The organism is Microbacterium longlingense (genome assembly GCF_058349825.2).
On sequence record NZ_JBYRJA020000005.1, the window covers coordinates 1 to 224,104 of the forward strand.

Annotated in this window: 210 protein-coding genes and 1 tRNA gene; 75 read left to right on the plus strand and 136 right to left on the minus strand. The window is 70.1% G+C overall.

Features of this window, described 5'->3' with window-relative positions; all coding sequences use genetic code 11:
• Positions 1-496: 496 nt before the first annotated feature.
• Together AC3RXY_RS08265 and pyrE are read right to left on the minus strand one after the other, a co-directional pair.
• Entirely contained in the window at positions 497-1,435 is a 939-nt protein-coding gene (locus tag AC3RXY_RS08265) for an ROK family protein (RefSeq protein ID WP_491510432.1), read from the minus strand.
• A gap of 8 nt (positions 1,436-1,443) precedes the next feature.
• Positions 1,444-2,016, minus strand: a complete 573-nt coding sequence (gene pyrE, locus AC3RXY_RS08270; protein ID WP_491510433.1) for an orotate phosphoribosyltransferase — start codon at positions 2,014-2,016, stop codon at positions 1,444-1,446.
• 157 nt (positions 2,017-2,173) lie between these two features.
• On the opposite strand from pyrE, the gene AC3RXY_RS08275 reads away from it, so the two are divergent.
• Genes AC3RXY_RS08275 through AC3RXY_RS08285 form a run of 3 tightly spaced genes read left to right on the plus strand, consistent with a single transcriptional unit; the run spans position 2,174 to position 4,365 of the window.
• Complete coding sequence (locus AC3RXY_RS08275) at positions 2,174-2,869, plus strand: GntR family transcriptional regulator (protein ID WP_498224580.1); 696 nt, start codon at positions 2,174-2,176, stop codon at positions 2,867-2,869.
• A gap of 54 nt (positions 2,870-2,923) precedes the next feature.
• On the plus strand, positions 2,924-3,466 hold the full coding sequence (locus AC3RXY_RS08280; protein WP_491510435.1) for a YbhB/YbcL family Raf kinase inhibitor-like protein: 543 nt from the start codon (positions 2,924-2,926) through the stop codon (positions 3,464-3,466).
• Positions 3,467-3,519: 53 nt separating this feature from the next.
• Positions 3,520-4,365, plus strand: a complete 846-nt coding sequence (locus AC3RXY_RS08285) for an exodeoxyribonuclease III (protein ID WP_491510436.1) — start codon at positions 3,520-3,522, stop codon at positions 4,363-4,365.
• Positions 4,366-4,374: 9 nt separating this feature from the next.
• On the opposite strand, the gene AC3RXY_RS08290 is transcribed toward AC3RXY_RS08285, so the two are convergent.
• Positions 4,375-4,782, minus strand: coding sequence for a VOC family protein (locus AC3RXY_RS08290; RefSeq protein WP_491510437.1), 408 nt, complete (start codon positions 4,780-4,782; stop codon positions 4,375-4,377).
• 143 nt (positions 4,783-4,925) lie between these two features.
• Here AC3RXY_RS08290 and AC3RXY_RS08295 point away from each other — a divergent pair, with 143 nt between their 5' ends.
• From AC3RXY_RS08295 to AC3RXY_RS08310, 4 genes are all read left to right on the plus strand, one after another.
• On the plus strand, positions 4,926-6,203 hold the full coding sequence (locus AC3RXY_RS08295) for a sensor histidine kinase (protein ID WP_491510438.1): 1,278 nt from the start codon (positions 4,926-4,928) through the stop codon (positions 6,201-6,203).
• Positions 6,200-6,856 (plus strand): response regulator, encoded by a 657-nt coding sequence (locus tag AC3RXY_RS08300; protein WP_491510439.1) that lies wholly within the window; start codon positions 6,200-6,202, stop codon positions 6,854-6,856. The genes AC3RXY_RS08295 and AC3RXY_RS08300 overlap by 4 nt, the downstream gene beginning before the upstream one ends.
• Positions 6,857-6,953: 97 nt before the next feature.
• A complete protein-coding gene (locus AC3RXY_RS08305) occupies positions 6,954-7,850 on the plus strand; it encodes an ABC transporter ATP-binding protein (protein ID WP_491510440.1) in 897 nt (298 codons plus the stop codon).
• Positions 7,847-8,947 carry an ABC transporter permease gene (locus AC3RXY_RS08310; RefSeq protein ID WP_491510441.1) on the plus strand — a complete coding sequence of 367 codons (1,101 nt, stop codon included), beginning with the start codon at positions 7,847-7,849 and terminating at the stop codon, positions 8,945-8,947. Before AC3RXY_RS08305 ends, AC3RXY_RS08310 begins: the two co-directional genes overlap by 4 nt.
• 86 nt (positions 8,948-9,033) lie before the next feature.
• Here the strand turns inward: AC3RXY_RS08310 and proC are convergent, their stop codons facing one another.
• On the minus strand, positions 9,034-9,873 hold the full coding sequence (gene proC, locus AC3RXY_RS08315; RefSeq protein WP_491510442.1) for a pyrroline-5-carboxylate reductase: 840 nt from the start codon (positions 9,871-9,873) through the stop codon (positions 9,034-9,036).
• A gap of 51 nt (positions 9,874-9,924) precedes the next feature.
• Positions 9,925-13,392 (minus strand): proline dehydrogenase family protein, encoded by a 3,468-nt coding sequence (locus tag AC3RXY_RS08320; protein WP_491510443.1) that lies wholly within the window; start codon positions 13,390-13,392, stop codon positions 9,925-9,927.
• 168 nt (positions 13,393-13,560) lie between these two features.
• Here AC3RXY_RS08320 and AC3RXY_RS08325 point away from each other — a divergent pair, with 168 nt between their 5' ends.
• Positions 13,561-14,469, plus strand: a complete 909-nt coding sequence (locus AC3RXY_RS08325) for a LysR family transcriptional regulator (RefSeq protein WP_491510444.1) — start codon at positions 13,561-13,563, stop codon at positions 14,467-14,469.
• A gap of 69 nt (positions 14,470-14,538) precedes the next feature.
• On the opposite strand, the gene AC3RXY_RS08330 is transcribed toward AC3RXY_RS08325, so the two are convergent.
• Together AC3RXY_RS08330 and AC3RXY_RS08335 are read right to left on the minus strand one after the other, a co-directional pair.
• Positions 14,539-16,752 carry an ATP-dependent Clp protease ATP-binding subunit gene (locus AC3RXY_RS08330; RefSeq protein ID WP_491510445.1) on the minus strand — a complete coding sequence of 738 codons (2,214 nt, stop codon included), beginning with the start codon at positions 16,750-16,752 and terminating at the stop codon, positions 14,539-14,541.
• A 198-nt stretch (positions 16,753-16,950) separates the two neighbouring features.
• Positions 16,951-17,922, minus strand: coding sequence for a GlxA family transcriptional regulator (locus AC3RXY_RS08335; RefSeq protein WP_491510446.1), 972 nt, complete (start codon positions 17,920-17,922; stop codon positions 16,951-16,953).
• 108 nt (positions 17,923-18,030) lie between these two features.
• On the opposite strand from AC3RXY_RS08335, the gene AC3RXY_RS08340 reads away from it, so the two are divergent.
• Positions 18,031-18,177 (plus strand): hypothetical protein, encoded by a 147-nt coding sequence (locus AC3RXY_RS08340; RefSeq protein WP_491510447.1) that lies wholly within the window; start codon positions 18,031-18,033, stop codon positions 18,175-18,177.
• Positions 18,178-18,283: 106 nt separating this feature from the next.
• Here the strand turns inward: AC3RXY_RS08340 and AC3RXY_RS08345 are convergent, their stop codons facing one another.
• On the minus strand, positions 18,284-19,492 hold the full coding sequence (locus AC3RXY_RS08345) for a glycosyltransferase (RefSeq protein ID WP_491510448.1): 1,209 nt from the start codon (positions 19,490-19,492) through the stop codon (positions 18,284-18,286).
• A 6-nt stretch (positions 19,493-19,498) separates the two neighbouring features.
• Entirely contained in the window at positions 19,499-20,734 is a 1,236-nt protein-coding gene (locus AC3RXY_RS08350; protein WP_491510449.1) for a glycosyltransferase, read from the minus strand.
• A gap of 209 nt (positions 20,735-20,943) precedes the next feature.
• Between AC3RXY_RS08350 and AC3RXY_RS08355 the strand changes: the two genes are divergently transcribed.
• The 3 genes from AC3RXY_RS08355 to AC3RXY_RS08365 all read left to right on the plus strand — a co-directional run bounded on the left by AC3RXY_RS08355 (position 20,944) and on the right by AC3RXY_RS08365 (position 23,372).
• On the plus strand, positions 20,944-21,531 hold the full coding sequence (locus AC3RXY_RS08355) for a hypothetical protein (protein WP_491510450.1): 588 nt from the start codon (positions 20,944-20,946) through the stop codon (positions 21,529-21,531).
• Positions 21,532-21,644: 113 nt separating this feature from the next.
• On the plus strand, positions 21,645-21,959 hold the full coding sequence (locus AC3RXY_RS08360; RefSeq protein ID WP_491510451.1) for a hypothetical protein: 315 nt from the start codon (positions 21,645-21,647) through the stop codon (positions 21,957-21,959).
• A gap of 39 nt (positions 21,960-21,998) precedes the next feature.
• Entirely contained in the window at positions 21,999-23,372 is a 1,374-nt protein-coding gene (locus AC3RXY_RS08365; protein WP_491510452.1) for a DUF2252 domain-containing protein, read from the plus strand.
• Here AC3RXY_RS08365 and AC3RXY_RS08370 read toward each other — a convergent pair.
• From AC3RXY_RS08370 to dnaK, 4 genes are all read right to left on the minus strand, one after another.
• Positions 23,357-23,791 carry a heat shock protein transcriptional repressor HspR gene (locus tag AC3RXY_RS08370; RefSeq protein ID WP_491510453.1) on the minus strand — a complete coding sequence of 145 codons (435 nt, stop codon included), beginning with the start codon at positions 23,789-23,791 and terminating at the stop codon, positions 23,357-23,359. The two genes, AC3RXY_RS08365 and AC3RXY_RS08370, sit on opposite strands and share 16 nt — an antisense overlap.
• An 83-nt stretch (positions 23,792-23,874) precedes the next feature.
• The gene (locus AC3RXY_RS08375; protein WP_491510454.1) at positions 23,875-24,840 is read right to left on the minus strand and encodes a DnaJ C-terminal domain-containing protein; all 966 of its coding nucleotides are present in this window, start codon (positions 24,838-24,840) and stop codon (positions 23,875-23,877) included.
• 17 nt (positions 24,841-24,857) lie between these two features.
• Positions 24,858-25,454, minus strand: coding sequence for a nucleotide exchange factor GrpE (locus tag AC3RXY_RS08380; RefSeq protein ID WP_491510455.1), 597 nt, complete (start codon positions 25,452-25,454; stop codon positions 24,858-24,860).
• Positions 25,455-25,456: 2 nt separating this feature from the next.
• Positions 25,457-27,310: a molecular chaperone DnaK gene (gene dnaK / locus AC3RXY_RS08385; protein ID WP_491510456.1), complete on the minus strand. Its 1,854-nt coding sequence runs from the start codon at positions 27,308-27,310 to the stop codon at positions 25,457-25,459.
• Positions 27,311-27,586: 276 nt separating this feature from the next.
• On the opposite strand from dnaK, the gene AC3RXY_RS08390 reads away from it, so the two are divergent.
• Complete coding sequence (locus AC3RXY_RS08390) at positions 27,587-28,441, plus strand: helix-turn-helix domain-containing protein (protein WP_491510457.1); 855 nt, start codon at positions 27,587-27,589, stop codon at positions 28,439-28,441.
• Positions 28,442-28,508: 67 nt separating this feature from the next.
• On the opposite strand, the gene AC3RXY_RS08395 is transcribed toward AC3RXY_RS08390, so the two are convergent.
• A complete protein-coding gene (locus tag AC3RXY_RS08395) occupies positions 28,509-29,723 on the minus strand; it encodes an MFS transporter (RefSeq protein ID WP_491510458.1) in 1,215 nt (404 codons plus the stop codon).
• Positions 29,724-29,857: 134 nt separating this feature from the next.
• On the opposite strand from AC3RXY_RS08395, the gene AC3RXY_RS08400 reads away from it, so the two are divergent.
• From AC3RXY_RS08400 to AC3RXY_RS08410, 3 genes are all read left to right on the plus strand, one after another.
• Positions 29,858-30,574 (plus strand): hypothetical protein, encoded by a 717-nt coding sequence (locus tag AC3RXY_RS08400; protein WP_491510459.1) that lies wholly within the window; start codon positions 29,858-29,860, stop codon positions 30,572-30,574.
• A gap of 82 nt (positions 30,575-30,656) precedes the next feature.
• Positions 30,657-32,060 (plus strand): MFS transporter, encoded by a 1,404-nt coding sequence (locus AC3RXY_RS08405; RefSeq protein WP_491510460.1) that lies wholly within the window; start codon positions 30,657-30,659, stop codon positions 32,058-32,060.
• A gap of 104 nt (positions 32,061-32,164) precedes the next feature.
• The gene (locus AC3RXY_RS08410; RefSeq protein ID WP_491510461.1) at positions 32,165-32,434 is read left to right on the plus strand and encodes a helix-turn-helix domain-containing protein; all 270 of its coding nucleotides are present in this window, start codon (positions 32,165-32,167) and stop codon (positions 32,432-32,434) included.
• Between the two features lie 2 nt (positions 32,435-32,436).
• Here AC3RXY_RS08410 and AC3RXY_RS08415 read toward each other — a convergent pair whose 3' ends face one another.
• Entirely contained in the window at positions 32,437-32,949 is a 513-nt protein-coding gene (locus AC3RXY_RS08415) for a MarR family winged helix-turn-helix transcriptional regulator (protein ID WP_491510462.1), read from the minus strand.
• 88 nt (positions 32,950-33,037) lie between these two features.
• Between AC3RXY_RS08415 and AC3RXY_RS08420 the strand changes: the two genes are divergently transcribed.
• On the plus strand, positions 33,038-33,667 hold the full coding sequence (locus AC3RXY_RS08420; RefSeq protein WP_491510463.1) for a winged helix DNA-binding protein: 630 nt from the start codon (positions 33,038-33,040) through the stop codon (positions 33,665-33,667).
• 89 nt (positions 33,668-33,756) lie between these two features.
• Here AC3RXY_RS08420 and dcd read toward each other — a convergent pair whose 3' ends face one another.
• The 8 genes from dcd to AC3RXY_RS08460 all read right to left on the minus strand — a co-directional run bounded on the left by dcd (position 33,757) and on the right by AC3RXY_RS08460 (position 43,029).
• Entirely contained in the window at positions 33,757-34,362 is a 606-nt protein-coding gene (gene dcd, locus AC3RXY_RS08425; RefSeq protein ID WP_491510711.1) for a dCTP deaminase, read from the minus strand.
• A 119-nt stretch (positions 34,363-34,481) separates the two neighbouring features.
• The gene (gene allB / locus AC3RXY_RS08430) at positions 34,482-35,876 is read right to left on the minus strand and encodes an allantoinase AllB (RefSeq protein WP_491510464.1); all 1,395 of its coding nucleotides are present in this window, start codon (positions 35,874-35,876) and stop codon (positions 34,482-34,484) included.
• Between the two features lie 54 nt (positions 35,877-35,930).
• Positions 35,931-36,656, minus strand: a complete 726-nt coding sequence (locus tag AC3RXY_RS08435) for an aspartate/glutamate racemase family protein (RefSeq protein ID WP_491510465.1) — start codon at positions 36,654-36,656, stop codon at positions 35,931-35,933.
• Positions 36,657-36,671: 15 nt separating this feature from the next.
• Entirely contained in the window at positions 36,672-38,201 is a 1,530-nt protein-coding gene (locus AC3RXY_RS08440; RefSeq protein WP_491510466.1) for an NCS1 family nucleobase:cation symporter-1, read from the minus strand.
• Positions 38,202-38,294: 93 nt separating this feature from the next.
• Positions 38,295-39,446, minus strand: a complete 1,152-nt coding sequence (locus tag AC3RXY_RS08445; protein ID WP_491510467.1) for a glycerate kinase — start codon at positions 39,444-39,446, stop codon at positions 38,295-38,297.
• Positions 39,447-39,505: 59 nt separating this feature from the next.
• Positions 39,506-41,293, minus strand: a complete 1,788-nt coding sequence (gene gcl, locus AC3RXY_RS08450; protein WP_491510468.1) for a glyoxylate carboligase — start codon at positions 41,291-41,293, stop codon at positions 39,506-39,508.
• Between the two features lie 43 nt (positions 41,294-41,336).
• A complete protein-coding gene (locus AC3RXY_RS08455) occupies positions 41,337-42,215 on the minus strand; it encodes a 2-hydroxy-3-oxopropionate reductase (protein WP_491510469.1) in 879 nt (292 codons plus the stop codon).
• A 28-nt stretch (positions 42,216-42,243) separates the two neighbouring features.
• Positions 42,244-43,029, minus strand: a complete 786-nt coding sequence (locus AC3RXY_RS08460; RefSeq protein ID WP_491510470.1) for a hydroxypyruvate isomerase family protein — start codon at positions 43,027-43,029, stop codon at positions 42,244-42,246.
• A gap of 281 nt (positions 43,030-43,310) precedes the next feature.
• On the opposite strand from AC3RXY_RS08460, the gene AC3RXY_RS08465 reads away from it, so the two are divergent.
• From AC3RXY_RS08465 to AC3RXY_RS08480, 4 genes are all read left to right on the plus strand, one after another.
• Positions 43,311-44,783, plus strand: coding sequence for a cation:dicarboxylate symporter family transporter (locus tag AC3RXY_RS08465; protein ID WP_491510471.1), 1,473 nt, complete (start codon positions 43,311-43,313; stop codon positions 44,781-44,783).
• A 105-nt stretch (positions 44,784-44,888) separates the two neighbouring features.
• Entirely contained in the window at positions 44,889-45,356 is a 468-nt protein-coding gene (locus tag AC3RXY_RS08470; protein ID WP_491510472.1) for a MarR family winged helix-turn-helix transcriptional regulator, read from the plus strand.
• A 27-nt stretch (positions 45,357-45,383) separates the two neighbouring features.
• Entirely contained in the window at positions 45,384-46,013 is a 630-nt protein-coding gene (locus AC3RXY_RS08475) for a hypothetical protein (RefSeq protein WP_491510473.1), read from the plus strand.
• A 160-nt stretch (positions 46,014-46,173) separates the two neighbouring features.
• A complete protein-coding gene (locus tag AC3RXY_RS08480) occupies positions 46,174-47,556 on the plus strand; it encodes an MFS transporter (protein WP_491510474.1) in 1,383 nt (460 codons plus the stop codon).
• A gap of 186 nt (positions 47,557-47,742) precedes the next feature.
• Here the strand turns inward: AC3RXY_RS08480 and AC3RXY_RS08485 are convergent, their stop codons facing one another.
• The 4 genes from AC3RXY_RS08485 to AC3RXY_RS08500 are packed head-to-tail and all read right to left on the minus strand — an operon-like array spanning position 47,743 to position 52,851.
• On the minus strand, positions 47,743-48,555 hold the full coding sequence (locus AC3RXY_RS08485) for a bifunctional allantoicase/(S)-ureidoglycine aminohydrolase (RefSeq protein WP_491510475.1): 813 nt from the start codon (positions 48,553-48,555) through the stop codon (positions 47,743-47,745).
• Complete coding sequence (locus AC3RXY_RS08490) at positions 48,552-49,832, minus strand: DUF6986 family protein (protein ID WP_491510476.1); 1,281 nt, start codon at positions 49,830-49,832, stop codon at positions 48,552-48,554. The genes AC3RXY_RS08485 and AC3RXY_RS08490 overlap by 4 nt, the downstream gene beginning before the upstream one ends.
• On the minus strand, positions 49,832-51,433 hold the full coding sequence (gene aceB, locus AC3RXY_RS08495; RefSeq protein ID WP_491510477.1) for a malate synthase A: 1,602 nt from the start codon (positions 51,431-51,433) through the stop codon (positions 49,832-49,834). The genes AC3RXY_RS08490 and aceB overlap by 1 nt, the downstream gene beginning before the upstream one ends.
• A gap of 5 nt (positions 51,434-51,438) precedes the next feature.
• A complete protein-coding gene (locus AC3RXY_RS08500) occupies positions 51,439-52,851 on the minus strand; it encodes an NAD-dependent malic enzyme (protein ID WP_491510478.1) in 1,413 nt (470 codons plus the stop codon).
• A 199-nt stretch (positions 52,852-53,050) separates the two neighbouring features.
• Between AC3RXY_RS08500 and AC3RXY_RS08505 the strand changes: the two genes are divergently transcribed.
• On the plus strand, positions 53,051-53,818 hold the full coding sequence (locus tag AC3RXY_RS08505; protein WP_491510479.1) for an IclR family transcriptional regulator: 768 nt from the start codon (positions 53,051-53,053) through the stop codon (positions 53,816-53,818).
• A gap of 12 nt (positions 53,819-53,830) precedes the next feature.
• On the opposite strand, the gene aceE is transcribed toward AC3RXY_RS08505, so the two are convergent.
• The gene (gene aceE, locus AC3RXY_RS08510; protein ID WP_491510480.1) at positions 53,831-56,539 is read right to left on the minus strand and encodes a pyruvate dehydrogenase (acetyl-transferring), homodimeric type; all 2,709 of its coding nucleotides are present in this window, start codon (positions 56,537-56,539) and stop codon (positions 53,831-53,833) included.
• A gap of 64 nt (positions 56,540-56,603) precedes the next feature.
• Here aceE and AC3RXY_RS08515 point away from each other — a divergent pair, with 64 nt between their 5' ends.
• Positions 56,604-57,350 (plus strand): SDR family oxidoreductase, encoded by a 747-nt coding sequence (locus tag AC3RXY_RS08515; protein WP_491510481.1) that lies wholly within the window; start codon positions 56,604-56,606, stop codon positions 57,348-57,350.
• An 81-nt stretch (positions 57,351-57,431) separates the two neighbouring features.
• Here AC3RXY_RS08515 and AC3RXY_RS08520 read toward each other — a convergent pair whose 3' ends face one another.
• The 6 genes from AC3RXY_RS08520 to AC3RXY_RS08545 form a co-directional block, all read right to left on the minus strand.
• Positions 57,432-58,931: a nucleobase:cation symporter-2 family protein gene (locus AC3RXY_RS08520; RefSeq protein WP_491510482.1), complete on the minus strand. Its 1,500-nt coding sequence runs from the start codon at positions 58,929-58,931 to the stop codon at positions 57,432-57,434.
• Between the two features lie 138 nt (positions 58,932-59,069).
• Positions 59,070-59,975: a factor-independent urate hydroxylase gene (pucL, locus tag AC3RXY_RS08525; RefSeq protein WP_491510483.1), complete on the minus strand. Its 906-nt coding sequence runs from the start codon at positions 59,973-59,975 to the stop codon at positions 59,070-59,072.
• 10 nt (positions 59,976-59,985) lie between these two features.
• Complete coding sequence (uraH, locus tag AC3RXY_RS08530; RefSeq protein ID WP_491510484.1) at positions 59,986-60,327, minus strand: hydroxyisourate hydrolase; 342 nt, start codon at positions 60,325-60,327, stop codon at positions 59,986-59,988.
• Positions 60,324-60,845: a 2-oxo-4-hydroxy-4-carboxy-5-ureidoimidazoline decarboxylase gene (gene uraD, locus AC3RXY_RS08535; RefSeq protein ID WP_491510485.1), complete on the minus strand. Its 522-nt coding sequence runs from the start codon at positions 60,843-60,845 to the stop codon at positions 60,324-60,326. Before uraD ends, uraH begins: the two co-directional genes overlap by 4 nt.
• Before the next feature lie 189 nt (positions 60,846-61,034).
• Positions 61,035-61,502: a thioredoxin-dependent thiol peroxidase gene (bcp, locus tag AC3RXY_RS08540; RefSeq protein ID WP_491510486.1), complete on the minus strand. Its 468-nt coding sequence runs from the start codon at positions 61,500-61,502 to the stop codon at positions 61,035-61,037.
• A gap of 20 nt (positions 61,503-61,522) precedes the next feature.
• Positions 61,523-62,380 carry an HpcH/HpaI aldolase/citrate lyase family protein gene (locus tag AC3RXY_RS08545; protein ID WP_491510487.1) on the minus strand — a complete coding sequence of 286 codons (858 nt, stop codon included), beginning with the start codon at positions 62,378-62,380 and terminating at the stop codon, positions 61,523-61,525.
• A 179-nt stretch (positions 62,381-62,559) separates the two neighbouring features.
• Here AC3RXY_RS08545 and AC3RXY_RS08550 point away from each other — a divergent pair.
• Positions 62,560-62,633, plus strand: a tRNA-Gly gene (locus tag AC3RXY_RS08550).
• A 99-nt stretch (positions 62,634-62,732) separates the two neighbouring features.
• On the opposite strand, the gene AC3RXY_RS08555 is transcribed toward AC3RXY_RS08550, so the two are convergent.
• The 3 genes from AC3RXY_RS08555 to AC3RXY_RS08565 form a co-directional block, all read right to left on the minus strand.
• A complete protein-coding gene (locus AC3RXY_RS08555; RefSeq protein ID WP_491510488.1) occupies positions 62,733-63,635 on the minus strand; it encodes an EamA family transporter in 903 nt (300 codons plus the stop codon).
• A 1-nt stretch (position 63,636) separates the two neighbouring features.
• Positions 63,637-64,959 carry a serine hydrolase domain-containing protein gene (locus AC3RXY_RS08560; RefSeq protein WP_491510489.1) on the minus strand — a complete coding sequence of 441 codons (1,323 nt, stop codon included), beginning with the start codon at positions 64,957-64,959 and terminating at the stop codon, positions 63,637-63,639.
• 167 nt (positions 64,960-65,126) lie between these two features.
• Positions 65,127-66,509 (minus strand): ATP-dependent DNA helicase, encoded by a 1,383-nt coding sequence (locus AC3RXY_RS08565; RefSeq protein ID WP_491510490.1) that lies wholly within the window; start codon positions 66,507-66,509, stop codon positions 65,127-65,129.
• Positions 66,510-66,696: 187 nt separating this feature from the next.
• Here AC3RXY_RS08565 and AC3RXY_RS08570 point away from each other — a divergent pair, with 187 nt between their 5' ends.
• The gene (locus AC3RXY_RS08570) at positions 66,697-67,701 is read left to right on the plus strand and encodes a hypothetical protein (protein WP_491510491.1); all 1,005 of its coding nucleotides are present in this window, start codon (positions 66,697-66,699) and stop codon (positions 67,699-67,701) included.
• A 106-nt stretch (positions 67,702-67,807) separates the two neighbouring features.
• Here AC3RXY_RS08570 and AC3RXY_RS08575 read toward each other — a convergent pair whose 3' ends face one another.
• The 5 genes from AC3RXY_RS08575 to rpmB form a co-directional block, all read right to left on the minus strand.
• Complete coding sequence (locus tag AC3RXY_RS08575; protein WP_491510492.1) at positions 67,808-69,826, minus strand: bifunctional copper resistance protein CopD/cytochrome c oxidase assembly protein; 2,019 nt, start codon at positions 69,824-69,826, stop codon at positions 67,808-67,810.
• A 173-nt stretch (positions 69,827-69,999) separates the two neighbouring features.
• A complete protein-coding gene (locus AC3RXY_RS08580) occupies positions 70,000-70,287 on the minus strand; it encodes an HU family DNA-binding protein (protein WP_491510493.1) in 288 nt (95 codons plus the stop codon).
• Between the two features lie 336 nt (positions 70,288-70,623).
• Entirely contained in the window at positions 70,624-70,929 is a 306-nt protein-coding gene (gene rpsN, locus AC3RXY_RS08585) for a 30S ribosomal protein S14 (RefSeq protein ID WP_491510494.1), read from the minus strand.
• Between the two features lie 3 nt (positions 70,930-70,932).
• Positions 70,933-71,103 (minus strand): 50S ribosomal protein L33, encoded by a 171-nt coding sequence (rpmG, locus tag AC3RXY_RS08590; RefSeq protein ID WP_298041383.1) that lies wholly within the window; start codon positions 71,101-71,103, stop codon positions 70,933-70,935.
• A complete protein-coding gene (rpmB, locus tag AC3RXY_RS08595) occupies positions 71,103-71,339 on the minus strand; it encodes a 50S ribosomal protein L28 (RefSeq protein ID WP_491510495.1) in 237 nt (78 codons plus the stop codon). Before rpmB ends, rpmG begins: the two co-directional genes overlap by 1 nt.
• Before the next feature lie 209 nt (positions 71,340-71,548).
• On the opposite strand from rpmB, the gene AC3RXY_RS08600 reads away from it, so the two are divergent.
• Together AC3RXY_RS08600 and AC3RXY_RS08605 are read left to right on the plus strand one after the other, a co-directional pair.
• Complete coding sequence (locus AC3RXY_RS08600) at positions 71,549-72,202, plus strand: hypothetical protein (protein WP_491510496.1); 654 nt, start codon at positions 71,549-71,551, stop codon at positions 72,200-72,202.
• 88 nt (positions 72,203-72,290) lie between these two features.
• Positions 72,291-77,453, plus strand: coding sequence for an SCO7613 C-terminal domain-containing membrane protein (locus tag AC3RXY_RS08605; RefSeq protein WP_491510497.1), 5,163 nt, complete (start codon positions 72,291-72,293; stop codon positions 77,451-77,453).
• A 159-nt stretch (positions 77,454-77,612) separates the two neighbouring features.
• Here the strand turns inward: AC3RXY_RS08605 and AC3RXY_RS08610 are convergent, their stop codons facing one another.
• The 14 genes from AC3RXY_RS08610 to AC3RXY_RS08675 form a co-directional block, all read right to left on the minus strand.
• The gene (locus AC3RXY_RS08610; protein ID WP_491510498.1) at positions 77,613-78,275 is read right to left on the minus strand and encodes a DNA-3-methyladenine glycosylase; all 663 of its coding nucleotides are present in this window, start codon (positions 78,273-78,275) and stop codon (positions 77,613-77,615) included.
• Positions 78,276-78,399: 124 nt separating this feature from the next.
• On the minus strand, positions 78,400-80,202 hold the full coding sequence (locus AC3RXY_RS08615) for a hypothetical protein (protein WP_491510499.1): 1,803 nt from the start codon (positions 80,200-80,202) through the stop codon (positions 78,400-78,402).
• Positions 80,192-80,992 (minus strand): TIGR03943 family putative permease subunit, encoded by an 801-nt coding sequence (locus AC3RXY_RS08620; RefSeq protein WP_491510500.1) that lies wholly within the window; start codon positions 80,990-80,992, stop codon positions 80,192-80,194. The genes AC3RXY_RS08615 and AC3RXY_RS08620 overlap by 11 nt, the downstream gene beginning before the upstream one ends.
• Positions 80,985-82,058: a permease gene (locus AC3RXY_RS08625; RefSeq protein WP_491510501.1), complete on the minus strand. Its 1,074-nt coding sequence runs from the start codon at positions 82,056-82,058 to the stop codon at positions 80,985-80,987. The genes AC3RXY_RS08620 and AC3RXY_RS08625 overlap by 8 nt, the downstream gene beginning before the upstream one ends.
• Positions 82,055-82,474: a Fur family transcriptional regulator gene (locus AC3RXY_RS08630; protein ID WP_491510502.1), complete on the minus strand. Its 420-nt coding sequence runs from the start codon at positions 82,472-82,474 to the stop codon at positions 82,055-82,057. Before AC3RXY_RS08630 ends, AC3RXY_RS08625 begins: the two co-directional genes overlap by 4 nt.
• Before the next feature lie 85 nt (positions 82,475-82,559).
• Positions 82,560-83,033, minus strand: a complete 474-nt coding sequence (locus AC3RXY_RS08635; RefSeq protein WP_498224594.1) for a hypothetical protein — start codon at positions 83,031-83,033, stop codon at positions 82,560-82,562.
• A gap of 381 nt (positions 83,034-83,414) precedes the next feature.
• Positions 83,415-84,272 carry a metal ABC transporter permease gene (locus AC3RXY_RS08640; RefSeq protein WP_491510504.1) on the minus strand — a complete coding sequence of 286 codons (858 nt, stop codon included), beginning with the start codon at positions 84,270-84,272 and terminating at the stop codon, positions 83,415-83,417.
• Complete coding sequence (locus tag AC3RXY_RS08645; protein WP_491510505.1) at positions 84,269-85,084, minus strand: metal ABC transporter ATP-binding protein; 816 nt, start codon at positions 85,082-85,084, stop codon at positions 84,269-84,271. Before AC3RXY_RS08645 ends, AC3RXY_RS08640 begins: the two co-directional genes overlap by 4 nt.
• Positions 85,081-86,172 carry a metal ABC transporter solute-binding protein, Zn/Mn family gene (locus AC3RXY_RS08650; protein WP_491510506.1) on the minus strand — a complete coding sequence of 364 codons (1,092 nt, stop codon included), beginning with the start codon at positions 86,170-86,172 and terminating at the stop codon, positions 85,081-85,083. Before AC3RXY_RS08650 ends, AC3RXY_RS08645 begins: the two co-directional genes overlap by 4 nt.
• 157 nt (positions 86,173-86,329) lie before the next feature.
• Positions 86,330-86,929 (minus strand): FMN-binding negative transcriptional regulator, encoded by a 600-nt coding sequence (locus AC3RXY_RS08655; RefSeq protein WP_491510507.1) that lies wholly within the window; start codon positions 86,927-86,929, stop codon positions 86,330-86,332.
• A gap of 100 nt (positions 86,930-87,029) precedes the next feature.
• Positions 87,030-88,706: a glycoside hydrolase family 13 protein gene (locus AC3RXY_RS08660; RefSeq protein ID WP_491510508.1), complete on the minus strand. Its 1,677-nt coding sequence runs from the start codon at positions 88,704-88,706 to the stop codon at positions 87,030-87,032.
• Between the two features lie 90 nt (positions 88,707-88,796).
• A complete protein-coding gene (locus AC3RXY_RS08665) occupies positions 88,797-89,618 on the minus strand; it encodes a carbohydrate ABC transporter permease (protein WP_491510712.1) in 822 nt (273 codons plus the stop codon).
• A gap of 83 nt (positions 89,619-89,701) precedes the next feature.
• Positions 89,702-90,610 (minus strand): carbohydrate ABC transporter permease, encoded by a 909-nt coding sequence (locus AC3RXY_RS08670; RefSeq protein WP_491510509.1) that lies wholly within the window; start codon positions 90,608-90,610, stop codon positions 89,702-89,704.
• Positions 90,607-91,920, minus strand: coding sequence for an ABC transporter substrate-binding protein (locus AC3RXY_RS08675; RefSeq protein WP_491510510.1), 1,314 nt, complete (start codon positions 91,918-91,920; stop codon positions 90,607-90,609). The genes AC3RXY_RS08670 and AC3RXY_RS08675 overlap by 4 nt, the downstream gene beginning before the upstream one ends.
• Positions 91,921-92,009: 89 nt before the next feature.
• Here AC3RXY_RS08675 and AC3RXY_RS08680 point away from each other — a divergent pair, with 89 nt between their 5' ends.
• On the plus strand, positions 92,010-93,227 hold the full coding sequence (locus tag AC3RXY_RS08680) for an ROK family protein (protein WP_491510511.1): 1,218 nt from the start codon (positions 92,010-92,012) through the stop codon (positions 93,225-93,227).
• A 33-nt stretch (positions 93,228-93,260) separates the two neighbouring features.
• Here AC3RXY_RS08680 and AC3RXY_RS08685 read toward each other — a convergent pair whose 3' ends face one another.
• The 5 genes from AC3RXY_RS08685 to AC3RXY_RS08705 all read right to left on the minus strand — a co-directional run bounded on the left by AC3RXY_RS08685 (position 93,261) and on the right by AC3RXY_RS08705 (position 98,842).
• Complete coding sequence (locus AC3RXY_RS08685; protein WP_491510512.1) at positions 93,261-94,610, minus strand: dihydrolipoamide acetyltransferase family protein; 1,350 nt, start codon at positions 94,608-94,610, stop codon at positions 93,261-93,263.
• Positions 94,611-94,757: 147 nt separating this feature from the next.
• Positions 94,758-95,738, minus strand: a complete 981-nt coding sequence (locus AC3RXY_RS08690; protein WP_491510513.1) for an alpha-ketoacid dehydrogenase subunit beta — start codon at positions 95,736-95,738, stop codon at positions 94,758-94,760.
• A complete protein-coding gene (locus tag AC3RXY_RS08695; RefSeq protein ID WP_491510514.1) occupies positions 95,735-96,859 on the minus strand; it encodes a thiamine pyrophosphate-dependent dehydrogenase E1 component subunit alpha in 1,125 nt (374 codons plus the stop codon). The genes AC3RXY_RS08690 and AC3RXY_RS08695 overlap by 4 nt, the downstream gene beginning before the upstream one ends.
• Before the next feature lie 225 nt (positions 96,860-97,084).
• Positions 97,085-97,468, minus strand: a complete 384-nt coding sequence (locus AC3RXY_RS08700) for a hypothetical protein (protein WP_491510515.1) — start codon at positions 97,466-97,468, stop codon at positions 97,085-97,087.
• 303 nt (positions 97,469-97,771) lie between these two features.
• A complete protein-coding gene (locus tag AC3RXY_RS08705; RefSeq protein ID WP_491510516.1) occupies positions 97,772-98,842 on the minus strand; it encodes a histidinol-phosphate transaminase in 1,071 nt (356 codons plus the stop codon).
• 114 nt (positions 98,843-98,956) lie between these two features.
• On the opposite strand from AC3RXY_RS08705, the gene AC3RXY_RS08710 reads away from it, so the two are divergent.
• Both AC3RXY_RS08710 and moaA read left to right on the plus strand, forming a co-directional pair.
• On the plus strand, positions 98,957-99,358 hold the full coding sequence (locus AC3RXY_RS08710) for a phage holin family protein (RefSeq protein WP_491510517.1): 402 nt from the start codon (positions 98,957-98,959) through the stop codon (positions 99,356-99,358).
• 140 nt (positions 99,359-99,498) lie between these two features.
• The gene (gene moaA / locus AC3RXY_RS08715; RefSeq protein WP_491510518.1) at positions 99,499-100,584 is read left to right on the plus strand and encodes a GTP 3',8-cyclase MoaA; all 1,086 of its coding nucleotides are present in this window, start codon (positions 99,499-99,501) and stop codon (positions 100,582-100,584) included.
• 49 nt (positions 100,585-100,633) lie between these two features.
• Here the strand turns inward: moaA and AC3RXY_RS08720 are convergent, their stop codons facing one another.
• Both AC3RXY_RS08720 and AC3RXY_RS08725 read right to left on the minus strand, forming a co-directional pair.
• Positions 100,634-101,926 (minus strand): hypothetical protein, encoded by a 1,293-nt coding sequence (locus AC3RXY_RS08720; RefSeq protein ID WP_491510519.1) that lies wholly within the window; start codon positions 101,924-101,926, stop codon positions 100,634-100,636.
• Entirely contained in the window at positions 101,923-102,171 is a 249-nt protein-coding gene (locus tag AC3RXY_RS08725; protein WP_491510520.1) for a hypothetical protein, read from the minus strand. Before AC3RXY_RS08725 ends, AC3RXY_RS08720 begins: the two co-directional genes overlap by 4 nt.
• Before the next feature lie 128 nt (positions 102,172-102,299).
• Between AC3RXY_RS08725 and AC3RXY_RS08730 the strand changes: the two genes are divergently transcribed.
• A complete protein-coding gene (locus AC3RXY_RS08730; protein ID WP_491510521.1) occupies positions 102,300-102,797 on the plus strand; it encodes a low molecular weight protein-tyrosine-phosphatase in 498 nt (165 codons plus the stop codon).
• 8 nt (positions 102,798-102,805) lie between these two features.
• A complete protein-coding gene (gene purB / locus AC3RXY_RS08735; RefSeq protein WP_491510713.1) occupies positions 102,806-104,203 on the plus strand; it encodes an adenylosuccinate lyase in 1,398 nt (465 codons plus the stop codon).
• Positions 104,204-104,232: 29 nt separating this feature from the next.
• Here the strand turns inward: purB and AC3RXY_RS08740 are convergent, their stop codons facing one another.
• Positions 104,233-105,924 carry an alpha-keto acid decarboxylase family protein gene (locus AC3RXY_RS08740; RefSeq protein WP_491510522.1) on the minus strand — a complete coding sequence of 564 codons (1,692 nt, stop codon included), beginning with the start codon at positions 105,922-105,924 and terminating at the stop codon, positions 104,233-104,235.
• 129 nt (positions 105,925-106,053) lie between these two features.
• On the opposite strand from AC3RXY_RS08740, the gene AC3RXY_RS08745 reads away from it, so the two are divergent.
• On the plus strand, positions 106,054-106,578 hold the full coding sequence (locus AC3RXY_RS08745; protein WP_491510523.1) for an Lrp/AsnC family transcriptional regulator: 525 nt from the start codon (positions 106,054-106,056) through the stop codon (positions 106,576-106,578).
• Here AC3RXY_RS08745 and AC3RXY_RS08750 read toward each other — a convergent pair.
• From AC3RXY_RS08750 to AC3RXY_RS08770, 5 genes are all read right to left on the minus strand, one after another.
• Positions 106,536-106,892, minus strand: coding sequence for a hypothetical protein (locus AC3RXY_RS08750; RefSeq protein ID WP_491510524.1), 357 nt, complete (start codon positions 106,890-106,892; stop codon positions 106,536-106,538). The two genes, AC3RXY_RS08745 and AC3RXY_RS08750, sit on opposite strands and share 43 nt — an antisense overlap.
• Positions 106,889-107,530, minus strand: a complete 642-nt coding sequence (locus AC3RXY_RS08755; protein WP_491510525.1) for an acyl-CoA synthetase — start codon at positions 107,528-107,530, stop codon at positions 106,889-106,891. Before AC3RXY_RS08755 ends, AC3RXY_RS08750 begins: the two co-directional genes overlap by 4 nt.
• 97 nt (positions 107,531-107,627) lie before the next feature.
• The gene (locus AC3RXY_RS08760) at positions 107,628-109,856 is read right to left on the minus strand and encodes a heavy metal translocating P-type ATPase (RefSeq protein WP_491510714.1); all 2,229 of its coding nucleotides are present in this window, start codon (positions 109,854-109,856) and stop codon (positions 107,628-107,630) included.
• Between the two features lie 156 nt (positions 109,857-110,012).
• Entirely contained in the window at positions 110,013-110,174 is a 162-nt protein-coding gene (locus AC3RXY_RS08765) for a hypothetical protein (RefSeq protein ID WP_491510526.1), read from the minus strand.
• Positions 110,174-110,383 (minus strand): heavy-metal-associated domain-containing protein, encoded by a 210-nt coding sequence (locus AC3RXY_RS08770; protein ID WP_491510527.1) that lies wholly within the window; start codon positions 110,381-110,383, stop codon positions 110,174-110,176. The genes AC3RXY_RS08765 and AC3RXY_RS08770 overlap by 1 nt, the downstream gene beginning before the upstream one ends.
• A gap of 199 nt (positions 110,384-110,582) precedes the next feature.
• Between AC3RXY_RS08770 and AC3RXY_RS08775 the strand changes: the two genes are divergently transcribed.
• The gene (locus AC3RXY_RS08775; RefSeq protein ID WP_491510528.1) at positions 110,583-111,353 is read left to right on the plus strand and encodes a GntR family transcriptional regulator; all 771 of its coding nucleotides are present in this window, start codon (positions 110,583-110,585) and stop codon (positions 111,351-111,353) included.
• A gap of 13 nt (positions 111,354-111,366) precedes the next feature.
• On the opposite strand, the gene AC3RXY_RS08780 is transcribed toward AC3RXY_RS08775, so the two are convergent.
• The 5 genes from AC3RXY_RS08780 to AC3RXY_RS08800 all read right to left on the minus strand — a co-directional run bounded on the left by AC3RXY_RS08780 (position 111,367) and on the right by AC3RXY_RS08800 (position 116,080).
• Entirely contained in the window at positions 111,367-112,386 is a 1,020-nt protein-coding gene (locus tag AC3RXY_RS08780; RefSeq protein ID WP_491510529.1) for a hypothetical protein, read from the minus strand.
• 10 nt (positions 112,387-112,396) lie between these two features.
• Positions 112,397-112,861 (minus strand): hypothetical protein, encoded by a 465-nt coding sequence (locus tag AC3RXY_RS08785; RefSeq protein WP_491510530.1) that lies wholly within the window; start codon positions 112,859-112,861, stop codon positions 112,397-112,399.
• Entirely contained in the window at positions 112,861-113,124 is a 264-nt protein-coding gene (locus tag AC3RXY_RS08790; protein ID WP_491510531.1) for a hypothetical protein, read from the minus strand. Before AC3RXY_RS08790 ends, AC3RXY_RS08785 begins: the two co-directional genes overlap by 1 nt.
• Before the next feature lie 81 nt (positions 113,125-113,205).
• Positions 113,206-114,171, minus strand: a complete 966-nt coding sequence (locus AC3RXY_RS08795) for a DMT family transporter (protein ID WP_491510532.1) — start codon at positions 114,169-114,171, stop codon at positions 113,206-113,208.
• Positions 114,172-114,343: 172 nt separating this feature from the next.
• Positions 114,344-116,080 carry an L-aspartate oxidase gene (locus AC3RXY_RS08800; RefSeq protein WP_491510533.1) on the minus strand — a complete coding sequence of 579 codons (1,737 nt, stop codon included), beginning with the start codon at positions 116,078-116,080 and terminating at the stop codon, positions 114,344-114,346.
• A gap of 220 nt (positions 116,081-116,300) precedes the next feature.
• On the opposite strand from AC3RXY_RS08800, the gene AC3RXY_RS08805 reads away from it, so the two are divergent.
• Positions 116,301-117,251: a LysR family transcriptional regulator gene (locus tag AC3RXY_RS08805; protein ID WP_491510534.1), complete on the plus strand. Its 951-nt coding sequence runs from the start codon at positions 116,301-116,303 to the stop codon at positions 117,249-117,251.
• A gap of 26 nt (positions 117,252-117,277) precedes the next feature.
• Here AC3RXY_RS08805 and AC3RXY_RS08810 read toward each other — a convergent pair whose 3' ends face one another.
• The 10 genes from AC3RXY_RS08810 to AC3RXY_RS08855 all read right to left on the minus strand — a co-directional run bounded on the left by AC3RXY_RS08810 (position 117,278) and on the right by AC3RXY_RS08855 (position 128,531).
• Entirely contained in the window at positions 117,278-118,993 is a 1,716-nt protein-coding gene (locus tag AC3RXY_RS08810; RefSeq protein WP_491510535.1) for an acyl-CoA dehydrogenase family protein, read from the minus strand.
• Positions 118,994-119,161: 168 nt separating this feature from the next.
• A complete protein-coding gene (locus AC3RXY_RS08815) occupies positions 119,162-119,707 on the minus strand; it encodes an NADPH-dependent FMN reductase (RefSeq protein WP_491510536.1) in 546 nt (181 codons plus the stop codon).
• A 134-nt stretch (positions 119,708-119,841) separates the two neighbouring features.
• Positions 119,842-120,453, minus strand: a complete 612-nt coding sequence (locus tag AC3RXY_RS08820) for a helix-turn-helix domain-containing protein (protein WP_491510537.1) — start codon at positions 120,451-120,453, stop codon at positions 119,842-119,844.
• A gap of 26 nt (positions 120,454-120,479) precedes the next feature.
• Positions 120,480-121,985, minus strand: a complete 1,506-nt coding sequence (locus AC3RXY_RS08825) for a flavin-containing monooxygenase (protein WP_491510538.1) — start codon at positions 121,983-121,985, stop codon at positions 120,480-120,482.
• Complete coding sequence (locus tag AC3RXY_RS08830; protein ID WP_491510715.1) at positions 121,985-122,719, minus strand: SDR family NAD(P)-dependent oxidoreductase; 735 nt, start codon at positions 122,717-122,719, stop codon at positions 121,985-121,987. Before AC3RXY_RS08830 ends, AC3RXY_RS08825 begins: the two co-directional genes overlap by 1 nt.
• Before the next feature lie 5 nt (positions 122,720-122,724).
• On the minus strand, positions 122,725-123,798 hold the full coding sequence (locus tag AC3RXY_RS08835; RefSeq protein WP_491510716.1) for an ABC transporter ATP-binding protein: 1,074 nt from the start codon (positions 123,796-123,798) through the stop codon (positions 122,725-122,727).
• 2 nt (positions 123,799-123,800) lie between these two features.
• Positions 123,801-124,835 carry an ABC transporter ATP-binding protein gene (locus tag AC3RXY_RS08840; RefSeq protein ID WP_491510539.1) on the minus strand — a complete coding sequence of 345 codons (1,035 nt, stop codon included), beginning with the start codon at positions 124,833-124,835 and terminating at the stop codon, positions 123,801-123,803.
• A 5-nt stretch (positions 124,836-124,840) separates the two neighbouring features.
• Positions 124,841-125,779: an ABC transporter permease gene (locus AC3RXY_RS08845; protein ID WP_491510540.1), complete on the minus strand. Its 939-nt coding sequence runs from the start codon at positions 125,777-125,779 to the stop codon at positions 124,841-124,843.
• Positions 125,776-126,786, minus strand: a complete 1,011-nt coding sequence (locus tag AC3RXY_RS08850) for an ABC transporter permease (protein WP_491510717.1) — start codon at positions 126,784-126,786, stop codon at positions 125,776-125,778. Before AC3RXY_RS08850 ends, AC3RXY_RS08845 begins: the two co-directional genes overlap by 4 nt.
• 74 nt (positions 126,787-126,860) lie before the next feature.
• The gene (locus AC3RXY_RS08855; RefSeq protein ID WP_491510541.1) at positions 126,861-128,531 is read right to left on the minus strand and encodes an ABC transporter substrate-binding protein; all 1,671 of its coding nucleotides are present in this window, start codon (positions 128,529-128,531) and stop codon (positions 126,861-126,863) included.
• Between the two features lie 222 nt (positions 128,532-128,753).
• On the opposite strand from AC3RXY_RS08855, the gene AC3RXY_RS08860 reads away from it, so the two are divergent.
• Complete coding sequence (locus tag AC3RXY_RS08860; protein ID WP_491510542.1) at positions 128,754-129,152, plus strand: DUF3054 domain-containing protein; 399 nt, start codon at positions 128,754-128,756, stop codon at positions 129,150-129,152.
• 3 nt (positions 129,153-129,155) lie between these two features.
• On the opposite strand, the gene AC3RXY_RS08865 is transcribed toward AC3RXY_RS08860, so the two are convergent.
• The 14 genes from AC3RXY_RS08865 to AC3RXY_RS08930 form a co-directional block, all read right to left on the minus strand.
• Entirely contained in the window at positions 129,156-129,716 is a 561-nt protein-coding gene (locus AC3RXY_RS08865) for a hypothetical protein (RefSeq protein WP_491510543.1), read from the minus strand.
• Positions 129,717-129,804: 88 nt separating this feature from the next.
• A complete protein-coding gene (locus AC3RXY_RS08870; RefSeq protein ID WP_491510544.1) occupies positions 129,805-130,593 on the minus strand; it encodes a FadR/GntR family transcriptional regulator in 789 nt (262 codons plus the stop codon).
• A 326-nt stretch (positions 130,594-130,919) separates the two neighbouring features.
• A complete protein-coding gene (locus AC3RXY_RS08875; protein ID WP_491510545.1) occupies positions 130,920-132,098 on the minus strand; it encodes a flavin reductase in 1,179 nt (392 codons plus the stop codon).
• A gap of 309 nt (positions 132,099-132,407) precedes the next feature.
• Complete coding sequence (locus AC3RXY_RS08880; protein WP_491510546.1) at positions 132,408-133,016, minus strand: hypothetical protein; 609 nt, start codon at positions 133,014-133,016, stop codon at positions 132,408-132,410.
• A gap of 322 nt (positions 133,017-133,338) precedes the next feature.
• Positions 133,339-134,178 (minus strand): response regulator, encoded by an 840-nt coding sequence (locus tag AC3RXY_RS08885; RefSeq protein ID WP_491510547.1) that lies wholly within the window; start codon positions 134,176-134,178, stop codon positions 133,339-133,341.
• The gene (locus tag AC3RXY_RS08890) at positions 134,171-135,679 is read right to left on the minus strand and encodes a sensor histidine kinase (protein ID WP_491510548.1); all 1,509 of its coding nucleotides are present in this window, start codon (positions 135,677-135,679) and stop codon (positions 134,171-134,173) included. Before AC3RXY_RS08890 ends, AC3RXY_RS08885 begins: the two co-directional genes overlap by 8 nt.
• 485 nt (positions 135,680-136,164) lie before the next feature.
• Positions 136,165-137,406, minus strand: coding sequence for a Dyp-type peroxidase (locus AC3RXY_RS08895; protein WP_491510549.1), 1,242 nt, complete (start codon positions 137,404-137,406; stop codon positions 136,165-136,167).
• Positions 137,403-137,957: a copper chaperone PCu(A)C gene (locus AC3RXY_RS08900; protein ID WP_491510550.1), complete on the minus strand. Its 555-nt coding sequence runs from the start codon at positions 137,955-137,957 to the stop codon at positions 137,403-137,405. Before AC3RXY_RS08900 ends, AC3RXY_RS08895 begins: the two co-directional genes overlap by 4 nt.
• 1 nt (position 137,958) lies before the next feature.
• Positions 137,959-138,603 carry a copper resistance CopC family protein gene (locus tag AC3RXY_RS08905; RefSeq protein ID WP_491510551.1) on the minus strand — a complete coding sequence of 215 codons (645 nt, stop codon included), beginning with the start codon at positions 138,601-138,603 and terminating at the stop codon, positions 137,959-137,961.
• A gap of 159 nt (positions 138,604-138,762) precedes the next feature.
• Positions 138,763-139,368 (minus strand): hypothetical protein, encoded by a 606-nt coding sequence (locus AC3RXY_RS08910; RefSeq protein ID WP_491510552.1) that lies wholly within the window; start codon positions 139,366-139,368, stop codon positions 138,763-138,765.
• Between the two features lie 206 nt (positions 139,369-139,574).
• Complete coding sequence (locus AC3RXY_RS08915; RefSeq protein ID WP_491510553.1) at positions 139,575-139,964, minus strand: hypothetical protein; 390 nt, start codon at positions 139,962-139,964, stop codon at positions 139,575-139,577.
• Between the two features lie 69 nt (positions 139,965-140,033).
• Positions 140,034-140,411, minus strand: a complete 378-nt coding sequence (locus AC3RXY_RS08920; RefSeq protein ID WP_491510554.1) for a DUF488 domain-containing protein — start codon at positions 140,409-140,411, stop codon at positions 140,034-140,036.
• 66 nt (positions 140,412-140,477) lie between these two features.
• Entirely contained in the window at positions 140,478-141,068 is a 591-nt protein-coding gene (locus AC3RXY_RS08925) for a TetR/AcrR family transcriptional regulator (protein WP_491510555.1), read from the minus strand.
• Positions 141,065-142,159, minus strand: coding sequence for a DUF998 domain-containing protein (locus tag AC3RXY_RS08930; protein WP_491510556.1), 1,095 nt, complete (start codon positions 142,157-142,159; stop codon positions 141,065-141,067). The genes AC3RXY_RS08925 and AC3RXY_RS08930 overlap by 4 nt, the downstream gene beginning before the upstream one ends.
• Positions 142,160-142,299: 140 nt before the next feature.
• Between AC3RXY_RS08930 and AC3RXY_RS08935 the strand changes: the two genes are divergently transcribed.
• On the plus strand, positions 142,300-143,862 hold the full coding sequence (locus AC3RXY_RS08935) for an MFS transporter (protein ID WP_491510557.1): 1,563 nt from the start codon (positions 142,300-142,302) through the stop codon (positions 143,860-143,862).
• A gap of 121 nt (positions 143,863-143,983) precedes the next feature.
• Positions 143,984-144,382, plus strand: coding sequence for a DUF2255 family protein (locus AC3RXY_RS08940; protein WP_491510558.1), 399 nt, complete (start codon positions 143,984-143,986; stop codon positions 144,380-144,382).
• Between the two features lie 109 nt (positions 144,383-144,491).
• Here AC3RXY_RS08940 and AC3RXY_RS08945 read toward each other — a convergent pair whose 3' ends face one another.
• Both AC3RXY_RS08945 and AC3RXY_RS08950 read right to left on the minus strand, forming a co-directional pair.
• Positions 144,492-144,836: a TraR/DksA family transcriptional regulator gene (locus AC3RXY_RS08945; protein WP_491510559.1), complete on the minus strand. Its 345-nt coding sequence runs from the start codon at positions 144,834-144,836 to the stop codon at positions 144,492-144,494.
• Positions 144,837-144,860: 24 nt separating this feature from the next.
• The gene (locus tag AC3RXY_RS08950) at positions 144,861-146,084 is read right to left on the minus strand and encodes an NAD(P)/FAD-dependent oxidoreductase (RefSeq protein ID WP_491510560.1); all 1,224 of its coding nucleotides are present in this window, start codon (positions 146,082-146,084) and stop codon (positions 144,861-144,863) included.
• A 90-nt stretch (positions 146,085-146,174) separates the two neighbouring features.
• On the opposite strand from AC3RXY_RS08950, the gene AC3RXY_RS08955 reads away from it, so the two are divergent.
• Both AC3RXY_RS08955 and AC3RXY_RS08960 read left to right on the plus strand, forming a co-directional pair.
• A complete protein-coding gene (locus tag AC3RXY_RS08955; RefSeq protein WP_491510561.1) occupies positions 146,175-146,738 on the plus strand; it encodes an Lrp/AsnC family transcriptional regulator in 564 nt (187 codons plus the stop codon).
• Positions 146,739-146,889: 151 nt separating this feature from the next.
• A complete protein-coding gene (locus tag AC3RXY_RS08960; RefSeq protein WP_491510562.1) occupies positions 146,890-147,288 on the plus strand; it encodes a cupin domain-containing protein in 399 nt (132 codons plus the stop codon).
• Positions 147,289-147,304: 16 nt separating this feature from the next.
• On the opposite strand, the gene AC3RXY_RS08965 is transcribed toward AC3RXY_RS08960, so the two are convergent.
• Positions 147,305-148,162, minus strand: coding sequence for a sulfurtransferase (locus AC3RXY_RS08965; RefSeq protein ID WP_491510563.1), 858 nt, complete (start codon positions 148,160-148,162; stop codon positions 147,305-147,307).
• A 126-nt stretch (positions 148,163-148,288) separates the two neighbouring features.
• Entirely contained in the window at positions 148,289-148,639 is a 351-nt protein-coding gene (locus tag AC3RXY_RS08970) for a carboxymuconolactone decarboxylase family protein (protein ID WP_491510564.1), read from the minus strand.
• Positions 148,640-148,905: 266 nt separating this feature from the next.
• Here AC3RXY_RS08970 and AC3RXY_RS08975 point away from each other — a divergent pair, with 266 nt between their 5' ends.
• The 4 genes from AC3RXY_RS08975 (at position 148,906) to AC3RXY_RS08990 (ending at position 153,427) form a co-directional block, all read left to right on the plus strand.
• Positions 148,906-149,889 carry a Gfo/Idh/MocA family protein gene (locus AC3RXY_RS08975; RefSeq protein WP_491510565.1) on the plus strand — a complete coding sequence of 328 codons (984 nt, stop codon included), beginning with the start codon at positions 148,906-148,908 and terminating at the stop codon, positions 149,887-149,889.
• Positions 149,890-150,055: 166 nt separating this feature from the next.
• Entirely contained in the window at positions 150,056-151,219 is a 1,164-nt protein-coding gene (locus tag AC3RXY_RS08980; RefSeq protein ID WP_491510566.1) for a GTPase, read from the plus strand.
• Positions 151,220-151,321: 102 nt separating this feature from the next.
• A complete protein-coding gene (locus tag AC3RXY_RS08985; protein ID WP_491510567.1) occupies positions 151,322-151,672 on the plus strand; it encodes an HNH endonuclease in 351 nt (116 codons plus the stop codon).
• A gap of 252 nt (positions 151,673-151,924) precedes the next feature.
• Complete coding sequence (locus tag AC3RXY_RS08990; RefSeq protein ID WP_491510568.1) at positions 151,925-153,427, plus strand: ABC transporter substrate-binding protein; 1,503 nt, start codon at positions 151,925-151,927, stop codon at positions 153,425-153,427.
• A 274-nt stretch (positions 153,428-153,701) separates the two neighbouring features.
• Here AC3RXY_RS08990 and AC3RXY_RS08995 read toward each other — a convergent pair whose 3' ends face one another.
• From AC3RXY_RS08995 to AC3RXY_RS09020, 6 genes are read right to left on the minus strand one after another with little or no spacing between them, the layout of a single operon-like run.
• The gene (locus tag AC3RXY_RS08995; RefSeq protein ID WP_491510569.1) at positions 153,702-154,214 is read right to left on the minus strand and encodes a GNAT family N-acetyltransferase; all 513 of its coding nucleotides are present in this window, start codon (positions 154,212-154,214) and stop codon (positions 153,702-153,704) included.
• Positions 154,215-154,245: 31 nt separating this feature from the next.
• A complete protein-coding gene (locus AC3RXY_RS09000) occupies positions 154,246-155,784 on the minus strand; it encodes an amidohydrolase family protein (protein ID WP_491510570.1) in 1,539 nt (512 codons plus the stop codon).
• Positions 155,781-157,367, minus strand: a complete 1,587-nt coding sequence (locus tag AC3RXY_RS09005) for an ATP-binding cassette domain-containing protein (protein ID WP_491510571.1) — start codon at positions 157,365-157,367, stop codon at positions 155,781-155,783. Before AC3RXY_RS09005 ends, AC3RXY_RS09000 begins: the two co-directional genes overlap by 4 nt.
• 17 nt (positions 157,368-157,384) lie before the next feature.
• Complete coding sequence (locus tag AC3RXY_RS09010) at positions 157,385-158,263, minus strand: ABC transporter permease (RefSeq protein WP_491510572.1); 879 nt, start codon at positions 158,261-158,263, stop codon at positions 157,385-157,387.
• 2 nt (positions 158,264-158,265) lie between these two features.
• Positions 158,266-159,270 carry an ABC transporter permease gene (locus AC3RXY_RS09015; protein ID WP_491510573.1) on the minus strand — a complete coding sequence of 335 codons (1,005 nt, stop codon included), beginning with the start codon at positions 159,268-159,270 and terminating at the stop codon, positions 158,266-158,268.
• Entirely contained in the window at positions 159,260-160,822 is a 1,563-nt protein-coding gene (locus AC3RXY_RS09020) for an ABC transporter substrate-binding protein (RefSeq protein WP_491510574.1), read from the minus strand. Before AC3RXY_RS09020 ends, AC3RXY_RS09015 begins: the two co-directional genes overlap by 11 nt.
• 184 nt (positions 160,823-161,006) lie before the next feature.
• Between AC3RXY_RS09020 and AC3RXY_RS09025 the strand changes: the two genes are divergently transcribed.
• Positions 161,007-161,804: a FadR/GntR family transcriptional regulator gene (locus AC3RXY_RS09025; protein WP_491510575.1), complete on the plus strand. Its 798-nt coding sequence runs from the start codon at positions 161,007-161,009 to the stop codon at positions 161,802-161,804.
• Positions 161,805-161,870: 66 nt separating this feature from the next.
• Here AC3RXY_RS09025 and AC3RXY_RS09030 read toward each other — a convergent pair whose 3' ends face one another.
• From AC3RXY_RS09030 to AC3RXY_RS09045, 4 genes are read right to left on the minus strand one after another with little or no spacing between them, the layout of a single operon-like run.
• Positions 161,871-163,301 (minus strand): hypothetical protein, encoded by a 1,431-nt coding sequence (locus AC3RXY_RS09030; RefSeq protein ID WP_491510576.1) that lies wholly within the window; start codon positions 163,299-163,301, stop codon positions 161,871-161,873.
• An 18-nt stretch (positions 163,302-163,319) separates the two neighbouring features.
• Positions 163,320-164,051, minus strand: coding sequence for an SDR family NAD(P)-dependent oxidoreductase (locus AC3RXY_RS09035; RefSeq protein WP_491510577.1), 732 nt, complete (start codon positions 164,049-164,051; stop codon positions 163,320-163,322).
• Complete coding sequence (locus tag AC3RXY_RS09040; protein WP_491510578.1) at positions 164,044-164,433, minus strand: RidA family protein; 390 nt, start codon at positions 164,431-164,433, stop codon at positions 164,044-164,046. Before AC3RXY_RS09040 ends, AC3RXY_RS09035 begins: the two co-directional genes overlap by 8 nt.
• An 11-nt stretch (positions 164,434-164,444) precedes the next feature.
• Positions 164,445-165,716 carry an alanine racemase gene (locus tag AC3RXY_RS09045; RefSeq protein ID WP_491510579.1) on the minus strand — a complete coding sequence of 424 codons (1,272 nt, stop codon included), beginning with the start codon at positions 165,714-165,716 and terminating at the stop codon, positions 164,445-164,447.
• 138 nt (positions 165,717-165,854) lie between these two features.
• Between AC3RXY_RS09045 and AC3RXY_RS09050 the strand changes: the two genes are divergently transcribed.
• Genes AC3RXY_RS09050 through AC3RXY_RS09060 form a run of 3 tightly spaced genes read left to right on the plus strand, consistent with a single transcriptional unit; the run spans position 165,855 to position 168,335 of the window.
• Entirely contained in the window at positions 165,855-166,607 is a 753-nt protein-coding gene (locus AC3RXY_RS09050) for an SDR family NAD(P)-dependent oxidoreductase (RefSeq protein WP_491510580.1), read from the plus strand.
• Positions 166,604-167,539 carry an SMP-30/gluconolactonase/LRE family protein gene (locus tag AC3RXY_RS09055; protein ID WP_491510581.1) on the plus strand — a complete coding sequence of 312 codons (936 nt, stop codon included), beginning with the start codon at positions 166,604-166,606 and terminating at the stop codon, positions 167,537-167,539. Before AC3RXY_RS09050 ends, AC3RXY_RS09055 begins: the two co-directional genes overlap by 4 nt.
• A 4-nt stretch (positions 167,540-167,543) precedes the next feature.
• Positions 167,544-168,335 (plus strand): IclR family transcriptional regulator, encoded by a 792-nt coding sequence (locus AC3RXY_RS09060; protein ID WP_491510582.1) that lies wholly within the window; start codon positions 167,544-167,546, stop codon positions 168,333-168,335.
• A gap of 4 nt (positions 168,336-168,339) precedes the next feature.
• On the opposite strand, the gene AC3RXY_RS09065 is transcribed toward AC3RXY_RS09060, so the two are convergent.
• Positions 168,340-169,836 carry an aldehyde dehydrogenase (NADP(+)) gene (locus AC3RXY_RS09065; protein WP_491510583.1) on the minus strand — a complete coding sequence of 499 codons (1,497 nt, stop codon included), beginning with the start codon at positions 169,834-169,836 and terminating at the stop codon, positions 168,340-168,342.
• Between the two features lie 100 nt (positions 169,837-169,936).
• Between AC3RXY_RS09065 and AC3RXY_RS09070 the strand changes: the two genes are divergently transcribed.
• Entirely contained in the window at positions 169,937-170,866 is a 930-nt protein-coding gene (locus tag AC3RXY_RS09070; protein ID WP_491510584.1) for a hypothetical protein, read from the plus strand.
• A gap of 69 nt (positions 170,867-170,935) precedes the next feature.
• Here AC3RXY_RS09070 and AC3RXY_RS09075 read toward each other — a convergent pair whose 3' ends face one another.
• Positions 170,936-172,165: an acyl-CoA dehydrogenase family protein gene (locus AC3RXY_RS09075; RefSeq protein WP_491510585.1), complete on the minus strand. Its 1,230-nt coding sequence runs from the start codon at positions 172,163-172,165 to the stop codon at positions 170,936-170,938.
• Between the two features lie 136 nt (positions 172,166-172,301).
• Positions 172,302-173,738: an LLM class flavin-dependent oxidoreductase gene (locus tag AC3RXY_RS09080; protein WP_491510586.1), complete on the minus strand. Its 1,437-nt coding sequence runs from the start codon at positions 173,736-173,738 to the stop codon at positions 172,302-172,304.
• Positions 173,739-174,021: 283 nt separating this feature from the next.
• Between AC3RXY_RS09080 and AC3RXY_RS09085 the strand changes: the two genes are divergently transcribed.
• From AC3RXY_RS09085 to AC3RXY_RS09145, 13 genes are all read left to right on the plus strand, one after another.
• On the plus strand, positions 174,022-175,335 hold the full coding sequence (locus AC3RXY_RS09085) for an ABC transporter substrate-binding protein (RefSeq protein WP_491510587.1): 1,314 nt from the start codon (positions 174,022-174,024) through the stop codon (positions 175,333-175,335).
• A complete protein-coding gene (locus AC3RXY_RS09090; protein WP_491510588.1) occupies positions 175,328-176,254 on the plus strand; it encodes a carbohydrate ABC transporter permease in 927 nt (308 codons plus the stop codon). The genes AC3RXY_RS09085 and AC3RXY_RS09090 overlap by 8 nt, the downstream gene beginning before the upstream one ends.
• The gene (locus tag AC3RXY_RS09095) at positions 176,247-177,110 is read left to right on the plus strand and encodes a carbohydrate ABC transporter permease (RefSeq protein WP_491510589.1); all 864 of its coding nucleotides are present in this window, start codon (positions 176,247-176,249) and stop codon (positions 177,108-177,110) included. The genes AC3RXY_RS09090 and AC3RXY_RS09095 overlap by 8 nt, the downstream gene beginning before the upstream one ends.
• Positions 177,111-177,158: 48 nt before the next feature.
• Entirely contained in the window at positions 177,159-177,998 is an 840-nt protein-coding gene (locus AC3RXY_RS09100) for a PaaX family transcriptional regulator (protein ID WP_491510590.1), read from the plus strand.
• Positions 177,999-178,147: 149 nt separating this feature from the next.
• Complete coding sequence (locus AC3RXY_RS09105; RefSeq protein WP_491510591.1) at positions 178,148-178,588, plus strand: cupin domain-containing protein; 441 nt, start codon at positions 178,148-178,150, stop codon at positions 178,586-178,588.
• A complete protein-coding gene (locus AC3RXY_RS09110) occupies positions 178,585-179,451 on the plus strand; it encodes an acyl-CoA thioesterase (protein WP_491510592.1) in 867 nt (288 codons plus the stop codon). The genes AC3RXY_RS09105 and AC3RXY_RS09110 overlap by 4 nt, the downstream gene beginning before the upstream one ends.
• Positions 179,452-179,479: 28 nt before the next feature.
• Positions 179,480-181,138, plus strand: coding sequence for an AMP-binding protein (locus tag AC3RXY_RS09115; RefSeq protein ID WP_491510593.1), 1,659 nt, complete (start codon positions 179,480-179,482; stop codon positions 181,136-181,138).
• 1 nt (position 181,139) lies between these two features.
• Entirely contained in the window at positions 181,140-183,530 is a 2,391-nt protein-coding gene (locus AC3RXY_RS09120; protein WP_491510594.1) for a bifunctional salicylyl-CoA 5-hydroxylase/oxidoreductase, read from the plus strand.
• Positions 183,531-183,569: 39 nt separating this feature from the next.
• Entirely contained in the window at positions 183,570-183,980 is a 411-nt protein-coding gene (locus AC3RXY_RS09125) for a RidA family protein (protein WP_491510595.1), read from the plus strand.
• Between the two features lie 4 nt (positions 183,981-183,984).
• Positions 183,985-184,827: a fumarylacetoacetate hydrolase family protein gene (locus AC3RXY_RS09130; protein ID WP_491510596.1), complete on the plus strand. Its 843-nt coding sequence runs from the start codon at positions 183,985-183,987 to the stop codon at positions 184,825-184,827.
• Positions 184,824-185,579, plus strand: coding sequence for an alpha/beta hydrolase (locus tag AC3RXY_RS09135; RefSeq protein WP_491510597.1), 756 nt, complete (start codon positions 184,824-184,826; stop codon positions 185,577-185,579). Before AC3RXY_RS09130 ends, AC3RXY_RS09135 begins: the two co-directional genes overlap by 4 nt.
• Before the next feature lie 98 nt (positions 185,580-185,677).
• The gene (locus AC3RXY_RS09140) at positions 185,678-186,997 is read left to right on the plus strand and encodes an MFS transporter (RefSeq protein WP_491510598.1); all 1,320 of its coding nucleotides are present in this window, start codon (positions 185,678-185,680) and stop codon (positions 186,995-186,997) included.
• A gap of 159 nt (positions 186,998-187,156) precedes the next feature.
• Positions 187,157-188,125, plus strand: a complete 969-nt coding sequence (locus tag AC3RXY_RS09145; RefSeq protein ID WP_491510599.1) for a GrpB family protein — start codon at positions 187,157-187,159, stop codon at positions 188,123-188,125.
• 40 nt (positions 188,126-188,165) lie between these two features.
• Here AC3RXY_RS09145 and AC3RXY_RS09150 read toward each other — a convergent pair whose 3' ends face one another.
• Positions 188,166-188,798, minus strand: a complete 633-nt coding sequence (locus AC3RXY_RS09150; protein WP_491510600.1) for a TetR/AcrR family transcriptional regulator — start codon at positions 188,796-188,798, stop codon at positions 188,166-188,168.
• 110 nt (positions 188,799-188,908) lie between these two features.
• Between AC3RXY_RS09150 and AC3RXY_RS09155 the strand changes: the two genes are divergently transcribed.
• The 5 genes from AC3RXY_RS09155 (at position 188,909) to AC3RXY_RS09175 (ending at position 196,098) form a co-directional block, all read left to right on the plus strand.
• A complete protein-coding gene (locus AC3RXY_RS09155) occupies positions 188,909-190,159 on the plus strand; it encodes an MFS transporter (protein WP_491510601.1) in 1,251 nt (416 codons plus the stop codon).
• On the plus strand, positions 190,156-191,976 hold the full coding sequence (locus tag AC3RXY_RS09160; protein WP_491510602.1) for a glycoside hydrolase family 3 protein: 1,821 nt from the start codon (positions 190,156-190,158) through the stop codon (positions 191,974-191,976). The genes AC3RXY_RS09155 and AC3RXY_RS09160 overlap by 4 nt, the downstream gene beginning before the upstream one ends.
• A 53-nt stretch (positions 191,977-192,029) precedes the next feature.
• A complete protein-coding gene (locus AC3RXY_RS09165; protein WP_491510603.1) occupies positions 192,030-192,620 on the plus strand; it encodes a TetR/AcrR family transcriptional regulator in 591 nt (196 codons plus the stop codon).
• 30 nt (positions 192,621-192,650) lie between these two features.
• Complete coding sequence (locus AC3RXY_RS09170; RefSeq protein WP_491510604.1) at positions 192,651-194,885, plus strand: YhgE/Pip domain-containing protein; 2,235 nt, start codon at positions 192,651-192,653, stop codon at positions 194,883-194,885.
• Positions 194,886-195,177: 292 nt separating this feature from the next.
• A complete protein-coding gene (locus AC3RXY_RS09175; protein WP_491510605.1) occupies positions 195,178-196,098 on the plus strand; it encodes a LysR family transcriptional regulator in 921 nt (306 codons plus the stop codon).
• On the opposite strand, the gene AC3RXY_RS09180 is transcribed toward AC3RXY_RS09175, so the two are convergent.
• Together AC3RXY_RS09180 and dnaB are read right to left on the minus strand one after the other, a co-directional pair.
• Positions 196,078-196,782, minus strand: a complete 705-nt coding sequence (locus tag AC3RXY_RS09180; protein WP_491510606.1) for a type 1 glutamine amidotransferase domain-containing protein — start codon at positions 196,780-196,782, stop codon at positions 196,078-196,080. The genes AC3RXY_RS09175 and AC3RXY_RS09180 overlap by 21 nt on opposite strands.
• 695 nt (positions 196,783-197,477) lie before the next feature.
• A complete protein-coding gene (gene dnaB / locus AC3RXY_RS09185; RefSeq protein WP_491510607.1) occupies positions 197,478-198,860 on the minus strand; it encodes a replicative DNA helicase in 1,383 nt (460 codons plus the stop codon).
• Between the two features lie 626 nt (positions 198,861-199,486).
• Here dnaB and rarD point away from each other — a divergent pair.
• A complete protein-coding gene (gene rarD / locus AC3RXY_RS09190) occupies positions 199,487-200,521 on the plus strand; it encodes an EamA family transporter RarD (protein WP_491510608.1) in 1,035 nt (344 codons plus the stop codon).
• Between the two features lie 159 nt (positions 200,522-200,680).
• Here the strand turns inward: rarD and AC3RXY_RS09195 are convergent, their stop codons facing one another.
• The 6 genes from AC3RXY_RS09195 to AC3RXY_RS09220 form a co-directional block, all read right to left on the minus strand.
• Positions 200,681-201,067, minus strand: coding sequence for a RidA family protein (locus AC3RXY_RS09195; protein ID WP_491510609.1), 387 nt, complete (start codon positions 201,065-201,067; stop codon positions 200,681-200,683).
• A gap of 20 nt (positions 201,068-201,087) precedes the next feature.
• A complete protein-coding gene (locus tag AC3RXY_RS09200; protein ID WP_491510610.1) occupies positions 201,088-202,692 on the minus strand; it encodes an N-acyl-D-amino-acid deacylase family protein in 1,605 nt (534 codons plus the stop codon).
• Positions 202,693-203,871 (minus strand): ABC transporter ATP-binding protein, encoded by a 1,179-nt coding sequence (locus AC3RXY_RS09205; protein WP_491510611.1) that lies wholly within the window; start codon positions 203,869-203,871, stop codon positions 202,693-202,695.
• Positions 203,872-203,879: 8 nt separating this feature from the next.
• On the minus strand, positions 203,880-204,716 hold the full coding sequence (locus AC3RXY_RS09210) for a carbohydrate ABC transporter permease (RefSeq protein ID WP_491510612.1): 837 nt from the start codon (positions 204,714-204,716) through the stop codon (positions 203,880-203,882).
• Between the two features lie 2 nt (positions 204,717-204,718).
• Entirely contained in the window at positions 204,719-205,651 is a 933-nt protein-coding gene (locus tag AC3RXY_RS09215) for a carbohydrate ABC transporter permease (RefSeq protein ID WP_491510613.1), read from the minus strand.
• Between the two features lie 61 nt (positions 205,652-205,712).
• A complete protein-coding gene (locus tag AC3RXY_RS09220) occupies positions 205,713-206,984 on the minus strand; it encodes an ABC transporter substrate-binding protein (protein ID WP_491510614.1) in 1,272 nt (423 codons plus the stop codon).
• 247 nt (positions 206,985-207,231) lie between these two features.
• On the opposite strand from AC3RXY_RS09220, the gene AC3RXY_RS09225 reads away from it, so the two are divergent.
• Positions 207,232-207,852, plus strand: a complete 621-nt coding sequence (locus tag AC3RXY_RS09225) for a helix-turn-helix transcriptional regulator (protein WP_498224613.1) — start codon at positions 207,232-207,234, stop codon at positions 207,850-207,852.
• A 64-nt stretch (positions 207,853-207,916) separates the two neighbouring features.
• On the opposite strand, the gene AC3RXY_RS09230 is transcribed toward AC3RXY_RS09225, so the two are convergent.
• From AC3RXY_RS09230 to AC3RXY_RS09285, 12 genes are all read right to left on the minus strand, one after another.
• Positions 207,917-209,149: a type III PLP-dependent enzyme domain-containing protein gene (locus AC3RXY_RS09230; protein WP_491510616.1), complete on the minus strand. Its 1,233-nt coding sequence runs from the start codon at positions 209,147-209,149 to the stop codon at positions 207,917-207,919.
• A complete protein-coding gene (locus AC3RXY_RS09235) occupies positions 209,146-209,751 on the minus strand; it encodes a bifunctional 4-hydroxy-2-oxoglutarate aldolase/2-dehydro-3-deoxy-phosphogluconate aldolase (protein ID WP_491510617.1) in 606 nt (201 codons plus the stop codon). The genes AC3RXY_RS09230 and AC3RXY_RS09235 overlap by 4 nt, the downstream gene beginning before the upstream one ends.
• Positions 209,738-210,682: a sugar kinase gene (locus AC3RXY_RS09240; RefSeq protein ID WP_491510618.1), complete on the minus strand. Its 945-nt coding sequence runs from the start codon at positions 210,680-210,682 to the stop codon at positions 209,738-209,740. The genes AC3RXY_RS09235 and AC3RXY_RS09240 overlap by 14 nt, the downstream gene beginning before the upstream one ends.
• A 213-nt stretch (positions 210,683-210,895) precedes the next feature.
• On the minus strand, positions 210,896-211,348 hold the full coding sequence (gene rplI / locus AC3RXY_RS09245; protein ID WP_491510619.1) for a 50S ribosomal protein L9: 453 nt from the start codon (positions 211,346-211,348) through the stop codon (positions 210,896-210,898).
• 10 nt (positions 211,349-211,358) lie between these two features.
• Positions 211,359-211,613 (minus strand): 30S ribosomal protein S18, encoded by a 255-nt coding sequence (gene rpsR, locus AC3RXY_RS09250; RefSeq protein ID WP_416895403.1) that lies wholly within the window; start codon positions 211,611-211,613, stop codon positions 211,359-211,361.
• Positions 211,614-211,673: 60 nt separating this feature from the next.
• Positions 211,674-212,168, minus strand: coding sequence for a single-stranded DNA-binding protein (locus tag AC3RXY_RS09255; RefSeq protein ID WP_491510620.1), 495 nt, complete (start codon positions 212,166-212,168; stop codon positions 211,674-211,676).
• A gap of 5 nt (positions 212,169-212,173) precedes the next feature.
• Entirely contained in the window at positions 212,174-212,533 is a 360-nt protein-coding gene (rpsF, locus tag AC3RXY_RS09260; RefSeq protein WP_491510621.1) for a 30S ribosomal protein S6, read from the minus strand.
• Between the two features lie 230 nt (positions 212,534-212,763).
• A complete protein-coding gene (locus tag AC3RXY_RS09265; protein ID WP_491510622.1) occupies positions 212,764-213,660 on the minus strand; it encodes an ATP-binding cassette domain-containing protein in 897 nt (298 codons plus the stop codon).
• Complete coding sequence (locus tag AC3RXY_RS09270) at positions 213,645-214,484, minus strand: ABC transporter ATP-binding protein (protein WP_491510623.1); 840 nt, start codon at positions 214,482-214,484, stop codon at positions 213,645-213,647. Before AC3RXY_RS09270 ends, AC3RXY_RS09265 begins: the two co-directional genes overlap by 16 nt.
• Entirely contained in the window at positions 214,481-215,350 is an 870-nt protein-coding gene (locus AC3RXY_RS09275) for an ABC transporter permease (RefSeq protein WP_491510624.1), read from the minus strand. The genes AC3RXY_RS09270 and AC3RXY_RS09275 overlap by 4 nt, the downstream gene beginning before the upstream one ends.
• Positions 215,350-216,309: an ABC transporter permease gene (locus AC3RXY_RS09280; protein ID WP_491510625.1), complete on the minus strand. Its 960-nt coding sequence runs from the start codon at positions 216,307-216,309 to the stop codon at positions 215,350-215,352. The genes AC3RXY_RS09275 and AC3RXY_RS09280 overlap by 1 nt, the downstream gene beginning before the upstream one ends.
• A gap of 188 nt (positions 216,310-216,497) precedes the next feature.
• Entirely contained in the window at positions 216,498-218,057 is a 1,560-nt protein-coding gene (locus AC3RXY_RS09285; RefSeq protein ID WP_491510626.1) for an ABC transporter substrate-binding protein, read from the minus strand.
• 282 nt (positions 218,058-218,339) lie between these two features.
• On the opposite strand from AC3RXY_RS09285, the gene AC3RXY_RS09290 reads away from it, so the two are divergent.
• The 6 genes from AC3RXY_RS09290 to AC3RXY_RS09315 all read left to right on the plus strand — a co-directional run bounded on the left by AC3RXY_RS09290 (position 218,340) and on the right by AC3RXY_RS09315 (position 224,104).
• On the plus strand, positions 218,340-219,320 hold the full coding sequence (locus tag AC3RXY_RS09290; protein WP_491510627.1) for a hypothetical protein: 981 nt from the start codon (positions 218,340-218,342) through the stop codon (positions 219,318-219,320).
• A 49-nt stretch (positions 219,321-219,369) separates the two neighbouring features.
• Positions 219,370-220,464 carry a hypothetical protein gene (locus AC3RXY_RS09295; RefSeq protein ID WP_491510628.1) on the plus strand — a complete coding sequence of 365 codons (1,095 nt, stop codon included), beginning with the start codon at positions 219,370-219,372 and terminating at the stop codon, positions 220,462-220,464.
• A gap of 35 nt (positions 220,465-220,499) precedes the next feature.
• Entirely contained in the window at positions 220,500-221,666 is a 1,167-nt protein-coding gene (locus AC3RXY_RS09300) for a hypothetical protein (RefSeq protein WP_491510629.1), read from the plus strand.
• 112 nt (positions 221,667-221,778) lie between these two features.
• On the plus strand, positions 221,779-222,168 hold the full coding sequence (locus tag AC3RXY_RS09305; protein ID WP_491510630.1) for a PadR family transcriptional regulator: 390 nt from the start codon (positions 221,779-221,781) through the stop codon (positions 222,166-222,168).
• Positions 222,165-223,304 carry a hypothetical protein gene (locus AC3RXY_RS09310; protein WP_491510631.1) on the plus strand — a complete coding sequence of 380 codons (1,140 nt, stop codon included), beginning with the start codon at positions 222,165-222,167 and terminating at the stop codon, positions 223,302-223,304. Before AC3RXY_RS09305 ends, AC3RXY_RS09310 begins: the two co-directional genes overlap by 4 nt.
• Before the next feature lie 425 nt (positions 223,305-223,729).
• Positions 223,730-224,104, plus strand: a complete 375-nt coding sequence (locus AC3RXY_RS09315; RefSeq protein WP_491510632.1) for a VOC family protein — start codon at positions 223,730-223,732, stop codon at positions 224,102-224,104.

Here is a 224,104-nt window from a genome sequence, read left to right on the forward strand (position 1 = left end):
GTTGAGTTCTCAAGGATCGGACGCACCCACAAACCAGCTCACACCAGTCCACAGGGCAACTTCTCTATCTTACACACTTGGCTCCGGCTTGTCAAGCAAGCTGTCGGAAATTCGTGGAAGATCCTGTTGCTTCCCGGCCTCTCGGCTCAGGGCAACTTCTCCATCTTACACACTCTGTTCCAGGCTGTCAAGCAGTCCGTCAGAACTTCGTGGAAGATGATGCCGCCTCCGCCTTTCGGCCCGAGGCAACTTCTCTACCTTACACACTCTGTTCCAGGCTGTCAAGCAGTCCGTCAGAACTTCGTGGAAGATCCTGTTGCGCCGACCTTTCGAGCCGAGGCAACCTGTTTACCTTACACACTCTGTTCCAGACTGTCAAGCAGTCCGCAGAACTTCGTGGAAGATCGTGCTGGTCCCTCGCCTTCCGGCTCAGGGCAACTAGAGCAGCTTATGAGGGCGCGGACCGGAGCGTCAAATGTCCGGCACCCCGGGCGTGTCAGCCGACAGCGACGAGCGCAGCAGCGCCCACCAGGGGACCGGTAGCGCCCAGCGCGGAACGGACCACGCGGGTGCGGCGGACGAAGTCGACGCCGGCGCGCTCGACAAGAGCCCGCTGAACCAGGTCCACATAGTCCTCCGACACCTGGGAGAACCCACCACCGATCGCCACGACGTCCAGATCCAGCAGCGCGCTCGCGTCGGCCAGCGCACTGCCCACCGCGGACGCCGAGCGCATGATCGCCGCCCGGGCGACCGTGACGCCGGCAGCCGCGTCGCGCGCCAGATCCTCGCCTGTCCCGCCGTCCCACCCCTGGGCGCGTGCCCAGGCGACGCTGCCCGGCCCGGCGGCGACCTCTTCGAGGGTGAGTCCCTCATTGCTGCGGACCTGCCCGATGTGACCGGCGTTGCCGCTGCCTCCTGCCATCAGGCGTCCGTCGTGCACGATCCCGCCGCCCACTCCGGTGGAGACCACCATCGACAACGACGTGCGCGCGTCCCGTGCCGCACCGAAGCGGCTTTCCGCCAGGGCGAGGGCCCCGCCGTCGTGGCCGACCACGACGGGGGTCCGGACGGCGAGGCCCGCCGCGCCCAGTGCATCCCGGATCGCCTGACGCAACGAGAAACCCTGCAGTGCCGGCATGTTCACCGGGAAGATCGTGCCAGCGGCATCGCCCGGGCCGGCGCTGGCCACACCGGCGCCCGCGACGGCGACACCGTGCGCGGCGGCGAGGGCTTCCGCCACGAGCTCGCCGAGCGCCACGCCCAGGAGGTCGGGGGTGATGTCCCGGCCGGTGGGACGCCGGTGGCGCGAGCCGACGACGACACTGCCGTCCGGGCGGACCAGCGCCGCCTCGATCTTGGTACCGCCCAGGTCGATCGCGAGCACCGGTGCGTCTGCCTCGACGCCGGCGCCCGGAGTCTCCGTCGCGGTCATGCTCGTGGTCACTGAGCCGGCAGCCCGAGGTCGTCGAGGTCGATCGCGGCACGCCACAGCAGCCCGGCGTCCTCGACCGCGGCCTGAGCGCCGGTCTTGCGATCCACGATCACCGCGACGGCCACGACATCGGCGCCTTCCCGGCGCAGCGCGTCCACGGCGGCGAGGGCGGATTGACCGGTCGTCGAGGTGTCCTCGAGCACCACGACGCGCTTGCCCGCGACATCGGCGCCCTCCACCTGGCGCCCGCGCCCGTGGTCCTTCGGCTCCTTGCGCACCACGAATGCGTCGAGCGGTGTCCCCTCGGCGACGGACGCGTGCATCACGGCGTTCGCGATCGGGTCTGCGCCCAGCGTCAGACCGCCGACGGCGACGGCGTCGAGGTCGGCGACGAGGTCGAGCATGATGCGCCCGATCGCCGGAGCCGCACGATGATCGAGCGTCAGCCGGCGCATGTCCACGTAATACGTGGCCTTCTTCCCGCTCGACAGCGTGAAGTCGCCGTGGAACACCGCCTCATCCTGGATGAGGGCGATGAGCGCCTGGCGCTCGGCTTCGAGTTCGGGGAGGCTCGCGATCACTCCCTCATCCTAGGAGTTCCGAGCGCCGTCAGGAACGCCGGATGCCGCCACCGGCGCATCCGTCCCCGGCGGGCGTCAGAGCCCGGTTTATATGATGTCTGATGCGGTGCACCGCCATCCCGACGGCACGCACAGCAGGGAGACGGACGGAGAAGCCATGGCCGGCACGCGTGCGCGACGCCCGCAGCTGCCCGATGAGGTCGCCGCACATGTCCGCGAGCTGATCTTCTCCGGCTCGGTGCGCCCGGGCGACTATCTGCGCCTGGAGCCGATCGCCGAGTCCCTCGGCGTGAGCACCACGCCCGTGCGCGAGGGCCTGCTCCGTCTCCGCGCCGAAGGTCTGGTGCGGCTCGAGCCGCGCCGCGGGTTCGCGATCGAGGAGATCCGGCCGGAAGACGTGCGCGATCTGTTCTGGGCTCAGGCGCAGATCGCCGGAGAGCTCACGGCCAGGGCGGCACTGCGGATGACGCCGGAACAGCTCGCCGCGCTCGAGGAGGCGCAGGAGCGCTTTCTCACCGCCGCAGACGAGGACGCCACCGGACGAGAAGGGCACCACTTCCACCGCATCATCAACCAGTCCGCTGACTCGCCGCGCCTCGCCGGTATCCTCGGCGGGCTCGCACGCCACTTCCCCACCCGTTTCTACGCGACGCTGGAGGGGCAGGGCGAAGATGGCGGCGACCATCCGGTGATCCTCGAGGCGATCCGCGCACGCGATGCCGCGGCTGCGCGGGACGCGATGATGCGGCACACGCTCGGCCGCTCGGCGCACCTCGTCGAGCTGCTGCGCGACCGGGGTTTCTGGGCGGAGCGGCCGCTCCCGTCGCTCGCGGGCACCGACGGTTCGGCGTAGCGTGGCGGCGAGGGTGCACGACCGCGCCCGCCGCTGCACCACGAAGGAGTTGCCGTGCTCGACCTCGATCCTTACGCCGCCCTCGCCGGGCTGCGGGAGTTCCCCCCGCTCACTCTGGTCAGCCCCGACTTCGCCGACGGCGAGGCACTGCCCGTGACCGCATGGTCCGCCGACCGCGGTGGCGCTGATCGCTCCCCCGCGCTCTCGTGGTCTGGCGTTCCGGCCGGCACCCGCAGCCTGGCGCTGTCCTGCCTGGACCCCGACGCCCCTACGGGATCGGGCTTCTGGCACTGGGCCGTCTACAACCTGCCCGCCGATCTGCAGGCCCTTCCCGCGGGCGCAGGCGACGGAGCTCCTGGTCTGCTTCCGGCGGGCGCGGTGACCCTGCCGAACGAGCTGCGCACGGAGCGTTACATCGGTGCTGCACCGCCCGCCGGCACCGGTGTGCACCGCTACATCTTCGTCCTCGACGCGCTCGACGTCGACGCGCTCGACCTTCCCGCGGGGTCCACACCGGCGGTGCTCGGCTTCAACCGCCACTTCCACACGCTCGCCCGCGGCATCCTGACCGGCACCGGCGACCCCGCGGAGCGCTGACACCCCGGCCGGCCGGCCCGGGGCGGAGACCACGGCCGGCATAAAGTGGGACCATGCGTCTGGTCACCTGGAACGTCAACTCCGTCCGCGCCCGTGTGGCGCGGATCGTCGATTTCGCCGTTCGCGAAGACGTCGACGTGCTCGCCATGCAGGAGATCAAGTGCAAGCCGGAGCAATTCCCCTACGCCGCCTTCGAGGAGGCCGGCTACGAGGTGGCGGTGCACGGCTTGAACCAGTGGAACGGCGTCGCCATCGCCAGCCGCCTCCCCCTGGATGATGTCCAGACGTCGTTCGCCGGGCAACCGGGGTTCAAGAAGGGCTATGACGGCCCCGATGCTCCGCTGGAGGCCCGCGCCCTCGGGGCGACGATCGACGGGGTGCGGGTATGGAGCCTGTACGTGCCCAACGGCCGCGCCCTGGACGATCCGCACTACCAGTACAAGCTGCGCTGGCTCGATGCGCTGCGCGCGGCCACCGCGGCCGAGCTCGCCGCGAAACCGGATCTGCCGCTCGCCCTCGTGGGCGACTTCAACATCATTCCCTTCGACGAGGACAACGGGGATCCTGAGATCGTGGCGGGTGTCTCGACCCATGTCTCCGAACCGGAGCGCGCCGCCTTCTTCGCGCTCGAGGGCGCCGGGCTGACGGATGTCGTCCGGCGCCTGCTGCCCACCGGCTACACCTACTGGGACTATCAGCGACTCAAGTTCCCGCGCAACGAGGGCATCCGCATCGACTTCGTCCTCGGCTCATCCGCCCTCGCCGGTGCGGTCACGGCTGCGGCCATCCACCGCGACGAGCGCAAGGGCGACCAGCCCAGCGATCACGTCCCGGTGGCCGTCGATCTGACCCTGGACTCCGGCGACGAGGACGACGACCTGCCGATGATCTTCGCCTGACCGTCGTCGTCAGGCCGGCGGGCCACCGGCGGCGGCTGCCGCGTCCATGTGGAAGAACTCCAGGATGTTCCCGTCCGGGTCATCGACGGCGCGCGAGTACATGAACCCGAGGTCCTGCGGCGGGCGCCCTTCCCGACCCCCCGCTGCGATGGCTGCGCCGACCACCGCGTCGACCTCGGCCCGCGAGTCGCGGGAGAAGGCGACGAGGGCCTGCACGGCGGTGTGCGGGTCGATGATCTGCTTGTCGGTGAACTGCGAGAAGTGCGCGTGCGTGAGCACCATGAAATAGGTGCTCTCATCCCAGATGAGACATGCGGCGTTCTCATCGGAGAACGCCGGGTTGATGGTGCAGCCGAGCGCCTCGTAGAAGGAGACGCTGCGCGGGAGATCGGTGGTGGTGAGGTTGACGAAGATCATGGCGTGCTCCCGTTCCGGCGTCCGATGCCGACGGAGCGATCCTCCTCGCACGGCGCACGTGTGTCAACGGCGTGCCGGAACGCCGGTGCGGATCCGTCCCGCGACGGATGACGGATGTCGCCGTCCGGCCCTAGCGTTGAGGGATGACCGAGATCCAGCGCGTGCCGACCCCAGAGAACCTGAGGCGCGACATGGTGCTCGCGGGCGCGCTGCTCGTGGGCGGCATCCTGAGCGCGGCGCTGACAGCGATCGCACAGTTCTACGGCGACCAGCAGGCGCCGCTGTGGATGGCGCTGGTCTACGTGGCGGCGGTGACCGCTCCGCTCGCGGTCCGGCGTCGCTGGCCCGCGACGGTGGCGATCATCGTCGCGGTCGTCTTCTTCTGCGGGGTCACGCTGCACGTGCCGGAGATCTACGTGGGGAACATCGCCATGTTCATCGGGCTCTACACGGTGGGCGCCTGGATGGGCAACCGTGCGCGCGCGATGATCGTTCGCGTCACGATCACGATCGGCATGTTCATCTGGCTGTTCGTCTCGGTGTTCCGCGACGCCACGTCGCTCGCCGACGAAGCAGATGTCGTCGCCGGGGCGATGTCGCCGTTCGTGGCGTTCATGATGCTGCAGATCCTGCTCAACGTGCTCTACTTCGCCGGCGCTTACTACTTCGGCGAGCGGGCATGGGCGCAGGCACAGGAACGCGGCGCCCTGGAACGGCGGACCGCCGACCTCGAGCGGGAACGCGCGGTGACCGCGGCGCAGGCGGTGGCTCTCGACCGCGTGCGGATCGCTCGCGAACTGCACGACGTCGTCGCCCATCATGTCTCGGTGATGGGCGTGCAGGCCAGTGCGGCCCGCGCGGTGCTCGCGATCGACCCCGGCGCTGCGTCGGCAGCGCTGGCCGACATCGAGCGCTCGTCCCGCGAGGCCATCGACGAGCTCCACCATCTGCTGGAGACCCTGCGCACGTCCGACGACGCCGAGACGGACTCCGCGTCCACCCTCGGCCTGGACGATGTGCCGCGCCTCATCGAGGCGTCGAACGCGGCCGGTCTCCCCACGACCTACACCGTGGTGGGACAGCCCGTGCCGGTGCCCTCCGTCGTCGCGGTGAACCTGTACCGGATCGCCCAGGAGTCCCTGACGAACGCTCGGCGTCACGCCGGGCCTGGCGCGACGGCCCATGTGCGCGTGCGACACGGCGACGATGCCGTCGAGCTCGAGATCGTCAACACCGGGCGCCCCGTCCTCGCCCCGCGCTCGGGGCTCGGTCAGCTCGGCATGCGCGAGCGGGCGCTCGCATCGGGCGGCACGATCGAGATCGGCCCGCGAGAACGCGGCGGCTTCCGGGTCCGGGTGCACGTGCCGCGCCTTCCCGCAGCACCCCCGACCCGCCGTCGCGGGGAGGCGGTGAGCGCATGAGCATCCGCGTCGTGCTCGTCGACGATCACGCGCTGCTGCGCGCGGGGTTCCGCACGATCCTGTCGACCCAAGCCGATATCGAGGTGGTCGGCGAAGCCGCCACCGGCGCGGAGGCCGTGAGCGTCGCGTCCGCGCTCCGCCCCGACGTGATCTGCATGGACGTGCAGATGCCGGACATGGACGGGATCGAGGCGACCCGGCGCATCGTCGCAGACCCCGCCGTCGCCGCAGCGATCGCGATCGTCACGACCTTCGCGCGCGACGACTATCTGTTCGCCGCGCTGGACGCCGGTGCCAGCGGCTTCCTGCTGAAGAACGCCGGGCCGGAGGCCCTGATCTCGGCGGTGCGCGTGCTGGCAGCGGGGGACGGCATGCTCGCTCCCGAGATGACAGGGCGGGTACTCGATCGCTTCCGCGGCGGCGCGCCGGAGACGGAGGCCGCCTCTCCCCTCGCCCTCGCAGAACCCCTCACCGAGCGCGAGGCCGAGGTGCTGCGCCTGGTGGCAGAGGCGCGCAGCAACGCGGAGATCGCCGCCGCGCTGTTCATCGGGGAGGCCACGGTGAAGACCCACGTCTCGCGCATCCTCCAGAAGCTCGGCGCCCGCGACCGCGTGCAGGCCGTCGTGCTCGCGCACCGGCACGGAATGGCCTAGCCACGATCAGACGACCGCCTTCCGGGGGATGCGCTCGACCGAGGAATCCGCCCTGCGGGGGATGTCCGGTCCGTACTCGGGTTTCTAGCCTGGGTCTATGCGAGCACAACCGATCGAACTCACCGGCATCAGCAAGAGCTACGGCTCGCGCCCGGTGCTCTCCGACGTCTCGTTCCAGGTGGCCCCCGGGCGCCTGACCGGGTTCATCGGCGGCAACGGCGCAGGCAAGACCACGACCATGCGCATCATTCTCGGGCTGCTGGCGCAGGACGCCGGCACGGTCACCCGCGGGGGCACGCCGCTCAGCGCCGCGGATCGCCGGTTGTTCGGCTACATGCCGGAGGAACGCGGCCTCTATCCGAAGATGAAGGTCCTCGAGCAGGTGGCGTACCTCGCCCGCCTCCACGGCTACACGAAGGAGGACGCCACCGCCAAGGCCGCCGCTCTCTTGGAGCAGCTCGACCTCGGCGAGCGCATGAACGACAACATCGAGGCGCTGTCGCTGGGCAATCAGCAGCGCGCCCAGATCGCCGCGGCCCTCGTCCATGACCCGGAGGTCCTCATCCTCGACGAGCCGTTCTCTGGCCTGGACCCGATCGCGGTCGAGACCGTGGTCTCCGTGCTGCAGCAGCGCGCGGCACAGGGCGTCTCCGTGCTGTTCTCCTCGCACCAGCTCGACGTGGTCGAGCGCCTGTGCGACGACGTGGTGATCATCGCCGGCGGCACGATCCGTGCAGCCGGAGAACGCGAGCACATCCGCCAGCAGCACTCCGCTCCGCGCTGGGAGCTGCGCAGCACCGGTGACCTGGGCTGGATCCGCACGGAGCCCGGCATCAGCGTCATCGACTTCGAGGGCGGCGCTGTCGTCTTCGACGCAGAGGACCCCGAGGTCGCCCAGCGCGCGCTCCGCCGCGCCCTCACGGAGGCGGATGTCACCGCCTTCGGTCAGCAGCAGCCGACGCTCTCCCAGATCTTCAAGGAGGTCATCCAGTGACCACGACAACCGCGCCCGCCCCGCTGTCCACGCCGCAGGCGGTGTGGCTCGTCGCCGAACGGGAGATGAGCACCAAGCTGCGCAGCAAGGCGTATCTGATCTCCGCCGCGATCCTGCTGGTCCTCGCGCTCGGCGGAGTGATCTGGATGGGCATCGCCGGCAACACCACCGGCACGACCACGGTCGCCGTGACAGGCCAGGCCGCATCGGCGCTGCAGGACTCCCCCCTGATCGAGACCACCGAGGTCTCCGACCGCGCCGCAGCCGAGCTGCTGGTGCGCGACGGAGAGGTGGACGCTGCCGTCGTCAGTGACCCGGCATCCCCCACCGGCCTGGTGGTGATCGCGATGGACTCCGCACCGGAACAGCTCGTCGCCCTGCTGTCGCAGGCGCCCCCCGTGGAACTGCTCGATGCCACAGACGACGGCGGACCACTGCGCTACATCCTCAGCCTGATCTTCGGCATGGTGTTCATGTTCGCCGGGATCAGCTTCGGGTCACCGATCACGACGAGCGTCGTCGAGGAGAAGCAGACCCGTGTGATCGAGATCCTGCTGTCCACGATCTCCGCTCGCGTGCTGCTGGCCGGCAAGGTGCTCGGCAACGCGGTCCTCGCGATCGGCCAGATCCTGCTGCTCGCTGCCGTCGCCGTGACCGGGCTCATCGTGACCGGTCAGAACACGGTGCTGCAGTCGCTGGGCGCTCCGATCGTCTGGTTCGCGGTGTTCTTCCTGTTCGGCTTCGTCCTGCTGGCGGCGATGTTCGCCGCCGCGGGGGCGCTCGTCTCCCGCCAGGAGGACACCGGCGCGACCCTCACGCCCGTGATGTGGCTGGTGATGCTGCCGTACTTCCTGGTGCTCTTCCTGGGCGACAACCCGGTGGCGATGACGATCATGTCGTACGTGCCGTTCTCGGCACCGGTCGCGATGCCGATCCGGCTGTTCTTCGGCGACGCGCAGTGGTGGGAGCCGCTCGTGGCGCTCGCTGTGCTGATCGCCGCGTGCGCGCTGGTGATCGCTCTCGGCGCGAAGATCTACTCCAACTCGCTGCTGCGCATGGGGGCGCGCGTCAAGCTCCGTGATGCGCTGAAGGGCTGACGCCCGCGGCGAAGCACCCGGCCCGGTGGGAGATGCGACATCTCCCACCGGGCCGGGTGCTTCGCGAGGACGGCGGCGCCGGCCGATCAGCCCGCCGCGAGCTCCTCGGCACGGCGCACCGCGGCGGCGGTCGCCGCGTCGACGATGCGCCCGGTGCCCTCGGCCTCGAACACCTCGATGGCAGCTTGCGTGGTGCCGCCAGGGCTCGTGACCTGGCGGCGTAGCTCTGCCGGGTCCTCTCCGGTGGCGTCGAGGAGAGCGACGGAGCCCCGAACGGTGCCGTGCACCAGCCGGCGGGCGTCCTCGGGTGAGAAGCCGCGCGCCACCGCCGCGTCGACGAGCTTCTCGATGAAGAAGAAGACGTAGGCCGGCCCAGACCCCGAGATGCTGGTGAGCGGATCGATCATGGGCTCCGGCACCTCGATCACATCGCCGATCGTGGCGAACAGCGTGGCCGTTCGCGCCACGTCCGTGGCCGAAGCGCGCGACCCCGCGGCGATCCCGGTGACGCCGGACCGAACCCGGGCCGGCGAGTTCGGCATCACGCGTACCACCGCGACATGCTCAGGGACGAGTGCCTCGATCGCGGCGGTCGGCACCCCGGCGGCGACGCTGACGAGCGTGGTTCCGGGCGAGAAACGGGGCCCGAGCTCACTCAGCAGCGCCGAGAGCTGCTGAGGTTTGACCGCAACGATCACGACCGACGATCCGGCGATGGCCGTGGCGTTGGCCTCGGGGTCGGCCGATCCGTCGAAACCGGTGACGCCGGGCAGCGCGTCGAGCTCGGCGATGCGCTCCGGCCACGCGTCGGAGACCCGAATGCCACCGGGAAGCTCGATGCCGGATTCGATGAGGCCGCGGACGATCGCGCCGCCCATCGCCCCGACGCCGAGAACCGTTACGTCGTGCACGGCTGCGTGTTCCATGACTCCACCCTATTTCCTGTCGGTCGTGTCGATGCCCGTCCCGGCACGGCGTCAGATCACGCCGTCGGCGATCTCTGTCGGGTTGCCGAAGCGATGGTTGGTGATCGACACAGCCTGCTCCCGGTAGAACGGCAGGAGCTCCACCCGTCCGGCCGCGGTCACCGCGTGATCCCACACGGCGATGTCCGGAGTGCCGTCTGTCGCTGCGGCGAGCGCCTGCGCATCGCCCCCGACCAAGCGGATCCGGCGCCAACCCTGCTCCGTGCCGAGGCGGCGCAGCCAGGTGGGGTCGTTCTCCGCGCGGACGCTGACCCCGGCGGCGCGCAGCGCAGCGCGCACCGGCTTGGGCAGGTCGGCGGCGGACACGGTGAACGGGCTGCCGCTGGCAAGACCAGCGGCGATCACACGCAGCGCCTCGACCAGCGGCGCCCCCGCGGCGATGCGGATGTCGACGTCTGCCGGGCGGTACCGGAAGACGTTGCGCTCGACCCCCAGGCCGGACACATCGACGACAGCGTCGAACTCGTCGACCAGCGCGCGCGCATCCGACCCGACCGCTGCCGCCAGCCAGGCGTACTCCGCGGGGTCGAGCAGGCCGGAGGCTGCCCGCAGCAGGGCCGCGATCTGCTCAGAAGCGGCCCGGTCCGCGTCCGGACGCCCGAGCGCGACGTCCGCGGGTGTCCACCCGCCGAGCCCGAACAGGTAGTTCGGCCCGCCCGCCTTGGCGCCCGCGCCCACCGCGGAGCGCTTCCAGCCGCCGAACGGCTGACGCTGCACGATCGCCCCGGTGATCCCCCGGTTCACGTAGAGGTTGCCCGCTTCGGCCCGGTCGATCCAGGTGGCGATCTCCGCGTTCTCCAGCGAGTGCAGGCCGGCGGTGAGACCGTAGTCGACGGCATTCTGCAGACGGATCGCCTCGTCGAGGTCCGTGGCGTGCATGATGCCGAGCACGGGGCCGAAGAACTCGGTCAGGTGGGTACGGGAGCCCGGCCGCACACCGGTCTTCACCCCCGGAGACCACAGCCGTCCCGCGTCGTCGAGCTGCCGCGGCTCGACCAGCCATCGCTCCCCCTTGTCGAGACGGGTGAGGGCGTCGAGCAGTTTGCCGGTAGCCGGCTCGATGATCGGGCCCATCTGGGTGCTCGGGTCGGCCGGGTAGCCGACCGCCATCGAGGTCACGGCATCGACGAGCTGACGCTCGAAACGCTTCGACTCGGCCACAGACCCCACCAGGATCGCCAGCGACGCTGCGGAGCACTTCTGCCCGGCGTGGCCGAAGGCGCTGCGGGCGACGTCCGCCGCGGCGAGGTCGAGGTCGGCCGACGGCGTGACGATGATCGCATTCTTGCCGCTCGTCTCCGCCAGGAGCGGCAGATCTGGTCGGAACGAGCGGAACAGCTGGGCGGTCTCATAGGCGCCGGTGAGGATGACCCGGTCGACCTGCGCCGCAGACACCAGCTGGGTGCCGAGGTCGCGGGAGCCGAGATCGACCAGCGCCAGCAGGTCGCGCGGCACACCGGCGGCCCAGAGCGCTTCGACCATCACCGCCCCGCAGCGCTGCGTAAGCTTGGCGGGCTTGATGATCACACCGGATCCAGAGGCCAGACCGGCCAGCACGCCGCCCGCCGGGATCGCGACGGGGAAGTTCCACGGCGGGGTCACGACCGTCACCCGGGAGGGGACGAAGGTCGCGCCGTCGATCTCCTCCAGATCCCGCGCACGCTCGGCGTAGTAGTGGGCGAAGTCGATCGCCTCGCTGACCTCGGGGTCGGCCTCCGCGATCGTCTTGCCGCCCTCGTGCGCCATGATCTCCAGCAGCTGGCCGCGCCGGGCCGCGAGCTCATCCCCGGCACGGTGCAGGACCGCTGCCCGGTCGGCGGCGGGGAGCGCCGCCCACCGCTCTGCCGCGGAGGAGACGCGCGCGAACACGGCGTCGAGCTCGGCCGCGGTCGTGATCGATGCCGCCGTGATCGCGTCCTTCCCGAGCCGGGTGTCGCGTGAACGCTCCAGGATGTCTCGGCCCCACGCCCGGTTCGGAGCGAGCGCCGGATCGCTGTCCGGCTCATTGCCGAACCCCGCTGCGGCGGAGCGCTCCGCGGGCTCCTCCGCCGCACGATCCTGGGTGCGGTTCGGCGCCGGCGTCTGGCCGGACGGGTCGAGCGCGGCGAGCGAGCGCTCGAAACGCTCCCGCTCGCGGTCGAACAGCGCCCGGTCCGCGCTGAGCTCGAACACGGCGGACATGAAGTTCTCGGTGCTCGCGTTCTCCTCCAGCCGGCGCACGAGGTACGCGATCGCGACGTCGAACTCCGCCGGGTTCACCACCGGGGTGTAGAGGAGGAGACCGCCCACGTCCGCACGGACCGCCTCGGCCTGCCCGGTGGCCATGCCCAGCAGCATCTCGAACTCGATCGCGTCCGATACCCCGCGCTGCTCCGCGAGAAGCCACGCGTAGGCGACGTCGAAGAGGTTGTGACCCGCGACGCCGATGCGCACGGCATCCGTGCGCGCGGGCGTCAGCGACCACTCCAGCACGCGCTTGTAGTTGGTGTCGCTGTCCTGCTTGGTCGCGTACGTGGCGACCGGCCAGCCGTGGATCGCCGCATCGACATGCTCCATGGCGAGGTTCGCGCCCTTCACCACGCGGACCTTGATCGGCGCCCCGCCGGCGGCGCGGCGAGCGGCCGCCCACTCCTGGAGATGCTGCATCGCCCCCAGGGCGTCGGGCAGGTAGGCCTGGAGCACGATGCCGGCTTCGAGATCTTCGAGGCCGGGCTGGTCCAGGATCGCCGTGAAGGCCGCGATCGTGAGGTCGAGGTCGCGGTACTCCTCCATGTCGAGGTTGATGAACTTGCGGTGGCCCGCCTTCTCCGCCTCGGCGGCGAGACGGTACAGCGGGGTCAGCCGGGTCACGACGTCTTCGACCGCCTCGTCGAACGCCCACATCGACAGCTGGCTCACCACGCTCGACACCTTGATGGAGACGTAGTCGACGTCGTCCCGCGCGAGGAAGTCGTACGTGCCCTGCAGGCGGCGAGCCGCCTCGCGCTCCCCGAGCACGGCTTCGCCCAGCAGATTCAGGTTGAGCCGGACGCCGCTGCGCCGCAGCCGGGCGATCGCACGGCCGAGCCGGTCCGGGGTGGCATCGAGCACGAGGTGGCCGACCATCGCGCGCAGCACCCGCCGGGCGATCGGCACGACGACGCCGGGCATGACCGGCGCAAGCGCGCCGCCGAGACCGATGGCACGTCGCAGCGTCCACGGCAGCAGCGCCGGGGTGATGCGGGAGAGCTCCGCCAGGCGATGCCCGGCGACCCTGAGGTCTTCCGGGCGCATGACGCCGTCGACGAAGCCGACCGTGAACGCGAGGCCGTTGGGGTCTTTCAGAACCTCGGCGAGACGCTGGGCCGCAGGCTCGACCCGGTGGGTCTCGGCCTTCTTCAGCCACCGTTCGACGAGGGCGGTCACCTCGGCGGTCGAGGGGGATGCCGTCTGTGCGGTCGCGGTCGGTGAGGCGGTCATGGCGGTGCTCCTATGGCGAGGTGGGGCCCGGCGCGACGTCCCGGCCCGCCGGGCCGGGTGCATACGGCGCCGTATACCTGGCCATCATGGGGCGGCGGGGTATGGTTCGTCTATCAAACGATTCCGACGCTAATCGTTAAGTTCTGCTGAACAGTCTGGAGACGGAGAATGCTCGACGCCCGCCGCCTGCGCGTTCTCGTCGAACTCAGCCGTCTCGGCACGCTCACGGCCGTCGCCGACGCGCTCTCCTACAGCCGCGCCGCCGTCTCGCAGCAGCTCAGCGCCCTCGAACGCGATGTCGGGGCCCCGCTGCTCACACCGGTCGGCCGGGGCGTCCAGCTGACCCCGCAGGCCGAGATCCTGGTGGCGCACGCCCGCGACATCCTGGACCGCCTGGAAGACGCCGAGATCGCGGTGGCCCGCTCCCGGGGCGCGACCGTCGGAACCATCAGGATCGCCGCGCTGCAGACCACGATGCACGCGCTCCTTCCCCCCGCGCTCGCGCTGCTCGCCGAACGACACCCCGGGCTGCGCGTCGAGGTCGCCGAGCATGAGCCGGAACACGGGCTCGAGGCCGTGCTCGCCCGCGAGGCCGACATCGCCCTCGCCGAGCAGTATCCCGGGCGCGCGCGGCGACCCCGCCTCGAGCTCGATCAGGTGCCGCTCGTCTCCGATGCCATCCTGCTCGCGCGCCCTCCCGGCTCCCCGCCGATCGCCGATGCCGCCGCGGCGCTCCGCTCGGCCCGCCATACCCCCTGGGTGCTCGAGCCCGCCGGGACGGTGACGCGCGAGTGGGCGGAGCAGCTCTGCCGATCGGCGGGGTTCGAGCCAGACGTGCGCTACGAGGCCGCCGACCTCACCGCCCATATCCGGTTCGTCCGCGCCGGGCTCGCGGTCGGGCTGCTGCCGCAGATGGTGTGGGCAGGCGATGCCCCGACCGTTCCGGTGGGCGAGCTGCCCGGCGCTCCGCGCCGCGAGATCTTCTCCTCTGCGCGTCGTGTGTCCAACGACGCCCCGGCGATCCTGGCCGTGCGGGCGGCGCTGGCCGACGCGGCGGCCGCTGTGCTGTCCGCCTAGCGGCGGCCGCGGAGACGCAGCGCACCCCGCGCGGCGGAAGCCGCGCGGGGTGCGCTGTTCTGGCGAGGGTCAGTCCTCTTCGATGACGGCCTCGACCACATCATCGTCCGGAGCGTCCGCCGCCGCCGGGGCGCCCTCACTGGTGAGCACGAGCCCGGAGCCGTCTGCCGCCAGGTCGACCCGAACCATGTCGCCGTCGTGGACCCCGCCGGAGAGCAGGGCCGTCGCGAGGCGGTTCTGCGCCTCGTTCTGGATGAGACGACGCAGCGGTCGCGCACCGTAGATGGGGTCGTACCCGCGCTCGGCCAGCCAGGCGCGGGCGTCCGGGGTGACGGCGAGAGTGAGCCGGCGGTCGCGCAGCCGCTGCTGCAGCGCGTCCACCGAGAGCTCCACGATCTGGGCCAGATCGTCCTGGGTGAGCCCGTTGAACATCACGATCTCGTCGAGACGGTTCAGGAACTCCGGACGGAACGCCTGGCGCACCAGCGCCATGACCTGCTCGCGCTTCTCCTCCGGGGAGAGCGTCGGGTCGACGAGGATCGGCGAACCGAGGTTGCTCGTGAGGATCAGGATGACGTTCGAGAAGTCGACCGTCCGCCCCTGACCGTCGGTCAGCCGACCGTCGTCGAGCACCTGCAGCAGCACGTCGAACACCTCGGGGTGGGCCTTCTCGACCTCGTCGAGGAGCACCACGGTGTACGGACGCCGACGAACCGCCTCGGTCAGCTGCCCGCCCTGCTCGTAGCCGACGTATCCGGGAGGGGCACCGACCAGCCGGGAGACCGAGTGCTTCTCGCCGTACTCCGACATGTCGATGCGGACCATCGCATGCTCGTCGTCGAAGAGGAACTCCGCCAGGGCCTTGGCCAGCTCGGTCTTGCCGACGCCGGTCGGGCCGAGGAACAGGAACGAGCCGGTCGGGCGGCCGGGGTCGCTGATACCGGCACGGGAGCGGCGGACCGCGTCCGACACGGCCTTGACGGCGTCCTTCTGTCCGATCAGGCGCTTGCCGAGCTCGCCCTCGAGGTGGAGCAGCCGCTCGGACTCGCCCTGCAGGAGCTTGCCCACCGGAATCCCGGTCCACGCTGCGATGACACCGGCGATGTCCTCGTCGGTGACCTGCTCGTTGACCATCCGCCCCTCGGCGGACCCCTGCGCCTCGACCTGCTCGGCTTCGGCGATGTCGCGCTCCAGGCGCTTGATCGTCTCGTACTCGAGCTTGGAGGCGCGGGTATAGTCGGCCTGCCGCATCGCGAGGTCGCGCTGGGTGATGGCGTCGTCGAGCTGCTTCTTCAGCTCACCCACTCTGTTGAGCCCCTGACGCTCGCGGGCCCAGCGCTCCTCGAGACCGGCGAGCTCCTTCTCCATCTCGCCGAGCTGCTCGCGCAGGTGACCGAGGCGCTCCTTCGACGCGTCGTCCTTCTCCCGCTTGAGGGCGAGCTCCTCGAGCCGCATCCGGTCGACCTGGCGCTTGAGCTGGTCGATCTCGACCGGCGAGGAGTCGATCTCCATCTTGAGCCGCGACATGGCCTCATCGATGAGGTCGATCGACTTGTCCGGCAACTGCCGGCTGGGCAGGTAGCGATTGGAGAGAGCAGCGGCGGCCACCAGCGCGCTGTCGGAGATGGTCACCCCGTGGTGCGCCTCGTAGCGGCCCTTGAGACCGCGCAGGATCGCGACGGTGTCCTCGACGCTCGGCTCTCCGACGTACACCTGCTGGAACCGGCGCTCGAGCGCGGCGTCCTTCTCGATGAACTCGCGGTACTCGTTGAGCGTCGTCGCACCGATCATGTGCAGCTCGCCGCGCGCCAGCATGGGCTTGAGCATGTTCGACGCCGCGACGGAGCCCTCTCCGCCACCCGCTCCCATGAGCACGTGGAGCTCATCGATGAACGTGATGATCCGGCCGTCCGACTCGGTGATCTCCTTGAGCACCTGCTTCAGGCGCTCCTCGAACTGACCGCGATACATGGCACCGGCCACGAGCGCGGAGATGTCGAGCGAGATGAGCTCTTTGTCCTTGAGTGATTCGGCCACGTCTCCGGCGACGATGCGCTGCGCGAGCCCTTCGACCACGGCGGTCTTGCCGACGCCGGGTTCACCGATCAGCACGGGATTGTTCTTCGTGCGGCGGGTGAGCACCTGACTGACCCGCCGGATCTCGTTGTCCCGCCCGATCACCGGGTCGAGCTTGCCCTGGCGGGCGCGGTCTGTGAGGTTGATTCCGAACTGCTCGAGCGCGCTCTGCTGCTCTTCGCCCGGGGCGCCGGGGGCGTTGGTCATGCGTTCCTCCTGGTGGGTTCTCCGGTCAGGTCAAGTAAACTTGAGTTAGGACGGCTCAACTTTACCATGCCCCCTCGTCGCCGTCGAGTGTTCCCGCCCAGAGCTCTCCGCACGAATGCAGGCAAACAGCACCAGAACAGGCACCTCCGAGGCGGAACGGCCTGTTCCGGTGCTGGCAGCCTGTTCTGAGGCGGTGCGTCATGGCGCCGGAGCGACCTCGGGCGCACAGCTGAACATCGCGCGATAGGCGGTGGGACTCGTGCCGAGCACCCGCGCGAAGGCCTGGCGCAGCACCGCAGCCGAGCCGAAACCGCACTCCTGCGCGATGCGGTCGACGCCGTGCTCGGTGCGCTCCAGCAGCCGCTGCGCCTGGATCACCCGCTGCCGCGTGAGCCATGCCCCCGGCGTCGCCCCGACCTCCGCTTTGAAGCGCCGCGCGAAGGTGCGCGGAGACATATGCGCGCGCGCAGCGAGCCGGTCGACCGAAAGCTCGCCGCGCAGGTTCTCGATCGCCCAGTCGACGACCTCCGAGAGGGACGCCCCCGGGTCGACCGGGATCGGCCGGTCGATGTACTGCGCCTGCCCGCCGTCGCGCTGCGGCGGGACGACCATGCGCCGCGCGATCCGATTGGTGAGCTCGGCGCCGAGCTCGATGCGCAGGACAGACAGGCACGCATCGATGCCCGCGGCCGTTCCTGCGCTGGTGACGATGCGACCGTCGTGGACGAACAGGACATCGGGATCGACCTCGATGAGCGGAAAGCGTTCGGCCAGGAGGTCGGCATACATCCAGTGGGTCGTCGCGCGGCGGCCGTCGAGCACACCGGCCGCGGCGAGCGCGAACGCTCCGCTGCACTCGGCGATCACCCAGGCACCCCGGTCGGCCGCCCGCCGGATCGCGGCGAGCACGCGCTGGTCGATGTCATCCCACCCGCCGCGCTCGATGGGCGCGACGACCACGACATCGGCGTCGTCGGCGAAGGAGAGGTCGCCGACACCCGCGAGAGTGAGCCCGTGCCGCGCCCGGACGGCGCCCGGATCCGGCGCGACCGCGCGGAAGTCGAAGTTCGGAACGCCGTCGTCGGTGCGATCGAGGCCGAAGACCTCGCACGCGATGCCGAACTCGAACATCGAGAACCCGGGGAGGACGATGCAGGCCACGGTCTTCATCGACGGCGCTCCTTCCGCGGCATCCGTTCGGACGCTTGGCAGTTTTCTTTCGAATGATGTCGATCATGCCACTCGTGGCGGAAAACAACCATCCATAGCATTTCTGCCATGATCCTTCTCCTCGTCATCAGCGCCCTCGCCGCGTGGGGAATCGCGGCGACCATCGTGGAGGTGTGCCGACGCGGCCCCCGCGCCATCGCCACGGACTGGAGCCGCGTTCCGGACGACCATCGGCGCCGCACCGTCCGCCGCTGAGGGCCGTCCGCCGCTGAGGGCCGCCCGTCGCTGAGGGCCGCCCGTCGCTGAGGGCCGCCCGTCGGGGTGGCGTCTCCACCGCTCTCCTGCCCCGCTGCCGCGCCCGTCAGCGCAGCACGCGCTGGTATACCTCGAGCATCGCGTCGGTCCGGCTCGACTGGCGGAACTGCGCGGCGACGTCGACGTCGGGCGACGGGGCACGCCCGGCGGAGATGTCCGCCACCGCATGCCGCAGGGTCGCGATGAGCGCGGCCACCCGCGTGCTCTCGGCAGGATCAGAACCGTCGGCGCCGGCGGACCAGCATCCGCCGCGCAGCTCACCGGCGATATCCGGGTCGCTCACGATCGCCGGGGTGCCGAGGGTCGCAGCCTCGAAGACCGTCATCCCCTGGGTCTCGAACCCGATCGAGGTCTGCACCACCGCATCGGCTGCCGCGATGCGTTCCAGCGTGCGGGCGTAGGGCAGAGGTCCCGCGAAGCGGATGCCGTCGTGACCGGCGGCCATCCGCTCGGCCGCGGCACGCTGACCGCCACCGCCGATCACCTCGATGTCCGCGTCGATCCCCGATGCGATGACGGCCTCGAGAAACGGCAGCAGACGTTTCTCCGGGCTCATCCGGCCGATCCACACCAGACGCGGCCGGCCGGCGGGTCGTGCGGCCGGGGCGGCGGTGAGCACCTCTTCTCGGATGTCGTCGTCGATGCCGTTCCACACCACGTCCACCGCCGGGGCGACCCCGTTGCGCTCGAGCCGGCGGGCGAAATGGGCCGACGGCGCGGTGACCGCGGCAGAACCGGCCGCAAGACCACGCAGGTACGCCCAGCCGTCGTGCCCCGCAGCGCCGCCGATCGACGCGCGACGCCACAGGTTCAGCGCGGCGAGGGCTGGGCGATGCAGCGGTGTGACCGCCGCGAGGCCGACGTCCACCCGGTTGTGCATGGTGTGCACCACCGGCACCCCGTGCCGACGCGCCCAGCGATGACCGATGAACGCGCCCCAGAAGTCGGCCTGCACGTGCACGAGGTCGACCGGCGGCCGGCCGGCGAGACGATGCTCGTGGAGCGCGAGATCGAGGAACACGTCGCTGCGCCGACCTGGCCAGGACATCGCATACTCGCGGTCCGGCGTGATCGGGACCGAGGGGAGGTCGAGGTATCCGGGATCGGACGCGCGCCCGCGAGCGCCGTGCAGCCGCGGGGCGACGACCGTGACGGTGTGACCGGCACGCTCGAGATAGCGGCGCTGCAGCCGCATCGACACCTGCGCGCCGCCGAGCGACTCCAGATGCTGGTCCGCGAAGAAGACGACGTGCATGGCGGCCTACGCGGGCAGCGGCTCGTCGCGGTACAGGGCCTCGAACGTGTCGAGCGTGCGGTTGATGTCGTGCACGACCACGCCCGCCAGGGATGCCCGCTGCATCCGCTCGTACTCGGCGGGCTCCGCGGTGAGCACATCGGTCAGACGCGCGGCGAGCGCGTCCACGTCTCCGGGCGGGAACAGGTAGCCGTTCTCGCCGTCGTGCACCAGGTGCGGCAGAGCGACCGCGTCGGCGGCGACGACCGGCAGTGCGGATGCCATCGCTTCCATCGTCGCGATGGACTGCAGCTCGGCGATCGACGCGATCGCGAACACGCTCGCACGGGAGTACAGCTCCCGGAGGTCCTCGTCCGAGACGCGGCCGTGGAACCGCACCCGATCGCCCAGGCCGAGATCGCGCGCCAGGCCCTCGAGGGCCTTGCGCTGATCCCCGCCGCCGACGACGTCGAACGTCACGGCCAGCGCCGGGTCGAGCTTCGCGAGAGCCCGCAGGATGACCTCGATCTGCTTCTCGGCGGTGAGCCGACCGACGAAGATGATGCGGTTGCGCTCGCGCGGGCCGACCACCGGGGCATACCGCGAGGCATCGATGCCGCAGCTGATCGGGACGACGCTCGAGACGTCGATGGTGCTCTCCAGGAAGTCAGCCGCCCGGCGGGTGGGTGTCGTGACCGCCCGCGTCAGCGCGAAGGTCCGCGCTGCGTCCGCCCAGGCCATCCGGATCGCCCAGTTGGCGATCACCGCGGGCAGCGCCGTGTGGTCGAGGATGTTCTCGGCCATCACGTGGTTGGTCGCGATGACGGGGATCCCGCGCTGATGCGCGATGCGGGAGAGGCCGCGGCCGATCACGATGTGCGACTGGATGTGCACGACATCGGGCTGGACACGATCGAGCACTCGGCGGGCGTAGTGCTTCGCGCGCCAGGGCCACACGAAGCGCAGCCAATCGTGCGGCGCCCAGCGCACCGACGGCAGGCGGTGCAGGGTCATCGGCTCGCCCTCGATCACCTCGGTCGCCGGTTCCGCCCGACGGTAGCGGCGGTTGGGCGCGACGACGTGCACGTCATGTCCGCGCTGGACGAGGCCGGCGGCCAGTCGCTCGGCGAAACGGGCGGCGCCGTTCACATCGGGCGCGAAGGTGTCGCATCCGATGAGGATCTTCAGCGGGCGCGACGGGTCGGCCGGCTGTTCGTGGCTGCGCTTCGGTTCCGAGCTCGGATGATCTCCGGGAGACGTCACGGATGGTCACCTTTTCCGGAAGTGTGGCTGGGGCGCCCTGGTTGGGCGCTGTCACTCTACCCGAGCCATCCTGCGGTGCGCCCGAGGCAAGCCGGTCGGCCAAAAGGTGACGGCCGGACGGGCTTCGACCGGATGCCCCGGCACGGAACAGGGCCCCGGCACGGAACAGGCCAGGGCATCCGTTCAGCCCGCTCCCCTAGCGTTGAGGCATGCGCCTGATCTCCGACGCCGACCGTGACCGCTGGATGCCCGTGACCACGTCACTCGGGTGGCGCGGCCGGCGGCATCGCAAGGCGGCCATCCGGATGCTCCTGGGGCAGGCGAACCGCGCGATGGGCCTCGACACGCGCCCCGGATCGGGATTCGCCGCGTGGGCGATGAGCCAGGCCGCGCCCTTCCTGATGCGTCAGGCCGATGGGCGTGTGCTGGTGTGGACCTGGCGGACCGACCCGGAGCTCGTGGTCGCGATGGCCTCCGCCCAGGAGCTGACTCCGCAGCTGCGTACCGCGCGGGCCACGGCGCCGATCGACTACGACGACACGGACGACTTCCACAGCCCCTACCTCGGCAACGGTGAGCGTCTCGTGATGCCGCTGCCGGAGGGCGGTCAGCCGCCGTTCGCGAGCTACACGTGGGACACCGGTTCGCACCTGGTGACGCTCACGGCGGTGTGCTCCGACCGTGAGCGCTTCGGGACACTCGGCGCCGATCTCGACGCGCTCGCGCGCAGCATCCGCCCCGCGGACGATCTTCGGGCCGGGGAGTCCGGACCGGTCTTGCGGCTGCCCCCCGCCTGACGCTGTCCGCACCGCGCGTTCTCCACACCGCGCGTTCTCCACGGCTGCCGCCGAGAAGCACGGAGCCGCCGAATACCCGTGACATCCTGGCTTCCAGCACCGAGAATGGGGGGATGCCGATGACCGAGCCGCAGGTCTGGACACTCATCGGGGTGTTCGCCGCGATCACCCTCGGCGGGATGACACTGCAGACGACGCTGCTGAGCCGCGTGCTGCGTGCGGAGATCTCCGGCGTGGAACACGGGTTGCACGCTCTGGAGGCCACGTTCGACGCGCGCTTCGCGGCGGTCGACGCCCGATTCGAGGCGGTCGACGCCCGATTCGAGGCGATGGACGCGCGATTGGACGCGCTCGGAACGCGGTTCGAGGCCGTCGACCGAGACGTCCAGGCCCTCATCAAGCACACGTTCGGTCTCGATCGGGGCTGACCTCTCCCCCGCTGAGCGTCCCGGTGCCATGATGCGTGCATGACACCGGATCGCGCCTGGCAGCGCAAGCCCACCACAGCAGAACGCCGCGCTCACGGCCGCGCCGATCGTCAGCGCACGCCGCGACGTGACCTCGCAAGGCTCGTGACGGCGGAGCGGGACCCGCTGGGCATCCTGCTTCGCCAGAACGCGACCCGCGTGGCGGAGCTCATCCCTCTGCGCAACGCCCGGATGGCGGAAAGCCCCTTCGCGTTCTACCGCGGCACAGCGGCGATCATGGCCGCCGACCTGGGCGCCGGCCCGAGCACCGGCGTCCCGGTGGCATCGTGCGGCGACGCGCACGTGGCCAACTTCGGGTTCTATGCCTCGCCGCAGCGCACGCTCGTGTTCGACCTCAACGACTTCGACGAAGCCGCCTGGGCACCGTGGGAGTGGGACCTCAAGCGGCTCGTGACGAGCGTCGTGATCGGCGGGCGGGCCGCCGGACTCCCCGAGGAGGTCGTGCAGGAGACGGCGCACCTCACCGTGCGCGCCTACGTTCGCGGACTGCAGCGCAGCATCCGGCAGAGCCCCGTGCAGCGCTACTACCAGCACCTCGAGGCACGGACCGGCATGAACCTCCCTGATGCCGAGTCGCGCCGGGTGGTCCGCCAGGCGATCACGGACGCCGAGAAGCGCACCGGAGAGCGCGCGTCGCGCAAGCTGCTCACCGCAGACGAGGACGGCCGAATGCGGTTCGTCCATCGTCCCCCGACGATGACCGCCCTGCCCGACGACCTCGCAGCGCGCGAGCAGAGCGCCGTCGCCGCCTACCGCGGATCGGCCAACGTGGACATCCGGCTCCTGCTGGAGCAGTACACCGCCGCGGACACCGCTCGGCGCGTGGTCGGGGTCGGCAGCGTCGGCACCCGCTGCCAGCTGACCGTGCTCCAGGACGGCGATGGCGGGACGCTGCTGATGCAGTCCAAGCAGGCGGGTCGGAGCGTGCTGGCAGAGCACGGCGCCTTCCCGCAGCCCGCGCCGCTGGTGGACCTCGTCGCCGAGCATGGCGAGGGAGCGCGGGTGGTCGCCCTGCAGCGCATCCTGCAGGCGGTCAGTGATCCCTTCCTCGGGCACATCCGCGGCGAGACCGGCGACTACTACATCCGCCAGTTCCATGACATGAAGGGGGGCTTCGACGTCGAGCAGCTCGCCGAAGAACCCTTCCGCAACTATGCCAGGGCCTGCGCGATGGTCCTCGCCCGCGCGCACGGGCAGTCGGAGAGCATCGCCCGCGTGGTGGGCTATATCGGGGATGGCGAAACGGTAACGGCGGCCGTGGTCGCATGGGCGTCCGCGTATGCCGAGCGGTCGCTCGCCGACTATGAGGAGTTCTGCGCGGCGATCCGCGACGACGCTCAGGCGGTGGGGTGACGCGAGCCGGATGGCCGCCACAGCACGACATCGGTCGCGCGGCGCACCCGGGTGCCCTGGCGGAGGGGCACCACAGACCCTTCGGGACCGGCGGCGAAGACGCGCACGCCCGGTCGGTTCTCCCGCTCGGCGCGCAGTGCGCGCTCGAGCTCCGACACGCGCGCCCGGAGCACACGCACCTCGTCCTCCATCTCGAGCAGCCGGGCGATCGCCGGCAGGCTCACGCCCTCCAGTGACAGCTGGGCCACCCGGCGCAGCTGCTCGATGTTCCGCAGCGAGTAACGGCGCGAACCGCCTCTGGTGCGTCCCGGCACGACGAGCCCGATGCGGTCGTACTGCCGCAGGGTCTGCGGGTGCATCCGGGCGAGCTCCGCGGCCGCCGCGATCGCGAACACCGGCGTATCGACGTCATACGCCATGCGGCTTCCTTCCCTTCGCGAATTCGGAGGAGCGGGTGCCGCGCCACCGCCGTTGCGGCGATGGACGCGACACCCGCTCATGATCAGCTCCGCGCCTTCGACAGCAGGTCGGCGCGCGGGTTCTCCGTCGGCTCGAGATCACGGTAGCGCACGAGCGCTTCCTTGGCCTCCCCCTCGAGGTGCGAGGGAACCGCGATCTGGACCTCGGCGAGCAGGTCGCCGGTGCCCTTGCGGCTGTGCACCCCGCGACCCTTCACCCGCAGCACCCGCCCGGAGGGGGTGCCGGGTGCGACGCGCAGCTTCACGGGGTCCCCACCGAGGGTCGGCACCTCGATGGTGGCTCCGAGAACGGCTTCGGTGAAGGTCACCGGCACGGTCACCCGGAGGTTCAGCCCATCACGGGTGAACACCGGGTGCGGGCGCACCGTCACCTGCACGACGATGTCGCCCGGCTCGCCGCCGTCGGGCGAGGGTCGCCCGCGCCCGCGGAGCCGGATCTTCTGTCCGTCCGCCACACCAGCGGGGATCTTCACCTTGAACGGCTTGCCGTCCTCACCCTGCAGCGTGATGGTGTCGCCGCGGGTCGCCGTGACGAAGTCGATCGTCGTCCGTGCGGTCACGTCCGCGCCGCGCTGCGGCCCGCCGAATCCGCGGAACCCGCCGGACGACTGGCCGAAGCCGCCCTGCTGCTGACCCCACATCGAGAAGATGTCCTCGAAGTTCGCCTGCTGTCCCCGGCCCTGGCCGAACCTGCTGAAGACGTCCTCGAAGCCGCCGCCGCCGGATCCGCCCGCCGAGAAGCGGGGAGCTCCGGAGCCCATCGCACGGATCTGGTCGTACTCCGCGCGCTGGTCCTTGTCGGAGAGCACCGCGTAGGCCTCGCTGATCTCCTTGAAGGTCGCCTCCGCCTTGGCGTCTCCCGGGTTGGAGTCGGGGTGGTACTTGCGGGCGAGCTTGCGGTACGTCTTCTTCAGGTCGGCGTCTGAGACGTCCTTCGAGACGCCCAGCACCTTGTAGAAGTCCTTGTCGAACCAGTCCTGACTTGCCATCGGATCCTTTCCGCGTCCTACTCGACCGGGCTGGCGACGACCACCTTGGCCGGACGCAGCTCGACATCGCCGATACGGTAGCCGAGCTCGACGACCTCGAGAATCGTGCTCGTGGTCGCCCCGGGGGTGGGCTGCTGGAAGACGGCCTCGTGGTGCTGCGGGTCGAACTCCTCGCCCACCTCGCCGTAGGAGACCACACCGAGGCTCTTGACGACGCCGCGGACCTTCTCGGCGATGACGGCGAAGGGCGAGCCCTCCACCAGGTCACCGTGCTGGTCTGCGCGCCCGAGGTCGTCGAGCACCGCCAGGAGCCCCTTGGCGACATCGCCCTTCGCGCGCTGGATATCCAGCGCCCGCTGCTCCTCGGTGCGGCGGCGGTAGTTGGCGTATTCCGCCTGCACGCGCTTGAGGTCATCGAGCAGACCGGAGTCCACGGATGCCGCGTCATCGGTCTGCGTGGCGTTCAGGATGTCGTCCACCGTGAGCTGGTCGGACGCCGCGGCGTCCGCTGCTGCATCCTGACCGTCGGCCCCGTGCGGCTCGGGGCCGGAGGCTGCTGCCTCCGACCCCTCGCCCGGAACCTCGGCGTTCTCGTCGAAGTTCTTCTTCGTCATTCTTACTTCTTCTCGTCCTCGTCCTCGACGACCTCAGCGTCCACGACGTCCTCATCGGAGGGCTCGGCACCGGCCGGGGCCTCCTCGGACGCCGCCTGACCTTCGGCCTGCGACTGGGCGTAGATCGCCTCGCCCAGCTTGGTCTGGCTTTCGTTGAGCTTGTCGAGCGCCGACTTCACGGCATCGTCGTCCTCGCCCTCGAGCGCCTTCTTGAGGGCGTCGACGTCGGCCTGCACGGTGTCCTTGACGTCGGCGGGGAGCTTGTCCTCGTTGTCCGAGATCAGCTTCTCGATCGAGTACGCCAGCGTCTCCGCCTGGTTGCGGACGTCCTGTGCCTCACGGCGCTTCTTGTCCTCGGCGGCGTGCTCCTCGGCCTCGCGCACCATGCGGTCGATGTCCTCCTTGGGCAGCGACGAACCGCCGGTGATCGTCATCGACTGCTCCTTGCCGGTGCCCTTGTCCTTCGCCGACACGTGCACGATGCCGTTCGCGTCGATGTCGAAGGTGACCTCGACCTGCGGGATCCCGCGGGGCGCCGGCGCGATGCCGGTGAGCTCGAACGTGCCGAGCGGCTTGTTGTCGCGGGTGAACTCGCGCTCGCCCTGGAAGACCTGGATCGCGACGGAGGGCTGGTTGTCGTCCGCGGTGGTGAAGGTCTCGCTGCGCTTGGTCGGGATGGCCGTGTTGCGCTCGATGAGCTTGGTCATGATGCCGCCCTTGGTCTCGATGCCGAGACTCAGGGGGGTAACGTCGATGAGCAGCACGTCCTTGCGCTCGCCCTTGAGGACGCCGGCCTGCAGGGCGGCGCCGACGGCGACGACCTCGTCCGGGTTCACGCCCTTGTTGGGCTCCTTGCCGGTCTCGCGCTTGACGAGCTCGGCGACGGCGGGCATGCGGGTCGAGCCGCCGACGAGGACGATGTGCGCGATGTCGCCGACCTTGACGCCCGCCTCACGGATGACGTCGTCGAACGGCTTCTTCGTGCGGTCGAGGAGATCCTTGGTGAGCTCCTCGAACTTCGCGCGGGTGATCGTCTCGGAGAGCGAGACAGGGCCGTTGTCCGTCAGCGACAGGTAGGGCAGGTTGATGCTCGTGCTCGTGGACGAGGAGAGCTCCTTCTTGGCCTGCTCTGCGGCTTCCTTGAGGCGCTGCAGGGCGATCTTGTCGCCCGAGACGTCGACACCGGTGGTGTCCTTGAACTGCTTGATCAGGTAGTCGACGAGACGCTGGTCCCAGTCGTCGCCACCGAGGCGGTTGTCACCGGCGGTGGCCCGCACCTGGATGGTCGAGAAGTCGTCGTCCTTGCCCACCTCGAGCAGGGAGACGTCGAAGGTTCCGCCACCGAGGTCGAAGACCAGGATGAGCTCATCCTCCTTGCCCTTGTCGAGCCCGTATGCAAGGGCGGCGGCGGTGGGCTCGTTGATGATGCGCAGGACGTTCAGACCCGAGATCTCGCCGGCCTCCTTGGTGGCCTGACGCTCGGCATCGTTGAAGTAGGCTGGCACCGTGATGACGGCATCCGTCACCGTTTCGCCCAGGTACGCCTCGGCGTCACGCTTGAGCTTCATGAGGATGCGCGCAGAGATCTCCTGCGGCGTCCACTTCTTGCCGTCGATGTCGACCGACCAGTCCGTGCCCATGTGGCGCTTGACGGAGGCGATCGTGCGATCGACGTTGGTGACGGCCTGGCGCTTCGCGGTCTCGCCGACGAGCACCTCCCCGTCCTTGGTGTACGCAACGACCGACGGGGTGGTGCGGAAGCCCTCGGCGTTGGCGATGACCTTGGGCTCGCCACCCTCGAGGACGCTGACGACGGAGTTCGTCGTGCCGAGGTCGATACCCACAGTACGTGCCATGTGTGTTCTCCTTCTTGGGGAAAGCGTGTACGGAAGTCTCATGCAGCAGCTCGAAAACCTGAGCCGCTGTCACTCAAGCGTAAATCGGCTGTTTTCTGCTGTCAAGTAAACTTGATATGTGTTGGCTCAACTTTTGACGAGCCAGGGTTTTGCGCGCCCGATTCGCTGCCCGCACCTCCGGTCCGGCCCGGCCATCGGTTCCGCGGCGCGCCGCGGGGCACTGACCCGATCGACGTCGCGCGGAATACCCCGCCGCCGGATGCCGTTGTGCCCTCCATGACCATCGCAGCGCCCCCGAGGACCAGCGGACTCGATGAGGTGCTGTCCGGCATCGACGTGCAGATCCGGCGCCAGCAGCGTCTTCGGCTGCCCGGCGGCGACGTCCTCGCCGTCGAGCGCGACGCTCTCACCCTCGTGTATGCGATCGAGGGCGCCTTCGCGACCCGCTCCGGCAGCGCTGCCCGGAAGAGGCTCAGCACGGGCGACCTCTTCTTCACCACGGGCCGTCGCGCCACGACGGTGTTCGTCGACACGCCGTCGTATCTGCTGGTCTCGACCCTGGAGCCGTCCGACACGGCGGCCGACCTGTTCCCGGTGCTGCCGGACGAGGGGTCCGTGACGCGCTTCGACGTGCGCGAGCCCGCCGTCGCCGCGCTGGCCGGGAACCTCGGCACCGACGCCGATGGCATCGCCCAGGAGCACGTCGACGGCGACCAGGTGATCTGCCGGCTGATGGCGCGGACGATGGTCGCGTCCGCGCTCCGCGCGTGGTCGCGCGCCGGCTGCGCCCCGGCCGGCTGGCCATCCCTCTCGAACGATCCCTACCTGGATCGGGTGATCGAGGCGATCCACAGCGACCCCGGACACGACTGGACCGTGGGCGGGCTCGCCGGCATCGCCGCGATGTCCCGCTCGGTGTTCGCCGCGCGGTTCCGCGCTGCGGTCGGACGCTCTCCGCTCGAGTACGTCACGCTCGTGCGCATGCGCGCCGCCCAGGATCTGCTCGCTCGGGGCCGCGGCGTGAGCGCGGCTTCCCGTGCGCTCGGCTATGCCTCGGATGAGGGCTTCAGCCGCGCCTTCCGACGCCACACCGGCATGACCCCGTCGGCGTGGCGCTCGGCGCACGCCTGACGTTCCCGGCTGGTGCACGCAACCCCGGGCGGCCGCCCGGGGTTGCGTGCACCAGCGCTCGCCGCGCTCAGCCCGCGGAGGCCTGCACCGGCGCTCGGTTCGACAGCCCGAACAGGACAGCGCCGAACGCGAGGATCACAGCCCCGGCCACATAGACCGGCACGATCCCGACACTGTCGACGAGCAGGCCGCCGAATCCGGCCGCGAGCATGATCGCGGCCTGGAACCCGACGACGACCAGGCTGCCGCCCGCTTCGAGGCGGTCGGGCATCCGATGCCCCACCCAGGTGTTCACGATGAGCAGCCAGGACGCGAAGAAGAAGCCCCAGACGAAGGCCGCAGCCCCCACGAGCACCGGCAGCCCGGCGGCAGCCACCACCGTCAGCACCATCACGGCGATCACGATCGGACTGATCACCGCCAGCGGGCGATACGTTCGATCGATCACGACCCCGAGCACCAGGTTGCCGATGAACCCTCCGACACCGAAGACCGCCAGCAGCAGCACGATCGTTGCGGCGTCGATCGGCTGGCCGGCGCTGTGCACCCTCTCGAACGCGACACGGATATAGGTGAACGCCAGGAAGTGGCCGAGCACCACCAGCACGTGCCCGGAGAGCCCGAGCGCGATACCCGGCAGCCGCAACGTTCCGAGCAGGGTCGCCAGGGATGCCGAGGACTCCGCGGGGACCGGTGGCAGCAGCGCCCGCAGCGCTCCGGCCAGGATCGCCGTGGCCACAGCCGCGAACACGAACACCGCGCGCCAGCCGAACAGCTCCGTCAGCGTGACCCCGATCGGCACCCCCGCGACCGTGGCGAGCGAGGTACCCGCCGCGGTGAACATCACCGCCCGGCCGAGTCTCTCCGGCCCGGCGATGCGGACAGCCACGGTGATCGACATCGCCCAGAACGACGACAGCGCCGCCCCCAGCAGCGCACGCCCCACCAGCAGCATCGGCAGGCTCGGCGCCACGGCCACGATGACGTTGGAGATCGTCGCGGCGACCGCCGCCCACACCAGGAGCGCCCGCCGGTCCAGCCGGGGCAGCAGCAGGCCGACGGTGGGTGCGACGAGCAGGCCGACCAGTGCGGTGACGGTGATGAGCTGCCCCGCCTGGCCGGGCGTGATCCCCACGTCCGCGGCGATGTCTGTGAGCACGCCACCGGGGAGGAACTCCGCGGTGACGAGCAGGAAGCTCATCGTCATCATCGCGATCAGCGCGCCGTAGCGCAGGCGCGGCTGCGCGGTCGGAACCACAGGGACAGGGGCGGTCGTCGTCATGCTCCCAGCCTGGTCGAGCGTGCGCGCCCTGACCCGATCGCACGTCCGCCGCATCCGACCGATCGTCCAGCCTCCGGGCGGCCAGGTCCGGACGACGGCGGCGTCCGGCGGGCAGCCCGGTTAGGCTGATGGCCATGGACAGCAGGACGCCGCGCCGCACCACGCCCACCGCCCGTCTCGGCGTCGCCGCTCTGATCGCCGTCGTCGCCCTGCCGCTGAGCGGTTGCCTGTACGCGCAGATCCCGGAGGTGTCCGCCCTCCCGACCGAGCCGGCGGCGGTCGCGACCGAAACCCCCCTCACCGAACCCGCCGAGACGCCCTCCGGGGAGGCGAGCACCGCGCCGTCGTCCGGCGACATGCCGAGCCTGCTCGACTTCGCCGCCGGCGCAGAGCTGTCCGCCACCACCGCGATCGAGTGGGGCGACGGCCTCATGGTCGATGAGGGATGGACCCTCACGAGCCCGGACGACGGCCAGGGCAACTGGGGCTACACCACGGCAGACGGAACATGCACCGTCGATTTCTGGCAGGGCTACATCCGCGACATCGCCCCGACGGCCGGGGACGACCGCGCGGCCTCTGACACGATGATCTCGATCTTCCTGGACACCGACGTCGCCACCGTCACCCAGCACGCCTCCGACGACGCCTTCATCCAGGGGTTCGGTGACGGCACTGTCACCACCAGACGCGTCTGGGGCCAGCAGGACGACTTCCACTGGGTCATGGCGACGCGCGCGTTCACCACCCCGGGGGTCGGCCTGTTCGTCGGGGTGGACTGCACCGGCGCCGACGCGGACGTCGTCTTCGCCGAGGTCGTCGACAAGAACCCGGTGCTGATCGCGCCCTGACGGGCGTCCCGGAAAGGTGATCGCCGGGCGGCGCGCGGCGCGCCGCCACCTGCCGTTCACCCCGTCACGACAGACTGCCGGCATGAGCTCCGAGTACCCGGGACGCCACCAGGCACCACCGCCCGCGGCAGCATCCACCGAGGCCGTTGCCCTCATCGGCCTCGATCTGCGCGGCGACGAGCCGCCGAACCGCAAGCGCATCTACTCGTGGGCGCTGTGGGACTGGGCCACGCAACCCTTCAACACCGTCATCCTGACGTTCGTCTTCACGGCGATGTACCTCACCACGGGGGCGTTCATCCCGGCGGATCTCGCAGAACGGCAGCCGGATGACCCGCTGCGGGTCGCCGCAGAGGCCGACCTCGCGTCCGGTCTCGGCTGGGGGACGGCCATCGCCGGCCTGCTGATCCTGTTGATCGCGCCCGTCCTCGGTCAGCGCGCCGACGCTGCCGGCCGGCAGAAGCTCTGGCTCGGCATCGGAACGGGCGCGCTCGTGCTGTGCATGCTCGGGCTGTGGTTCGTCGAGCCGTCGCCGACGCTGTTCTGGCTGGGGGTCGCGCTGATCGCGGCGGGCACGGTGTTCGGGGAGATCGCGGCGGTGAACTCCAACGCGATGCTCATCAGCGTCGCCACGACGAAGAACGTCGGCCGCATCTCCGGGCTCGGCTGGGGCTTCGGCTACCTGGGCGGCATCGTCGCCCTCGTGCTGGTCGTGGCGTTCAACCAAGCGGACTGGTTCGGCCTCAGCGCCGCGGACGGCCTGCCGTTCCGCATCATCGCGGTGGGCTGCGCGGTCTGGGCCATCGTGTTCTCGATCCCGATCTTCCTGAACGTCCCAGAACCCTCGCTGGGCAACCAGAGCCGTCGCGTGGGCTTCTTCGCGTCGTACGGCATGCTGGTGCGCGACATCGCCGGTCTCTACCGCTCGCCCGAGACCCGGCCGACGGTGTGGTTCCTGCTCTCGAGCGCGGTGTTTCGGGACGGGCTCAGCGGCGTCTTCACCTTCGGCGCGATCATCGCCGCGCAGGTGTTCGGTTTCGAGTTCATGGAACTCGTGCTGTTCGGCATCGCCGCGAACCTCATCGCCGGCCTGTCGACGATCGCCGCAGGCCGGCTCGACGACACCCTCGGACCGAAGCGGGTGATCCTGATCGCCCTGGGTTCGATGGTCGTCGCGGGAACGGCGGTGTTCCTGCTGGTCGACGCCGGCACGATCGTGTTCTGGATCGGCGGCCTGCTGCTGTGCGCCTTCGTCGGCCCAGCCCAGGCCGCATCGCGGTCCTTCCTCGCCCGCGTCACGCCAGCGGGGCGCGAGGGAGAGATCTTCGGCCTCTACGCCACCACGGGGCGCGCGGCGGGCTGGATGGCCTCTGCGGCCTGGGCGATCCTCATCTCGATCACCGGGTCGACGGTGTTCGGAATCCTGGGACTCGCCCTGGTGCTGCTGATCGGATTCCTGCTGCTCCTCCCGGTGCGGGGCCGCTGACCGGCGGGACACCGGGGCGGGGAACTCGTCTATTCTGGGGAAAGTATTAGTACCCGGGCGGTCCCGCTCTGGTCACTTCCACCGGGAACGATGACCCTGGATGAATGCCCCGTGTCCGCTCTGCAGCCGCTGCCCACGTCGGCAGTCGCATCGCCGATCTCCGGCGCAGGGCGACGCTCACCCAGGATCAGCTGGCCGCGACCACCGGGATCGACTCGTCGAACATCCGCAGCTATGAGTCCGGGCGCGCGATGCCGAACGTCTACACGCTGGTGCGCATCGCCGACGCCCTCTCGGTCACCGCGGGCGAGCTGCTGGACGGACTCACCCTCGGCCACTTCGACGAGATCTCCGACCGCCGTCGCGCCGGCTGACCTCAGCGCGGCCACGCCTCCGCCAGTTTGGTGAGCAGGCGCGCCAGCTCGCCCTTCTCGGCCTCACTGAAGTCGGCCAGCGCGCCATCGAGCGCCTGACGACGCTGGTCTCGGATGCCGTTGACCAGCCCGGCACCCTCCGCCGTCAGCGCGATGCGGGTGCGGCGGGCGTCGTCCGGGTCTGCTTCACGGCGCACCAGCGAGCGATCCGCCGCCTGCTGCACCAGCCGTGACGCACGGGGCTGGTCGACATCGATCGCCGCGCCGATCGCGCTCACGCTCAACGGCTCGCCGGCCGTCGCCAGCGCCTCGAGCATGCGCATCAAGGCCAGGCCGCCCCGGCGCTCCCCTGCCGGCCCGCCGCTGTCCGGCGCGCGGCGCGCCGCCGGTCCTCCGCCGTGTCCGTGATGCGGATGATCCGGCCGATGGTGGTGCGCATGCCGCCCCCATCCGCGCGCACCGCGGATACAGGCGAGCGACTGGGCGATGGCCTCGACGGGGTCGACAGGTGACATAGCGCAATTTTACATGCGACTTGACATGTTCTTGATGTACATGTCATACTGCATGCATATGCACAATGACAAGCAAAGGAACCCTGTGATGAACAACCTCTCTGACAACACCACCGACCGTCCGCTCGCCTACTGGCTGCGCGCGGTCGACCGCCTCATCTCCGTCTCCCTCGACGACGCCCTCGCCGCCGAGGACGCGACCCGGCGCGACTGGCGCGCCCTCAACGCCGTGGACGGCACCGTGAACGCCGGCCGCCCGCTCGATGCCCGGCGGCTGCGCACGCTCATCGAGCGCGGCTGGGTCATCGACGTCGACGGCGCCTGGGAGCTGACCGCGGACGGCCGCGCGGCGAAGGAGCGCCTCGGCGCGATCGTCGCCGACGTCCGGCAGACGGTCTCCGCCGCTCTGCCCGACGACGAGTACGCGACGCTGATCGCGTCCCTCGAGAAGGTCGCCCGCAGCGTCGGCTGGACGGAGGGCGCTCCGCTCCCGCGTCGCCACCGCCGCGGCGGATTCGGCCGCCACGGCCATCACCGCGGCCACGGCTGCGAGCGTGGTGAGCAGCGTGCTCACCACGGCGAGCACGAGCGCCGCCACGGCGAGCGCCGCCCCGGCGGCGAGCACCGGCACGGACGCTGGGTGCGGTTCACCCGCGAAGTCGAGGGCGCGTACGCGCGTGGCTTCGATGCCGGCTTCGCCCGCGGGCGCACCGCCTGATCGCCACACCCATGATCGGAGCCCTCGCCGTCGCCACGCTGTCGCGTGGGCGCCGGCGAGGGCTCTCGGGCATTAAGGACCGCCGCGGCTCAGGCGCCGCGCGAGCCCAGATCCGTCACGCCGACGTCGGTGCGGTGAAAACTCTGCGACGAGCGCGATGCGGTCGGCCCGCGCTGGCCCTGGTAGCGGTTTCCGTACGGTCCGGAACCGTAGGGGTTCTCCGCGGGGGAGGACAGGCGGAAGAAACAGAACTGGCCGATCTTCATCCCCGGCCAGAGCTTGATCGGGAGGGTGGCGACGTTCGCCAGCTCGAGCGTGACGTGACCCGTGAAACCGGGATCGATGAATCCAGCCGTCGAGTGGGTGATCAGACCGAGACGCCCGAGGGAGCTCTTGCCCTCCAGGCGCGCGGCGATGTCATCGGACAGCGACACCTGCTCGAACGTCGCCCCGAGCGCGAACTCCCCGGGGTGCAGGACGAACGGCTCGTCTGGCGCGACCTCGATGAGCCGCGTCAGCTCCGGCTGGTCCTCTGCGGGGTCGATGAACGGGTACTTGTGATTGTCGAACAACCGGAAGTACCGGTCGAGCCGCACATCGATGCTCGACGGCTGGATCATCGCGTCATCCAACGGATCAAGTCCGATGCGTCCGGCGGAGAGTTCGGCTCGGATGTCGCGATCGGAGAGCAGCACGTCTTCAGCGTAGCGGTGGTGCCGCCTCCCGAACTCCCCCATGACGACGCCGACGCCGTTCAGCGCCCCTTCTAGCCGACCACGCCGCGCGCCCATGAGGAGTCCGGGAGACGGGGTCTCTAACCGAGCATCCCGCGCCGCAGCAGCCGGCCGCGGGGTGTCTCGAAGTCGATGGTCTCGCCGTGCAGCCAGGTCTGGCGCACCACCCCGGCGAGCGCCTTGCCGTGATAGGGCGTGAGCGGGTTCTTGTGGTGGAGCTTGTTCACGTCGACGACGTAGGCGTCGTCCGCGGCGAAGACGGCGAAGTCGGCGTCATAGCCGGGGGCGATACGGCCCTTGCCGGTGAGCCCGGCGAACTGGGCCGGTCGTTCGCTCATCCATGCCACCACCGTCTCCAGCGGGAGCCCGCGCTGCCGCGCCTCGGTCCACACCAGCGACAGGCCGAGCTGCAACGAGGCCACCCCGCCCCACGCGACGGAGAAGTCGCCGTTCTCGAGGTCCTTCAGGTCGAGCGTGGAAGGCGAGTGGTCCGACACGATGAAGTCGATCGTGCCGTCCTGCAGCCCCTCCCACAGCAGCTCGCGGTTGCCGGCCTCACGGATGGGAGGGCAGCACTTGAACTGGGTGGCACCGTGGGGGATCTCCTCCGCGGTGAGAGTCAGGTAGTGCGGACAGGTCTCGACGGTGAGCTTCAGGCCGTCGTGCTTCGCGCTGCGCAGCATCGGAAGCGCGTCCGAGGACGACAGGTGCAGGATGTGCGCCCGGGCACCCGTCCAGCGGGCCCGCTCGATCACCTCGGCGATGGCGAGGTTCTCCGCGCCGCGCGGTCGCGAAGCGAGGAACTTGCCGTAGTCGTCGCCCTCTGGCTGCGGCGCGCGGTCGATCGCCCGGGAGTCCTCGGCGTGGACGATGAGCACGGAGTCGAACGTGGCGAGCTCGCGCATGTCCTTCTCGAGCTCATCGGCGTCCAGCGGCGGGAACTCGTCCACGCCGGAGTGGAGCAGGAAGCACTTGAAGCCGAACACTCCGGCATCGTGAAGCGGCCGCAGGTCGCCCGTGTTTCCGGGTACGGCTCCGCCCCAGAAGCCCACGTCGACGTGCACCTGGCCGCGCGCGGTCTCGCGCTTCACGTTCAGCGCCTCGACGTCGACGGTGGGCGGGATGCTGTTCAGCGGCATGTCGACGATCGTCGTCACGCCCCCGGCCGCCGCGGCCCTGGTGGCCGAGGCGAAGCCCTCCCACTCGGTGCGACCCGGCTCGTTGACGTGCACGTGCGTATCGACGAGGCCGGGTATGAGAGTCTCGTCCGCGGCCAGTTCCACGACCTCGTCGCCGGCGAGGTTGTTGCCCAGGGGCTGCATGGCGACGATGACGCCGTCACGCACGCCCACCTCACGTGGGCGGATCCCCGCCGTGGTCAGCACCCGCTCCCCCCGGATGACGAGGTCGTAACGCTCCCCCGTCGGGTCGAGCGAGGCGTTCGAGCTCTCGTGTGGTGCGTTCTCCTGCGACATGTCGCGTTCCCTTCTGCCGGCCGGGGCGCCGGCGCGTGTCTGAGCCGCGCGCTGTCAGCGCGCGGTGGATGGAAAGCCGGTGATCCGCTTCGGCCGCGGCGGAGCATAGGTGCGTACCTTCGAGGTCGTCAGCCCCAGGCGCACGAGACCTTCCGCCACCGCCACGGCGGCCTGGACGCCGTCGACCACGGGCACGCCGCAGCGGGCGACCACCCGCTCGCGCAGTTCTGCCATGCCGCCGCAGCCGAGCACGATGACCTCGGCCCTGTCGTGCTCCACGGCCCGCTGCGCCTCGGCGACGATCGCCTCGGTCGCGCGCTCGGGCTCCGACTCGAGTTCCAGCACCCCGAGCCCGGAGGACCGCACGGAGGCGCACCGGCTGTGCAGCCCGGCGAGGACGAGACGGTCTTCGATGAGCGGCACCGTGCGGTCCAGCGTCGTCACAACCGAGTAGGTGCGTCCGAGGTACATCGCCGTCGACGCGGCGGCCTCGGTGATGTCGACCACCGGCACCGTGAGCAGCTCCTGCAGGCCTTCCCGGCCGTGCTCGCCGTAGCCGGCCTGGATCACCGCGTCGTAGGGGCCGTCATAGCGGACCACCCTGTCCATCACGGCGACAGCGGCGAGGTAGCTCTCCATGTTCCCCTCGCACGATTCCGCTCCGAAGTCGGGGGTGAGCCCCACGATCTCGGTTCCCGTGGACGCCACGGCTCTGGCGGCGTCCGCGATGCCGTCGGTCATCGTCGCTGTCGTGTTCACGTTCACCACGAGAATGCGCATGTCCGAGCCTTCCGATCAGTGGGTGGGGGTGACGGCGATGTCGCCGGCGGCAACATCGTGGAACGGCCCGCGACGGTCCGCGACCAGACTGTAGACGACCCCGCCCAGCCCCGCAGCGAGGAACCACGAGAACTGGCTCAGGACCTGGAACTCCGGGACGAAGGCGAGCAGAAGCGCGATGGTGCCGGAGATCGCCAGGGCGATGACCGCACGCGGGTTGAACCCCCGACGGTAATGGTATTCGGCGCCGGACCGCTCGGAGTAGAGCTCGGGGATGTTGATGCGCTGCTTCCGCACCAGCCAGTAGTCGACCATGATGATGCCGAACAGCGGTCCCAGCAGCGCTCCCAGGCCGTTCAGGAAGATGCCGATGACGACGGGGGAGTTATACAGGTTCCACGGCAGGATGACGAGTCCGATGACCGCGGAGATGAGCGCAGCCCTGCGGAAGTTGAGGTGCCGCGGGAACAGGTTCGTGAGCGCATAGGTCGGCGCGACGAAGTTCGCCATCAGGTTCACCGCGATGGTGAGGACGATGAGCGCGAGCGAGGCCAGCACCAGGAGCAGCGTGTTGGGGATCGCGGCCACGACATCGGCGGGTGACGCGATGGCCTGCCCGTTGATCGCGAAGGATCCGCCGGCCAGCACCACGACCACAGCACCGAAGAACAGCATGTTGATCGGGATGCCCCAGAAGTTGCCGAGCACGATCGATCGCTTCGACCGGGCGCCGCGCGTGAAGTCGCAGAAGTTGAGCACGAACGTCCCGTAGATCGCGACCCAGGCCGACGCGCCCCCGAGCATCTGCAGCCAGAGCCGGGAACCGGTGAGGGGTTCGTCGTTGGTCCACGCGATCTGGAAGTCGGCCTGGACCAGGACCCAGAACGCCAGGGCGACGAACGTCGAGAGGATCACCGGCCCCGCGAACGCCTCGTACTTGCGAATCATCTCCATGCCGTAGCTGACGATGATCGATTGGACGACCCAGAGTGCGAGGAAGGTGATCCAGCCGAGCGCGGAGAGCCCGAGGAACGTGCCGTCGGGGAGAGCGGCGACCCCGGGGAACAGGGCGATGATCACGACCTGGAGCACCTGCGAGGCGAGGTAGGTCTGGATGCCGAACCAGGCGATCGCGACGCCGCCGCGCAGCAGCGCCGGGATCTGTGCGCCGTACACGCCGAAGGAGATCCGGCTCATCACCGGGAAGGGCACACCGGTCTTCTCTCCCATGAACCCCGAGAGCGTGAGCAGGAGGAAGAGGAAGAGCGCACCGAAGGCGAGAGAGCCGAGGATCGCTCCCCCGCTCATCCCCAGGGAGAACAGCCCGATGGCCCAGACGTAGTTGCCGAGACTGTGCACGTCGTTCGCCCACAGGGCGAAGATGCTGTACGCGCTCCAGTGGCGTCCTTCGCGCGTGGTGGGCGCCAGGTCGCTGTTGTAGAGGCGCGGGCTGAGACCGGCCTGCACCGCGATGACCGCGGAGGGCGCGGGGTCCAGCCCCTCAGAGCCTCGGCTGGGAACGTGGATGTGCTCGTCGCCAGACATCGGTGTCCTTCCTCGACGACATCGTCAGGGGGTGAGAAAGCAAGGGTCTTGATTCCGAATAACGGAACTACAGTTTCATTGAAAGAGATTTCATCAGTCACGTCGGGCGGTGTCAACGGGCTCTGCCTCGCCATCGAGATCGACGGCGACACGTCGCCCGACCTCCACGAGCAGTTCTTTCGCATAGCGGATGCTGCGCGCCACGTCGGGCTCGAGCTCGCTCAGCGCGTACACCCGGCGGAATCCGGCGTCCTGAGCCTGCTCCGGGGAGAGGGTGGAACGTCCGCACACGGCGATGACCGGCACGCCGGCCGCCGCCGCCGCTGCGGCGACGCCCAGCGGGGTCTTTCCCCCCAGGCTCTGGTCGTCAAGGCTGCCTTCGCCGGTGATCACCAGGTCGGCGCCCGCGATGCGCTCGGCGAGCCCGGTCATGCGCTGCACGACCGCGATGCCGGGCTCACGGCGCGCCCCGAGCACGGCGAGCGCCGCGTAGCCGACGCCGCCCGCGGCCCCCGCCCCTGGCGCATCCATCGACGCGCGCACACCCGGTTGCTCCTCGAGCAGCCGGGCGAACCGGGCCAGACCCGCCTCGAGAGCTCCGACGTCTGCGGGGCTTGCGCCCTTCTGCGGCCCGAAGACGGCCGCGGCCCCCCGCTCGCCCAGGAGCGGGTTGTCGACGTCGCTCGCCAGCACGACCGTCGCGGCAGCCAGGCGCGGATCGAGGCCGCTCACGTCCACCGCGGTGAGGTCGGCCAATGCCGCGCCCCCGCTGCGTACCGGCCCCCCGGCGGTACGCAGCGAGACTCCGAGCGCCTCGAGCATTCCGGCTCCCCCGTCGGTGCATGCGCTGCCGCCGACCCCGAGGACGATCGTCGTGCACCCCCGGTCGAGTGCCGCGGCGACGAGCTCGCCCGTTCCCCGACTGGTGGCCGTGAGCGGGGCCTTCTCCCCGCGCGGGAGCACGTCGAGACCGCTCGCCGCCGCCATCTCCACGATGGCCTCATCGCCCCGCACCGCGAAGCGCGCCTCCAGCGGCTTCCCCGTCGGCCCGGTCACCGGCACGACGACCTCCTCGAACCCGACGGCGAGCGCGGCGTCGATCGTGCCTTCGCCGCCATCGGCGACGGGCACCGCCTCGACGACGGCGTCCGGGAACACCACCCGGATGCCGACGGCGAGCGACGACGCCACCTCGGCGCCGGTGGCGGAGCCCTTGAACTTGTCCGACGCGATCAGGATGCGCATGAGCAAGGCCTTCTCTCTCTGGCGCTCAGTATCTCTTCGGCGCTCAATCTCTTCGGCGCTCAGTCCAGCAGCGCGTACACGGCCTCGGGGGCGTCCGCGGGAGCGGTCGCGAGGTCTTCGAACTCGTTCATGGTGTCGAGATCCGCGCCCATCGCGATGTTCGTGACACGCTCCAGGATGACCTCGACGACCACGGGCACCTGGAACTCATCGCGCAACCGCACAGCCTCGGCGAAGCCGGCGGCGAGATCCTCCGGACGCTCGACGCGAAGCGCCTTGCACCCCAGACCCTCCGCCACCTTCACATGGTCGACGCCGTAGCCGACTGCGACACTCGAGGAGTCCGCCGGGGTGTTGATGTTGTCGAAGGCGAGCGACACCTCGTAGTCCATCTCGAAGGCGCGCTGCGCCTGGCGGATCAGGCCGAGGTAGCTGTTGTTGACCACCACGTGGATGTACGGCAGCCGATGCTGCGCTCCGACGGCGAGCTCCTCGATCATGAACTGGAAGTCGTAGTCGCCGCTCAGCGCGACGACCGGCTCGCCCGGCTTGCCGCGCACGACCCCGAGGGCCGCCGGCAGCGTCCATCCCAACGGACCGGCCTGGCCGGCATTGATCCACTGGCGCGGGGCGTACACGTGCAGCAGCTGTGCCCCCGCGATCTGTGAGAGGCCGATCGTGGTCACATAGGTGGTGTCTCGGCCGAACGCGGAAAGCATCTCCTGGTAGACACGGTGCGGCTTCATGGGCACATCGTCGAAGTTGGTCTTGCGAAGCAGGCGCGCCTTGCGCTCGCGGCACTCCTCCGCCCAGCCCGTGTAGTCGGGCAGGCTGGCCACCCGCTCGCGGGCACGCTCCAGGAGGACGTCGATGAACGCCCCGGCGTCGGAGACCACACCGTAGTCTGGCGCGAACACACGCCCGATCTGCGTCGGCTCGATGTCGACGTGCACGAACCGACGACCGCGGCGATAGGTGTCCAGACCGCCGGTGTGACGATTGGCCCAGCGGTTTCCGATGCCGAGCACGAAGTCGCTCTCCAGGAAGCTCGCGTTGCCGTAACGCTGGGAGGTCTGGATGCCGACCATCCCGGCGGCGAGCGGGTGGTCGTCGGCGATCGCCCCCCAGCCCATCAGCGTCGGCACGACGGGCACGCCGAGCGTCTCAGCGAGCTCGACCAGCCGCTCAGAGGCACCGGCGTTGATCACGCCGCCACCGGCGACGATCAGCGGGTGGGCGGACGCCGTGAGCATGTCGAGCACCTTGTCGGCCTGTGCGATGGTCGCGGTCGGCCGAGCCACCGGAAGCGGCTCGTAGGTGTCGATGTCGAACTCGATCTCCGTCATCTGCACATCGAAAGGCAGATCGATGAGAACCGGCCCCGGCCGCCCCGAGCGCATGATCTGGAACGCGCTCTGGAAGACACCCGGAACCTGCGCACCCTCGAGCACCGTCTTGGCGAACTTGGTCACCGGCTTCGCGATCGCCGCGATGTCGACCGCCTGGAAGTCCTCCTTGTCGAGCTTGGCGACCGGCGCCTGCCCCGTGATGCACAGCATCGGGATGGAATCGGCGATCGCGGCATACAGGCCGGTGATCATGTCGGTTCCGGCGGGGCCAGAGGTGCCGAGGCAGACGCCGATCCGGCCGTCGCCGGTGCGGCTGTAGCCGTCTGCCATGTGCGAGGCGCCCTCGACGTGACGGGCGAGGGTGTGCCGGACGCCGCCGTGGTCGCGCATGGCGGCGTAGAGCGGGTTGATGGCGGCGCCTGGCAGGCCGAACGCCTCGGTGGCGCCCTCCTTCACCAGGATCTGGACGATCGCGTCCACTGCGCGCATGCGTGTCATGTGAAGTCCTTAGGTCTTGTGCCGTCGGTCGCCGAGCGGCAGGTCAGTCGCGCCCGGAGAGCTCGCCGGTGAGCTTGAAGAGCCCGGAGTGGTCGAGGCCGCCGTCGCCCCGGGCGACGAGGGCGTTCACGAGCTGGGCCACGGCCGCGCCCAGGGGGATGGTGACCCCGGCCGAACGCGCGGCAGCGGTGACGATGCCCAGGTCCTTGTTGTGGAGAGCGAGCCGGAAGCCCGGCGCGAAGTCGCGGTCGAGCATCTTCTGGCCCTTCTGGTCGAGGACCTTGGAGCCGGCCAGCCCCCCGCCGAGCACGCGCAGGGCGGCATCGGTGTCGACGCCGAACGCCTCCAGGAAGACGACGGCTTCCGCGAGGGCCTGGATGTTCACGGCGACGATGAGCTGGTTGGCCGCCTTGACGGTCTGCCCGGAGCCCGCGGGCCCGACGTGCACGATCGTCTTGCCGATCGCCTGGAGCACCGGCTCCGCCGCGGCGAAGTGCTCGGGAGCTCCGCCGACCATGATCGACAGCACGCCGTCGATCGCGCCCTGCTCGCCTCCGGAGACCGGTGCGTCGACGGCGCCGAGACCGGCGGCCACGGCCTCGTCCGAGAGCGTCTTGGCCACGTCGGGGCGAATGGACGAGTTGTCGATCCACAGGGCACCAGGCTTCGCGTTCGCGAAGACCCCGTCCTCGCCGCGCACGACGGCCTCGACGTCCGGGGAGTCGGGGACCATCGTGATGATCACGTCGGCGTCGCGCACGGCCTCAGCGATGCTGGCGGCTCCGGAACCCCCGGCCGCGACGAGCTTCTCGACGGGCTCCGGGCTGCGGTTCACACCGGTCACCTGGTAGCCGGCCTTGACGAGGTTCTCTGCCATGGGAAGCCCCATGATCCCGAGGCCGATGACGGCGATGCTGGTCATCTCTTCACTCCTTCGTGTTCCGTGCGGATCAGTCGTTGATCCAGGCGAACGGATCCGCCTGGGTGGCCTTGTATTCGAGGCCGATGGGACCGGCGTAGCCACCGGCGCTGGCATCGGCGATCCACCGTTCGAGCGGCAGGTCGCCGGTGCCCGGCTCACCGCGCCCCGGGGCATCGGCGATCTGGATGTGGCCGAAGTCGGCGGCGTGAGCGGCGATCACCGCCGCGACGTCGTCACCGTTGACGGCCAGGTGGTAGAAGTCCGCGAGCAGCCGGACGTTGTCCGCGCCGTGCTCGTCGCGGACGCGACGGATGACGGCGAGAGCGTCGGCGGCGGTCTTGAGCGGATAGGCATCCATTCCGGAGACCGGCTCGAGAAGCACGATGCCGCCGATCGCGGCGACCGCCGCCGCCGCGATCGCGAGGTTCTGCACGGCGAGGTCGTCCTGGGCCTGCGGGTCCGCGCCCGGAAGGCGGTTGCCGTAGAGGGCGTTGAAGGCCCGGACGCCGAGTCGCTCGCCGATGCCGACGACCACGTCGACATTGGCGCGGAACTCGTCCTCACGCCCGACCCAGGACACCAGCCCCCGGTCGCCGGCCGGCATGTCGCCGGCGAAGAAGTTGAGTCCGGTCAGGCGCACGCCGGCGTCCTGGATGGCCGAGACGAAAGCGTCGACCTCCGACGGCGCGGGAACGGCAGAGGAGAAGGGCCACCAGAACTCGACGGCATCGAAACCGGCGGCAGCGACCGCGGCGGGTCGATCGAGCAGCGGCAGCTCGGTCAGCAGGATCGAGGCGTTGACAGTGTAGGTCATGGGATCATCCTTGATTTTCATATCTCGGAATAAGACTTCCTTGATACGAAACGGTACCCGCCCGTCTGGCCACTGTCAACAGCCCGCAGAGCGCACGCCCCCGGCAGCCCTCCCCCCGTCGCCGGGCCGTCGTCGAACGCGTCAGAGCATCCAAATATCCACGATGCGGATGGATGATTCTCTATTGCGGAATGAGCGGCGGCGGGAGTACCGTGCACCCAGGCCTCGTTCCTCGGGGCTTCCAGACTCAACTCGACGACGAGGCAGAGAGGTCTCCCACGATGAAGCTCACCGATCCGGATACGGCGACATCCACCATCGGCATCACCCCCCGACGGCAGCCGTTCTACAAATCGCTCTTCTTCCATCTCGCGATCGCCGTCGTGCTCGGCGTGGCCATCGGCCACTTCTTCCCCGACATCGGCGCGCAGCTCAAGCCGCTGGGAGACGGATTCATCCGCCTGATCAAGATGATCATCGCGCCGCTGATCTTCCTCGTGATCGTCACGGGGATCTCCGCCGTCGGGGACGTCTCGTCGGTGGGACGCGTGGGCATCAAGGCGCTGGCCTACTTCACCGCCGCGACAACCTTCGCCCTCGTCTTCGGCCTGGTGGTCGCCAACATCGTGCAGCCGGGCAAGGGTCTGAACATCGACCCGGCGACGCTCGACGACACCGCGCTCGCAGAACGGACGGGCGAGCCGAAGGGCGCGGCGGAGTTCCTGCTCAGCGTCATCCCCGACAGCGTGGTGAACGCCTTCGCGACGAACCAGCTGCTGCAGGTGCTGTTCTTCGCGATCTTCTTCGGCGCCGCGATCATCGTGATCGGCCCGAAGCGCTGCGCGCCGGTGCTCAGCCTGTTCGAGCTGATCCTCGAGCTGATCTTCAAGATCATGGCCTGGATCATGCGCGTCGCCCCCATCGGCGCATTCGGCGCGATGGGCTTCATCATCGGCCAGTACGGGATCGCCACGCTCGCCACCTACGGCATGCTCATCCTGGCCTGCTACGCAGCGGCCGTGATCTTCATCGGTCTGCTCTTCCTGGTGGCATGGTTCTTCGCTGGCGTGAACCTCTGGTCGTTCATCAGGTACATCAAGGACGAGCTGCTGCTGGCGCTCGGAACAGCCTCGACGGAGGCCGTGATGCCCCGCATCATGACCAAGCTCACCAACGCGGGCTGCTCCCGTGCCACGGTCGGCCTCGTCGTGCCGACCGGGTACTCCTTCAACCTCGACGGGGCAGCGATGTACCTGTCGATCTCGCTCCTGTTCCTCGCACAGGCGTTCGGCCACGACCTCACCCTCGGCCAGCAGCTGGCGGCGCTCGGCGTGCTGCTGCTGACATCGAAGGGCATGGCCGGCGTGCCGGGCTCGAGCTTCCTCGCGCTGTCCGCGACGGCCGCCGCCCTGGGCATCTTCCCGGTCGCGGGCGTCGCCCTGCTGCTGGGCGCCGACCGCCTGATGGACTCCATGCGCGTGAGCGTGAACCTCCTCGGCAACTGTGTCGCGACGTTCGTCGTGGCCAAGTGGGAGGGACAGTTCGATCCGAAGGTGATGCGGGCGGCCTTCGCCGGCGCGATCACCAACGAGGACTCCGCCATCATGCTCGGCGAGGACGAGGAGTTCGAGCGCATCAACCAGGAGCGCATCGAGGCGGGCGAGGAGCCCCTGCCGAAGTTCGCCGGCGGCCCGGACGAGGCGTATCCCGAGATCGCGGTGGTCGACGAGCCGACCGAGCGTCGCTCGCACTGACCAGCCACGAGAGAGGGGCCTCCGCCGATGAGCGGGGGCCCCTCTCTCGTGCGCCCACCACCCACCGGATTGACACGACTAACTTAAGTGATTAAGTTCATCGTCATGCCCGATCTCAGCTACGTGCTGCACGACCTCGTGATGACCATGGATGCCCGCGCGGAGCGCAAGCTCGCCCCGTTCGACCTGACGGTGCGCAAGTTCATCGCCCTGACCGTGATCCTCGAGCACCCCGGCGTGGCCTCCCGCCGCCTGGCCGGAGCCCTGGGCGTGACCGAGGCCGGCGCCAGCGGCATCGTCAAGGCGCTCATGGACGCAGAGCTCATCGAGGACCGCCGAGCCCCGGGATCGGGGAGAGCGAAGGCCCTCGTCACCACCGAACGCGGCGGGCTCCTGCTGCGCCAGGCCACCGCCGCGCTGGGCTCCTCCTTCGACGATGTCGTCCGCGAGGCCGGCGAGGACCCGGTCGACCTGATGGCCCGTCTCCTGCGCGTCCTCGCGCTCCTTCGCGAAGACGACACCGGCGGGCGACAGCCCTCTCAGGCACAGAGCCCTCGGGCTCGCCGCGACTGATCCCGACACCCCGGAAAGGAGAGCATCGTGGACCGCCTCAGCACCGGAATCACCCCCGCCATCGCGCTCATCGCGCTCATCCTGTGGTTGCTGCGCATCGCGCTGTTCGCCTATCTGCACACCCGGCGCCCGCCACAGCACAACATCTCCGACACCGTCAGCGACTACGCCAACGGAACGACGCACCGGCTCTACGTCGCCATGAGCGTCGTCACGGCACTCGCGTGGGGCGCCACGGCCGCCACGGTGCTGATCGGCCTGCCGGGGTGGGACGGCCGAATCATCACGGGGATCACGCTGCTGATCGCCGCCGTGACGCCGTTGCTGATGATCGCCGCCCCCATCCCCCCGCGAGGGAAGGGCCTGGGGGTCACGGGCATCGTGCACTACGCCCTGGCGATCGTGAACTTCGCCGCCGCGTACTCGCCCACCGAACGCCTCGCCGCACTGACCCGGAGTGCGGCCTCGCCCGCGGTGCACCTGATCGGCACCGCGCTCAGCATCCTGCACTCCCTCACGCTGATCGCGCTGATCACGTTCTGCGCGTCCCTGCTGCTGCCGAAGCTGCGTGAGGTCGTCGGACTGTGCGAGCGCCTCTTCCTGTGGCTCGTGGTGATCTTCTACACACTGTTCGCTCTGGCCGCCGCGCTCGCCTGACTCCGCCCCCGGCATCCGGGAGGCACCGCGTCGCTACTTCCGTATTATGGATAATTACTCTCTTGTTGCGGAAGAGCAAAGGCCGACGCTACAGTTCACGGGCATGCTCGCGCGGGCCGGTGAACACACCCGACTCGACGGCGGGCCAGAGAGGTGCCCTATGTCTTCCGTCGAACCGTCCGACGCGTCCACGTCCCCTTCGTCCTCTCCTCACGGGGCGGCCGCGCGTGCCCACCGGCTGGGCCGCGTGCGCTGGGGCATCGGCTTCCTGTTGTTCTTCGCGGTGCTGATCAACTACATCGACCGCAGCTCGATGTCGGTCGCAGAGCACGAAATGCGGCTCGAGTTCGGTCTCACCGAAGGGCAGATCGGCATCATCCTCGGCAGCTTCGGCTGGTCGTACGCGCTCATGCAGATCCCGATGGGCATGCTGCTGGACCGCATCGGCATCAAGTGGGTCATGCGCGTGGCGACGGTGCTGTGGGCGGTGTCCTGCTTCCTCACCGCGATGATCAGCGGCATGGGCCTGCTGCTCATCGCGCGGCTGATCCTCGGCTTCGCCGAGGCGCCGATCTTCCCCGGCGCCATGAAGACCACCAGCTACTGGTTCCCCCGCAGCGAGCGCGGCATGGCAACGGTCATCTTCGACAGCGGGCAGCGCCTCTCCAACGTGATCGGCTTCCCGCTCGTCGGTGCCGCGGTGGCCTTCTTCGGTTGGCGCGGCGCGTTCGTCGCGATCGGGGTGCTCAGCCTCGTGTTCACGGTCGTCTTCTTCCTGCGCTACCGCGATCCGAAAGAGATGAACCGCGCGGGCCGGCTGAGCGATGCAGAACTGAAGCACATCCTCGACGGCGGCGCGCAGCACGAGGACGCCCCGCGACCGAACCCGCTCGCCAACATCGGCTACATTCTGCGTCAGCGGAAGGTGTGGGGCATGTCGCTGGGTCTCGGCTGCGCCGGATACGTCCAGTGGATGCTGCTCACCTGGCTGCCCGGCTTCCTCCAGTCGCAGATGAACATGGACGTCGCCAGCTCCGGCCTCTTCACCGCGATCCCCTGGCTGTTCGCGGTGATCGTGCAGTATCTGCTGCCCGGCTTCCTGCTGGACCGCATGATCCGCAACGGCCGATCGAGCACGGCGGTCCGCCGGCTGTTCATCGTGGGCGGCATGATCCTGGCGACGACGATCGTCGGCACCGCCTTCACGCAGGACCTCTTCTGGTCGCTCGTGTGGATCACGCTCGGCACGACCGGGATCACGATCACCTTCAGCGTGACGAACTCGCTCCCCGCCCTGATCGCGCCCGAGGGGGCGGTGGGTGCCACCGGAGCCGTCATGAACACCGTGAACAACCTCATCGGCACCACGGCGCCCATCGTCACCGGCTTCATCGTGCAGTGGACCGGGAGCTTCGCCTGGGCGTTCATCATCGCCGGCATCATGCTCGTGATCGGTCTGTGCTTCTACATCATCGTCCTCGGACGCATCGAGCAGATCCCGACCGCAGAGGAGCGGGCGGCCGCGCGCAACGCAGCCGGCTGAGCGGGGCGCGGACGCGCCGTGTCCGGATGCGTGCGGGGAACCCGCACGCATCCGGACACGGCGTTCTGTGCTGAGCCGAGAGCCCGGGCCATCCCCTCAGCCGCGAGCGCAGGCCGGGGCCCGGCGCCGCGGAAACGCCGGATGCCGCTCACCCGAGGGTGAGCGGCATCCGGCGCGGGCGAGGGCTCAGGTGAGCCGGATCTGGCGGTTGATGTCCTTGTAGAGCAGGTAGCGGAACGGCTCAGGCCCGCCGGCGTAGCAGGCCTGGGGGCAGAACGAACGCAGCAGCATGTAGTCGCCCGCCTCGCACTCGACCCAGTCGTCGTTGAGGCGGTAGACCGCCTTGCCCTGCAGCACGAACAGGCCGTGCTCCATGACGTGCGTCTCCGCGAACGGGATCGAGCCGCCCGGCTGGAACGTGACGATGTTCACCTGCATGTCATTGGCGATGTCGTCGGCATCGCTGAAACGCGTGGTCGCCCATGCGCCGTTCGTGTCGGGCATGGCGACCGGCTCGATGTCCTGGTCACGGGTGACGAAGGAGGCCGGAGCCGGAACGCCGTCGACCGGCTCATAAGCCTTGCGGATCCAGTGAAAGCTGGTGTTCTCGGCGCCCTCATTGGCGATCGACCACGCAGCACCAGGGCGGAGGAAGGCATAGCCGCCCTCTTCGAGCACGTGCGTCTCCCCCTCGAGGGTGAGTGTCAGCGCGCCGGCGGTGACGAAGACGACGCTCTCGACGCCCGACTCCGGCTCCGGCTTGGCGGCTCCGCCACCCGGCGCGATCTCGACGATCAGCTGGGAGAACGTCGTCGCAGACGCCGGCGTCGGACGGGCGATGATCCACGCACGGGTGTTCGTGAATCCCGGCAGGTTGCTGGTGACGATGTCACGCAGCACACCCTTCGGGATGAACGTGTACGCCAGCTTGACGACGGCACGGTCGGTGAGCAGGTCGGTCTGCGGCGGGAGGCCGCCGACCGGGGTGTAGTAGCTCATAGCGTCTCCTTCTCAGATGCAGCAAGCTTCGGGTGGGCGAGCCTGGTCAGCTCGTGGGGCGATGAGCCGGTGGCGGCGGTCACCTCGGCGTCCGTCAGTGCACCGCATTCCCGGCCCCGCACGACGAAACGTGCCAGGGCGCGGGCCGTGGCCGGTTCGTCCATGATCGTCGCGTCGCCGCCGTGCAGGTAATTGTCCAGACGACGCGCAGCCGCCGCGAACCCCTCACGGTAGAACGCATAGGTCGCCAGGTACCGCGTGGGCAGCTGGGTGGCGTGCAGATCCCAGCCCTGGTAGTAGCCGCGCTCGAGCGAACGCCGCACGAGCCGGGCGTGGAGGCGCCAGGCCTCCCCCACGTGGTCGGGGTCGCCGACCGGGATGATGTTGGTCGAGCCGTCCGAGAGCCGCACACCCGTCTCGGCGACGGCGACCTGCATGACCTGCTTCGCGTAGTCGGCGGCCGGGTGCTCCATGGACTGATAGGCCGCCGCGATCTGGAGGGATGCGCTGTAGTCGTAGGTGCCGTAGTGGAGGGCGGAGACCCGCCCCCCGGCGCGGTGCAGCAGCGCCGCGACCGGCACGGAGCCGTCCGCCGCGACGATCAGCTGCGGCGTCTCCATCTGCACCTCGAAACGCAGGCGACCCGCCGGAAGACCGAGCCGGGACTCCAGCGTCTCGCACACCGAGACCATCGCCTCAACCTGCGCAGACGTCGTCACCTTCGGCAGGGTCAGCACCAGGCCGTCCGGCAGATCGCCCCGCCCCGCCAGCGCCGTGACGAAGAGGTCGAGCGTGCGCAGCCCACGGCGGCGCGTCGGCGCCTCGAAGCACTTGAAGCGGATGCCGATGAACGGCGGGGCCGTGCCGGCGGCGACGGCGTCGGCGACGCGTTCCGCCGCGGCGACGGCATCGGCGTCCTCCTCGTCGTCCGGCCGCGCACCGTAGCCGTCCTCGAAGTCCAGCCGGAGGTCCTCGATCGGCTCGGCGGCGAGCTTGGCGTCCACGAGCGGGGCGAGCACGTCGGCGAGGTGCCCCAGACCGACCGCCTCCGCCACCGCCGCCGTGCCACCGAATGCCGCCGTCGCGGCGGCTGCTTCCGCACCGAACCGGTGTGGAAGCTCCGGGTCGAACCGGTCGGCCGGCACGTAGAGGGTGTGGACGGGCTGGCGGGTCCCGTCGTCACCGGGGTAGGAGGTCGCCAGGAGCTGATCGGTCTCGGCGAGGCGGGCATCGACCCCGGCGAGATCCTGATCGAGCAACGAGGTCTTCGCGCCCATCAGCGCACCAGCTCGTAAGCGGGAGCGGTGAGGAAGTCGACGTAGTCTTCACCGAGGCAGAGCTCGCGCACCAGTGTCACCGCCGGCCGGTAATAGGCATCGAACGCCGCCGGGTCGACCTCGCTCTGGAGACGGGCAGCCTCCTCCGCCAGGATCGTCTCGACGAGCTCGGGCGAGACGACATGGCCGGTGTCGGAGAGCACCGTGCGGTTGCGCACCTGCTGCCATACCTGGGAGCGTGAGATCTCCGCGGTCGCGGCGTCCTCCATGAGGTTGTGGATCGCGACGGCTCCGTTGCCAGACAGCCAGACCGCGATGTAGGCGACCGCGACGTAGAGGTTGGTTCGCAGCCCGTCCTCTGTGGCCGTGCCCCCGGCGGAGGGGATGTCGAGCAGCTGCGCCGCGGTGACCACGACGTCCTCGCGGGTGCGGTCGAGCTGGTTGGGCCGGTCGCCCAGCACACCGTCGAACACCTCGCGGCACACCGGGACCAGATCCGGGTGGGCCACCCAGGATCCGTCGAAGCCATCGTTCGCCTCCCGGGTCTTGTCTGCGCGCACCTTGGCGATCGCCGCCTCGGTCACCTGCGGATCATGCCGATTGGGGATGAACGCCGCCATCCCGCCCATCGCGAAGGCCCCGCGCCGATGGCACGTGCGCACCAGCAGCTCGGTGTACGCCCGCATGAACGGCGCGGTCATGGCCACGCTCGCACGATCGGGCAACACGAAGCGGTCGCCCGCGTCACGGAAGTACTTGATGATGCTGAACAGGTAGTCCCACCGGCCGGCGTTGAGCCCCGATGCGTGCTCGCGCAGCTCGTAGAGCATCTCGTCCATCTCGAACGCGGCGGGGATGGTCTCGATGAGCATCGTGGCGCGCACCGTTCCATGCGGGATCCCGATCTCCTGCTGCGCGAACGTGAACACGTCGTTCCACAGCCGCGCCTCACGGTGCCCCTCCATCTTGGGAAGGTAGTAGAACGGCCCTTGGCCGGACGCGTGGAGCACACGGGCGTTGTGGAACAAGTGCAGCCCGAAGTCGACGAGCGCGCCGACGGCGGGCGCGCCGTCGACCAGGACGTGCCGCTCCGGCATGTGCCAGCCGCGCGGCCGGACGACCACGACGGCGAGCGGGGCGTCGTCGCGCAGGCGGTACTGCTTACCGTCCGGTGCGGTGTAGGACAGCGCGCCCCGCGCGGCGTCGAACAGGTTGACCTGCGCGTCCACCACATTGGACCAGGTCGGCGCCGCGGCATCCTCGAGGTCGGCCAGCCAGACGCGCGCGCCGGAATTGAGGGCGTTGATCGCCATCTTCGCGGGGGTGGCTGGTCCGGTGATCTCGACACGACGGTCGCGCAGCGCCTCCGGCGCCGGTGCGACCGTCCAGTCGGCCGCCCTGATGGCGGCCGACTCGGGGCGGAAGTCGAGGCCCCCGGCGGCCGAAGCCGCCTCGCGGCGCTCGACACGCAGAGCGAGCAGCTCGTCCCGCGTCGCGGCGAAGCGCTCGTGCAGCTTGGCCACGAAATCGAGCGCCTCCGGCGTCAGGATCTCTGCGGCGCGGTCGACAGCGGACGGCGTGGTGGTGATGGTGGCGGACACGGTGGTCACTCCTTGCTGCTGGCTGGGCTCGTCGCTGCGGCCTCCGCGACGGAGACGATCGCCTCGGCGACCGCACCGGCCACGAGCGGGTCGAACACGCTCGGGACGATGAAGCTCGCATTGAGCTCGTCCTCGCTGACCCGCGCGGCGATGGCCTCTGCGGCGGCGACCAGCATGGGCGCGGTGATGTCGGAAACGCCCGCGTCGAGCAGGCCGCGGAAGACACCGGGGAACGCCAGGACGTTGTTGATCTGGTTCGGGAAATCGCTTCGCCCCGTGGCGACGACCGCCGCGTGGCGTGACGCGACGATGGGGTCGATCTCGGGAGTCGGGTTCGCCATCGCGAACACGATAGCGTCGGCAGCCATGTTCGCGATGTCGTTCTCATCGAGGACGTTCGGCGCGCTGACACCGATGAAGACGTCCGCCCCGACCATCGCCTCCTTCAGCGTGCCCTGGAAGCCGCGCGGGTTGGTGGTCTCGGCGAGGCGACGGCGGTGCGGGTCGGTGTACTCCGCGCCGGCGTGAATGGCGCCGTCGCGGCCGCAGGCGACGATGTCCTGCGCGCCCTCGGCGAGCAGCAGCTGGACGATCGCGTTGCCCGCCGCCCCCACACCGGAGACCACGATGCGCACATCGGCGATGCTCTTGCCCACGACCCGCAGCGCGTTCTGGAGGGCGGCGAGCGTCACGATGGCCGTGCCGTGCTGGTCATCGTGGAAGACCGGGATGTCGAGCACCTCGCGCAGGCGGGCCTCGATCTCGAAGCACCGCGGCGCGGCGATGTCCTCGAGGTTCACGCCGCCGTAAGTGGGGGCGATCGCCTTGACGATCGCGATGATCTCCTCGGTGTCCTTCGTGTCGAGACAGACCGGCCACGCGTCGACACCGGCGAACTGCTTGAACAACGCCGCCTTGCCCTCCATCACCGGCAGAGCGGCCTCCGGGCCGATGTCGCCGAGACCGAGCACCGCCGTGCCGTCGGTGACGACGGCGATCGTGTTGCGCTTGACCGTGAGGTTGCGCGCCTTGCTCTTATCCTCGGCGATCGCCATGCATACCCGGGCCACGCCGGGCGTGTAGGCGCGGGACAGATCGTCGCGGTTGCGCAGCGAGACGCTGGGCACGACCTCGAGCTTGCCGCCCAGGTGCATCAGGAAGGTGCGGTCGCTCACGAGGCGCACCTTCACCCCCTCGAGGGCGTCGATCGCATCGCGGACGCGGTCAGCATGATCGGCGTCTGTGGTGTTGCAGGTGAGGTCGACGACGATCGTCGACGGGTGGGACTCCACCACGTCGAGCGCCGTGACGGCTGCACCCACCGCTGTCGCGGCCACAGCGAGCTCGCTGGTGACGCTGAAACTCGACGGCGCATCGATCCTCAGGGTGATCGAGTTCCCGGGCCCCGGATTCGCCATGTTCTCCTCCTCCTCGAGGTGTGCGCCACGCCTGCGGCGGGGACGCACGAGCTCTTCGATGATCGCTCAATACTTTCGTATTATGGAGCCTATTATCTACGTTGTGGAAAACAAGCGCAAGCGTTCGTCTGATCCGGGGGCGGATTGCCGGTATCCCGCTCTCGCATGATGGAATGACACGAGACCAGGAGGTTCCCCCATGGCTGAGAGCAGGACCCCGAAGAACGGCTCTTCCGGCGTGCAGTCCGTCGAACGCGTATTCGAGCTGCTGGAGCTGCTGACAGACGCGGGAGGTCATGCTGCGCTGAGCCAGCTCGCCGCCTCCACCGACCTTCCCCTCCCGACGATCCACCGCCTGCTGCGGACGCTGGTGTCGCTCGGCTACGCCCGGCAGCTGCCGAACCGTCGCTACGCCCTCGGCCCGCGACTGATCCGCATCGGCGACACCGCATCGCGCCAGTTCGGGGCGCTCGCACGCCCGGAGCTGAAGCGACTGGTCGACGATCTCGGCGAGAGCGCCAACATGGCTGTGCTCGACGGCGACATGGTCGTCTATGTGGCCCAGGTGCCCTCGCTGCACTCGATGCGGATGTTCACCGAAGTCGGCCGACGCGCCCACCTCCACGACACCGGAGTCGGCAAGGCCATCCTCGCCCAGCTCCCGGACGAGACCGTGCGCGGCATCGTCGAGCGTGCCGGCATGCCCACGCCGACCGAGCACAGCATCAGCAACATCGACGATCTGCTCGCCGAGCTCGACCTGATCCGCGAGCGGGGTTACGCGATCGACGACCAGGAGCAGGAGCTCGGGGTGCGCTGCTTCTCGCTCGCTGTCCCCGACGCCCCCTCCCCCACGGCGGTCTCGGTCTCCGGCCCGATCTCGCGCGTCGACGACCAGTTCGGCGCCAGGGCGGTGCCGCTGCTGCAGACAGCGGCCGCCGCGATCGGCGCCGAACTGGACGCCTGAGGACCGCACGACTTACTCGGCGTCCGATCCGCTTGTTCCGGCGTTCACGTCGTCGAGGCGATACCTCTCGGCCGCCTGCACGGGAACGGTCGCGTCCACCTCGCCGCGCGCGGCAAGCAGCTGGAGCGTTCGCACCACGACCGACGGCCCGTCGATCTTGAAGAAGCGGCGAGCGGCGGCACGCGTGTCGGAGAACCCGAACCCGTCCGCACCGAGCGTGGCCCAGTCGTTGGGGACGAACTGACGCACCTGATCGGGAAGATCCTTCGCGTAGTCGCTCACCGCGACGATCGGGCCGTGCGCGCCGGCGAGCTGGCGGCGCACGAAGGGCTCCCGGGAGCCCCGGCCGAGGAACTCGTCCTCCTCGGCGGCGACAGCGTCGCGCCGCAGCTGGGTCCACGACGTGACCGACCACACGTCGGCGGCCACCCCCCACTCGTCCCGCAGCAGCTGCTGGGCCTCCCGGGCCCACGTCACGCCGATTCCCGAGGCGAGCAGGTGCGCCCGGGGGCCCTCCCCCTCCGCCGGGGCGATCCGGTGGATGCCGCCCAGGATGCCCGGCACGTCGACGCCCTCTGGTTCGGCCGGCTGCACGATGGGCTCGTTGTAGACCATGAGGTTGTAGATGACGTTGCGGTCGGTCGAATCCGCGCCGTACATCCGCTCGATACCGGCGCGCATGATGTGACCGATCTCGTACCCGTAGGCGGGATCGTAGGTGACGACGGCCGGGTTCGTCGCCGCGAGCAACGGGGAATGCCCGTCGGCGTGCTGCAGACCCTCACCGGTGAGCGTGGTGCGCCCGGCGGTCGCCGAGATCAGGAACCCGCGCGACATCTGGTCCGCCGCTGCCCACAGCGAATCACCGGTGCGCTGGAAGCCGAACATCGAATAGAAGACGTACACCGGGATCAGCGGCACGCCATGGGTCGCATAGGAGGTGCCGGCGGCGGTGAAAGCCGCGATCGATCCCGCCTCGTTGATGCCGACGTGGAGGATCTGCCCGGAGTCGGACTCCTTGTAGGAGAGCACGATGTCCCGGTCCACCGCGAGATAGTTCTGCCCCTTCGGGTTGTAGATCTTCGCGGTCGGGAAGAACGCGTCCATGCCGAAGGTGCGCGCCTCATCGGGGATGATCGGCACGATCCTCCTGCCGAACTCCGGGTCCCGCATCAGGTCCTTCAGCACACGCACGAACGCCATCGTCGTCGCCGCCTGCTGTTTGCCCGAGCCGCGGGCGGCGACCTCATAGACACGCGGGTCGGGGAGCGCGATCGGCGGGTGCTCGGCGCGGCGCTCCGGCACGAACCCGCCGAGCGCACGGCGGCGCTCGTGCAGGTAGCGGATCTCGGGAGCGTCCGCCCCCGGGTGGTAATAGGGCGGCTGATACGGATCGGCTTCGAGCTGCGCGTCGTCGATGGGCACCCGCAGGTGATCGCGGAAGTCCTTGAGGTCCTGCAGGGTCAGCTTCTTCATCTGGTGCGTGGCATTGCGCGCCTCGAAGCGCGGCCCCAGACCATAGCCCTTGACGGTCTTGACGAGGATGACGGTGGGCCGGCCGTTGTGCTCGAGCGACGCGGCGTAGGCGGCGTAGACCTTCCGGTAGTCGTGGCCACCGCGCTTGAGCCCCCAGATCTGGTCGTCGGTGAGCCCGTCGACGAGCGCGCGGGTGCGGGGGTCCCGTCCGAAGAAGTTCTCCCGGATGAATCCGCCGGACTCCGCCTTGTAGGTCTGGTAGTCGCCGTCGACGGTGGTGTTCATGATGTCCACCAGAGCCCCGGACTCGTCACGGCCGAGGAGGTCGTCCCATTCCCGGCCCCAGATGACCTTGATCACGTTCCAGCCCGCTCCGCGGAAGAAGCCCTCGAGCTCCTGGATGATCTTGCCGTTGCCGCGCACCGGGCCGTCGAGGCGCTGCAGGTTGCAGTTCACGACGAAGGTGAGGTTGTCCAGGCCGTCATTGGCGGCCAGCTGCAGCAGCCCGCGTGACTCCGGCTCGTCCATCTCGCCGTCACCCAGGAACGCCCACACATGCTGGTCGGAGGTGTCCTTCAAGCCGCGGCCGTGCAGGTAGCGATTCGACTGGGCCTGGTAGATCGCGTTCATCGGGCCGATCCCCATCGACACCGTCGGGAACTCCCAGAACGACGGCATCAGACGCGGGTGCGGGTAGGACGACAGCGCGTGCCCCTCCCGGGACTTCTCCTGCCGGAACCCGTCGAGGTCCTCCTCGCTGAGACGTCCCTCCAGGAAGGCCCGCGCGTACATCCCCGGAGACGCGTGACCCTGGAAGTAGATCTGGTCGCCGCCGCCCGGGTGCTCCTTGCCGCGGAAGAAGTGGTTGAAGCCGACCTCATAGAGCGTCGCCGCACCGGCGTAGGTGGAGATATGACCGCCGACCCCGATGCCGGGACGCTGCGCGCGGTGCACCATGACCGCGGCGTTCCAGCGCATCCAGGCGCGGTAACGGCGCTCGAGGGCTTCATCGCCCGGATACTCGGGTTCGTCTGGTGCGGCGATCGTGTTGACGTAGTCGGTCGTCGCGGACGGTTCGGAGCGCACGCCGGCATGGGCGGAGAGGGTACGGACGAGGTGCTCGCCACGGGCGGTGCCGCGACGGGCGATCACCGTGTCGAGGGATTCCACCCACTCCGCGGTCTCGTCGGGGTCGAGATCGAGGTTCTGGTCGCCAAGGGGTAGGGAGGCGGGATTGTCAGCCACGGTACGGCCTTTCTTGTTAGATGGATGAGACTGCCGGTGTGCAGAAGGATCGGGAGGATCGACGATGAGCGGAAGAGTCGCGGTCGTGACGGGGGCCGGATCGGGGATCGGCCGGGCGACGGCGCATGCCCTGCGCGACGGCGGGTTCCGCGTCGCGCTCGCTGGCCGCAGGGCAGATGCCCTCGAGGAAACGGCGGCCGGAGACCCGGACACGCTCGTCGTGCCGACGGATGTGACCGTCCAGAGCGACGTCGACGCGCTGTTCGCGGCGGTCACCGCCACGTGGGGACGCGTGGACGTGCTGTTCAACAATGCGGGAGTGCTGGGACCTGCCGCCTCGGCAGCCGAGATCTCCCCGGAGGACTTCGAGCAGACGCTGTCGGTCAACGTGACCGGCGCGCTGCTGTGCGCGAGAGCGGCGATGCGCACGATGATCGCGCAGCGCCCGCAGGGCGGCCGCATCATCAACAACGGCTCGCTCGCCGCGCATGCCCCGCGCCCGCTGTCGGTGGCGTACGCCGTGTCGAAGCATGCCATCACGGGGCTCACGAAGTCGATCGATCTCGACGGGCGGCCCTACGGCATCTCCGCCAGCCAGATCGACATCGGCAACACCCGCACCGCGCTCATGACGGACCTCGGCGTGAGCGAGGGCGCTCTGCAGCCCGACGGGTCGCGCCGGGTCGAGCCCACGTTCGACGTGGCCGAGGCCGCCAGAGCGGTGCTCTTCATGGCTCAGCTGCCCGCGGAGGCGAACATCGCCGGGCTCACCATCCTGGCCGCGGGCATGCCTTTCGGCGGGCGGGGCTGAGCCCCGCCCGCCGCTGACCGGCGGACGCGGGGGCCGAGCCCCCGTCGTCCGCATCTGGCCATCCCCCCCGGGCATCAGACCTCAGTGCCCCGGTCCGGGGGATTCGTCTTCGTCGACCACCGCCACGGTGCGGCCCTTCGCGTCGACCAGCTTGCCGCCCACGTAACGATCCCCCTCGCGCAGGGTACGGATCACGTCGGTCTTCACCGCCCGCACCGGGCTGGCGGCGAACACCGAGGGGTTCTTCGGCGTGCCGCGGGTGAAGTGGTTGAACAGCAGGTTCAGCACGATCGCCATGATCGCCGCCGAGCTGATACCGGATCCGAAGATCACGCGGAACCAGTCGGGGAAGTTGTCGTAGAGACCGTGGTGCACCTCGGGGAGGACGCCGAACGAGAGCGACGCCGCCACGATGATGAGGTTCATGTTGCCCTCGTACGTGACCTTGCCGAGCGTGCGGATGCCGGAGGCGGTGACCGTGCCGAACAGCACCAGACCGGCACCGCCGAGCACGGACGTCGGCACGGCGGCGACGATGCGTCCGAGCACCGGGAGCAGGCCCAGCACGATCAGGATCACCCCGCCAGCGGCGACGGCGTAGCGGCTCTTGATCTTGGTCACGGCGACCAGACCGACGTTCTGCGCGAACGCGCTCTGCGTGAACGAGTTGAAGATGGGCGAGACGGCGCTGGAGGCCATATCGGCGCGCAGGCCCGCCGCGATGCGCTTGCGGTCGATCTTCGATCCGGTGATCTCGCCGACGGCGATGATGTCCGCGGTCGTCTCGGTGAGGATCACCAGCACGACGATCGTCATCGAGATGATCGCCGCGCCCTCGAACGTCGGCGGCCCGAAGGCGAAGGGCGTCGGGAACGCGAAGATCGGCCCCTCGAAGACCTTCGAGAAGTCGGCCTGGCCGATGAGAGCGGCGAAGATCGTGCCGATGACCATCGCGATCAGGATCGACAGGCGCGAGATCGTGGCGCTGCCGAGCTTGCTCAGCAGCATGATCGTGAGCAGGGTGAACCCGGCGATGCCGAAGAACACCGGATCGGCGTAGTCGGGGGCCTCCGGGTTGGAGCCGGTGATCCAGCGCGCGGCGACCGGCACCAGCGACAGGCCGATCATCGTGATCACCGTTCCGGTGACCACCGGCGGGAAGAACCGCACGATCTGGGCGAAGAACGGCGCGATGACGAGACCGATGAGCGAGGCCACGATGACGGCGCCGAAGACCGCGGGCAGACCACCGCCCTGGTTGACGATGGCGAGCATGGTCGAGACGCCCGCGAAGGACACTCCCTGCACCAGCGGCAGCTGAGAGCCGAAGAACGGGATGCCGAGGGTCTGTAGGAGCGTCGCGATGCCCCCCATGAAGAGGCAGGCCGCGATCAGGACGCCGACCTCGGCGGATGTGAGCCCGGCGGCGGCGCCGATGATGAGCGGCGGCGCGATGATGCCGCCGTACATGGTCAGCACATGCTGGAGGCCGAAGATGAACGCGGTTCCGACGCCGAGGCGCTCGTCTTCTGGGCGCGCTTCCTGCGCGGCCTTCGTGGATCGTTGGGATGCGGCAGACATCGGTGGACCTCCTTGTCCGTGACGTGCTGTAGGGGTGTGTCGAGGGGAAAGGGTGCGGCTCGGCCCGTGCGGGCGCGCCCCCGGTCGCGTCGGCGTCGACGCCGACGCGACCGGGCTGCGCTCACCGCAGCTGGCGGATCAGCAGAAGCCGGCGATACCGACCCAGGCGCCGTGATCGCGGACGGCGCCCGCGCGCAGCACAGAGGCCTCGATGAGTCCGTAGGGACGATCGGCGGCGAAGAACACCTCGTTCGGGTTGTCGAGCTCGAACGGCGCGAGGTCGACGAGGAAGTGGTGCTTGTTGGGCATCGAGAAGCGGAACTCCTCGATCTCGGGGTGTGCTTCCAGCGCCGCCGCTCCCATCGCGTACAGGGTCTGCTGCAGCGCGAGCGAGTGGGTTTCCGCGAAGGTGGCGAGGAGGATCTCCCGCACCGAGGCGAACACGGCGTTGAAGTCGACGGCGGCGGTGTCGTAGCGCCACCGGGCGGTGACCGACGTGGCCAGGATGCGGTCGTCGGTCTCGACCAGGCTCGTGTACCGGTCGCGCGGGAAACCGTGGAACTCACTGCCGGTCGACTTCAGCACCACCAGGTCCTTGAGGCCGGCGATCACGGTGGTCTCTTCTGCGTCGCGGACGACGACGGCCGTGCGGGTCTCCGTGCCGGAACGGACGAAGGAGTGGTCGTGCGGCGTGCCGCCGACGGGGATCCGGTCCCAGGAGAACTGCTCGGCCTCCCAGCGACCGCCGCTGACCCAGTCGAAGGAGCCGGTGAAGTGATCGGCGAGCCGCAGCAGGAAGTCCTCCGGGCTGTCGATGCCGAACTGCCGCGCGAACGCGTAGACGGTGTTCTTCTGCGTGTCGGTCGCGACGACCTTGCCGTTGTCGCCGACCGTGTGCGCCTCGATGAAATCGCCGCGCAGCTGCGACGTCACGTTCAGATCGGTGATCTCGTGGTGCGGATGCGCGCTGCGATCGATGTGGACGAGGCGGACCTCGGCCTTTCCATACTGGTTGTTGCCCAGGACGACGTTGTTCTCGGTCATTGTCGGTTTCTCAGCTTCCTCGGTACGTGGAATAGGCGAACGGACTGAGCAGGAGCGGCACGTGGTAGTGCGCCTGCTCGGCGTCGACCAGGAAGGTCAGCACCACCTCCGGGAAGAAGGTGTCCGTGTCGATGCCGGCGAAGTAGGCCGCCGTGTCGAACCGGAGGCGGTATGCACCGCTCTCCAGCCGCTCGGGACCCAGCTCTTTCACCCGCCCGTCAGCATCGGTGAGGCCCGAACCGATCCCGGACCATCCGTCGCCGACTCGGGCCTCGAGTTCGACGGCGACGCCAGGCGCCGGGCGCCCGATCGATGTGTCCAGAATGTGGGTGGTCACGTGAGAGACGCTCATGCGTGCGCTCCTTCTCTTGTCGCGGAGTCGGGATCCTCGATGGCACCGGCCAGCCGGAGCGCCGCGATCTCGCGCAGCTGCTGGTCGACGACCGCGCGCTCCTGCTCCGGTGTGTTGCCGAGGCGCTGCTCGAGCAGGGCCAGGATGTCGGCGGCGGTGCGCCCGGCAGCGCGGACGAGGAAGACGCGATCGAAGCGTTCTTCATAGGCACGGTTGCCCGCGGCGAGCGCCTCGGCCGCAGCCGCATCGACACCGGCCTGCTCGTTGCGCGCGTGGGCGGCCTCGACGCTGTCGCCGCGGGCACGCTCCCCGATGCGGGGATGGTGCGCGAGTGCGGCATCGATCTCGGCGGGCGTGAGCGGCGCGGCTGCCTCCATGGCGGCGGCGGCGAGCTCCGCGACCGACGCATAGGGACGGCCGTCGACGATCGCGTCGTACCAGCGGTCGATGCCCAGGGCCGGCTTGGCCACACGGACAGCGTCGTCGCGCGTGCAGGAGTTGAACTCCGTGAGCAACATCTTCGATCCTCAGCGCATGTTGGCATCCGGCGTGTAAGGCTATGCAGAACACCGTGATCTCACACGGTACTTCCACATGCCGGAACTGTTATTTCAACATGCGTAACTAGTGTGCTGCAGGTTGGCTGGGGTGTCAAGCATCGGATCGCATCTGATCACCGATCCGGCAGGACAAGCGCCCGAGCGCCCTCAGGCGCCGAGCGCGGCACGCAGGCGGGCGACGTGCCCCTGCGCATCGACGCCGTACTCCGCGCGCTGCACGACCCCGGCCGCATCCAGGACGAAGGTGGAGCGGATGACGCCCTCGACGACGCGGCCGTCGACGGTCTTCTCCCCCCAGACGCCCCAGGCGCGGGCCGTCTGCGCCCCCGGGTCGGCGAGCAGCGGGAACGTCAGCGCCTCGGCATCGGCGAAGGCACGGATCTCGTCGGCGGTATCCGGCGAGATCCCCACCACCGCGTACCCGGCTGCGGCGAGCGCCGCGAGACTGTCACGGAAGTCGCAGGCCTCCGTCGTGCAGCCGGGTGTGGCGGCACGGGGGTAGAAGTAGACGATGACGCTCCTGCCGCGATACTCGGCGAGCGAGACGCGGTCGCCATCGGCGTCGGCGAGGGTGAAGGCAGGCGCCAGGTCGCCGGGCGCGAGTCTGTCGGTCATGGGTTTCTCCGATCGGTTGGTCAGTGAAGCACGGTGTGCACGTCGAAGGCCTCGGCGAGCTGCATGATCTTGCGGGCGCGGCCCAGGCGCGGCAGGTCACTGCCGTCGCGGACGATGCGCCCACGGGCGTCGAAGTCCTCCAGAAAGGTGAAGGCCCATTCCACGTCGGTGCGGGTGGGGCTGATCACCTCGTTGACGACGGGGGCCTGGTCGGGCGAGAGACAGAGCTTGCCGGTCATCCCCATCGCGACGGTGGTCGCCGACTGCTCGCGCAGCATCGGGTGGCTCGTGCCGACGGTGGGGCCGTCGATCGGGCCGGGTAGATCGCCGCAGCGACTGGAGATCACCAGCCGTGCGCGCGGATAGAGCATCGCCTCACGATCGGCCGACATGCCGGTGTCGCGACGGAAGTCTCCGCTACCGAACGCGAGCCGGAACGCCCCCTCGGCCCGTGCGATCTCTGTGGCGTTCTCGATGCCGAGCGCCGACTCGACCAGCGCGACGACCGGCACCCGGCCACCGAGACGGTTGAAGGTGTCTGTGACCTGGCTCGCACACTCCGTCTTCGCCAGCATCACGCCGCGCAGCCCCGGCACGGAGCGCAGCACCTCGAGATCCGCGGACCAGTGCTCCGTGGTCACGTCGTTCACCCGCACCCAGGCGCGACCGGCGTCGTGCAGCCAGCGGGCGACGTCGTCGCGCGCTTCGTCCTTGCGGCTGGCGTCCACGGCATCCTCGACATCGAGCACCACGGCGTCGGCGTGCGATGCGGCCGCGGCGTCGAAAGTCTCCGGCGCGGTCGCCGCGACGAGGAGCCACGAGCGGGCGAGCTCCGGGGGGATCTCCCTGCGTTCACGGGGAGGGAGGGACGCACTCATGCTTATTCCAATCTACGGAAGATTCCTTCTGTATTTTGAAAAGTGTACTGCTCCTGTCGTCGTCGTGCCAGCACCGCCCCGCCGACCGCGCGCCCAGCGCGTCATTTGCCCAGCCCCACATCCAGCGACTAGGCTGAGGGCGCTTCGTTCTGCCGCGCCAACTGCGGCGGGAACAGCGCGGGGCTGTAGTTCAATGGCAGAACTTCTGCTTCCCAAGCAGACAGCGCGGGTTCGATTCCCGTCAGCCCCTCCACATATCCCCCACACGCAGCGGCGGCGTGCATCCTGCGAGACGCCGGTGCGGCGCACCCCGCCCCGCGGGCTCTCGCGGTGCGGGGACGACGGCACCCGGCTATGCCTGCGGCTCGGCGAGAACCGTCGCGGCATCTCCTCTCGCCCGGCCGCTCCACACCGCGCCGGCACTCGCCGCGACGACAGCGACGATGCCAGCGATCTCCCAGACCGTGAGCTGCTGACCGAGGAGCAGGAATCCCGCGATCGCCGCCATCATCGGCGCCAGGCTCATCAGGATGCCGAACACCGCCGGCGGGATGCGGCGGAGCGCGATGAGCTCGAGCGCATAGGGGATCGTCGAGGAGAGCAGCGCCACCGCGGCCCCCAGCGCCAGGATCTCCGGGCGCAGCAGAGCGGCGCCCGCGTCGACGATGCCGAAGGGCAGCGCGACGAGCGCACCCACCGCCATCGCCAGAGCGAGCCCGTCCAGCCCGGCGCTCTGCGAGCCCACCCGCCCCGACGCCAGGATGTAGCCGGCCCAGCTCACCGCCGCCCCCAGCGCGAAGAGCACGCCCAGCGGATCCAGACGGTCCCACCCGCCACCCCCGAGGGCCACGACACCGATCAGCGCCACTCCAGCCCAGAGCCAGGCGGCACGACTCCGTGCCGTGATCACCGCGAGCGCGAGCGGGCCGAGCACCTCGATGGTGACCGTGACGCCGAGCGCCAGCCGCTCCAGGGCGAGATAGAACAACCCGTTCATCAGGGCCAGAACGAGCCCGAACGCGACGATCGCCCGCCACCGCTCCCCGGAGATACCGCGCAGACGCGGACGCGTGATCGCCAGCAGGATGATCGCGGAGAACATCAGCCGCAGCATCACCATACCCAGGGGCCCTGCCTCGGGGAACAACAGCACCGCGACCGATGCCCCGACCTCCTGGCACACCAGGCCGAGCGCAACGAGACCGACGGCCCCGATCCGCCCCGACGCCCTGCCGGATGCGGACGCCGCCGTCATCTCAGCCCTCGGCAGGCTCGTCCTCGACGGGAGCCTCTTCCGCAGGAGCCTCCTCGGCAGGGGCCTCCTCGGCCACGGGGACAACCGGCTCCGTACAGATCGCCGCGTTGCCGACGGCGTCGCCGTACTGCGTCGAGGTGAAGGGCAGAGCGAACTCGGTGGCGCTCGCATCCGCCGCCGGGGCGGCCTTGGAGGCGATGGCGGCGAGCTGCCACGCCAGATAGGCGGCCATGCCGGAGCCGGCCGACGAGCTGTTGAGCACCACAGCCACGGTGAAGCCGGTCTCGGGATCGGAGTATGCCGCGGTCAGGTAACCGGGGAAGGCGCTGTGCTGCCCCACCATGGAGCCCACCAGGAATCCGCCACCCGTGGCCTGATACCAGCTGGGCGCCGTGCCGTACGCGGGGAGCGGGCTGCCGAAGCGGTTCGGCTCCTCGCGCGTGCGCAGCACCTGCGACGACATCGCCTGCATGTATCGGCCGAGTTCGTCGATGGTGGAGACGACACCGGAGTCGGTGAAGCCGATGCTCGACGACGCCACGGTGATGTCGGTGGGGGCCGTGCAGTCGTAGGCACCGTCCACGCGGGGGAAGTAGTGCCCGGAGAACGGCTTGTCGCCCGGGGCCGCGGCTGCCGGAGCCGGCAGTGCCGTGCGGCTCAGGCCGAGCGGGCCCGTGATGTACTGCTGATACAGCTCACTCGCCGACAGACCGCTGGCGCGCTCGAGCGCGAGGCCCAGCACCATGTATCCGGCGTCGGAGTCCCGGTACTCCGTGCGCGGTTCGACGCGCGCACGCTCGAGGCCGTAGCCGGCGAGCTCGCGCGGGCTCCAGACGCGGTTCGGGTTGGCCAGCCACATCCCGCCGAGGGACGCCTCGGACGACCCCGTTCCACCCGCACCATTGCAGAGGTCGACGAGGGTGATGTCGGACATGTCCGGAACAGACATGACGTACTTCGTGACGGGGTCGGTGAGCTCGACGACATCGTCATCGGCGAGCGCATAGAGCACGTCACACGTCATCAGACGGGTGATGTCGCCGATGCGGAAGGTCATGTCGGTCGTCGTCGGCGCGCCGCCGGGAGATTCCGTGCCGATCGCCGTGACCCAGCTGCCGCTCCAGGGCACCCACACGCCGACGATCGCGCCGGTCGCGCCGGCCGCGACGATCGCGCGCTGCACGGCCTCATCGAGCTGCGCCTCGGTGTCGGCGGGCAGCGGCCCCTCGACCTGGGCAGGCGGCTCGTACACGAGCTCTTCTTTGCCCGCGCAGCCGACCAGCGAGACGGCGAGCACGACCGCGCCCGCCACGGCGGCGCGCATGCGGCGTGATCCCAAGACCTTCATCTGACCCCCTGAGCGTCCCGTCGAGTCTATGCGCCCGCCGGCGCGACCACCGACATTCCGCCACGCCCGCCGGGCTGCGCCGCGCACCGCGAGAATCTGCGGGTCCACGAGCGCCCGCGTATCAGGGGCACAGCGACGCCGTCTCAGGCGCGCGGCAACTGCTCCGTGGAGCCCTGCCGCGCCTCCCAGGCCGCCTTCATGAAGCGACGCACATCCGGGTCGACCCGGATATCGCTGGGGCGCAGCGGTCGCGACAGGTACAGACCATCGAGCGAGGTCAGGCGCGACAGCGCGACGTAGGTCTGCCCGGGAGCGAACGCCCCGGACCCCAGGTCCACGATCGCGCGATCGTAGGTCTTGCCCTGCGACTTGTGGATCGTCACCGCCCACGCCAGACGCAGCGGGAACTGGGTGAACTCCGCCACGACCTCGCGCGAGAGCGTCTTCGTTCCCGGGTTGTACGCGTACCGGAAGCGCTCCCACACCGCCGGTTCGACATCGACCTCATCGCCGTCGATGTCCACGCGCACGGTGTCTCCGAGAATCCGCGTGACCGTGCCGATCGACCCGTTCACCCAGCGCGGCGGATCACCCGTCGGGGAGACGTCGTTGCGCAGGAACATCACCTGGGCGCCCACCTTGAGCTTCAGCTCCGCCTCCGCCGGGTAGGTGTCACCCTTGCCGAAATCGCCGCTGACCTCGGCGACCGCCGTCTGCTCGCGGCCGCCCAGAGCCGCCAGATGGCGGCGGTTGATCGTGTTCACGGTGTCGTTGCGCGTCGCGAGGGTGATGATCGGCACCTCCCCTGGCCCCGGATCCGGCGGCGTCCGCGCACCCGCGGTGTTCAGGACATCGGCGATCTCCGCGGTGACCCGCCCGTAGCGCACGGCGTTGAGCATCCGCTTGAACCCGTCATCGGACTGCCGGTGGATGTGCGTCAGCTCCCGCACATGCAGCTGCGCTCCATGCCGGCCCATGTCGATGAGGCCGTCCGTTGCCGCCTCCCCCGCCCAGACCCGGGCATCGAAGAACCAGAACGACCGGTAGTGATCCTGCACATAGCGCAGCTCATCGCCGCGGGGCGGCACGGGGGCCAGCTGGTACGGGTCGCCGAACATCACCACCTGCACGCCCCCGAACGGCTCCGCGCGGCGACCGCGCGCCTGGCGCAGCGCCCGGTCGATGCCGTCCATGAGATCGGCGTTGACCATGGAGATCTCATCGATGACCAGCGTGTCGATCGCATTGAGGATCCGGCGGGTGGCGTCGGACTGGTCGAGCTCGGTGTCGGCGATCAGACCGATGGGCAGGCGGAACAGCGAGTGGATCGTCTGTCCTTCGACGTTCAGCGCCGCGACTCCGGTCGGCGCGCACACCGCGATCTGCTTCTGCGTGCTCCACGCGAAGTGCTGCAGCAGAGTCGACTTGCCCGTTCCCGCCCGGCCGGTGATGAACACGTGCTCCCGCGTCTCCTCGATGAGCCGGAACAGCTCCTGCTGCTCCGGCGTCAGGGACGGAGGTGCCACGGTGTCGCTCTCTCTCGGTCGGGGCGCGGACGGCGCAGCGGCCTCCGTCGGCGGGACGGGAACACGCGCCGCTCCATGCTACGTCCCACGTCCGGCCCACACGGCGCGCACAGGCAGCGATGCCTAGAGTGGATCCATGCAGCCGGGCAGCGCACGAGGTCGTCGGCGCGCCAGCCTAGGCGCCGACTTGACCGTCCTCGCGCTGATCGGAGTGCTGACGGTGGCGGCCATGGGGGCAGGTGCCCTCTCGCTGTACCGCGAGTTCTACAGCGCATCGGCCTTCGTCGAACGCTACATCGATCTTCTCGCCAGCGGACGTGCCGCGGACGCCCTGCGGGTGCCGGGCGTCACCCTCGACCCGACCACCATGGCGGACGCCGGGATCCCGCCTTCCACCTCCGAGGCCCTCTTGCGCAGCAGCGCGCTTGCGCCGCTGTCCGATGCCGAGGTGGTCGAGGAGATCCCCACCGGCAGCGGGTCGAGCATCACCGTGTCGTACTCGGTGGGCGGGCTGCCGGGCACCACCACCTTCTTCGTCCGCCAGGCGGGCTGGGCCGGGATCGCACCCCGATGGGAGTTCGCGCAGAGCCCGCTGGCCGCGATCGAGCTCACTCTGCGCGGCAGCGAGCTGTTCTCCGTGAACGGCTTCGACATCGACCGGCGCCAGGTCGCGGAGCGGGGAGCCGCGGCACCTCCGCTCGAACCGGTCTCCCTGCTGGTGTTCGTTCCCGGGCTGTACATCGTGGAGGTCGATACGTCTGCGGCGACCGCCGACGGCATCGGCGTGCTGGCGGACGCCCCGTTGAGCTCCGTGCCGCTCGATGTCCAGGCGCAGCCGACCGATGAGTTCCGCGACGTCGTGCAGGAGAACGTCGAGATGTTCCTCGACACCACCTGCACCACGCAGCATGTGCTGCAGCCCACCGGCTGCCCCTTCGGCTACAAGGTGTTCGACCAGCTCGAAGGCGAACCCGTGTGGTCGATCGTGGAACAGCCAGAGATCGACATCGTGCCGGACGGGGCGAACTGGCGGATCCCCCCGACCGAGGCGGTGGCGCACCTCGAAGTGGAGGTGCGCTCGGTCTTCGACGGCGCGCTCTACACCGTGTCGGAGGATGTTCCCTTCGAGCTTGCCGGCAGCATCGTCATCCTCCCCGACGGCAAGGCCTCGATCCGCGTCGGCGCCCCTTAGAAGCGCTCCCGCGTCCGCGCCGAGTCACCAGGGTTTTCAGGTCGCCGGCCGCGGCCGGCGAACTGAAAACCCTGGTGACTCGGCGCGGACGCGAAGCGCGCGAGGGTCAGCGTTCGCGCTGGTCCGTGCGTGCGTCGCGCTCCGCGAGTGCTGCCAGACGCGCGTTGTACTCCGCCAGCTCGGCGTCGCCGGTGCGGTCTGCGTGGCGGTCCCGGCGCTTCTCGGTGCGCGCGTCGCTGCGACTCCACTGGATCGCCACCGTCACGGCGAGGATCAGCGTCGGGATCTCGCCCACCGACCACGCGATGCCGCCCCCGATGTACTGATCCTCCATCGGCGTCGGGCCCCACGTGCGCCCCATCGACCCGTACCACTCGGCCACGATCAGACCGCTCTGCATCATCAGCGCCATACCGAAGAACGCGTGCATCGCCATCACGCCGATCAGCAGCAGCAGCCGCCCCGGGTACGGCAGCCGGAAGTGCACCGGATCGCTGCCCACCAGCGTCATCGCGAACAGGAAGCCCGCGATGAGGAAGTGCGCCACCATCCACTCGTGGCCCAGGTGGTCCTTCACGGCCCAGCGCACGATATCGGTGAAGTAGAACGCCCACAGCGACAGGATGAAGATCGCAGCCGCGACGAAGGGGTTCGTGATCACGCGGGCGTAGGGCGAGTGCACACCCCACAGGATCCACTCGCGGGCACCGCGTGTGCCGTCGTCTCGTTTCTCGATCGTGCGGAGCGCGAGCGTCACCGGGGAGGCGAGGACGAGCGCGAGCGGGATCGCCATCGACAGCATCATGTGGCCGAGCATGTGCACGCTGAACAGGTAGTCCTGGTAGGCGTTTATGGCCCCCGACGTGACCCAGACGAGCAGGAGCATCCCGAACAGCCACAGGATCGTCCGGTGCACGGGCCAGTCATCCCCGCGGCGGCGCAGCCGCCGGACGCCCACGAGGTAGAAGACGATGCCGAAGCCGGCCACCACGAGCCACAGGATGTCGAAATCCCACTGCAGGAGCCAGCGATCGAGCGTGAACTCCGGCGGCAACGGCTCGCCGGTGAGGAACTCGGCTGGCGTGCGTGCGAGCTCCTCCTCCCCGAAGGGCGGGGGCGTGCGCGCCAGAGCCGCGGCCGCTCCGGAGGCCAGCCCCATCAGCGCGATCTCGCCGAGCACCAGCGTCCAGAACCGGGCGGGCTTGTCGGCCAGCACCGGGATGAGACGCATCCGATACCACGCCCCGACGAGGCCGAGAAGGCCGAGCAGGACGACCTTCGCCACGAGGACCGCACCGTAGGGGCTCCACAGGCCGTCCCAGCCGCCGAGGGCGACCGCGGAGCGTGCGAGACCAGACACGGCGACGACCACGAACGCCGCGAGCGCGAGCGACGAGTACCGGCGCACCACGTCCACCCCCGCCGCGGTCATCCGCCCGTTGGTGCCCCGCCATGCGCCGGACCCGCGCAGCACGACCAGGAGCAGGAGCCCGCCCATCCACACCGCCGCACCCAGGGTGTGCAGGAAGATCGAGTTGACCGCGATGTTGTGCCCCGCCGCGCCGCCGGCGTGGCCCTGGGTGGCCAGCGGGATGAACAGCGCCGCAGCCAGGATCGTGGTGAGCAGCACCGGCGTCCAGGTGCGCACCGCGAAGGTGAGGATCGTGACGACGGCGCCGGCGAGCACGGTGATGAGCCACGCGCGACCGAGGTCGCGTTCGAGCAGGAAGCGGCCGAGCATCTCCCCGAACTCGCGGTCTGCGCTGAGCTCGGGGGCGAACGACCACATGAAGGTGAGGAAGGCCGCCGCCGCCGACGTCACGGTGAAGACCGCGGCACCGGCGGACGCCGTGTCCAGCCCGATCTCGAAGGATCGCTCACCGGGCCGGGCCGTGAACAGCGACAGCACGAGGGAGCCGAGCATCGCGGCGGCGGCGAGGTTGCTGACCAGCTTCACCACCGGCAGACCCCAGCGCACCACCGGGCCGGCGTCGCGGAGGGCCACCGGGTCGGCGCCGCCGCCGACGACGAGCGCGGCGACTACGGCGATCAGACCCGCGATGCCGAGGATGGCGGGGCCAGCGAACCGGAGTGCCGTTGACGTGTGCTGCGCCCGAGAACTCACCCCTCCAGCCTAGGCGCGCCGCCTGCCCTTCCTGTCTCTTCACCGGCTCCACCCCGTCTGTGCGCGCAAACAGCGTGGATTCGCCGCAAACAGGGTGGATTCGGCGAGCGGGGCGCGCGAAAACCAACGAGGGCCGTCCCGAACGGGACGGCCCTCGTTGGAGGTGTGCGGTCTTACTTGACGGCAGCCTTGAGCTTGGAGCCAGCGGTGACCTTCACGCGCTTGCCAGCGGGGATCTTGATCTCGGCGCCGGTCTGCGGGTTGCGACCGGTGCGAGCGGCGGTGTCGACCTGCTCGAAGGCGATCCAACCGGGGATCGAGACCTTGTTGCCCTTGGCGACGGCGTCGGAGACCGTGGCGAAGAGCGCGTCGAGAACGCCGGACACGGCGGCCTGGCTCTGGCCGGTCGCACTGGCGATGCTCGCGACGAGCTCGGTCTTGGTGATGGACTTGTCAGCCATGTCTTCCTCCAGCGACAGGGATCCCGTCGCGTTGTACGTGGGTCGCGAGCCGCGGATGCGGTCCGCTCGGTCGATCGACCGTGTGAAGGCTACCAACTCAGGCTGGAAATCCGCGGAATCACGCGGAATTTCCCCGTATACGGGCGTGTCGCCCCCACCAATTCCGTCGAATCCACCCGCTGCGCCCCGATTCCGCCCTGTTTCGGCGTGCACAGCCGGTGGATTCGGCACGTGACGGGCGAATTGGCCGACGCGGCGCGGAGGGCGCGAGCGCGACGGGAGGATGACGCAGGGGCGGGGATCCGGATGGATCCCCGCCCCTGCGTCACGACGTGCTTACCAGCTCGACTTGGTCACACCGGGCAGCTCGCCACGGTGGGCCATGTCACGGAAGCGGACACGCGAGATGCCGAACTTCGTGAGGACACCACGGGGGCGGCCGTCGATGACGTCACGCGAACGCAGGCGGACCGGCGACGCGTTGCGCGGCAGCTTCTGCAGGCCGACGCGGGCGGCCTCGCGGGCCTCGTCGGTCGCGTTGGGGTCGACCAGGGTCTTCTTCAGCTCCGCACGACGCTCGGCGTAGCGCTCGACCACGGCCTTGCGCTGCTCGTTACGGGCGATCTTGCTCTTCTTCGCCATGAATCAGCGCTCCTCTCGGAATTCGACGTGCTTGCGCACCACGGGGTCGTACTTCTTCAGCACGATGCGGTCAGGGGTGTTGCGGCGGTTCTTCTTGGTCACGTAGGTGTACCCCGTGCCAGCGGTCGAACGCAGCTTGATGATCGGACGGACGTCCTGAGCCTTCTTAGCCATCAGAGCTTCACACCCTTCGCAAGGAGGTCCTTCACGACGTTGTCGATGCCGCGCGCGTCGATCACCTTGATGCCCTTGGCGGACACGTTCAGGGTGACCTTACGACCGAGCGACGGCACGTAGTAGGTCTTCTTCTGCACGTTCGGGTCGAAGCGACGCTTCGTCCGGCGGTGCGAGTGCGAGATGTTGTGACCGAAGCCGGGAACAGCACCGGTCACCTGGCACACTGCTGCCATTGTGGTGACTCCTTCAATACCGTGAGGCCGGACGACCTCACCCAAGATCCCTTGTCTGCGCCCGAGCTCACCCACGACTTGCTGACGAGAACAGGCACGAACTATGCACCGGAGTGTGCACAGACAATCGACAACGTTATCACAGATCGGCCGCCGTCTCGCGGGGCCTGCGAGACGGCCTTCCCGTCGGGGCCTGCGAGGATGAGGGAATGGATGCCGGGAAGACGATGCGCCGGTACGCGATGATCGCCGGTGCTGTTGTGGGGGCCGTGCTCGGACTCTGCGTGCTGATGCTCACGCCGGTGCTGCCGTCGGGCGGCGGATCCGGGGTTGCGGCGCTCGGGATCGGGCTCACCAGTATGGCGATGGGCGCGAATGCGATCCAGCTTCGGGCGACGCGGCGCCTCGAGGAGCGTCGACGGGAGAGAGCGGCGCTGCTGGTGTCGTCCCCGACCGCCGCCGAACAGGCGCCAGGACGGGTGGTGAAGGTGTACCAGAAGGCGCAGCACCGGGTCGCCACCGCGACCATGCCCCCGCATGAGGAGCCGTCCCGTCTGGCGCTGGTGTCGATGCTCACCACGTCCACGCCGCCGCGGCAGTCGTCTGTGGTGGTGCCCGCACGGTACGGGATCACTGCGGGAGCCCCCGTCGCTCTTCTGGTCGACCGAGAGGACGCAGACGTCGTCATCCTCGACGATCGCGTGTCGGCCGCCCAGCTGGCCACGATCCATGCCGACCCGCGTTGGAGCACCACCCGCGTCCGTTCGTTGGCCAGCCTGCAGGGCCTGTGGCCGATGCTGACGAGCATGGCGGGCACGACCCTTGCCGTCGTCGTGCTGGGCTTCGCGCTGCACGGCCGATAGACCACGGCATGGCCCACACATTCGGCGTCCGGCATGCGCCGGATGCAAGGATCGTGGGTGACGGCACCTGATGCCGCGAGGGGGACGCATGACGGATGTGCATGATCGACGCTGGTGGCCGGGCTCACCCTACGACCTCGTCGACACCCGGCGCTGTCCGGCGTGCTTCACCTCGATCACACGATCGACCTGCCAGAGCTGCGGCCTCGACCTCGCCGATCCGCGGATGACACAGGTGCTCGCACTCGGCGAGCGCATCACCGAGATCGAGACGGAGCGGCAGGCCCTGCTTCGCGAGATCCGCGAGCCTCAGGCCCCAGCGCCCGCCGTGTCGCCCCCCGCATCCGCGGCGAATCCGGTCGAAGCGGTTCTCGGCCGCGCTGCACCACCCCCGCCCCCTGCGGTGCCCTTGGGCGCAGCCGGTTTCGGCGGAGACCAGGCCCCGGGCACGATCGGCGCAGCAGCCCCGTCCGATGCCGCGGGGCTCGCCCCCGCGGGGCCCCGCACGACGCCCGGTGATTCGCCGCAGGCCGCCGCTGGCGCCACGCCCGCAGCTGGCTCGCCGGCGCCCACCGTCGCGGCCCCACGGGCAGCCAGCGACGAGCTCCCGGTGACCCCGCCCTCTGCCGCCGGCCCACCGCCCGCGCCCCGGCGACGCCTGACCGTACCGGTGCTGCTCCTGATCGTCGGGGTGAGCCTGGTGTCGATCGCGGCGATCTTCTTCCTCACGCTGGCGTGGTTCTTCTCCTCTGTCGCCGTGCGGGCGCTCATCATCGGCGGCGTGACCCTCGGAGCGATCGGGATCGCCTCCCTGCTGCGCCGTCGCCGCCTCACCGCGACCGCAGAGGGGGTGGCGGTGATCGGCGTGGTGCTGCTCGCGCTCGATGTGTGGGGGGTCCGCGCGAACGACCTGCTCGGCACCGGTTCGATCACGCCCGCCGTCTACGCCGGCGTCGGGGTCTTGATCGCGGGGGTCCTCTGCCGCGCCTGGGCGGTGCTGTCCCGGCTGCGTGCCCCCGACTTCGCCGCCGTCCTGGCGGTTCCCGCCGGCGTCGGCCTGCTGACGGCGGGCCTGGTGCACGGGGATCGGCCCGGCGTGCTCGCCGCCGGCCTGCTGGGCGCCGCCCTGGGTGGTCTTGCGCATCGCCTGCCCCCGCCGCTCTCCGCCGCTCGGTCGGCGACGGATGCCGTGGTCGAGCGCTCGATCCTCGCGGCCGTCGGCGTGGCAGCGCTCGTCGGCGGCACGGTCACCGGCTGGTTCGCGTCGCCGCAGACCGCCTGGCTGCCCCTGGCCCTCACCACGCTGACCACTCTCCTCGCCGTCGCGCACGTGGGTGCGCTCCGACGCAGCGCACCCGTCCCGTACGCCGGGCTGCTGTCTGCGACCGCCGCCGTCACCGCCACGATCGCGGTGGCCACCCTCGGCTGGCAGATGGCGCTGCGCGACGGCACCGTCTTCGCTCATACGTTCCTGGCACCGGTCGTCGCCGTTGCGGTGCTCGTCGCGCTGCTGCGCGCCCGGCTGCTGCCCCGATGGTCGGGAGTGCTCACCGTCCCGGCCATCGGCGCGGCCGTCGTCGCTGCCGGCAGCCTGCTGACCGTGCTCGTGCGGTGGACGGTTTCCAGCGTCGCGGAAGCGTCCGCCCACGTGCTGTGGCGCACCGCGCCGTTCGCCGCACCGGATTCCGGCCGAGCGGTGTGGATCTGCGCGGCGGCGCTCGTGATCGCCGCACTGCTGCTGTGGATCCCCCGCGCGGTGTCCGCGTCGGTGGCGATGCTGCGCCCGATGGTCGTCGCACCGGTGGTGCTGATCGGCGCCTTCGCCTCCGGTGTTCCTGCGGCCGTCGTCGCGGCCGGGACCCTGCTCGGAGCAGCGGCGGTCTTCTTCGCGGCGCGCGAGCACGGCGCGGCGGGCGCCGGAGACCCTGGACCATCGCGGACCGGTGGCTTCTCGCCGGCTGCCGCCTGGGTGAGCGTGGCCGTCATCGGCGTCGTCGCCGGGTGCGCGGCGGGAACAGCGCACCCCGGCCTCTGGGTCGTGGCGGTGTGTGTCGCCGCGGCGCTTCCGGTGGCGCTGGGCCGGGCGGTGCATGCGGATGGCACGGCACTCATGGTGGCCGCGATCGCACCGGTCGCGGTGTTCGCGCTGGCGACGCTCTGGGCCCCGAGCGCGCTGAGCGCGGTGACCGGCCTCGCGCCAGACGGCACAGCGACCACCCTGGTGCTCGTGCAGTGGCTCGCGGTGATCGTGCTCGCCGTCGCGATCCTCCTCTCTCGGAACGCGCCGGTGCGCGCGGCCCTGATCGGCGCCGGGGTGGCGCTGGCGGCCGTCGGCCTTGTTCCGCTGATGCGCGTTGTCGTCGGGGTGCCGCTGCGCCCGGACTTCTTCTCGGTCATCGATCTCCTGGAGCAGCCGGGGCTGGGGCTGATCAGGGCAGCAGCGCTGCTCGTTCTGCTCGCCCTGGTGGCTCTGCGCCCGGTGGCACCGACCGCGCTGCGTGCCGCGGCCGCGGCACTGGCGGCTCCGGCGCTCGCGGTCGTCGCCGTGATCGTGATCTCCCTCACGGCAGGCGAAGCCTGGGTCGCTGCGACACCGCTGCTCTCGGACCTGATGTGGAAGTGGGCCGAGCCCGCGGGCGGAGCGGTCGCGATCGTCGCGGCGGGCGGCATCACGGCGATGGTCGGCGCGGTGCTCGGCCTGCGGGGTGACGACCGGTCGCCTGTGCGCGCCGCTGCCGACATCGGCGCTGTCGCGATCGCGCTCCCCCTCGCTGCGCTCCCCCTCGCTGCGCTCCCCCTCGCCGCGACGCACCACGGCGCCGTGCTCGCCGCCCTGGCCGTGCTCCTGGGGGCCGCGAGCGTATCCCGCAGCTGGCTCCCGCCGGCACCGGTCACGGACGCACCGCAGACACCGGAGCCTCTGAGCTCCGCCGCACTGCCCCCGGAGGCCCTTCTGCCGGGGGCGCGGACCGTTGTGCCGCGCCTGCCGGGCGCTGCGACGCCGCTCGTACGCCTCATCCGGGCGCGCTCCCTGCGTCCGCTGCTCGCCTGGCCCGCCATCGCCGCAGCCGCCCTGTCGTGGTGGGACACCCTCGACCGCAACGTTCCGACGGCTCTTCCTGAGCTGTATGTGCTTCCGGTCGCGCTGGTGCTGGCGGCTTTCTGCGCGGTGCTCGTGCGGCTGCGCCGCCGTGGCGAGGCGACGCTGGCGATCGTGCTGTCGTTCACGCTCGGTCTGATCGTTCTGGCATTCGAGGGCGGCTCCGGCTCGCCCTGGCGCGGGACGATCGTCGCCACCGTCGCCGCCGCCCTGACCCTGGCGCTCAGCTGGTCACCGCTGCGCACGCCGCGCGGCGTCGCGGCGGGGGGTGCGGCCACCGCCCTCGCGGCGATCGCCCTCATCGCGCTGGCCCGGGCCGCCGGGCCAGACGACGCCGAGACGGCGTGGCTGCTCCTGCTCGCCGGAAGCGCCTACCTCGCGGCGTCCGGGTTCGGCCGTGGCCAGAGCGACGTGGCGGCGGATGCTGTCCGGACCGATGCGGTCCTCCCGGCGGTGGGCGAGCCGCGCGTGGACCACCGGCGCCGCCACGGCGTGCGACCGGTCTGGTTCACCCGATTCGTCCCTCCGGCGACGATCATCGTCGCGCTCTACGCGGTGCTGGGCTCGATGCGGTCCGTGCTGGTCGTGGTGATCGCGCTCGCCGCGCTCGCCCTCATCCACCTGGCATCGGCGTGGATCGGTCGTGATCCGTTCGGCGCTGTGTCGCGTTGGACGGCCGCGGCGGCAGCCCTGGTCCTCGCGCTGATGCAGGCCGCGCTGAAACAGGCCGAGCCGTGGGAACTGCTCACCCTGCCCGTCGCAGCGCTGCTGCTGGCCGGCGCCGCGCTCGCCGTGCTGCGGCGCATGCGCGAGGGCCGGAATCCGAACGCCGAGCTCCCCGCGTGGCTCGGAGGCATCGCGCTCGCGATCCTGCCCAGCCTGCTCGGGTGGCCGGCCGATCTCCGGATCTGGCTCGTGATCGGCCTGTGCACCGCCGGCGGCATCGCCGCAGCCCTGGTGCAGCACCCGTTCGCCCTGCCCACCGCCCTCACGCTCGCCGGTGGCGCCCTCGTGATGGGCACCCGCGCGCTCGAGCACGGATCGACCCCGCCGGCGATCGTCGCCGGGCTGGGCGCGGTCGCCCTGGGTGCGGCGCTGATCGCCCGCCGGGCCACCGCCACCACCCCGCTGATCCTGCTGGCACCCGGGGCGGGAGCGCTGCTCGCCGGCGCTGCCGCGGTGTCCGCATCCGACATGCGCACCCTCCCGACCGCCGTCACGGTCTGCACTGCCACGGTGATCGCCGCGCTCGGCGCCGGGATCCTGCGTCGGGCAGACTGGCTGCCGCTCGCGGCGATCCTGGCGATCGGCGGGTCGGGCACCGCTGTCGTGGCCGGCCTCCTGCGCTTCCAGAGCACCGTCGGCGTCGCCGCCCTCGCCGCCGAGACCATGGCCTGGCCGCTGGCGATCGCGCTGGCGATCGGCGTGGTGGCCGCGATCGCCCTGAGCGGCGCGACCGATGCGCGGATCCGGATGGCGGTGGGTATCGCCCTGTCGGCAGGCTCTGTGGTGGTCGCGGCCGGCGAGCTGTGGGCGCTGACCACGCAGACCCCGCTCGGCGCGCAGCTCGCGGCGACGACGACCGTCACGCTGCTCACCGCCGCGGCCGTGGCGGGCTACGCGGTCCGGGCGCAGCTCGGCCCGATTCTGATGGCGACGGCATCGGCATCGGGCGCCGTCTTCGCGCTCGTCGCGGTGACCCTGCACGGCGTGCGGCCGATCGAGCTGGTGGTCGCGCCGATCGCGCTGGGCGTGACCGCGGTGGGTCTCCGCACGCTCACGCGCCTGCCCGCTGCCCGGTCATGGCCGCACCTCGGTGCCGGGCTCGCGCTGCTGACGGTTCCGTCGTTGCTGCACGACTTCGGGACCACCGCGCTGTGGCGGGTCGTCGCGCTCGGGGTCGTGGCCGTCGCTCTGGTGGTGTGGGGCGCGGTGCGCCGGCTGCAGGCGCCGCTCGTGCTGGGATCCGCGGTGCTGCTCGTGCACGCACTCGCGCAGCTGTGGCCCTGGATCTCCGCGGTCTACGCCGCGACGGAGTGGTGGCTGTGGGCCGGCATCGCCGGTGTGCTCCTGATCCTGGTCGCGGTGCGCTACGAGAAGCAGAAGGTGGCGGTGCGGAAGGCCTTCACCGCCATCGCCGACCTCCGATAGCCATCGTGGGCCTCCGAGAGGTCGGCCAAACCATCCCCTTCCCACCCCTCCCCGCCGGCGTGCGTCGAAGCGGCCGCTTGCCCAACTCAGGCAGCGTTGCCGCCAAACCCGAGACGCGCCGCAACAGCGGGCCGCGGCCCCGAAGCTGCCTGAGTTCGGTCAGCGGAGTCGGGCGGCCTCCGCCGCGCCCCGGCCCCAGCGGAACGGCGAGACGGTCTCGTCGCCGGGCACCCAGAACCGCCACGGGAACGCATCCGTCCCCGCCACCCCCGCAACGCCGACGCGCGGGCCGGCCGCGACCTCCGCGAGGGGCGTGCCCAGCCACAGCTCTGCCACCGCGCCCTCCTGCGGCTCGGCGGCGATCGCGTCGATGCCGTCGTGCAGCGGATGCCGCAGACCCGACACCTGCCCCAGGCGCCCCGGCCCCCGGGCGAGGTCGCGGCCCCGACGTCCGGAACGACTCTGCGCGACATCCACCCCCTCGACCACCTGCGCGGCACGCAGCAGCACACCCCCGGCCTGCCCGTCCGGCCCGCAGACGACGTTCACGCACGAGTGGATACCGTGACTCAGATACACGTAGAGGTGGCCGGGTTCTCCCCACATCGTGGCGTTGCGGGGGGTGAGCCCCATCCGCGCGTGCGACCCGGGGTCCGGCTCCGCGCCCGTGCCGCGACCGTGGTAGGCCTCGACCTCGGTGAGACGCAGCCGCACCACGGCGCCCGCGACCTCGGTGCGCAGCTCGGCGCCCAGCAGCAGCGGTGCGATCTCGACCGGCAGCGCCTGCAGATCGTCTCGCGTGGCGCGGCGCAGCGCCGTCACGGGTGCTCCGTCGTCGAGCGGCACGCGCGAGAACAGGCAGTCAGCATCAGAACAGGCAGCTTCCTGCGGAAGCTGCCTGTTCTGATGCTGACTGCCTGTTCTGACGCAGGTCGGGTTGCGCCGCTCATGGCCGCGGCGCCGACGCGCACCACGAGACATCGAAGCCCCGCAGGGGCAGGCTCTCCTCGCCCGTCGCCACATCGAAGATGTGCGTCTCGAGTCGCCCCGGCAGAGGCAGCCGCAGCCGGTCGTACGGGTTCTGCGGCAGGTTGGGGGCCACCGTGATGGCGGCGTACTGCCCGCTCGGCGACGCGCACGTCTGCATGATCGCATCCGCGCCGCTCACCTCGAACAGCACGCGGGCTGCGCCAGCCGCGTCGACGTGCACGATGGCCTGGCCGGTGGGAAGGCCGGCCTCATCGCGCTGCACGATGTGCCGCAGCGTGCCCTGCGGCATGGCGACGATGCCCTGCGGGAAGCCGTAGTCGGGCTCGGAGGCGACCAGCGGCGTCTCCTCCCCGGTGGTCAGATCGACCTCCTTCACCCCGGCGGCGGTCTCGATGATCGCGGTATAGGTGCCGTGCGGCATCCCCTGGATCTTCATCGCCGTGCCGAGAAGCACCGGCTCGGCGTCTGCCGCCAGGTCGGTGACCCAGAGCGAACCGGCGAAGTCGATGTAGATCGCCGACGACGTGTCCGGCACGAACAGCCAGTCGGCGATGCCCGGCTCCACGCCGTCATTGACGAGCACCCGTGGCTCTCCGCCGGTGATGGTCTGCGCGACGAGCACGCTCGCGCGGCCCCCGTCAGCGAGGTTGCGATCGGTGTAGGTGTAGCCGACGAGTCCGCCCCGATCGGAGACCTGCACCGATGCGACGTATCCGTCGCCCGGCAACGGCAGCGTCTGCGGGTCGGAGCCGTCGCGGCGCATGACGATGATCTCGGCGAAGCCGTCTTCCTCGACCACCACGACGAGGCGGTTCGTCGTGGCGCGGAAGTCGTCGATGTTCGGGTGCCGGAACACCGGCTCAGCCGCCTCGCCGGTGAGATCGGTGCGGAAGATGGCGTCATCTCCGTCGGTGCGCTGCAGGATGAAGATCTCGGAGGCCGGGGTGCGGAACGTGGTCTCCAGCGCCGCGTCCGCGCCGCCGCCCTCGGCGGTGACGCCGGAGACGCGCACGGTGTACTCGGTGTCGTCGTCGAGCGGGGTCGTGAACCGCACCCCCACGCTGCGGCCCGCGGCGTCCACGGTGAACGGCACGGCAGGGGTCACGCTCACCTGATCCGCGGCGATCTCGGCGAGGTTCTGATTGGCGGTGAGCACCACCCGGCTGCCGGACTCCTCGATCGCTCCGCGCGGATCGACCTGCACAGCGCTGAGCCGGGGCCCCTGCAGCAGGCTCACCACGGCGAAGCCGCCCCCCACGAGGACGAGCACGCCGAGCACGGCGGCGAGCACGATGCCGAAGCGGCGCACCTGCCGCGGGGTCTCCCGCGGCAGCGCATCCGCCACAGGATCTGCCGCCGCAGGCTTATGAACGGTCTGCGATGCGCGCTCCGCCGCGCGGTGGTGCGGATCGGGTTCCGCCGCGGAGCGGGCAGGGCTCGGCACCGTTGGCGCGGACTCCTCCACCGCCGGGGCGATCGCCCGCGCCTCGGGCACGCCCTGCTCCGGGAGGGCGAACACCGCCGCGATGTCGACCGCCGCCTCATCGGCCGGCGCGGCGGCATCCGGCGGTTCCGCGCCCGCCGTCTCCCGCGCGTCTGGCGAGCGCTGCTCCCCGGGTCCGGTCGTCCCCGGCACGGCGGCCGCCGCCTCTTCCGCGGCACGGCGAGCCGCCTCGGCCTCGCGAATCGTCCGCGCCTCAGCGCGGGTGCGCGGTGCGGCGTCACGTCCGGGGTCGGCGCCCTCGTGGTCAGTACTCATAGGGGTCTCCCGGCTCTGCCACGCCGACGACGTCGTCCGGCACCACCCGCAGCGAACCGTCTTCTCCGGCGCGTACGGTGCCGGTGATCTCGACCCAGTCGCCCACCTGATAGGACGACGCCCAGGCCGGCAGAGCGATCGTCACCGCAGCCGGCTGTGCGTCGATCACGCAGTGCGTGATCACCATGCGCGTGAGCCGCATCTCGTCGTCGGCGTCGCCGGGGGTGATGAAACCGGTGAGGGCGACGCTGGTGCCGTCCCAGGACTCCGGCCGCGCGGCAGAGCTGAACACGGTCGACCATTCCGCCATCCCGAAGCCGCTGGGGTCGACCTTGCCGAGGGCTACGTCGTCGGCGCCGGCGAACAGCACGGTGCCACCCGGGCCGCGTTCCATCGCCAGCTGCACGGAGAGGGAAGCCGGGGGCAGCACGATCGCCGCGACTGCGAGCCCGGACGCCACCACGCCGCCGACCGCGGCGGCGGTCACCCCGACCGCACGGCGGGCGGGGCCGGCGTCGGCTCCGGCATGGTCGTGGTCGTGGCCGTGCTCCTCCTCGGCGCCGAGCGGCAGCGTGCAGGTCCAGATGGCACCGGCGAGAACGACCACGGCGCCCGCGGCGGCGAACCACACCGACTCCGGTGCGATGTAGAGGGTGAGGCGTCCGGTCGCGGTCAGCGCAAGCGTCGCGACCGACAGCAGTGTGGCGAGGCCGACCCCGAGCCATCGGTTCACGAGCGAACGCCGTCGATCGACGGCATGGGCATGGGCATGGGCATGGGCATCAGCCAAGGACGTTCACCCCGATCCCGATGGTGAAGGCCGACAGCAGCACCACCGCCACGATCCCGGCGAGGGTGCGCGCGGTGAAGGTCGTGCGCAGCAGCGCGATCATCTTGATGTCCACCAGCGGACCGACCAGCAGGAACGCGATGATCGCGCCGGGCGAGAACGCCGAGGCGAACGACAGGACGAAGAAGGCGTCGACGTTGGAGCAGATCGCCACGGTGATCGCGAGCGCCATCATCGCCACGATCGACAGCACCGGGTTCGCCCCGATCGCGAGGAGCACATCGCGCGGCACGAGCACCTGCACCGCTCCGGCCAGGAGCGATCCGATCACGAGCGCCGGCATCACGGCGCGCAGCTCGATGATGAACTGCACGAGCGAGCGGCGGAAGGGTGTGCCCGGCTCCTGGGCGACCCGCTCGCAGGTGTCGGTGAACCGCTCGGTGAGCAGCGACTGCGGGTCGGGGTGGCGGCTGTAGATCCAGCCGATGAGGTTGGCGATGAGGTAGCCGCCCACGAGACGGGCGACGAGGATCCCGTCGTCCCACCCGAAGGCGGAGTGCGTGGTGAGGATGACGATCGGGTTGACGATCGGCGCCGCCATGAGGAAGGTCAGTGCCTCGGCGGGCGCCAGGCCGCGCATCATGAGACCACGGGCGAAGGGAACGTTGCCGCACTCGCAGACCGGGATGAACATGCCCAGCAGGGACAGCACGGCGCGCCGCGCCCAGCCCCGTCGCGGGAGAACCCGCTCGATCCAGCCCGGCGGGAGCCATACCTGCACGACGATCGACAGGAGCACCCCGAGCACGACGAACGGCAGCGCCTCGATCAGGACGCTCAGGGAGAGGGTGACGCCGTCCTGGGCGCGGTCGGGCAGGGCGGCAGGGAACAGGTGGGGCGCAAGAGCGTCGATCGCGAAGAGGACGGCGATGATCGCGGCGCCGAGCAGGACGCCGACAGCCGCCCGGGTCCCCGGCGACCACCGCGGGCGCTGCGGGGCGGGTCGCCGGGGTGCTGCGGACGCAGAGCGCCCGACATCCGCGCCGGTGACCCGCGTCGTGCTCACGCGCCCTCGGGCTCGGTGGTCGCGGTCTGCTTCGCGGTGCACGCGGCGCACAGCCCGAACACGTCGACGACGTGCTCGGCGGCGGTGAAGCCGTGCTGGGCGGCGGTGCTGCGCGCCCAGGTCTCGACCTCGTGGGCCTCGATCTCGACGGTGAAGCCGCAGGAGCGGCAGATCAGGTGATGATGGTGATGCGGCGTCCGGCAGGCGCGGTAGAGCGCCTCGCCCTCCGGGCTCTGGAGCTGGTCGGCCTCACCGGAGGCGGCGAGACCGGAAAGAGCCCGATACACGGTCGCCAGCCCGATGCCGGTGTTGTCGTCACGGAGGGTGGCGTGCAGCGCCTGGGCGCTCACGAAGCCCGGCGCGTCCGCGAGTGCATCGCGCACCCGCTCGCGCTGCCACGTATTGCGCTGAGCCATGCCCATGAGTCTAGGCCGTCGGGCTGTGCACGGCGTGGGTGCACGTGGGGGCGCAGCCGCCGCGCACCCCGTGGCATCAGCGGGATCAGCGGACAGCCCCTGCGAGCACGGCCGCCCTCTCCTCGACGCAGAAACCGGTGACCCCGGCGGCTTCGAGCGCGCTCAGCACGCGCGCCGAGACCTCGAGCGTCGAGACGGCGCGCCGGGCCGGCGGGTAGGGCCGCAGGTCGTCGTCGCTTTCGCCGGTGAACAGGATGATCGCGTAGCCGTCGAGCGGTTCCCCGCGTTTGGGGTGCAGCAGGACGGGCCGCAGCCGGTATCCGGTCGCGCCGGTGCGTTCGAGGACCTCGGCGAAGCGGCGGGAGACGACCACGGGGCCACGCAGACCGGTCGGCCACAGGATGTCACCCCGTCGGCCGGAGTTCTGCGTTGCGAGATACAGGTGTTCCGGCAGCGCGTCGAGATCGCCGGCGTCGATGACGTCGTGGATGTCTCGTCCGTCCGGCAGCAGCCAGAACTCCGGCCCGGTGGTGCGCTGGCCGAGCCAGCGGAGGCGCACCCACGCGTGCTCGCGGCCGGTTCTCCCCCGCAGCAGGAACCGCTCGGACGCCCGCTGCGGGCGGCGGACCCTGCGCTCGGAACTCCGCCGATCCGTCCCGCCAGGGCGCGCGTGATCTCGGTCTCTCATGGTGCCCATCTGCCCCCTCATCGGGGTATCGTGCATCGGATCCAACGCACGCCCCGCCCCAAGCGCCCCTCGTCGTCGAGGAGCACGGGGAAGACTCTAGACGGACGGATCGTTCTTCTCCACACCCGGGGGCCGCGCCGACTTTCCGCACCCCCGGCAAGGATTCTGGGGAGACCCGGTGACGCGGCGTCTGCTGATCGATGCGTGCCATGCACAGCGCACGGTAGCCGCGCCGGCAGCGCGGCGGGCGCGTCAGGCGCGCCGCACCCGGCTGCGTACGCGCTCGATGCCCGCGCACACGAGGAAGATCAGGAACGAGATCGTCGTGATGTACGGACTCACCGGCAGGGTTCCGGCGAGCGCGAGGAGGATGCCTCCGACCGCCGAGACGAAACCGAACGCCATCGCGAGCAGCGGAACGGCAACCGGCCCCGCAGCCACGCGCATGGCGGCCGCGGCGGGGGTGACCAGCAGTGCCATCACCAGCAGCGCACCGATGATGTGCACGCTCACCGCCACCACGAGACCGAGCACCACCATGAAGCCGATGCCGAGCGCCCGGGTCGGGATGCCCCGCGCTGCCGCAGAGACGGGATCGAGAGAGTCGAAGCGCAGCGGGTTCCAGGTCAGCACGAGCACGACGAGAGCGACGGCGCTGATGCCGATCAGCCAGCCGAGATCCGGTGTCGAGACCGACACGATCTGACCGGTCAGCAGACCGAAGCGGTTTGCGCTGCGCCCCTCGTAGAGCGACAGGAAGAGAATCCCCAGGCCCAGCCCGAACGGCATCAGCACGCCCACGATCGAGTTGCGCATCCGAGCGCGGGCGCCGAGCAGCCCGATCAGGAGCGCCGCGATGATCGCACCCCCGATGGAGCCCGCCACCACGCTGCCGCCGAACAGCAGCGCCGCGGCAGCCCCCGCGAAGGAGAGCTCGCTGATGCCGTGCACCGCGAAGGCGAGATCGCGCTGCATCACGAACACGCCGATCAGGCCGCCCACGACACCGAGCACGGCACCGGCGATGATCGAGTTCGACAGCAGGGCCACGAGCGCGCCGTAGTCCTGGAAGGAGAACACGTCGCTCCAGTCGAGGAGCGGATGGGTCATGCGGGTCCTCCGTCGCCGTGTTCGTGCTCGTGCTCGTGGTGGTGGGTCTCGGCATCGGGTGCGCCGACGACGAGCAGCCGGTCCCCCACCCGGGTCACGAACACCGGTGCCCCGTAGAGGTCCGAGAGCACCCGGCTCTGCAAGACCTCATCGGGGGTGCCGATCAGGACACGTCCCCCGGCGATGTAGAGCACCCGGTCGACGTCGCCGATGATCGGGTTGATGTCGTGCGTGACGAACAGCACGGCGGCGTCGCGCTCGCGGCGCTGCCGATCGATGATCTCGATCACCGCGCGCTGGTTGGCAAGGTCGAGGTTGGACAGCGGCTCGTCGCACAGCAGCAACGACGGGCGGTCGACGAGCGCCTGCCCCACCCGCAGCCGCTGCTGCTCGCCCCCGCTGAGCTCGCCGACGCGGCGCTGAGCGTAGCCGGTCGCGCCGACCTCTGCCAGAGCCGTGTCCACGCGTTCGCGGTCGCCGCGGTGCGGCAGAGGCAGACCGAAGCGGACCCCCTGCACCCCGAGCGAGACGACATCCCGTCCGCGCATCGCGGTGTCGGCGGGGAAGGCGTGCTGCTGCGGGATGTAGCCCACGTGCGGATTGCCACGGCGCACCGGCTCCCCCTCGATGCTGATGCTGCCGGCGCTGAGATCCTGCAGGCCCAGGATGGCTCGCAGCAGCGTGGTCTTGCCAGAACCGCTGGGGCCGAGCACGGCGATGAACTCGCCCGGCTCGACATCGAGGTCGAGCCCGGCCCAGAGCTCCCGTGGTCCGCGGCGAATCGCTGCGCCGCGGACCTCGAGGAGACTCACGACGTCAGCGCGGCGGCGAGGTGGGAGATCGCGTCGGCCATCCACTCAGCGTACGACGTTCCCTCGGGAAGCAGCTCCGTGAAGGTCACCACCGGGACCCCCGCGCCGGTCGCGGCCTTCTCGACGGCTTCCGTCTCGGGGCCGCCGGTCTGCGCGTTGGCGAGCACGGCCTTGACCGTGCCGTTCTCGAGGAGTGTCGTGGCCTCCAGCAGCAGGGCGGGCGGCACATCGCGCCCCTCCTCGACGGCGGCGGCGAAGCCGTCCGGTGCGACATCGTCGAGACCGGCGGCGGCCGCGATGTATCCGGGCAGCGGCTCGGTGAGCAGCACCGCGGTGCCGGAGGCCGTGCCCTTCAGCGTCTCGAGCTCGCCCTCCAGGCCCTCGAGGTCGGCGATCAGGGTGGCCGCGTTGGCCGCGAACTCGTCGGCGCCGGCGCTGTCCAGCGCGCTGAGCTGCTCGGAGATGCCCTCGACGACGTGGATCATCGTGTGCGGATCGAACCACACGTGCTCGTTGAAGCCCTCGATGTGGTTGTGCCCGTCGTGGTCATGATCGTCGGCGTGCGCGTCCGCATCGTCGGCGTGGTCATGGTCGTCGTGGTCGTGGTCGTCCGCGTGATCGTGATCCTCTGCCGCGTCGGCACCCTCGTGCGCGTCGGCGTGGTCATCGTGGTCGTGGCCCTCGGCGCCGGGGTAGTCGTGGCTGAAGGTCGCGGCGACGATGACGGGCGCATCGGATCCGTCGCGCAGCTCTTCCATGAAGGAGTCATAGCCGCCGCCGTTCTCGATCACCAGCTCGGCGCCCTGCACGGTGAGGCGGTCGCGGGCGGTGGCCTCGTAGGAGTGCGGGTCCTGGGACGACGAGGTGATGATCGATGTGACGTCGACGCGATCCCCGCCGATGGTCTCGGCGATGTCGCCGTAGACGTTGGTCGAGGCGACCACGACGATGCGGTCGGCGTCGCCGGCATCGGTCCCCTGCGCGGCGGGGGCCGGAGCGGAGCAGCCCGCGAGCAGGAGTGCGCCCGCGGCGCCGAGGCCGATGAGCGCGGCGAGGCGGGGCATACGGTTTCGTCGGTTGTGCGTCATGCCCCGATCCTATCACCGTAATGAGAATCATTCTCACCATCTGTTCCGCCTCCCCTGCGCGTCGCATCGCCGGTTCCGCCCTCCGCGTGAACGCGCACAGGGCGGGCGCAGCCCGCCGCGGGCGGATTCGGCGAGGACGGGCGGAACGGACTACGGACTAAGGACGGGAGCGGCGCATCTCGGCCGCCAGACCGGGGGTGCGCTCCTCAAGGTGCGCGATGATGTTCTCCGCCACATCGGGGGCCTTGTTCTGACTGAGCTTGGCGCGCGCGTCGAAGCGGTCGACGCGCATCCGCAGCCCCACCGTCCCCCGCGCGGCCCGGCGCGTGCCCTCAGGGTCCTCCGAAAGGCTGTGGCCGCCGGGGTGGTGCCGCTCGAAATGATCGGTGAGCAGCTCCAGCATCCGGTAGTTCTCCTCGTCGGAGAGCACCTCCGGCGTGCCGTAGAGGTGCGCGGTGACGTGATTCCAGGTGGGGATGATGTCGCCCGGCGCGTACCACGACGATGAGACATAGTCATGCGGGCCCTGGATGATCACCAGGACCTCATGCCGACCGAGCTCGTGCAGCTCGTCATCCGGCCGGCCGAAGTGGCTGACGATGACGATCTCCTCCGCGGTCTCGTCGAGGATCACCGGATAGTGCGATGCGACGAGCCCGGTGGATGCCGGCGAGACGAACGTCGCCCACGCGTTGCCGCGGATGAGGCGCTTGACCTCCTCCGGATCGTCCATCACGTACCGGGGTGTGTGTCTCATCGGCCCAGCCTACGAGGTCGCCCGCAGCGCACGGCACGACACCGCCGCGGGTGGTGCGGGTCGGCCGGCGACCGACCCGCACCACCACCACGCCCCACGGTCAGGGAGCGAGCCACACGGTCGACTCCGGCGGCACGACACCCGGGGCGCCCGGGGCGCTCGACAGCACGACGCGCAGCCCGTCCACGGCGAGCGCGAAGGGCTCAGCGCCGAAGTTCGTCACCACCTGCCAGCCGTTCGGGCGGGCGAAGCGCAGCACGTCCGCACGGCCGGTGTCGATCCAGTCGAGCTCCTCCCCGGTCTGCAGCTCGTGCCGCAGCGCGAGCGCCCGGCGGTAGAGCGAGAGCGTGGAGTCCGGGTCGCCCTCCTGCTCCGCGACGGCGACGTCGGCGAACCAGGCCGGCTGCGGGAGGTGCGCTTGCGCCGCACCGAACCCGAACGACGGGCCGTCAGCCGTCCAGGGCAGCGGCACCCGGCATCCGTCCCGCCCGTACTGCTCCTGGTTGGTGCGGAAGAACGTCGGGTCCTGCCGCTCCTCCGCGGGGATCTCGGCCACTTCGTGCAGCCCGAGCTCCTCCCCCTGGTAGAGGTACGCCGAGCCGGGCAGGCCGAGCAGGAACAGGCTGGCCGCCGCCGCCCGGCGCAGCCCGCCCACACGGTCCAGCTCTGCGGGATCCGCCCCGGACTCCAGCCAGCCCCCGCCATGCCGGTGGGGCACCGCACCCTCGGCCGCCGGCAGCGTCAGACCGTAGCGCGTGGGATGGCGGAAGACGTCGTGGTTGGAGAGCACCCAGGTGCTCGACGAGCCGGAGGCCGCCGAGAGCACGATGTTGTGCGTGACGATGTCGCGGAACGCCGCCGCATCGAACGCCGCGGTCAGCAGGTCGAAGTTGAACGACTGCCCGAGGCTCCCGGGTGCGGCGTACTTGGGCACCCGGTCGGAGGCCACCCAGGCCTCCGCCACGGCCGTGCGCGGCGGATCGTAGGAGTCGAACACCTCACGCCATGCGGCGTACACCTCGTGCACGTCGTCACGGTCGAACAGCGGGTGGTTGCCATCGACCGGGATCTGCGCGAGCTCCGCCTTCGACGGCAGCGGCTCGGTGAGGTCCTTCGTGAGCATGTGCGCCACATCGATGCGGAAGCCGTCCACCCCGCGATCGGACCAGAAGCGGAGCGTGTGCAGGAAGTCTGCCCGCACGTCGGGGTGGTCCCAGTTGAGGTCGGGCTGCTCGGTGGCGAAGTGGTGGAAGTACCACTGTCCGTCGTCGACGCGGTGCCAGGCCGGACCGCCGAACACCGACTCCCAGTCGGTCGGCGGCTCGGTGCCGTCCGGCCCGGATCCCTCCCGGAAGATGTACCGGTCGCGCGCTGCCGACCCGCGCCCCGCGGCGAGCGCCTCCTGGAACCACGCGTGCTGGTCGGAGGTGTGGTTCGGGACGATGTCGACCACCACGCGGATGCCGCGGGCATGGAGCGCGGCGACCATCGCATCGAAGTCGTCGAGCGAGCCGAGCCGCGGATCGACGTTGCGGTAGTCGGCCACGTCGTACCCGCCGTCGGCGAGCGCCGACGGGTAGAACGGGCTCAGCCAGACCGCATCGACGCCGAGGTCGGCGAGGTAGTCCACACGCGACAGGATCCCGGGGATGTCGCCGATGCCGTCGCCGGTGGCATCGGCGAAGCTGCGCGGGTAGATCTGATAGACAACGGCCTGCCGCCACCACGGCGCGATCGCGGTCGGGGTGGAGGCATCGACGACGGTCGTCTCTGGCATTCGGGGATCTCCTTCTCTTTCGCTCTTGCTGGTACGGTTTCGCGCCACGGCGGCGGGACAGGTCAAGATCGCCCGGCCGCCGAGCGGAGGTCAGCCCTTCACCGCTCCCTGTGTGACACCCTCCATCACCCAGCGCTGCGTGAACAGGTAGGCGACGATCGCGGGAGACATCGCCATGAGGTAGGAGGCGAACGACACGTTGTAGTTGTTGCTGAACTGCGTCTGGAACAGGTGCTGACGGACAGGGAGGGTCTGCAGGGCCGGATCCGAGATGATGAGCGACGGCATCATGAAGTCGTTCCAGGCGTACAGGAACGCGAAGATACCGACCGTGGCGCTCATGGGGGCGAGCAACGGGAAGATCAGCCGCCAGAACGTCTGCCAGGTGGTCGCCCCGTCGATGCGCGCGCTCTCCTCGAGCTCGAGCGGGATCGAACGCAGGAACGCCGTGAACAGCAGCACGCTGAAACTGAGCTGGAACATGGTGGCCAGGATGATCACTCCGAGCGGGTTGTCCAGCCCCACGCGTCCGGTCAGCTGGATCTGCGGCAGCGCCACCACCGGAAACGGGATGAACATCGCCGCCAGCAGGTAGAAGAACGACCAGCGGAAGAGCCGGCGCTCCCAGTTGCGCACGATCGCGTAGGACGCCAGTGCCGCCAGCACGATCGTGGCGGCCACCGTTCCGGCCGTGACGAGGAGCGAGATGCCGGCGCCGACCGGCCAGTTGGTCAGGTTCCATGCGGTGATGAAGCCCTCGATCGAGAACGGCGCCGGCAGGGAGAACGCATTGCCGTCGACGGCCTGGCCGGTGGTCTTGAAAGCCATCGAGATGGTCACGTACAGCGGCAGGAGCACGGTGACCGCGCACAGCATCAGGATGATCGTGCCAGACCAGTTGACGCGCTCCATCGCGAACCGCGACCGCTTGGACGTGCCCTGGGCGAGCGCGAGCGCCCGCGTGTCGTCAGCGACGACGGGTGTGGTGGTCGACATCAGAGGGCGTTCCTTCCGCGGTTCACCGAGAGCTGGAGCAGGGCGATGATGATGGCGACGATGAAGAAGATGGTGGCGTTCGCCATCTGATACGCGTAGTCGCCGCCGTTGAATCCGGCGATGATCGTCATCGCCACGCTGCGCGTCGCGGTTCCCGGGCCGCCGTTGGTGAGGCCGACGATGATGTCGTAGGCGTTGAGGAAGCCCTTGAATCCGAGGATCACGTTGATCACGACATACCCGGCCACGAGCGGCAGGGTGATCCGCGTGAGCTGCTGGAACGTGCTCGCGCCGTCGAGGTCCGCGGCCTCGTAGACGTCGCCGGGCACCGCGAGCAGACCCGCGATGTAGATGAGCATCGTTGCCGGGACGGCCTGCCATGCGGTCACCGCGACGATCGCGACCCACGCGAGATCGGGGTTGGCGAGCAGGCTCGTCTCCAGCCACGGCACGCCGAGCGCCGCACCGGCCGCGGGGATCGAGTTGGAGAAGAGGAAGTTGAAGACGTAGGCGATGATGATGCCGGAGACCACCATCGGGATCACGAAGATCGTGCGCAGTCCGGTCTTCCAGCGGATCCGGGAGGTGAGGCCGACCGCGAGGAGGAACGCGATCACGTTCACCACGACCACGGTCGCCAGCGAGAATCCGAACGTGAACAGGTAGCTCTGGAGGATGGCCGGATCGCTGAACACCGCGATGTAGTTGGTGAGGCCGTTGAAGCTCCACTCGCCGATGCCGATCGAGTCGGTGAAGCTGAAGAAGATGCCGACGACGCCGGGCAGCGTGATCGCCAGGGTGAACAGCAGCACGGTGGGGATCAGAAACAGGTAGTAGATGGGTTCGACGCGCCGGGTGCTGCGCTGCGGCGTCCGCCCGGCGGTGACGATCGTGGTCGTGGTGCTCACTCTGCGGACTCCTTCGTCTCGCTCTGGGCCTCGGTGCGCACCGGGGCGCGGAATGCGAGGCGCGCCCAGTCCGCGTCGAGCGTGCGCAGGATGTCGGCGGGCCTCGAACCGAGCGCCAGCGCCTGGGCGTAGTTGAAGACCGGGATGGTCTTGGGGATGAGGACGGATGGCCCCTGGTAGATCTGGCCGTTGTCGACGTACGGGATCATCCCCGCGACCCGCGGGTCCTCGGGAGCAGGAGCGGAGATGGTGGGGGTGAACCCGAGCTGCGAAGTGTTGTAGGCCTCGATGATCTCCGGCTGGTAGATGTACTCCAGGAACGCGCGGGCGCCGTCCGGGTTGCGCGCCCCCGCGGGGATCATCGCCGCGAGATCGAGGTTGACGCGCACCGCGAGGTCGTCCGGGTCGTCGGTCATCGGCAGCGGGAACGTGCCGAGCTCGAGGTCTGGGGCGGTCTTCGCGATCTCGCTGAAAGCCCAGGGACCCTGCAGGTACATCGCCGCCTGGCCGCCGGCGAAGGCCAGGTTCCCGTCGCCATAGCCGCGGCTGTTGGCGTCGCTGTTGACGTAGGAGCCGAGCAGCTGCTGCATGCGTTCGACCGGCTCGGCGAACTCCGCCGAGAACGACGTCTCGAAGTCCGGTCCCACCTCGGCGCCGGCGGCGGCGAGACGGTCGAAGAAGTCGATCACGTCGAGGGACCCGCCAACGGTGTAGTCGAACCACCCCTGGCCGACGGTCCAGTCGTCCTTCAGGGTCGCGGAGAACGGCGTGATGCCCGCCGCGACGAGGCGGTCGCACACGGCGATGAGCTCGTCCCAGGTGGTGGGCACCGCGATGCCGGCTGCCTCGAAGATCTCCCGGTTGTAGATCACTGCGGATGCCATCACCGAGTAGGGCAGGGCACTCGTGCGCCCGTCGCACGAGCCGTACTGGTCGAGCAGCGGCTGGTACTCCTCCCGGATCTGCGCGGCAGCGGCCGTATCGCTCAGATCGCTGAGGGCGCAGCGGTCGACGAACCGGGCCACCTCCATGTTGTAGTTGGCGAGCATGAGGTCGGGCGGGTTGCCGCGCACGAAGCTCGCCGAGACGACGTCCACCCCGGAGGTGTCGATGACCACGCGCACGTCGTCCTGGGACGCGTTGTAGTCGGCGACGACCTGGGTCATGAAACCGATCGCCTCGCGTTTGCTGAAGGTGAACCGCACCGTGTCGCGACCGTCGGCAGAGCATCCGGCGAGAAGAGACCCGCCGAGCACGAGCACCGCACCGACCGCCAGCGCGCGTCCTGCGCGTGAAAATGTTCGGGACACCGTTGTCCTTCCATGAGAGGGAGATTAAATCTAATCACCAAATTAACTGATGAGCACGGTACTCTCACCCAGGGAGGAGGTCAAGAGCCGTGAAGGGTTTCACCGCAGAAGCCGGTCGGACGAGCATCGACGCCGTGCTGTCGTTCAGCTGGGATGCGCGTCTGGTCACCGCCTCCGACGCGATGGAGGCCACCGGCCTGACCCGCTCGACCGTGATCGACGCGATCGACACGCTCGTGGGCATCGACGTGCTGCGCGAACTGCCCAACGCCCGCGCCGCGGGACAGCAGTACCGCGGCGGACGACCGGCCCGCCGGTTCGAGATCCCCGCGGACACGGGCGTGGTCGTCGGCATGGACGCCGGGGACGCCCACCTGGCCGTCACGGTCGCCGACCCCTTCGACCGCGTACTCGCGCACCGTCGCATCACGATCAACCACACCCGCACCCGCCAGGCTTACCGGCACCGCATCCTCAGCCTGCTGGACGACACCCTCGCCGCGGCAGGCACGACGCGCGAACGCATCCTCGCCGTGTGCGCCGGTGTGGCAGCCCCCGTCGACCGCGACGGCGTGTCTCCGCCGCACCCCGAGCGCTTCTGGGAACGCACCAACCCCGGGCTCGTCGACCTGCTCGCCGACTGCGCGCCGTTCGTCGAGGTGAAGAACGACGCCCAGCTCGCCGCCGTCGCCGAGGCCGCGGCGGGCGCAGCGGCCGGCTGCGACGACTTCGTCGCCCTCCTCACCGGTGAGCGGTTCGGCGCGGGCGTGGTAGTCGATGGCCACCTGCTCCACGGCGCACACGGCGGCGTCGGCGAGGGCGTGGTGTTCGATCACGTGATCGGGGTCGGCTCCGCCTTCGGCCTGCGCTACGCCATCGAGCGGCATGTGCGCGAGGCGCTCGACACCGGCGCGATCTCCGCTGCGGGCGCCCTGGCCGCCCTCGGCCGCGACGACGACATCCCGCCTCGCGCCGTGCTGGCCCTGGCCGCCGCAGGAGACCCCGATGCCCTGCTCGTCGCGGAACGCGTCGGCTCACTGCTGGCGACCGTGATCGGCGTGCTCGGCAGCACCTTCGACCCGGCGCGCGTGATCCTGTGCGGGGCGATCGCGGAGAGCATCGAGCCGGTGCTGGCCGCCACCCGCCGAGCCCTCCCGGAACGCCTGCACCTCCCCGCCCCCGAGGTGATCGCCTCGTCGCTGGGCGCAGACGTCGTCACGCGCGGTGCGGTGGCGCGTGCGCGCGAGATCGCGCGCACGCAGACCATGCCACTGCTCGTGCGCGAGAGGCTGCACAGCACGGCGTGACCGTGCGCGAGCGGTCCGGTCCGGCGGCGCGGTTCAGTCCACCAGCAGTGCGGGCTCCTCGAGCACGGCGGCGACATCCGCCACGAAGCGGCTCATGCCGTCACCGTCGATCACGCGGTGATCGAAAGAGCCGGCGACCGTGGTCACCCACCGCGGTCGCACCTCGCCGTCCACCACCCAGGGCTTCTGGCTGATGCGGCCGAGCGCCACGATCCCGGACTCACCCGGGTTGATGATGGGCGTGCCGGCATCCATCCCGAACACCCCGATGTTGGTGATCGTGATGGTGCCGCCCTTCTGCGCCTCCGGGGTGGTCTTGCCCTCGCGCGCGGTCACCGTGAGGCGCTCCAGCGCGCGGGCCAGGTCGCGCATGCCCATCGCATGGGCGTCCTTGATATTCGGCACGAGCAGCCCGCGCGGCGTGGCAGCGGCGATGCCCAGGTTCACGTACTGCCGCACCGCGATCTCCGCGCCGCCGTCCGTGTCGATCCACGCGGCGTTCACCAGCGGGGTGCGACGCGCAGCCCAGATCACCGCGCGCGCCATGATGAGCAACGGGGAGACCCGGATGTCGGCGAAGTCGGGCGAGGCCTTCAGCCGCTTCACCAGCTCCATCGTCCGTGAGGCGTCGACGTCCTTCCACACCGTCACGTGCGGAGCGGTGTAGGCGCTCTGCACCATGCCGTTCGCCATCGCCTTGCGCACGCCCTTGACCGGGATCGTCTCGGTGCGCACGTCGGCGTCCGGGCCGGCCATCGCCCGCCCCGGCGCGGGCGGCGCGACCGCCGATGCGGCGCGTTCCGGCGTGACCGGGATGCGCTCCTCGCGCGCCTCGCCCCACTCCGGGGTCTCGATGTTGCGGAAGACACTCGCCTGCGCGGCGTGCTTCACGACGTCGTCCCTGGTCACCTCGCCATCGGCGCCGGTCGCGACGACCTCGGTCAGATCCACGTCGAGGTCACGCGCGAGCCTGCGGATCGGGGGCTTCGCCACAACCCCCACCGACGAGCGGACCGGACGCTCTGGCGCCTTCCGGCGGCGTGAGGTCGCGCCCCCGCCGGAGCCGTAGCCCACCAGCACCGAGCCGCCCCCCTCCTCAGCCGCGGGCGCGGCAGGCGCTTCCGGGGCCGCGGATGCCGGGCTCTCGGAGACGAACGTGATGATCGCGGCGCCGACGTCGACGGTCGCTCCCTCCGCCACCAGCAGCTCTCCCACCACACCGGCGTGCGGGGAAGGCAGCTCGACGAGCGACTTCGCGGTCTCGATCTCGCAGATGACGTCGTTGATCGCCACCGCGTCGCCCGGCGCGACGCGCCACGAGACGATCTCGGCCTCGGTCAGGCCCTCACCGACGTCGGGAAGGGTGAATGTCTGAGTGCTCATCGGGGGTCCTTTCGAGAACGGTCCGCTGCCCGGCGAACCCTACTCAGGCAAAAAGTACGGAAGGGGGCAGACCCCCCGGCCGAAACCGGCTCTCCGCTCGATTCTTCCTGAGTTCGGTCGTGGGAGGGGAGCATCATCGCGTGTTGATCAGTACGCTAAGGCCCGGTCGACACCCTCGAGGATGCGATCGGGATCCGGGAGGTAGGAGCCCTCCAGCTTGGCCGGGGGGAACGGGATGTCGAATCCGGACACCCGGATGACAGGGGCCTCGAGCGCATAGAACGCACGCTCTGCGACGGTCGCGGCGATCTCGCTGCCGACGCTGACGTTCGCCGGCGCCTCCTGGGCGTAGACCATGCGGCCGGTGCTGCGCACCGAGTCGAGGATCGGCCCGTAGTCGATGGGAGACAGCGAGCGCACGTCGACGACCTCGCAGCTCGTGCCCTCCGCGTCGGCGAGAGCGGCGGCCTGCAGGAGCGTGGCAACCATCGCGCCGTGCCCCACGAGGGTCACGTCGGTGCCGCGGCGCACGATGCGCGAGGCGTGCAACGGCACAGCGGGGGCGTCCAGATCGACCTCGCCCTTGGACCAGTAGCGGCTCTTGGGCTCGAGGAAGACCACCGGGTCGTCCGAGCGGATCGCCTGCTGGATCATCCAGTAGGCGTCGTTCGGGGTCGACGGCGAGACGACCCGCAGTCCCGGAGTGTGCGCGAAGTAGGTCTCCGGGCTCTCCTGATGGTGCTCGACCGCGCCGATGTGGCCGCCGTAGGGGATGCGGATGACGACCGGCATCCGCAGACGGCCCTCGTGCCGGTAGGTGAGCTTGGCCAGCTGCGTGGTGATCTGGTCGAACGCGGGGAACACGAACCCGTCGAACTGGATCTCGCACACCGGGCGGAACCCGGTCATGGCCAGTCCGATCGCGGTACCCACGATGCCAGACTCCGCGAGCGGGGTGTCGAGCACGCGCTGCTCACCGAAATCGCGCTGCAGATGCTCGGTGACGCGGAACACGCCACCGAGACGTCCGATGTCCTCACCCATCATGAGAACTCGGGGATCGTCGTCCATCGCGGCCCGCAGCCCCGCGTTCAGAGCCTTGCTGAACGGCATCGTCTCGAGCGTCATGCGTCCCCCTCGAAGGATGCCTCGTAGGCGGCCAGCCACGCGCGCTGTTCGTCGATGAGCGGATGCGGTTCGCTGTACACGTGGTCGAACATGCCCTCCCGCGGCGGTGGCGAGAGCGCGACCGACCGCTCACGCAGATCGTTCGCGGCATCCGCGGCCTCGGTCTCGACGTCGGCGAAGAAGCCTTCCGCGGCACCACGCCCCTCGAGGAAGACCCGCATGCGGGCGATCGGGTCGCGCTCGGCCCACGAGGTCTCCTCGTCGCTCGTGCGGTACTTCGTGGGGTCGTCACTGGTCGTGTGCGCACCCATGCGATAGGTCACGGCCTCGATCGCGCGCGGGCCCTCGCCGGCGCGCGCCTCGTCGAGCAGTTTCCTGGTCACGGCGAAGCTGGCGAGCACGTCGTTGCCGTCGATCCGCTCGCTGGGGATGCCGTAGCCGGCGCTGCGACCCGCCAGCGGAACCGGCGACTGGGTGCTGACGGGCACCGAGATGGCCCAGTGATTGTTCTGCAGGAAGAAGACCTCGGGCGTGCGGTAGCTGGCGGCGAACACCATCGCTTCGTGCACGTCGCCCTGGCTCGATGCTCCGTCGCCGTAGTAGACCATCACGGCTTCGTCGCGCTCCGGGTCCCCGGTGCCGCAGCGCCCGTCGAACACCAGCCCCATGCCGAAGCCGGTCGCGTGCAGCGTCTGCGAGCCGAGCACGAGCGTGTAGAGGCGCGTGTTGCCGTTGGCGGGGTCGGTGGGGTCCCATCCGCCGTGCGAGACACCGCGCATCAGCTTGATGATGTCGACCGGGTCGACACCGCGGATGCGGGTGACGACGTGCTCACGGTAAGACGGGAAGATCGTGTCCTGCGGTCGAGCAGCGCGGGCCGATCCGACCTGCGCGGCCTCCTGCCCACGACTCGGCGGCCAGAGGGCCAGCTGGCCCTGGCGCTGCAGATGGGTCGCCTGCTCGTCGATCGCACGGATCACGACCATGTCGCGGTAGAACTGCTCAAGGTCGGCGTCCGTGAGAGCGTCGATCAGCGGCAGGAAGCGTTCGGCAGCCGGGGTGGGCGCGAAGTTTCCGGAGGCGTCGAGGACGCGAACGGGGGCGGTCTCAGACGAGGTCACCGTTCTACGGTATCCGAGCAGACGGCCGGGACGCTGGAGGGTTCACACAACGGATCCGGCGATCCGCAGGATCTTCTCCACCGATCCATGCTCGGCGACGGATATACGCGGCCTTCCGCCGGCGTTCCGGCTCGGCATCGGCAGGGCCGCGCCTCACAACCCGCGGGCCGTCGGCCCTCGCAGGTTGTGCGACACGAACCCGAGCGACGGCGATGCGCCAGGCGGCTACCCGTGTTCGCGGGTGCGACGCAGCGCCCGCCGGACGGCGCGCACCGCGAAGGCCATGCCGACGCCCACGGCGAGCGATGCGGCCCCGAGCATCAGAAGCAGCAGGGGAACGTCGAGCTCTGCCGTGTAGATGAGCATGGTCCCGCCGATGACGACGACCGGGAGCACGGCGAGGATCACCACGCCCACGGCGAGCGTCTCGGACCGGCTCGATGCGCCGATCAGGAGCAACCCTCCGAGCCACGCGAGGAGAGCGACGGCGAAGACCACCCACCGCTCCCCCGCCGCACCGACCGGGATGAGCCGCGCCCCGAGAGCGAGGATCAGTACCCCCGAAAGCAGGAGCCCCGCCCCCAGGATGATCCTTCCCCTGCTGGTCACGTCGCTCCCACCACAATCCCCCTCGCCGCACGGCCACCCTGCGCACGAGAAGACCTCTGCTGCCCGTTTGGCTGCCGACGGTCAAGCCAACCACGGGCCCGCGGCCGCGAACCTGGACACAGGTCTTGACCTGATCGCCCACAGGTCTCGATCTGATCGCCCACAGGTCTCGGACGTGCTCGCCCTGGCCCCCGGGAGGCGGCAGCGCTCCGGCCCCTTCCGCCGGAGACGGAGAACCTCGCCGAGCAGTGGCTCGCAGAGACAGATCCCGCCTCTCGGCCGCGAAGCCGCCGGGTGACGAACCTACGCCAGGTCGCCGACGACCCGCAGGACCCTCTCCACCGACTCGGGTTCTCCGACGGAGATCCGCACGCCGTCGCCCGGGAATGCACGCACGATGATCCCGCCCGCGTCGAGCGCCTCCGCGATCTCGGTCGCGCGCTCTCCCGCGGGCAGCCACACGAAGTTGCCCTGGGCGTCTGGCACCGTCCAGCCCGCAGCGCGCAGGCCGTCGACCAGCGCGGCCCGGCGCTCGACCAGCACGACCACGCGCTCGCGCAGCTCCGGCTCGGCGTCGAGGCTCGCGATCGCGGCTTTCTCGGCCGCCGAGGTCACCGACAGCGGGATCGCGGTGCTGCGGGCGGCGTCGAGCACGCGCGGATGTCCGATCGCGTAGCCCACGCGCAGGCCCGCGAGCCCGTATGCCTTGGAGAACGTGCGCAGCACGACCACGTTGGGGTGCTGCTCGAAGACACGCTCGGCGAGGCCGTCGACGGCGTCCCCGTCGGTCACGAACTCGGCATAGGCCTCGTCGAGCAGCACCAGGAGGTCGCCGGGCACGCGGGCGAGGAACGCCGCGAGCTCAGCGGTCGTGATCACCGGGCCGGTGGGGTTGTTCGGCGTGCACAGGATGACGCAGCGCGTGCGATCCGTGATCGCATCGGCGATCGCGTCCAGATCGTGACCGGCGTCATCGCGCAGGGGCACCGGCACAGAACGCGCACCCGCGACGAGAACCAGGCTGGGATAGGCCTCGAACGAGCGCCAGGCGTAGACGACCTCGTCACCCTCCGCGCACGCCGCCTGGATGAACTGGGCCAGGATCGACACGCTCCCGGTGCCGATGTGCACAGCATCCGGCTCGACGCCGTACCGCTCGCCCAGGCGCGCGCGCAACGCTCCGGCCGTCGCGTCAGGGTACCGATTGAACGGCACTGCCTCGTCGAGCGATGCGACCACAGACGGCAGCGGGTCGAACGGGTTCTCATTGCTGGAGAGCTTGAACGCGTCGGCCCCGGCCGGCCGCCCCTGACGGTACGGCGGCAGGGCGGCGATCTCGGGACGGATGCGGGGAAGGACCGGTTCGCTGCTCACGAGCAGAGTCTAGGGCTGCGTCGCCTCGCCCGCCCGGTCTGCCGGTCTTTTTCCGGTCCGCTCCGCACGGGGTACCTGCCGTCGCCCACGGGGCCGTGCAAGACTGAGCAGACCATGCGCTTCATCGTCCGCGTCGCCGTCAACGCCTTCGCGATCTGGGTGGTCACCCTGATCCCGTTCCTCCAGGTCTCGATCACCGCTTTCGCCCCGGGCGAGACGCTGCAGCTCGTTCTGACCCTGCTGGCCGTCGGGGCGATCTTCGCCGTGGTCAACACCGTGGTGGGCGGCCTCATCCGCATCGTGGCTTTCCCGATCTACATCCTCACCCTCGGCCTGGTGTCGTTCGTGGTCAACGGGTTCCTGCTGTGGCTGACCGCGTCGCTCACCGAGCCGTGGGGCTGGGGCCTGTCGGTTCCGTCGTTCTGGTGGGGTGTGGTCGCCGCTTTCCTGATCTCGGTGATCAACGCGTTCTTCGGCGCCCTGCTGCGCCCGCAGCAGAAAAAAGAGCGCCGCTAACGACTGCCTCGATCTGGCCGTTCATCAGCCCGAAAGAGAATCGCGGCTGATCACTCGGCGGCCCACGCGCCCACCTGGACGTCAACGGCCCTCACCCCCATGCGACGGTGCTACCGTAGGCGACTCGAGGGGGCCCACCCATGAGCAAGACACCAGCACCGGAGCGCCGCACCGGCGCCCGGCGACTGCCTGCCTCCGGCCTCGCTGATCGCCGCGGACGCCCGCTCCACGACCTGCGGATCTCGGTGACCGACCGCTGCAACTTCCGCTGCGTGTACTGCATGCCCCGCACCGTCTTCGGGCGCGACTATGCGTTCCTCGACCGCGACGAGCTGCTCAGCTTCGAGGAGATCGAGCGCATCTCCCGCGCCGCGGTCGATCTCGGCGTGCACAAGCTCCGCCTCACCGGGGGCGAGCCTCTGCTGCGCCGCGGCATCGAAGACCTCATCGCCCGGCTCTCCCGCATCCGCACGCCGGCCGGCGACCGCGTGGAGCTCGCCCTCACCACCAACGGCTCGGCGCTTCCCGTCAAGGCCGCAGCGCTTCGCGAGGCCGGGCTGGATCGCGTGACCGTGTCGATCGACTCCCTCGACGAGACGCTGTTCCAGGCGATGAACGACGTGCGTTTCCCGTTGTCCCGGGTGCTCGACGGCATCGAGGCTGCTCATGAGGCAGGGCTCGGTCCGGTCAAGCTGAACATGGTCGTCAAGCGCGGCGTCAACGACAGCGAGATCGAGCACATGGCGGCGCGCTTCAAGGGCACCCCCTTCACCCTGCGGTTCATCGAGTACATGGATGTCGGGACATCCAACGGCTGGTCGCTCGACGAGGTCGTGCCATCGGCGGAGATCATCGCACGGATCTCCGCCCTGTTCCCGCTCGAACCGGTCGGCGCTGCGGCCCCCGGCGAGACCGCGAAACGCTGGCGGTACGCCGATGGCGACGGCGAGATCGGCGTGATCTCGTCCGTGACGAACGCTTTCTGCGGCACCTGCAGCCGGGCCCGCATCTCCACCGAGGGAAAGCTGTTCACCTGCCTGTTCGGCACCGAGTCGCACGACCTCCGTGCTCTGCTGCGCAATGGATCGTCCGATGACGATCTGCGCACGGCCCTCGCCGGCATCTGGGGCGTGCGCGACGACCGCTACTCGGAGATCCGCTCCGCCCTCACGCCGGAGCTGCGCGCCGCGCGCCCCCGAGCGGAGATGAGCTACCTGGGCGGATAGCCCCATCCGGGGTGGGTGCGCCGCCGACACGGCACGACGCGCGCCGCGTTCACGAGCCGCCCCTGCGGGCGACGTACTCCACGGCCGTGACACCCTGCGCTTCGGCCAGGCGCGCATAGCGGTCGACGAGCGCCTGGACGCTCGGATCAGCCGCGGCATCCGCCATCGTCGCCGTCTCGGCGTAGGCGCCGAGCCCGTGCGCCGGCAGCAGCAGATCGTGCAGGCCGGCGACCGGGTCGGCGACGCGCTCGATCACGACGCTCTCCCGATCCCCGGTGCCCGCGATCGAACCGCCGCCCGCGAGCGCCGCGACCGGGTCGTCGGTGTGCCGCACGGTGACGCTCAGCGTCTCCGGCCCCGCGCTCGGTTCCACGGGAGAGCCGAGGGCGACGAGCGTCGGGACGACGTAGCCGCCGGCCATCACCAGCCACGCGCCGATCATGGCGCCCTGCGAATACCCCACGATGTGCACGACGTCGCCCGGCCGAGCTCCGGAGGCCGCGAGCGCATCGACCACGGCCTGGTACGAGTCGCTGCGCTCCGCATCGGCGTACAGCTGAAGATTCGACCTCATGTCCCAGGGGTCGTCCCCGCCGAACCCGGGCGACTGGGTGCCCCCGACATAGAGGATGTGCTCGTCGGCGCCGTCGGGCATCTCATACGTCTCGACGCGCACCTGCGCGCCGGTACGCTGCGGAAACCTGCCGATCAGATCACGGAGCCCCGCCGGGGGGCCGGGGACCGCCGCACGCGCGACCGGCCGGACGACGACCGGTCCTGCCCGACCGGCGAGGCGGCTGCCGGGCGGGATGATCCCCCGCCCGGCGCGCTGCACAGCCCCGGCGAACCCGGCGAGGCCGAGCGCGAGGCCGCCGCCGAACGGGCCCGGCCAGCCGCCCAGGTGGCGGATCGCGTCGTAGCGGCCCTGCACCGCGCCCCCGATGAGATCATCGGCGAGCAGGGCCGCCCCCGGGTTCAGCAGCTCCCGCTCCTGCAGGTCGCGCTGGATCGCCGCGAGGGCCGAGACACCGGAGGAGGGCAGCAGATCACGCGCCGCACGCTGCTCGACGATCGCGTAGGCATCGGCCATGAGCTGCAGTCCGCGCGCGAGCACCCGCACCTCGTCGGTGAGCTCGTCGATGCCCCGCGACCACCCCCACAGCACCAGCAGCATGCCGGAGATCGCCGCTGCCGCCGGCTGCCCGGCCGCCTGAGACCGGCGCACGTCCTCCGCGGCCTCCGCCAGCATCGCGGCGATGCGCCACGATGATGCCGCGAGCTCCTGCATCACCCCGGTGTCGACCGCGACGGCACCCCCGTGGGAGAAATCCAGATCGCTCATCGGGGCATCCTGTCGAGTTCGTCACAGAGCCGAGCGCGCTCGGCGGCGATGCGCTCCAGCAGCGCCCCCAGCCGCCGGTGCATCGCGGTGAGCCCCGCGGTGCGGCACCGCAGGTCCGTGCGCACCGCGCACCCCAGCGCATGCGCGGCGTCGAACCGGTCGATCGCGTCGGCCAGAGCCCGGCGGGCCTCGGCGAGTGCAGCGGCCTGCTCCGGGGAGAGAACAGGGACGGAGAGGAACGTCATGGCACCACCCTCCCGTCCGGCGAGGCGTGCGCGCGCTGCGCCCGCAGACTCTGTGCAGATCTTCCCCGCCGCACCGATTGTGTCCATCTGCCCTTTCCGCTGACGGCGCCGGAGGGCAGAATGACCCCATGCGGTTCCACGTGATCTTCGTGTGCACCGGCAACATCTGTCGATCCGTCATGGCGGAGGCCGTGTTCCGCGACCTCGCCGCGCGTCGCGGACTCGCCGATCGCATCGTCTCGTCGTCGGCCGGCACCGGCGACTGGCACGTGGGCGAGCGCGCGGACGCGCGCACCATCGCGGCGCTCGAGCGCCGCGGCTACGACGGTTCCCGGCATCGCGCCCGCCAGTTCACCAGCGCCGATTTCGCGGCGAACGACCTCGTCATCGCCCTCGACCGCGGCCATGAGCGCGTCCTGCGGGAGTGGGCGCGCGACGAACCGGAGGAGGGCAAGGTCGCTCTCCTCCGTTCCTTCGACCCCCAGGCGGGCGGTCCGGACGTGCCGGACCCCTACTATGCCGACCCGGAGATGTTCGACGACGTGCTCGGTATGATCGAACAGGCCGCGCGGGGGCTGTTCCACCAGCTCGAACCTGCGCTCCGGCCACCCGCGCCGCGCCTCTGAGGCGCCCGATCAGGAGGATTCCCCTGACTGTCCAGCCCTCGCTTCCGCCCCAGCCGCTGAGCCCGCTCGACGGCCGTTACCGTGCTGCCGTCGCCCCGCTGGCCGACTTCCTCTCCGAGGCCGGTCTGAACCGCGCCCGTGTCGAGGTGGAGGTCGAGTGGCTCATCGCCCTCACCGACCGCTCCCTGTTCGGCACCGCTCCCCTCTCGGACGCCGACAAGGACCGTCTCCGCGCGCTCTACCGCGATTTCGGCCAGGCCGAGATCGACTGGCTCGCCGAGCGCGAAGCGGTCACGCGCCATGATGTGAAGGCCGTCGAGTACCTCGTGCGCGATCGTCTCAGCACCCTCGGCCTGGACGCCATCGCCGAGCTCGCCCACTTCGCGTGCACGAGTGAGGACATCAACTCCGCCTCCTACGCGCTCACCGTCCGGCGCGCGGTTCTCGGTGTGTGGCTGCCCGCCCTGCAGCAGGTCATCGACCGGCTCCGCGAGCTCGCGGTCGAGCACGCCGACGCCCCGATGCTCTCGCGGACGCACGGCCAGCCCGCCACCCCCACCACGATGGGCAAGGAACTCGCCGTCTTCGCCCGGCGCCTGGAGCGCGTCGCCGCTCAGATCGCCGGCTCCGAGTTCCTGGCGAAGTTCTCCGGCGCGACCGGCACGTGGTCGGCGCACATCGCCGCCGAGCCGGACGCCGACTGGCCCGATATCGCCCGCGGGTTCATCACATCGCTCGGAATCGACTTCAACGACCTCACCACTCAGATCGAGCCGCACGACTGGCAGGTGGAGCTCTACGACCGGGTGCGTCATGCCGGCGGCATCCTGCACAACCTCGCGACCGACATCTGGACCTACATCTCGCTGGGCTACTTCGCGCAGATCCCGGTGGCGGGGGCGACCGGATCCTCGACGATGCCGCACAAGATCAACCCGATCCGGTTCGAGAACGCCGAGGCGAACCTGGAGATCGCCGGAGGCATCCTGGCGACCCTCTCGCAGACGCTCGTGACCTCGCGCCTGCAGCGCGACCTCACCGACTCGACCACGCAGCGCAACATCGGCGTGGCCCTGGGTCACTCGCTGCTCGCGCTGGACAATCTGCGCCGCGGCCTCGGCGAGATCTCGCTCTCGCGCGATGTGCTCCTGGCCGACCTCGACACCAACTGGGAGGTGCTCGCCGAGGCCATCCAGACGGTCATCCGCGCCGAGGTGGTCGCCGGCCGCTCGACGATCAGCGACCCGTATGCGCTGCTGAAGGACCTGACCCGCGGAAACCGTGTCGGGGCGACCGAGATGGCCGCGTTCGTCGCGGATCTGGAGATCGGCGACGCCGCGAAGCAGCGGCTCCTCGCGCTGCGCCCCGAGACGTACACGGGCCTGGCGGAGCGCCTGGCCCGCTGACCGGGACGACCCGCCGGGCACGGCCGTGCTCAGCGGGCGGGCTCGTCCCCCTTCAGCCCGCTCGTGATCCGGCGCAGCAGCGCAGGCGCGTCGTCCTCGGACAGCATCACCTCGATGAGCGCTCCCCGGGAGGTCTGCGCCGTCGTGAGCGCAGCGTCCAGCTCCGCGCACGTGCGCACCGTCGCGGTGCTGGCCTGCGGAGCGCCGAGAGCGGCGGGGAGCGCTGTCCAGTCCCACGGCGTGATGTCCTGGTAGACCGCCTCGGGGCTCTGGATCATCCGCTCCACGGTGTAGCCGTTGTTGTTCAGCAGCAGCACCGTGGGCGCGTCGTCGAGGCGGAGCAGGGCCCCGAGCTCCTGGACGGTGAGCTGAGCAGCACCGTCGCCGATGATGAGCAGCGCCGGACGTCCGGGGCGGGCGAGGACGCCGCCCAGTGTCGCGGGCAGCGTGAACCCGATCGACGACCACACCGGCTGCCCCAGGAAGTCGCATCCGTCCGGCAGATGCATCGACAGCGCGCCGTAGTACGACGTGCCGGCCTCGGCGACCACGAGCGTCTCCGGCTCGATCCTGCTCTGCAGAAGCGGCCAGAGGTTGTCGTGGCAGATCGGCTCGTCGCCGGCCGCCGGCGCGCCCGAGTGGGAGACCGGCTCACGGTCCGCGCGTTCGCCGGCATGCTGCGAGAGTTCGGCGGCCACGGCAAGCACCGCGTCAGTCAGCGTGATCCCGCGGATGCGCTCCGCGCCGATCTCGGCGAGGTCGTGCTGCAGACGGATACGCACGCCGGATTCGAGCGACTGGGTGAAGAAGCCCGTGGTGAAGTCCGTGTCGACGGTGCCGATCGAGACCAGCACATCCGCCGCCTCCACGGCGCGCCTGGTCTGCTCCGACGGCGTGAGAGATCCGGCATACACGCCGAGAGACGCCGGGTCGCTGTCGTCGAGCAGGGCCTTGCTGGAGAACTGCGAGGCCACCCGCACGCCGCTGACGCCGGCGAGCCGGCGCACCGCCGACTCCGCGCCGAAGCGGTGGGCGCGAGCACCCGTGAGCGCCGTGATCACCGGGGCCTCCGCTGCGTCCGACGCGGCCAGCGACTCCGCCAGGAGCTCACGGAACCGGGCGAGCGCGTACTCGTCGCTCGCGGGCGCGGCCGACAGGGGCTCCGCCAGAGCGGAGCCGTCGATGGGAATCCTGGCCAGGTCGGAGGGCACTCCGAGGTAGACCGGCTTGGAGAGCGCGACGGCGGCGGAGAGAACGCGGTCGATCGTGGCGGCGGCCGTCGCCGGGCTCTGCACGACCTCGACGACGGCGTTGACCTCCCGCTGCATGCGGAGGAAGTGGTCATGGTCGCCGTCGGCCAGGGTGTGGTGCAGCGGCAGGTCGGCGAGGCGCGCCGTGCGGCTGGGCATCCCGACGATGTGCACCACGGGAACATCCTCGGCGAAGCTGCCGGCCGTGCCGTTCACCGCGGAGAGCTCGCCGACGCCGTACGTGGTCGCGAGGGCGCCGATGCCGCGCTTGATCCGGGCGTAGCCGTCTGCGGCATAGGAGGCATTGAGCTCGTTCGCCGACCCCTGCCACACGATGTCGTCCCCCGCGAGGATCTCGTCTAGCAGTCCCAGGTTGAAATCGCCCGGCACGCCGAACAGGTACCCGCAGCCCAGCTGGTGCAGGCGACGGGCGATGTAGCCGCCGACGGAGACAGAGGAAGAATCAGACATGATCGTTATGCTCAGCAATAGACGGGATCATCGGCAAATCACCCGATGAACATCGATCCGTATGCTCACTTCAACCGGCTTGATGGCCTTTCTCTTGAACAGATCGACCAATTCTGAGAGGCTCGCATGATGATCGACGACACCGACCGCCGCATCCTCCTCGCCCTCGATGCCGACCCGCGCTCCTCGGTGGCCTATCTGGCCGAGTCGCTCCGCCTCGCGCGCGGCACCGTGCACGCCCGGCTGCGCCGGCTGCAGGAAGACGTTCTGGTGCTCCCGGAGACCACGAAGATCCCCGGGGGGCAGCTCGGTCACCCGCTGCGCGCGATCGTGACCGCCGAGGTGGACCAGTCGGAGTTCAGCGGACTGCTCATCGACGTGGCACGCATCCCGGAGGTCGTCGAATGCCTGGGGATGTCCGGCGACAACGACCTGCACATCGAGATCGTCGCCCGCGACGCCGACGATCTCTACCGCATCACGCAGACGGTGATGGGCTGCCGGGGCATCCGGCGCACATCCACGTCGATCGTGCTGCGCGAGCTCCTGGGCAGGCGCATGTCGCAGCTTCTGCGCGACGGAGCAGTGCCCGCAGCGACGCCGCGCCAGGGTCAGCCCGCGGCGGCGGGCTTGTCGTCTTCTTCGTCGTCGTAGAGCACAGGACGATCGACGGTCTTGGTGATCTCGACCGGGTCGACGGCGAGCATCAGCATCGCCAGCATCAGCAGCGTCGCGATGAACGCGATGCCGCCGACCACGAAGCCCAGCGCGACCGGCGGCAGGCCCTCGTAGGTGCCGCGCGCGATCGCCGCGTTGACGTCAGCGGTGAACGCGCCGGTGGTCACCAGCGTCACGACCGCCGCGAACACCCCGCAGACCAGCGCGAATCCGATCAGCTGCACCGGGCGCATCAGCTGACGGCGCAGGGGTTTCTCCGGGGTGCCGTCGGGGACGGACGCGTCGTTCACAGGGACCCTCCGTTCTCGGCCGCCGCAGGTGCCTCGCCGGGGGCAAGAGTGCGCACCGGAAGAGGGCGCGCGGGCGAGAAGGCAGCGATACCGAGGTAGACCGCGAGCAGCGCCGCGTAGGCGCCGAAGATCCCCACCGCGAGCGTGATGCCGGTGAGCACGTAGCTGCCGCCGCCCTCGATCGAGTAGTTCAGGGCGAAGCTCGACGGCACCAGGAGCAACGCGACGGCCAGCAGCAGGGTCAGGGCCCCGCTCGTGAGCTCGTCGCGTGCGCCCGGCGCCTGTGCGCGGCGACCGGTGAGCCCGACGGCGAGTTCGATGATGCCGACCACGACCGCCCACACGATCACGAGCCCGAAGAACATGGTGGTGCTGCGCAGCGGCGGCAGACCGGCGATCAGGCCGGCGGCGAAGAAGATCGCCGCGCGCACCACGTTCAGCGCGCGCGCACCCGGCACGATCCACGCGGCGAGCGCGAAGACGAGCGCCGTCGCAATGGCGAACCCGCTGAACACAGCCAGGCCCACATCCGCGGAATGATCGGCGGAGAAGGTGATCATGAGCGCCGCGAGGGCGGCGAAGGCCGCGCGTGCCATCTGGACATGACGTGCGTTGAGGCTGCGTGCAGGCGCGGACATGCTCTTCTTCTATCGAAACGGTCTCGGTCGAGAGGGGATCTCCAACAGTCTACCGGCGGTGAAGGAACACCCAGACGGCCGCGCGCAGAAGGCCCGCTCAGCGGACGCCGGCACCGCTCACCGAGCGGAACGCCCGCAGGCGCAGGCTGTTGCCCACGACGAACACGCTGGACAACGCCATCGCCGCGCCGGCGAGCATCGGATTCAACAGCCCCAGGGCCGCCAGCGGGATCGCCGCGACGTTGTAGGCGAACGCCCAGAACAGGTTCACGCGAATGGTCGTCAGCGTGCGGCGCGCCAGGCGGATCGCATCGACCGCGCTGCGCAGGTCGCCGCGCACGAGGGTGATGTCGGACGCCTCGATCGCGGCGTCCGTCCCGGTTCCCATCGCCAGCCCCAGGTCGGCGGTCGCCAGCGCCGGGGCGTCGTTGACGCCGTCACCCACCATCGCCACCACGCGCCCGTCCGCCTGCAGCCGCTGGACGGTGTCGACCTTCTCCTGCGGCAGCACCTCGGCGATGACCTCGGCGATGCCGACCTCTGCGGCGATGCGCTCGGCGACGGCGGCGTTGTCCCCGGTGAGCAGAACCGGGCGCAGGCCCAGGTCCTTCAGCTGTGCGATGGCCGTTGCACTGGTGTCCTTGACGGCGTCGGCCACCACGAGGATGCCCCGGGCAGCACCGTCCCAGCCGACGGCGATGGCCGTCTTCCCCTCCGCCTCGGCCGCCGCCTTCACGGCGGACAGCGCGCGCCCGGCTGCGGTGACATCGTCGAGGCGCATCGCCCCGTCGTCGAGGAGCGTTGCCCGCCCCGCCACGACCGCGTGATCGTCGACCACGCCCTGCACACCGCGCCCCTCGACGTTGATGAAGGACGCCACAGCAGGGAGGGAACCGGTCTCCTCCGCCGCGGCATCGGCGACGGCCTTCGCGATCGGATGCTCTGAGGCGTGCTCGAGCGCCCCGGCGAGCCGCAGCAGCTCGGAGCGGGACACGCCGTCGGCGGGGATCACGTCGACCAGGGTCATCCGACCCGTCGTGACGGTGCCGGTCTTGTCGAGCACGACCGTGTCGACACGGCGGGTCGACTCGAGCACCTCGGGGCCGCGGATCAGCACGCCCAGCTGCGCGCCGCGCCCTGTGCCGACCAGGAGCGCGGTGGGCGTGGCGAGCCCCAGCGCGCACGGGCAGGCGATGATGAGCACGGCGACGGCGGCGGCGAAGGCCGCCGACACCGCAGCGCCCGACCCCAGCCAGGCACCCAGGGTCGCCACGGCGATGGCGATGACGATCGGCACGAAGACCCCGGAGATGCGATCGGCCAGCCGCTGGACGTCGGCCTTGCCGGACTGCGCCTCCTGCACGAGCCGCGCCATCTGCGCGAGCTGCGTGTCGGCACCGACCCTGCTGGCGCGCACGACGAGGCGCCCGCTGGTGTTGACCGCGGCACCGGCGACCGCATCGCCCTGTCCGACCTCGACCGGAACGGACTCGCCGGTGAGCATCGACGCATCCACCGCCGAGACCCCCTCCACGACCACGCCGTCTGCGGCGATCTTCTCCCCCGGCCGCACGACGAACAGGTCGCCGACCGCGAGAGCGTCGACCGCAACCCGCTCCTCGACGGGACCATCCGGCCCGTCGCGCAGCACCATCACGTCCTTCGCGCCCAGCTCCAGCAGGGCACGCAGGGCGGCACCGGCCTGACGCTTGGAACGCTTCTCGAAGTACCGTCCGGCGAGGATGAAGGTGGTCACCCCCGCAGCGACCTCGAGGTAGATATGCGACGAGCTGTCACCGGGGGCGATCGAGAGCGTGAACGGGTGCGTCATGCCCGGCGTCCCTGCGGTGCCCAGGAACAGCGCGTACAGCGACCACAGGAAAGCGGAGATCGTGCCCAGCGAGATCAGGGTGTCCATCGTCGCCTCGCCCTGACGCAGATTGAGCCAGGCGGCGCGGTGGAACGGCCACGCCGCCCACACCACCACCGGGGCGGCGAGGGTGAGCGACAGCCACTGCCAGGAGGTGAACTGCAGGGCAGGGATCATCGCCATGGCGATCACCGGGGCAGACAGCACGGCCGAGCCGATCAGGCGCTGCCGCAGCGACGTCAGCTCAGGATCGCTGTCCGGCTGCGTCTCATCGGGCTGCGCCGGCAGGTGCGCCGTGTAGCCGGTCTTCTCGACCTCGGAGATCAGGAGCCCGACGTCGTAGCCGTCGGGGACGGTGACATTGGCCTGCTCCGTGGCGTAGTTGACGGTGGCGCTGACCCCGTCGAGCCGGTTGAGCTTCTTCTCGATCCGCGCCGCGCACGAGGCGCACGTCATTCCGCCGATCTCGAGATCGACCCGCGTATCGGATGTCACGGTGTCCTCCTGGGATGTGCTGATCTGCTGTTCTCAACGAGCGCCCCGCCGGCGAGGCCCGGTTCCCGGCGCCCCGCCGGCGAGGCCCGGTTCCCGGCGCCCCGCGCCCGGCTCTGCTCAGTGCCCGTCGTGAGCCGGAGCGGGGGCGGGCGGGGCGTCCCCGCTCACCGCGGCGGCGATCCCGAAGGACGCCGCAAACACGACGGCGAGACCGGCTCCGTAGAGCACCAGCCGCCCCGCCGGGCCCAGGGGCGCGCTGCGCCGGATCGCGGCACTCATCAGACGCGTTCTGCGGTGTAGCCCGCCTCGTCGACGGCCGCGATGACGTCGACGTCGGACGGTGCCTCACTCGCCGTGATGACGAGCCGGCCGCTCTGCGCGCTGACCTCGACGCCCTCCACCCCGGCGATCTTGGCGACCTCCTCGCGCACCGACTTCTCGCAGTGCCCGCACGACATTCCGGTGACCTTGTATTCGATGGCGGCCATGACCGCTCCTCTCGTTTTCAACCCGGTCGGGGATACCCCCTAGGGGTATTCTACGGCAACATCGTCCACCGCTGCGCTATTCCGGGAAACGCGCCGGACGCTCCGCCCCGGCGCCACAGGTGTCATTCAGAAGCCGGATGTTAGGGTCGTGCGCACCACACGGATGCCCCACCCCGGCGTCCGGGGGAAGGAACCTACGGTGACCCGACGGGAACCCTCAGCTCTGCCCGCCCCATCGACGCCATCCGTCGAAGCGGGCAAAGCTCCCACCGCGACGGATGGCACCGCCGCAGACCGCGTCTACCGCTGGCTGCGCGACGCCGTGCGCACCGGCCGGCTGGCACCCGGTGAGATGTACTCGATCTATCGCCTCGCCGACGAGCTCGAGGTCTCCCGCACCCCGGCCCGCGAGGCCGTGCTGCGCCTGGCAGCCCACGGCGTGATCGACATCGAGCGCAACCGCGGATTCAGCGTGCGCACGCTCGACGTCGAGGAGGTCCGGGCGAACAACGAGGTACGCCTCATGTTCGAGGTCCCCGCGGCGCGGGCGGCAGCGCGCCTCGGCGATGCCGAGCTCGTCGATCGCCTCACCGCGCACGTCGCCCTCATCGAAGACCTCTTCCTCGCCGGCGACGCCGCCGAGGCCATCGAGGCGGAGCGGATCTTCCACCGCGACATCCTCGCCGCCGGCGGCAACGCGCGCGCCGTGGAGATCGCCGACGGCGTGCGCGACGCAGCAACGCCCTCCTGGGGCGTCTACGGCATCGAGGCAGTGACGCCGGAAGAGGCCGACCGCTTCAACCGCAACCGTCGCGCGGTGGTCGCCGCGATCGCCGCACACGACGGCGACGCCGCGGCGGCCACGATGCGTCACCACATCGAGACCGCCGCGCTGTACGCCATGCGTCAGGCCTCTGCGCTGGCCGGCGAGCCGGAGCCGGAACGCTTCGAGAGCCGCCTGCTGGACTGAGGGCCGCGCCGTCTCAGCGCCCCTGCTCCGTCAGCCACGCCATCATCAGGTCGAGCTCGACCTGATTCCTCGTCAAGAACTCCTCCGCCACCCGCTGGTGGAGATCGGCGTAGCGCGCCTCGACCCCGGTCTCGCGGCGGCAGTCACGATCGGCCACCGCGAGGTCGATCTCCTCCTCGCGCAGCGCCGACAGCTCGGCCTCATCCGGGAGTGCGTCCTCCCCGGGCTGGAGGAAGACGGTGTCCCCACGGCCCGGGTCGAGGGGATACACCTCGACCGAGACCAGGTCGACGTACCGATCACGCATGTCCTGCTCCGCAGCCTCCCACGAGGCGAAGCCGTAGCCCTGATCCGCCATGCAGGCCGACCAGTCGGCGAGGACCGCTGCCCACCGCTGGTCGGCGAAGACCTGCAGCGGCACCGCCAGGGTCTCCTCCATCAGGATCCGGTAGGGATTGCGCACCACGACCTCCGTCGCTTCCGGCAGGAGCTCGCGATGCGCCCTGTCCAGGCACCCCTCTCCGTCACCGCCGCCCGCATCCCCCGCGTCGCCGGACGCGCCGCCACCGCCGTCCTCTGCGACGACGAGGACATCGCCGTACAGCGCCCGCTCGTACGCGGCCAGCTCCTCTTCGCCGAGCTGAGCCAGGTACCGGCCCTGCTCGGAGAGCGGCGCCTGCTCCTCCTGGGTCGCATCGAAGGTCGAGTACGGCTCGACGATGCCGTAGCCATCGGTCTCCGGATCCTCGAGCGCGAACGGGCTCACCGGAGCCCCGCCGTCACCCCCCTCCCCGGCGACGAGGTCGTCCGGAACGGAGACGAAACCCTCCGAGCGCATGCACGCTGCGACGATCTCGTCAGAGGACTCTCCGTCGGCATTGACCTCCAGCGGCGGAGCGAACAGGTATCCGCTCGCCGCATCCACGTACGGCCCGAGCGGGTAGTCCTCCAGCTCGGGGGACGCCGCGCACCCGACGGCGGCCAGAGCGACCAGGGCCACCACAGACCCACCCGCCCGCCGCGCACCCGTCATGATGCCGGCCCTACCGATCCGAGGCGGCAAGAACGAAGCCCCACGCGGCATCCCCCTCGATCACGAGGGTCATACCGGTGGTCGCCGACGCGGCGTCGGTATAGACGCGCTGCGTGCTCGGCACCCGGTCGCATTCCACCTGCCAGGCCTCCGCATCGCCCGCCCCGCGGATCTCCAGCTCGAGAGACGCCCCCGGCGCGCAGATCGCGTAGGTCACGTAGTGCTCGGGGAGATCGTCGAGCGGGATCTCAAAGCGTCCTCCGCTCTCGCCGCCCGCCCGATACAGTGCGGTATCTCCCACCAGCAGCACCCAGCGATCCGTCTGAGCGATGCTGTCATCGGTCATCCGCTCCGACAGCTGGACCGGAGCGCCCGTGCTCGATGGCACGGGCGCCGGCGCCGGCGCGTCGGCACACGAGGCCAGCGGCAAGCACAGCGCGACGAACAGGACGGGGCTCCAACGACGCGCACCCATCAGACGAGCTTGATGTTCCACTGCGCCCGGATCGGGCCGCGCCCGTTCTCGACCTTCCGGGTGATCACCGGTGGCCGGTTCTTGGCGAAGACGTTGCTGGGGAGCCGGACCCCCGATACGCACGTGGTGGTCTTGACGTTCTTCACGACCGTGACCTGACACGACGAGACCGCAGACGCGGCCGGAGCCGAGACCAGGGTGCCGGCGACCTCGACGGACGCGACGGCTGCCGAGAACGATCCCGGGCCCGAAAACTTGCTCATGTTCTTCCCCCCATGGGTGCTCACGGGCACCCCAGGGTCAAAGTACCCTCCCCGTGGCCGATGAGTCAACGGACATCACCCTCACCCGCCGGAGCGCCCCGGGTCCGCCGCCGTCGCGTTCTCCTCACCGGCATCCGCCGCATCCGGAGGCTTCGCTCCGGAGCGCAGCTCGCTCACGAGGGTTCCGGCGATCACCAGCGCGACTCCCGCGAACGCCAGGGCCGGCAGCCGCTCTCCGGCGATCCGACCGATGACGCCGGCCCAGACCGGCTCGCCCGCGTAGATGATCGTCGCCTTCGCCGGCGAGACCGTCTGCTGCGCCCACGTCATGGTGAGCTGGATCAGGCAGCTGGCCATACCCATACCCACCGCGGTCACCACCCAGACCCACGAGAACGCCGGCACCTGCTCCCCCACCACCGGCATCGCGGCGAACCCCAGGATGCCGGCCGTCAGCAGCTGCACCACCGTGAGGCGGCCGACGTCGAACCGCCGGGCGAACAGACCGATCAGCACCACTTCGGCGGCGATCGGCACCGTGCTCACCAGCGTGATGATCTCACCCCGGCCGAAGGAGAACCCGGCCGGCGTCGGCCCGGCGAGCAGAAGAAGACCGGCGAACGCCAGGGCGATGCCGATCCAGGCCCACAGCTTCGGCGCCTTGCGGAACACCAGCCACTGCGCCAGGGGCACCAACGGCACATACAGGGCCGTCAGGAAGGCCGACGTCGAGGAGTCGATGGTCTGCAGCCCGGCCGTCTGCATGCCGTAGCCGAGGAAGATGGCCGTGCCGATCGCCGCGCCCGCAGCGAGCTCCGGCCACCGGATGCCCCGCAGCGCGCGGTGGAAGATCATCGCGCTGAGCAGCCCGGCCGTCACGAAGCGCAGGCCGACGAAGAACATCGGACCGCTGTGCTCCATCGCGATGCGGACGATGAGGAACGTGCCGCCCCATACGAAGGTCACGAGGATGAGCGCGAGCTCCTGGCGGCTGAACCCCGACCAGCGGAGACGACCGAGCGCGCCAGGGCGGGTTCTCTGCAGCACCCGCCCAGCCTAGAGGTGCGTGGGCGGCTCCCCCCTAACTCAGGAAGAATCTGCGGCCACTGCCGCCGAACCCCCGGAAACACGCGGTCGGGCCGGCGCAGCCGCGCGACTTTTCCTGAGTTGGGGCCGGGCGTCCGGCGAGACCATACGCGCCGGACGCCCCGCAGACGGGCTACTCGACGAGCTTGCCTGCGGTGTCGACGTCGCGCATGAGCGCGGCGATCTCCGCGGGGATCTCCGGGATCTCCTCCCGCGTGACGCCCGTCGCGGGCGACCACACGAGGTTCACCTGGAGCGACGGGTCGGTCTCCGGGTAGTCGCTGCGGTTGTGGCACCCGCGGGTCTCACGACGCTCCCGGGCCGCCTCGAGCGTGGCACGGGCGGCCAGCGCAGACGCCTTGAGGTCGAACGCGTGCGCGAGATCCTGGTATCCGGCGATGTCGGGGTGGATGCCGATGTCGGCGATGCGCGCATCGATCGCGTCGAGCTCGGCGAGCCCCTGGGTGAGCCCCTCCTCCGAGCGCACGACACCGGCGTGCTCGGTCATGGTGTTGCGGATGCTGCGCTGGAGAGCACGCACGTTCTCGTGCCCCTCGGAAGCGAGCAGGTCATCGATCTCGGCACGGGCCTCTGCGACGGCCTCCGCCGAACGCTGCTGGGCCTCGAGCCCGGCCGCGTGCGCCATCGCGGCCTGCCCGACCAGACGGCCGTAGACGAGCAGCTCGATCAGGGAGTTGCCGCCGAGGCGGTTGGCGCCGTGCAGGCCGCTCGATGCCTCGCCGATCGCGTACAGCCCCTCGACGTCGGTGCTGTGATCCTCCGGCCGCACCCAGACGCCGCCCATCGAGTAGTGCGCGGTGGGCGCGATCTCGATCGGATCCGTGGTGATGTCCAGCATCTGCAGCTCCATCATGGTCTGGTACACGCGCGGCAGACGGGTCATGATCGTCTCGCGCGGGAGGTGCGAGACATCCAGCCACACTCCGCCGTTCTCGGTGCCGCGCCCCTCCTTGATCTCCGTGTACGCGGCGAGCGCGACGCGGTCGCGGGTCGACAGCTCCATCCGCTCCGGGTCGTACTTCTCCATGAAACGCTCCCCGCGGGCGTTGCGCAGGATCCCGCCCTCGCCGCGCGCAGCCTCCGAGACCAGGGTTCCCGCGGCGCTCTCCGGCTCGAGGATGCCGGACGGGTGGAACTGCACGAGCTCGGGGTCGCGCAGCCGTGCGCCCGCCTCGACGGCGAGGCGGAAGGAGTCGCCGGTGTTCTCGTCGCGACGCGACGAGGTGCGTCGCCAGATGCGGTTGTGGCCGCCGGCGGCGAGGATCACCGCGTCCGCGTGGATCAGGTAACGGGTGCCGTCGGCCTGGTCGAAGCCGTAGGCGCCGAAGACCACGTTGTCGCGCACGAGGATGCGCGTGATGTAGATGCCGTCGAGGATCGGCACGTTCAGCTCCTCGGCGCGGCGCACGAGGGTGCGCTGGATCTCGAGGCCGGTGTAGTCGCCGGCGAACGCCGTGCGGCGGAAGGTGTGCGCCCCGAAGAAGCGCTGCGAGATGCGGCCGTCGTCCTCGCGGGCGAAGTTCATGCCCCAGCGCTCGAGGTCTCCGATGCCGCGCTCCGCGCCCTGGGTGACGACCTCGACGGTGTGCGGGTTGGCGAGCAGGTAGCTCTCCTTGATGGTGTCGGCAGCGTGCTGCTGCCAGCTGTCTTCTGCGTCCATCGTGCCGAGGGCGGCGTTGATGCCTCCGGCGGCGAGGGAGGTGTGGGCGTCGTCGCGGGGACGCTTGCCGACCGCGAGCACGTCGACGCCGTGCTCGGCGATCTCGATGGCGGCGCGGAGCCCGGAGCCCCCGGTTCCGATGACGAGGACGGTGGTGGAGATCTGGCGTTCACGGCTTGCAGCACTCATGAGGTCCACCGTAGGAACGGGCCGGAAATAATTCCAATGAATTATAGCGATCTTGACGATAGCCTGAGCGCATGATCAAATGCGGCCTTCCTCGAGGCCTCGCGCGTGCGCTCCGCTCGCACGTGTGCGGTTCGCGCGGAGTGATCCGGGCCGGGTCTGCGAGGCAGGGGCGCATGTGCGAGCCGAACGCGCGCTGCCGAGCAGAGAACGGGGCCGGAGCATGAACCTTGAGCAGCTGCGCGGGTTCGTGACCGTCGCGCGCGAGGCCCACTTCACGCGCGCCGCCGAGCAGCTGCACATCGCGCAGCCCTCGCTCAGCCGGCAGATCGCCCTGCTCGAGCAGGAGCTCGGATCCGAGCTCTTCCACCGCGTGCGCGGCAACATCACCCTCACCAACGCGGGCGAGGCCCTCCTCCCCCGCGCGCGGCGGATCCTCGCGGACGCCGACGCGATCCACGCCGAGATGGCGGCGCTCGCCGGGCTCCAGCGCGGCCGCGTGCGGCTGGGCGCGACGCCGACCCTGTGCGCAAGCCTGGTCGCCGAGGCGATGACAGGGTTCCACGCCGACCACCCCGGCATTCGCCTGCAGCTGATCGAGGGCGGCTCCCACCTGCTGATCGACCACCTGGCGGCGGGGGACCTCGACATGGCGCTCATCACCATCTCGGAGGGTGTGCCGAGCTCGGGTTCCGCCCTGGTGCGCACCCCGCTGCTCACCGAGGAGCTGGTGGTGGTCTCCTCGGCCGCTGACCCGCCCCTGACCGACGCAGCGACGCTCGACCTCGATGCCCTCGCGCGGCTGCCGTTCGTGGCGTTCCACGAGGGCTACGACCTGCGCGCGGCCGCGGACGCGGCGTTCCGCTCGGCCTCCCTGCATCCCGCGACGGTGATCGAGGGCGCCGAGATGGACGCGGTGCTGCGGTTCGTCGAGCTCGGTCTCGGCGTCTCGCTCGTACCGGCTCTCGTGCTGCTGGACCGGCCGTCGCTGCGCTCCGTCCGCCTGACAGACCATCCCCTCGTGCGCACGATCAGCATCGCGCACCGTTCCGACCTGAACCTCACGCGGGCGGCGGCGGCCATGCGGCGGGTCATCGTGCGGACCGCGGCCGCTCTGGCCGACCGGTCGCCGGAGACGATGCGCCTCGCGCCGGAGGTCGCGCCCGGTCACTGAGCGGGCGCGACCTCCGGCGGCAGGCGTCAGGCGATCTCGCCGGCCTCCACGGACTCGGCCAGCGCGTGCACCTGAGACAGCAGGTGGGCGCCGTAGAAGTCGGCCTCGCGCAGGCGCCGCTCGGTCTCGGCGTCCGGCTCGGCCAGCGCCGCAGCGACGATCACGGCGTGCATCCACCCGCCGATCACCCGGCCGAGCAGCAGCAGGTACGGCACCCCGACGGCGTAGGCGTCGCGCGGGTCGTCGAAGGCGAGCACCGCGGCGGTCGCCCGCTCTGCGGCGTCGAGGGCCCGGCCGAGCCGTTCGGCCAGGCGCTGTGCGACCGCGTCGTCGAGCGCGCTGAGAGCGGCCGCGGCGTCCCGCACCCGGCCGAGCACCTCGCGTGCGGTCTCACCGCCGTCGCGGAGCACCTTGCGGCCGATGAGGTCGTTGGCCTGGATCGCCGTGGTGCCCTCGTAGATCGGCACGATCCGGGCATCGCGGTAGTGCTGGGCTGCGCCGGTCTCCTCGATGAAGCCAGCGCCACCGTGCACCTGGACACCGTCGGAGGCGATGCGCACGCCCTCCTCGGAGAACCACCCCTTCAGGATCGGCACGCTGAACTCGAGCAGACGCTGCTCGCCGGAGTCCTGGAAGACACCCACCTGCACCGCGAACGCCCGCATCGCGGCGATCGCGCTCGACATGCCGAGCAGCAGGCGCCGCACGTCGGGGTGCTCGGCGATCGTCGCCTCGCCGTCGCGGCCCAGCACCCGGCCCTGCACCCGGCCGGCGGCGTATTCGGCCGCGCGCTGGTAGGCGCGCTCCGAGATGCCCAGACCCTGGTATCCGATGCCGATGCGGGCGGAGTTCATCATCACGAACATCCCGGCCAGACCCTGGTTCAGCTCACCGACGAGATAGCCGGTGGCATCGTCGAACCCGAGCACGCAGGTGGGGCTGGCGTGGATGCCGAGCTTGTGCTCGATCGCGATGGTCTCGACCGCGTTGCGCTCGCCGAGCGAGCCGTCCTCCGTGATGAGGAACTTCGGCGCGACGAAGAGCGACAGCCCGCGGCTGCCCTCGGGGGCACCCTCGGTGCGGGCGAGAACGAGGTGGACGATGTTCTCCGCGACGTCGTGGTCACCCCAGGTGATGAAGATCTTCTGGCCCCGGATGGCCCACGTGCCGTCGCCGTTGTCGCGCGCGATCGTGCGGATCGCGCCGAGGTCGCTGCCCGCCTGCGGCTCGGTCAGGTTCATCGTGCCCGTCCAGCGGCCCTCGACCATCGGCGGGAGGTAGATGTCGCGCAGCTCCTGCGATGCAGCGGCGTCGAGCGCGTGCATGGCGCCCTGGCTCAGCGCGGTGACCAGCGAGAACGCGGTGTTCGCCCCGCTCCAGAACTCGGCCAGCCCGGCCTGGACGACGTGCGGCAGCCCGTCGCCGCCCGCGGACTCCGGCGAGATCGCCGACAGCCAGCCGGCTTCGGTGTAGGCGCGATAGGCCTCGCGGAATCCGGACGGAGTGATCGCCTGGCCGTTCTCGAGGCGGATCCCCTCCACGTCGCCGACGCGGTCGAGGGGCGCGAACACCTCGGCGGCCATCTCGCCCGCGGCGCCGAGCACGTCGGCCGCATCGTCTGCCGTCATGGCACCCTCGGTCGCCTGCGCGACGAGGTCGGTCCCGAAGGCGCGTCCCAGCAGGAACGCGTACTCATCGACTCGGGGGAGGTAGCCGCCCGGCTCCCTTGCCGTTCCGCTCATGGTGTGCTCTCCGCTTCCGCACCTCCGCAGGCGCTCCGGGGAGTCTAACCGATTGTGGCACTGGGTTCCAGGTAATTCGAGACTCGGACTCATCGTGTGGACATGCCGCGCACCCGGGCGAGCGGCACTCGTCGCTGGCGCATCCTGCCGCCGGCTCTCGGGGCTGCCTCAGGCGTTCGGCATGACCTTCGCGAGCGCGGTCGAGCCGGCGATCGCCGTGGCGAGCTCGACGAGCGCCGCCCCCAGGTTCTCGGCCCGATCACGCACGGCCGGCGTGAGCGCATCGCCGTCGAACCCCGCCGGCGAGACATACAGCCCGGGTGAGACGACGTGGGCGGCGAAGAAGTCGACGAGGATGTCACGCATCCCGCGCAGCCCGAGCATGTGATGCTCGCTGCCCCCCGTCCCGACCACCAGCGTCGCCGTGCCCTGCAGGGGCGAGACGCCGTCCTTGTCACGCGGCACGGCCTCGGTGAGGGCCTTGAAGGCCACGGTGTAGGTGGCGCGATACATCGGCGAGCCGAACACGACGGCGTCGGCGGCGGAGATCGCCGCGACGGCGGCGGCGAGGTCGGGCTCTGCGCTCACCTCGATCAGGCGCACCGAGGCTCCCGCCGCGCCGGCACCGTCGAGCACCGCCTGGATCGCCGCTCCGGTCTTGCCGCCGGCAAACGGCGAGCAGTTGAACGCGACGACGGAGATGTTCTCGGACATGGGGCTCCTCTGGTCGGCTCTCCGGTTCACGGTCGTACCGGACGGCGAGACCCCCCCGCGCCCGGCCGATCGGCCCGAAGCTATCGGTTGCTCCGGCGCGGCGCAACCCTCCGCGGCACGCGGCGCAACAGCGCTCACCAGTTCAGCGGCGGTGAGACCGACCACATGGCCTCGGAGTCGCCGTCGTGCGCGTTGCGAATCGCATGCGGGGTCTTGCTCGAGAACTCGATGCTGTCGCCCTCGCCCAGCTCGAAGGCCTCCTCGCCGAGGATCACAGTGAGCCGGCCCTTGAGCACCAGCACGAGTTCCTGGCTGTTGCCGGCCGAATACACGTCTCCGGTCGAGGAACCCGGCTCGAACTCCACCACATACGCCTCGATATGCCGCAGGGGCGGCTTGGTGATGACGTACTTGGTCACGCCGCCCTCCGACCCCACCGCGGTGCGGTCGGGCTTGCGCACGACGCCACGATGGGCGAGATGGCTGAACTCGACGAGCTCCGCCAGCGTGACCCCGAGGGTGTGCGCGAGCCTCTTCAGCGTCGCCAGGCTCGCGCCCGTCCGCCCGTTCTCGAGCTGGCTGATGAAACCCGGGCTCAGCTCGAGGGCCGCCGCGAGCTGGCGCACGGTCATTCCCCGCAGCTCGCGGAAGGCCCGCACCTGCTCGCCCAACGACAGCTCGTCGCTCTCCGCCGGTCCGTCCGTCGACGGCGCCTCGTCTTCGCGTCCGATCTTCGCTGCCACCATTCTCTGTCCCCCTCGTCGCGAGCCGTTCACTCCGCCGTTCCCGGTCGCCGTCGTGACCCGATCCTAATAGCGGTGCCGATGGCCCAGCGGGCTCGCAGCCACAGATCCGTGATCCCGGAGGGCCACTGGGTCACCACCCGCCCCGACGGGCTCGTGAAGTAGTTCGAGACCTGCGTGTACGACGAGCCGGCCAGGCGTTCATCGACCCACCGGTTGTAGCGCTCGAACACCTCGGGCTTCACCTCCACCGTCCGGCCTCCGGCACGCACCATGCGGCGCAGCGCCCGTGCCGCGAAGTACGACTGCTGCTCGAGCGCGAAGAGCACCGCGAACCCGTTGGTGTTGGGGCCGTAGAGCATGAAGAAGTTCGGGAAGCCGGGCACCATCGTCCCCAGGAACGCACGGGGTTCCCGCCCCCACCGCTCCTGCAGGCTCTCCCCCGCGCGCCCGAAGACGGGCAGCGTGGAGAGGTACTCCGCCGCCTTGAAGCCGGTGGCCATCACCACGACGTCTGCCTCGGTGATCGTGCCGGAGGCGTCCTCGACGCCGTGCGGATGCAGGCGCGTCACGGCGTGGGGCGCGAGCCGCACGTCGTCCCGCAGCAGAGCCGGATAGAACGCGCTGGACTGCACCGGACGCTTCCCCAGGTAGGGATAGTCCGGCGTGACGAGGGGTTTGAGGTCCGGGCGGTCGCCGAACACCCGATCGATGTAGGCGAGCGCGGCGGCCCGGGCGCTGAGGTCGGCCTTGCCGCCCGGAACATCGAGGCTGCCGAAGAAGGAGCGCTTCTCCCGGCGCCAGAACTCGCGGAAGCGCAGGCGAAGGCGCGGGATCGGGCGGCGCAGGCGCGCGCGCTCGCTCTCGGAGTAGTGATTCTCCGCCTTCGGGATCACCCACCCGGGCTGGCGCTGGTAGAGCGTGACGTGCGCGGCCTCGTCGGCGATGGACGGCACGATCTGCGCGGCGGTCGAGCCGGTGCCGACCACCGCCACGCGCTTGCCCGCCAGCGTCAGGTCCTCCGGCCACTGAGAGGAGTGGAAGATGCGTCCGGTGAACTCGGCCATCCCGGGCCAGCGCGGGATGGCCGGGTCGCTCAGCATGCCCACCGCGCTGATCACGGCGTCGAACTCCTCGACGTCGCCGCCGACCCGCACCAGCCACACCCGTCCGGCGTCGTCCCAGCGCACGTCGTCGACCGGTGCGTTCAGCCGGATGGCATGGGTGAGGCCGAACTCGTCGACGACCTGTTGCATGTAGTCGACCAGTTCCGCCTGCGGCGCGTACGGCCTGGTCCAGTCCCCCGGCCGGAAGGAGTAGGAGTACATGTGCGATGGCGTGTCCACCTCGGCGCCGGGGAACCGGTTGCGGTACCAGGTGCCGCCGATACTCCCCTCCGCCTCGAAGATCACCACGTCTGCCCTGGTGTGCTTGCGCACGTAGACGGCGGCACCGATGCCGCCCAGACCCGCGCCGATGATCGCGACGCGCAGCCGCCGGGATCCGGTGGACCGTGTGCTGTTGCGGTTCGCCATCAGACCATCACGACCCCGCCGGAGACGTTCAGGTGCGTCCCGGTGATGTAGCTGGCCTCGCCGGACAGCAGGAACACGATGGCGGCCGCGACCTCGTCCGGCTCGGCCAGCCGGGCGAGCGGAATCCCCTGCGCGCTCTGGGCGAGCGCGGCCTCGGCCTGATCGTGGCCGGCCTGGTCGGCATAGGCACCCACCAGCAGCGGGGTGCGCGTGAGCCCGGGAAGGACGGCGTTGACCCGGATCCCGCGACCGGCGAGGGCGCGGGCCCAGGAGCGCGTGATCGCCAGCACCGCGGTCTTGGTGGCGTGGTAGTCGGCCGCCGCGGTGTTCACTCCCGAGATCGCGCCGACGGAGGACACGTTCACGACCGAGCCCACGCCGTCGGTGAGGCGCGCCGCGAGCTCCTGGGTCGCGAAGAAGACCCCCTTGGCGTTGACCCCGAACAGCAGGTCCCAGTCCGCCTCGGAGATCTCCTCGATCGGACGTGATCGGATCAGCCCGGCCGCATTGACCAGGTGGTCCACCGCGGGGATGCCGGACAGCGCCGCGCGCATCTGCGCGACGTCCGAGACGTCGACGGGAATCGGTGTGATGTCGGCCGAGCCGTCCAGGTCGGCGGCGTGCAGGTCGAGCACGTACACGTGCGCGCCCTCCGCCACCAGCCGGTCGACGACCGCCCGGCCGATGCCGCTGGCGCCTCCTGTGACGACAGCGGTGCGTCCGTCGAATCTCATCACCCTCATCCCCTCGCTCTCGTTGTCTCGGTGTCCGACGCTCGCCGGGTCAGCGGCAGGCGTCCGGATCTGATGTCCTCGGTGAAATGGCAGGCGACCCGGCGCGCGGTGCCCGCGATCGTGTGCAGCGCAGGACGCTCCTGCGTGCAGCGCGGCTGGACCCAGGGGCACCGCGTGCTGAAGCGACAGCCGGGCGGCGGCGCGGCGGGGCTGGGCAGATCGCCGTGCAGGATGATCCGCTCCCTGGTCGCCTCACGGCGCGGATCCGGCTCCGGCACCGCGGACAGCAGCGCCCGGGTGTAGGGATGAAGCGGCTCGCGATAAAGGTCCTCCGACGAAGCCTCCTCGACCAGCGAGCCCAGGTACATCACCCCGACCACGTCGCTCACGTGGCGCACGACCGCGAGGTCATGCGCGATGATCAGGTACGTCAGGTCGAACTGCGCCTGCAGGTCCTGCAGCAGGTTGATCACCTGGGCCTGGATGGAGACGTCCAGCGCGCTGACCGGCTCGTCGGCGACGACCAGCTTCGGGTCGACCGACAGCGCCCGGGCGATGCCGATGCGCTGACGCTGTCCGCCGGAGAACTGGTGCGGATACTTCCGGCGGCTGCCGTACGGCAGGCCCACGGCGTCGAGGAGCTCGGCGAGCTTGGCGCGCGCGGTTCTTCCGGTGATGCCGTGCGCACGCATCCCCTCGAAGAGCAGCTGCTCGATGGTCTGCCGAGGGTCCAGGCTGCCCAGCGGGTCCTGGAAGACCATCTGCATGTTCCGGCGCATCACGCGCATCGCCTCGCCCCGCAGCCGCGTGACATCGGTGCCGTCGAACAGCACGGCCCCGCCCGCGGCGTCCTCCAGGTTGAGCAGCGCCCGTCCGAAGGTCGACTTGCCGCAGCCGGACTCCCCGACCAGGCCGTAGGTCTGCCCGCGGGAGATCGTGAGACTCACGCCGTCGACCGCGTGCACGTGACCGACCGTGCGCCGGAGCACGGCACCGCGTCGGATCGGATAACGCACGCTGAGATCGCGGATGTCGACCAGCGGTTCGGCGCCGGGCGCCGTCGTCGTCGCTTCCGTCATGGTCACCGTCCTTCCTCGGCACGAGCGGGCGTCTGCACCGGATGGAAGCAGCGCAGTCCGTGGCCGGCTCCGCTCACGACCAGCTCTGGTGCGTGCTCCCAGCAACCGGGCTGGGCGTTGCCGCACCGGGGCGCGAACGCGCAGCCGGACGTCCACGGGATGTTGTCGGCGACCGATCCGCGGATCGGCTGCAGGCGGGCCGACCGGTCGTCGGAGAGCTTCGGGATCGAGGCCAGCAGGCCGTTCGTGTAGGGATGCCCTGGCTCGTCGAAGAGGTCGAGTGTGCTGGCGTGTTCCACCAGGCGCCCGCCGTAGAGCACGTTGACGTCGTCGCACATGCCAGCGACGACACCGAGGTCGTGCGTGATCAGCAGCAGGGCGGTGCCCTTGTCCCGCACCAGGCGGAGCAGCAGCTCCAGGATCTGCGCCTGGATCGTCACGTCGAGCGCCGTCGTCGGCTCGTCGGCGATCAGCAGTCGCGGCTCGCACGCCAGGGCGATCGCGATCAGCACGCGCTGGCGCATGCCCCCGGAGAGCTCGTGCGGATATTCGCGCAGCCGGCGCGTGGGATCCGGGATGCCCACCTCCGCCAGCAGGTCTGCCGCGCGCTGCCGCGCCGCCGCGCGCTTCATCCCCTTGTGCCGTTGCAGGACCTCGGCCACTTGGACGCCGATCGGCACCACCGGGTTCAACGAGCTCAGCGGGTCCTGGAACACCATCGTCATGTCGGACCCGCGCAGGTCGCGCATCCGCTGATCGCTCGCGGTGAGGAGCTCTTCCCCGGCGAAGCGGACCGACCCGCGCAGACGGGTCGAGCGGCGCGGGAGGAGCCCCATCACCGCGAGCGAGGTCACCGACTTGCCGCAGCCCGACTCGCCGACCAGGCCAACGGCCTGCCCTGGCGCGACGGAGAAGCTCAGTTCGTCGACCGCAGTGAACTCGTCGCCGTCCTCGTCGACGAAGGACACCCGCAGGTTGTCGACCGACAGCAGGGCAGCGGCATCGGATTCCCGTGCCGGGACGGTCAGAGTGTTCACGATCCTTACCTCCGGGACTTCGGGTCGATCGCCTCGCGCACCGACTCACCGAGGAAGGTGAATCCGAGCGCGACGACGATGATGCACGCGGCCGGCAGGAAGGCCAGGTGCGGGTAGGAGGTGAAGTAGCGCTCGGAAGCGCCGAGCATCTGCCCCCACTCCGGCACCCGGTCGTCCGGGTTGCCCAGGCCGAGGAACGACAGCGCCGCCGCGTCGATGATCGAGGTCGCCAGAGCGATGGTCGCCTGGACGATCACCGGGCTCAGCGAGTTGGGCAGCATGTGCCGGAAGACGATCGTCGGCGCGCGCAGACCCATCGCCCGGGCGGCGAGCACGTGGTCGCTGCGCCGCTCGACGAGCATCGAGCCCCGCAGCATGCGGGCGAACACCGGCACCTGCACGATCGCGATCGCCAGGATCACCGTCATCTGCGAGGGATGGGCGAACAGCGCCGCGATCGAGAAGGCCGTCAGCAGCGAGGGGATCGAGAGCATCACGTCGACCAGACGCATGACGGCGGCGTCGACCCAGCCGCCGAGAGCACCCGCGAGCGTCCCCAGCACCAGGCCGCCGACGAGGCCGCCGAGGGTCGCCAGCACACCGACGATGAGGGTCTGCTGCGCGCCGACCATCAGCCGGGACAGCAGATCGCGGCCGTGCCAGTCCGCGCCCAGGGGGAAGCCCGGCTGCGCACCGGGGATCGGGTTGGTCTGCGGCCGCACCTGGTCGATCAGCAGGCGCGCGTCCGGCGCATGGGGCGCGAACAGCGGGCCGAACACGGCCAGGAGCAGGAACAGGGCGGTGATCACGGCGCCGACGAGGAACATCGGGTTGCGGCGCAGCCGTCGCCAGATGATCGTCCGCTGGCTGATGCCCTGGTCGTCGCGCGACGACGCGCTGTCCTGCGGGCGGACCTCGGCCGCGGTGTGCGTGTCCGTGCTCATTTCGCTCGCCCCCGGGGATCGATGACGCCGTACGCGATGTCGACGACGAGGTTCACGACGATGTAGACCAGGGCCGCCATCAGGATCAGCACCTGGAGCACCGCATAGTCCCGGGTCTCGAAGCCCTGCGCGAGCGCGTGACCGACACCGCGGAAGGTGAAGACCCGCTCGGTGAGCACCGCACCGCCCAGGAGCGTGCCCACCATGAGCCCGGTGACGGTGACCACCGGGATGAGACCGTTGCGCAGCACGTGCCGGAGGGTGATGACCGGGCGGCTGAGCCCCTTGGCGTTGGCGGTGCGGACATAGTCCTCGTCGAGGACGGAGATGGTCGACGCCCGCGTGATGCGGAAGATCACGGCCATCGGGATGGACGACAGCGCGACCGCCGGGAGGATGAGGTGGCGGATGCCGTCGACGACGGCATCCCATTCGCGTGTCATCACCCCGTCGAGCACCACGAAGCCGGTGATGGTGGTGCTGTTGATGCCGACGCTCTGCCGCCCGGACACCGGGAGCCAGCCGAGCTGGATCGCGAAGACGTATTTGAGCAGGAAGGCGAGGAAGAACACCGGGACGGCGACCCCGACCAGGGATGTGACGATCGAGGCGGTGTCGAACCAGCCGCCGCGCGCGACCGCCGCGCGGTAGCCGAGGGGGACTCCCACGGCGAGCGCGATGATCATCGCAAGAGCGCCGAGCTCGATGGTCGCGGGAAAGCGCTCCAGGAAGATCGACATCGCGTCGCGACCGGCCTGCACGCCCGTGGAGACGCCGAACTGTCCGTTCAGCACCCGCCCGATGAACCGTCCGTACTGCACCAGGATGGGTTCATCGAGCCCGAGGACCCGGCGCATGTCGGCGATCTCCTCGGCCGATGCGTTCTCCCCCAGGAGCGCGGCCACCGGGCCGCCCGGGAGCGACCGCAGCCAGGCGAACAGGAGCACGCTCAGCGCCGCCATGGTGATCACCGCCTGGAACAGGCGTTTGATCAGGAAACTGCCCACGATCACCTCTCTTCGACGATGGACATCAGGGACGAGCCGCTGCCCGCGGGATGACCCGCGGGCAGCGTGCTCTGCTACGGGGTGATGGTGACCTTCGAGAAGTCCTCCTTGGTCACCGGGCTCGGCACCACGCCGTCGACGTGCGGACCGACGACCAGGGCCGGCGGGGTGTGCGCGATCGGCAGCAGCGGGAGGTACTCGGTCATCAGGCGCGTGCTGATGTCCTGGTAGAACGCCAGTCGCTCAGCGGGGTCGGCGATGGCGTCTGCCGTGTCGACATCCGCCGCCAGCTGATCCCCGAAGGGATACAGCCCGGTCTGGAGATAGGTGTCCGTGGAACCGAAGTAGGCGCTGTAGAAGACGTCGGGAGAGTCGTAGTGGTTCGTCCCGCCCAGCAGGAAGGCCGGGGCACGGTTGGCGTAGATGCCGTCGATGTACCCGCCGTTCCAGGGCAGGCTGACCGGGTTGACGGTGATGCCCGCGGCCTCCCAGTCGCTGCGGATCGCCTCGAACACGCGCGAGGGGTCCGGCATGTAGGGGCGGGTCACCTCGGTGGGGTACCACAGGTCGATGGTCAGGTTCGGGTATCCGGCCTCGGCGAGGAGCTTCTTCGCCTGCTCCGGGTCGTAGGGATACGGCTCGACGTCCGGGTTGAATCCGGTCACCAGCTCCGGCAGCAGCTGGCTGGCGACGTACGCGCCCTCGGGAAGCTGGGTGGCCACGAGCTGGTCGCGGTTGGTGGCGTACATGAGGGCCTGACGGACGCGGAGGTCGAGCAGCGCCTCGTTCTCGAGCGGGTTCAGCGCCACGAACATGACGTTGAAGGCGTCCCGGATGAGCACCTTGTTGCCCGCGGCCTCGAGGTCTGCCCAGTCGATCGGGTTCGGCAGGTCGTAGCCGTCGATGCTGCCGGCTTCGAGTTCCTGGCGGCGCTCGTTCTCGCCCGGGATCACCTTGAAGACGATCTCGCCGACACCGGCTTTGTCACCCCAGTAGTCGTCGAAGCGACGCACCGTGATGACGCCGTTGGCCGCGTCGTACTTCTCGAACACGAACGGCCCGGTTCCGGTGGGGTGTGCCGTGGCGTACGCGGGCCAGGTGAAGCCGTCGCCGTCTGCCGCGACGCCATCGGCGTCGTACTCCGCCAGAGCGGTGGGGCTGGAGATCGCGAACGACGAGTACGCCAGCACGGCGGGCATGTGCGATGAGGCCCTGGTCAGGTTCAGCTGGACGCGGTGGTCGTCGAGGACCGCGCAGCCCGCGTAGAGCGACGGCACATCGGCCTGGTCGGCGAATCCGCCGAAGTCGTTGATCCACGAGTAGGAGACGCCGGAGCTCTGCGCGACGCCGGTCTGGTTGTGCCAGCGCTCGAAGTTGGCACAGACGGCATCCGCGTCGAACGCGGTCCCGTCGTGGAAGGTGACGTCGTCACGGAGCTCGAAGACCCACTCTGTGCCGTCATCGCTCGATGTCCACGATGTGGCGAGAGCCGGTTCGACGCCCACACCGCCCTCCTCGAGGCTGAGCAGACCCTCGAAGAGCGTGTCGGTGACCCGGAAGGTCTCGCCGTCGGACGCGTAGAACGGGTCGAACAGCTTGGGCGCCCCGGCCATGCCGAAGGTGAATGTGGCGTCGCTGGCTCCCGCAGACGCGTCATCACGCTGGGACGGCGCGCAGCCGCCGAGGGTGAGAGCGGCCACAAGAGCGAGCGGAAGGACCGCTCTGCGCGCTGTCGAACTTCTCATCGATCTGCCTCCCTGCAAACGACGGATACCTGTTGGTGAGTGTCACTATACAGATGATTAGTGACACTGGATGTTACGCATTTATCACGTTCATGTTGCCTACGGAGATCAAACAATCCGTTGGACCCCGCGCGGACCGGACGTCGTGACACCGCCCCGCCACACCGCGGCGCGGCGCGTCCGGCATCCGCCGGCCGTCGCGCAGGCGAGCACAATGGAGGCATGACCCGCACCGCTCCCCCGGCATCCGCCATCGCCATCGCCGCCGCCCTCGACGTGCTCCTGGTCACCGTGTTCGCGGCCGTGGGACGCGCGAGCCACGGCGCGGATCCGATCGGCGGTCTGTTCGTGACGGCGTGGCCGTTCCTGGTGGCGCTCGTCGCCGGCTGGGCCGCCGCCCTGGCCTGGCGTGCCCCGGCGGCCCCTGTGCGCACCGGGGTTCCGGTGTGGCTGATCACCGTCGCCGGCGGGATGGCGCTGCGCGCCGTCTCCGGTCAGGGCACCGCGATCGCGTTCATCATCGTCGCGGCGCTCACGCTGCTGCTGTTCCTGGTGGGCTGGCGAGCATCGATCACGGGAATCGCGGCGCTGCGACGCCGTCGTGCGACCGACGCCGCCTGAGTCTCACCGCTCCGGGAGCGCAGCAGCACCGGGATCGAGCTCACCGGGAAGCGGCCACCGTCCGCGCCGCTCCCGGAACGCGACACAGGCCTGCAACGCGGGGAAGCCGTGCCTCGACACGTTCGCCGTGAAGCGCGTGCCGTCGGCGGATCGGATCCGCAGCATCCGGTGACCGTCGCGCTCGTCCTCGCGCACCTCGACGATGTCGGCGTACCGGATGCGATGACGCACCCCGAGCGCCGTCCGGTACTCGATCGCCTCCGGGCCGGGCGCGACGTACCAGTTCCACGCCATGACGATCAGGACCAGACCGCCCACGAGCATCGCTGCACCCGTGATGCTCAGTGGGAGCGCTCCGTCCGCCATCGCCAGCGACACCAGCAGGATGAACAGGCCAGCCGCCGCGGCCGCCCACCCGAGGAACGGGATGATCCTCGGCAGCCGCATCCGCCCCTGCGCATCTCCGCCGGGCGCCGTCGCGCGCATCCGCAGCAGCACCGCTGGCACCACGATGGCGGCGACCGCCGTGACGGCGACGCTCAGAACGAGGCGCGACCCGTTCACCCGCCCGCCCCGGCACCGACGCGGCGGCCGAGCGGTGCCGGGGCACCGCTCGATGCCGCCCGGATCCGCGCGCGCCGCCCCCGGGAGATCACGCAGAGAGCTCCGGCCGGTGCGCCTCCGCGCGCGCCGCGACCGCGGCCCGGAGTGTCACGGCCATCTGATCGCGAACCGCCTCGGTCACCGCATCCTCGTCCCGGTGCCGGATCGCCGCGACGATGCGCTCCTGGGCGTCCTGGGTGCGCAGTGCCAGGTCCGGCGACGCGTCGATGCGCTCCCGCGTGATCACCCCGACCACAGAGATCCGGTCGACCACCCGCAGCAGGAGGTCGCCCAGGACCTGGTTTCCGCAGTGCACCGCTGTCGTGCACGCGATCTCGATGCCGCCATAGGCGGCCCTGGCGTAGGCGAGCTCATCGATGCGGCGCCGCATATCGTCGAGGTGCTGCTCCATCCGGGCGATGGCGGCACGGGCGTCGCGGCGCATCAGCCGGAGCGATGCGTCCACCTGGAGCAGCTCACGCACCGTGATGAGGTCTTCCCATACGCCCTCGGCCAGCAGCGAACGGGACAGGATCGGCGCCAGCACCCGCGGAATGCCGGAACGGTCGCGCATCACGGTTCCTCCGTAGCGCCCCGGCTTGACCTCCACCACGCCCTCGGCGGCCAGCGCATGCAGCGCGCGGCGCACATTGTCCCGCGCGACTCCGAGGCTCACCGACAGCTCGGGCAGGTTGGGCAGCCGGTCTCCGGCATCGAGGTCGGTGCGGCGGATGCTGTTGACCAGCGCCAGAACGGCCTGCTCCGCCGTGTCACGCGATGCGACGGGCTCGATCTCGAACGGGTTCGCAGCGTTTGTCGGTGTGCGCTCGACGATCATGCACGTGCCTCCGTGTGGTTGGGAAAGGCACCGGCACTGCCGTCAGCACCGCCATGACCCCCCGGTATTGATGTCAGTATCTCACCCTGTTTCTCACCCTTCGGGTGAAGCCAACGGCCATCTACGCACCGCCGGGTTCCCGAAGGGCGAAACGGAATCCCTGCTCAGCCCAGAAAAAACACCGCTGCCCCTCGCGGCGGCGGCAGACCAGAACCCCCGGAGGACGCCGATCGCCACGCCGGACCACCGCACGTCGCGCCTCCCGGCGCCCGAGCGTTCCGCGGCCAGCACCGGCCGGGCCGTATGCGAGCGCCCCGCCCGCCCGATCAGGCCGTCGAGGCGGGCTCCGGCGCACGGCCGCCGATCGCAGCGGTCGCCGCACGCCCGGCCGCGATGGCGTGCTCGATGCAGAACCGCGCGCCGCCCTCGGGCTTTGCGAAGCCATAGAGCGTGAAGGCCATCGCGACGTCGCCGGCCGCGTCGAACACCGGCACGGCGATGACCCGGATCGACTCCTCGAACTCCGCCGTGATCTCCTCCGGATCGTAGGAGAGGTCCTTCATGAGGGCACGGATCTCGTCGGTGATGAGCGCGTCTGGGTCGTCTGCGAGGCGCTCGACGGCGGCGGCGAACGTGCGCTGGGCGTCGTTGAGGAGGCCGACGGAGTACCCCCGCTCGCGCACCAGCTCGAGACCGCGCCGCTGCCTGGCGCGTTCATCGTCGTCGGCGGCAGCCTTGTCGAGGTAGGCCGTGACCGCCGCGTCGCTCTGGTAGGCGGCGATCACCGAGCCGTTCGGGAGCGCGTAGGGGATGCGGCCGCCCACGAGCATCGCACGACCGCCGGACTCTGGACTGTCGGCGCTGGCCAGCACCACCAGGTCGCCGCCGACCACCTGCGTCGCGATCACCCGACCGCCCGCGTCGCTCGCGAGGGCTTCCATGACGTCGCGCACCCGATCGACCTTGCGCAGCATCTCGGTGGTGATACCGGGGGTCGCCTCGCCCGCGGCCAGCGAGTGCGGGGCGAAACGGCCGTAGCCGCCCTGGAAGAAGAGCAGCGGGAGGGCCTCGTTCTGGATGTCCATCGTCTCGACGAGACCCAGGACCATGAGGTGGTCGCCCGCGTCGGTGACGCTGTGGATCCGGCAGTCGATCCAGGCCACGGCGTCACGGAGCACCGGGTTTCCCAGCGGCGAGAGGAACGTCTCCACGGCCGCGAACTTGTCCGGGTCCTTGGAGGCGAGGGTGCGGACCTCTTGCTCCTGGTCCGCGCTGAAGATGTTCACGCAGAATCGGCCGGTCGCCTCGATCCTGGGCCAGCTCGACGATGTCTTCTGCGGGAGGAAGCCGACCAGCGGCGGATCCATCGAGACGGAGACGAACGTGCCGACGACCATCCCGGCCGGAGTGCCGTCTTCTTGCGTCGTCGTGATCACGCTCACGCCGGTGGGGTACTGACCGAGAACGTTGCGGAAGAACCGCCCGTCGGTGGGATCTCCGGCCACGGGGCCCGCCTCTCTCCGATCGTACAGACTGAGCGGTATGTTATCGCCATCCTCCGTGCTGCGCAATCGTGAGGCGCCGCGGGCCCCCGAGCATGCCCTCCCGGAACGAACGACGATGGTCGGGTACGCCTCCGCGTACCCGACCATCGTTCGCCGGCACCGGATCAGGCCGGCAGCACGCCCGAGGCGCTCCGGCTCCCCCCGAGAGGTCGGAGCGCCGGACGGCGCCGCCGATCCGGCCGGCGTCCATCGCACAGGATGGGTGGTCCCCGCAGCAGACTCGGCCGCGACCACCGACCCCGGGCTGATTCAGAACCAGCCGCCCCGCCGGCGGGAGTGCTGCGCCTCGTCGGCCGGACCGGTGAGGGTGTCGTCGTCGTCGCCGAAGGCGCTGGACGACGACCCGAGCGCCCAGTAGGCGGTTGCGGTGCTCGTGACGCCGTTCAGCGTCACCCAGGCCGTCAGGGTCTGCTTCCGGTCGGGGTGGTTGGCATCGCTCCCGCGGCGCAGGTAGCCGTTGAGGTTGACCTTGCTGTTGACCGTCGGCAGGGTGATGACCGCCCGCTGGGGAGCGAGCTTCTCGCCGCCCTCGCCGATCGGGAGCGACGCGTCGGCGTAGAACCAGATGGAGTTGTCGTCCCAGTCGCCGATCTCGATGGTGACGATCGTCCCGTCGGGCACCGCGTTGCCCGCGCCGTCGGTGACACGGATCTCGACGCCGTTGGCGTACTTGGCCATCTTGTCGCGCGCGCTCGTGTCCGGCCAGCCGTAGTAGTCCTCATCGAAGCCGATGACCGGCGTGACGTTGGTCGCGGCCGCGAGAGGCGACGCGGTGACGGCCACGATGACCGGCACAGACCATGCCGCACCCTTGATGATCGTCCGTCGCTGTACCTGGAACGTGTCGTCGTTCTCCATGAAGATTCTGCCTTCTGCTCGTCGATAGGGCAGACGAAAATGCCCCCCTGCGCCATTAACGTAGGGAAGACATCGAGAACCGTTCCGGCGTCCGCGAGCCGGCCGATCTCGGGCGGATCAGCCCCCGCATCGCGGGCAGCGGATTATGGATCACTTCCCCGGTGCTGTGGTCGTCTCCGTCGCAAGATGACCTCCGGCCGTCGCGAGCTGGCCCCTGGGTCCGACCGATCGCCGGTTCCCGGGACCGCCATGACGGCGTCATGCCGACAACGGGTTCAGCCGACCCGTCGGAAAATGGACCTTCCTCGTCGCTCTCCGGCCCTCACCGGCCGAAGCGACGCCGCCGCCACTCCGTGGGCGTGACGTCGTGCAGATCGACGAAGGCCCGGCGGAGTCGCTTGGCGTTTCCGAAGCCGACGACGTCGGCGACGGATTCCAGCGGCATCTCCCGGCGGTCCAGAAGCAGCATCGCGGCGAGGCGGACCCGGTGCGCGCGAATCGCGTCCGCGACGGTCTCACCGGCCTCGGCGAAGGCGCGCTGCAGCTGGCGGGTCGACACGCTGAGGTCCCTGGCCACCGAGTCCGGGGTGCAGTCCGGGCTGTGGCCGATCTCCGCGATCCGCCGCAGGGCGATGTCCCGGATCCCGTCGAAACGGTGCCCGACCAGGAGCGGCTGGTCCAGTGCCGATGCCGCGCCCGCCGCCGGCACGCCGGCGTGCAGCCCTCCACCGGTGAGGATGTCGATGCCGCGCTGGGTGATCTCGGACCCGCCGACCTCCTGGATCTTCAGCGAAGCGCGCACCGCACGCAGCCGACGGCGCAGCTCACCCGCCGCGAACGGCTTGACGAGGTAGTGGACGACCCCGCGCCGCCGCGCCGCCAGCACGGCCTCGCTGGTCTTCTCCCCGCTGAGGACGATGACCTCGACCGCCGGCCGGTGCGCGGCCAGCCAGTCGAGCAGGTCGATGCCGCTGCCGTCCGGCAGGTGGATGTCCAGGAGCACGATGTCGACGGGACGGGCCGTCAGCGCGTCGATCGCCGCGGTGACGGTCGCCGCCGCCTCGATCAGCTCGATGTCCGGCTCGGTCAGGAGGAACAGCCGATGCAGCTCGGCCGACATCTGATCGTCCTCCACGATCAGCACGCGGATGTGCTCAGGCATCGCGCACCTCCGCACGGGGGTACCTGCCGATGACCACGCGGAATCGCGCGCCGCCCAGGTCGGACGTCTCGAGGAAAGCCCCGCCGCCGGTCAGCTCGGCCGTCGCCCGGACCAGCGCCAGCCCCGTACCGCGCTCTCCTCCCTCCGATCTCGATGAGACGCCCCGGTCGAACACGTTCTCGGCGATCGCCGGAGCGACGCCCGGCCCGCTGTCGTCGACCGCCAGCTCCACCTCGTGCGCGGAGACCGCGACGGACACCACGATCGTGTCGCCGGACCCGCACGCCTCCAGAGCGTTCTTCAGCAGGTTTCCCAGGACCACCTGCACCGATCCCCGCACGCCGGAGGGGAGGGGCGGGATCCGGCTCTCCCCCGTGAGCACCAACGAGACGCCCCGGGAGCGCGCCACCGATGTGTAGGACGCCAGCAGGGCCCGCACGAACGGATCCTCGGCCCGCCCAGCCCACGGCGCCTCGACGTCGTCGTCATCCGCCGTGGCGATGCCGATGAACTCGCGCGCCTGGGGGACGAGACCGAGCTCGAGCAGGCCGGACAGGATGTGCAGGGTGTTGTCGAACTCATGCGCGTGCGAACGCAGCCGATGGGACTGACGAATGGTGTGCTCGAGCTCCTCGACCACGTGCATGAGCTCCGTCCGGTCGTGGATCATGACCAGACGCACCGGTCCGGTCGGCCCCTCGAACTCTCGCTGCGTGCTCACGACCAGGGTGCGGCCGTCGCGCACCAGGATCTGCTCCGCCGATCGTCCCTGGCCGATGCGGTCCCGGACATCGTCTGGCAGGGCCAGCACGGCCGCGTCGTCGAGCGGGCCATCGGGATCGAGGTCGAACACGGCACCCCGCGCGGCGCGATTGGCCCAGAGCACGGTCGCATCGTCCCGGACGGCGATGACGCCGTCCGTCATCGACTCGAGCACGGCCACGTGCTCCTCCCGGAGGGAGCGGACCTCCGCGGGCTCCAGCCCCCGATACGCCTCACGCGTGCGCGCCACCGAGATCCAACGCGCGGCGGGGTAGATGACCATGCCCGCGACCGCGCAGATTCCTGCGATCGGCAACGCCATCTGCCGCATGCGGTCATCGACCCAGTCGAAGTCGAGCTGGGTGTACAACAGGCCGCCGTCGGCGAGCGCCGTGAAGGCGTAGCCCTGGGTGCTGCTGCTCAGCGCGCCGGCGTCGGCGAGGTCGCGGATCCGATCGCGCTCCTCGGGGCTGAGCTCGCCGGCCCACGCGACGATCCGGCCCTCCTCGTCGAGCACGACCGCCACGGCGAGCGGAGCGGCCCCGGCCACGGCCGGCTGCCTGGCCATCACCTCGGCCGCGACGACATCGGAGAACGCCCCGATGAAGTCCTGGGTCACGATCCGGACGACCTGTCCGCGAGCGAAGAACACCGCCAGCACCCACACCAGCGCGAGCACCAGCGCGACGACGACGACCTGAAGGATCGTGATTCGTTCACGCCAACCGACCTTCTTCATTTATCCCCCCTCATCGCAGGGATGTTCCTCCCCTGCGGCTTTGGGACAACAATAAAAGACGGCGTCCACCAACGTCCTCATGTCGGCGACGGGTTTCCGCACGTCCTCGCGACCGTGCGCGCGGCCCCTGCCGGCACGCGGGCTGGCGCGGAGCGCTCGCTCCGAGGGATCAGAAGAGGCCGGATGCTCTGGCTTCCCCCCGGGGCCGCGCATCCGGCCTCTTGTCGTGCGCCACACGGACGAAGCCGTGGGCAAGCCATGATTGCGGCACCGGTTCGATGGCAACGGATGTTCCGCGAGCATCGCCCCGGACCGCGTGTCTCTGAGACCTTCGGACCACCCTTGGCCCGTCTGGACTCCACACTACGAAGTCCGTCGTGGCGCGTCGATGGGGAGAACTACCCATCGACACCGGTTCCCTGCCCGCCCTGCTGCTGCTACGCGTCCCGTGCGCGCGGACCCCCGGACCGCGCGCACGGGAGGGATCACGCGCGCTGTTCGAGCAGCGTGTCGCCGACGTAGCCACCCTCCGCGCACCCCGGAGGGATGGCGAAAACGGCGGATCCCACGGGCGTCGTCCACTCATTGAGCATGTCGAGGGCGGCCAGGCGACGCTGGATCGGCAGGAACTGCCGATCCACGTCGGCCTGGAAGGCCACGAACACCTGACCGGCATCGCTGAGCGCCCCGGCCGCGAGCATCTCCGCCGACGGGGCCTGCTCGTAGTTGTACGAGCGACGCAGGATGCGCTGCCCCCCGTCGCCGGGCTCCCCACGCGCCCTCCGCATGTGCGAGAACGGCGGGATGACAGGCAGGCCCACCGCGGTCTTCGCGGTGAAATCGGGTTCGTCATGCTCCGCGGTCCCGGTGAGGGGTGCGCCATCCGACATCCGGCGCCCCGTGGAGAGCTCTCGTCCGGCCCGGTCGACGCGATCCCACCCCTCGAGATCCATGCGGATGCGACGGATCACCATTCCGGTCCCGCCGGTGAGCCACCCCGCATCGGCACCCGCCCACACGACCTCGTCGAAGTCGACGGTGCCCGCCTTCGGGTTGGCCGTGCCGTCGACCTGGCCGAACAGATTACGCGGCGTCTCCCCCGCGGGGTGGGCCGCAGGCGCACGCAGGAACCCCTGCTGCGACCAGCGGATCCCGGCGAACCGGCGGGCGTCTTTCATCAGCATCCGTGCGGCGTGCGCAACCGTGAGCGGGTCGTCCGCGCCGATCTGCAGCAGCAGATCACCGTCGCAGAAGGCGGGGTCGAGCCGGTCGATGTCGAACACCGGCAGCGGGTGCAGCCACGCCGGAGCGTCTCCGCCGGCGCGCGCGACCAGTCCCGGCCCGAATCCGAACGTGACCGTGAGCCGGGCGGGCGTGACGGCGAGCTCCGGTTCGGAATCGGCCAGCGGCGGTCGCCCGGCGGTGAGGCGGGCCGCGTCTTCACTGAGGATGCGCATCATGCGTCGCAGGCCGTCGCGGTCGGTGTCCGGACGCAGGTCCAGCGCGATCCAGGTCGCGTGCGCCTGCGGCTCTGTGTCGATCCCGGCCTGATGGACACCGGCGAACGGCACGCTCGCGGCGTCCGCCGCTGCCGGCGCCGCGAGCTGCTCCGGCTCGTCCGCCGTTCGCAGCGCGGCATCGATCCCGATCGCGGCAGCCGCCCCGACCCCCGCGACCGCTCCTCCGAGGAGGAACTGCCGCCGCGAGGGACGGTGCGGCGCGCTCACCCGTGCGCTCCGTGCTCGTCGCCCTCCTCGTAGTGCTCGTTCGCGCCGGTGTAGTCCTTCACAGGGAACACCAGATCGAGAGTGGAGTCGTCGTCGAAGACGAGCGTGATGGTCACCTCGTCGCCGGCGATCATCGGCGCGGTCAGCCCCATGAGCATGATGTGCTCACCGCCGGGCTCGAGCAAGAACTGACCGCCCGCCGGCACGATGAAGCCCTCGACCTCCGACATCGACATCTGCCCGCTGCTGTCGGCGGCCGTCGTGTGCAGCTCGGCGTGGTCGGCGGCTACCGACTCCGCCCCCACCACGGTGACGGCGCGATCGGACATGTTGTGCAGCACGCCGAAGGCCGCCGTCATGCCGTCGTCGGCGGCCTTGGCCCATCCCTCGTCGATCGTGATCGCCTCGGCGGCAGAGGAGGAGGCCGTGGCAGCGGGCGCCGGTTCTGGCGTGGCGGAACAGCCGGCGAGCGGCACCGCGAGCGCACCGGCGAGGACGACAGCGGCGAAGACGCGCGAGCGGAGCACGGTCACTCCCAGACGGCGGGCCATGTCAGGCCTCCGTCCCGGAGTCGTGCTCGGTGGCCCTGCGGCGGCGAGCGGCGAAGACGGCCAGCAGCACGACCAGGGCGACCACGGCGCCGCCGGCGCCGATCAGCACCGTGCGCAGGGTGCTGTCGTCCGTCGCGGGCTGGGGGGCGGCGGTCACGTCCGGGTCCGGGTCCGCCGCCGGGGTGGTGGCCGCGGGGGCCGGGGCCGCAGAGCTCGTGACGGCGGGCTCAGGAGTCGCCGTCTCGGCCGGCGCGGGATCGGCGCCCTGCGCGACCGTGAAGGGGATCATGCCGTCGATCGGATGCCCGTCGGACGAGACGACGCGCCAGCGCACCTCGTATGCGCCTGCCGGCATATCGGCGGCGGCGAGCGGCACGGTGACGGTGGTGTCGTCGATGACGATCTCGCCGTCGACCCAGTCGTGTCCCGCGTCATCGACGACGATGACCTCGGTTCCGGCGCCTCCGCCGAGGTCCATGATCGCGGCGGAATAGGTCAGTCGCACCTCGGCGGGTGCGGTGTCGAGCGCCTCGTTCTGCTGGGGCGAGCTGTCGATGAGCTGATCGTGGGCCGATGCCGGCCCGGCCACGCCGACGAGGGCGATGGCCGCGGCCGCCGCGGCGACGAGGATGGTGCGAATACGCATGGTTCTGCCTTCCGGCCTCGCCGAGCGAGGCCTGCGGAATGCCGACGGCGATCGCCGGCATGTCGATCTCCGGGCGCGCGACACGTCGTCGCGCGCGGTGGCCACCCCGCCTGGTGGCCACAGCACACCGGCGAAGAGGGGCGCGCCCCGAGGGGCGGGCTAGACCGCGCAGAGCGCGGGAGGGCCCCGCCGCCGGAGAGAGCGGAGGATCGGCGACGGAGCGGCGTCCGCTCGCACGACGACGAGAACGCGACGGCGCACCGAACGGACCACGACGGGCGCGGGGGTGATGCGCCGCCCCAGTCGCTCCACGAGATCGCGGGCGAGGGTCCGCAGCGCCTCGACGGCGCGCTCCCCGCGGAACAGGGCCAGCGTGGTGACCAGAGCGGCCGCCGCATGACCGAGGATCATCGCCGCGTCGACAGAGACGGCGATGGCCGGGAGGACGTCGGCCTCCGGCCCGGAGAACAGCATCGCCCCGTGCACGTGGCCGCCGGTGAAGCCGGTGACCGAGATCGCGCCGAGCACGAACAGCACGTGGAAGAGCGCCTGGCTCAGGATCACCGCTGCTCCCAGACGGACCAGCGAGGCACGGCGCCCGGCGAGGAGGGTGCAGGTCATCAGGGCCAGCACCCAGGGGACGATGATTCCGAGCGCGCCCGGCACGGCGCCGCCCGCCGCCACGTGGCAGAGCAGCGCGACGAACGTCGCCGTCGAGGCGGCGACAGCGCCCCGCAGAAGGCGGGGCAGCCGGGATGCGCGCATGCCTCCATCATGCCAGGCGCCTCCGCCGTGCCTCACGCGATCCGCCCGTTCCGTCGAGCCGCGGGATCGATCGAGCTGACGTCGGTCATCCGGCCGTCCCTGCTCGACACGGCGCCGGGAAGGCCCGCGCCGAGCAGTGTGCCGCGGTCCCGGTCGCACGGTCGTCGCACTCCCTCAGCACCCGTCGGCGCAGCACCCGCACCGGCTCAGACGCGGCGCAGCCGATCTCCGGCGGGGAAGCCGATCTCGTAGAAGAGCTGGTCCGCACCCACCGCCTGGCTGCTCCAGTCGTCCCTCTTCAGGCGAATGCCCGCGGGCGACACCTCCGTGATCCGCACCCGCAGCCACGCGGCATGCTCGTCTGCGTCGTCCTCGTCTGCGTCGTCCTCGTCTGCCTCGTCCAGTCGCACCTCATACGCATCGGCCAGGTAGCCGATGCCGAGCGCGTCGAGCGCCTCCTCGGCGGTGAGCCAGTCGACGGCGCCGGTGCGGGCCCGGCCGAGCCTGTCGCGCACGACGAAACCGTCCGGCCGGGGCTCCATCCAGCCCAGCAGCTCCCGATCGCCCTCCCGGCGGTGCTCGATCCAGTCGTCCATCCGGCCGACACTACCCGCAGCCGCACCGCATCGCTCGCCGCGCCGGCCCGGGTTCCACGCGGCGTGAGCCTATGCCGCTACGGGCTTCTCGCACAGGATGTCGCGCAGGACCGTCGCCTCGCTGATGTCGTCGCGCTTGGCCGCCGTGAGCAGGGTGAGGGTTCCTGCGGCCGCCCTGGCCCGCAGATCGTCGAGCGCCTTCGCGCGCACCGGGTCGGCGAGTTCGTCGCGGTAGCGGCGGGAGAACGCGTCGAAGCGCTCAGGGTCGTGCCCGTACCACACGCGCAACGCGGTCGACGGGGCGACGTCTCGGCACCATTCGGCGAGCTGCGCACGCTCCTTGCTCACGCCGCGCGGCCACAGCCGATCGACCAGCACCCGCGCGCCGTCGCTGTGCTCTGCGGGCTCGTAGACACGCTTCACGCGCACATCCGGCATCGTCGTCATCCGCCTCACCCTTCGTTCCGGTGCTCCCAGCTTCGCTGTTCGCGGCGGCGACCGGAAGAGGAAGGGCTACGCCGGCGCTGTGCCGAGCAACCGGCCGAACAGCCGGACCAGGAGCTCCTGATCCGGGCGCTCCCCGAGCACGGCGTGCACGGTCGCGCCATCCATCAGCAGCACCGCGCCGCGGGCGGCATCGGCCCCCACGTGGGTGGTGAGGATCTCGGTCATCCCCTCGGTCCACCGGTCCACGAGCGGACGCAGCGTCGGATCGGCCACGACCGCGCCGAACACCTCCCAGGTGCGCCGCACCTCCTCCGGCTCGAGCAGGAACTCGCAGAGATACGCCGCGAGGATCTCCGGCGTGCAGCCGCGGGCCGCGATCATCGCGCTGGCATCGTCGAGCTCCGCGGCAAGCTCGTCCGAGAGCAGTCGCAGCGCGTCCTCGACGAGCTCGTCGAGCGAGGAGAAATAGCGTGTCGTCGAGCCGAGCGACGCCCCCGCACGCTGAGCGACCAGACGGTGCGTGACCTTGGCGATACCGACCTCGGTGATGAGCTCCGCCGCCGCTGCGACGATCTGCCGGCGACGACCCTCCGGGTCGTGCCGCCCGGGAGGGACGACCGGCACCGCTGCCGTACGCGATGTCTCCGTTGCGCTCATCGTGCGCCCTCCGCCCCGTCCGGTCCCTGCCCGTAGGCGCCGATCGCCCGCGTGAACACCGTGAGCCACGCGAAGAGCAGACCGGCGGCGATGAACTCCATTCCGGTGAGGTTGTAATACCCGATCGGCACCCACAGCAGTGCGGCGCCGATGATCCCGACGATCACCAGCACCGAGAACCCGGACACCTCGCGCGGCAGCCCCGGCAGCATCCGCAGCGCACAGCCGACGAACACCGCGAAGACGACCACCATGCCCGATGCCGCGCCCACGTGCACCACGAAGTTCACGGCGTCCGGCACCAGCCCGACGACCATCAGGCAGAGCCCGATACCGGAGAAGAGCCAGGCGAACAGCGACACCCGGCTGCCCGGATCGTGGCCGCGCACGACGAGACCGCGCTCGATATCGTGCGCGATGTAGCCGGCGAGCGCGGTGAGCACGAGCCCGGTGAGGATGAGGGAGAGGTTGAAGCGGTAGCCAGAGACCGCGTTGGCGTTGCCGAGCTGCGAGAAGTGCAGCTGCCACCAGGAGTCGTCCGGCGCGGAGATCATGCTCGCCATCGTCCCGACGAACAGCACGAGGGTGGCCAGCAGCGCCAGCCCCTCCGCCGTGACGCGGGAGCCGGCGAGCACCGCGGTGTAGGTGAACGCCGCGGCGGCCGCACCGGTCAGCGCTCCCCCGCCCAGCGCGTCGATCGTGAGCCCGCGGAAAGCCAGCTGGAACAGCTGGGCGACCGCCAGCACGATGAAGTACGACAGCATCGCCATCGCGAGCGACGTGGAGAGCACATCGAGCACGCGCTTGGCGATGGGGATCCGCGCGCGCCACGGTGCAGCGCCGCGGCGCTGGGCGAGCACGGATGCCGTGGCGAACGCCACGCCGCCCAGGGCCGCGGTGATCCAGCCGGCGAGCTCCCCGATCGACACCGCGCCGGGCCGGGCGAGCGTGCCCGCGAGCGGCCAGCGCTCACCCGACAGCGTCACGAAGATCATGGCCAGCAGGCCGCCGACGATCAGGGCGACGAGGGCCCACCGCGTCGCGACGGCCTCGAGACGGGCCGTGTACCTGCGCTGATCGATGGTGCTCATCCCCTCATCCTGCCGCGGTCCTGCGTCGTCCGCTGCGCACGCGGCGCGGCACGACGGGATTGCGGACATCGCTCGCATACGGTACAAATGTACCAAAGACCGGAACGACCGACAGCGCCCGCGCGCGCCCGGAGCACACCATGACGCAGACCATCCCCACCGTCGCATCCTCCCCCGCCACCGGCATCCCCCGCGCCCGCCGGTGGGCTGCCCTGGCCGTCCTGACCGCGAGCCTGCTCGTGATCACGATGGACATGACGATCCTCAACATCGCCCTGCCCGAGATGGCCGGGGACCTGCACCCCACCGCTCAGCAGCAGCTGTGGATCATCGACATCTACTCGCTCGTGCTCGCCGGGCTGCTGGTCTCCTCCGCGGCGATCGCCGACCGGTGGGGCCGCAAGCGCATGCTCATGCTCGGCTACACGATCTTCGCCGCGGCGTCCGTGCTGGTCCTCTTCGCCGATTCGGCCGCGATGGTCATCGCCATCCGCGCCCTGCTCGGCATCGGCGGCGCGATGATCATGCCCACCACGCTCTCCCTGATCCGCGTGGTCTTCGCCGACCCCGCTGAGCGCGCCACCGCGCTCAGCATCTGGGCCGCTGTCTCCGGCCTCGGCGCCGCCGTCGGCCCGCTCGTGGGCGGCCTGCTGCTGGAGCACTTCTCCTGGCACGCGGCGTTCCTCATCAACATCCCGCTCATGGTCGCCGGTGTCATCGCCGGGCTGCTCATCCTCCCCGAGTCGCGCGTCGAGAACCCCGGCCCCTGGGATGCGGTCGCCGCAGCCCTGTCCCTCGTGGGCATGGTGGGCCTGGTCTGGTCGATCAAGGAGTTCGGCAAGCAGGCCAGCTTCGCCGTGCCGCTCGCCTGGGCCGCCCTCGCGATCGCCGCCGCAGCGCTCGGCTGGTTCATCGCGCGCTGCCTGCGCAGCCCGCATCCCCTCCTCGATCTCGGCCTGTTCCGGCGCCGCCCCTTCGCGGCGGGCATCATCGCCGCGCTCGGCTCGACGTTCGCGATGATCGCGGCGCTCCTGCTCATCGCGCAGTGGCTGCAGCTGGTCGACGGCGCCAGCCCCCTCGAAGCGGGCGTGCGCCTCATCCCGGTCGCCCTCGCCGGCGCCGTCGCCTCGCTGCTCGCCCCGCCGCTCGCCCGGCTGATCGGGGCGCGCGCGGTGCTCGCCGGCGGCCTCGCGATCGCCGCAACAGGGATGCTCGTCATCGGCTTCCTCGGCTCCGGGCTGAACCTGGCCGGTGTCGTCGTCGCCCTCGTGCTGGTGGGCATCGGCACGGGTTCGCTGGCGATCGCATCCGCGATGATCATGTCGTCCACCCCCGAGGAGAAGGCCGGCAATGCCGGGGCCCTCGAAGAGACCTCCTACGAGCTCGGCGGCACGCTGGGCGTGGCGATCCTCGGGAGCATCGCGGCGATCATCTATCGCACGGAGCTGCGCGAGACCGCCTCTTTCGCCGCACTGCGCTCCGCCGATGCCGGCGTCGCCGACCAGGCGGCAGAGTCGCTGGGCGCTGCGGCCGCCATCGCCGGCGAGGCGGGGATGCCCGATCTCGCCGCACAGGCCGGCCAGGCGTTCACGCATTCGCTGCAGGCCGCCGGCTACGCGGGCGGTGCCGTCATGCTCGCCGTCGCCGTGCTGGTGTTCTTCATCGTCCCGAAGGGCACGGACGTGACCGGAGGGTCGCACTGACGCCCGGCCCCCGCGGGCGGATGCGCCGGACGACGCCCGCCGAGTGTCACAGCCCGGTCACGGCCCGGCGACGCGCCGCGTGTCATCCGCCCCGGCCGGTCGCAGGTGCGAGACTTCCGGGATGAGCAGCTGGACTCCTTCGGAGCTCACCGCGATCGACACCCCTCCCGCCATCGGCATCGCCGCGCGGAGGTCGGATGGCACCCTCCGCAGGCCGGTGCCGATCGCCCTGGCCCGGGTGGGTGAGGATCTGTACGTGCGAGCCGCCTTCGGCCCCGAGACAAAGTGGTATCAGCACGCCATCGATGCCGGAGCCGGTCGCATCTCGACCGCGGGCGCGGAGTGGGATGTGCGGTTCGAGCACGTCTCCCCCGACGACCGCGAGCTGCACGATGCGCTCGATGCGGTGTTCACCGAGAAGTACGAGGGCCTCTACGGCAAGGCGTCGATCGGCCGCGTGATCGGCGACGGGCCCGCACGCTTCACGCTCCGCCTGGTGCGCACCCCCTCACCCGCCTGACCCCGCCGTCTCGTCGCCCCGTCGTCCTCGAATCCACCGCTGCAGACACGCCAGGAGCATGGATTCGGCGCGCACCCGGCGGGTTCGGCGAAGAAGAGGAGGGGTGAGGCTAGGGCCGGGCGGCGCAGGGGACGCACATCGTCGCGGCGGGACGCGCCTCCAGCCGGCCGGGGGCGATCGGCTCACCGCACCGGACGCACACGCCATACGTGCCGTTCTCGCAGCGCGCGAGTGCGGCGACCAGGTCGGCGCGCTCCGTCTGCGCGAAGCGACGCAGGCCATCGAGACGCTGCCACTCCGCCGACAGCGGCGAGCCCTCCGGATCGTGCTCGTCGTCGGCCGCCCCGTCGGCGCGGTCCACGAGGATGCTGCGCTCATCGCGTTCGACGCGCGCGAGCAGCTCGTCGAACTCGCGCAGGCGCTCCTCGATCAGCGCGCGGGCAACGTGACTCATACCGCGCGAGCGTAGCCGAGATGCCTACCGCAGCGGGTCGAACGGGGCGATCTCCGGCGCGGTGCGCCCCGTGACGATCCGCTCCGCGAGCAGCTTGCCCGTCGCCGGGCCCAGCACGATGCCCCACATGCCGTGCCCCCCGGCGACGAATACGCCCGGAGCGCGCGTTGCGCCCACCAGCGGCAGGCCGTCGGGAGTGACCGGACGTGACCCGACCCACTCGTCCTGACGATCGTCCAGATCAAGACCGGTGAACAGCTCCCTGGCCTGATTGACGATGGCCTCCACCCGCCGGGGCTGGAAGGGCTCGTCTGGCCCACGGAACTCCATCGTGCCGGCGATCCGGAAGCGTCCCTGGTAGGGCGTGCACGCGATGCGCTGGGACGGCAGGTAGACCGGGTGCTCCGCCGGCTGATCGGTCGCCACCGTGAACGAGTAACCGCGCCCCGCCTGCACCCGCACCTTCACCCCGAGCTGCCGGGCCAGGCGCGGCAGCCACGCCCCGGTCGCGATGACGACGGAGTCCGCGTCGATCCGCTCCCCGTCGCTCAGCACGACCCACGGCTCCCCGTCGGAGCCGACCGTGCGCACCGCGGCCCCCGTGCGCAGCGTGCCACCGCGCGCCACGACCGCATCGGCGAGCGCCTGGACATAGACGTCGGGCTCGATGAACCGCTGACCGTCCAGGCGATACGCCACCTGAACGGCATCGGACAGCATGGGCGCGAGCTCACGGGGGTTGTCGATGCGCTCGAACGGCACATCCTGCCCGTGCCGGATGACGCCCTCGATCTCGTGCAGGAAGCCCTTCGCGCGATCCTCGGCGGTGAAGCCGACCACGAACGGGCCCTCCCGGGTCCACGCGTCGACGCCGCCGTCACGCAGCTCGTCGAAGGCCGCGAGCGCGATCCGGTCGATCGGGGTGAGCGCAGCCATGGTGCGATCCCACGCGCGCGCGGTGCCGTGCGCGGCGAAGCGCGCCAGGAAAGACCACAGACCGAGGTCGAAGCGGAAGGGCACATGCAGAGCGGCATCCGGATCGAGAAGAGCAGTCGGTCCGTACGTCCACAGGCCAGGATCCGCGAGCGGGATGCACTTGCCGGGTGTGAGCCACCCCGCGTTGCCCCACGAAGAACCGGCGGCGACGCCGGTACGGTCCACGACCGTCACCTCGACACCGTGCTCCTGCAGGTACCAGGCCGTGGACAGTCCCACCATCCCGGCGCCGATCACGATCGCGCGCGCCATCGCGACTCCTTCTCTCGGTGAACAGCTCGTGCAACCATTGTGGGGAATCTTTTGGCTGACGCTACTGTTTGTGAAGAAACAGGAGCCAAAATGACCGATCTCCGCGGAATCTCCTCCGCATCCCCCGATTCGCCGTCGATGACAGCGAGTTCTTCCGGTCGCGCCGCCCCGGCAGCCGCCTCGTCCGCGGATGGCGGGCTGGACGCGATCGACCTGGCGATCATCGATGCCCTCGAGCACGACGGCCGCGCCTCGAACACCGAGCTCGCGCGTCGCGTCGGCGTCGCCGAGTCGACCTGTCACAAGCGGGTGCGGGCGCTGATCGACCGCGGCGTCATCACCGGGTTCCGCGCAGAGGTCTCCCCGGCCGCCCGCGGGCTGCATCTCGAAGCTCTCATCACCATCCGGCTGCACGCGCATGCGCGGGGCGACCTGCGCCGGTTCCAGGCCTATCTGGAGGAGCTGCCGGCCACGCAGCGGGTGTACTTCGTCGCGGGCGACCGCGACTTCCTGCTGCATGTCGCGGTGCGCGACGCTGCGGCGCTGCGCGAGCTCGTCTCGGACACCCTGAGCCTGCGGCCGGAGGTGGCGGCGACCAGCACGAGCCTCATCTTCGAGCACGCGCCCCGCCGCGCTCGCCCGGCGGCCCGGTGAGCCGCGTCGCCCGGTTCCGCCTGGCCGGACGCCGCACTCAGGCAGCATCGGCACCGAAACCCCCGTTGGTCCGGCCACGGCCTGCTGCGGCCGATTCTGCCTGAGTAAGGAACGAGGGCCGACGGCCACGGAGCTCGGATAGCGTAGCGACATGGCTGACTACACCGCATATGAAGCAGGCGCGATCGACACCTGGGACGGCAAGACGTTCGTCGACGGGGAGCTGGGCATGAAGAACGTCGGCATGTCGGTGAACTCCACCGCACCCGGGGCGGACGGTTCGACGATGTGGCACAGCCACTCCAAGCTGGAGGAGCTGTACATCTTCCTCGCCGGCTGGGGCGAGCTGGCGATCGACGACGAGGTCGTCCCGGTGCAGCCGGGCACGATCGTGCGCGTCGGCGCGAACGCGATGCACACGCTGCGCGCCTACCCGGACAGCTCCACGCCGCTGAAGTGGCTGTGCGTGCGCGCGGCGGGCGAGCCGCTGGCGGCGGTCGGCGAGGACTGGTCGATCGACAACGACCGCGCGTTCCCCTGGGCGCCGTGACCAGGGGCGCGACCGCCTAGATTCCCTGCAGCGCGTCGCTCGGCGTCCGTCCGATCGCCACGGGCCGCCCGGGCGTACGCGCCCACTGACTCCATGCCCCGGCGTACACCCGCGGATGCAGACCGGCGCGGGTGAGCGCCAGGGCGGAGTGGGTCGACGCGATGCCGAGCCCGCAATAGAGCGTGATCGGCGCGTCCAGGTCCACACCGGCGTGCGCGAGCGTCGACCGGATCTCCTCCGGCGAGCGCAACCGGCCGTCCGCGGCCATATGCAGGATCGCCGGCACGTTGACCGCCCCGGGGATGTGGCCCCCGGCAGGATCCCCGCTGTCCGCGCTCCCGCGATACTGCGCCGGCGCGCGCACGTCGACGAGGGTCCCCCGGCGGGGTGCGGCGGCGGCATCGTCGATCGTGGCGAGATCCGGCTCGGCGTCGCGGAGCGCAGCCGTACCCGTCCGGGCGATCCGATCCCCCTGCTCGAGCGTGAAGCCCTGCGCGACCCAGGCGCGCAGGCCCCCATCGAGCACACGGATGTCGACGCCCCTCCGATGCAGCAGCCACCACGCCCGTGACGCGGCGACGCCGTCATTGTCGTCATAGGCCACGACCAGGTCCCCATCGCCCACGCCCCAGCGGCGCACCGCATCTTGCAGAGCATCGTGCAGCGGCAGCGGATAACGCCCCTCTTCTGGATAGCCGGGGCGGGCGAGCTCCCGTTCGAGGTCGACGTACACCGCTCCGGGCAGGTGTCCGAAAACGTACTCCGGGCGCCCCTCCGGTGCGTCCAGGCGCCAGCGCACATCGATCACGCGCACGTGCCTGCCGCCCGCGGCGATCTCCGCGGCGAGTGCCGTCGCGTCGATGAGGGGAGACATGCTCCCGAGTGTCACCCCACTCGCCTCCGCCACGGTCGACGCGGTGAAACAAAAGGCAACCCGCCGTCGCATCCGGCAACACAGGTCGCTGCGCGCACGGCAGACGGATGCCGAGGCGTCGGGAGGTCAGTGCTGGTGCTCCTCGGCGCCCCCGCTGAGCTTGAACGCCAGGCGGCCGTGCGCGAATCCGCCACCGGCGCGCAGCGCGGTCGCCACCCACGCCGTTTCGGCGAGCTCGGCCTGCGTGGCGCCGGCTTCGACGGCACGAGCAGAGTGAGCGTCGATGCAGTAGACGCACTGGGTGGTCAGAGCGACGGCCACCGCGATCAGCTCGCGGTACTTGAGCGGGATCTCACGCCCCTCCTCCTGGAAGACCGTGCGGTCGAACGCGGCGAACGCGGCGAGGATGTCCGGCGTCTCCTGCTTGTAGACGCGCGTGTAGGTGCGGTCGCGTTCGGGGTCGAAGTAAGCGGTCATGGGTTCTCCTCACGGTTCGGACGGCGATTGCCGGGCGGGCACCCCCGACCGGGTCGCGCCCGTCTCTCATCCTGGCCCGCACGCCGCCGGCAAGCGCGTGTGCGTCGTGCGATGACATCTCAGCCCCCGATCCGACGTTCCCAACTCAGGCAGAATCTGCCGCGCGGCGCCGAAATGGGCGGTTGGCGGCGGCCGCGGCGGATTGCGCCTGAGTTGGGAACGAGCCGCGAGCGCGCCCGGGGCCCGACGGCCCGTACGCTCGAAACATGACGGCACTTCGATGGGGCATCCTCGCCACGGGCGGAATCGCTCACACCTTCACCCGTGATCTGCGCACGGCCGGCCTCGACGTCGCCGCGGTGGGATCCCGCAGGGCGGGAGCCGCCGAGAGCTTCGCCGCGGAGTTCGACATCCCTCGCGTCCACGCGTCTTACGAGGCTCTGGTCGACGACCCGGATGTCGACATCGTCTATGTCGCCACGCCGCACAGCCGCCACCGCGAGGACACCCTGCTGGCGCTGCGGGCGGGCAAGCACGTGCTGATCGAGAAGCCCGTCACCCTCGACGCAGCAGAAGCCGCCGAGATCCGCGACCTCGCGGCCGCTTCCGGCCTGCTCGCGATGGAGGCGATGTGGACCAGGCACCTCCCCCATATGGTGCGCATCCGGGAGCTGCTGGCGGAGGGAGCGCTCGGCGATATTCGCACCGTCACCGCTGACCACGCCGCGCGCCTGTCGGCCGATCCGGCTCACCGCCTCAACGCGCTCGAGCTCGGAGGCGGGGCACTCCTCGACCTCGGCGTGTATCCGCTGTCGTTCATCTGGGACGTGCTGGGGGACGCGACCGAGATCCGTGCTGTCGGCCGTCTCGGCGAGACAGGGGCGGACACCGAGGTCGCTGCGGCGATGACGCACGAGTCCGGCGCGGTGTCGTCGTTGTTCTGCTCCTCGCGCGGCGAGGGCGCCAACGTCGCCCAGATCGTCGGATCCGAGGCGCGTATCGAGATCGACCGCCGCTGGTTCTGCCCGACCTCGTTCCGCCTGATCGCCTCCGACGGAACCGTGCGGGAGGAGTTCCGTTCTGAGGTCGAGGGGACGGGCATGCAGTACGAGGCCCTGCACGCCGAGCGGCTGCTCGCCGACGGGCTCCGCGACAGCGACGTCCTGCCGTTCGGCGAGAGCGTGGCGATCATGGGCGCCCTGGACGAGATCCGCGCGCAGATCGGCGTGGTCTACCCGTCGAAGGCCTGAGGCGCCCGCACCCGTACTCCGGCAGAAATCGCACGGCGGCGCCGATAGCGCCTGATTCCGGCCGCCCTGCCTGGTTTTGCCTGAGTTCGGGACGGCGCGGCGCGGGCACCCAGCATCCGCGCCTGTTGATCGGATACCGTGGCGGCAGCGAGAGCCGGAGGACCCCATGGCAGCAGGGCCGATCACGCCAGCCGAGAACGGCGGGCACCTGGACGACCGCCCGTTCATCGAGGCGGCATCCAAGGCGAAGAGCCGGTACGGCCGGTTCAATCTCGCGATCATCGGCGGGACGGGTGTCGGCAAGTCGTCGCTCGTGAACGCGGTCTTCGGCCGCGAGCACGCCCGCGTCGGCACCGGACTGCCCGTCACCGCCGGGGTGCACTACTACCACGATGCGTCGCTGGGCATCTGGGACTTCGAGGGCTTCGAGATCGGTTCCGCCCTGTCGCCCGCCGAGACCCTGCGCACCCATCTGAAGCGCGTCTCACAACAGCCCGCAGACCAGCAGATCGCCGTGGTCTGGTACTGCGTGCTGGCCACGGCCGACCGACTCACTCAGCCCGATATCGACATGATCCGCGAGCTCGATGCGGCGGGCCTGCCCGTGATCCTCGTCCTCACCAAGGTGAACTGGCTGCGCAACCCGATCACCGGTGCATACCGCGCCCCGGCGAATGTCGAGCGGTTCCGCGACTGGCTGGAGAACCCGGCGGACGGATCAGGGAGTCCCCTGCATCTGCCCCTGCAGCGCGTCGTCCTCACATCCACACAGGACCAGCACGGGAAGGGCAAGGGCCACGGGCTCGGTGATCTCGTGGCGGAGACCCTGTCCCTCTCGCCGGAAGACGAGAAGGACGCGTTTCGCATCGCGCAGCGGCTCAACCTCCCGTGGAAGCGGGAGATGGCCAGACCCGTCATCGCCACCGCGTCGTCTGCGGCGGCTGCTGCAGCGGCGGTTCCGATCCCTGTCGCAGATGCGACCGCCCTGGCGCCGATCCAGCTGACGATGATGGGCCGGATCGCGGCGATCTACGACCTGGAGCTGACGACGATGCTCTCGGCGGGCGCCCTGGCCCAGCTCGGCGTGCAGGTCACCGGGCAGGCGCTGGCGCGCAGCTTCCTCAAACTGATCCCGGGGGCAGGCAGCGTCGTGAACGCGGCCGTGGCCTTCTCGCTGACCGCGGCCACCGGCGAGGGATGGCTGCGGCTGTGCGAGCAGGTGCACACCGGCCGCATCCCGGTGTCGAAGATCGACACGGCATGGAAGGGTTTCGCCCCATCGTTCCTGGACGTCGTGCACAAGATGGCTGCGCACCGCGTCGGACGGTGAGCCCCGGCGCACGGCCCATCACGCGGGCATCCGCCCGGCCGGCACAGCACGCAGCGGCTGATGACACGCAGCGGCCGGCGGCACGGGAGGTAGCCTGGTCTCATGGCCGTCCGTCAGACCCGTCGTGCGCGCGCCGCGCGGCGGCGAACACTCCGGGTGGCCGCATCGGGCAGCGATCTGACCGCGGCCGAATGGTCTCGCATCCGTGAGGCGTGGGCCTGCTGCGCATACTGCGGCACCGATGCCGTGCCGCTCCAGAAGGACTGCGTCCTGCCGATCTCGCGCGGCGGGCGCTACACGGTCGACAACGTCGTGCCGGCGTGCGGCTCATGCAACGCCAGCAAGTGCAACGACGAGGTGACGTCGTGGATGCGGCGCCGCCGGTTCGATGAACCGCGTTTCCTGGGGCGGTGGGTCGAGATCACGGCACGGCTGCGCGCCGCTGCGGAGTGACCCCCGGCCGCAGAGCCTGACCCTGTTCCGCGGAGTCGGGCAGACCGGAGACCAGCAGATATCCCCCGCTCCCGCCCTGCCCGGCACGGCCGAAGGCAGCGAGCCGAGGGCGCCAGATGCCCTTGACGCTCCCGAATACCTGCCCTATTCTGCAGGAGATATTATCACCTGACGTCTGGAGTAATGGTGCTTGGTCGGAACAGTAGGTGTGGGAACAAACATCACAACCACAGAACCGCGAGACGCACGGCGGTGTCCGTGACCGTCGTCGTCGCGCTCGCGGTTCTCGCAGGCTGCACGACCGCCGGCGAGGCGCCATCGCCGGCCTCGTCCGGCCCCCCGTCGAGCATTCGGATCGCGGTGCCCGACCCGACCGGGAACTTCAATCTGAACACCACCACGGCCAATACGCCGCTGGCCGTCGGCCACCTCATCAACGGCACACTGATGAACCTGACGGAGGATGGCTCAGGAACAGAGCCGGGTCTCGCCGCATCCCACGACGTCTCCGACGACGGGCTGACGCACACCTTCGTGCTCCGGCCTGACCTGAAGTTCTCCGACGGCTCGGCCCTCACCGCCCACGACGTCCAGGCGTCTCTCGAATGGCAGCGCTCCGACGCCGGGAACCCGAACGCTGCCGACTTCGCCGGGTGGACGGCGATCGAGGTGCCGGAAGACAATGTGATCCAGATCACTCTGGATCACCCGCGGCCCGCCCTCCCGGTCCTCCTCGCCGCGCCCTGGCATCCCGTCTACCCTGCGACCCAGCTGGAAAGCGCGGACTTCTTCGATATGCCGGTGTCAGCGGGTCGGTACCGCATCGCCGAGGTCGACGCTGCGGGATCGGATTCCGTGATCGAGGCCAACCCGCATTACCACGGGGATGCTCCGACGATCACACGGATCGAGTTCAGCGAGGTGCAGGACATCAACACCCGCGTCGCGCAGCTGCAGAGCGGACAGATCCAGGTCGCGACCGAGCTCGATCCCTTCTCGGTCGGCACGCTGACAGAGAAGGGTATCGACGCTGAGGTCACGCTGCTCACCGGCATCTATTACATCTTCATGAACACGCGCACCGGCCCGCTGTCCGACGTGCGGGTGCGCAAGGCCATCAGCGCCGCGCTCGACCGAGAGCAGATCAATCAGGTGGTCTGGAACGGGACGAACCCCGGCCTCGGATACCTGCTGCCGCCCGGCATCCCCGGCGCCGAGGAAGTCACGCCGCCGGAGCGCGACCTCGATGAGGCGCGGGCGCTTCTGCAGGGCACGGTGTGCGAGGCCGGCTGCACGATCGGCGCGCTGGCGCGCGCGGGCCGCCCCATCGATCAGAAGAGCACCGTGATCATGAAGGAGAATCTTGCCGAGATCGGTATTACCGTCCAGATCCAGAACATCGACAACGCGGCGGCCGCGCAGGCAGAGCTGAGCGGCGACTTCGAGATGGAGATCGAGTTTCTGGGACTCCCCCTGCCGGATGTCGGGACCTATCTGAAGTACGCCGTCCTGTCGACCGGCGGTATCGAGGCGCTGTTCTCCGGCTTCGCGCTACCCGACCTGGACGAGGCGGCGCGTCAGGCGGACGTGTCCACCGGTGCAGAGCAAGCGGCGGCCCTCCAGACCGTCAACGCCCTCTTCGCCGAGCATCTGCCCTACGTCCCCATCAACCAGTGGGGTGCGGTGACCGGATACGGTCCCGGAGTGTCGGAGTGGGTGACGCACACCGCGAACGGCTACTTCGAGGTCGAGTAGCGCTCCGGCAGCAGATCAGCGGCGCCGTCCGGCGGAGAACACTCCCGCCGGGCGGCGCCGCCCTTTCCGGACGCCCGCACCGCCTATCCGCTCCCCCTGCCGAGATCGCTGACGCACGGCAGACTCGGCCTCCGGACTTCCGCCACGGGTCGCAGAACGAGGCGAACAGCCGGCAGACCACGACCCCCTCACGATCGAGCCGGAGCGTCCGGCAGGATCGTGAGGGGGTCGGGAAGGCTGCCCTGGGCCGTCTCTCGACGGGCACGGGGCGGGTTCAGAACGACCGGGCCATGGCGGTGCGCGGCCAGCGGTCAAGCCCCAGCTCCGCCTCGTGCGCGCGCACACCGCGCAGTCCCGCGCTCAGCTCCTCCGGTGCCAGGGCGCGGAACCCGAGGCGCTGATAGTAGGGAGCGTTCCAGGGGACATCGGTGAACGTCGTCAACGTCAGACCGTCCAGCTCGCGTGTGCGGGCCCACCGGTCGACGTGATCGATCAGCTCGGCACCGAGCCCCTGGCGGGCGTTCTCCGGGGCAACCGTGACCTGTTCGATGTGGGCGTTTCCTTCGATCTCGTCGACGAGCACGTAGGCGCAGACCCGGCAGGCGTCATCAGTGACCACCCATGCCCGACCGCCGGAGATGTACTCCGCGAGGTCTGCGGCGCTGGGCGGATCGTCTGCGGCGATCTCGTCCATACCGACGGTGCAGAACGCCGCACCGGCACGACGTTCGATGTCCTGGATCGACGCAATGTCGTCGGAGGCGGCGGGGCGGATTGAACGGCTCATGATTCTCTCTTCGTCTGGATCGGGGGAGGGTTTAGAGGGTCTGCCCGGCGCGCGCTGTGGTGAGGACGGCCCGGTCGACGGTGAGGGCGCCGTTGACGAAAACAGCGTGGACACCTCTGACCGGTTCCCGCGGGTGCGCGTAGGAGGCCGGCGCCGAAAGAAGCGCCTGGTCGAGGACGACGAGATCCGCGTTCAGACCGGCGGCGATCGTCCCCCGATCTCCGAGCCCGAGCGTGGCGGCCGGAACGGCAGCGAGCGCACGCGCGGCAAGCGCCAACCCATCGAGGGGGTCGAGGTCGAGATAGCGCTGACACAGCGAGATGAACGATCCCCACCCGCGCGGATGCGGCGACTGCCCGATATAGATGCCGTCCGACCCTCCCGTGGCGCCCGGCTGCCCCAGGAGGAAGTCGACATCGTCCAGGGTGATCCCGGCGCGCGCGATATGCGCTCCGACCTCGAGCTTTCCATCGATGAGAAGGTCGAGGGCCAGACGTTCAGGACTCGTCTTGCGACGTGCGGCAGCGGCGGTGAGCGTGGCACCGGAGAGCTCGCGCGCGGATGCCGGCACGCTCGCGAGCGTGACGGCAGAGAGGTCGATTCCCATCGCGGAGACGTGGACGGCCAGGGCGTCCTCGGCATCCGGTGCCGAGATGCGTTGCATGGTCGACGCCGTACCGTGCGCCTGCCAGTCGGCAGGGAGGAGGAACATCGCCAGAAGCGAACTCGCCCAGGTGTACGGGTAGAGGTCGAAGGTCACCGGCGCCGGCCACCTCTCGAACAGCGTCAGCGCATCCGCCGCGGTGCCACGGTCGCCCCACAGGTGGCTGACGTGCGCGCGCACGCCGGTGTGCGCGCTCACCTCACGCATCTCGGTCAGCCCCGCGCGGAGCGCTCCTCCGTACCCACGCAGATGCGAGAAGTACGTTCCGCCTGCCGCAGCGACGGGTGCGGTGAAGGCCGCCATCTCCGCGGGCGCGGAGAAGCGGCTCGGGATGTAGTCGAGACCGCTCGAGATGCCTCGAGCGCCCTGCTCCAGCCCGCGCTCCACGATCCTCGCGACCCGGCGCTGCTGGTCGACGTCGAGAGGCTCCGGCGAGTCTCCGGACACCGCGTGCCGGATGGTGCCCTGGGAGAGAAGTGTGACGACGTTCTGGCGCAACCTGCCGCGGACCGTGTCAAAGAACTCCGCCACGGTGCACCCGCCGGCGGGGGCGGCTCCGTTGACGGCGCCGAAGTACCGCGTCAGATACGACGCGCTCTGCGCGGCGGAGCCGATCCAGCTCATACCGTCCTGCCCGAGGACGACCGTGGTCACCCCCTGCTGCAGGTCCGGGTTCACCGCACCGTCGGTGAAGATGAGCGGCTCGCCATGCACATGCATGTCGATGAATCCGGGCAAGATCACGTGCGACGGCGTGAGCGAGATGACCTGCATCTCCTCCGTCTGCTCGACGTTGCCTACCGCCGCGATACGGTCATCCTCGATGAGCACGTCTGCGATACGCGAGCGGGTCGCCCGACCATCGGCGACGGTGCCGCCGCGCAGGAGTGTCTTCGTGGTCGTCATCGGTGAGCCTCCTCTGGGCGGGGAACTGCCGTGGCCGCGCGGCCGGGGATCGACGCCACCAGCCTCTTCGTGTACGCGTGGGCCGGCGCGGACAGCAGCGAACCGGTCGGCCCCTCCTCCACCACGACGCCGTCTGCGAGCACATAGGACCGTGAGGTCATCCGGCGGACGACCTCCAGGTCGTGCGTGATGAACAGGATCCCGATGCCCTCCTCAGCGCGGAGCTGCTCGAGCAATGCCAGTATCTGCGCCTGCACGGACACATCCAGGGCGGACGTGGGCTCGTCGGCGACCAGCAGGCGAGGCTGAGCAGCCAATGCACGGGCGATGCCGACACGCTGGCACTCGCCCCCGCTGAGCTGGCGAGGTCGTCTTTCCGCGATCTGCTTCGGGAGCCCGACGCGGCTGAGCAGCGCGAAGGCCGCCTCCTCCGCATCCGCGTGGTTCGCTCCCGTCCAGCGCCGGTGCACCTGGGCGACCACGTCCACCCCCCGCATCCTCGGGTTCAGCGACGCGTAGGGGTCCTGGAAGATCATCTGGGCGCGTTGGCGTCCGGCACCACGATCGGCGGTCGCCTCGCCCCCGAGGCGAACGCTGCCGCTGCTCGGCTCGAGCAGCCCGACCGCCATCTTCGCAAGCGTCGACTTCCCGGAGCCTGACTCGCCCACCAGACCGACGGATTCCCCCGCGTGGACCTCGATCAGCACGTCGTGCACCGTCGGTGCGGACCGGGTGTAACCGCCGGTCACCCGGTCCAGACGAAGCAATGGCGATCCGGACGACGTCATGGTGCGGGGCACGGGGGCGGGAGCGCCGGCGACGTGGCTGGCCTCCATCAGCGTGCGGGTGTAAGCCGCGGAGGGCGCACCGAACACCTGATTGGTCGGCCCCTGCTCCACGAGTCGGCCCTTGTGCATCACCAGGGTGGTTGCACAGAGGTCCTTGATGACCCCCAGGTCGTGCGAGACGAGCACGAGGCTCATGTGCTGGGTGTCGCAGAGATCGGCGATGAGGTCGAGGATCGCCTTCTGCACTGATGCGTCCAGCGCTGTGGTCGGCTCGTCGGCGATGAGCACCTCTGGTCGGCCGGCGATGGCCAGCGCGATCATCAGACGCTGGCGCATGCCGCCGGACAGCTGGTGCGGGTAGCTGCGGAGCACGCGGTCCGGGTACGGCATCTTCACCTGGTCGAGCAGTTCCAGCGCCCGCTGCCGCGCAGCGGGCGCATCGCTCTCATAACGGGCGGTCGTCTCGAGCATCTGCTTGTCGACGCGCATCACCGGGTTCAGGGAGCTCAGGGAGCTTTGCGGCACGAAACCGATTCGGGTGCCGGCGACACTCGTGCGGCGGGCACGGTGCGCTTCCAACAGGTCGGTCGCGCCCAAGGCAGCGGAACCGGTCACGTTGAGGCCTCGACGCTGCGCGAGCCCGATGAGGGAGCGGCACACAAGAGACTTTCCCGATCCGGTCTCCCCCACGATCCCGCAGCGTTGCCCGGCCGGGACGACGAAAGACACCTCCTTGACGAGAGAAGCCGTGTCCTTGCGGACGGAGAGGTCGGCGACTGTGAGCGTGCTGCTCACGGTCTGGCTGGCGGTTTTCAATCGTCACCCCGTACGATTCGAAGGTTCTGCCCGGCGACTCGGATGAGCACACCGGTAAGGATCAGCAGCAGGCCAGGACCCAGCGAGATCCAGGGAGCGGAGGCCAGGTACGGCCGCCCGTCGTAGATGATGCCGCCCCATTCCGCCGCAGGCGGTTGTACGCCGGCGCCGAGGAAGGGGAGCGACGCTGTCACGCCGATCAGCAACACGGCGTCGCTGAGCGCATAGGTGATCGTGGCCGGCAGCACGTTCGGGACCAGGTGACGCATCACGATGGTGCGCCGCCGCAGTCCGGACACCTCGGCGGCGACGACGAAGTCACGGCCGCGCAAGCTGAGCGTCTCAGCTCGAGCGATGCGCGCGTAGACCGTCCAGCTCGTCAGGAACAGCGCGATGAACAGGGCGGGAAGACCACGCGGAAGGAAGCCGAAGGTGACGCCGGCTCCCAGGATGACCGAGAGCGCCAGAATCAGGATGATGAAGGGGAACGCGAGGATCGCGTCGGCGATCCTCATGATCACCGCATCGATCCAGGTCCCGGCCTTGTAGCCGGAGAAGACACCGATCGCCGTGCCCGCCACGAGGGGGATCGTCACGCCCACCACCGCCACGAGCAGATCGATCTGACCACCGACCAGGGAGCGCAGGAACACGTCTCGGCCGAACTGGTCGGTGCCGAACGGTAACGCCCAGCTGGGCGGGGCGAACGGGACGCCGATGAAGTCATTGGGTCCGTACGGCTTGAGGAGGGGCACCAGGACGCAGGAGAGGACGATGCCTGCCAGGCCGGCCACAGCGATGATGAAGGCCCAGCGCTGCTTCGCCGGGGTGGCACGCGGATCGACTTCGATGCCGGTTGCTTGAGCAAGAGTCATGCTTATCGTGTCCTCGGATCGATCACGTTGTTCAGAAGGTCAGCTGCGAGGTTCGCCAGGACCACGATCAACGCTGTGATCAGGGCCGCAGCCTGGATCGTCGGATAGTCCCGCTGCGAGACCGCGTCGACGAGGCGGGTGCCGATGCCCGGGAGGTCGAAGACCGCCTCGATCACCGCGGCCCCGCCGATCAGGCTGCCGACGTTCAGGCCGATGATGGAGATCGTGGGCAGCAGACTGTTCGGCAGGACGTGGCGCAGAGCGATGCGTGCCTGCCCGAAGCCCCGCGCGGTGACCGCCTCGACGTAGTTCTGCCGCAGGGCGTCTGCCGCACTGGTATAGACGGCACGGTGCACGAGTGCACCGAGGTAAGCGGCGAGCGCGATCGCCGGAAGCCACATGTAGGCGAGGTTGTCGGGCCAGGAGCCCGCCCAGCCCCCCGCGGGTGCCAGCTTCCATTCCACGCCGACGACGACCACCAGGATCAGCCCGAGCAGGAAGGAGGGCGCCGCCAGCAGAACGGTCGCGACGGTGTCGAGTGCGGACTTCGTGACGCGGAGCGTGCTGAAAGCGGTTAGCAGGCCGGAGAGCATGCCGCATACCGTGCCGATGATCGTGGCCAGCGCCACGACGGACGCGGTCACGCCGAGCGCGGGCAGGAGGATGTCGGATACGGCCCTGCCCGATTGCGTGGCGCTGGTGCCGAGATCGCCCTGCATCAGCGAGAGGACGAAGCCACCGAACTGTTCCCAGAGGGGGCGGTTCAGGCCGAGCGCTTCCCGGACCGCGGCGAGCTTCTCCTCCGACGCCCGCTGGCCGAGGATCGTCTGCGCCGGGTCGCCGGGGACGAGGTGGATCAGGAAGAAGCTGATGACGGTGACCAGAGCGAGCACCACCGCGGTCTGGACCAGGCGGGAGCCCAGGGGTCGCAGCGCGCTCGCGCGGGAGCCCGCAGCGGTGGTCCGAAACGTGGCCGTGGTCGGCGGCGTCTCGACGTCACTGGCCAATTCCGTGGCCCTCCGCCGCAACCTGGTACGTGCCGGAAGAGGTGAATCGGATCAGGTCCGTGCCCACTCTGCTCGCCCAGGCGGTTGCCGCATCCAGAAGGGGAACAAACGGGAGATCCGCAGCGAACGCCGCGTTGATCTTCGCCAGGATCGCGTCCCGCTCCCCACCCGTTGTCGAAGTGAGCTGTGCGGCCAGGGCATCGACCTCTGGGTTGCTGTACCCGGAGAAGAGCGCACCGATCCCGCCCGCGCTTGTCAGCCCGTAGGTGAGCAGGATCAGCTCTGGCGCGTTGACGGTGTCGTAGAGGTTGCCGATCTCCATCTCGAAGTTCCCGTTGATCTCATCGTGGTTGGCCGTGGCCTGGTCGGCGTTGCGCAGCGTCACCTCGATCCCGACCTCGGCGAGGTTCTGTTGGACGACGGTGGCCATCGCGTCATAGGGCGCGTACCCGGCGCGCACCATGAGGGAGATCTCGCATCCGCCACTGCATGCGGACCCCGCCAGAAGCGCCGCCGCCGCATCGAGATCGCGCGCCGTGGGGGCATCGGGGTCATAGCCCTCCATGGGAGATGGGAAGAATCCGCCGATGGGGGTGTTCTCCCCGCCGAAGGCGACCGTGTTCAGCTGCTCGCGGTCCACCGCGAGCGAGATGGCCTTGCGCACAGCCGGATCGCTGAGAGCCCCGCCCTCACCATTCATGTAGATGTAGATCCCGCCATACTGCGGCGTGACGTGCGGCTGCCCGGGCGAGAGAACCTGTGTGAGCTGGTTCGGACTGATCGAGTGGGCGATGTCGATCTGACCGGCGTTGAGCTGCGCAAGCCGTGTGCTGGGATCGGTGATGGTGTCAAAGACGACGGTGTCCAGAACCGGGGCGAGCGCGGCCGGGTAGTGCGGGTTGCGGGTGAAGGTGACGGTTGTGCCGCCCGATCGCGACGGCACGTACGGCCCGGCGACGACGGGCTTGTCGTAGAACGCAGGATCGCTCAGACCAGCGGCGGGTGAGATACCGAGCGGTCCCTGCGACAGCGCGAGCGGGAAGCTTGCCTGCGGTGTGCTCAGTTGGAACACCACGGTGGCGGTGTCTCGGGCCTGGACGGAGGCGACATTCGCGACGAGCCCGGCGTTGACGTTGCTCTCGGAGGCGAGCAGACGTTCGAAGGTCGCGACGACGTCGTCCGCTGTCACGGCCGTGCCGTCCGAGAACGCCGCTTCATCGCGGATCGTGCACGTGTAGGCGGTGGCCGGCTCGTCGAACGCGCACGATTCGGCGAGCTCGAACGCGATGCCCTCGTCGGTCGCTCGCGTGAGAGTGCCACCGATGAGGGCCTGTGTCATCACGTCAGATTCCTGGATCGCGACGACCGGGTCGAAGGTCGACACCGTCAGCGGCAGTCCGATCGTGACCGTCTTCGGCGGCTCGCCCTCTGCTCCGCCCTGGGGGGTCGGGGATGAGGCGCCCCCGGAGCAGCTCGACAGCGAGAGCATCGTCGCGATGGACAGCGTCAGGATCGTCGCGCGGTAACCGATACGGCTCCTGCAACCTTGCATGGAAACGGTCATTCGGGTTCCTCGTTCAGTCAGACACCCAAGTGGTGTGGAGATATTATGAGTAGTAAACCGAGCGCAGGAAGAGATGTCAACCTCGCCGCCGCAGATCCGCGTGACTGGTTGATAAGCTCAGCGCTCGAGAGTGGTACTGATCATCTCTCCAGACGACCAAGGGGCGAATGGCATGGCTGGAAACGAGGGAGACCTCCTCTCACTCGACGCGCTCGAGACAGGCAAGCTGCATGAGCAGCTCGCCCGGCGCATGGCACGGGAGATCGTCGCGGGTCGCTTCCCAGCCGGGTCCACCTTCCCGCCGAGCGAGGAGATCTCTTCCCGCTACGGCGTGAGCCGCACCGTCGCCCGTGAGACAGTTCAGGCGCTCGCGGCAGCCGGACTCGTGCTCGTGCACCACGGTCGCCGCTCGGTCGTGGCGCCGACGTCCTCCTGGCGCTTCCTGGACGCTCTCGTGAAGTACGCCATCGCCCGCGAGCAGTACAGCGGCGAGCTGGCGGTGGACCTGTTCGAGGTCAGGGCCGTCCTCGAGGAGGCAGCGACCGTCCGCTGCGCCACGCGAGCGCCGCAGCCGGAGTGCGACGCCCTCGTCGAGCGCGCGAACGCCTGCCTGTCCCGCCTTCGAGACGAGTCCTGGGAGCTGGACAGGGAGTGGTTGGCGGATGAAGATCTGGCGTTCCACCGCAGCATCGCCGCGGGGGCGCACAATCACGTGCTCGCCCACCTCGTCGCCGATGTGCGGCTGGAGCTCATCCCCACCTGGGCGGCGGATCAGCTCCAGCGCGACGAGTTCGTAACGGTATGGGAAGAGCACTCCGGCATCGCGGAACTCATCCAGCGCCGCGACGCCGACGCCGCCCGTCAGGCGATGGCCGAGCACATGGAGGCCTCGGTGCGCACCACGCTGCGCCGCGCGTTCCCCGAGGGCGAACAAGCCGCGATCGACGCTCGCTGGGCGCGCACCCCCTGACCGAAGGGCGGCGGTCCCTCCGGATTGTCCGCACCGCAGAGCGACGAAGCTGGCACGGTGATGCCGCTAGCGAAGGCTCCGTGCGACCTCGACACCCGCGCGCACGAGGGCATCCGCGGCGGTGGGGTCGAAAGGCGCTGGCATCCCGAAGTGTCGCGGCGCGAGCCAGGGCTCGTAGCCGCCCCACGGGAACTCATCCGCGGTCGGGACGTAGCCGATCATCCCGTTCGCATAGCCGACCACCAGGACCTCGGCCCCCAGCGCGTCCTTGATGGCCTGCCCAAGCCCCGTGAACGGCTCACAGGGCAGCGCGACGATGGTGAGCTCTCCGATCGCGAGCGCCTGCACCGGCGCCTCGATCGTTCGACCGTACCGCCCCTCGGCGAGCCCCCGTTCGATCTCCTGCGCCCACTCCCGATGCAGCCACGTGGCGTTCCATACGCTCCGGGGGGCTCCCTCGCGCAACAAGCGCTCGTGGCGGTCCACCAGCTCGCACCTGATCTCCGCGATCTCCTTCGCCGTCGGTAGTTCCTGCAACGGCACAGATACCTGCCTCTCCTGCGCCGCCAGGATCTGTACGCCCTGCTCGGGGACAGGCACGAGTCGCCACAGCGCGATCGGCTGTGCGCTGTGCACCCGACTCTCCTCGGGCTCGAGGCGCACGGGCGCTGCGCGCTCACGGGCTCGAAGCGCTGAGATCCCCAGGCTCCGCCCGAACGTCTCCTCGGGACCTTGCCGCTCGTGCATCGCCTCCCACGGGAAGATGTCGCCGGCGCACCCCTGGAGGAACACGCACTCGCCCCCCGTGTGATCTCGCACCACCTGCCGCATCGGACCGACGAAGTCCGAGCACGCGTTGCGCAGACCCGGGCCGAGCACCGTGGGATGGCACGCGTACGAGACGAGAGTCGCGATCGCGTCGCCCTCGAGCCCGTCAATGCGCACGCTCGTGACCGTCCGGTCGACGGGGCCTTCCGGGTTCCAGCCCATGATGGTGTTACCCTCGGGGGTGCGCTGGCGGCGGTTCACCCCTCCACCGAAGTCATCGGTGCCACGCCCGACCACCGCCGGCGCCAGCCGCTGGACCGCCTGGGCCGCTGCCGTGCGCAGGGCGTCGAGAACCTGCTCCGCGTAGCGTTCCTCAAGCGGACGCAGCGCAGCGGTGCTGCCCCCGGTCTTGATGTTGCCGGGAAGGGGCGGCGCGGAGTGGGTGTGGCTGGCGTTGACGAGCACGCGGGAGGCGTCGGTGCCGACAGCTTCAGCGATGCACTCCCTGGCACGGGCTGCGAACGCCCCGACGAGGCTGCCGGTGTCGACAGCGGCGACGACGACCCGTTGCGCTCCGTCGTCGAAGACGACCACGCCGACCTCCAGCGGCTGGCCGAATCCATCCATCGGCTCCCACTTCCGGAGGAAGCCCACCAGGTCCACCCCGAAGGGGGGATCGATGCGGAGCGAGGCGGCGCCGGCACGCAGCGGGCGAGGTTCATCGGTCATACGGACTCCAGGGAGGGATCAGAAACGGGAGAAGAGGCCGCCGTCGGCATAGACGACTTGGCCGGTCACATAGGTGTTGCGTTCGGATGCCAGCCAGCAGATGAGCTCCGCGATCTCCGCGGGCTCCGCCGCACGCCCCTGCGGCAACCGGCCGGAGGCGACGAAACCCGCGGTGAACCAGTCGCCTGCGAGATGCTCATCGGAGCACAATGGCGTTCGAACGAACCCGGGAGCGATCGCGTTGACCAGCACGCCGGAGCGTGCGACCTCCGCCGCCATCGAACGAGTGGCGTTGTCCAGCGCGGCCTTCGAGGTGTCATAGGCGATCGCGCCGGGGTAGCCGGCGCGCCCATGGATAGAGCTCACGTTGACGATGCGCCCGTATCCTCCGGCCATCATCGCGGGCAGCAGAGCGCCGGCGAGGAGCACGGGGGCGAAGGTGTTGATATCGACGACGCGCCGTAGCTCCGCGTGATCGACGGTCATGACACTCGCCCGCGAGCCGACTCCGGCGGCGTTGACCAACACACCGGGCGGGCGGGAGAACTCCCTCACCCGGGCGACGATCTCCGCTGTGTCCCGAACGTCGGCCGTGATCCAGCCCGCTCCGGAGAACGCAGGGGCGTCAACGAGATCGACCCCGATCACCGCGATGCCGTCTGCCGCCATCTGTGCCGCGACCGCGGCGCCGATCCCGCTGGCGGCACCGGTGACGACAGCGACGTCCGGGCTGCACGCGGGGTCAGTCATGGCATGCCGCGACGGCGACGAGATCGATCTCGACGTCGAAACCGTTCAGGCAGGACCCGACCGTCGTCCGGGCCGGGCGATGACCGGGGAAGTGCTCACGGTAGGCGGCATCGAACTCCTGCCAGCCCCCCGCGACATCGCTGAGGTGCACGGTCGCCTTGACGACATGGGCAAGGTCTGAGCCGGCGGCCTCGAGAACGCGCGCCAGGTTGGCGAGCACAAGGTGCGTCTGCTCGGCGACAGTGCCGAGAACAAGGTCGCCCGTACGCGGATCGACCGGGGCCATCCCGGCGGTGTAGATGAGATCGCCGATGCGCACCGCTGGGGCATAACATCCTCCGCCGGAGTGCTGCGGGTCCTCGACGACAAGGGGACGGGACATGGATGGTCCTTTCAGAAGGTGGGGTTGATGGTTCCGACGACGACGTCACCGTCGTCGACGACGGGAATGGCGGGCCATTTGTCCAGCGTGGTGCAGGGGTGCGAGACGCCGAGGACGACGACGTCACCGACCGCGACGTCCACCCCGGAAGCCGGCGGCCACGCGAGGTAGGCGTGCTGGTCATTGAGTGCGCGGATCACGCATCCGTCGAGCGGGAGCGCTGCGTCGCCCGCTCGCCGCCCTCGGCGATGCAACGGGACGGGCAGGCCGAGGTCGAAACCGACGTCCCGGCGCCCGGCGTCGAGGATCGCGACCCCCGGCTCCGGGGTGGAGAGCACCTGCGACATGAGCTGCAGGGACGGCGTCATCACCGGGTTGCCCGGCGCATCGACCGCCTGGGCGTAGAAGCCGTGGTCATGGAAGACGTAGCACCCGCTGCGGATCACGGGCCGCACCGGGAAGCCGAACGGTCTCGCCAGCTCATCGATGACCGTCGGCACGTGGGCGCTGCCGCCACAGCTGATCACGCTCTCCACGCCAGGCGAGAGGAGGCCGCCCTCGTGCAGGGCTCCGACCAACTGCCGCAGATCGCGCACGAAAGCCCGGACGCGATCCGTGGCGCTCTCGCCGGCCGCCGCGACAATCGATCCTTCGTATCCGGCAGCGCCCGCGAGCAGCAAACCCGTCTGTGCGCGAACCGCGGTCGCAAGAGCCAGCGCCTCTGGCACGCTCCGGCATCCTGCCCGCCCTCCGGGCACTCCGAGCTCGAGGAGAACACCCACCCTGTCACGCATGACGCCGAGGTGCTGGTTGAGGACCTGTGCACCGGCGAGCGAGTCGACATAGAGGTAGACCATGAGTCGGGGCTCAGACGCCAGCTCCGCCCGCAGCCACTCGATGGTGAGAGGATCGACGATCTCATTGGCCACCAGCACCCGCAACGTTCCCCAGCTGCGCACCGTCCGGAGCTGGTTCGCGTTGGCAACGGTCAGCGCCCATGCGCCGTGCCGGGCCTGCAGCCGAGCCACGTCCTCGGACATCGCGGTTTTCACGTGCGGCGCAAGCGCGACACCGGCCGTCGCGGCGAAGTCTGCCATCGACGCGGCGTTCGACAGCAGCGCCGACCTGCTCACCGTCAGCAGGGGCCAGCTGAAGCGAACATCGGGAAGTGCTCCGTGGAGGTCGCCCGACACGAGTGACTTCGGGGGCGACTTTTCTTCCCTGGCCTGGCCGAACTGCACAGGCTCGTCGCCGCGCCCCCGGACACTCCGCTCGACGGTCATCCGTCCTCCTCCTGTGCTCATATCAACAGATAGTATCTCCATATAAGCAGATTTCTATCGGCAACGGCGCTCGCACCAACCGGCGGAGGCTGCACATAGTATCTCCATATAACTTTCGACAACGAGAGAGGCGCGAACATGCGAACCACCCTCATCAGCGGAGCGGCGTCGGGAATCGGGGAGGCGATCGCGCGTGCGCTGAGCGCGGACGGAAACCACGTCGCCCTCGCCGACCGCGATCAGCGCGTGTTCGACCTGGCCGCCGAGCTCGGCGGCCACGGCACCGTCCTCGACGTGCGAGACACCAAGGCGGTGGACGACTGGGTGGCGGCCTTCCCGGCCGCCGATGCGCTGGTCACCTCGGCGGGAGTGTGCTCCGGCACGCGAATCGTCGACTCCTCCGACGAGGACTGGGGCACGATCCTCGACATCAACCTGATGGGCACGATGCGCTGCCTCCGCGCGTTCGGACGCCACCGGATCGCCGCGGGCGGCGGCGGCGCGGCGATCCTCGTCGCGTCGAACAACGCCTTCTGGCCGGCGCGCGGTCTCGGCCAGTACTGCGCGTCGAAGGCCGGCGTGCTGATGCTGGGCCGCGTCGCGGCGTCCGAGCTCGGAGAGCACGGCATCCGCGTCAACGTCGTCGCCCCCGGCGAGACCGACACCCCGATGACGCACGCCGTCCTGAACGATGGAACCACCACAGAAGAGATCATCCGTCGCACCCCGTTGGGCCGCCTCGGGCGTCCGGACGACATCGCCAGAGCCGTCCGCGCCCTTCTGTCCGACGACTGTGCATGGATCACCGGGCAGCTGATCTCCGCCGACGGCGGCATCAGCCTCCGGGGCGAGTCCGATGTGACCGACATTCCCCGGCCGGTCGACAGATGAGCGCCCCGATCGCGTGGGAGCGACTCGGCTCGGAGAGCTATGACCTCGCCGAGCACCCGATCTGGCTCGACGAAGACCGCGGGCTGCTTTGGGTGGACTGCCACGCGGGCGCCGTGCACTCCCAGCCCCCCGGAGAGGACGCGCTGCGGATCTGGGCGAGCCCGTGGGGCGCCGTGGGAGCGGTCGCGCTCGCCACGGACGGAACTCTGATCGCCACGACCGGCGGCCACATCGTCGAGGTCGACGTATCGCTCGGCAGCACCCGTATCCGTGCATCTGTCCCCCTGGGGCCCGCTGTGCGATTCAACGACGCCGCCGCGGACCCCAGCGGGCGGCTCGTTTTCGGCACCACCGGCGCACCGCATGCGGGTCGAGGTCACCTGTACAGCCTCGATGCGGGTTCGCAGCCGCGCGAGCTTCTGGCCGACCTCACCGAGTCGAACGGACTGGACTGGTCGCTGGACGGCTCGACCTTCTTTCATACCGACTCGGGCTCGCCGTACATCCACCGCTACCGGTATGACCGGGAAACCGGATCGCTCGCCGATCGATCGGTCTTCGCGACCCTCCCGGAGGACGGACTCTGCTTCGACGGAATCACCGTGGACGCAGAGGACCACGTGTGGGCATGCATCTGGGGCGGCGGCGCTGTGCATCGGTACTCTCCGTCCGGCGACCTCGTCAGCCGGGTGCGCACGCCGACGCGCAATCCCACCTGCGTCGCGATCGACCGCACCGCCCAGCCCCGGATGTACGTGACGACCGCCCGTATCGGCACCGCCCAGGATGATGCCTGGGGCGGTGCGATCCTCATCGCCGATGCTCCCGCCCCGGGGGCGCCGATCCGCGCGGTCGCCAGCACGACGGAACCCAAGGATTTCGGCTTGATCGCTCGCGTCGGCACCCCTCCAGCCGGATTAGCGCGAGACTGAGGCGGTGACCGCACCGACCCCATCTCCCAGCACGGAACGCGTCCTCAACGTTCTCGAGGCGCTCTACCGTGCCGAGCGCGCCCTCCCGCTGACAGAGCTGGCCGCAGCGTCCCAGGTGCCCCTCAGCACGTGCTCTGCGATCGCAGCGACCCTCGAGCAGCGCGGATACGCGCGGCGGCGAGTCGTCGGACGCAACCACTACTGGTCCGCCGGGCCCTCGTTGTCCTCTTCGCTGCGCAATCCCCACCCGATCGATCTCCCGGCCATCGCCCAGCCACTGCTCGATCGCGCAGCCGTCGCGCTGGGGTGCTCGGTGCACCTGGGCACGGTGCGCGACGGGATGCTGATCTACACCGCGAAAGCGGCCGCAGCGGGATTCGTGCAGTTCGACACCTTCGTCGGCAAGACCGTCCCCTTCAACCTCACCGCGCTCGGCAAGGCCTTCGCCTCCGCCCTGGAACCGGGCGCGCGCAGCGCGCTCCTCTCGCATGCCGTCGCCGGAACCGGCCCGCATGCAGCGAGTTCCCCGACACATCGCCTGGAGTCCGAGCTCACGCGCGCAGCCGAACGCGGCTACGCCATCGAGCTGGAGGAGGAGGTCGCCGGCGTCGGGTGCATCGCGGCGCCGCTGGTGATCGACGGAGAGGTCGTCGCGGCCGCCGGCGTCACAGTACTCGCAGTGAACATGCAGGGAGAGATACAGGATGAGCTCGCCGATGCGGTGCGGGGACTCGCCGCGTCGATCGTCGAGGCTGCCGAGACACCGCAGCCGCCCGGCGCTCGGCAGATCTCCTGAGCCCCTACAGCGTCACAGACGTGCCCCAGTTCCGCGAGGCGCCCGCGGCAGCGAACGCCCGGGGGATCCCTTCAGGATTGTCACGTCGCAGTTCCGCGGGCAGCAACCGGTCCGGCGCGCTCTGATAGGTGACCGGCCGGAGGAATCTGCTCACCGCCGCTGAGCCGACCGACGTGCTGGAATCCGCAGTCGTCGCCGGCCAGGGACCACCGTGCTGCATAGCCGGGGTCACCGCGACGCCCGTCGGCCAGCCGTTGAAGACCACCCGCCCGCAGGTCCGCGAGAGCACATCGACCAGGATCCGCACCGACTCGTCACGCTCCTCGTCCGGTGAGAGATGGATCGTGCCGGTGAGGTTGCCGGGGAACAAGCGTGCAGCGACAGCCGCCCAGACGGCCGGATCCGCGGACGTCACCACGATGGCCAGCGGACCGAAGGCCTCGTCCAGGAGAGTCGCGCGCTGAGCCTGCAGGTCATCCAAGGACACCCGGACGATGGTCGGCGTGACGACCGCGTGGTCACCGTCGGACGCCACGGATCCGGCGAAGACGACCTCGACACCCGGCGTGGCGAGGATCTCCGCTCTGCGCGCGAGATAGCTCCGCGACACCGCCGGAGTCAGCAGACGATGCGGGCCGACCTCGGACGCCGCGCGTCGGAGAGCACCATCCAGGGACAACGCCGCAGGAGCGAAGACGAACCCGGGCTTGGTGCACAGCTGCCCCGCCGATCCGGAGACGCTGGCGACGAGACCCCCCGCGATCTCCTCCCCGCGCTCCGCGAGCGCAGCGGGCGTGACGAACACCGGGTTGACGCTGCCCAGCTCGCCGAAGAACGGAATCGGTTCCGCCCGCAGTGCCGCCCGGTCCGCGAGGGAACGCCCCACAGCGGTCGAGCCGGTGAACGCGGCGGCGCGGATCGCCGGATGCTCCAGCAGCGCCACCCCCTGAGCCTGCGCATAGACCACCTGAACCAGATCACCGGGAAGGCCGGCGGCTACGGCGATCTCCTGAGCGAGCGCGCCGACCGCGGCCGACAGCTGCGGATGGCCGGAGTGTGCTTTGACGACGACCGCGCACCCCGCCGCCAGCGCGGAGGCTGTGTCGCCTCCAAGCACCGAGAACGCGAACGGGAAGTTGCTCGCAGAGAAGACCAGCACCGGGCCGACCGGCGTCGACATCCGGCGCAGATCCGGCCGGAAGCCCAGGACGAAATCCTCGTCCGCCTCGTCGATGCGCGCGTCGCGGAAGGCGCCAGAACGCACGACCGTCGCGAACATCTCGAGCTGTACCGCGGTGCGCTCGACCTCGCCACGGAGCCGCGCCTCCTGGAGCCCCGTCTCGCGTTCCGCCATCGACACCAGGGTGTCCGCCGACGCCCGCAGGCCCCGAGCGAGGGCTGCCAGCAATTCTGCGCGCCGCGCCGGACCGGCGGCCTCCCACACTATCGACGCCGCGGCTGCACGCTGGGCGACGAGGTCGATCTGCTCGGTGTCCGTCATGGGGTTCTCCTTTGCGTGGCCGGGTTGACGACGACCGTCCCACCCAATATATTCCACAATACCGTTTTCAACATCCGTATTTAGAAATGATGGGCCTGCCATGAAGTCAGACGACTACCTCGCGACCACGACCCTCCCGCCCGTGGCAGCGCTTCCTGCCAGCGAGATGCGGTTCGCCGACGGCGCTCACCTGCGCACGGAGATCGCCTCGGTGGAGAACCCCCGGATCTTCCGAGCAGCCCTCGAGGAGGCAGATCAGCGCGGCGTCGTCATCAACCGCGTCTCCCAGGGCAGCGGGGCCATGCTCTTGAGCGCCGCAGAGCTGCGCGAGATGTCACTCATCGGCGCAGATCGCGGCATCGAGGTGTCGATGTTCGTCGGGCCTCGCGAAGGATGGGACATCGGAGTGCAGTCCCGCGCCGGAGACGGCGGTGCGATCGCCGGACAACTGCGGGGCGTGCGACAGCTCCGCTATGGCATCGAGGATGTCCTCCGCTGCATCGATGCGGGAATCCGGGGCTTCCTCATCCCGGACACGGGTCTCCTCGAGCTGCTGGTGCAGATGCAGCAGGCCGGCCAGCTTCCCGCCGACATCGTGTGGAAGATCTCCGCGATCCTCGCGCCGTCGAACCCGGTCGCCCTGAACCAGCTCGCTCGTCTCGGCGCCTCCACGGTGAACCTTCCTTCAGACCTTCCCGTCGAGATCCTCGCCGAGTTCCGCCAGGCGACAACGCTTCCGCTCGACGTGTACGTCGAGTCCCCCGACTCGATGGGCGGCATCGTCCGCGGCTACGAGACCGCCGACCTCGTGACCGTCGGCGCTCCCCTCTACGCGAAGTTCGGTCTGCGCAATACCGCGGCGGTCTATCCCGTGGGAATGCAGAACGAGCAGGTCGCGACGCTCGCCGTGCGTGAGAAGGTGCGCCGGGCGGAGATCGCGTACGAGTGGATCGAGAGATCGGGCACCGACCTGATCACATCGGCCCCCGGCGCGGAAGGCCTGGGGATCCCGGTTCCGCAGGGTCGTTGACCGACAGCGCCGGCAAACGCGTGGTGCGGGGGCGGCGTTGCCCGGGGCGTTCCCCCGGCGCGCCTCCCCTCAGGTGTAGAGCGAGATGGGCTGGAACGCTCCGGTGAGGAAGTGCGCACCCACCTCGAGTTTCTTGTAGTCCACCGGGTCGTGCAGCGAGTGCGTGCGCACGTTGCGCCAGTGCAGATCCAGGCCGACAGGGGTCGCCGTCGAGCTGGACCCCGTCGCTTCGAAGACGCGGTTGGAGACGTCGACCGCGACATCGCTGGATACCACCTTCAGCTCCGCGATCGCGATGGCCAGGTCGCCGCGATCCTGCGCGGTCAGCGCCGCGCCGCGCGAGACCGCACGATCGAAGGCGCGGTCGACGCGATCGGCGAGCGCGTCGACCGCCGCCGTGCGCGCGACCAGCTCGCCATAGAGGCGCTGCACGAAGGGATCGTCGCGATAGCGGTCTGCGGTACTCAGGAACCAGGCGTTGGGCCGCGCGATGGTGAGCTCACGGGCCTGAGCCAGGGCGCCCTGCGCGACACCGAGGTAGAGGTTGCCGAACACCAGCTGGATCGCCGGCGTGACCAGGGAGGAGAACGGCTCGTCGGTGCCGAGTCCGAGCACCTGTTCCGGCGCGACCCGCACATCGTGATAGCGCACGGTGTTGCTCGCCGAGAGCCGTTGCCCGAGATTGTCCCAGTCGTCGACGAGCTCGACCCCTGGATGACCGTGCGGCAGCACCAGGAAGACGATCCGCCCGTCGTCGTCACCGCCATCGATCACGCCGTTGACGAGCAGCGCCTCACCGACGCCGGACCCGGTGGAGAACCGTTTGAAGCCGTTGAGCCGGTAGCCGTCTCCGTCCGGCGTGAGGGTGAGATGGGGATCGACCGGGTTGACCGAGTCCCCCCACAGCCAGCGCCCCTCGATTGTGGCGCGATACCACCGTTCGCGCTCCGCCGGCGGGGCGACGAAGGCGATGTTCGCCTCGTTGACGTAGTGGTAGCCCAGCAGCTGCGCGATCGACGCGTCGACGCGCGCCAGGATGCGCACGGCGCGGAAGGCCGATTCCCAGTGCGCACCCCCTCCGCCCAGCTCCGCCGGGTCCAGGAGCGTGGTCAGCCCGGCGTCCTGCAGCAGACGGACCTCGGCGACGGGCTGCTCGTTCCGCCGATCCCTCGCCAGCGCATCCGCGGCGAGCCGGCCGGCCACCTCGGTCGCGACACCGGTCCAGTGCGCCAGCTCCGCATCATCGGCGACACCCGTCCAGGGACTGCGGAGCAGGGGCTCCGTGGTGGAGGTCGACATGGTCAGCTCCTTGCTCTCACGGCGCCGAGGCGCCTGTTCTCTCGATCCGCTGCCGTTCCGCTTCCGGCCGTGCAGCGCGGTTCCGTTTCCGGCCGGACGACACGATGACGCTTGCGGCCGCATGGCACGCTGCCTCTCATGCCGACGCGCCCTCCAGCACCTCGGCGGCGCCGGTGCCCGCACGCCCGCCGGCGGCGCTGCGCGCCCCGGCGTACGACCCCCGATAGGCATGGGCCGGGTGCCAGGACGGCACCACCCGGCTTCCGCTGAGCCGCTCGCGCAGCGTCTCGCCCTCGTAGTCGTTCCACACCCGTCCACGCCGCCGCAGCTCCGGCACGACCAGGTCCACGAAGTCCGCGAACGTGCCAGGCGTGATGACGTAGGCGAGGTTGAAGCCATCGACGCCGCCCACGTCGATCCAGCGCTCCAGCTCGTCTGCGACCGTCGTCGGACTGCCCACGATGACCGGTCCGATGCCGCCGATGCCGACGTAGTGGGCGATATCGCGGGCTGTCCACGCGCGCGTCGGATCGGCCGTGGTGAAGATCGACAGCGCAGACCGGGCCGCATCGGTGTCGATATAGCGCAGCGGCTGGTCCGGCGGGAGCTCGGACAGGTCGATCCCCGACCAGCCGCCGTAGAGCGCCAATGCCCCCTCCTCGGAGACGTAGCCGCGGAACTCCTCGTGCTTGGCGTGAGCCGCCGCATCGGTCTCGGCGACGATCACCGTGGCCAGCGTGAGGATCTTCACCGCGTCGCGCGGCCGCCCGCGCCGCTCAGCGCGATCGCGGATGTCGTCTGTGATCGCGCGGGTGAGCTCGGGGGCGATGCCGTTGATGAAGATCGCCTCCCCATGACGGGCGGCGAAGTCCCGTCCGCGCGGCGACGCGCCGGCCTGGAAGATCACCGGGGTGCGCTGCGGGGACGGCTCGGAGAGGTGGATGCCCGGCACGCGGTAGAACGCCCCCCGGTGCTCGATCGGATGAACCAGATCCGGGTCGGCGAACACCCCGGCCTCCCGGTCACGACGCACAGCGCCGTCCTCCCAGGAGCCCTCCCACAGCTTGTAGACGACGTCGAGGAACTCGTCGGCGATCGTGTACCTCTCGTCGTGGGCGATCTGGGTGTTCAGCCCGAGGTTGCGCGCCGCGCTCTGCAGATAGGAGGTGACGACGTTCCACCCCACCCGGCCGCCGGTGAAGTGGTCCAGGGTCGACAGCGTGCGCGCAAGCGCATACGGCTGCTCATAGGTCGTCGAGACCGTGACGCCGAAGCCCAGCCGGTCGGTCACCGCGGCCATCGCCGAGACGGGGATGAGCGGGTCTCCGACGGGAACCTGCGCCGCATCGACGAGCGCGGGCGCCGCGGAGTCACGGTAGACGTCGTACAGGCCGACCACATCGGCGATGAACAGCGCATCGAAGGTGCCGCGTTCGAGCAGCCTGGCCAGATCCGTCCAGTACGAGAGGGTGTTGTACCGATCGGCGCGGTTGTCGGGGTGCCGCCACAGACCGGGCGCCTGGTGCGTCACGCAGTTCATGTCGAAGGCGTTGAGGATGATCCGCTGTGCCATGAGCACCTCCCTGATGCGGTCGGCGGTCTGCGCCGGGGACGACACCGAGGCCGGCGACGTTCGCGGCAATGTAGCAACCGGCGCACCCGGTCGCGCAGCACCGACGAGATACGGGGAAACACGCTCCGACACCGTTTCGCCGTGTTGCGCGCCGTGATCATGTGTTGCGCGCCGTGTTGAGCACGCCGGGGCCTCGCCCGGACGATGGCGCGGCGGACCGCACAGCACCGACGTCTTCCCGAAGACCTCCCCGTCCGCTCCCCTGACCCGTGAGAGGAACCCCATGTCTCGTCCGTCCCACCGCCTGCCGAGCGGCCTGGTCGCGCTCTCGGCGCTCACCGCCCTCGCGCTCGGTCTCACAGCGTGCGCGAGCGGCGCGCGTCCAGACGCAGCGGAAGATCAGGAGCTGACCGTCCTGTTCATCTCTTCGCACGAGGGAGCCGCCGCCCTTCTCGCCGAGCGCTACGCCGAGGAGACGGGTGTGACGATCACCCCCGTGATCGTCCCCTACGACGAGATCGGCAACACACTCGCCCTCGACCAGCAGTCCGGGGCGAACACCATCGACGTCGCAGCCCCGTGGTACGTCTCGATCGGCGACCTCGCCGCGTCCGGCGCGATCCAGGACCTCACCGACTGGATCGACGAGACCCCCGCGATCGATGCGGACGACTTCATCCCCTCGATCTACGACCCGTACACGCTCGTCGACGGCCGGCGATACGGCCTGCCCTTCGACGGCGACACGCACGTGCTCTTCTACAACACCGAGATCCTGGCGCGCAACGGCTTCACCACCCCGCCCGCCACCTGGGACGAATACGTCGAGCAGTCGCGGGTGATCACCGCGAACGAGAGCGCGGACGGCGTCTACGGCAACGTGATCTTCGGGCAGAAGTCGCCGCTCATCCTCGGCGCGAGCTTCGCCAACCGGCTCGCCGGGTTCGGCGGCGAGTTCGTCGACGCCGACGGCACGCCCGTGATCAACAGCCCCGCGGCCGTCGCGGCGGCCCAGTCGCTCGTCGACGCCCTGGCCTCCGCCTACCCGACTCCTGCGGAAACGGCCTTCGGCGAGGGGAACTCGGCGTGGTACGCCGGCAACACGGCGTTCATCGAGAACTGGACCGACCTGGGCGTCGGATCGCAGACGAACCCCGACTCCACCGTCGCAGACACGTGGGGGGTCACCGTCCTGCCGGTCGGCGGCGACAACACCACGCACCGCGCCTCCCTGGTCGCCGGGTTCACCTGGGTCATCGCCGAGAACACCGAGAAGACCGATCTCGCCCGCGACTTCATCCAGTGGGCCGCGTCCAGCGCGGTGAACGAGGCGCTGATCACCGCAGACCCGCAGACCGGCATCGACCCGAACCGCGTGTCGTCCCTGGAGAGCGAGACGTACGGCGCCCTCTACCCGGCGCTGCAGGAGGCCAATCGAGCGACCCTCAGCGGCACGCTCGCCTGGCCGACCGGTGAGAACGCCACCCAGGCGGCCGAGATCCTCACCGACGAGCTGGCCAAGCTCGTCGCCGGCGAGGTCACGGCGCAGCAGGCGCTCGACGTCGTGCAGGAGAAGTGGCTCACGATTCTTGACTGAGCTGTCGCGCGGTGCGCCCCGGCCTCCCCGCTGGTCCCGTTCCCGCGGGGAGGCCGGGGCGCACCGTCTCTTCGTCGCGCCGAGCGTGCTGGCGCTGCTCGTGCTCGGGGCCTATCCGCTCCTGTTCATCGTCGCGGCTGCGGTGACCGACTCGTCGCTCGGCAAGCCCTTTCGCCGCTGGACCGGGGCGGAGAACTTCGCGACGGTCCTCGGCGATGCCGATATCGTGGCCACGTTCTGGCGCACCGTGGTCTACGCGGTCGCTGTGTCGGCGGCGAGCCTCGTGCTCGGGGTCGTGGCGGCGCTCGCCCTGCAGTCGGCGGTGCGCACCGGCTCGATCGTGCGCACCCTGATACTGCTGCCGCTCATCACACCGCCGGTCATCGTCGGCACGCTGTGGAAGATGATCTACAACCCGGGCGGCGGGCTGCTCGCGACGGTGCTCGGAGCACTGGGGCTGGACCCGCGTGCCATCGCCCCGCTGTCCTCGACCACCTGGGCGCTGCCGGGGATCGGCGTGGCAGACGTCTGGGAGTGGACGCCATTGGTGGCCCTCCTGGTCTTCACCGCGCTGCTCGCCCAGGACCACGAGATCGTCGAGGCGGCCCGGCTGGACGGCGCACACGGCTGGGCGCTGTTCCGGCGGATCACGCTGCCGGCGATCGCGGGCGTGGTCGCCGCGGCGTTCTTCATCCGCCTGGTGCTCGCCTTCAAGGTCTTCGACCTCATCTACATGATGACCTCCGGCGGCCCCGGCCAGTCGACCACCCTGACGTCGTACGTGATCTACCAGGCCGCCCTGCGCGAGTTCGACGTCGGCAAGGCCGCCGCCGTCACCCTCGTGCTCGCGGGGATCGTCACGGTGGTCACGATCCCCGTCGCCCTGCTCACCCGGAGGCTGCAGAACAACCATGAGTGACACCGCCCGCCTCGCCCGCCGTCGCCCGGGACGCGCCAGCACCACGCCAGGCGGTCGCGGCATCCTGGCGACCACGGTGCTCGCCGTGCTCCTGGCGTTCTTCGTCCTCCCGCTGCTCTACCTGCTCTCGGTGTCGTTCATGGGCCGCGACGAGACCGGCCAGGGCCTGCTGGTCTCGACGAATCCGCAGTGGACGAACTGGTCGGAGGTCATCACCGGCTCCCGCGTGCTCCCCGGCATCGCCAACTCCCTCATCACGGCGCTCGGGGGCGCGGTGATGACCCTCGCCTTCGCCCTGCCCGGCGCCTGGGCGATGGTGCGCTACCGCACCGGCGGGGCGACGCTGGCCGCCACGATCATGAGCCCCTGGCTGCTCCCCCCGATCGTGGCGGTGGTCCCCCTGTTCACGCTGCTGCGGATCCTCGGCCTCAACAACACCCTCCTCGGACTGACCCTCGTCTATGCCTTCGTGAACGTTCCGGTGGCGATCTGGCTGCTGGAGGGATTCCTCCGCACGCTCCCCGTCGAGTTGGATGAGGCCGCCCGCCTGGACGGCGCCGGGTCGCTGCGCGTGCTGTTCTCGATCGTGACGCCGCTGATGGCCCCGGCGCTGGTCGCGATCGGGATCATCGTGGCGGTGCTCAACTACAACGAGTTCCTGCTGGCGACCTTCTTCACCCAGAGCCCGGACGCGCAGACCCTCCCGGTGGTGCTGTCGCTGTTCTACGGCGAGCGCACGCCGCACTACGGCAAGATCGCCGCGGCGTCCGTCATCGGGGTGATCCCGGTCTTCGCCGCGGCGGTCTTCCTCCAGCGCTGGCTCGTGGCCGGTCTCACCAGCGGCGGCGTGAAGTGAGCGGCAGCCGTCGACGGGTGGGGGCAGGGGGGTGGCTAGGCTCTGAGCATGGCAGCGCGGGAGCAGGAGTCGGCATCGGATGACCTGTCCCCCGCCGCAGCGCCCCGCCCCCAGCACCTCATCGTCAGCATCTTCGGCCGCTACGGGCGTGCGCACGGGGGTCTGCTCCAGATCGCGCACCTCATCGAGCTGATGGCGGCACTCGGCGTCGACGCGGGTTCGGTGCGCTCGTCGGTGTCGCGGCTCAAGCAGCGCGGGGTTCTGGTCAGCGACCGGAACGGCCCGGCTCCGGCGTACCGGCTGTCGCGGTCGCTGGACAGCGTGTTCGAGGCGGGGGACCATCGCATCTTCGAAGCGCAGCGCGCCACGCTCGAGGACCCCTGGCTCCTGGCCTCCTTCAGCGTGCCGGAGCGGGAGAGACCGCTGCGTCACCAGGTGCGAAAACTGCTGCTGAGGCATGGTTTCGGTCAGGTGAGCGGCGGCCTGTGGATCGCCACGGAGCTGGTGCTTCCCGAGGTGCGCGCCTCGCTCGGCCAGGCCGGACTCGACCGCTACGTCGATCTCTTCCTCGGCGCGCGCGTGTCCGACGAGCCGCTTCCCGAGGCGGTACGGCGCTGGTGGGACCTTCCCGCCCTGGAGTCCCTCTATCGGTCCTTCCTCGACGCCTACGCTCCTCTGCTCGACGACCGCCTCGGCGAGCGGGAGGCATTCGCCGGGTACCTCGGAGCGATGACGCAGTGGCGGCGGCTGGCCTACCTCGAGCCCGGCATCCCGCTCGCCGTGCTGCCCCCCGACTGGGCGGGCGCGGCGGCAGAGCGCCTCTTCGCCGAGCTGCACGGCACGCTCGGGACACCGGCAGAGCGGTTCGTCTCCCGCATCGTGGACTGACCGCCGCGGCCGGACGCCGTCGTGTCGTCAGATTTCCATGAAGTTGAATATAGCGCTTGTGTGACGATAGTCACATATGCAACACTCCTCGTGTCGGCAGCTGCTCACGCGCACCGGCGAACCTCAGAGACATGAGCGAAGGAGCTTCCATGACCGAGAACGCACTGCGCTGGGACAAGACCCCGCAGGTGACCCGCAGCGGCGAAGAGGACACCCAGACCACCTCCTCGGGCGGATGCATCCGGGTGTCGGGGGTCGGCCCGCAGCACACCGACGCGACGCGCATCTGGTTCGGACAGGTCTCCAACGAGCCCGGCTACCGTTCGCTGCCGCATCACCACGGCGAGGCGGAGACCGGCGGATATGTTCTGCGCGGCCACGGTCGCATCTACTTCGGCGAGGGCTACCGCGAGTTCATCGACATGTCTGCGGGCGACTGGGTCTTCGTGCCGCCGTTCATGCCCCACGTCGAGGCCAATATGTCCACGACCGAGGAGCTGGTCTGGCTGACCTCCCGCACCCCCGACAACATCGTCATCAACCTCGACGACGTCGACGACGCCACGCTCACCGGTTTCCGTCGCCGATGAGCACGCCGGCAGCCTTCCGCCGGGCGATCGCGCTCACCGAGATCGAGAGCGGACACGCCGGCCGGGCCTTCACCGCCCAGCCGCAGCCCGTGCCGTGGCCGAAGGCCTACGGCGGCGACACCGTCGCACAGAGCGTCGCTGCCGCCATCCGCACCGTCGATGACGACCGGCTGCTGCACTCGGTGCACAGCACGTTCCTCCGCGGCGTCGACGTGGCGGCGGAGGTGCGCTACGACGTCGAGATCGTCCGCGACGGGCGGGGGTTCTCCACCCGGCACGTGCGCGGGCACCAGCACGACAAGCTGGTCTTCCTGGCGACGGCGTCGTTCCATGTGCCGGAGGATTTCCCCGTGCACGGACCGGCGGCGCCGGACGTGCCGGCACCGGACGACCTCCCGTCGGCGGCACAGGCGCTCGCCGGCCTCGACGGCCCGGACATCGCGTACTGGTCGCACGGTCGCAGCTTCGACATGCGCCATGTGCCCGGTCCCGTCTACACGACGGTCGAAGGCGGCACTGCGCCGCAGCAGGCCGTGTGGGTGCGCGCGTTCGAGCCCCTCGATGACGACCCGATCACCCACCAGCTCGCCATCGCCTACGTCTGCGACTACACCATCCTCGAACCGGTCCTGCGGGTCCTCGGACTGCCCTGGCGCAGCCCGGGACTCGTGACGGCGAGCCTCGATCACGCGATGTGGTTCCATGCCCCGGCGCGCGCAGACGACTGGCTCCTCTACGCGCAGGAGAGCGCCGCCATCTCCGACGGCCGGGGCCTGGGCACCGGCCGCTTCTACACATCGGACGGTCGACTGATCGCCACCGTCGCGCAGGAGGGGATGATCCGCCCGGGTCGTCCGCTCTGACGCACGCCATCTCCGAAGGGAACCAGCAATGACGCTCTCGCCTTCCGCCCACATCGACTCCTTCACCCGGGACGCTCTCCCGCCGACCGAGCTGTGGCCGACCATCGAGTTCACCATCCCCGACGTTCAATACGGAACGACCCTCAACGCGGCAGAGGAGCTCCTCGACCGCACCATCGACCGTCATGGCCCTGATCGCCCGGCGATCCTCCTCGCCGACGGCGCGTCGTGGAGTTACGGCGAGCTGCAACGCCGGGTGAACCAGTTCGCCCAGGTCATCACCGAGGACTTCGGCCTGGTCCCCGGCAACCGCGTGATGCTGCGGATGCTCAACGGCCCCTGGACGGTGGCCTGCTGGCTCGGCGCGCTCAAAGCCGGCATGGTCGTGGTGACCACGATGGTCGCCTGGCGGGCGCAGGAGGTGCGCAACGTCGCCGAGCGCGTCTCCCCGCGCCTGGTGGTCGTCGACCATCGCGGCATCGCCGATGCCGCGGAGGGCCTCCGCGACCTGCCGGTCGTCCCCGAGGCCCTCGTCCTGGGCGGGGACGACGACACCCTCGTGGCCGCATGCGACGCCAAGAGCGGGGTGTTCGCGGCCGTGCAGACCGCAGCAGACGACGTCGCCCTGCTCGGGGCGACCAGCGGCACCACCGGCCTGCCCAAGGTCACGATGCACTTCCACCGCGACGTCCTCGCGATCGCAGACACATTCGCCCGGCACGTGCTGCATTTCTCGGCAGACGACGTGAGCGCCACCACCGCTCCCCTGGCCTTCACGTTCGGCCTCGGCGGGAACGTCATCTTCCCGCTGCGCTTCGGGGGCGCCATGGTACTCGTGGAGCGAGCCACCCCGGTCGAGCTCGTCAAGCTCATCGAGCCGCTCGGGATCACCGTGCTCTTCACCGCCGCCACGGGCTACCGCAGCATCCTCAAGGAGGGCCTCGGCCCCGAGCTGAGCAAGCTCCGTATCGGCGTCGCCGCCGGCGAGCACCTCACGACGTCGACGTTCGAGGCCGTCGAGGCGGCGAGCGGGCTGCGCCTGGTCAACGGGATCGGGTCGACCGAGATGCTGCACGTCTTCATCTCGGCCTCCGGTGACGACATCCGCCCCGGCACGACCGGGACGGCGGTTCCCGGCTATCGTGCCGCGGTGTTCGGCGACGATGGACGCCCGGCCGCTCCCGGCGTCCCCGGACGCCTCGGCGTGATCGGTCCCACCGGGTGCCGCTATCTCGACGACGAACGTCAGCGCGTCTACGTGCAGGACGGGTGGAACATCACCGGCGACACCTTCGTCGCCGACGAGGACGGCTACTTCACCTTCCAGGCACGCAACGACGCGATGATCGTCACCGCCGGCTACAACGTCGGCGCGCCGGAGGTCGAGGAGGCTGTTCTCTCCCACCACGACGTGCTCGAGTGCGCTGTCGTCGGCCGCCCCGACCCCGACCGGGGCGCGATCGTCAACGCGTTCGTCGTGCTGCGCGAAGGGGTCATCCCCTCAGATCAGCTGACCACGAGCATCCTCGAGCAGGTCAAGTCGCAGCTGGCCATCTACAAGTGCCCGCGACGCGTCGACTACGTCCCCGCCCTGCCGCGCAACCCCAGCGGCAAGGTGCAGCACTTCATCCTTCGCGAGCGCGCTGCCGCCGAGGCCGCCGCCCGCCCCACCACCCAAGGAGCCTGACATGCACGTTGCCGTCATCGGCGGAGGCCCCGGTGGTCTCTACTTCGCCGCCCTCATGAAGCAGCTCGACCCCGCCCACCAGATCACGGTCTGGGAGCGCAACGCCCCCGACGACACCTTCGGGTTCGGCGTGGTCTTCAGCGACGAGACCCTCGGCGGCATCGAGAACGCCGACCCCGTCGTCGCCGCCCGGATGAGCGAGCAGTTCGCCCGCTGGACCGACATCGACATCCTGTTCGGGGGCGAGACCCACACCGTGGGCGGGCAGGGCTTCGCCGCGATGGGACGCAAACAGCTGCTGCAGCTGCTGCAGCAGCGCTGCCAGGAGCTCGACGTGCAGATCCACTTCCGCACCGAGGCCCCAGACGCGGCAGAGCTCATGCGCGACTACGACCTCGTGCTCGCCGCCGACGGCCTGAACTCCCGCGTGCGCGGTCAGTTCGCCGACCGCTTCGTGCCAGACCTGGATGGTCGCGCGTCGAAGTACATGTGGTTGGGCACCGACCGGGTGTTCGAGGCGTTCACCTTCGCCGTGCTGCACACGCCGCACGGCATCATGCAGCTGCACGGTTACCCGTACTCGGACGAGGGCAGCACGTTCCTCATCGAGATGCACGAAGACGTCTGGCGGCGGGCGGGTTTCGACGCCACCGAGGAGGAGGTCTTCCCCCCGGGTGTCAGCGACGAGTTCGCGGTGGAGAAGATCCGCGACTACTTCGCCGACGTGCTCGACGGGCACAACATCCTCACCAACAACTCCAAGTGGCTGAACTTCACCACGGTGCGCAACGAACACTGGCACCACGAGAACCTGGTGATCCTGGGCGATGCTGCCCACACCGCGCATTTCTCGATCGGATCCGGCACGAAGCTCGCGATGGAGGACGCCCTGGCACTGGCCGCGTGCCTGCACGAGCACAGCTCGCTCGACGCGGCGCTCGACGCGTACGAGGTCGAGCGCCGGCCCGTGGTCGCCTCGACCCAGCGGGCGGCGCAGGCCTCCCTGGAGTGGTTCGAGCAGATCGGGCAGTACGCCCAGCAGGACCCCCTGCAGTTCGCGTTCAACCTGCTGACCCGGAGCCGCCGCATCACCCTGGAGAACCTCGCGCTGCGGGATCCCGAGTTCGCCGCAGCCGTGGTGCGTGGCGCACCGCTGGCCGCCCGCGAGGCCGACGAGCCGGCCATGTTCCGTCCGCACCGCATCGGCGGCCTCGAACTGAAGAACCGCATCGTGGTGTCGCCGATGGACATGTACTCCTCGGTCGAGGGCGTTCCCGGCGACTTCCATCTCGCCCACCTCGGCTCCAAGGCCACCGGGGGCGCCGGTCTGGTGATGACCGAGATGGTGTGCGTGTCGGCGGAGGGCCGGATCACCCCCGGCTGCGCGGGGCTCTACACCGATGAGCAGGCCGACGCCTGGGGCCGCATCGTGTCGTTCGTGCACGGGGCCTCCACGGCCAAGATCGGGGTGCAGATCGGCCACGCGGGCCGCAAGGGATCCACCCGGCTGATGTGGGACGGGATCGATGAACCGCTCGCAGAGGGCAACTGGGAGCTCGTCGCTCCCTCCGCCATCCCCTACGGGCCGGCCAGCCAGGTGCCGCACGAGATCGACCGCGACACCATGACCCGCGTCCGCGACGAGTTCGTCGCCGCCACGCGACGCGCCGCGGCCGCGGGCTTCGACCTCGCAGAGCTGCACGCCGCGCACGGCTACCTGATCTCGTCGTTCCTCTCGCCGATCTCCAACCAGCGCACCGACGCGTACGGCGGCTCGCTGGAGAACCGCCTCCGCTACCCGCTGGAGGTCTTCGACGCGATGCGCGAGGAGTGGCCGGCGGATCGTCCGCTCACCGTGCGACTGTCCGCGGAGGACTGGATCGCGGGCGGGAACACCCTCGATGACGCTGTCGAGATCGCCCGCGCGTTCATCGCGCACGGCGCGGATGCGATCGACGTGTCCTCCGGGCAGATCGCCAAGCACGAGCAGCCACGCTTCGGCCGCAGCTACCAGACGCCCTTCGCGGACGCGATCCGCAACAGGGTCGCCGCGGCGGCGGATGTCACGGTGATCGCGGTCGGCGCGGTCTCGAGCTACGACGACGTCAACTCGATCCTGCTCGCCGGGCGCGCCGATCTCGTCGCCCTCGGCCGCACGCACCTGTGGGATCCGCAGTGGACCCTGCATGCTGCCGCCGACCAGGGGTACCGCGGCCTCGGTGCCGCCTGGGTCGCCCCGTTCCGGGCCGGGTCGCGCAAGCCCCCGACGGCACGCACCGACGCCGTGCGTCCGCGCCTGTCCCTCATCCACGAAACCGGCGCCGCGGAACAGGGCTCTGCGCACCGCCGCTGGACGCCCGCCGGCGCCGCGCCCGACGCGCTCGTGCGCTGAACCGCCCACCTGAGACACCCCTGAACAGAGGAGAACCCCATGCGCCGCACCATCATCAACCCCGAGTCCCTCGTCAAGCCCAGCGGATTCGCCCACGGCGTCCGTGCCGGGGAGTTCGTGTACCTCGGCGGTCAGACCGCGATGGACGGCGAGGGCCGGATCATCGCCGGCGGGATCGTCGAGCAGTTCGTCCAGGCGTTCTCGAACGTCCTGACCACCCTCGAGGCGGCCGGCGGCAAGCCCAGCGACCTCGTCGACGTCACGATCTATCTCACCGACGTCGATGACTACCAGCGCAACGGGCGCGAGATCGGACGCCGCTGGCGCGACATGGCGGGAACGGAGTACCCGGCCATGGCGGGGATCGGCGTGACCCGTCTGTGGCAGCCGGAGGCGCTCATCGAGATCCAGGGCGTCGCCCACATCACGCCGGCCGAGGGCGAGGCCTGACCTCATGCTGCTCGCGACGGTGACCAGCGACGACGGGATCACCACTGCCGCCGCGGTCGGCGATGCCGACGGATGGGTGCTGCTCGACGACGTCGATGCCCAGGCCGTCATCGCGCGACCAGGGTGGCGCGCCGCGGCCGAGGCGACCCTCGACCGCTCCCCGCGCCGTGCGTTCTCGCCCGCGGCGTTCCGCACCCCGGCTCCGCGCCCGGCCAAGGTGATCTGCTGCGGGCTCAACTATCGCGAGCACATCGTCGAGACCGGCCGGGCCATCCCGGAGTACCCGACGCTGTTCGCCAAGTTCGCCGACACGCTCATCGGCGCACGGGACGACATCGCCGCGCACGACTCGGACCGCGTGGACTGGGAAGCCGAGCTCGCCGTCATCGTGGGCGCCGAGGTGCACCGCGCCGACCGCGACCAGGCACGGTCGGCCATTCTCGGGTACACCGTCGCGAACGACATCTCGATGCGCGACTGGCAGCAGCGCACGCTGCAGTGGTTCCAGGGCAAGGCCTTCGACGCCACGACACCGGTCGGCCCGCACATCGTCACCGCGGACGCGATCGAGCCGCGAGACGGCCTGCGCATCACGTGCGCGGTGAACGGTGACGTTGTGCAAGACGCGAACACCGCCGACCTGGTGTTCGATGCAGCGGATCTGGTGGCCTACGCATCCCGGTTCACCCGGCTGCGCCCCGGCGACATCCTGCTCACCGGCACTCCGGGCGGCGTGGCCCTGGGGATGGCGACGCCGCGGTGGCTGCGCGACGGAGACGTCGTCACCACGGCGATCGAGGGGATCGGCGAGCTGCGCAACACCATCCGGATCGAGGGGGACGAATGACCGCACACACGGTGACCTATGGGGACCACGCAGAACAGCTCTTCGTGCTGACCCCGCCAGACCCCGCTGCACCGGCCCGCGGCACGGTGGCGCTCCTGCACGGCGGCTACTGGCGCGCGGCGTTCACCCACACCCTGATGGAGCCGATGGCCGCCGACCTCGCGAGCCGGGGCTGGTACGTCGCCAACATCGAGTACCGCAGAGTGGGCGCGGGGGGCGGCTGGCCGGTTCCGCTGGACGACGCGGTGACCGCGTGCGGACGGATCGCCGCGATGGTGCGCGACGGCGACCTCCCCGGGCCCCTTGTCCTCGTGGGGCACTCGGTCGGCGGACAGCTCGCGCTGCTCGCCGCGCGCGAGCTCGGGCCGGGTGCCGTGGCCGGCGTGCTGGCGCTGGCGCCGGTGACCGACGTGCTCGAGACCCTGCACGCCGGGCTGGGCGACGACGCGGCCACGCCGCTGCTGGCCGACGTCGCCGGTTCCCGGGAGGAAGTCGCGCGTGATGCGTCGCCGGTGCACGCTGTGCCCATCGGTGTCCCGGTCGTCGTGATCCACGGCGTGGACGACGCGCGCGTCCCGCATGCGCACACCGAGGCCTTCGCCGCGGCGGCCAGCGCGGCGGGTGACCACGTGCGCGTGGTGAGCCAGACGAACCTCGACCACCGAGCGGCGATCGATCCGGCCGAGACGCACTGGCCCACCGCTGTCGCCGCCCTGCTCGAACTGGCGGGGAGCCCCGATCGGCTCTCGTGATCACCACGGGCGACCGTACCGAGACCGGGTGCGGCAGCCCGCCCTCGCCCGCGGACGACCCGCGTTCCTGCACCCACGTTCTACCGAAAGAGACAATGATGTCTGCCAAGACTGCAAATCCGCCGGGCACCGCCGCCTGGCCCGTGCCCCGATCCGTCACCGGAACCGTCCTGTTCTGCTGCTGGCTGGCGATCCTCGCCGACGGCTATGACATCGGCGTGATCGGCGCCGTCCTGCCGGCCCTCGCGGACGACCCTGCGTGGTCGCTCGACCCCGTCGCGCTGGGAGGGCTGGCCTCGTGGGCGCTCGTGGGCATGCTGATCGGCGCACTGTTCATCGGCACGCTGAGCGACCGCCTCGGCCGGAAACGCATGCTGCTGGTGTCGATGGGCCTGTTCACCGTGATGCAGCTCGGCGCAGCGCTCGCCCCGACACCGGAGGTCTTCGGCCTGTTCCGCTTCCTCGGGGGCCTCGGGATGGGGGGCGTGATCCCGGTGGCGGCTGCCCTGACGATCGAGTTCTCGGCGCCGAACCGGCGAGCCCGTAACTACGGCATCATGTACTCCGGCTACTCGCTCGGCATCGTGGTCTCGGCCCTCGTGGCGATGGGGCTCCTGCAGAACCTCGGCTGGCGCTGGGTGATCGCGATCGGTGCGTTCCCCGTGCTGCTGCTGCCGTTGATCGCGAAGCTGCTCCCCGAGTCGCTCGAATCGCTCGAGAACCGCGGTCAGCACGACCGTGCCAGCGCGCTGGCTCAGCGACTCGGGATCAACCCGTACGTGCCCGCCGACCCCAGCCACACCACGCCGGGCGAGCGGATCCCGTGGCAGCGCATCCTGCAGCAGCTCTTCTCGCGGCGGTACCTGATGTCGACCATCCTGCTGTGGATCGCCCTGTTCGGCGGTCTTCTGCTGGTGTATGGCCTGAACTCCTGGCTCCCGTCGATCATGCGGGCTTCGGGATACGACCTGGGCCCCGCTCTCGCGTTCCTGCTGGTCTTCAGCCTCGCGGCAGCGGGTGGCGGGCTCGTGCTCGGTATGCTCGCCGACCGGTTCGGCGCCAAGCCGATCCTGGTGATCTTCTACACGCTGGGCGCCGTCGCGTGCCTGCTGATGATGCTGTTCCCCGGGTCGATGGTGCTCAACCTCATCTTCGTCGGAATCTCGGGAATCGGGTCGATCTCGACATCGCTCGTGCTGACCGCCTACATCACCGATTACTACCCCGCATCCGTGCGGGCGACCGCCGCGGGGTGGGCGCTGAGCTTCGCACGCATCGGGGCGATCACCGGCCCCATCCTCGGCGGATGGCTGGCGGCGATGGCGGTCGGGGTGGAGTGGAACTTCATCGCCTTCGCCCTGGTGGCTGTCCTGGCGGCCGTCTCGATCGCGTTCGTCCCGAAGAAGCCCGTGCTCTGAGCCCCGCGCGGCGCCTCGATGCGGCGTCTGTCCACCGAGATCCGGACAGACGCCGCATCCTCCGTCCCGTACCGTTGTCGGAGGACTCCCCGCGTGGGCGTGCGGTCGGACGCCCGGCCAGCCGCGGCGAGACCACCCGACCACGAGGAGGTCGCCTCGATGACCGTGCCACGCCCCACGCCCGGCGACCGCGGTGACGGGTCGGCGAGCGCACCACTTCGCATCGTCGTCGTCGACGACGGACACGGCGCGGCAACCCGTCGGCTGCGCGCGGCGCTCCCGGAAGCCGCGATCAGGTCGGCGGAACACTCCGCCCCGGACGCGCTGGCCATCGCGTCGGCGAGCGCCCATCTCGTGCTCGGGGTCGGCGGCAGCCTCGCCGCGTCCGGGAACGCTCACCTCCTGGACGCGATCGCCGCAGGCCGCACAGATGTCGATCGATTCGTCGATCGCGCGCACGGCTTCGAGGAGCGCCGTGCCGCCCACCGGCTGCCGCCCGACATCAGCCCCGTCATCCAGCCGTGGTCGCCGACCTGGTCGGGCGCCGCGGCGCGCCTGGGTGCACGGGTCGCCGCCGTGTTCGCCGGCTGCGGAGCCGATGTCGACCACATCGGCTCGACCGCGGTTCCCGGCCTGGACGCCAAGGAGATCATCGACCTGCAGGTCTGCGTCGACCGGCTGACCGATGCCGATGCCACGGCCGGCCGCCTGGCGGATGCGGGGTTCGTCGATGTGCAGAAGATCGTCCCGGACGCGCCGGGGGTGCGCGCCGACCATCCCCGTGGCCCCTCGGCGTCAGCGGCGGGATGGGAGAAGCGCCTCTATGCCGGTGTCGATGCGACGCAGCGCGTCATCGTGCACGTGCGTCGGCGCGGCGCGGCGAACGGGCGCTATGCGCTCCTCTTCCGCGACTGGTTGCGCGCGAACCCCGACCGACGTGACGCGTACGCGCACGTGAAGCGAGCGCTGGCCGCGCGCCACGGCTCCGACCCCGACTTCAACGACTACGCGCGCGCCAAGGACTTCTGGTTCGCCCAGGCCTGGGACGCGATGCAAGCCTGGGCGCGTGCGACGCAGTGGGACATCCAGATCGGGCGCAGCGGGTCACCGGGAGGCGTCCGCCGGTAGCACTCGCATCCGCTGCGGATGCGGGTGCGCTCCGGACCGATCAGGCGTCGTGCATGAGGGCGGGCGGCGGGGGAAGCTCACCGCTGGTCAGGCGCGCCGCCTCTGCGGCGTCCACGCCGAGCATCACGAGCACGCGCTCGGCCACCGCATCCGAGAGGGCGTCACCGTCGCGGGCCGGATCGTCGGTGAGCAGCTGGAGCAGACCGAGCAGTGCCCCGCCGACGATCATCACCGCCACCTCCGGCTCCAGGGGAGCGAACCGCCCGCTTTCCGCCCCCATCCGCAGGTCGTCCATCGCCCGCATCCGCAGGCCCCGATCGCGCGTGAGGATCGTGGTGCCGGAGTGCAGCAGCACCCGGACCAGCTCCGGGTTGGCGCGCTGGAGCCGCCCGGTCATGCGGAAGCTCACTGCGAAGATCTCGGCCGGGTCGTCGAGGTCCGCCACGATCGCGTCGAGCATCTCGGTCCACGCGTCGAGCGTGGCGGTGAGCGCCGTGGAGAACAGCTCGTCCTTGGAGTCGAAGTGGTTGTAGAACGAACCGAACCCGACATCGGCGGCGTTCGTGAGCTCCTGGATGCTGACCGCGGTGTTCGCTGATGCCAGATATCGCTGGGCCGCGCCGATCAGGGCGTCGCGGGTCCGTTGCTTGCGTCGGTTCAGCCGGTCTGTCACACCTCTGACGTTACCGTCCGCCCCCGCAGACCCGAGCCGGCCGCGATGCGACCGGCAGCGGAGTTCCCCGTCGTGGCCTATCATCGATCCGATTGATGAAAGGATCAGTTTTGACAAAGTCGTCATTGATGTCGACGGAGGCACCAGCGCTCCGTCCGGTTCCCCGCCCCCTCGCTGCATGGATCGCCGGGGGGAACTTCGCCATCTACCTGGTCTGGGGATCGGTCCCGACCGTCTTCCTCGCGCTGCAGCTGCAGCACGTCGACGCGGCGCACAAAGAGGCGAACCTGGCGCTCGTCGGCGCGATCGGCGCGCTCGTCGCCCTCGTGGCGCAACCGGTGTGGGGCGCCGTCTCCGACCGCACCCGCAGTCGGTGGGGTCGCCGCGCGCCGCTGCTCGTGCTCGGCGGCCTGCTCGGTGCGCTCTCCCTGATCGCCCTGGGTGCGGCGAACACCGTGGTCACGATCACCGTGGCCTGGGTCGCCGTGCAGCTGACCGTCAACATGGCCCAGGGCCCGCTGCACGCGGTCATCCCCGACCGGATTCCGCCGCGGCTGTTCGGCACGATGTCGGCGCTGATGGGCTTTGGGCTGATGATCGGGGCCCTGGGCGGCCAGATCTTCGCCGCGAGCTTTGCCACGCGCATTCCCTCCGGCTACCTGGTCCTCGCCGGCGTGCTCGCCGGCGCCATGATCCTGTTCGTCGTGTTCAACCCGGACGCCTCCAGCCGCGGCCTGGTGCCGCCACCGTTCTCCCTCCCGCGGTTCATCGCCGGGTTCTGGGTGAGCCCGCGCAAGCACCCCGACTTCTTCTGGGCGTTCACCGCCCGTCTCCTGCTGTTCCTCGGCTACTTCGGGATCAGCGGGTACCAGCTGTACATCCTCAGCGACTACATCGGCCTCGGCGATCGCGCCGCGCAGATGGTGCCTGTGCTGGGCGTCGTCGGCCTGGTCACCGCCGTGACGACGATGCTGATCTGCGGCACGTGGTCTGACCGGATCGGCCGCCGGAAGGTGTTCGTCCTCGTCTCCGCGACCGTGATGGCCATCGGCTTCGTCATCCCCTTCTTCCTGCCGACCGTGACCGGGATGATCATCGCAACGGCGATCGCCGGGCTGGGTTTCGGGTGCTACACCGCGGTGGACATGGCGCTGATCACCGAGGTCCTTCCCGCCGCGGAGGACTCCGGGAAAGACCTCGGCGTGGCGAACATCGCCTCGGCCGCCCCACAGGTGCTCGCCCCGGTCTTCGCCGGGGTGATCGTCGTCGGCTTGGGCGGCTACCAGCCCCTCTACCTGATCGCGCTGGTCGTCGGCCTCCTCGGCGCCCTGGCGATCCTCCCCGTGAAAGGCGTGCGATGAACGCGCAGAACCACAACACCCCGATGCACGACCGCGTGGAGCAGGTGCTGGCACGGATGACCCTGCCCGAGAAGGCGGGCCAGATGTTCCACAGTATGGTGCTCGCCGGGAAGCACGGCGTGCCCGTTCCCGACTCTCAGCCGCTGCGCGTCGCACGCTGGCTCGCACTGAACCGTCCCGGCGGCGGGCTCACGCCCGGCAACGTCTTCCTCAGCCTCCCCACGATCGAGAACATGGTGCGGCGCCGTCACATCACCCACTTCAACATCGTCGGCCCTATTCACGACATCGCCGCTTTCACCCGCTGGCACAACCGGGTCCAGCGCATGGCCGCCAAGACCCGGCTGGGCATCCCCCTCACCTTCTCCACCGACCCGCGCAACCACTTCACCGAGAACGTCGGCACCTCCGCCGGCGCCGGAACGTTCTCCGCCTGGCCGGAACCGCTCGGGCTCGCTGCCCTGCGCGACCCGAAGATCACCCGCACGTTCGCCGACATCGCCCGGCAGGAGTACATCGCCGCCGGCCTGCGCGTCGCCCTGCATCCCCAGATCGATCTCGCGACAGAGCCGCGCTGGTCGCGGGCCGCGGGAACCTTCGGCGAGGACGCCGAGCTGACCGGTGACCTCGCCGCCGCGTACATCGCCGGGTTCCAGGGCTCGCGGCTCGGGGCGGAGTCCGTCGCCACGATGGTCAAGCACTTTCCGGGCGGAGGGCCGCAGCAGGACGGCGAGGATCCGCACTTCGCCTATGGCCGGGAGCAGGTGTATCCGGGCGGCATGTTCGAGCATCACCTGCAACCCTTCCTCCGGGCGATCGACGCGGGCGCCGCGCAGATGATGCCGTACTACGGCATGCCGGTCGGCACGGAGCATGAGGAGGTCGGGTTCGCCTTCAACAAGACCGTGATCACCGGGTTGCTGCGCGAACAGCTCGGCTTCGACGGCGTCGTCTGCGCCGACTGGGGCGTGCTCAACGACACCCGCCTCCTCGGCGAGGACGCCCCCGCCCGCGCCTGGGGGCTCGAGCATCTCACGCCTCTGGAGCGCGCCGAACGGGCCATCGACGCCGGCGTCGACCAGTTCGGCGGGGAGTTCACGCCGGCGCTCGTCGTCGAGCTCGTGCGCTCCGGGCGCATCGCGGAATCACGCGTGGACGCGTCGGTACGCCGGATCCTGCGGAACACCCTCCGCCTCGGGCTGTTCGACGACCCGCTCGTCGATCCGGGTGAGGCGGCCCGCGTCGTGGGACGCGCGGACTTCCGCGCGGCAGGGCAGCGCGCGCAGCGCGCCGCCATCACTCTCCTCACCAACGGGCCGGCGGCGAGCGCGACGCTGCCGCTCGCGCGCGGACTGCGGATCTACGCCGAGGGAGTCGGCCAGGTGCCGGCGCACAGCACCCGGGTCGACCGGCCAGAGGATGCCGATGTCGCGGTGCTCCGGCTCCGGGCGCCGTATGAGAAGCGTCCCGGCGGGTTCGAGGCGCACTTCCATGCCGGGTCCCTCGCCTTTCCTGGCGGGGAGCTCGCGCGCATCCTGGGCATCCTCGATTCCGTCCCGACGGTCGTCGACATCTACCTGGACCGCCCCGCCGTGATCCCGGAGATCGCCGAGCACGCTGCGGCACTCGTGGCCGACTTCGGCGCCGGCGATGACGCGATCTGGGACGTGCTGTTCGGCGACGCAGAACCCCGGGGGCGGCTTCCCTTCGACATGCCGCGTTCGATGACCGCCGTCGAAGCCTCCCGGGAGGATGTGCCGTTCGACACGGCAGATCCGCTGTTCCGGTTCGGGCACGGCCTCCGGTACCACAGTTGATGATTTCATCAGATAGTGCTATTTTACGAATGTAAACAATCTGGGGGTGTGCGATGGAAGACGAAGACCCGCGCTGGACGCGATCCCGTACGCTGCTGCTCGACGCCATCTCCGACCACCTCGACGCGGGCCGGACGCCCTCGATCACCGAGATCACCGCGAGCGCCGGTCTGAGCCGGCCCACCTTCTACCAGCACTTCGGCGACCTCCCGACCGCGTATGCGGCCGCGGCCGTGGTGCGCATGCAGGGGGAGTTCGCGCAGGTGTCCGTCCCCGCGGATCCCGCCGAGGCCGATGAGACGTTCCTGCTGCAGACGCTCACCGCGCTGCTCTCCCACCTGCTCACGCACCGCGTCTTCTACACCGCGGCGATCCGCTCGGGCGGCGATGCCCTGCCCGAGAGCCTCGTCACCTTCTTGACGGTCCGGCTGACCACCGCATCGCCTTTCGCCGCTCGGCTCGGCGGCGACGCCGCCGCCACGCAGGACCAGGTGACGGCACTGTCGGCCGGGATCGTCTGGCTCATCCAGCACTGGCTGACCGAGGCAGAGCCCGGCCCTGCTTCCGTCATGGCCCGTCGCGTCCTGGACGTCATCACCACGTTCCTCGGCCCGACACCCTCATCAGCGCAGACCCAGCGCTGAACCCGCACCGACCTCAGGAAAGCCGCATCCATGTCCGCTTCCACGATGCTCACCAAGCTCACCGCGTCCCGCAAGACCATCGTCGCCCTCATCGCGATCGCGTTCATCCCGCTCATCTATGCGGGAACGCTGACCTGGGCCAACGAAGACCCGATGCACAACCTCGGCAACGTCCCCGCGGCGATCGTGAACCAGGACACAGCGGTCACCGTCGGAGACGAGACGCTGAACCTGGGCGACGCCCTCACCGAGGAGCTGACCACCAGCGACAAGCCCAGCAACTTCAGCTGGCAGCGTATGGACGAGGCCGAGGCCGCAGCAGCACTCGATTCCGGTGCGGTGCTGGCCGTGATGACCATCCCCGCCGGGTTCTCCGCCGCCGCGGCATCCCCCGCGGACAACGATGCGGCCACCGCACGCCCGGCCACGCTGAGCGTGGCGACCAACGACGCCGCCAACATGATCGCCGGGAGCATCGCGTCGTCTGTCGCCGCCGCCGTCCGCGACACGCTCGCCACCCAGGTGAGCTCCGAGTACCTGACGAACGTCTATCTCGGGTTCACCACCATCCATGACACGGTGGCCACGGCCGGAGACGGCGCGGCCCAGCTGGCGGACGGCGCCGGAAGCGCCGCGGCGGGCTCTGCGACGCTGGTCGCCGGCCTCGACCAGCTGGCCGACGGCGCCGGCCTGCTCGCTTCCGGGGCCGCCACCCTCGCCGGCGGCGCTGCCGAGGTGGACGCCGGGGCGCAGCAGCTCAGCGCGGGTGTGTCGGAACTGGAGACCAAGACCGCAGCCCTGCCGGAGCATGCCGCGCGGTTGACGACGGCCGCCGCAGGCGCTGCGACGGGAGCCGAGGCGCTGGGTACGGCGATCGAACGGATCGATGCCGGGGCGTCCGCCGTGTCCGGCGCCGCCCGCGACGCTCTCGACGGGGCGACAGCGCTCCGCGACGGCCTCGACGCCTTCGCCGCGCAGACCCCGGACCTCGTCGCGGGGGCCGACGACCTGCAGGCCGGGCTCCAGGCCCTGCTCGCCGAGTACGACGCGCTGAGCGATACGGAGCGCACGGCGGCCATCGCCATGCTGAGCGACGCCGCCGCGCAGGTCGTCTCCGGGGCCCGGGAGGCCGACGCCGCGGCGGCCGGGCTTGCCGCAGGCGGTGGGGCGCTTGTCGGAGACGCGGCAGAGCACACCGGGCTGGCCGCGCTCGCCGCCGGGGCGCAGGCGCTCGGCGCGGGCTCTGCGGAGGCGCGTGCCGCGGCCGATCGGCTGCAGGACGGCACCGCACAGATCGCCACCGCCGCGGCGACGCTCGCGAGCAGCATCCCCGAACTCACATCACGCATCGGCGAAGCGACAGCCGGCGTGCACGCGCTGGCCGCCGGCACCGCCCAGGTCTCGACGGGTGCCGCTGCGCTCGCAGAGCAGACCGGCGCTCTGGGCACCGGCGCCACGAGCGCGGCTGGCGGCGCCGTCGAGCTCCATGACGGGCTCGTCGACCTCGATGCCGGCGCCACACAGCTCAGCGACGGTCTCACCGCCGGCGTCGCCCAGATCCCCACCTATACCGAGGACGAGGCCGCCGCGCTCAGTGCGGTCACCGCCGATCCGGTGCGCACCGACATCACGCGGATGAACGAGGTGCCCACATACGGGTACGCGCTGGCGCCCTATTTCACCGCGCTCGCTCTCTGGGTCGGCGCCCTCGGCTTCTACCTGCTGATGCCCGCCCTCACCCGCCGAGCGCTCAGCGGCCGCGGAACACCGCTCCTGGTCGCGGCCCGCAGCTACGCGACCGGCGCCGTGGTCGCTGTCGCGCAGAGCGCGCTGGCCACGATGATCCTGGTGGCGGGCCTCGGCATCCAGCCGGCGAACACGTGGGGCCTGTTCGGTCTGATCACCCTCACCAGCCTGACGTTCTTCGCGATGAACCAGGCACTCATCGCCCTTCTCGGTGACCCCGGCCGGTTTCTCGCCCTGATCCTGATCGTGCTGCAGCTCTCAGCGGCGGGCGGCACGTATCCGATCGAGACGTCGCCCGGATTCTTCCAGGCCATCCACCCGCTGTTCCCCCTGACCTATGCGGTCGAGGGCTTCCGGTCGCTCATCGCCGGCGGCTCGATCGGGTTCCCGCAGGGGATCTGGGTGATCCTGGTCTGGCTGCTCGCCTCCCTCGCGCTCACCACCGTCGCCAGCCACCGCGCCCGACGCGCCGATTCCGCCCGCATCACGGCCGGCGACCTCGGGAACGCGCTCGCCTGACCGGGCGGATCCGGCGAGCGCGGCCTCGCTGAGGCACGACGGGGCACTCTCCGCACGCGGCAGGCCGACGGCTCCTGCCGCGCTTCGCGGATCCGCGAGAAGTCTTCGCCAGCAGCAAGGGTCTCCTGATCGAGTGTCCAGCCCTTCGGGCGGCGGACGTTACTCACCAAGGCACGAGGGGTCACGATCCGGTTTGAAGGCCCACCCGACACGTGACGCCCGTGTGCTTCAATTCGAGTATGACGATCAACGCGTAGGCGACAGCGCCTCGGGAGCAAAACAGGGGGTCCCGGTGCATCCGAGTTTCGACTACTTGCACACCTTCGTCGCCGTCTTCCGCGCCGGATCATTCACGGCGGCGGCTAAGATCGTCGGCATCAGCCAGCCGGCGGTGACGAGCCAGATGCAGTCACTGGAGAAGCAGGTCGGCTACCGACTGTTCGAACGCCAGGGGCGGCGCATCATCCCGACCGCCAAGGCGACGGTGCTCGCCACCGAGATATCACCTCTCATCGACGGCCTGGAGGCGGTCACGGGGCGGAAAGGCGAGTCTCCGTCCGATCAGGCCCGCCTCCTGCACATCGGGGGTCCCGCCGAGTACTTGTCCGACCGGATCATCCCGCTCCTGCCCGCGCTCTCGGAGATGAACCTCGAATTCCGCGTGACGTTCGGACTGGCCGACAAGCTCCTCGCCGACCTCGCCGTTGGTCTGTTCGACATCGTTGTCAGCGCGATCTATCCGCGACTGCGGGGTGTGACGAGCGTCCCCCTCATGGACGAGGAGTTTGTTCTGGTCGCCTCGCCCACGTGGCGGGAGCGCCTCCCCGAGGATGCTCCACTCACCGCTGACGTCCTCCAGGATGTGCCGGTGGTCGCTTACGGTGATGATCTCGCCATCATCCGGCGGTACTGGCGGACCGTCTTCGAACGACCTCCCACCGGGTTGCGACTCATCGCAGCGATCCCCAACCTCCAGTCCATCGCCGATGCCGTCGTAGCCGGGCTCGGAGTCTCGGTGCTACCGCGCTACCTCATCGACGAGCAGCTGGAGGGCGGAACGCTCGTGCCGCTGCTGGAGCCCGAGATGCCGCCGCTGAACACGCTGCACGTCGCCACGCAGGAAGGCGCCCTGCACAAAGACCGCTCGGTGAGGGCTGTGCAGGATGCCTTCCTGCGGGATGCGGGTCGGGTGTCAGGCAACGGAGGAGACTGACCGCACCCCGGCGAGCACGGACACCACCTCGCGGGCCACGCCCGCCGCCGACTGCGGGTTCTGGCCGGTCACGAGCCGGCCGTCCACGACGACGTTCTCGGTGAAGTTCTCTGCCGGCACGTGCGTCGCGCCCTTCGAGGAGAGTTCGTCGGCGAGCAGGAACGGCACGACGCCGGTGAGACCCACCGCCTCTTCCTCACCGTTGGTGAAGCCTGCCACGCGCTTACCGTCGACGAGATGCTTGCCGTCCGAGAGCGTGATGTTCACCAGGGCGGCGGGGCCGTGGCATACTGCCGCGATGACACCGCCGGCTTCGTAAACCTCGCGGCCCACGCGCGAGACGCCCTCGCTGGTCGGGAAGTCCCACATCGTGCCGTGCCCGCCCACGTAGAGCACGGCCGCGTACTTACTTGCGTCCACCTCGGCCAGAACCGGGGTATCCGCGAGTTGACGGGCGACCTCGGGATTGGTCAGGAACGCCTGCTGCCCGGGGTCACCTTCGCGCTTGCCGTCCTGGGGCGGCACGCCGCCCTCGATCGAGGCGAAGTCGACGGCGTAGCCGGCGTCGGTAAGCACCTTCCACGGATGGGCGGCCTCATCGATGTAGTAACCCGTCGTGCGGACGCCCCCGAGATCGTCGTGGCTGGTGAGGACGAGCAGGACGCGCGTCGCATCTGCGGTCATAGTTGCACCTTTCTGTCTGCGGTCGAAGGCAACAGCCAACAACCTACGCTCCTGCTCAGAGGCAGAAAAATAGCTCTCTTGATGGCGGTCATCAACAAACCTATTGATTCACGAAGACGTCATAAGCAATCGAATGATCGATGTCAAATCTTTTATTGGACAGGGTCCACAATTTCCACTGCAATGGTCACAACTCGACGACGGCGTCTGCCAGACCCATGGACGACAGACGAAGGGAGATGCCATGCAGCGGGCTCTGTACGTTCTCACCCACGCCACCACGTCGGCCGGAATGTCGGCTGCGACCGGATTCAAATCAAGCAAGCCCGCTGATGTGCGGCAGGCCCTGACTGAGCTCGCCTCTCCGGATGGCGGCTCACCCCAGCCGGTCGTGCCCGAGCACCGCAGCAGCGTCGTTGACAGGTTTGCGGAACGATCGGCGTGCAGACAGGCGGCCGAGTGGGCCCACCGTCTCGTCAACGCGGATCCTGCGGAGTCTTGCCTCCTCTACCTTGTCGGCGAGCACGCCGCCGTGCTCCACTTCTGGCGCTGCGCCGACTTCCCTGCTGCTGTTTCCCGCAACCGTCGGCGGGACCGTCGCAACCAACCGGCTCATGTCCGTGGGGTGGTGCCAGGCGCGGCGCCTCGCGATCCGGGCGTCCACGGATACGTCCGCGCGGGGGCGGAACCTACGCTCAGCCGAAGTCGCCCCCCGGGGCCATATCGGCGAAGCGTGAGAAGTGACCCTGGAAGGCGACCTCGATCGTCGCGGTCGGGCCGTTTCGGTGCTTGGCGACGATCAGGTCGGCCTCGCCCGGGCGCACGTCCTTGTCGTACACCGAGTCGCGGTGCAGCAGGATGACCATGTCGGCGTCCTGCTCAATCGAGCCGGACTCGCGCAGGTCGCTGATCGCCGGTCGCTTGTCCTGCCGCTGCTCGGGGCCACGGTTCAGCTGCGAGAGCGCGATCACCGGCACCTGCAGCTCCTTCGCGAGCAGCTTCAGCGCACGGGAGAATTCCGAGACCTCCTGCTGACGCGACTCGACGCGCTTGCCAGACGTCATCAGCTGCAGATAGTCGATCACGACCATCTTCAGACCCACGCGCTGTTTCAGACGACGGCATTTCGCGCGGATCTCGACGAGGGTCATGTTGGGGCTGTCGTCGATGTACAGCGGCGCGTCGTCGATCCGTCCACGGGTGGCTGCCACCGTCGTCCAGTCGCGCTGGTCAAGGGTTCCCTTGCGCATGTTCTGCAGCGGCACCGCGCCCTCGGCGCTGAGCAGACGCATCGCGATCTCGCTCTTGCCCATCTCGAGCGAGAAGAAGATCGCCGGCATGTTGTGGCCGATCGCGGCCGCCCGGGCGAAGTCGAGCGCGATCGTCGACTTTCCCATCGCCGGACGCGCGGCGATCACGATCATCTGCCCCGGGTGCAGGCCGTTGGTCAGCTCATCGAGCTCACGGAACCCGGTCGGCACGCCGGTGAGCGTGCCGTCGCGGCCATTGGCTGCCTCGATCTCCTCGATCGCGGCATCGGTCGCGACCGACAGCGGCACATAGTCCTCCGCGTCGCGACTGCCCGTGACTCCGTAGATCTCGGCCTGCGCCTGGTTGACCAGTTCGGTCGGATCGCCCTGACCCTCGTAGCCCAGCTGCACGATGCGGGTGCCAGCGTCGACGAGCTTGCGCAGGATCGCGCGCTCGGCGACGATCGACGCGTAATAGCCCGCGTTCGCCGCCGTCGGCACGATCGACGTGAGCGAGTGCAGATAGTCCGCCCCGCCGGCGCGGGCGACATCGCCCGTCTTGATGAGCTGGTCGGTGACCGCGATGACGTCGGTCGGCTCGCCCCGCGCGTACAGCGAGTGGATCGCGTCGTAGATCAGCTCGTGCTTGGGCAGGTAGAAGTCGGAGCCGTTGAGCGACTCGATGACGTCGGCGACGGCGTCCTTGGACAGGAGCATGCCGCCCAGCGCGCTCTGCTCGGCCGCAATGTCGTGCGGCGGCGTGCGCTCCATCCTCGCCGGCTCACGCTGGCCACCGAGGCGTTCCTCGGCGATATCGGCGATCGACACGCTGCTCCCTCCTCCGCCCTGCGAATAACCCCGCGGCCTCCGCTGCCTGACTCCGGGCTCGTGACCCTCGTCGCACCACGCGGTCGCGGCGCTGCCGACATCCCCGCTGCGATCGATCCGCTGTTCGGCACATCAGACCACAGACCACGGACATCGAGTCGCTCGCACAACCGTAGGTGGCCGGTTGTCCCCAGGCAAGACAGCCTGTGGATAACTCTGTGGAGAGCCTGCGAGAAACGCCGTCACAGTTGTGAGCAAGACCTGTGGACAACTGTCAACGCTCAGAATACTTTTCGGATATAAATCGCGTTGACCGGGACTTTATTTTAACCCCACCCTGTGGATGAAACCTGTTTAAAGTCTTGCTTGAGACTTCAACAACCAGGTTTCACCATGTGAACAACTTTCGGGATAACTCCGCGAGACCAATGCCCCGGTCGCGCGGCAGAAACGCCCGGGAGTCGGGTGATCGCATGCCACTGGCGCCGGCGCCGCACGGATCTCATGGCACGGGTCTGGCACCGCGGCACCGACCAGGGCGGCCGGTGTGCGTTGCCCTCAGAGCCCCGCACGCGACCACAGGAACCTCCCTCCCCCGGCCGTGCACGCGCACGTATGCTGAGGTGGTGCCCGAGACCGCCGACATCGCGCGCGCCCGCAAGGGCGTCGTCGCCTCCCTCGGGGCATCCGTCGGTTTCGCCGTCATCTACCTGTTCCCGGCCTGGCTCGAGCCGCTCTCCGCGGAGGGCGTCTTCGCCTGGCGGCTGATCGTCACCCTGCCCGCGTTCTGGCTGCTCCTGATCGCGCTGCGCGAGACCGCCGCCGCCCGGGAGATCCTCGCCCGCATCCGCCGCCGGCCGCTGACCGCGCTTGCCCTCGTCGTGAACGGCGCCCTCGTCGGCGTGCAGATCTGGCTGTTCTCGTGGGCGCCGCGATCTGGTCACGCCCTCGACGTCGCGCTCGGCTACTTCCTGATGCCGCTCGTGATGGTCGTGGTGGGCATGGTCGTCTTCGGCGAACGACCCACCCGGCTGCGGATCATCGCGATCGTGTTCGCTCTGCTCGGCGTCGGCACCGCCTTTGCCCTGGCCGACGGGCTGAGCTGGCCGATCCTCGTCGTCGCCCTGGGCTATCCCCTCTACTTCACCCTGCGGCGCCTCGAACGACTCACCGCTCCGGCCGCGATGCTGTTCGAGCTCATCGCGATCCTGCCGGTCGCGGTCGTGCTCGTCTTCACGTCCGGCTCGCTCGGCGCCCTGGGGGAGCGTCCGGTGCTCATGCCCCTGCTGCTCGCTTTCGGTGCCCTGTCTGCCCTGTGCCTGGCGCTGTACATTCTGGCGAGCCACCTGCTGAGCCTGGGCACCTTCGGTCTGCTCGGCTACGTCGAGCCGCTTTTGCTGGTGCTCGTCGGTCTCGTGCTCGGCGAGCGCATCGTGCCGGAGGAGTACCTGTTGTACGCCGGCATCCTGGGTGCGGTCGTACTGTTGGCCGTCGAGGGCATTCGCGGTGAGATCCACCGTCGGCGAGGGCCGGTGCGCGAGGGGATCGATGCCGGCGTGTCCGGAGACGCCCGGCAGGCCAGTCTCGGCGCGAGCGGTGCGGTCAACACCGGCTCCATCGTCCTTCCCGCTTCACCCCCGCCCCACTCCACCCCGCGCTAGCGGGCCCGCCCCCTCTCCATCGCCGGGTCCGCCCTGCGCGGGCCGGCTCCATGCCGTCTCTGCGCGGAAACTCTGCGCGGAAAGCGGGGGGACTCGGCGGACGGAGGGTGGGCTCGGCGACGAGGGGCGGGCTCGGCGACGAGGGGCGGGCGTTCGGGGCTAGCGGGGGACGTGGGCGACGACGTCGATCTCGACGAGGATGCCCGCCAACTCGGAGCCCACCGTGGTGCGCACCGGGTACGGCTGCGAGAAGAACTCGCCGTATGCCTCGTTGAACGCGGCGAAGTCTGCGAGCTGCGACAGATGCACCGTCGACTTCACGACGTCGTCGAGCGTCGCCCCATGACAGGCGAGGACGGCCCGAACGTTGCGCAGCACCTGGCGCGTCTGCTCGGCCACCCCGTCGGCGATCTCGCCGGTCGTCGGGTCCTGCGGGCCGAAACCTGCACTGAACAGCAGGTCGCCGACCACGACGCCCTGACTGTATGGACCGGCCGGTCGGGGAGCGTCGGTCGTGACGATCGCCGTCTTGGTCGTAGAGGTCATCGTTGTTCCTTTCGTGGTGGTCATGCAGGAATGGGTGAGCCGGAGTCTGGGGCGGGCGCTGCCGGGCCGCGGATGCCGCCGCCCGGCAGCGCCCCCGTGAGGCGACCGTGGGCGAGCACCCGCCGGCCGGCCACCAGCACGTCGTCGATCCCCTCGGCGAGCCGCAGCGGCTCCTCGTACGTCGCCGTGTCACGCACCGCGGCCGGATCGATCACGGCGATGTCGGCGATGCAGCCCGCGCGGATCGCGCCCCGGTCACCGAGACCGAAGATCCGGGCGGGAGCGGCGGAAAGATGCTCGACGGCCTGGCCCCATTCGAGGAACCCGTGGTCGCGGGTGTACGACCCCAGATAGCTGGCGAAAGTGCCGTAGGCGCGAGGATGCGGGTGTGCTCCGATGAAGATCCCGTCGGAGCCGCCGATGTGGCCGGGGTGCGACAGCAGGCGCCCGAGGTCGGCCACCGGTCGCTGGTTGCGCACCGCCATGATGGCGTTGACCTCCACGTGGGAGGCCGCCAGCAGGTCGAGCGCGGCGTCGACGGCATCCGTGCCGCGGGCCTCGGCGATGTGCGCGATGGTCGCTCCGTGCGCCCACGAGAACTCGGGCGCGGGCGTGTGACCGATCGTGATCATCTCCGGCCACGCCGGCCCCAGACTCGGATAGAGCGCCACCTTCGGAAACCAGTCGCTCCGCAGGCGCTGCCGGGTCTCGGGCTCGCGCAGCAGGGCCGCCGCCGCTGCCCCCGGGAGCACGTTCAGCTCGGGCGGCAGGAGGGCCATGCCGAGCAGGGTGCAGCCGCGCGTGTAGGGATAGGCGTCGAACGTGGCGGCGATGCCCCGCTCGGCCAGGTCGTCCATGAGCTGCCACGCCGTGTCTGCGGGGGTGTGAAAGTGCGAGATGTGCACACGCACGCCCGACAGCTCCGCGATCCGGACGATCTCCGCGACGCCCTCGTGCGCGTTGTCCTCGTAACCGCCGCGCATGTGCGTGACATAGGGCAGGCCCGCGGCCGCGATCGGAGCGCACAGCGCGGCGATCTCCTCGGCGTCGGCGAAGATGCCCGGCGTGTAGTCCAGTCCGGTGGACAGACCGACCGCCCCCGCAGCGACGCCCGCAGCCACCTGCGCCGTCATGCGGGCGATCTCGTCCGGCGTCGCCGGTCGGTCGGCGTGCCCCAGCACCGCATGCCGGACGGTCCCGGCCGGAACGAGATACGCGACGCCGACGGCCACCTGCTGGTCGTAGCTCGCGAGCAGCTCGGCCACGCCGCCGCCGCGGTAGGAGGGGTGCGGTCCGTCGATCGCGGCGAAATACGTCGAGGCGTATCCGCCGTCGCCCGGGGCGTAGGAGACGCCGTCCTGTCCGGCGATCACCGCGGTGATCCCCTGGCGGAGCAGCGCGAGCTGCACGTCCTCACGGAAGACCACCCCGCCCGCGTGCGAATGGGCATCGACGAAGCCGGGAACGATGAGCCGGTCTCCGCAGTCGATGACCGCGGCGTCTGGCGTGCGTTCCACCCGGCCGACGGCGATGATCCGGTCGTCCTCGACGAGCACGTCGGCGCGACGCGGCGCATCGCTGCCGGGGTCGACGACCTTCCCGCCCCGCAGCAGTGTCCGACGCATTCAGACCTCGATCCGCTCGCCGCTGTCGATGTCGAACACGTGCACGTCATCGGCGAGGAAAGACAGGAAGCACGGCGCCCCGGCCTCCGGGGAGTGCGTGCCGGGCACCCGCGCGTACTGCAGGCTGCGCGAGGCCGCTGCACCGATACCCGTCGAGGTTCCCGGCGCGCCCAGCTTCAGGCCCATCACGGTCTCCGCGCCGAGGTGCTCGATGACCGTGACGTGCGCCGGCAGGGCGATCGCCCCGGCCGGAGCGTCCGCGTCGACCGTCACCTTCTCCGCCCGGATGCCGAGGTTCACCCGGGTGAGACCCGCAGCGGCCAGCCGTGCGGCGAGCGCCCGCGCGCCGACGACGGGCTCCCCGGCGATGAACAGGTCTCCGCCGCGGCGCTCCGCCTCGACGATGTTCATGGGCGGAGCGCCGATGAACCGCGCGACGAAGACGTTGGCTGGCGTGTCGTAGATCTCCTTCGGTGTTCCGAACTGCTGCACGATGCCGTCGTTGAGGAGGATGATCTTGGTGCCCATGGTCATCGCCTCGACCTGGTCGTGCGTGACGTAGACGAACGACTTGCGCACCCGCTGATGCAGGGCGGAGATCTCCGCCCGCATCTGCATGCGGAGCTTGGCGTCGAGGTTGGACAGCGGCTCGTCGAGGAGGTAGATCGAGGGCTCGCGCACGATCGAGCGCGCGACGGCCACGCGCTGACGCTGCCCGCCCGAGAGCGCACGCGGCCGGCGATCGAGGTAGTCGGTGAGCTCGAGCATGCCGGCGGTGCGGTCGACGCGCTCGGCGATGTCCGCACGCTTGGCGAGGCGCCTGCGCATGATGCCGTTGACGAAGGGCAGGTGCCACCACCAGGCCATCTCGTTCATCACCAGCGGGAAGGCGATGTTCTCGCGCACCGTCATATGCGGGTAGAGGGCATACGACTGGAAGACGAAGGCGATGCCGCGCTCCTTGGGCGAGAGCTTGTTGACCTCCGTGCCATCGAACAGCAGCCGGCCGCTGCTGATGTCGATGAGGCCCGCGATCATGCGGAGCATGGTGGACTTGCCGCATCCGGAGGGCCCGAGGAGGACGAGGAACTCGTTCTCCTCGATCTCGGCGTTGAACTCGCGGATGACGGTGTTGTCGCCGTAGCTCTTCGAGACGGCGTCGAAGGTGATCGAGACCATGAGGGCGGTCAGCCTTTCACTGAGCCGGCGGTGAGGCCGGAGACGATGCGCCGCTGCATGAGCAGGAAGAAGGCGGCGGCGGGGATGGTGAACACGATCGCGGCGCTGAAGACGAGGTCCAGCGGCGTCGTGAACTCTCCGATGAAGGAGGCGAGCCCGGTGGATGCCACCCACCTCTCCTTGTCCTGGATGAAGGTGGTGGAGAACAGGTACTCGTTCCAGCCGTCGAAGAAGGTGATGACGGCCGCGGCGGCCAGCGACGGCGCGATGAGCGGGATGACGAGGAGGCGGAGCGTGACCAGCGGACCGCAGCCGTCGACCTGTGCGGACTCCTCGATCTCATACGGCACCTGGTCGATCGCCGACTTCAGCAGGAACAGCGCCACCGGCATCGCGAAGGCGGTGTTGACCAGCACGACGCCGTACAGCTCGTTGAGCAGGCCGAGCGAGACGAACATCGAGTACAGCGGCACGATCAGCAGCGCCTCCGGCAGCATCTGCGTGGCGAAGAACCCGAACGAGAACAGCCCCTTGCCGATGAAGCGGTAGCGCGAGAGCGCATACGCGGCCAGGGACGCCAGCACGAGGCTGGTGATGGTGGTGCCCGCCGCGACGATGAACGAGTTGCCCATCCAGTGCAGGAACGGCGAGTCGCTCACGAGCACCTGGAACACGTTCAGCGTGCGGCCGAAGTCCGGCAGCCACGGCTGCTGGCCGCTGTAGAGGCGGTCTGCCGGGGTGATGGCGGTGTTGAACATCCAGTACAGCGGGAACCCGGCCAGCACGACGAGGAGCAGGGCGAGAACGGTGCGGACTCCCGTTCCGAGATTGCGACGCGCGAGCATGGTCACGCTCCTTCTTTCTGCGCAGCTCGTCGTTCGACGAAGAAGTAGATGATGGTCACGACCAGGCTCAGCAGCAGCCCGAGCACGCCGGCCGCCGCGGCCAGACCGAGGGCGTTGTTGGAGAACGCCTCCCGGTAGACGCTGATGACGATCGTCGTGGTGGCATCGACGGGCCCGCCGCCGGTGAGCAGCCAGATGATCTCGAAGCGTCGGAACGACCAGATCGTCATCAGCAGCGTGACGATACGGATCGTGGGCAGCAGGAACGGCATCACGACCGCACGGAACGTTGTCAGCGCATCGGAGCCGTCGACCCGTGCGGCCTCGAAGAGCTCTTCGGGAACAGACTGGAGAGCGGCCAGCACCACCAGCATCACGAAGGGCGAGAGCTTCCACACCGTCGGGATGACCACCGCGGCCATGCCGTACTGCGGGTCGGTGAGCCACCCGACCTCGCCGATGCCGAGCGCCCCCGTCATGCGGTTGGCGACGCCGTTGGTGTCGTTGTAGATCCAGCGGAACACCAGCGCGAGGGCCACCGTCGGCACCGCCCAGGGCATCACGAGAATCGAGCGAACGATGGAGCGGCCGGGGATGTAGCGGTTGATGATGATCGCCGAGACCGTGCCCAGCAGCACGCAGCCGACGACCGTGAGCGCGGTGTACACCAGCGTGGTGATGACGGACTTGAAGAACGAACCGCTCTGCACCAGCGTCTGGTAGTTCTCGACGCCCACGAACCGGCCGCCCGTCGGGTTCAGCAGCTTCGTGTCTGTGAAGCTCAGCCAGACGCCCTGGAGCAGCGGGTAGGCGGTGAAGAACAGCAGGTACAGCACCGCCGCGCCGATGAAGAGGTACGGGACGAACGAGAACGCGGGTCGCACCCGCTTGCGGGCGCGCGCGGTGACGAGTGCCTGGGTCTGGGTCAGGGTCATGATCCCTCCTCGGATCCGGCCGGTGGCGGCCCGCGCCCCTCGAAGCGGGCCGCCACCGGAATCAGCGACCGAACTTGCTCTCGGCCTGCTGCTGGGCGGTCGCGAGCGCCTCCGCGGCGGAGACCCCCTCGGTGAGGACGCGCGAGACCTGGGTCAGCACGATCGTGCGGATCTCGGAGGTGTTCTCCTCGTAGCCCGCGATGATCACGCTCGAGGAGTCGGACACCTGCTCGTAGAACGCCTCCACCCACGGGTTCGCGGCGACCAGCTCGTCGTCGGCCGCGGTCTCCGTCGCGATCGCGGAGGGGAAGAGGGTGTTGGCGAAGACCTGCTGCCCCTCATCGGTGAGCATCCAGCGAATCCAGTCCTTGGCGAGCTCCTTGTTCGGCGAGTGGGCGTTCACGCCGATCGCGAAACCGGCGTACGCGGACCCGCCACCCGGGAAGGGCAGCACGGCGGCGCCGACGCTGTCGCTCGCGACGGCGTCTCCGATCAGGGTCATCACGGCGGAGGAGTTGTCGATCGCCATGCCGAGCTGCCCCGCCTTGAACGCCGCGCGGTAGGTGGAGGCGTCCTGGCCCTTGCCGAAGCCGGACCCGTTGTACACGCTCTGGTACGCCTCGACCGCTGCGATGTTCTCCGGCGCGTCGATGGTCAGCTTCTCGCCGTCCGACCACTGACCGCCGAAGCCGAACACCCAGTTCGAGAAGTCGGTCCACCACGGCGTCTCCTCGCCCATCTGATGGCGCACGCTGAACCCGGTGATGCCGGTGGTCTGGGTGATCGCGTTCTCGGCGGCGAGCAGCTCTGCTGCCGTGGTGGGCGGGGCCACGCCGGCGGTGGCGAGGATGTCGGTGTTCCAGAACAGCGCGTAGGGCACGACCTCCCAGCCCACCGCGGCCTGCGCGCCGTCCCACACATAGTTGTCGTTCATGTCGCGCAGCGCGGTCGGCGCCGCCGCGGCGACCACATCATCGAGCGGTTCGAGCAGCCCCGACTCCGCCAGCTGCGGGAAGAACGCGTCGGGGATGACCAGGATGTCCGGGCCCTGCCCTGCCCCGAGTTGCGTGCTCATGGTCTTCTCGTAGTCGGCGCGGGCCACCTCGACCTTGTCGACGACGGCGTCGGCGTTGACGTCGCTGTACTGACGCACCGCCGCGAGCAGCGCCTCACCGCGGTTGGGCTCGAGGAACTGCCAGCTCGCGATGGTGAGGGTGCCGCTCAGCTCCCCGCCGTCGGCGGTCGCGGTGCTGTCTGGCGCACCGCTGCACGAGGTGAGGACGAGCGCTGCCGCGATCGTCGCGACAGCCCCGGATGTGCGGAAGTTTTTCACGATGCCTCCTTGCGACCGCATCGGCGGGACCCCGCTGCGGTTTGACGTGATGAACGTTCTGGTCGCCGCGACAGATGTCGGGCTAGAGGGAACGTAGCACTCAGCTTTACAACAGTTCTACCTCCTTAACAAACTTTTTGCATAACGATGTGCGAGACTGAACCGACGGAAAGGACGATCCCGCGTGCCCGCACCGACGATCCCCCCAGAAGACGCTCGATTCGAAAGCGCCGCCGAGGCGTACGCGGTGCTCCGACCCGTGATGCGGGCCATCGTCTCGGCCATCGGCAAGAACTGCGAGGTCGTGCTCCACGACCTCGCCTCCCGGAACCTCGGCGAGTCGATCTACGCCATCGAGAACGGTCAGGTCAGCGGGCGAGTCGTGGGCGGCCCGTCGACGAACCTCGGCATCGAGGTGCTCAAGGACGAGAGCGCCGACCACAACGCCTTCGGCTATCGCGGCCTCACCGGCGACGGACGCGAGTTGCAGAGCTCATCGGTGTACTACCGCAACGCCGCCGGGCAGGTCGTCGCCGCGCTGTGCATCAACTACGACCTCACACCCCTCCAGACCGCCGCCACACTGCTGACCGCCCTCATTCCCGGTCCTTCGCCCGACGAAGCGGAGCGCACCGAGCTCGTGAGCCCGGACATCACGAGCGTGCTCGACAGCATGATCGACGAAGCGATCGCGGCGATCGGCAAGACCGCCGCGACGATGGACAAGGGCGACCGCATCGCCGTGCTCCGCCTGCTGGAGCACCGCGGCGCCTTCGCCATCAAGCGCGCCGCCGACACGATCGCCCGGCGCCTCGGGGTCTCCCGCGTCACGGTCTACGGCTACCTCGACGAGGTCCGCAACCGCTGATCAGGCGCACGCGCTCCTCCGCCGCACCCCGTGGAGCGGAGGAGCGATCGGGATGCGGTGCGATCTAGAAGAAGGTCTCGACCGCTTCCACGACCAGGCCGCGCTCGTCGACCACCGGTATCAGTCGCCACTTGTCGAACGCCGTGCAGGGATGCGAGAGCCCGAGACGCACCACCTCGCCGACGGAGACTCCGGTGTCGTCGTCCCATCGCAGGAACGCATGCTGGTCGTTCATCGCGGTGATCTCGCCCCGTAGCGGGCGCTCCAAAGCGCCCAGATCCGTCGCGACAGCGACCGGCTCCGGCAGCCCCTCATCGAAGGGGAAGTCGCGCTTGCCCCCGTCGAGCAGAGCCAGCCCCGGCTCCGGCTGCGAGACGACCCTGGCGTATCCCCACATCGCCGGATGCAGCGCGGCGGCATCCGGCGCAAGCCGTGACGCGTCGAGGGGGGAGATGCCCCGGTAGAAGCCGCTGTCATGGACGATATAGGCGCCGGAGCGGAGAATCGCCCGCGCACCGCCGAGCCCGGCCAACCGCGCCGCGATGATGTCGAAGTAGGCGCTCCCGCCCGCACTGATCCACGCCGGGCCGCTCGGCACGAGAGGCCGCACCGCCTCGAAGACCTCCACGAGCCGATCGCAGTACGCGCCGACGAGCGCCAGGGACGCCGGCTCCCGATCATGGGCGATCGCGCCCTCGTAGCCGGCCACCCCCCGCAGCGTGAGGGACGCCGAGCGAGACACCAGCTCGGCGATCCCGACGACCGTCGCCGGGTCGCGTGCACCGGTCCGCGCGCCCGGCGCCCCGAGCTCCACGAGCACCCCCAGCGACGCATCGCCCGGCACCGCGTCGAGCGCGGCGGCCATCGTCTCGACCGCCGCGACGGAATCGACCCAGCACACGACCTCCTGCTCCGGGTGCGCACCCACCCACGCCACGAGATCGCGCAGCGCACGCGGATCGGTGCAGTTGTTGGCCAGCTGCACGGTGCCCACCCCCCACTGCAGCGCCTCCCTGGCCTGCCAGCCGGTGGCGACGGTGATGCCCGTAGCCCCTGCCGCGAGCTGACGCCGCCAGAGCGCCGGCGCCATCGTGGTCTTGCCGTGCGGCATGAGCTCCAAGCCGCGTTCGGACATCCACGAGCCCAGCGTGGCGATGTTGTGGTCCATCGCCGCGTCGTCCAGCACGAGCAGCGGGGTCGAGAACTCCGCCAGGCCGATACTCAGATCCGCGATGGGCTCCCCCGTGCGGCCGAGCGGAAAGGACTTGTCCGATGCGCGGACCCGGCGCTCGCTCATCGTCCGACCAGCGCAGCCAGCGCCGGGAGCTCCCGGGGATCGGCCAGCGCCGAGCCCACCGCCACCACCTTCGCGCCGGCCGCGAGCAACGCGGGCGCGTTGGCGACGCTCACCCCGCCCGTCGCGACGAAGCTCACCTGCGGGAACGGGCCCCGCATGGCCGAGAACCAGGCGGGGCCGAGCGCTCCGGCCGGGAAGGCCTTGAGCCAACGCAGCCCCGCGGCCACCGCGGTCTGCACCTCCGTCGCCGTCGCAACGCCCGGAAGCGACGGCATGCCCGCTGCCGCGCTGGCCTGCACCACGGCGATGTTCAGCCCCGGGCTGACCGTGAACGCCGCGCCCGCCGCCGCTGCCGCCCGCACACCCTCGACATCGACGATGGTCCCGGCCCCCACGAGCTTGCCGCGTTCCCGCCCCGCAGCCACCACGGCAGCCAGCGCGTCCTCATCGGGCGGAGCCTGGAGGGTGACCTCCACCGCCTCGATGCCGAGGTCCCACGCCGTTTCGGCCAGCCGCAGACTCTCTGCGACGCCCAGCCCGCGCAGGATCGCCATCACGGGCACCAGGTCGAACAGGGCGAACACCTCATCATCGCTCGTCATCTCGGACATCCCTTCTCTCCCCGGCCTGGCCGGTCTGCGACGACGCGACGACGTCGCTCGTGCTCTGCAGGACACGCGCGGCGAACGCGTGTCCGCGCACCAGTCGCTCCGCGCTGGGCGCTCCGTCCAGGTATGCGTCGATCCATCCCGCCGCGAACGCATCGCCGGCGCCGACCGCCTCGACCACATCGACACGCGGGGTCGGCACGGTGCAGCATCCGCCGACGCTGAACTCTGTCGCGGCGATGTCGGCGTCCTTGACGATGAGATGAGCGGCGTCCGGGATCAGGCGGCGCACGCTCTCCGCGTCGGTGGTGCCCCACAGGCGCTCTGCCTCATCCCTGCCCACCCAGACGATGTCGGCTCGCCTGGCGAACCCGAGGATGACCTCGGCAGCCTCGGAGCGCGAGGGCCACAGCGACGGCCGGTCGTTGACGTCGAAGCTCACGACCGTGGGGTGCGCAGCGGCGGCGGCGATCGCGGCGTCGACGAACTGCCGCGCCGTGCTCGACAGCGCTGGCGTGATGCCGGAAAGCTGCAGGATGCGCACCCCGGCCCAGGGGATGCGGGCCACGTCGGCCACCCCCAACCGGGAGCCGGCCGATCGACGCCGGTAGTAGACCACCCCGGTTCCCGGGTCCTTCACGTAGAGCCCGGTGGGCGCGTCCTGGTCGACCCGCACCTGGGACACATCGACCCCGCGCGCCGCGAGAAAGCCCACGGTGCGGCGGCCCAGGGCATCATCGCCGACCACGCCGCCCCACGCCGCGGCGCGTCCTGCGCCGGCGAGATGGCACGCGACGTTGGACTCTGCCCCGCCGGCTTCCACGCGGAAGAGACCGGCATGCTCGACCGGCTCGGCATCGACGGGCGTCACCAGCGCCATGGTCTCCCCGATGCCGAGGAGGTCGACGGCCGGATTCGCGATCATGAACTGAATTTATCCATACTTAACCCGACAGTCAACCCCGCCCGGTTCGTCGCCCCCAGCCCCCGTGGCACCCGTCCCCCCGCACCGGGTCCACCCCGCTTGCGCGCACGGCGCACGGCGCACGGTGCACAGTGCTCCGGCGTCGTGCAGGGCGGGGAGACGACGGATGCCCAGGACCCTTCGGGTCCTGGGCATCCGTCGAGGGAGTCGCGCTTACTTGGCGGCGACGACCTGGAGAGTGATGACGGCGGTCACGTCGTCGTGCAGACGAACGGTCGCCTCGTGGTCGCCCACGGTCTTGATCGGCGTCGTGATGTGCACGCGACGCTTGTCGATCGAACCGAGACCAGCGGCGGCCACGGCGTCAGCGACATCGGCCGGCTTGACCGAGCCGAACAGACGGCCCTCACGGCCGGCCTTGACCTCGAGACGCACGCGGTTCGCCTCCAGGGCGCCCTTGAGCGCCACGGCGTCGTCGCGCTCGTGGATCGCACGAGCCTGACGAGCAGCGCGGATCTGGTCCACCTGCTTCTCGCCACCGCGCGTCCACGCGACGGCGAAGCCCTGCGGGATGAGGTAGTTACGGGCGTACCCGTCCTTGACCTCGATGACGTCACCGGCGCTGCCGAGCCCGGCCACCTCGTTCGTAAGAATCAGCTTCGACATGGTGTGCTCCTTAGCGGCCGGCGCCGGCGTAGGGCAGGAGCGCCATCTCGCGCGCGTTCTTGATCGCCTTGGCGATCAGACGCTGCTCCTGAACGGACACACCGGTGATGCGACGGGCACGGATCTTGCCGCGCTCCGAGATGAACTTGCGGAGGGTCGCGACATCCTTGTAGTCGATGACGCCAACGCGGATCGACTTCGCGGGGGCGGCGTTCTTCGGGCCCTTCCGCGGCTTGCGGCGGTCGCCGCTCGACTTTCCAGCCATGGTCTTCCTTCGTGTGAGTCGGATGCCGCAGCATCCGGAATCTTGTGTTGCGCTGCCTGTTTAGAAAGGCGTGTCGTCGCCGAAGCTGCCCGGAGTGCTCCAGGCATCGGCAGCCGACGAGGAGCCGGGAGCCGACCAGGGCTCCTCCGAGACCTGCTGCTGCGGGCGAGGGGCTCCCCCGCCGCCGCCGCTGGCCGCGCGGGTGACCTGAGCCGTCGCGTAGCGGAGCGAGGGACCGATCTCGTCGATCTCCAGCTCGATCGCCGTGCGCTTCTCGCCCTCGCGCGTCTCGTAGGAACGCTGCTTCAGGCGACCGGTCGCGATGACCCGCATGCCCTTCGTCAGCGAACCGGCGACGTGCTCGGCGAAGTCGCGCCACACCGACGCGCGCAGGAACAGCGCCTCGCCGTCCTTCCACTCGCCCGATGCCCGGTCGAAGTTGCGGGGGGTGGATGCGATGGTGAAGTTCGCCACCGGCAGGCCGTTCTGCGTGTAACGCAGCTCGGGGTCTGCGGTGAGGTTACCCACCACCGTGATCACGGTTTCGCCGGCCATGGGTCTCAGACCTTCGCGGCCTTGCGCGCGGCCTTGGCCTCGGAGCGCTTCGCCTCGGAAGCGACCATCGCAATGGCCTCCTCAGCGCGCAGCACCTTGGTGCGCATCACGATCTCGGCCAGCTTCAGCTGACGGTCGAGCTCCTGCGTGGCCTCGCTCGTGGCGGTGAAGTTCACGACGGCGTAGATGCCCTCGTTCTTCTTCTGGATCTCGTATGCGAGCCGGCGCTTGCCCCAGATGTCGACGTTGTCGATCGAGCCACCACTCTCGGTGATGACCTTCAGGAATCGGTCGAGGTTGGGGGCGACCTGGCGCTCGTCGATCTCCGGGGTCAGAATGACCATGAGCTCGTACTGGTGCGTCACTTGCCCACCTCCTTCGGACTAGAACGGCCACCGGGACTTTCCCGGCGGCAGGAGGGTGTGTTGCACGCGTCCACCCACACATGCAGGCAGACAACCACAACACTCTACCCGATCCGGCTCACGAGAGCGAGCGCAGGGCCTCGCCCCCGCGCGAGGCCGCCGAGTCACCAGGGTTTTCAGGCGCCTGCCGGGGCGGGCGCCTGAAAACCCTGGTGACTCGGCGGAGCGCGTCAGACCCGCGCGAAATGCCCGGGGCCGACCTCGACGAGCGGCGCCTCGAGCGCCGCGGCCGGGATCGGCGCCTCGGTGCGCGCCGACATCGTCGCCAGGCGCTCCCGTGCCACGGCGGGATCCGGCACGAGCACGGCATCGAGCAGCCGGCGGGTGTACGGATGCTGCGGGTCGTCGAAGATGGCGGCCACCGGGCCCAGCTCCATGATCCGCCCGCGATACATCACCGCGGTGCGGGTGGCGAGCGAGCGCACCACGGCGAGATCGTGCGAGATGAACAGATACGTCAGACCCCGCTCGGCCTGCATCCGGCGCAACAGTCCGGCCACCTGGGCCTGAATGGAGACGTCCAGCGCCGAGACCGGCTCGTCGCACAGCAGGAACTCGGGGTTCACGGCGAGCGCGCGGGCGATCGCGATCCGCTGGCGCTGCCCCCCGCTGAACGCGCGCGGAAGCCGGTCGACGTGCTCCGGATCGATGCCGACCGAGGCGAGCGTGCGCACGGCGAGCTCCGCGGGGTCGGACTCGTCGGTGAGCACCCGGATCGGCTCCTCCACCTGTTGCAGCGCCGTGCGGCCCGGGTTGAGCGACGAGTACGGGTCCTGGAAGACCACCTGCATCTTGCGCTGGTAGGGGCGGCGGGCGCGGCGTCCCAGGGCGGTCAGATCCACCCCGTCGTAGCGCACCTGACCGGAGGTCGGGCGGTCCAGCTGCAGGATGCTGCGTCCCAGCGTCGACTTGCCGCTGCCCGATTCGCCGACCAGTGCGAGGCACTCCCCCCGCTCGATCGTGAGCGAAACGTCGTCGACGGCGGTGAGGGTCCGCTTGGCCCCGCCGCGGTCGCGCACGGCGAAGGTCTTCGTGAGGTTCTCGACGTCAATCAGCGGGCCGGCCATGACGGCTCCCCCTCCCCTGCGACCTCCGGCGGAACCGCCGGCGACGCCCCGGCGCGCGGCACCGCGGCGAGCAGCTCGCGCGTGTACGCGTGCTGCGGATCGGCGAACACCGCATCCACCGTTCCCCGCTCCACGATGCGCCCCTCCTTCATCACCAGCACACGATCGCACAGTGCCGCGACCACACCGAGGTCGTGCGTGACGATCATCATCGTCAGCCCCCGCTCGCGGCGGGTCTCGGCGAGGAGCGCGAGAATCTGTGCCTGCACGGTCGCGTCCAGAGCGGTGGTCGGCTCGTCGGCCACCAGCAGCTCCGGTTCGGAGAGGAGCGCCATCGCGATCATCGCGCGCTGGCGCATGCCGCCGGAGAGCTCGTGCGGGTACTGCCCTGCGGTGCGCTCCGGCTCGGGGATGCCCACCTGCGCGAGGGCGGCGATGACACGCTCCTGCGCTGCGCGTCCACCCACCCCCTGGAAGCGCGTGACGACCTCCCCGAGGTGCCAGCCGATGGTGCGCAGGGGATTGAACGACGTCAGCGGATCCTGGAACACCATCGAGATCGGCAGACGATGCTGTCCGAATCGCGCCGTCACGTCGTCACCGTCGAAGGCGATCCGCTGCCAGTGTCGTTCTGCGCGCGGCGGGAGGATGTCCATCACGGTGCGCAGCAGCATCGTCTTGCCCGACCCGGACTCGCCCACGATCCCGAGGGTCTCGCCGCGGTCCACCGCGAAGGAGATGTCGTGCAGGACCCCCCGGGGTTCTCCCCCGTCGGCCGGAGCGATGGCGAGGTCGAGCCCGTCCACGGCGAGCAGCGCGGTCATCGACCCTCCTCCGCGGCGACCGCGGCACGGAGGCCGTTGCCGACGACATTGACGCAGTACACGCTCACCGCGATCAGCAGACCGGGGATCACGGCGAGCAGCGGGGCCTTCTGCAGGGAGCTCTGCGCGGTGTTCAGCAGACTGCCCCAGGAGGCCAGCGGAGCCTGGATGCCGAGGCCCAGGAAGCTCAACGCGGACTCGGTCATCATCGCCGAGGCGACGGTGGCGGTGGCCGCGACGATGATGGTCGGCACCGCGGCGGGCAGCACATGGCGCAGCACGACGGTGAACGGCCGCTCACCGATGTAGGCGGCGTACCCGACGTACGAGCGCTCCCGCACCGAGAGCGCCTCGGCCCGCACGAGACGAGCGGTCGGCATCCACGAGAGCGTGCCGATGATCAGGATGATCGTCCACAGCCCCGGGCGCAGGAACACGCTCGCCACGATCACGACCACCATCCACGGCACGGCCGAGAGCAGGTCGACGAAGCGCATCACGAGATCATCGACGACGCCGCCGAAATAGCCGGCGGACAACCCGGCGACGATGCCGATCGTGACCGATGCGGCGGCGGCCGTGACGCCGACGAACAGCGAGATGCGCCCTCCCTCCAGCACGCGCACGAGATAGTCGCGGCCGAGGTCGTCCGTTCCGAACGGATGCGCCAGGCTCGGGCCGAGCCAGCGCTGGTCCATGTGCGAGGTGGAACCGTCGAAAGGAAGCAGCGGTGCCGACAGGCACACCAGCGCGATGACGGCGAGCACCGCCAGCGCCGCCACGGCGGTGCGACGGCGCAGCAGTCGGCGCAGCACGGTGTCGCGGGGCTGCGCAGAGCGGCGATCGGAAGCGGACGGGGCGCTCATCACGTCCTCCGGGAGAGTCGGATGCGAGGGTCGGCGAGCACGTACAGCACGTCGGCGAGGAGGTTGCCGACGATCACCAGGACGGCCGACAGCAGCAGGACGGCGAGGATCACCGGATAGTCAAGGCTCGCGGAGGCCTGCAGGATGTACTGGCCGACCCCTGGCCACGCGAAGATGCTCTCGGTGATGATCGCTCCGGTGACCAGCAGCGGCAGCGCGAGGCCGATCTGCGTGATGATCGGCAGCCACGTGTTGCGGCTGATGTGACGACGAAGGATCTCGCGATCCGTGGCGCCGTAGGCACGCTGCACGAGAACGTAGTCCTGGTCGAGCTGGGCGATCGTGGAGGCCCGCACATAGCGGGTGAGATCGGGGAACAGCGCGACCACCAGCACGAGGCACGGCATCACGAAGTGGGCGAGGAAGTCGAGCGGGTCCCCGGCGCGACCAGCTGTGTTCATGCCGAGGATCGGGAACAGGCGCAGCTGATAGCCGAGCACGTAGATCACCAGCAGCGCGAACCAGAACGTGGGGGTGGCGATGGCGATGGAGCAGAAGCCGTCGACGATGCGGTCGAAGAGCCGGCCACGGCGGAACCCGGCGGCGCGGCCGAGCGTGATCGCCAGCACGAAGGCGATCAGATACGCCGGCACGATCAGGATCGCGGTGTTGCCGATGCGCACCGCCAGCTCGGCGGCGATCGGCTGCCGGCTCACGAGGGAGAAGCCCAGATCGCCCCGCAGGGCTCCCGCGAGCCACAGACCGTACTGCACGATCACGGGCTGGTCGAGGCCGAACTTCTCGCGCATCGCCTGCCGGGTCTCCGCCGACATCTGGGGTGTGGTGATGGCGTCGACGACGTCGTACGGTGCCATCCGGATGAGGAGGAAGACGATCAGGGTCACCAGCAGGAGCATCGGCAGCAGCTGAGCCAGCCGCCGCAGGATGTACCCGAGCATCCGTTCCTCCTCTCGTCTTCGATCACTCTGCTACATCATCGGGGAGAACCCCCGCAGCAGAGAACGAGACGAAACGATCCGCCCGCGCGGGACGCGGTGCATCCGGAGATGCACCGCGTCCCGCGCGGATGGCGCTTCGTCTCGCTCGCGCGGGGTGTCCGTTCGGCACCGGGTGCCGAACGGGCGGGTTACTTCAGGGCGCCGAAGTTCTCGAACGTGTAGATCGGCACCAGCACGGCGTCCTCGATGCCTGTGATGCGCTTGTTCACGCCGATGATCTTCAGGTTGTCGGCGATCGGGTAGAACACCGCGGTGTCGGCGATCGCCTGCTGCAGCTCGACATAGACCTGCTTGCGGGCGTCTTCGTCGAGCTCGGCGGCACCCTTCGCGAACAGCTCATCGACCTTCGCGTCCGACAGCGTGAAGTAGTTCGCCGACGCACCGGTGCGGAACAGCGCACCGTAGCCGTCCGGGTCGTTGCCCATGATGTAGCCGCCGAGGAAGATGTCGAACTGCGAGCCGGCGCCCTTCTCGATCTCGGCGAACTGCGCATTGGCGTCGACGCCCTGCAGTTCGACCGTGATGCCGGCCTTCGCGGCCTGCTCCTGGATCAGCGTCGCTTCGGCGGCCTGCACCGGGTCTGCCCCGGTGTAGCCGAGCACGAGCTTCGGAGTCTGCCCGGCGAGCAGTTCCTTGGCCTTGTCGACGTCGGTGTCGTACGCCTCGGCGTCGGTCGTGGCGTACGGGTTGCTCGGCGGCAGGATCGACGTGGCCAGCTCGTAGTAGTCGGGGCCGAGGAAGGCGGCGTCGGAGATCTGCTCCCGGTCGAGGGAGTAGAACAGCGCCTGACGCACGTTGACGTCGGGAACCTTCTCGGCGATCACGCCGAGATAGGCCACGCGGCCCTCGGCATAGGGGTAGGTGACGACGTCGGTGCCCTCGAACTCCTCGATCTGTGCGGGGGTGACGAAGGTCGCGTCGATCTCACCGGTGAGCAGCGCCGTCTTGGCCGAGTCGGCGTTGGGCACGATGCGCAGGGTGAGGTTGGGGATGTGGGGCGCCTCCCCGTAGTAGTACTCGTTCGGCGCGAAGGTGAGGTACTCGCCGCGCTTGTAGTCGGTGAGCGTGTAGGGACCGGAGCCGACGGCGATCGGGTCGAGCTCACCGACGGAGAAGTCGGTGACGTCGCCGTAGATGTGCTCCGGCAGGATGTAGGTCTCGTAGGCGATGAGGCTGAGCGCGGCGGCGCTCGCGCTCGGCAGGTGGAACACCACGGTGCGGTCGTCCTCAGCGGTCACGGTGACCGGCTGGTCGCCGACCCAGAGCGCATCGGCGTTGCCGTTCTCACGCACCGCCTTGTTCGTGTAGGTGAAGACGACGTCGTCGGCGGTGAGCGCCTCGCCGTCCGACCACTTCAGGTCGGGCTTGAGGGTGACGGTGATGCTGCGGCCGTCCTCGGCGGGCTCGATCGACTCCGCCAGCTCGTTCACGATCGTGCCGTCGCCGAGAACGCGCGCGAGGGGCGAGTAGACGATGTTGGTGACGGTGAGACCCCAGCGATCGCTGACGTTGATGGGGTTCAGCGAGGTGGGGTCGGACGAGATGGCATAGGTGAAGCTGTCGGCACCGGACGACGAGCCGGCGTCCGGTGTCGAGCCGGGCTCGGCGGTGGTGCCGGTGCAGCCGGTCAGGGCGATTCCCGCGGCGGCGATCAAGGCGATCGCGGCGGCGATCCTGGGTCGGGGCATGACTCTCCTGGTGGTCAGCGGGTGGGGGCGGAACGGATGTGCTGTGCGCTCCGAATTAGTACCGTAGGCGACCCGCGGAGGACGGGCTCCGTTTGCGACTATCTGTGACAGAGGCGATATGCGCGACACCCCCCATTCCCCGGCTCAGGCAGATTTTTGGCCGGAGGCCCGAAACCGGCGGTTTCGGGCGGACGCGGGCGGATCTGCCTGAGTTGGGGCGTGCGAGTCTGCCGCACGCGTCCGGGCTACCGGGCAGGATTCCCCCGCAACTACCGTGGAGACATGGACGCGATCACCGATGTCTCCACCGGCGCCTGGCTGCGCGAGCGGCTCGCAGACCAGCTCTCCTCGTCGATGCACGGCTTCGTCCCGCGCGGCTACGCCGCATACGCACGCGTCTTCCACCCGGCGACGGTGCGGTCGCTGCCCGACCGGGCGGTGCCGACGTCGGCCGAGTGGCAGCGACTGCCCGGCACCGAGCAGGAAGCACTGATCTCTCAGTTCCATGACGAGCGGGCGGCGTGGGCCGACGCTGCCGCCGCGTTCGGCACGACCATGCACCCGCTCGCGCAATGGCAGCAGCTCGTGCGCACCCCGCCGGAGGCGAGCTGGCACACCCGCATCGCGCCGGACGGCCGCGAGTTCAGCGCCCCCGCCGAAGGGGAGCTCGATCCCGATGACCTCGCGCCGCTCGCGGTGCATCTGGCCAGGGCGACCGCGACGCCGCAGGCCGGAGTCGCGGCGATCTGGGAGGGTCACGGCGGACTCCTCGGCTCGATGGGCACCTCCCCGGCACGCGCGTTCCTCGCCTTCGGCGCGGAAGGCGGGGTCGAAGAGCGGCATCGGGCCATGCTCGACGCCAGCATCCGCGACCCGTTCAATCACCCCTTCCAGAAGGAGAGCTGGCAGGAGGGGATCCTGTCCCGCACGATCTCGGAGGGCCCGCGGCTCGAGCTCCCCGACCGGGACTACGTGCTGTTCTTCGCGCCGCCGGCAGCGTTCGCAGATCCGGCGTGGGTGCTTGACGCCCCCTGGCGCGACCGCCCCGCAGAGGAGCACGGCTTCCCCCCGAGCGCGCAGCATCCCAACATCCTGTGGCCAGAGGATCGCGCGTGGGTCATGACGTCGGAGATCGACCTCGACTCGACGATCATCGCCGGCTCCGCGGAGCTCGTCGACGCGATCTGCAGCGACCCGCGCATCGAAGCCCGCGAGATCCCTGCCGGAGCAGATCTCACCTGGGGCGGCGACCGCGTGAACTGAGACGGACGCCGTCCTCCCGGCGCCGACGCGCGAGGGCTAGCGTGGAGCGGTGACTCTCGACACCGCTCCCCTCACGGACAGCATCGATCCGGTCGCGCTCGCGGAGTTCCGCCGGAGGAGCAGAGACCGGCTCGGTGCAGCCGCAGCCTCGACCGTCACGGCGCGCATCGGCTCCTGGCTCCTGATGCTTCTCCTGGTCGTCGGGTCCGTGCTGATCGCGGTGCTCCTCGGCGCCCGCCTGGTGCTCGCCTGGTCGATGCCCGGGGTGTCCTTCGTCGCGCTCGTCGTGCTGCTGATCGCCGTGGGCGCCGGGCTGTTCGTCCTCCTGCGGCGGCGGCAGTGGGAGAGGCACTATCGCTTCGACCGGTTCGCCGCGGCGAACGGCATGGCCTATCTCGGCACCATCGAAGACCCTGCCCTGCCCGGCATGATCTTCGGCGTCGGCCGCGCCCGCCAGGCCTTCGACGTGCTCCAGGGGCGCCGGCCGCGACCGGTCGAGATCGGCAATTACGAGTACACGGTCACCTCCGGCAAGTCGACCACCACCCACCACTGGTCTTACGTCGCGATCCGCCTCGAGCAGCCGCTGCCGCACATCGTGCTCGACGCCGCGGGGAACAACGGGCTGGGATCGAACCTGCCGGTGTCGTTCTCTGGCCGTCAGCGGCTGAGCCTGGAGGGCGACTTCGATCGATACTTCACGCTGTCCTGCCCGGAGGGCTATCAGCGCGATGCGCTGTATCTGTTCACTCCCGATGTGATGGCACGGCTGATCGATCACGCCGCGGAGCTGGATGTCGAGATCGTCGACGACTGGCTCTTCCTCTACGCACAGCGGCCGCTGTCGACCCTCGACCCGGCTACGTGGACGTGGCTGATGACCACCGTGGATGCGATCACGGCGAAGATCGACGGGTGGGACCGCTGGCGCGACGAGCGGCTGCCAGCGCAGGAGCATCCGGCTCCCGCCGTCGCGGCGCCAGACGCGGCGTCTCCGCCGGCGGGCAGCGGATCGCCGGCGCCGCTCGCGCCACCGGCACGGGTGGCGCCGGAGGGTCAGCGGCTGCGGCGCGGGGTGGCGTGGGGGTATCCGATCGCGGTGGTGGCGGCGCTCGCCGCCTGGATGCTGGCCCTCGTGCGCTGAGTCCCGATGACGGCGGGCCCGATTACGGTGAGAGGGTGAGCTTCAACGCGACCCCGCTCCTGGATGCGGTCGACCCGACCGCCGTCGCGGCCCACGATCGTCACCTGCGCGAGAGCGGTGCGCTCGGAAACGGCTCGACCGCTGCGGCGGTCGTGCTGTGGCTGGCCGTGGCATTCGTCGTGGTCATCCACCTGCCGATCCTGCTGTTCCTCCTCGTACAGGGCCCGTGGTGGGTGCGGCTCATGGTGGCGATGCTCACCGCCGGAGTGGTCGTCGGCATGGTGTTCGGCTGGCGGGCGTTCCAGCGCTGGCGGGAGCGCGAGCGGGTGCGCCGGTTCCGGCTGCACCGTTTCGCCGAGGCGAACGGCATGCGCTATCTGGCGCAGGTGACCGAGCCGGCGCTGCCGGGCATGATCTTCGGCATCGGCAACGGCCGTCGCACCACCGATGCGATCCGCGGAACGCAGCCGCGCTTCGTCGAGTTCGGCAACTACCAGTACACGACGCAGTCTGGCAAGAACTCGCAGACTCACCACTGGGGCTATGTGGCGATCCGCCTCGACGTGCCGCTCCCCCACATCGTGCTCGATGCGCTGGGCAACAACACCCTCGGCAGCAATCTGCCGGCGATGCTCTCCCGCGATCAGCGGCTGAGCCTCGAGGGCGACTTCGACCGCTTCTTCTCGCTGTTCTGTCCGCGCGGTTATGAGACCGACGCCCTCTACCTGTTCACACCGGACATCATGGCGCGCTTCATCGACCATGCCGCGCTGCTGGATGTCGAGATCGTCGACGACTGGCTCCTGTTCTACGCGCAGCGCCCGCTGTCGACCATCGATCCGGCCACGTGGGCGTGGCTGTTCTCGACGGTCGCGGCGATGCTGACCAAGGTGCAGCAGTGGGCGCGCTGGCGCGACGAGCGGCTGACAGGCGCGTCCGTCCCCGGCGTCCCCGGCATCGCGAGCGGCAGGGCCGACGGAGCCGCCGCTGCGGCCGGGAGCGGCACGCATGCGCTGCCTTTCCGGCCGCCCGCCGCCCTGATCGCGCCGCCGCCCGGGGTCGCAGCGCCCGGCCGGCGCCTGCGCAACGGCGTGCCGTGGCCGGCGATCATCGCCATCGCCGCGGTCCTGCTGCTGCCGATGATCGCAACAGGGGTGATGGCGGTCGTCGCCTTCGCGACGGCTTCCGGCCTGGGCGGCTGAGCCGTCCGGAACCGCGCGCGAGACGGGGAACCGGCGCCACACCCTGCGCATCTCGCACTACTGTGTAGTGCGTGGTAGCGTGCATCACAACACACCCAGGAAGGGAGCGGCAGTGGACACCACCCAGTTGCTCAAGGGCGTGCTCGACGTCGCGGTGCTCGCCGCCGTGCGTGACGAGGACGGCTATGGCTACGACATCGTGCGGCGCCTGCGTGGCGCAGGCATCGGCGAGGTCGGAGACGCATCGGTGTACGGCACGCTGCGCCGTCTGTACGCCAGCGGCGCTCTCGCGAGCTACGTCGTACCGTCCGACGGCGGGCCGCACCGCAAGTACTACGCGATCAATCCCGAGGGCCGGCGGATGCTGGTCGAGCAGTCCGCCAGCTGGTTCTCTTTCGCCGACGCGATGACCGGACTGCTCGGCGCCGCCCCCGCGACCACCCGGATGTCGGAGGCCGCCGCGGCCTCCGACATCGACAGCGAAAACGGAGAGGACCGATGAACGACACCACCCAGCCGGTGGTCGACGAACCCGCCGACCAGACGCGCATCAACGCTTTCGCCGGCGCGGTCCGCGATGCGCTCTCCGACCTCGCGGACGACGAGCTCGACGACCTGGTCGGTGGCCTTGCGGCGGACCTCTCCGAGCAGGCCAGGGATGGCGCCCTGGAGCTCGGCGACCCTGTCGCCTACGCCGATGAGCTCCGCAGTGCCGCTGGTCTTCCTCCGCGACAGGCGATTCCGCCGAAGAAGGCCGATCGTCCGCCGCTGAGCCAGCGGATCAGCACCGCGGTGAAGAGCGCGCTGCAACGCTTCGGCGCCACCGCCTTCGGTGCCTGGCTGTTCTCCTTCCTCGCCGTTCTCCGACCGGTCTGGTGGGTGGCGCGCGGGATCGGAATGTACTTCCTGGTCTTCTGGATCCCGCAGTTCACCCTGCCACCGGGCAATCTCTTCGCCTGGGCACTCCTGATCGCGCTCATCGTCGTCAGCGTGCAGTGGGGCCGCGGAATGTGGCTCCCGAAGAACCGCATGCGTCACATCCGCACCGTGGTCAGCGTCGCCGCGCTGCTCGTGCTTCCCGCCGCGCTCACGCTGCTCACGGCGCGCGAGTACATCTACGTCGAGAACGAACCCTACGGCGCGGGTCTCCTGCTCGACGGCACGCAGGTGGGCAACCTGTTCGTGTACGACGCCGACGGCGCACTCATCCCGGAGGCGCAGATCTACACCGATCGCGGCACCCCGCTCCGTCTCATCGGGGGCGACCGTTCGGAGGAGCTGTATATGTGGCCGACCGACGGCTCCGAGAGCATGCTGATCCCCCCGCTTGACGCCCAGGGCAAGCCGCTGTGGCACATCTACCCGGTTCCCCGCGGGGAGTGGGACGATGCCCGCAACCGTCCCGTGCTCCGGAGCGTGCAACCGGCGATCCCGCCGTTCCTGCGTGCCCCCGAGGTGCGGATGCCATCGTCGAGTCCGACGCCGACACCCTCCGCGTCCCCCACCCCCGGGGAGAGCGCGACACCGGAACCCACCACGACACCGGAACCCACCACGACACCGGAACCCGGGGAGAGCGCGACACCCGAACCCACCACGACACCCGGCCCGGCGCCAGCCGAGACCCCGGCGGGGTGAGGCCGTGGCCGAGCTGCGGATCGTCTCGATCGACCTGACGCACCTTGTTGAGGAGGCCCTCCGCCGCGAGCGCGACGCGGATGAAGACCCGCACGACCCCCTCCCCCCTCCCTCGTCGCCGGCCTCTTCCTAGAGACCCGGCCGCATGCCGCGGAGGGCACGCCGAACCCGTGCCCTCCGCGGCATGCGGCCGCCCGCGACGACCACGCCGGACCCTGCCGGGCGACCACCTGGCCCTGGCTCGCCGGCGCACCGGAGCGGGGACCGGGCATGGCCGAGCAACGCGTGGTGGCAGTACGCTTGCCGGGATGATGACCAGCCAGGCCCCTGTCGGCCGCTCCCGGAACGGCGATCTGGTCGTGCCCTGATCCGCGCTCCTCCTTGTGTGAGTGACCCGAACTCACCCAGACCACACAAGGAGAAACATGACAGCACACTTCAACCACACGATCATCGCCTCGATCGACGCCGCCGAGATGGCGGAGTTCTACCGCGACCTGCTCGAAGCGGACGACGCGCCGGCGTGGGGCCCGTTCCTCAACCTGCAGATCGCCGCCGGCGTCCTGCTGCAGTTCGCAGCTCCGCCGATGGAGTTCCCGCCGCAGCACTACGCGTATCTCCTCGATGACGCGCACTTCGACCGCGCCTACGCCACAATCGTCGATCACGGCTGGGATCACTGGGCGGACCCGCAGCGGTCCCGGCCCGGCCAGATCAATCACGAGCACGGCGGCCGGGGCGTCTACCTCCTCGACCCCTCTGGCCACTATCTCGAACTGATCACGCGGCCCTACCTCTGA

What these genes read in the sequence shown, in the direction of transcription:
- AC3RXY_RS08800 (WP_491510533.1), bottom strand. Translation starts at nt 116,080, where the DNA reads ATGAGTGCTGCAAGCCGTGAACGCCAGATCTCCACCACCGTCCTCGTC.
- AC3RXY_RS08970 (WP_491510564.1), bottom strand. Translation starts at nt 148,639, where the DNA reads ATGACCGCTTACTTCGACCCCGAACGCGACCGCACCTACACGCGCGTC.
- AC3RXY_RS09315 (WP_491510632.1), top strand. Translation starts at nt 223,730, where the DNA reads ATGACAGCACACTTCAACCACACGATCATCGCCTCGATCGACGCCGCC.
- AC3RXY_RS09170 (WP_491510604.1), top strand. Translation starts at nt 192,651, where the DNA reads ATGTCCGCTTCCACGATGCTCACCAAGCTCACCGCGTCCCGCAAGACC.
- AC3RXY_RS08995 (WP_491510569.1), bottom strand. Translation starts at nt 154,214, where the DNA reads ATGAGCCGTTCAATCCGCCCCGCCGCCTCCGACGACATTGCGTCGATC.
- AC3RXY_RS08925 (WP_491510555.1), bottom strand. Translation starts at nt 141,068, where the DNA reads ATGAGCGCAACGGAGACATCGCGTACGGCAGCGGTGCCGGTCGTCCCT.
- AC3RXY_RS09115 (WP_491510593.1), top strand. Translation starts at nt 179,480, where the DNA reads ATGACGCTCTCGCCTTCCGCCCACATCGACTCCTTCACCCGGGACGCT.
- AC3RXY_RS09160 (WP_491510602.1), top strand. Translation starts at nt 190,156, where the DNA reads ATGAACGCGCAGAACCACAACACCCCGATGCACGACCGCGTGGAGCAG.
- AC3RXY_RS08500 (WP_491510478.1), bottom strand. Translation starts at nt 52,851, where the DNA reads ATGGCGAATCCGGGGCCCGGGAACTCGATCACCCTGAGGATCGATGCG.
- AC3RXY_RS08905 (WP_491510551.1), bottom strand. Translation starts at nt 138,603, where the DNA reads ATGCGTATTCGCACCATCCTCGTCGCCGCGGCGGCCGCGGCCATCGCC.
- AC3RXY_RS09165 (WP_491510603.1), top strand. Translation starts at nt 192,030, where the DNA reads ATGGAAGACGAAGACCCGCGCTGGACGCGATCCCGTACGCTGCTGCTC.
- AC3RXY_RS08320 (WP_491510443.1), bottom strand. Translation starts at nt 13,392, where the DNA reads ATGACCGCCTCACCGACCGCGACCGCACAGACGGCATCCCCCTCGACC.
- AC3RXY_RS08300 (WP_491510439.1), top strand. Translation starts at nt 6,200, where the DNA reads ATGAGCATCCGCGTCGTGCTCGTCGACGATCACGCGCTGCTGCGCGCG.
- AC3RXY_RS08780 (WP_491510529.1), bottom strand. Translation starts at nt 112,386, where the DNA reads ATGACGGGTGCGCGGCGGGCGGGTGGGTCTGTGGTGGCCCTGGTCGCT.
- AC3RXY_RS08820 (WP_491510537.1), bottom strand. Translation starts at nt 120,453, where the DNA reads ATGGTGGCAGCGAAGATCGGACGCGAAGACGAGGCGCCGTCGACGGAC.
- AC3RXY_RS09255 (WP_491510620.1), bottom strand. Translation starts at nt 212,168, where the DNA reads ATGGCCGGCGAAACCGTGATCACGGTGGTGGGTAACCTCACCGCAGAC.
- AC3RXY_RS08330 (WP_491510445.1), bottom strand. Translation starts at nt 16,752, where the DNA reads ATGACCAACGCCCCCGGCGCCCCGGGCGAAGAGCAGCAGAGCGCGCTC.
- AC3RXY_RS08490 (WP_491510476.1), bottom strand. Translation starts at nt 49,832, where the DNA reads ATGGGCGCGAAGACCTCGTTGCTCGATCAGGATCTCGCCGGGGTCGAT.
- AC3RXY_RS08405 (WP_491510460.1), top strand. Translation starts at nt 30,657, where the DNA reads ATGAGCTCCGAGTACCCGGGACGCCACCAGGCACCACCGCCCGCGGCA.
- AC3RXY_RS08655 (WP_491510507.1), bottom strand. Translation starts at nt 86,929, where the DNA reads ATGAGACACACACCCCGGTACGTGATGGACGATCCGGAGGAGGTCAAG.
- AC3RXY_RS09290 (WP_491510627.1), top strand. Translation starts at nt 218,340, where the DNA reads ATGGACGCGATCACCGATGTCTCCACCGGCGCCTGGCTGCGCGAGCGG.
- AC3RXY_RS08390 (WP_491510457.1), top strand. Translation starts at nt 27,587, where the DNA reads ATGACCATCGCAGCGCCCCCGAGGACCAGCGGACTCGATGAGGTGCTG.
- AC3RXY_RS09065 (WP_491510583.1), bottom strand. Translation starts at nt 169,836, where the DNA reads ATGACGGACACCGAGCAGATCGACCTCGTCGCCCAGCGTGCAGCCGCG.
- AC3RXY_RS08740 (WP_491510522.1), bottom strand. Translation starts at nt 105,924, where the DNA reads ATGTCTGATTCTTCCTCTGTCTCCGTCGGCGGCTACATCGCCCGTCGC.
- bcp (WP_491510486.1), bottom strand. Translation starts at nt 61,502, where the DNA reads ATGACCGACAGACTCGCGCCCGGCGACCTGGCGCCTGCCTTCACCCTC.
- AC3RXY_RS08420 (WP_491510463.1), top strand. Translation starts at nt 33,038, where the DNA reads ATGAACAACCTCTCTGACAACACCACCGACCGTCCGCTCGCCTACTGG.
- AC3RXY_RS09235 (WP_491510617.1), bottom strand. Translation starts at nt 209,751, where the DNA reads ATGACGAGCGATGATGAGGTGTTCGCCCTGTTCGACCTGGTGCCCGTG.
- AC3RXY_RS09265 (WP_491510622.1), bottom strand. Translation starts at nt 213,660, where the DNA reads ATGGCCGGCCCGCTGATTGACGTCGAGAACCTCACGAAGACCTTCGCC.
- AC3RXY_RS08690 (WP_491510513.1), bottom strand. Translation starts at nt 95,738, where the DNA reads ATGACGCTCGAGACGATGCCGTTCAGCAAGGCTCTGAACGCGGGGCTG.
- AC3RXY_RS08960 (WP_491510562.1), top strand. Translation starts at nt 146,890, where the DNA reads ATGGCTGACTACACCGCATATGAAGCAGGCGCGATCGACACCTGGGAC.
- AC3RXY_RS08355 (WP_491510450.1), top strand. Translation starts at nt 20,944, where the DNA reads ATGCGCCTGATCTCCGACGCCGACCGTGACCGCTGGATGCCCGTGACC.
- AC3RXY_RS08640 (WP_491510504.1), bottom strand. Translation starts at nt 84,272, where the DNA reads ATGACCCATCCGCTCCTCGACTGGAGCGACGTGTTCTCCTTCCAGGAC.
- allB (WP_491510464.1), bottom strand. Translation starts at nt 35,876, where the DNA reads ATGTCGCAGGAGAACGCACCACACGAGAGCTCGAACGCCTCGCTCGAC.
- AC3RXY_RS08810 (WP_491510535.1), bottom strand. Translation starts at nt 118,993, where the DNA reads ATGAGCGGAACGGCAAGGGAGCCGGGCGGCTACCTCCCCCGAGTCGAT.
- AC3RXY_RS09200 (WP_491510610.1), bottom strand. Translation starts at nt 202,692, where the DNA reads ATGCGTCGGACACTGCTGCGGGGCGGGAAGGTCGTCGACCCCGGCAGC.
- AC3RXY_RS09020 (WP_491510574.1), bottom strand. Translation starts at nt 160,822, where the DNA reads ATGCAAGGTTGCAGGAGCCGTATCGGTTACCGCGCGACGATCCTGACG.
- rpsR (WP_416895403.1), bottom strand. Translation starts at nt 211,613, where the DNA reads ATGGCTGGAAAGTCGAGCGGCGACCGCCGCAAGCCGCGGAAGGGCCCG.
- AC3RXY_RS09105 (WP_491510591.1), top strand. Translation starts at nt 178,148, where the DNA reads ATGACCGAGAACGCACTGCGCTGGGACAAGACCCCGCAGGTGACCCGC.
- AC3RXY_RS09025 (WP_491510575.1), top strand. Translation starts at nt 161,007, where the DNA reads ATGGCTGGAAACGAGGGAGACCTCCTCTCACTCGACGCGCTCGAGACA.
- AC3RXY_RS08370 (WP_491510453.1), bottom strand. Translation starts at nt 23,791, where the DNA reads ATGGCGTATGACGTCGATACGCCGGTGTTCGCGATCGCGGCGGCCGCG.
- AC3RXY_RS09095 (WP_491510589.1), top strand. Translation starts at nt 176,247, where the DNA reads ATGAGTGACACCGCCCGCCTCGCCCGCCGTCGCCCGGGACGCGCCAGC.
- AC3RXY_RS09140 (WP_491510598.1), top strand. Translation starts at nt 185,678, where the DNA reads ATGTCTGCCAAGACTGCAAATCCGCCGGGCACCGCCGCCTGGCCCGTG.
- AC3RXY_RS09070 (WP_491510584.1), top strand. Translation starts at nt 169,937, where the DNA reads ATGAAGTCAGACGACTACCTCGCGACCACGACCCTCCCGCCCGTGGCA.
- rpmG (WP_298041383.1), bottom strand. Translation starts at nt 71,103, where the DNA reads ATGGCTAAGAAGGCTCAGGACGTCCGTCCGATCATCAAGCTGCGTTCG.
- AC3RXY_RS08975 (WP_491510565.1), top strand. Translation starts at nt 148,906, where the DNA reads ATGACGGCACTTCGATGGGGCATCCTCGCCACGGGCGGAATCGCTCAC.
- proC (WP_491510442.1), bottom strand. Translation starts at nt 9,873, where the DNA reads ATGGAACACGCAGCCGTGCACGACGTAACGGTTCTCGGCGTCGGGGCG.
- uraD (WP_491510485.1), bottom strand. Translation starts at nt 60,845, where the DNA reads ATGTTGCTCACGGAGTTCAACTCCTGCACGCGCGACGACGCTGTCCGT.
- AC3RXY_RS08835 (WP_491510716.1), bottom strand. Translation starts at nt 123,798, where the DNA reads ATGACGGAAGCGACGACGACGGCGCCCGGCGCCGAACCGCTGGTCGAC.
- AC3RXY_RS09275 (WP_491510624.1), bottom strand. Translation starts at nt 215,350, where the DNA reads ATGAGCGCCCCGTCCGCTTCCGATCGCCGCTCTGCGCAGCCCCGCGAC.
- AC3RXY_RS09075 (WP_491510585.1), bottom strand. Translation starts at nt 172,165, where the DNA reads ATGTCGACCTCCACCACGGAGCCCCTGCTCCGCAGTCCCTGGACGGGT.
- AC3RXY_RS09050 (WP_491510580.1), top strand. Translation starts at nt 165,855, where the DNA reads ATGCGAACCACCCTCATCAGCGGAGCGGCGTCGGGAATCGGGGAGGCG.
- AC3RXY_RS08465 (WP_491510471.1), top strand. Translation starts at nt 43,311, where the DNA reads ATGAAGCTCACCGATCCGGATACGGCGACATCCACCATCGGCATCACC.
- rpsN (WP_491510494.1), bottom strand. Translation starts at nt 70,929, where the DNA reads ATGGCGAAGAAGAGCAAGATCGCCCGTAACGAGCAGCGCAAGGCCGTG.
- AC3RXY_RS08265 (WP_491510432.1), bottom strand. Translation starts at nt 1,435, where the DNA reads ATGACCGCGACGGAGACTCCGGGCGCCGGCGTCGAGGCAGACGCACCG.
- AC3RXY_RS08375 (WP_491510454.1), bottom strand. Translation starts at nt 24,840, where the DNA reads ATGGCAAGTCAGGACTGGTTCGACAAGGACTTCTACAAGGTGCTGGGC.
- AC3RXY_RS09040 (WP_491510578.1), bottom strand. Translation starts at nt 164,433, where the DNA reads ATGTCCCGTCCCCTTGTCGTCGAGGACCCGCAGCACTCCGGCGGAGGA.
- AC3RXY_RS08860 (WP_491510542.1), top strand. Translation starts at nt 128,754, where the DNA reads ATGACCCGCACCGCTCCCCCGGCATCCGCCATCGCCATCGCCGCCGCC.
- AC3RXY_RS08480 (WP_491510474.1), top strand. Translation starts at nt 46,174, where the DNA reads ATGTCTTCCGTCGAACCGTCCGACGCGTCCACGTCCCCTTCGTCCTCT.
- AC3RXY_RS09285 (WP_491510626.1), bottom strand. Translation starts at nt 218,057, where the DNA reads ATGCCCCGACCCAGGATCGCCGCCGCGATCGCCTTGATCGCCGCCGCG.
- AC3RXY_RS08710 (WP_491510517.1), top strand. Translation starts at nt 98,957, where the DNA reads ATGCGCTTCATCGTCCGCGTCGCCGTCAACGCCTTCGCGATCTGGGTG.
- AC3RXY_RS08335 (WP_491510446.1), bottom strand. Translation starts at nt 17,922, where the DNA reads ATGAAGACCGTGGCCTGCATCGTCCTCCCCGGGTTCTCGATGTTCGAG.
- AC3RXY_RS08890 (WP_491510548.1), bottom strand. Translation starts at nt 135,679, where the DNA reads ATGAAGAAGGTCGGTTGGCGTGAACGAATCACGATCCTTCAGGTCGTC.
- AC3RXY_RS09100 (WP_491510590.1), top strand. Translation starts at nt 177,159, where the DNA reads ATGGCAGCGCGGGAGCAGGAGTCGGCATCGGATGACCTGTCCCCCGCC.
- AC3RXY_RS08965 (WP_491510563.1), bottom strand. Translation starts at nt 148,162, where the DNA reads ATGTCTCCCCTCATCGACGCGACGGCACTCGCCGCGGAGATCGCCGCG.
- AC3RXY_RS08345 (WP_491510448.1), bottom strand. Translation starts at nt 19,492, where the DNA reads ATGCACGTCGTCTTCTTCGCGGACCAGCATCTGGAGTCGCTCGGCGGC.
- AC3RXY_RS08365 (WP_491510452.1), top strand. Translation starts at nt 21,999, where the DNA reads ATGACACCGGATCGCGCCTGGCAGCGCAAGCCCACCACAGCAGAACGC.
- AC3RXY_RS08950 (WP_491510560.1), bottom strand. Translation starts at nt 146,084, where the DNA reads ATGGCGCGCGCGATCGTGATCGGCGCCGGGATGGTGGGACTGTCCACG.
- AC3RXY_RS08395 (WP_491510458.1), bottom strand. Translation starts at nt 29,723, where the DNA reads ATGACGACGACCGCCCCTGTCCCTGTGGTTCCGACCGCGCAGCCGCGC.
- dnaK (WP_491510456.1), bottom strand. Translation starts at nt 27,310, where the DNA reads ATGGCACGTACTGTGGGTATCGACCTCGGCACGACGAACTCCGTCGTC.
- AC3RXY_RS09125 (WP_491510595.1), top strand. Translation starts at nt 183,570, where the DNA reads ATGCGCCGCACCATCATCAACCCCGAGTCCCTCGTCAAGCCCAGCGGA.
- AC3RXY_RS08445 (WP_491510467.1), bottom strand. Translation starts at nt 39,446, where the DNA reads ATGCGCATCCTGATCGCGTCGGACAAGTTCAAGGGCTCCGCCACCGGC.
- AC3RXY_RS08295 (WP_491510438.1), top strand. Translation starts at nt 4,926, where the DNA reads ATGACCGAGATCCAGCGCGTGCCGACCCCAGAGAACCTGAGGCGCGAC.
- AC3RXY_RS08290 (WP_491510437.1), bottom strand. Translation starts at nt 4,782, where the DNA reads ATGATCTTCGTCAACCTCACCACCACCGATCTCCCGCGCAGCGTCTCC.
- AC3RXY_RS08630 (WP_491510502.1), bottom strand. Translation starts at nt 82,474, where the DNA reads ATGGCTCAGCGCAATACGTGGCAGCGCGAGCGGGTGCGCGATGCACTC.
- AC3RXY_RS09085 (WP_491510587.1), top strand. Translation starts at nt 174,022, where the DNA reads ATGTCTCGTCCGTCCCACCGCCTGCCGAGCGGCCTGGTCGCGCTCTCG.
- AC3RXY_RS08410 (WP_491510461.1), top strand. Translation starts at nt 32,165, where the DNA reads ATGCCCCGTGTCCGCTCTGCAGCCGCTGCCCACGTCGGCAGTCGCATC.
- AC3RXY_RS08615 (WP_491510499.1), bottom strand. Translation starts at nt 80,202, where the DNA reads ATGAGTACTGACCACGAGGGCGCCGACCCCGGACGTGACGCCGCACCG.
- AC3RXY_RS08400 (WP_491510459.1), top strand. Translation starts at nt 29,858, where the DNA reads ATGGACAGCAGGACGCCGCGCCGCACCACGCCCACCGCCCGTCTCGGC.
- AC3RXY_RS08720 (WP_491510519.1), bottom strand. Translation starts at nt 101,926, where the DNA reads ATGAGCGATCTGGATTTCTCCCACGGGGGTGCCGTCGCGGTCGACACC.
- AC3RXY_RS08415 (WP_491510462.1), bottom strand. Translation starts at nt 32,949, where the DNA reads ATGTCACCTGTCGACCCCGTCGAGGCCATCGCCCAGTCGCTCGCCTGT.
- AC3RXY_RS08815 (WP_491510536.1), bottom strand. Translation starts at nt 119,707, where the DNA reads ATGTCCGAGAACATCTCCGTCGTCGCGTTCAACTGCTCGCCGTTTGCC.
- AC3RXY_RS08380 (WP_491510455.1), bottom strand. Translation starts at nt 25,454, where the DNA reads ATGACGAAGAAGAACTTCGACGAGAACGCCGAGGTTCCGGGCGAGGGG.
- AC3RXY_RS08665 (WP_491510712.1), bottom strand. Translation starts at nt 89,618, where the DNA reads ATGGAGCGCGTCAACTGGTCTGGCACGATCATCCTGATGCTGTGCGCG.
- AC3RXY_RS09010 (WP_491510572.1), bottom strand. Translation starts at nt 158,263, where the DNA reads ATGACTCTTGCTCAAGCAACCGGCATCGAAGTCGATCCGCGTGCCACC.
- AC3RXY_RS08460 (WP_491510470.1), bottom strand. Translation starts at nt 43,029, where the DNA reads ATGACCTACACTGTCAACGCCTCGATCCTGCTGACCGAGCTGCCGCTG.
- AC3RXY_RS08485 (WP_491510475.1), bottom strand. Translation starts at nt 48,555, where the DNA reads ATGAGCTACTACACCCCGGTCGGCGGCCTCCCGCCGCAGACCGACCTG.
- AC3RXY_RS08825 (WP_491510538.1), bottom strand. Translation starts at nt 121,985, where the DNA reads ATGGCGAACCGCAACAGCACACGGTCCACCGGATCCCGGCGGCTGCGC.
- AC3RXY_RS09195 (WP_491510609.1), bottom strand. Translation starts at nt 201,067, where the DNA reads ATGACCTCTACGACCAAGACGGCGATCGTCACGACCGACGCTCCCCGA.
- AC3RXY_RS08940 (WP_491510558.1), top strand. Translation starts at nt 143,984, where the DNA reads ATGAGCAGCTGGACTCCTTCGGAGCTCACCGCGATCGACACCCCTCCC.
- AC3RXY_RS08985 (WP_491510567.1), top strand. Translation starts at nt 151,322, where the DNA reads ATGGCCGTCCGTCAGACCCGTCGTGCGCGCGCCGCGCGGCGGCGAACA.
- AC3RXY_RS08435 (WP_491510465.1), bottom strand. Translation starts at nt 36,656, where the DNA reads ATGCGCATTCTCGTGGTGAACGTGAACACGACAGCGACGATGACCGAC.
- AC3RXY_RS08545 (WP_491510487.1), bottom strand. Translation starts at nt 62,380, where the DNA reads ATGAGTGCGTCCCTCCCTCCCCGTGAACGCAGGGAGATCCCCCCGGAG.
- AC3RXY_RS08440 (WP_491510466.1), bottom strand. Translation starts at nt 38,201, where the DNA reads ATGTCTGGCGACGAGCACATCCACGTTCCCAGCCGAGGCTCTGAGGGG.
- AC3RXY_RS08855 (WP_491510541.1), bottom strand. Translation starts at nt 128,531, where the DNA reads ATGAGAAGTTCGACAGCGCGCAGAGCGGTCCTTCCGCTCGCTCTTGTG.
- AC3RXY_RS08885 (WP_491510547.1), bottom strand. Translation starts at nt 134,178, where the DNA reads ATGCCTGAGCACATCCGCGTGCTGATCGTGGAGGACGATCAGATGTCG.
- AC3RXY_RS09135 (WP_491510597.1), top strand. Translation starts at nt 184,824, where the DNA reads ATGACCGCACACACGGTGACCTATGGGGACCACGCAGAACAGCTCTTC.
- rplI (WP_491510619.1), bottom strand. Translation starts at nt 211,348, where the DNA reads ATGTCGAAGCTGATTCTTACGAACGAGGTGGCCGGGCTCGGCAGCGCC.
- AC3RXY_RS08515 (WP_491510481.1), top strand. Translation starts at nt 56,604, where the DNA reads ATGAGCGGAAGAGTCGCGGTCGTGACGGGGGCCGGATCGGGGATCGGC.
- AC3RXY_RS08935 (WP_491510557.1), top strand. Translation starts at nt 142,300, where the DNA reads ATGACGCAGACCATCCCCACCGTCGCATCCTCCCCCGCCACCGGCATC.
- AC3RXY_RS08770 (WP_491510527.1), bottom strand. Translation starts at nt 110,383, where the DNA reads ATGGCCGCCATCGAATACAAGGTCACCGGAATGTCGTGCGGGCACTGC.
- AC3RXY_RS08900 (WP_491510550.1), bottom strand. Translation starts at nt 137,957, where the DNA reads ATGGCCCGCCGTCTGGGAGTGACCGTGCTCCGCTCGCGCGTCTTCGCC.
- AC3RXY_RS08785 (WP_491510530.1), bottom strand. Translation starts at nt 112,861, where the DNA reads ATGGGTGCGCGTCGTTGGAGCCCCGTCCTGTTCGTCGCGCTGTGCTTG.
- AC3RXY_RS08560 (WP_491510489.1), bottom strand. Translation starts at nt 64,959, where the DNA reads ATGCGCGCCGCCGTGGCGGGCGCGGTCGTGCTCGCCGTCTCGCTGGTC.
- AC3RXY_RS09120 (WP_491510594.1), top strand. Translation starts at nt 181,140, where the DNA reads ATGCACGTTGCCGTCATCGGCGGAGGCCCCGGTGGTCTCTACTTCGCC.
- AC3RXY_RS09210 (WP_491510612.1), bottom strand. Translation starts at nt 204,716, where the DNA reads ATGCTCGCGCGTCGCAATCTCGGAACGGGAGTCCGCACCGTTCTCGCC.
- AC3RXY_RS09030 (WP_491510576.1), bottom strand. Translation starts at nt 163,301, where the DNA reads ATGACCGATGAACCTCGCCCGCTGCGTGCCGGCGCCGCCTCGCTCCGC.
- AC3RXY_RS08360 (WP_491510451.1), top strand. Translation starts at nt 21,645, where the DNA reads ATGCCGATGACCGAGCCGCAGGTCTGGACACTCATCGGGGTGTTCGCC.
- AC3RXY_RS08760 (WP_491510714.1), bottom strand. Translation starts at nt 109,856, where the DNA reads ATGACGTGCGCCTCGTGCGCGGCGCGGATCGAGAAGAAGCTCAACCGG.
- AC3RXY_RS08580 (WP_491510493.1), bottom strand. Translation starts at nt 70,287, where the DNA reads ATGGCTGACAAGTCCATCACCAAGACCGAGCTCGTCGCGAGCATCGCC.
- AC3RXY_RS08765 (WP_491510526.1), bottom strand. Translation starts at nt 110,174, where the DNA reads ATGAGTGCCGCGATCCGGCGCAGCGCGCCCCTGGGCCCGGCGGGGCGG.
- pucL (WP_491510483.1), bottom strand. Translation starts at nt 59,975, where the DNA reads ATGACCGAGAACAACGTCGTCCTGGGCAACAACCAGTATGGAAAGGCC.
- AC3RXY_RS08650 (WP_491510506.1), bottom strand. Translation starts at nt 86,172, where the DNA reads ATGACGCACAACCGACGAAACCGTATGCCCCGCCTCGCCGCGCTCATC.
- AC3RXY_RS08805 (WP_491510534.1), top strand. Translation starts at nt 116,301, where the DNA reads ATGAACCTTGAGCAGCTGCGCGGGTTCGTGACCGTCGCGCGCGAGGCC.
- AC3RXY_RS08555 (WP_491510488.1), bottom strand. Translation starts at nt 63,635, where the DNA reads ATGACGGCGGCGTCCGCATCCGGCAGGGCGTCGGGGCGGATCGGGGCC.
- AC3RXY_RS09080 (WP_491510586.1), bottom strand. Translation starts at nt 173,738, where the DNA reads ATGGCACAGCGGATCATCCTCAACGCCTTCGACATGAACTGCGTGACG.
- AC3RXY_RS08505 (WP_491510479.1), top strand. Translation starts at nt 53,051, where the DNA reads ATGGCTGAGAGCAGGACCCCGAAGAACGGCTCTTCCGGCGTGCAGTCC.
- uraH (WP_491510484.1), bottom strand. Translation starts at nt 60,327, where the DNA reads ATGAGCGTCTCTCACGTGACCACCCACATTCTGGACACATCGATCGGG.
- AC3RXY_RS08955 (WP_491510561.1), top strand. Translation starts at nt 146,175, where the DNA reads ATGACCGATCTCCGCGGAATCTCCTCCGCATCCCCCGATTCGCCGTCG.
- rpmB (WP_491510495.1), bottom strand. Translation starts at nt 71,339, where the DNA reads ATGGCAGCAGTGTGCCAGGTGACCGGTGCTGTTCCCGGCTTCGGTCAC.
- AC3RXY_RS08915 (WP_491510553.1), bottom strand. Translation starts at nt 139,964, where the DNA reads ATGGACGACTGGATCGAGCACCGCCGGGAGGGCGATCGGGAGCTGCTG.
- AC3RXY_RS09130 (WP_491510596.1), top strand. Translation starts at nt 183,985, where the DNA reads ATGCTGCTCGCGACGGTGACCAGCGACGACGGGATCACCACTGCCGCC.
- AC3RXY_RS09270 (WP_491510623.1), bottom strand. Translation starts at nt 214,484, where the DNA reads ATGACCGCGCTGCTCGCCGTGGACGGGCTCGACCTCGCCATCGCTCCG.
- AC3RXY_RS08340 (WP_491510447.1), top strand. Translation starts at nt 18,031, where the DNA reads ATGATCCTTCTCCTCGTCATCAGCGCCCTCGCCGCGTGGGGAATCGCG.
- AC3RXY_RS08755 (WP_491510525.1), bottom strand. Translation starts at nt 107,530, where the DNA reads ATGTCCGCGCCTGCACGCAGCCTCAACGCACGTCATGTCCAGATGGCA.
- AC3RXY_RS08520 (WP_491510482.1), bottom strand. Translation starts at nt 58,931, where the DNA reads ATGTCTGCCGCATCCCAACGATCCACGAAGGCCGCGCAGGAAGCGCGC.
- AC3RXY_RS08685 (WP_491510512.1), bottom strand. Translation starts at nt 94,610, where the DNA reads ATGAGCACTCAGACATTCACCCTTCCCGACGTCGGTGAGGGCCTGACC.
- AC3RXY_RS08870 (WP_491510544.1), bottom strand. Translation starts at nt 130,593, where the DNA reads ATGATCGTCGAGCGCACACCGACAAACGCTGCGAACCCGTTCGAGATC.
- AC3RXY_RS08945 (WP_491510559.1), bottom strand. Translation starts at nt 144,836, where the DNA reads ATGAGTCACGTTGCCCGCGCGCTGATCGAGGAGCGCCTGCGCGAGTTC.
- AC3RXY_RS09000 (WP_491510570.1), bottom strand. Translation starts at nt 155,784, where the DNA reads ATGACGACCACGAAGACACTCCTGCGCGGCGGCACCGTCGCCGATGGT.
- AC3RXY_RS08275 (WP_498224580.1), top strand. Translation starts at nt 2,174, where the DNA reads ATGGCCGGCACGCGTGCGCGACGCCCGCAGCTGCCCGATGAGGTCGCC.
- AC3RXY_RS08920 (WP_491510554.1), bottom strand. Translation starts at nt 140,411, where the DNA reads ATGACGACGATGCCGGATGTGCGCGTGAAGCGTGTCTACGAGCCCGCA.
- AC3RXY_RS08455 (WP_491510469.1), bottom strand. Translation starts at nt 42,215, where the DNA reads ATGACCAGCATCGCCGTCATCGGCCTCGGGATCATGGGGCTTCCCATG.
- AC3RXY_RS09110 (WP_491510592.1), top strand. Translation starts at nt 178,585, where the DNA reads ATGAGCACGCCGGCAGCCTTCCGCCGGGCGATCGCGCTCACCGAGATC.
- AC3RXY_RS09205 (WP_491510611.1), bottom strand. Translation starts at nt 203,871, where the DNA reads ATGGTCTCGATCACCTTCGACGCCGTCTCGAAGAGCTACGGCGACAAC.
- AC3RXY_RS09215 (WP_491510613.1), bottom strand. Translation starts at nt 205,651, where the DNA reads ATGACCCTGACCCAGACCCAGGCACTCGTCACCGCGCGCGCCCGCAAG.
- AC3RXY_RS09055 (WP_491510581.1), top strand. Translation starts at nt 166,604, where the DNA reads ATGAGCGCCCCGATCGCGTGGGAGCGACTCGGCTCGGAGAGCTATGAC.
- AC3RXY_RS08660 (WP_491510508.1), bottom strand. Translation starts at nt 88,706, where the DNA reads ATGCCAGAGACGACCGTCGTCGATGCCTCCACCCCGACCGCGATCGCG.
- AC3RXY_RS08830 (WP_491510715.1), bottom strand. Translation starts at nt 122,719, where the DNA reads ATGAGATTCGACGGACGCACCGCTGTCGTCACAGGAGGCGCCAGCGGC.
- AC3RXY_RS08930 (WP_491510556.1), bottom strand. Translation starts at nt 142,159, where the DNA reads ATGAGCACCATCGATCAGCGCAGGTACACGGCCCGTCTCGAGGCCGTC.
- AC3RXY_RS08305 (WP_491510440.1), top strand. Translation starts at nt 6,954, where the DNA reads ATGCGAGCACAACCGATCGAACTCACCGGCATCAGCAAGAGCTACGGC.
- moaA (WP_491510518.1), top strand. Translation starts at nt 99,499, where the DNA reads ATGAGCAAGACACCAGCACCGGAGCGCCGCACCGGCGCCCGGCGACTG.
- AC3RXY_RS09145 (WP_491510599.1), top strand. Translation starts at nt 187,157, where the DNA reads ATGACCGTGCCACGCCCCACGCCCGGCGACCGCGGTGACGGGTCGGCG.
- AC3RXY_RS08745 (WP_491510523.1), top strand. Translation starts at nt 106,054, where the DNA reads ATGATCGACGACACCGACCGCCGCATCCTCCTCGCCCTCGATGCCGAC.
- AC3RXY_RS08845 (WP_491510540.1), bottom strand. Translation starts at nt 125,779, where the DNA reads ATGAGCACGGACACGCACACCGCGGCCGAGGTCCGCCCGCAGGACAGC.
- AC3RXY_RS08880 (WP_491510546.1), bottom strand. Translation starts at nt 133,016, where the DNA reads ATGGAGAACGACGACACGTTCCAGGTACAGCGACGGACGATCATCAAG.
- AC3RXY_RS08980 (WP_491510566.1), top strand. Translation starts at nt 150,056, where the DNA reads ATGGCAGCAGGGCCGATCACGCCAGCCGAGAACGGCGGGCACCTGGAC.
- AC3RXY_RS08790 (WP_491510531.1), bottom strand. Translation starts at nt 113,124, where the DNA reads ATGAGCAAGTTTTCGGGCCCGGGATCGTTCTCGGCAGCCGTCGCGTCC.
- AC3RXY_RS09280 (WP_491510625.1), bottom strand. Translation starts at nt 216,309, where the DNA reads ATGCTCGGGTACATCCTGCGGCGGCTGGCTCAGCTGCTGCCGATGCTC.
- AC3RXY_RS08285 (WP_491510436.1), top strand. Translation starts at nt 3,520, where the DNA reads ATGCGTCTGGTCACCTGGAACGTCAACTCCGTCCGCGCCCGTGTGGCG.
- AC3RXY_RS08470 (WP_491510472.1), top strand. Translation starts at nt 44,889, where the DNA reads ATGCCCGATCTCAGCTACGTGCTGCACGACCTCGTGATGACCATGGAT.
- AC3RXY_RS08730 (WP_491510521.1), top strand. Translation starts at nt 102,300, where the DNA reads ATGCGGTTCCACGTGATCTTCGTGTGCACCGGCAACATCTGTCGATCC.
- AC3RXY_RS08910 (WP_491510552.1), bottom strand. Translation starts at nt 139,368, where the DNA reads ATGCGCGCATCCCGGCTGCCCCGCCTTCTGCGGGGCGCTGTCGCCGCC.
- AC3RXY_RS08605 (WP_491510497.1), top strand. Translation starts at nt 72,291, where the DNA reads ATGACGGATGTGCATGATCGACGCTGGTGGCCGGGCTCACCCTACGAC.
- AC3RXY_RS09035 (WP_491510577.1), bottom strand. Translation starts at nt 164,051, where the DNA reads ATGACTGACCCCGCGTGCAGCCCGGACGTCGCTGTCGTCACCGGTGCC.
- AC3RXY_RS09180 (WP_491510606.1), bottom strand. Translation starts at nt 196,782, where the DNA reads ATGACCGCAGATGCGACGCGCGTCCTGCTCGTCCTCACCAGCCACGAC.
- AC3RXY_RS09045 (WP_491510579.1), bottom strand. Translation starts at nt 165,716, where the DNA reads ATGACCGTCGAGCGGAGTGTCCGGGGGCGCGGCGACGAGCCTGTGCAG.
- AC3RXY_RS09230 (WP_491510616.1), bottom strand. Translation starts at nt 209,149, where the DNA reads ATGAGCGAGCGCCGGGTCCGCGCATCGGACAAGTCCTTTCCGCTCGGC.
- AC3RXY_RS09240 (WP_491510618.1), bottom strand. Translation starts at nt 210,682, where the DNA reads ATGATCGCGAATCCGGCCGTCGACCTCCTCGGCATCGGGGAGACCATG.
- AC3RXY_RS08325 (WP_491510444.1), top strand. Translation starts at nt 13,561, where the DNA reads ATGCTCGACGCCCGCCGCCTGCGCGTTCTCGTCGAACTCAGCCGTCTC.
- gcl (WP_491510468.1), bottom strand. Translation starts at nt 41,293, where the DNA reads ATGACACGCATGCGCGCAGTGGACGCGATCGTCCAGATCCTGGTGAAG.
- AC3RXY_RS09310 (WP_491510631.1), top strand. Translation starts at nt 222,165, where the DNA reads ATGAACGACACCACCCAGCCGGTGGTCGACGAACCCGCCGACCAGACG.
- AC3RXY_RS08725 (WP_491510520.1), bottom strand. Translation starts at nt 102,171, where the DNA reads ATGACGTTCCTCTCCGTCCCTGTTCTCTCCCCGGAGCAGGCCGCTGCA.
- AC3RXY_RS08600 (WP_491510496.1), top strand. Translation starts at nt 71,549, where the DNA reads ATGGATGCCGGGAAGACGATGCGCCGGTACGCGATGATCGCCGGTGCT.